The sequence below is a fragment of the Arcobacter sp. LA11 genome, assembly GCF_001895145.1.
Classification (GTDB): Bacteria; Campylobacterota; Campylobacteria; order Campylobacterales; family Arcobacteraceae; genus Halarcobacter.
The window spans coordinates 173,015-389,242 of sequence record NZ_BDIR01000001.1; the positions used below are offsets into that span (position 1 = coordinate 173,015).

Annotated in this window: 221 protein-coding genes, 7 tRNA genes and 1 pseudogene (1 of these 229 running past the window's edge); 123 read left to right on the top strand and 106 right to left on the bottom strand. The window is 28.4% G+C overall.

The genetic code is table 11. From position 1 onward, the window contains the following. The 6 genes in view from BT997_RS00870 to BT997_RS00895 are tightly spaced (at most 53 nt apart) and all read left to right on the top strand, a layout consistent with a single transcriptional unit that may run on beyond the window. Window positions 1-24, top strand: partial view of a hypothetical protein gene (locus tag BT997_RS00870; RefSeq protein WP_072679496.1) — the 3' end only. 288 nt of this gene lie to the left of the window's left edge; the window shows 24 of its 312 coding nt (coding positions 289-312); the start codon falls outside the window, past its left edge; the stop codon is at window positions 22-24. Window positions 25-72: 48 nt separating this feature from the next. Then, window positions 73-894 carry a DUF692 domain-containing protein gene (locus BT997_RS00875; protein WP_072679497.1) on the top strand — a complete coding sequence of 274 codons (822 nt, stop codon included), beginning with the start codon at window positions 73-75 and terminating at the stop codon, window positions 892-894. After that, window positions 887-1,582: a hypothetical protein gene (locus BT997_RS00880; protein WP_072679498.1), complete on the top strand. Its 696-nt coding sequence runs from the start codon at window positions 887-889 to the stop codon at window positions 1,580-1,582. The genes BT997_RS00875 and BT997_RS00880 overlap by 8 nt, the downstream gene beginning before the upstream one ends. Before the next feature lie 53 nt (window positions 1,583-1,635). Then, window positions 1,636-2,457, top strand: coding sequence for an AraC family transcriptional regulator (locus BT997_RS00885; RefSeq protein ID WP_072679499.1), 822 nt, complete (start codon window positions 1,636-1,638; stop codon window positions 2,455-2,457). A gap of 46 nt (window positions 2,458-2,503) precedes the next feature. Beyond that, a complete protein-coding gene (locus BT997_RS00890; protein WP_072679500.1) occupies window positions 2,504-3,187 on the top strand; it encodes an AzlC family ABC transporter permease in 684 nt (227 codons plus the stop codon). After that, the gene (locus BT997_RS00895; RefSeq protein ID WP_072679501.1) at window positions 3,180-3,485 is read left to right on the top strand and encodes an AzlD domain-containing protein; all 306 of its coding nucleotides are present in this window, start codon (window positions 3,180-3,182) and stop codon (window positions 3,483-3,485) included. The genes BT997_RS00890 and BT997_RS00895 overlap by 8 nt, the downstream gene beginning before the upstream one ends. On the opposite strand, the gene BT997_RS00900 is transcribed toward BT997_RS00895, so the two are convergent. From BT997_RS00900 to BT997_RS00945, 10 genes are all read right to left on the bottom strand, one after another. Continuing rightward, window positions 3,466-4,167 carry a DUF1835 domain-containing protein gene (locus BT997_RS00900; protein WP_072679502.1) on the bottom strand — a complete coding sequence of 234 codons (702 nt, stop codon included), beginning with the start codon at window positions 4,165-4,167 and terminating at the stop codon, window positions 3,466-3,468. The two genes, BT997_RS00895 and BT997_RS00900, sit on opposite strands and share 20 nt — an antisense overlap. A 9-nt stretch (window positions 4,168-4,176) precedes the next feature. Beyond that, window positions 4,177-5,535, bottom strand: a complete 1,359-nt coding sequence (locus BT997_RS00905) for an MATE family efflux transporter (RefSeq protein WP_072679503.1) — start codon at window positions 5,533-5,535, stop codon at window positions 4,177-4,179. A 16-nt stretch (window positions 5,536-5,551) separates the two neighbouring features. Then, window positions 5,552-6,814: a homoserine dehydrogenase gene (locus tag BT997_RS00910; protein WP_072679717.1), complete on the bottom strand. Its 1,263-nt coding sequence runs from the start codon at window positions 6,812-6,814 to the stop codon at window positions 5,552-5,554. 6 nt (window positions 6,815-6,820) lie between these two features. Next, a complete protein-coding gene (locus BT997_RS00915; protein ID WP_072679504.1) occupies window positions 6,821-8,029 on the bottom strand; it encodes an LL-diaminopimelate aminotransferase in 1,209 nt (402 codons plus the stop codon). A 7-nt stretch (window positions 8,030-8,036) separates the two neighbouring features. Continuing rightward, complete coding sequence (locus BT997_RS00920; protein ID WP_072679505.1) at window positions 8,037-8,855, bottom strand: hypothetical protein; 819 nt, start codon at window positions 8,853-8,855, stop codon at window positions 8,037-8,039. Window positions 8,856-8,868: 13 nt separating this feature from the next. Beyond that, window positions 8,869-9,558, bottom strand: a complete 690-nt coding sequence (rlmB, locus tag BT997_RS00925) for a 23S rRNA (guanosine(2251)-2'-O)-methyltransferase RlmB (RefSeq protein ID WP_072679506.1) — start codon at window positions 9,556-9,558, stop codon at window positions 8,869-8,871. Between the two features lie 2 nt (window positions 9,559-9,560). Then, on the bottom strand, window positions 9,561-10,376 hold the full coding sequence (gene rsmI / locus BT997_RS00930) for a 16S rRNA (cytidine(1402)-2'-O)-methyltransferase (protein WP_072679507.1): 816 nt from the start codon (window positions 10,374-10,376) through the stop codon (window positions 9,561-9,563). A gap of 18 nt (window positions 10,377-10,394) precedes the next feature. Next, a complete protein-coding gene (gene rpmE, locus BT997_RS00935; RefSeq protein WP_072679508.1) occupies window positions 10,395-10,595 on the bottom strand; it encodes a 50S ribosomal protein L31 in 201 nt (66 codons plus the stop codon). An 85-nt stretch (window positions 10,596-10,680) separates the two neighbouring features. Next, window positions 10,681-11,556, bottom strand: coding sequence for a tRNA (adenosine(37)-N6)-dimethylallyltransferase MiaA (miaA, locus tag BT997_RS00940; RefSeq protein ID WP_072679509.1), 876 nt, complete (start codon window positions 11,554-11,556; stop codon window positions 10,681-10,683). 73 nt (window positions 11,557-11,629) lie between these two features. Beyond that, window positions 11,630-13,135 (bottom strand): peptidoglycan-binding protein, encoded by a 1,506-nt coding sequence (locus BT997_RS00945; RefSeq protein WP_072679510.1) that lies wholly within the window; start codon window positions 13,133-13,135, stop codon window positions 11,630-11,632. 127 nt (window positions 13,136-13,262) lie between these two features. On the opposite strand from BT997_RS00945, the gene BT997_RS00950 reads away from it, so the two are divergent. The 4 genes from BT997_RS00950 to BT997_RS00965 all read left to right on the top strand — a co-directional run bounded on the left by BT997_RS00950 (window position 13,263) and on the right by BT997_RS00965 (window position 15,778). Further along, window positions 13,263-13,742, top strand: a complete 480-nt coding sequence (locus tag BT997_RS00950; RefSeq protein WP_072679511.1) for an OmpA family protein — start codon at window positions 13,263-13,265, stop codon at window positions 13,740-13,742. A gap of 147 nt (window positions 13,743-13,889) precedes the next feature. Next, window positions 13,890-14,759, top strand: a complete 870-nt coding sequence (mqnP, locus tag BT997_RS00955) for a menaquinone biosynthesis prenyltransferase MqnP (RefSeq protein ID WP_072679512.1) — start codon at window positions 13,890-13,892, stop codon at window positions 14,757-14,759. 80 nt (window positions 14,760-14,839) lie between these two features. After that, on the top strand, window positions 14,840-15,643 hold the full coding sequence (locus BT997_RS00960; protein WP_072679513.1) for a GGDEF domain-containing protein: 804 nt from the start codon (window positions 14,840-14,842) through the stop codon (window positions 15,641-15,643). A 58-nt stretch (window positions 15,644-15,701) separates the two neighbouring features. Further along, window positions 15,702-15,778 (top strand) — tRNA-Arg (locus tag BT997_RS00965). Between the two features lie 77 nt (window positions 15,779-15,855). Here the strand turns inward: BT997_RS00965 and BT997_RS00970 are convergent. The 4 genes from BT997_RS00970 to BT997_RS00985 all read right to left on the bottom strand — a co-directional run bounded on the left by BT997_RS00970 (window position 15,856) and on the right by BT997_RS00985 (window position 19,470). After that, a complete protein-coding gene (locus tag BT997_RS00970; RefSeq protein WP_083568351.1) occupies window positions 15,856-16,974 on the bottom strand; it encodes a site-specific integrase in 1,119 nt (372 codons plus the stop codon). An 86-nt stretch (window positions 16,975-17,060) separates the two neighbouring features. Further along, complete coding sequence (locus BT997_RS00975; protein ID WP_072679514.1) at window positions 17,061-17,393, bottom strand: helix-turn-helix domain-containing protein; 333 nt, start codon at window positions 17,391-17,393, stop codon at window positions 17,061-17,063. 10 nt (window positions 17,394-17,403) lie between these two features. Further along, window positions 17,404-18,279: a ParB N-terminal domain-containing protein gene (locus tag BT997_RS00980; RefSeq protein WP_072679515.1), complete on the bottom strand. Its 876-nt coding sequence runs from the start codon at window positions 18,277-18,279 to the stop codon at window positions 17,404-17,406. A gap of 27 nt (window positions 18,280-18,306) precedes the next feature. Beyond that, entirely contained in the window at window positions 18,307-19,470 is a 1,164-nt protein-coding gene (locus BT997_RS00985; protein WP_072679516.1) for a hypothetical protein, read from the bottom strand. A gap of 400 nt (window positions 19,471-19,870) precedes the next feature. Here BT997_RS00985 and BT997_RS00990 point away from each other — a divergent pair, with 400 nt between their 5' ends. Further along, window positions 19,871-21,100: a hypothetical protein gene (locus BT997_RS00990; protein WP_072679517.1), complete on the top strand. Its 1,230-nt coding sequence runs from the start codon at window positions 19,871-19,873 to the stop codon at window positions 21,098-21,100. Window positions 21,101-21,128: 28 nt separating this feature from the next. Here the strand turns inward: BT997_RS00990 and BT997_RS00995 are convergent, their stop codons facing one another. Continuing rightward, window positions 21,129-22,091, bottom strand: a complete 963-nt coding sequence (locus BT997_RS00995; RefSeq protein ID WP_072679518.1) for a M48 family metallopeptidase — start codon at window positions 22,089-22,091, stop codon at window positions 21,129-21,131. A 219-nt stretch (window positions 22,092-22,310) separates the two neighbouring features. Here BT997_RS00995 and BT997_RS01000 point away from each other — a divergent pair, with 219 nt between their 5' ends. Further along, a complete protein-coding gene (locus tag BT997_RS01000; protein WP_072679519.1) occupies window positions 22,311-22,550 on the top strand; it encodes a helix-turn-helix domain-containing protein in 240 nt (79 codons plus the stop codon). 19 nt (window positions 22,551-22,569) lie between these two features. Here BT997_RS01000 and BT997_RS01005 read toward each other — a convergent pair whose 3' ends face one another. The 5 genes from BT997_RS01005 to BT997_RS01025 are packed head-to-tail and all read right to left on the bottom strand — an operon-like array spanning window position 22,570 to window position 26,176. Next, window positions 22,570-23,601 (bottom strand): ArdC-like ssDNA-binding domain-containing protein, encoded by a 1,032-nt coding sequence (locus BT997_RS01005; RefSeq protein ID WP_072679520.1) that lies wholly within the window; start codon window positions 23,599-23,601, stop codon window positions 22,570-22,572. Window positions 23,602-23,611: 10 nt separating this feature from the next. Next, window positions 23,612-24,949 carry a hypothetical protein gene (locus tag BT997_RS01010; RefSeq protein WP_072679521.1) on the bottom strand — a complete coding sequence of 446 codons (1,338 nt, stop codon included), beginning with the start codon at window positions 24,947-24,949 and terminating at the stop codon, window positions 23,612-23,614. After that, window positions 24,942-25,415, bottom strand: a complete 474-nt coding sequence (locus tag BT997_RS01015; protein WP_072679522.1) for a hypothetical protein — start codon at window positions 25,413-25,415, stop codon at window positions 24,942-24,944. The genes BT997_RS01010 and BT997_RS01015 overlap by 8 nt, the downstream gene beginning before the upstream one ends. Window positions 25,416-25,425: 10 nt before the next feature. Continuing rightward, window positions 25,426-25,866: a hypothetical protein gene (locus tag BT997_RS01020; protein WP_072679523.1), complete on the bottom strand. Its 441-nt coding sequence runs from the start codon at window positions 25,864-25,866 to the stop codon at window positions 25,426-25,428. After that, window positions 25,856-26,176, bottom strand: coding sequence for a hypothetical protein (locus BT997_RS01025; RefSeq protein WP_072679524.1), 321 nt, complete (start codon window positions 26,174-26,176; stop codon window positions 25,856-25,858). The genes BT997_RS01020 and BT997_RS01025 overlap by 11 nt, the downstream gene beginning before the upstream one ends. A gap of 241 nt (window positions 26,177-26,417) precedes the next feature. Here BT997_RS01025 and BT997_RS01030 point away from each other — a divergent pair, with 241 nt between their 5' ends. Next, the gene (locus tag BT997_RS01030) at window positions 26,418-27,830 is read left to right on the top strand and encodes a hypothetical protein (protein ID WP_143145137.1); all 1,413 of its coding nucleotides are present in this window, start codon (window positions 26,418-26,420) and stop codon (window positions 27,828-27,830) included. Here the strand turns inward: BT997_RS01030 and BT997_RS01035 are convergent. Further along, complete coding sequence (locus BT997_RS01035; RefSeq protein ID WP_072679526.1) at window positions 27,827-28,597, bottom strand: exodeoxyribonuclease III; 771 nt, start codon at window positions 28,595-28,597, stop codon at window positions 27,827-27,829. The genes BT997_RS01030 and BT997_RS01035 overlap by 4 nt on opposite strands. Window positions 28,598-28,863: 266 nt before the next feature. Between BT997_RS01035 and BT997_RS01040 the strand changes: the two genes are divergently transcribed. Both BT997_RS01040 and BT997_RS01045 read left to right on the top strand, forming a co-directional pair. Then, window positions 28,864-29,748 carry a DNA methyltransferase gene (locus BT997_RS01040; RefSeq protein ID WP_072679527.1) on the top strand — a complete coding sequence of 295 codons (885 nt, stop codon included), beginning with the start codon at window positions 28,864-28,866 and terminating at the stop codon, window positions 29,746-29,748. Between the two features lie 3 nt (window positions 29,749-29,751). Further along, on the top strand, window positions 29,752-30,573 hold the full coding sequence (locus BT997_RS01045) for a site-specific DNA-methyltransferase (RefSeq protein WP_143145138.1): 822 nt from the start codon (window positions 29,752-29,754) through the stop codon (window positions 30,571-30,573). Window positions 30,574-30,577: 4 nt separating this feature from the next. On the opposite strand, the gene BT997_RS01050 is transcribed toward BT997_RS01045, so the two are convergent. Continuing rightward, window positions 30,578-31,651: a 4Fe-4S binding protein gene (locus BT997_RS01050; protein ID WP_072679528.1), complete on the bottom strand. Its 1,074-nt coding sequence runs from the start codon at window positions 31,649-31,651 to the stop codon at window positions 30,578-30,580. Beyond that, window positions 31,623-33,335, bottom strand: coding sequence for a hypothetical protein (locus BT997_RS01055; RefSeq protein WP_072679529.1), 1,713 nt, complete (start codon window positions 33,333-33,335; stop codon window positions 31,623-31,625). Before BT997_RS01055 ends, BT997_RS01050 begins: the two co-directional genes overlap by 29 nt. Before the next feature lie 129 nt (window positions 33,336-33,464). On the opposite strand from BT997_RS01055, the gene BT997_RS01060 reads away from it, so the two are divergent. Further along, entirely contained in the window at window positions 33,465-33,977 is a 513-nt protein-coding gene (locus BT997_RS01060; RefSeq protein WP_072679530.1) for a hypothetical protein, read from the top strand. Between the two features lie 81 nt (window positions 33,978-34,058). After that, a complete protein-coding gene (locus BT997_RS01065; protein WP_072679531.1) occupies window positions 34,059-35,459 on the top strand; it encodes a hypothetical protein in 1,401 nt (466 codons plus the stop codon). 407 nt (window positions 35,460-35,866) lie between these two features. Here the strand turns inward: BT997_RS01065 and BT997_RS01070 are convergent, their stop codons facing one another. The 7 genes from BT997_RS01070 to nifB form a co-directional block, all read right to left on the bottom strand. Beyond that, the gene (locus tag BT997_RS01070; protein ID WP_072679532.1) at window positions 35,867-36,187 is read right to left on the bottom strand and encodes a nitrogen fixation protein NifQ; all 321 of its coding nucleotides are present in this window, start codon (window positions 36,185-36,187) and stop codon (window positions 35,867-35,869) included. A 14-nt stretch (window positions 36,188-36,201) separates the two neighbouring features. Next, on the bottom strand, window positions 36,202-37,197 hold the full coding sequence (locus tag BT997_RS01075) for a leucine-rich repeat domain-containing protein (RefSeq protein ID WP_072679533.1): 996 nt from the start codon (window positions 37,195-37,197) through the stop codon (window positions 36,202-36,204). Window position 37,198: 1 nt separating this feature from the next. Beyond that, window positions 37,199-37,441: a hypothetical protein gene (locus BT997_RS01080; RefSeq protein ID WP_072679534.1), complete on the bottom strand. Its 243-nt coding sequence runs from the start codon at window positions 37,439-37,441 to the stop codon at window positions 37,199-37,201. Between the two features lie 7 nt (window positions 37,442-37,448). Beyond that, on the bottom strand, window positions 37,449-37,658 hold the full coding sequence (locus BT997_RS01085) for a CCE_0567 family metalloprotein (protein WP_072679535.1): 210 nt from the start codon (window positions 37,656-37,658) through the stop codon (window positions 37,449-37,451). 14 nt (window positions 37,659-37,672) lie between these two features. Then, the gene (locus tag BT997_RS01090; protein ID WP_072679536.1) at window positions 37,673-38,479 is read right to left on the bottom strand and encodes a hypothetical protein; all 807 of its coding nucleotides are present in this window, start codon (window positions 38,477-38,479) and stop codon (window positions 37,673-37,675) included. Next, window positions 38,461-39,579 (bottom strand): homocitrate synthase, encoded by a 1,119-nt coding sequence (gene nifV, locus BT997_RS01095; RefSeq protein WP_072679537.1) that lies wholly within the window; start codon window positions 39,577-39,579, stop codon window positions 38,461-38,463. The genes BT997_RS01090 and nifV overlap by 19 nt, the downstream gene beginning before the upstream one ends. A gap of 73 nt (window positions 39,580-39,652) precedes the next feature. Then, window positions 39,653-41,101 carry a nitrogenase cofactor biosynthesis protein NifB gene (gene nifB / locus BT997_RS01100; protein WP_072679538.1) on the bottom strand — a complete coding sequence of 483 codons (1,449 nt, stop codon included), beginning with the start codon at window positions 41,099-41,101 and terminating at the stop codon, window positions 39,653-39,655. 93 nt (window positions 41,102-41,194) lie between these two features. Here nifB and BT997_RS01105 point away from each other — a divergent pair, with 93 nt between their 5' ends. Next, window positions 41,195-41,407: a hypothetical protein gene (locus BT997_RS01105; RefSeq protein ID WP_072679539.1), complete on the top strand. Its 213-nt coding sequence runs from the start codon at window positions 41,195-41,197 to the stop codon at window positions 41,405-41,407. Window positions 41,408-41,415: 8 nt separating this feature from the next. Here BT997_RS01105 and BT997_RS01110 read toward each other — a convergent pair whose 3' ends face one another. The 5 genes from BT997_RS01110 to BT997_RS01130 are packed head-to-tail and all read right to left on the bottom strand — an operon-like array spanning window position 41,416 to window position 44,760. After that, the gene (locus tag BT997_RS01110) at window positions 41,416-42,669 is read right to left on the bottom strand and encodes an FprA family A-type flavoprotein (RefSeq protein ID WP_258239402.1); all 1,254 of its coding nucleotides are present in this window, start codon (window positions 42,667-42,669) and stop codon (window positions 41,416-41,418) included. Further along, complete coding sequence (locus BT997_RS01115) at window positions 42,648-43,001, bottom strand: NifB/NifX family molybdenum-iron cluster-binding protein (RefSeq protein WP_072679541.1); 354 nt, start codon at window positions 42,999-43,001, stop codon at window positions 42,648-42,650. Before BT997_RS01115 ends, BT997_RS01110 begins: the two co-directional genes overlap by 22 nt. Then, window positions 42,998-43,969 carry a NifU family protein gene (locus BT997_RS01120; RefSeq protein WP_072679542.1) on the bottom strand — a complete coding sequence of 324 codons (972 nt, stop codon included), beginning with the start codon at window positions 43,967-43,969 and terminating at the stop codon, window positions 42,998-43,000. Before BT997_RS01120 ends, BT997_RS01115 begins: the two co-directional genes overlap by 4 nt. 9 nt (window positions 43,970-43,978) lie before the next feature. After that, window positions 43,979-44,359, bottom strand: coding sequence for a 4Fe-4S dicluster domain-containing protein (locus tag BT997_RS01125; RefSeq protein WP_072679543.1), 381 nt, complete (start codon window positions 44,357-44,359; stop codon window positions 43,979-43,981). A gap of 14 nt (window positions 44,360-44,373) precedes the next feature. Next, window positions 44,374-44,760 (bottom strand): NifB/NifX family molybdenum-iron cluster-binding protein, encoded by a 387-nt coding sequence (locus tag BT997_RS01130; protein ID WP_072679544.1) that lies wholly within the window; start codon window positions 44,758-44,760, stop codon window positions 44,374-44,376. Between the two features lie 108 nt (window positions 44,761-44,868). On the opposite strand from BT997_RS01130, the gene BT997_RS01135 reads away from it, so the two are divergent. From BT997_RS01135 to BT997_RS01275, 29 genes are all read left to right on the top strand, one after another. Further along, window positions 44,869-46,209: a nitrogenase component 1 gene (locus tag BT997_RS01135; protein WP_072679545.1), complete on the top strand. Its 1,341-nt coding sequence runs from the start codon at window positions 44,869-44,871 to the stop codon at window positions 46,207-46,209. Further along, the gene (gene cowN / locus BT997_RS01140; RefSeq protein ID WP_072679546.1) at window positions 46,200-46,508 is read left to right on the top strand and encodes a N(2)-fixation sustaining protein CowN; all 309 of its coding nucleotides are present in this window, start codon (window positions 46,200-46,202) and stop codon (window positions 46,506-46,508) included. The genes BT997_RS01135 and cowN overlap by 10 nt, the downstream gene beginning before the upstream one ends. Window positions 46,509-46,579: 71 nt before the next feature. Further along, window positions 46,580-47,875, top strand: coding sequence for a nitrogenase iron-molybdenum cofactor biosynthesis protein NifN (nifN, locus tag BT997_RS01145; RefSeq protein ID WP_072679547.1), 1,296 nt, complete (start codon window positions 46,580-46,582; stop codon window positions 47,873-47,875). Then, window positions 47,865-48,242, top strand: a complete 378-nt coding sequence (locus BT997_RS01150; protein WP_072679548.1) for a hypothetical protein — start codon at window positions 47,865-47,867, stop codon at window positions 48,240-48,242. Before nifN ends, BT997_RS01150 begins: the two co-directional genes overlap by 11 nt. Window position 48,243: 1 nt before the next feature. Then, window positions 48,244-48,765 carry a redoxin family protein gene (locus BT997_RS01155; protein ID WP_072679549.1) on the top strand — a complete coding sequence of 174 codons (522 nt, stop codon included), beginning with the start codon at window positions 48,244-48,246 and terminating at the stop codon, window positions 48,763-48,765. An 82-nt stretch (window positions 48,766-48,847) separates the two neighbouring features. Continuing rightward, window positions 48,848-49,153, top strand: coding sequence for a hypothetical protein (locus BT997_RS01160; RefSeq protein WP_072679550.1), 306 nt, complete (start codon window positions 48,848-48,850; stop codon window positions 49,151-49,153). 64 nt (window positions 49,154-49,217) lie between these two features. Beyond that, on the top strand, window positions 49,218-49,613 hold the full coding sequence (locus tag BT997_RS01165; RefSeq protein ID WP_083568353.1) for a NifB/NifX family molybdenum-iron cluster-binding protein: 396 nt from the start codon (window positions 49,218-49,220) through the stop codon (window positions 49,611-49,613). Beyond that, window positions 49,613-50,041: a NifX-associated nitrogen fixation protein gene (locus BT997_RS01170; protein WP_072679551.1), complete on the top strand. Its 429-nt coding sequence runs from the start codon at window positions 49,613-49,615 to the stop codon at window positions 50,039-50,041. Before BT997_RS01165 ends, BT997_RS01170 begins: the two co-directional genes overlap by 1 nt. An 18-nt stretch (window positions 50,042-50,059) precedes the next feature. Next, window positions 50,060-50,581 carry a flavodoxin domain-containing protein gene (locus BT997_RS01175; RefSeq protein ID WP_072679552.1) on the top strand — a complete coding sequence of 174 codons (522 nt, stop codon included), beginning with the start codon at window positions 50,060-50,062 and terminating at the stop codon, window positions 50,579-50,581. 25 nt (window positions 50,582-50,606) lie between these two features. Next, window positions 50,607-50,954 (top strand): nitrogenase-stabilizing/protective protein NifW, encoded by a 348-nt coding sequence (locus tag BT997_RS01180; protein ID WP_072679553.1) that lies wholly within the window; start codon window positions 50,607-50,609, stop codon window positions 50,952-50,954. Further along, window positions 50,944-51,351, top strand: a complete 408-nt coding sequence (locus tag BT997_RS01185) for a nitrogen fixation protein NifZ (RefSeq protein ID WP_258239403.1) — start codon at window positions 50,944-50,946, stop codon at window positions 51,349-51,351. The genes BT997_RS01180 and BT997_RS01185 overlap by 11 nt, the downstream gene beginning before the upstream one ends. An 89-nt stretch (window positions 51,352-51,440) precedes the next feature. Next, complete coding sequence (locus tag BT997_RS01190; protein ID WP_072679554.1) at window positions 51,441-51,779, top strand: hypothetical protein; 339 nt, start codon at window positions 51,441-51,443, stop codon at window positions 51,777-51,779. Between the two features lie 141 nt (window positions 51,780-51,920). Further along, complete coding sequence (locus tag BT997_RS01195; RefSeq protein ID WP_072679555.1) at window positions 51,921-52,217, top strand: 2Fe-2S iron-sulfur cluster-binding protein; 297 nt, start codon at window positions 51,921-51,923, stop codon at window positions 52,215-52,217. 56 nt (window positions 52,218-52,273) lie between these two features. Beyond that, entirely contained in the window at window positions 52,274-53,521 is a 1,248-nt protein-coding gene (locus BT997_RS01200) for an RNA polymerase factor sigma-54 (protein ID WP_072679556.1), read from the top strand. Beyond that, the gene (locus BT997_RS01205) at window positions 53,522-53,917 is read left to right on the top strand and encodes a bacteriohemerythrin (RefSeq protein ID WP_072679557.1); all 396 of its coding nucleotides are present in this window, start codon (window positions 53,522-53,524) and stop codon (window positions 53,915-53,917) included. A 39-nt stretch (window positions 53,918-53,956) separates the two neighbouring features. Next, window positions 53,957-54,523, top strand: coding sequence for a hypothetical protein (locus tag BT997_RS01210; protein ID WP_072679558.1), 567 nt, complete (start codon window positions 53,957-53,959; stop codon window positions 54,521-54,523). A gap of 235 nt (window positions 54,524-54,758) precedes the next feature. After that, window positions 54,759-55,667 carry a nitrogenase iron protein gene (gene nifH, locus BT997_RS01215; protein WP_072679559.1) on the top strand — a complete coding sequence of 303 codons (909 nt, stop codon included), beginning with the start codon at window positions 54,759-54,761 and terminating at the stop codon, window positions 55,665-55,667. A 149-nt stretch (window positions 55,668-55,816) separates the two neighbouring features. Continuing rightward, complete coding sequence (locus BT997_RS01220; RefSeq protein ID WP_072679560.1) at window positions 55,817-56,173, top strand: hypothetical protein; 357 nt, start codon at window positions 55,817-55,819, stop codon at window positions 56,171-56,173. Window positions 56,174-56,204: 31 nt separating this feature from the next. Further along, complete coding sequence (gene nifD, locus BT997_RS01225) at window positions 56,205-57,671, top strand: nitrogenase molybdenum-iron protein alpha chain (protein ID WP_072679561.1); 1,467 nt, start codon at window positions 56,205-56,207, stop codon at window positions 57,669-57,671. 1 nt (window position 57,672) lies between these two features. After that, on the top strand, window positions 57,673-59,220 hold the full coding sequence (gene nifK, locus BT997_RS01230; protein WP_072679562.1) for a nitrogenase molybdenum-iron protein subunit beta: 1,548 nt from the start codon (window positions 57,673-57,675) through the stop codon (window positions 59,218-59,220). A 35-nt stretch (window positions 59,221-59,255) separates the two neighbouring features. Then, the gene (locus tag BT997_RS01235; RefSeq protein ID WP_258239404.1) at window positions 59,256-59,675 is read left to right on the top strand and encodes a transporter; all 420 of its coding nucleotides are present in this window, start codon (window positions 59,256-59,258) and stop codon (window positions 59,673-59,675) included. 355 nt (window positions 59,676-60,030) lie between these two features. After that, complete coding sequence (locus tag BT997_RS01240) at window positions 60,031-61,143, top strand: aldo/keto reductase (protein WP_072679563.1); 1,113 nt, start codon at window positions 60,031-60,033, stop codon at window positions 61,141-61,143. Window positions 61,144-61,146: 3 nt separating this feature from the next. Next, window positions 61,147-62,793 carry an L-aspartate oxidase gene (locus BT997_RS01245; protein ID WP_072679564.1) on the top strand — a complete coding sequence of 549 codons (1,647 nt, stop codon included), beginning with the start codon at window positions 61,147-61,149 and terminating at the stop codon, window positions 62,791-62,793. 63 nt (window positions 62,794-62,856) lie between these two features. Continuing rightward, window positions 62,857-63,066, top strand: a complete 210-nt coding sequence (nifT, locus tag BT997_RS01250; protein ID WP_072679565.1) for a putative nitrogen fixation protein NifT — start codon at window positions 62,857-62,859, stop codon at window positions 63,064-63,066. A 98-nt stretch (window positions 63,067-63,164) separates the two neighbouring features. After that, window positions 63,165-64,712, top strand: coding sequence for a sigma 54-interacting transcriptional regulator (locus BT997_RS01255; protein ID WP_072679566.1), 1,548 nt, complete (start codon window positions 63,165-63,167; stop codon window positions 64,710-64,712). Continuing rightward, window positions 64,702-65,214, top strand: coding sequence for a hypothetical protein (locus tag BT997_RS01260; protein ID WP_083568355.1), 513 nt, complete (start codon window positions 64,702-64,704; stop codon window positions 65,212-65,214). Before BT997_RS01255 ends, BT997_RS01260 begins: the two co-directional genes overlap by 11 nt. Further along, a complete protein-coding gene (locus BT997_RS01265; protein ID WP_072679568.1) occupies window positions 65,207-66,031 on the top strand; it encodes an SIR2 family protein in 825 nt (274 codons plus the stop codon). The genes BT997_RS01260 and BT997_RS01265 overlap by 8 nt, the downstream gene beginning before the upstream one ends. Continuing rightward, on the top strand, window positions 66,024-67,271 hold the full coding sequence (clpX, locus tag BT997_RS01270; protein ID WP_072679569.1) for an ATP-dependent Clp protease ATP-binding subunit ClpX: 1,248 nt from the start codon (window positions 66,024-66,026) through the stop codon (window positions 67,269-67,271). The genes BT997_RS01265 and clpX overlap by 8 nt, the downstream gene beginning before the upstream one ends. A gap of 74 nt (window positions 67,272-67,345) precedes the next feature. Then, window positions 67,346-67,732 (top strand): 4Fe-4S dicluster domain-containing protein, encoded by a 387-nt coding sequence (locus tag BT997_RS01275; RefSeq protein ID WP_072679570.1) that lies wholly within the window; start codon window positions 67,346-67,348, stop codon window positions 67,730-67,732. An 85-nt stretch (window positions 67,733-67,817) separates the two neighbouring features. Here BT997_RS01275 and BT997_RS01280 read toward each other — a convergent pair whose 3' ends face one another. The 7 genes from BT997_RS01280 to BT997_RS01310 form a co-directional block, all read right to left on the bottom strand. Next, window positions 67,818-69,782 carry a cache domain-containing protein gene (locus BT997_RS01280; RefSeq protein WP_072679571.1) on the bottom strand — a complete coding sequence of 655 codons (1,965 nt, stop codon included), beginning with the start codon at window positions 69,780-69,782 and terminating at the stop codon, window positions 67,818-67,820. 3 nt (window positions 69,783-69,785) lie between these two features. Then, complete coding sequence (locus tag BT997_RS01285; RefSeq protein WP_072679572.1) at window positions 69,786-70,346, bottom strand: hypothetical protein; 561 nt, start codon at window positions 70,344-70,346, stop codon at window positions 69,786-69,788. Window positions 70,347-70,379: 33 nt separating this feature from the next. Next, window positions 70,380-71,549 carry a formate-dependent phosphoribosylglycinamide formyltransferase gene (gene purT, locus BT997_RS01290; RefSeq protein ID WP_072679573.1) on the bottom strand — a complete coding sequence of 390 codons (1,170 nt, stop codon included), beginning with the start codon at window positions 71,547-71,549 and terminating at the stop codon, window positions 70,380-70,382. Continuing rightward, window positions 71,546-72,313, bottom strand: coding sequence for a glucosaminidase domain-containing protein (locus BT997_RS01295; protein ID WP_072679574.1), 768 nt, complete (start codon window positions 72,311-72,313; stop codon window positions 71,546-71,548). The genes purT and BT997_RS01295 overlap by 4 nt, the downstream gene beginning before the upstream one ends. Continuing rightward, window positions 72,313-73,050, bottom strand: coding sequence for a diaminopimelate epimerase (dapF, locus tag BT997_RS01300; protein WP_072679575.1), 738 nt, complete (start codon window positions 73,048-73,050; stop codon window positions 72,313-72,315). The genes BT997_RS01295 and dapF overlap by 1 nt, the downstream gene beginning before the upstream one ends. Continuing rightward, window positions 73,047-73,637, bottom strand: coding sequence for a dephospho-CoA kinase (coaE, locus tag BT997_RS01305; RefSeq protein ID WP_072679576.1), 591 nt, complete (start codon window positions 73,635-73,637; stop codon window positions 73,047-73,049). Before coaE ends, dapF begins: the two co-directional genes overlap by 4 nt. Window positions 73,638-73,698: 61 nt before the next feature. Then, a complete protein-coding gene (locus tag BT997_RS01310) occupies window positions 73,699-74,241 on the bottom strand; it encodes a spermidine synthase (protein WP_072679577.1) in 543 nt (180 codons plus the stop codon). A 73-nt stretch (window positions 74,242-74,314) separates the two neighbouring features. Between BT997_RS01310 and BT997_RS01315 the strand changes: the two genes are divergently transcribed. The 3 genes from BT997_RS01315 to BT997_RS01325 all read left to right on the top strand — a co-directional run bounded on the left by BT997_RS01315 (window position 74,315) and on the right by BT997_RS01325 (window position 77,943). Continuing rightward, window positions 74,315-74,539, top strand: a complete 225-nt coding sequence (locus tag BT997_RS01315) for a phosphoribosylaminoimidazole synthetase (RefSeq protein ID WP_072679578.1) — start codon at window positions 74,315-74,317, stop codon at window positions 74,537-74,539. Further along, entirely contained in the window at window positions 74,526-75,521 is a 996-nt protein-coding gene (gene purM, locus BT997_RS01320; RefSeq protein ID WP_072679579.1) for a phosphoribosylformylglycinamidine cyclo-ligase, read from the top strand. The genes BT997_RS01315 and purM overlap by 14 nt, the downstream gene beginning before the upstream one ends. Before the next feature lie 142 nt (window positions 75,522-75,663). Continuing rightward, window positions 75,664-77,943 carry a methyl-accepting chemotaxis protein gene (locus BT997_RS01325; protein WP_072679580.1) on the top strand — a complete coding sequence of 760 codons (2,280 nt, stop codon included), beginning with the start codon at window positions 75,664-75,666 and terminating at the stop codon, window positions 77,941-77,943. A gap of 30 nt (window positions 77,944-77,973) precedes the next feature. Here the strand turns inward: BT997_RS01325 and BT997_RS01330 are convergent, their stop codons facing one another. From BT997_RS01330 to BT997_RS01350, 5 genes are all read right to left on the bottom strand, one after another. Then, entirely contained in the window at window positions 77,974-78,678 is a 705-nt protein-coding gene (locus BT997_RS01330; RefSeq protein WP_072679581.1) for a pirin family protein, read from the bottom strand. A 10-nt stretch (window positions 78,679-78,688) separates the two neighbouring features. Further along, window positions 78,689-79,189: an NADPH-dependent FMN reductase gene (locus BT997_RS01335; RefSeq protein ID WP_072679582.1), complete on the bottom strand. Its 501-nt coding sequence runs from the start codon at window positions 79,187-79,189 to the stop codon at window positions 78,689-78,691. 12 nt (window positions 79,190-79,201) lie between these two features. Beyond that, window positions 79,202-79,618, bottom strand: a complete 417-nt coding sequence (locus BT997_RS01340) for a DoxX family protein (RefSeq protein WP_072679583.1) — start codon at window positions 79,616-79,618, stop codon at window positions 79,202-79,204. A gap of 44 nt (window positions 79,619-79,662) precedes the next feature. Next, complete coding sequence (locus BT997_RS01345) at window positions 79,663-80,115, bottom strand: MarR family winged helix-turn-helix transcriptional regulator (RefSeq protein WP_072679584.1); 453 nt, start codon at window positions 80,113-80,115, stop codon at window positions 79,663-79,665. Between the two features lie 135 nt (window positions 80,116-80,250). After that, window positions 80,251-80,874: a LysE family transporter gene (locus BT997_RS01350; RefSeq protein ID WP_072679585.1), complete on the bottom strand. Its 624-nt coding sequence runs from the start codon at window positions 80,872-80,874 to the stop codon at window positions 80,251-80,253. 124 nt (window positions 80,875-80,998) lie between these two features. On the opposite strand from BT997_RS01350, the gene BT997_RS01355 reads away from it, so the two are divergent. From BT997_RS01355 to BT997_RS01380, 6 genes are all read left to right on the top strand, one after another. Continuing rightward, window positions 80,999-82,108, top strand: coding sequence for an alanine--glyoxylate aminotransferase family protein (locus BT997_RS01355; RefSeq protein ID WP_072679586.1), 1,110 nt, complete (start codon window positions 80,999-81,001; stop codon window positions 82,106-82,108). Continuing rightward, window positions 82,108-82,953, top strand: coding sequence for an ATP phosphoribosyltransferase regulatory subunit (locus BT997_RS01360; RefSeq protein WP_072679587.1), 846 nt, complete (start codon window positions 82,108-82,110; stop codon window positions 82,951-82,953). The genes BT997_RS01355 and BT997_RS01360 overlap by 1 nt, the downstream gene beginning before the upstream one ends. 7 nt (window positions 82,954-82,960) lie before the next feature. Further along, window positions 82,961-84,211, top strand: a complete 1,251-nt coding sequence (locus tag BT997_RS01365; protein ID WP_072679588.1) for an adenylosuccinate synthase — start codon at window positions 82,961-82,963, stop codon at window positions 84,209-84,211. A 4-nt stretch (window positions 84,212-84,215) separates the two neighbouring features. Further along, window positions 84,216-84,767, top strand: coding sequence for a DUF507 family protein (locus tag BT997_RS01370; RefSeq protein ID WP_072679589.1), 552 nt, complete (start codon window positions 84,216-84,218; stop codon window positions 84,765-84,767). Window position 84,768: 1 nt separating this feature from the next. Beyond that, window positions 84,769-85,890 (top strand): glutamine-hydrolyzing carbamoyl-phosphate synthase small subunit, encoded by a 1,122-nt coding sequence (gene carA / locus BT997_RS01375; RefSeq protein ID WP_072679590.1) that lies wholly within the window; start codon window positions 84,769-84,771, stop codon window positions 85,888-85,890. Window positions 85,891-86,141: 251 nt separating this feature from the next. Beyond that, window positions 86,142-86,504, top strand: coding sequence for a hypothetical protein (locus tag BT997_RS01380; RefSeq protein WP_072679591.1), 363 nt, complete (start codon window positions 86,142-86,144; stop codon window positions 86,502-86,504). 9 nt (window positions 86,505-86,513) lie between these two features. Here the strand turns inward: BT997_RS01380 and lsrK are convergent, their stop codons facing one another. The 8 genes from lsrK to BT997_RS01420 form a co-directional block, all read right to left on the bottom strand. Further along, window positions 86,514-88,079 (bottom strand): autoinducer-2 kinase, encoded by a 1,566-nt coding sequence (gene lsrK, locus BT997_RS01385; protein ID WP_072679592.1) that lies wholly within the window; start codon window positions 88,077-88,079, stop codon window positions 86,514-86,516. A 9-nt stretch (window positions 88,080-88,088) separates the two neighbouring features. Next, window positions 88,089-89,255, bottom strand: coding sequence for a class II aldolase/adducin family protein (locus BT997_RS01390; protein ID WP_072679593.1), 1,167 nt, complete (start codon window positions 89,253-89,255; stop codon window positions 88,089-88,091). A 3-nt stretch (window positions 89,256-89,258) separates the two neighbouring features. Beyond that, window positions 89,259-89,543: a putative quinol monooxygenase gene (locus tag BT997_RS01395; RefSeq protein WP_072679594.1), complete on the bottom strand. Its 285-nt coding sequence runs from the start codon at window positions 89,541-89,543 to the stop codon at window positions 89,259-89,261. A 120-nt stretch (window positions 89,544-89,663) separates the two neighbouring features. Beyond that, complete coding sequence (locus tag BT997_RS01400) at window positions 89,664-90,134, bottom strand: phosphatidylglycerophosphatase A (RefSeq protein ID WP_072679723.1); 471 nt, start codon at window positions 90,132-90,134, stop codon at window positions 89,664-89,666. Window position 90,135: 1 nt separating this feature from the next. After that, window positions 90,136-91,020 (bottom strand): response regulator, encoded by an 885-nt coding sequence (locus BT997_RS01405; RefSeq protein WP_072679595.1) that lies wholly within the window; start codon window positions 91,018-91,020, stop codon window positions 90,136-90,138. Continuing rightward, window positions 91,017-92,141, bottom strand: a complete 1,125-nt coding sequence (locus BT997_RS01410; protein ID WP_072679596.1) for a bifunctional 2-C-methyl-D-erythritol 4-phosphate cytidylyltransferase/2-C-methyl-D-erythritol 2,4-cyclodiphosphate synthase — start codon at window positions 92,139-92,141, stop codon at window positions 91,017-91,019. Before BT997_RS01410 ends, BT997_RS01405 begins: the two co-directional genes overlap by 4 nt. 56 nt (window positions 92,142-92,197) lie before the next feature. Further along, window positions 92,198-93,019 carry an HDOD domain-containing protein gene (locus BT997_RS01415; RefSeq protein WP_072679597.1) on the bottom strand — a complete coding sequence of 274 codons (822 nt, stop codon included), beginning with the start codon at window positions 93,017-93,019 and terminating at the stop codon, window positions 92,198-92,200. Window positions 93,020-93,043: 24 nt separating this feature from the next. Next, entirely contained in the window at window positions 93,044-93,973 is a 930-nt protein-coding gene (locus BT997_RS01420) for a hypothetical protein (protein ID WP_072679598.1), read from the bottom strand. 144 nt (window positions 93,974-94,117) lie between these two features. Here BT997_RS01420 and thiC point away from each other — a divergent pair, with 144 nt between their 5' ends. Both thiC and BT997_RS01430 read left to right on the top strand, forming a co-directional pair. Continuing rightward, window positions 94,118-95,467, top strand: a complete 1,350-nt coding sequence (gene thiC / locus BT997_RS01425) for a phosphomethylpyrimidine synthase ThiC (RefSeq protein WP_072679599.1) — start codon at window positions 94,118-94,120, stop codon at window positions 95,465-95,467. A 206-nt stretch (window positions 95,468-95,673) separates the two neighbouring features. Further along, window positions 95,674-96,849, top strand: a complete 1,176-nt coding sequence (locus tag BT997_RS01430; protein ID WP_072679600.1) for an Mrp/NBP35 family ATP-binding protein — start codon at window positions 95,674-95,676, stop codon at window positions 96,847-96,849. A gap of 38 nt (window positions 96,850-96,887) precedes the next feature. Here the strand turns inward: BT997_RS01430 and BT997_RS01435 are convergent, their stop codons facing one another. The 6 genes from BT997_RS01435 to BT997_RS01460 form a co-directional block, all read right to left on the bottom strand. Beyond that, the gene (locus BT997_RS01435) at window positions 96,888-97,397 is read right to left on the bottom strand and encodes a hypothetical protein (protein WP_072679601.1); all 510 of its coding nucleotides are present in this window, start codon (window positions 97,395-97,397) and stop codon (window positions 96,888-96,890) included. Between the two features lie 398 nt (window positions 97,398-97,795). Next, window positions 97,796-98,920: a porin gene (locus BT997_RS01440; protein WP_072679602.1), complete on the bottom strand. Its 1,125-nt coding sequence runs from the start codon at window positions 98,918-98,920 to the stop codon at window positions 97,796-97,798. 118 nt (window positions 98,921-99,038) lie between these two features. Continuing rightward, on the bottom strand, window positions 99,039-99,719 hold the full coding sequence (gene hisIE, locus BT997_RS01445; protein WP_072679603.1) for a bifunctional phosphoribosyl-AMP cyclohydrolase/phosphoribosyl-ATP diphosphatase HisIE: 681 nt from the start codon (window positions 99,717-99,719) through the stop codon (window positions 99,039-99,041). A 9-nt stretch (window positions 99,720-99,728) separates the two neighbouring features. Beyond that, window positions 99,729-100,031 carry a hypothetical protein gene (locus BT997_RS01450; RefSeq protein WP_072679604.1) on the bottom strand — a complete coding sequence of 101 codons (303 nt, stop codon included), beginning with the start codon at window positions 100,029-100,031 and terminating at the stop codon, window positions 99,729-99,731. 43 nt (window positions 100,032-100,074) lie between these two features. Beyond that, window positions 100,075-101,166, bottom strand: a complete 1,092-nt coding sequence (locus BT997_RS01455; protein ID WP_072679605.1) for a prohibitin family protein — start codon at window positions 101,164-101,166, stop codon at window positions 100,075-100,077. Between the two features lie 20 nt (window positions 101,167-101,186). Continuing rightward, complete coding sequence (locus tag BT997_RS01460) at window positions 101,187-102,107, bottom strand: branched-chain amino acid transaminase (RefSeq protein ID WP_072679606.1); 921 nt, start codon at window positions 102,105-102,107, stop codon at window positions 101,187-101,189. 176 nt (window positions 102,108-102,283) lie between these two features. Between BT997_RS01460 and BT997_RS01465 the strand changes: the two genes are divergently transcribed. The 3 genes from BT997_RS01465 to BT997_RS01480 all read left to right on the top strand — a co-directional run bounded on the left by BT997_RS01465 (window position 102,284) and on the right by BT997_RS01480 (window position 108,107). Then, the gene (locus BT997_RS01465) at window positions 102,284-102,886 is read left to right on the top strand and encodes a cyclopropane-fatty-acyl-phospholipid synthase family protein (protein ID WP_072679607.1); all 603 of its coding nucleotides are present in this window, start codon (window positions 102,284-102,286) and stop codon (window positions 102,884-102,886) included. A gap of 91 nt (window positions 102,887-102,977) precedes the next feature. Continuing rightward, window positions 102,978-106,448 (top strand): methionine synthase, encoded by a 3,471-nt coding sequence (metH, locus tag BT997_RS01470; protein WP_072679608.1) that lies wholly within the window; start codon window positions 102,978-102,980, stop codon window positions 106,446-106,448. 804 nt (window positions 106,449-107,252) lie between these two features. Then, complete coding sequence (locus tag BT997_RS01480; protein WP_072679610.1) at window positions 107,253-108,107, top strand: DMT family transporter; 855 nt, start codon at window positions 107,253-107,255, stop codon at window positions 108,105-108,107. 3 nt (window positions 108,108-108,110) lie between these two features. On the opposite strand, the gene BT997_RS01485 is transcribed toward BT997_RS01480, so the two are convergent. From BT997_RS01485 to BT997_RS01495, 3 genes are all read right to left on the bottom strand, one after another. Then, window positions 108,111-108,665, bottom strand: coding sequence for a hypothetical protein (locus BT997_RS01485; protein WP_072679611.1), 555 nt, complete (start codon window positions 108,663-108,665; stop codon window positions 108,111-108,113). Then, entirely contained in the window at window positions 108,666-109,256 is a 591-nt protein-coding gene (locus BT997_RS01490) for a DUF2238 domain-containing protein (protein ID WP_083568358.1), read from the bottom strand. It lies immediately after the preceding gene. A gap of 364 nt (window positions 109,257-109,620) precedes the next feature. Beyond that, window positions 109,621-110,799: an Opr family porin gene (locus BT997_RS01495; RefSeq protein ID WP_072679613.1), complete on the bottom strand. Its 1,179-nt coding sequence runs from the start codon at window positions 110,797-110,799 to the stop codon at window positions 109,621-109,623. Between the two features lie 216 nt (window positions 110,800-111,015). Here BT997_RS01495 and BT997_RS01500 point away from each other — a divergent pair, with 216 nt between their 5' ends. From BT997_RS01500 to BT997_RS01525, 6 genes are all read left to right on the top strand, one after another. Then, window positions 111,016-113,406 (top strand): molybdopterin-dependent oxidoreductase, encoded by a 2,391-nt coding sequence (locus BT997_RS01500; RefSeq protein ID WP_072679614.1) that lies wholly within the window; start codon window positions 111,016-111,018, stop codon window positions 113,404-113,406. 10 nt (window positions 113,407-113,416) lie between these two features. Beyond that, window positions 113,417-113,962, top strand: coding sequence for a hypothetical protein (locus tag BT997_RS01505; RefSeq protein WP_072679615.1), 546 nt, complete (start codon window positions 113,417-113,419; stop codon window positions 113,960-113,962). Between the two features lie 36 nt (window positions 113,963-113,998). Then, window positions 113,999-114,685 carry a response regulator transcription factor gene (locus BT997_RS01510; RefSeq protein WP_083568361.1) on the top strand — a complete coding sequence of 229 codons (687 nt, stop codon included), beginning with the start codon at window positions 113,999-114,001 and terminating at the stop codon, window positions 114,683-114,685. Then, complete coding sequence (locus tag BT997_RS01515) at window positions 114,678-116,324, top strand: ABC transporter substrate-binding protein (protein WP_072679616.1); 1,647 nt, start codon at window positions 114,678-114,680, stop codon at window positions 116,322-116,324. The genes BT997_RS01510 and BT997_RS01515 overlap by 8 nt, the downstream gene beginning before the upstream one ends. Next, window positions 116,308-117,978 carry a sensor histidine kinase gene (locus BT997_RS01520; protein WP_083568364.1) on the top strand — a complete coding sequence of 557 codons (1,671 nt, stop codon included), beginning with the start codon at window positions 116,308-116,310 and terminating at the stop codon, window positions 117,976-117,978. The genes BT997_RS01515 and BT997_RS01520 overlap by 17 nt, the downstream gene beginning before the upstream one ends. An 81-nt stretch (window positions 117,979-118,059) precedes the next feature. Then, entirely contained in the window at window positions 118,060-118,557 is a 498-nt protein-coding gene (locus BT997_RS01525) for a hypothetical protein (protein ID WP_072679617.1), read from the top strand. Between the two features lies 1 nt (window position 118,558). Here BT997_RS01525 and BT997_RS01530 read toward each other — a convergent pair whose 3' ends face one another. Continuing rightward, the gene (locus BT997_RS01530; protein ID WP_072679618.1) at window positions 118,559-118,807 is read right to left on the bottom strand and encodes a BPTI/Kunitz domain-containing protein; all 249 of its coding nucleotides are present in this window, start codon (window positions 118,805-118,807) and stop codon (window positions 118,559-118,561) included. A 70-nt stretch (window positions 118,808-118,877) separates the two neighbouring features. Between BT997_RS01530 and BT997_RS01535 the strand changes: the two genes are divergently transcribed. From BT997_RS01535 to BT997_RS01545, 3 genes are all read left to right on the top strand, one after another. Then, window positions 118,878-119,954 (top strand): YbdK family carboxylate-amine ligase, encoded by a 1,077-nt coding sequence (locus BT997_RS01535; protein WP_072679619.1) that lies wholly within the window; start codon window positions 118,878-118,880, stop codon window positions 119,952-119,954. Next, the gene (gene ggt / locus BT997_RS01540; RefSeq protein WP_072679620.1) at window positions 119,951-121,483 is read left to right on the top strand and encodes a gamma-glutamyltransferase; all 1,533 of its coding nucleotides are present in this window, start codon (window positions 119,951-119,953) and stop codon (window positions 121,481-121,483) included. Before BT997_RS01535 ends, ggt begins: the two co-directional genes overlap by 4 nt. A 76-nt stretch (window positions 121,484-121,559) precedes the next feature. Continuing rightward, window positions 121,560-122,375, top strand: coding sequence for a bacteriohemerythrin (locus BT997_RS01545; protein WP_072679621.1), 816 nt, complete (start codon window positions 121,560-121,562; stop codon window positions 122,373-122,375). Here BT997_RS01545 and BT997_RS01550 read toward each other — a convergent pair. Both BT997_RS01550 and BT997_RS01555 read right to left on the bottom strand, forming a co-directional pair. Continuing rightward, window positions 122,365-123,183, bottom strand: a complete 819-nt coding sequence (locus BT997_RS01550; RefSeq protein ID WP_072679622.1) for a hypothetical protein — start codon at window positions 123,181-123,183, stop codon at window positions 122,365-122,367. The two genes, BT997_RS01545 and BT997_RS01550, sit on opposite strands and share 11 nt — an antisense overlap. Continuing rightward, on the bottom strand, window positions 123,164-123,904 hold the full coding sequence (locus BT997_RS01555) for a tRNA (5-methylaminomethyl-2-thiouridine)(34)-methyltransferase MnmD (RefSeq protein WP_072679623.1): 741 nt from the start codon (window positions 123,902-123,904) through the stop codon (window positions 123,164-123,166). The genes BT997_RS01550 and BT997_RS01555 overlap by 20 nt, the downstream gene beginning before the upstream one ends. Before the next feature lie 200 nt (window positions 123,905-124,104). On the opposite strand from BT997_RS01555, the gene BT997_RS01560 reads away from it, so the two are divergent. After that, window positions 124,105-126,087: an EAL domain-containing protein gene (locus BT997_RS01560; RefSeq protein WP_072679624.1), complete on the top strand. Its 1,983-nt coding sequence runs from the start codon at window positions 124,105-124,107 to the stop codon at window positions 126,085-126,087. 4 nt (window positions 126,088-126,091) lie between these two features. Here BT997_RS01560 and BT997_RS01565 read toward each other — a convergent pair whose 3' ends face one another. From BT997_RS01565 to BT997_RS01605, 9 genes are all read right to left on the bottom strand, one after another. Further along, a complete protein-coding gene (locus BT997_RS01565; RefSeq protein WP_072679625.1) occupies window positions 126,092-126,535 on the bottom strand; it encodes a hypothetical protein in 444 nt (147 codons plus the stop codon). Continuing rightward, window positions 126,536-127,051 (bottom strand): S-ribosylhomocysteine lyase, encoded by a 516-nt coding sequence (gene luxS, locus BT997_RS01570; protein ID WP_072679626.1) that lies wholly within the window; start codon window positions 127,049-127,051, stop codon window positions 126,536-126,538. It abuts the gene before it with no gap. 68 nt (window positions 127,052-127,119) lie between these two features. Then, window positions 127,120-127,767 (bottom strand): carbonic anhydrase, encoded by a 648-nt coding sequence (locus tag BT997_RS01575; RefSeq protein WP_072679627.1) that lies wholly within the window; start codon window positions 127,765-127,767, stop codon window positions 127,120-127,122. A gap of 50 nt (window positions 127,768-127,817) precedes the next feature. Next, window positions 127,818-130,004 carry a cache domain-containing protein gene (locus BT997_RS01580; protein ID WP_072679628.1) on the bottom strand — a complete coding sequence of 729 codons (2,187 nt, stop codon included), beginning with the start codon at window positions 130,002-130,004 and terminating at the stop codon, window positions 127,818-127,820. Beyond that, a complete protein-coding gene (locus tag BT997_RS01585; protein WP_083568366.1) occupies window positions 129,994-130,674 on the bottom strand; it encodes a response regulator transcription factor in 681 nt (226 codons plus the stop codon). Before BT997_RS01585 ends, BT997_RS01580 begins: the two co-directional genes overlap by 11 nt. Window positions 130,675-130,701: 27 nt before the next feature. Then, entirely contained in the window at window positions 130,702-132,219 is a 1,518-nt protein-coding gene (locus BT997_RS01590) for a tripartite tricarboxylate transporter permease (protein ID WP_072679630.1), read from the bottom strand. Next, window positions 132,216-132,713: a tripartite tricarboxylate transporter TctB family protein gene (locus BT997_RS01595; protein ID WP_072679631.1), complete on the bottom strand. Its 498-nt coding sequence runs from the start codon at window positions 132,711-132,713 to the stop codon at window positions 132,216-132,218. The genes BT997_RS01590 and BT997_RS01595 overlap by 4 nt, the downstream gene beginning before the upstream one ends. A 43-nt stretch (window positions 132,714-132,756) precedes the next feature. After that, window positions 132,757-133,728 carry a tripartite tricarboxylate transporter substrate binding protein gene (locus tag BT997_RS01600; RefSeq protein WP_143145139.1) on the bottom strand — a complete coding sequence of 324 codons (972 nt, stop codon included), beginning with the start codon at window positions 133,726-133,728 and terminating at the stop codon, window positions 132,757-132,759. 122 nt (window positions 133,729-133,850) lie between these two features. Then, the gene (locus tag BT997_RS01605) at window positions 133,851-134,399 is read right to left on the bottom strand and encodes a DUF1439 domain-containing protein (protein WP_072679632.1); all 549 of its coding nucleotides are present in this window, start codon (window positions 134,397-134,399) and stop codon (window positions 133,851-133,853) included. 175 nt (window positions 134,400-134,574) lie between these two features. On the opposite strand from BT997_RS01605, the gene BT997_RS01610 reads away from it, so the two are divergent. After that, a complete protein-coding gene (locus BT997_RS01610; protein WP_072679633.1) occupies window positions 134,575-135,717 on the top strand; it encodes an iron-containing alcohol dehydrogenase in 1,143 nt (380 codons plus the stop codon). Here the strand turns inward: BT997_RS01610 and BT997_RS01615 are convergent, their stop codons facing one another. The 21 genes from BT997_RS01615 to rpsT all read right to left on the bottom strand — a co-directional run bounded on the left by BT997_RS01615 (window position 135,718) and on the right by rpsT (window position 156,519). After that, window positions 135,718-136,608 carry an AraC family transcriptional regulator gene (locus tag BT997_RS01615; RefSeq protein WP_072679634.1) on the bottom strand — a complete coding sequence of 297 codons (891 nt, stop codon included), beginning with the start codon at window positions 136,606-136,608 and terminating at the stop codon, window positions 135,718-135,720. It abuts the gene before it with no gap. A 257-nt stretch (window positions 136,609-136,865) separates the two neighbouring features. Continuing rightward, window positions 136,866-137,246: a hypothetical protein gene (locus BT997_RS01620; RefSeq protein ID WP_072679635.1), complete on the bottom strand. Its 381-nt coding sequence runs from the start codon at window positions 137,244-137,246 to the stop codon at window positions 136,866-136,868. A 143-nt stretch (window positions 137,247-137,389) separates the two neighbouring features. Then, window positions 137,390-140,962, bottom strand: coding sequence for a pyruvate:ferredoxin (flavodoxin) oxidoreductase (gene nifJ, locus BT997_RS01625; protein WP_072679636.1), 3,573 nt, complete (start codon window positions 140,960-140,962; stop codon window positions 137,390-137,392). A gap of 224 nt (window positions 140,963-141,186) precedes the next feature. Then, the gene (locus tag BT997_RS01630) at window positions 141,187-141,840 is read right to left on the bottom strand and encodes an HAD family hydrolase (protein ID WP_072679637.1); all 654 of its coding nucleotides are present in this window, start codon (window positions 141,838-141,840) and stop codon (window positions 141,187-141,189) included. Window positions 141,841-141,925: 85 nt separating this feature from the next. Further along, entirely contained in the window at window positions 141,926-143,425 is a 1,500-nt protein-coding gene (locus tag BT997_RS01635; protein ID WP_072679638.1) for a peptide-binding protein, read from the bottom strand. 113 nt (window positions 143,426-143,538) lie between these two features. Next, window positions 143,539-143,928 carry a 30S ribosomal protein S9 gene (gene rpsI, locus BT997_RS01640; RefSeq protein ID WP_072679639.1) on the bottom strand — a complete coding sequence of 130 codons (390 nt, stop codon included), beginning with the start codon at window positions 143,926-143,928 and terminating at the stop codon, window positions 143,539-143,541. Window positions 143,929-143,933: 5 nt separating this feature from the next. Then, on the bottom strand, window positions 143,934-144,353 hold the full coding sequence (gene rplM / locus BT997_RS01645) for a 50S ribosomal protein L13 (RefSeq protein ID WP_072679640.1): 420 nt from the start codon (window positions 144,351-144,353) through the stop codon (window positions 143,934-143,936). Between the two features lie 76 nt (window positions 144,354-144,429). Beyond that, complete coding sequence (locus BT997_RS01650) at window positions 144,430-145,806, bottom strand: ATP-binding protein (protein WP_072679641.1); 1,377 nt, start codon at window positions 145,804-145,806, stop codon at window positions 144,430-144,432. Further along, window positions 145,800-146,474, bottom strand: coding sequence for a response regulator transcription factor (locus BT997_RS01655; RefSeq protein WP_072679642.1), 675 nt, complete (start codon window positions 146,472-146,474; stop codon window positions 145,800-145,802). The genes BT997_RS01650 and BT997_RS01655 overlap by 7 nt, the downstream gene beginning before the upstream one ends. After that, window positions 146,471-146,929, bottom strand: a complete 459-nt coding sequence (locus BT997_RS01660) for a phosphate-starvation-inducible PsiE family protein (RefSeq protein ID WP_072679643.1) — start codon at window positions 146,927-146,929, stop codon at window positions 146,471-146,473. The genes BT997_RS01655 and BT997_RS01660 overlap by 4 nt, the downstream gene beginning before the upstream one ends. A gap of 24 nt (window positions 146,930-146,953) precedes the next feature. After that, the gene (locus BT997_RS01665) at window positions 146,954-147,622 is read right to left on the bottom strand and encodes a PhoU domain-containing protein (RefSeq protein WP_072679644.1); all 669 of its coding nucleotides are present in this window, start codon (window positions 147,620-147,622) and stop codon (window positions 146,954-146,956) included. Continuing rightward, complete coding sequence (pstB, locus tag BT997_RS01670) at window positions 147,622-148,398, bottom strand: phosphate ABC transporter ATP-binding protein PstB (protein WP_072679645.1); 777 nt, start codon at window positions 148,396-148,398, stop codon at window positions 147,622-147,624. The genes BT997_RS01665 and pstB overlap by 1 nt, the downstream gene beginning before the upstream one ends. A gap of 11 nt (window positions 148,399-148,409) precedes the next feature. Further along, window positions 148,410-149,588 carry a phosphate ABC transporter permease PstA gene (pstA, locus tag BT997_RS01675; protein WP_072679646.1) on the bottom strand — a complete coding sequence of 393 codons (1,179 nt, stop codon included), beginning with the start codon at window positions 149,586-149,588 and terminating at the stop codon, window positions 148,410-148,412. Further along, window positions 149,585-150,514, bottom strand: coding sequence for a phosphate ABC transporter permease subunit PstC (pstC, locus tag BT997_RS01680; protein ID WP_072679647.1), 930 nt, complete (start codon window positions 150,512-150,514; stop codon window positions 149,585-149,587). The genes pstA and pstC overlap by 4 nt, the downstream gene beginning before the upstream one ends. Window positions 150,515-150,573: 59 nt before the next feature. Then, window positions 150,574-152,295 (bottom strand): EAL domain-containing protein, encoded by a 1,722-nt coding sequence (locus BT997_RS01685; protein WP_072679648.1) that lies wholly within the window; start codon window positions 152,293-152,295, stop codon window positions 150,574-150,576. A 122-nt stretch (window positions 152,296-152,417) separates the two neighbouring features. Beyond that, window positions 152,418-153,476: a PstS family phosphate ABC transporter substrate-binding protein gene (locus BT997_RS01690; RefSeq protein ID WP_072679649.1), complete on the bottom strand. Its 1,059-nt coding sequence runs from the start codon at window positions 153,474-153,476 to the stop codon at window positions 152,418-152,420. Between the two features lie 93 nt (window positions 153,477-153,569). Continuing rightward, window positions 153,570-154,469, bottom strand: a complete 900-nt coding sequence (locus BT997_RS01695) for a hypothetical protein (RefSeq protein ID WP_072679650.1) — start codon at window positions 154,467-154,469, stop codon at window positions 153,570-153,572. Window positions 154,470-154,544: 75 nt separating this feature from the next. Continuing rightward, complete coding sequence (locus BT997_RS01700; RefSeq protein ID WP_072679651.1) at window positions 154,545-154,727, bottom strand: DUF1653 domain-containing protein; 183 nt, start codon at window positions 154,725-154,727, stop codon at window positions 154,545-154,547. A gap of 5 nt (window positions 154,728-154,732) precedes the next feature. Beyond that, window positions 154,733-155,035 (bottom strand): hypothetical protein, encoded by a 303-nt coding sequence (locus tag BT997_RS01705; protein WP_072679652.1) that lies wholly within the window; start codon window positions 155,033-155,035, stop codon window positions 154,733-154,735. 99 nt (window positions 155,036-155,134) lie between these two features. Continuing rightward, window positions 155,135-156,202 carry a peptide chain release factor 1 gene (gene prfA, locus BT997_RS01710; protein WP_072679653.1) on the bottom strand — a complete coding sequence of 356 codons (1,068 nt, stop codon included), beginning with the start codon at window positions 156,200-156,202 and terminating at the stop codon, window positions 155,135-155,137. A gap of 56 nt (window positions 156,203-156,258) precedes the next feature. Then, the gene (rpsT, locus tag BT997_RS01715) at window positions 156,259-156,519 is read right to left on the bottom strand and encodes a 30S ribosomal protein S20 (protein ID WP_072679654.1); all 261 of its coding nucleotides are present in this window, start codon (window positions 156,517-156,519) and stop codon (window positions 156,259-156,261) included. A gap of 95 nt (window positions 156,520-156,614) precedes the next feature. Between rpsT and glmM the strand changes: the two genes are divergently transcribed. From glmM to BT997_RS01785, 14 genes are all read left to right on the top strand, one after another. Further along, the gene (gene glmM / locus BT997_RS01720) at window positions 156,615-157,949 is read left to right on the top strand and encodes a phosphoglucosamine mutase (protein ID WP_072679655.1); all 1,335 of its coding nucleotides are present in this window, start codon (window positions 156,615-156,617) and stop codon (window positions 157,947-157,949) included. Further along, window positions 157,946-158,419, top strand: a complete 474-nt coding sequence (lspA, locus tag BT997_RS01725) for a signal peptidase II (RefSeq protein WP_072679656.1) — start codon at window positions 157,946-157,948, stop codon at window positions 158,417-158,419. Before glmM ends, lspA begins: the two co-directional genes overlap by 4 nt. Before the next feature lie 81 nt (window positions 158,420-158,500). Further along, window positions 158,501-159,781, top strand: a complete 1,281-nt coding sequence (locus tag BT997_RS01730) for a 3-isopropylmalate dehydratase large subunit (protein WP_072679657.1) — start codon at window positions 158,501-158,503, stop codon at window positions 159,779-159,781. A 1-nt stretch (window position 159,782) separates the two neighbouring features. Beyond that, complete coding sequence (locus tag BT997_RS01735; RefSeq protein ID WP_072679658.1) at window positions 159,783-160,367, top strand: NTP transferase domain-containing protein; 585 nt, start codon at window positions 159,783-159,785, stop codon at window positions 160,365-160,367. Window positions 160,368-160,467: 100 nt separating this feature from the next. Continuing rightward, window positions 160,468-161,952 (top strand): NAD(P)/FAD-dependent oxidoreductase, encoded by a 1,485-nt coding sequence (locus BT997_RS01740; protein WP_072679659.1) that lies wholly within the window; start codon window positions 160,468-160,470, stop codon window positions 161,950-161,952. Window positions 161,953-161,965: 13 nt separating this feature from the next. Then, window positions 161,966-162,535 (top strand): DUF3365 domain-containing protein, encoded by a 570-nt coding sequence (locus BT997_RS01745; protein ID WP_072679660.1) that lies wholly within the window; start codon window positions 161,966-161,968, stop codon window positions 162,533-162,535. A 22-nt stretch (window positions 162,536-162,557) separates the two neighbouring features. Next, window positions 162,558-163,220 carry a c-type cytochrome gene (locus BT997_RS01750; RefSeq protein ID WP_072679661.1) on the top strand — a complete coding sequence of 221 codons (663 nt, stop codon included), beginning with the start codon at window positions 162,558-162,560 and terminating at the stop codon, window positions 163,218-163,220. 54 nt (window positions 163,221-163,274) lie between these two features. After that, on the top strand, window positions 163,275-163,499 hold the full coding sequence (locus BT997_RS01755; protein WP_083568373.1) for a hypothetical protein: 225 nt from the start codon (window positions 163,275-163,277) through the stop codon (window positions 163,497-163,499). A gap of 50 nt (window positions 163,500-163,549) precedes the next feature. After that, window positions 163,550-164,671, top strand: coding sequence for a cytochrome b/b6 domain-containing protein (locus tag BT997_RS01760; protein ID WP_083568375.1), 1,122 nt, complete (start codon window positions 163,550-163,552; stop codon window positions 164,669-164,671). 170 nt (window positions 164,672-164,841) lie between these two features. After that, window positions 164,842-167,289, top strand: coding sequence for a molybdopterin-dependent oxidoreductase (locus BT997_RS01765; protein WP_072679663.1), 2,448 nt, complete (start codon window positions 164,842-164,844; stop codon window positions 167,287-167,289). A 1-nt stretch (window position 167,290) separates the two neighbouring features. Further along, window positions 167,291-167,854 (top strand): 4Fe-4S dicluster domain-containing protein, encoded by a 564-nt coding sequence (locus BT997_RS01770; RefSeq protein WP_072679664.1) that lies wholly within the window; start codon window positions 167,291-167,293, stop codon window positions 167,852-167,854. A gap of 11 nt (window positions 167,855-167,865) precedes the next feature. Next, on the top strand, window positions 167,866-169,056 hold the full coding sequence (gene nrfD / locus BT997_RS01775) for an NrfD/PsrC family molybdoenzyme membrane anchor subunit (RefSeq protein WP_083568377.1): 1,191 nt from the start codon (window positions 167,866-167,868) through the stop codon (window positions 169,054-169,056). Continuing rightward, window positions 169,056-170,249: a rhodanese-like domain-containing protein gene (locus BT997_RS01780; RefSeq protein WP_072679665.1), complete on the top strand. Its 1,194-nt coding sequence runs from the start codon at window positions 169,056-169,058 to the stop codon at window positions 170,247-170,249. Before nrfD ends, BT997_RS01780 begins: the two co-directional genes overlap by 1 nt. Window positions 170,250-170,850: 601 nt before the next feature. After that, window positions 170,851-171,234 carry a hypothetical protein gene (locus tag BT997_RS01785; RefSeq protein ID WP_072679666.1) on the top strand — a complete coding sequence of 128 codons (384 nt, stop codon included), beginning with the start codon at window positions 170,851-170,853 and terminating at the stop codon, window positions 171,232-171,234. 67 nt (window positions 171,235-171,301) lie between these two features. On the opposite strand, the gene rplT is transcribed toward BT997_RS01785, so the two are convergent. The 4 genes from rplT to thrS form a co-directional block, all read right to left on the bottom strand. Next, entirely contained in the window at window positions 171,302-171,661 is a 360-nt protein-coding gene (gene rplT / locus BT997_RS01790; RefSeq protein WP_072679667.1) for a 50S ribosomal protein L20, read from the bottom strand. Window positions 171,662-171,766: 105 nt separating this feature from the next. After that, complete coding sequence (gene rpmI / locus BT997_RS01795) at window positions 171,767-171,964, bottom strand: 50S ribosomal protein L35 (RefSeq protein ID WP_072679668.1); 198 nt, start codon at window positions 171,962-171,964, stop codon at window positions 171,767-171,769. Window positions 171,965-172,104: 140 nt separating this feature from the next. Next, window positions 172,105-172,644, bottom strand: coding sequence for a translation initiation factor IF-3 (infC, locus tag BT997_RS01800; RefSeq protein ID WP_072679669.1), 540 nt, complete (start codon window positions 172,642-172,644; stop codon window positions 172,105-172,107). Then, window positions 172,641-174,449, bottom strand: a complete 1,809-nt coding sequence (gene thrS, locus BT997_RS01805) for a threonine--tRNA ligase (RefSeq protein WP_072679670.1) — start codon at window positions 174,447-174,449, stop codon at window positions 172,641-172,643. Before thrS ends, infC begins: the two co-directional genes overlap by 4 nt. A 111-nt stretch (window positions 174,450-174,560) precedes the next feature. On the opposite strand from thrS, the gene BT997_RS01810 reads away from it, so the two are divergent. Beyond that, entirely contained in the window at window positions 174,561-175,085 is a 525-nt protein-coding gene (locus BT997_RS01810) for a hypothetical protein (RefSeq protein WP_072679729.1), read from the top strand. A 29-nt stretch (window positions 175,086-175,114) separates the two neighbouring features. On the opposite strand, the gene BT997_RS01815 is transcribed toward BT997_RS01810, so the two are convergent. Beyond that, the gene (locus BT997_RS01815) at window positions 175,115-176,677 is read right to left on the bottom strand and encodes a DUF3373 family protein (protein ID WP_072679671.1); all 1,563 of its coding nucleotides are present in this window, start codon (window positions 176,675-176,677) and stop codon (window positions 175,115-175,117) included. A gap of 225 nt (window positions 176,678-176,902) precedes the next feature. Continuing rightward, a complete protein-coding gene (locus BT997_RS01820; RefSeq protein ID WP_072679672.1) occupies window positions 176,903-177,223 on the bottom strand; it encodes a cytochrome C in 321 nt (106 codons plus the stop codon). A gap of 91 nt (window positions 177,224-177,314) precedes the next feature. On the opposite strand from BT997_RS01820, the gene BT997_RS01825 reads away from it, so the two are divergent. From BT997_RS01825 to BT997_RS01930, 22 genes are all read left to right on the top strand, one after another. Next, entirely contained in the window at window positions 177,315-178,643 is a 1,329-nt protein-coding gene (locus tag BT997_RS01825) for an NFACT RNA binding domain-containing protein (protein ID WP_072679673.1), read from the top strand. Window positions 178,644-178,697: 54 nt separating this feature from the next. Beyond that, the gene (locus BT997_RS01830; protein WP_072679674.1) at window positions 178,698-179,456 is read left to right on the top strand and encodes a phosphatidate cytidylyltransferase; all 759 of its coding nucleotides are present in this window, start codon (window positions 178,698-178,700) and stop codon (window positions 179,454-179,456) included. Beyond that, window positions 179,453-180,520: a 1-deoxy-D-xylulose-5-phosphate reductoisomerase gene (gene dxr / locus BT997_RS01835; RefSeq protein WP_072679675.1), complete on the top strand. Its 1,068-nt coding sequence runs from the start codon at window positions 179,453-179,455 to the stop codon at window positions 180,518-180,520. The genes BT997_RS01830 and dxr overlap by 4 nt, the downstream gene beginning before the upstream one ends. Further along, window positions 180,510-180,791 carry a hypothetical protein gene (locus BT997_RS01840; protein WP_072679676.1) on the top strand — a complete coding sequence of 94 codons (282 nt, stop codon included), beginning with the start codon at window positions 180,510-180,512 and terminating at the stop codon, window positions 180,789-180,791. The genes dxr and BT997_RS01840 overlap by 11 nt, the downstream gene beginning before the upstream one ends. Next, a complete protein-coding gene (locus BT997_RS01845) occupies window positions 180,791-181,219 on the top strand; it encodes a DUF1566 domain-containing protein (protein ID WP_072679677.1) in 429 nt (142 codons plus the stop codon). The genes BT997_RS01840 and BT997_RS01845 overlap by 1 nt, the downstream gene beginning before the upstream one ends. 8 nt (window positions 181,220-181,227) lie before the next feature. Next, a complete protein-coding gene (locus tag BT997_RS01850) occupies window positions 181,228-181,779 on the top strand; it encodes an alpha/beta hydrolase (RefSeq protein ID WP_072679678.1) in 552 nt (183 codons plus the stop codon). Beyond that, the gene (gene tsaD, locus BT997_RS01855; protein WP_072679679.1) at window positions 181,780-182,775 is read left to right on the top strand and encodes a tRNA (adenosine(37)-N6)-threonylcarbamoyltransferase complex transferase subunit TsaD; all 996 of its coding nucleotides are present in this window, start codon (window positions 181,780-181,782) and stop codon (window positions 182,773-182,775) included. It begins immediately after the preceding gene. A 2-nt stretch (window positions 182,776-182,777) separates the two neighbouring features. Beyond that, window positions 182,778-183,104: a translation initiation factor SUI1 gene (locus BT997_RS01860; protein ID WP_072679680.1), complete on the top strand. Its 327-nt coding sequence runs from the start codon at window positions 182,778-182,780 to the stop codon at window positions 183,102-183,104. A 29-nt stretch (window positions 183,105-183,133) separates the two neighbouring features. After that, entirely contained in the window at window positions 183,134-184,519 is a 1,386-nt protein-coding gene (locus BT997_RS01865; RefSeq protein ID WP_072679681.1) for a bifunctional ADP-dependent NAD(P)H-hydrate dehydratase/NAD(P)H-hydrate epimerase, read from the top strand. Further along, entirely contained in the window at window positions 184,516-184,827 is a 312-nt protein-coding gene (cutA, locus tag BT997_RS01870) for a divalent-cation tolerance protein CutA (protein WP_072679682.1), read from the top strand. The genes BT997_RS01865 and cutA overlap by 4 nt, the downstream gene beginning before the upstream one ends. Beyond that, entirely contained in the window at window positions 184,824-185,603 is a 780-nt protein-coding gene (locus BT997_RS01875; RefSeq protein WP_072679683.1) for a thiazole synthase, read from the top strand. Before cutA ends, BT997_RS01875 begins: the two co-directional genes overlap by 4 nt. Before the next feature lie 110 nt (window positions 185,604-185,713). After that, a tRNA-Pro gene (locus BT997_RS01880) sits at window positions 185,714-185,790 on the top strand. A gap of 8 nt (window positions 185,791-185,798) precedes the next feature. Beyond that, window positions 185,799-185,875: transfer RNA gene (locus BT997_RS01885), tRNA-His, on the top strand. Window positions 185,876-185,886: 11 nt separating this feature from the next. Beyond that, window positions 185,887-185,963 (top strand) — tRNA-Arg (locus BT997_RS01890). Between the two features lie 67 nt (window positions 185,964-186,030). Next, a tRNA-Leu gene (locus tag BT997_RS01895) sits at window positions 186,031-186,115 on the top strand. 66 nt (window positions 186,116-186,181) lie between these two features. Continuing rightward, window positions 186,182-186,258, top strand: a tRNA-Met gene (locus tag BT997_RS01900). A 23-nt stretch (window positions 186,259-186,281) separates the two neighbouring features. Beyond that, window positions 186,282-186,356 (top strand) — tRNA-Gln (locus BT997_RS01905). Window positions 186,357-186,523: 167 nt separating this feature from the next. Next, a complete protein-coding gene (locus tag BT997_RS01910; RefSeq protein ID WP_072679684.1) occupies window positions 186,524-187,180 on the top strand; it encodes a hypothetical protein in 657 nt (218 codons plus the stop codon). 10 nt (window positions 187,181-187,190) lie between these two features. Beyond that, a complete protein-coding gene (locus tag BT997_RS01915; protein ID WP_143145140.1) occupies window positions 187,191-192,506 on the top strand; it encodes an RHS repeat domain-containing protein in 5,316 nt (1,771 codons plus the stop codon). Window positions 192,507-192,554: 48 nt separating this feature from the next. Next, complete coding sequence (locus BT997_RS01920; RefSeq protein WP_072679686.1) at window positions 192,555-192,923, top strand: hypothetical protein; 369 nt, start codon at window positions 192,555-192,557, stop codon at window positions 192,921-192,923. Further along, entirely contained in the window at window positions 192,920-199,255 is a 6,336-nt protein-coding gene (locus BT997_RS01925; RefSeq protein ID WP_072679687.1) for an FG-GAP-like repeat-containing protein, read from the top strand. The genes BT997_RS01920 and BT997_RS01925 overlap by 4 nt, the downstream gene beginning before the upstream one ends. Before the next feature lie 21 nt (window positions 199,256-199,276). Further along, a complete protein-coding gene (locus BT997_RS01930; RefSeq protein WP_072679688.1) occupies window positions 199,277-199,564 on the top strand; it encodes a hypothetical protein in 288 nt (95 codons plus the stop codon). A 195-nt stretch (window positions 199,565-199,759) separates the two neighbouring features. Here the strand turns inward: BT997_RS01930 and BT997_RS15395 are convergent, their stop codons facing one another. The 3 genes from BT997_RS15395 to BT997_RS01940 are packed head-to-tail and all read right to left on the bottom strand — an operon-like array spanning window position 199,760 to window position 201,734. Further along, entirely contained in the window at window positions 199,760-199,960 is a 201-nt protein-coding gene (locus tag BT997_RS15395) for a nitrogen fixation protein NifQ (protein WP_258239405.1), read from the bottom strand. A gap of 47 nt (window positions 199,961-200,007) precedes the next feature. Then, on the bottom strand, window positions 200,008-200,679 hold the full coding sequence (locus BT997_RS01935; RefSeq protein ID WP_072679689.1) for a response regulator transcription factor: 672 nt from the start codon (window positions 200,677-200,679) through the stop codon (window positions 200,008-200,010). Beyond that, window positions 200,676-201,734, bottom strand: coding sequence for a hybrid sensor histidine kinase/response regulator (locus BT997_RS01940; RefSeq protein ID WP_072679690.1), 1,059 nt, complete (start codon window positions 201,732-201,734; stop codon window positions 200,676-200,678). The genes BT997_RS01935 and BT997_RS01940 overlap by 4 nt, the downstream gene beginning before the upstream one ends. A 71-nt stretch (window positions 201,735-201,805) precedes the next feature. Between BT997_RS01940 and BT997_RS01945 the strand changes: the two genes are divergently transcribed. The 14 genes and pseudogenes from BT997_RS01945 (at window position 201,806) to BT997_RS15655 (ending at window position 216,201) form a co-directional block, all read left to right on the top strand. Continuing rightward, the gene (locus BT997_RS01945) at window positions 201,806-204,439 is read left to right on the top strand and encodes a response regulator (protein WP_072679691.1); all 2,634 of its coding nucleotides are present in this window, start codon (window positions 201,806-201,808) and stop codon (window positions 204,437-204,439) included. Window positions 204,440-204,571: 132 nt separating this feature from the next. After that, on the top strand, window positions 204,572-205,852 hold the full coding sequence (gene urtA, locus BT997_RS01950) for an urea ABC transporter substrate-binding protein (RefSeq protein WP_072679692.1): 1,281 nt from the start codon (window positions 204,572-204,574) through the stop codon (window positions 205,850-205,852). Between the two features lie 72 nt (window positions 205,853-205,924). Beyond that, the gene (urtB, locus tag BT997_RS01955) at window positions 205,925-207,529 is read left to right on the top strand and encodes an urea ABC transporter permease subunit UrtB (protein ID WP_072679693.1); all 1,605 of its coding nucleotides are present in this window, start codon (window positions 205,925-205,927) and stop codon (window positions 207,527-207,529) included. 3 nt (window positions 207,530-207,532) lie between these two features. Further along, window positions 207,533-208,690 (top strand): urea ABC transporter permease subunit UrtC, encoded by a 1,158-nt coding sequence (gene urtC, locus BT997_RS01960; protein WP_072679694.1) that lies wholly within the window; start codon window positions 207,533-207,535, stop codon window positions 208,688-208,690. Continuing rightward, on the top strand, window positions 208,677-209,465 hold the full coding sequence (gene urtD, locus BT997_RS01965) for an urea ABC transporter ATP-binding protein UrtD (RefSeq protein ID WP_072679695.1): 789 nt from the start codon (window positions 208,677-208,679) through the stop codon (window positions 209,463-209,465). Before urtC ends, urtD begins: the two co-directional genes overlap by 14 nt. A gap of 122 nt (window positions 209,466-209,587) precedes the next feature. Continuing rightward, complete coding sequence (gene urtE / locus BT997_RS01970; protein WP_072679696.1) at window positions 209,588-210,283, top strand: urea ABC transporter ATP-binding subunit UrtE; 696 nt, start codon at window positions 209,588-209,590, stop codon at window positions 210,281-210,283. Then, complete coding sequence (locus BT997_RS01975; RefSeq protein WP_072679697.1) at window positions 210,284-211,033, top strand: urease accessory protein UreD; 750 nt, start codon at window positions 210,284-210,286, stop codon at window positions 211,031-211,033. A 23-nt stretch (window positions 211,034-211,056) separates the two neighbouring features. Beyond that, window positions 211,057-211,740, top strand: a complete 684-nt coding sequence (locus tag BT997_RS01980) for an urease subunit beta (protein ID WP_072679698.1) — start codon at window positions 211,057-211,059, stop codon at window positions 211,738-211,740. Beyond that, a complete protein-coding gene (ureC, locus tag BT997_RS01985) occupies window positions 211,737-213,440 on the top strand; it encodes an urease subunit alpha (RefSeq protein WP_072679699.1) in 1,704 nt (567 codons plus the stop codon). The genes BT997_RS01980 and ureC overlap by 4 nt, the downstream gene beginning before the upstream one ends. Window positions 213,441-213,449: 9 nt before the next feature. Beyond that, window positions 213,450-213,884 carry an urease accessory protein UreE gene (locus tag BT997_RS01990; RefSeq protein WP_072679700.1) on the top strand — a complete coding sequence of 145 codons (435 nt, stop codon included), beginning with the start codon at window positions 213,450-213,452 and terminating at the stop codon, window positions 213,882-213,884. A gap of 8 nt (window positions 213,885-213,892) precedes the next feature. Beyond that, window positions 213,893-214,570 (top strand): urease accessory protein UreF, encoded by a 678-nt coding sequence (locus tag BT997_RS01995; protein WP_072679701.1) that lies wholly within the window; start codon window positions 213,893-213,895, stop codon window positions 214,568-214,570. Window positions 214,571-214,585: 15 nt separating this feature from the next. Then, entirely contained in the window at window positions 214,586-215,173 is a 588-nt protein-coding gene (gene ureG, locus BT997_RS02000) for an urease accessory protein UreG (RefSeq protein WP_072679702.1), read from the top strand. 131 nt (window positions 215,174-215,304) lie between these two features. Then, a pseudogene (locus BT997_RS15650) lies at window positions 215,305-215,553 on the top strand (site-specific integrase); the annotation flags it as partial. A gap of 15 nt (window positions 215,554-215,568) precedes the next feature. Then, entirely contained in the window at window positions 215,569-216,201 is a 633-nt protein-coding gene (locus BT997_RS15655; protein WP_375537747.1) for a tyrosine-type recombinase/integrase, read from the top strand. The last annotated feature ends 27 nt before the right edge of the window (window positions 216,202-216,228 follow it).

Genomic DNA, 216,228 nt, shown 5'->3' on the forward strand with positions numbered 1-216,228 from the left:
TGTGGCGCTGGTAAATGTGGGTGAAATGGCGAAGAATCGTAATTAAGTAAAAAATAAAAGGCAAAAAAATTAATGATAAATATTGAAGGATGTGGTTTAGGATTAAGAAGTGATTTTCTTTTAGATGTAAAAAAGAGTAATTTTCAACCTGATTGGTGGGAAGTTACTCCAGAAAATTGGATGCATATGCCAAAACTTTTTGAGAAAGCATTTGAAGAAGCAGTTTTTTCTAGACCTACAATAGCTCATGGTTTATCATTATCAATAGGATCTGTTGACAAACTCAATCGTAAGTTTGTTAAACAGGTCAAAGAATTTTTAGATAGATACAATATAGAATACTATTCTGAACATCTTTCTTTTTCATCATTTGATGGAAAACAATCTTATGAACTTCTACCTGTTCCAATGACTAAAAAAATGGTAAATCATATTAGTGATAGAGTAAAAGAAGTTGAGGATATTATTCAAAGAAACTTAATACTTGAAAATGCTACATATTATTATGTACCTTATTCTGAGATGAGAGAAGTTGATTTTATAAACGAAGTACTTGAAAAGTCAGGTGCAAAAATGCTTCTTGATGTAAACAACGTTTTTGTAAATTCAGTAAATCATACTTTTAAAGCTAGAAAATTTATAGATGAAATTGATAAAAGTAAAGTAGCGTACATGCATATGGCAGGACATTTTCATGATGAAGATTCAAATATGAAAATAGACTCTCATGGTATGCCTATAAACTCTGGAACTTGGAAGTTATTAGAATATACTTTAAAACAAATAAACGCTCCTGTTATGATAGAAAGAGATAACAATATCCCTCCTTTAGAAACTTTAGCAGATGAGTATAAGCAGATGAAAAAGATTGTTAAAAGAGTTCAAAATGGCTAAATCTAATATGATAGAAAAAGATATTCAAGGTAGATTTTTTGATATTTTAATAGACCAAAAAGATGGCTTTGATGGTACAGTTTTGAATGTGTACCAAAAACTTGTTTTTATGAGATTTGATGAGGTTATTAGAAACTCTATGCCTTTATTTGTTGAATATATATCAAATGCCGAAATAGAAAAAGCTATCATACTTTTTATGAAAAATACGCCTGAAACTCCTTTTGTTTGGCAGGTTCCCAATGATTTTAGAAAGTTTGTAAAAAAAGCAAAACTATTCCATGATAGAAAATATTTATATGAACTTTTATATTATGATTGGATAGAAGTTGAAATTTATATGAGAGAGTATAAATTAAAAAAGTTAGACAAGTTCAAGTGGAAAAATAGTTATACTTTTTCAAAATCTGCAAGAATTAAAAAATTTCAATATGATTTGATAAACTCAGATTATCAAACAAAAAGAGAAAATTATGTATTGATTTATTATGATTTTGATGAAAATACAGTTGTATATAGGGAAATTAACCCTTTAATTTTTTATCTATTAAAATCTTTAGATAATAAAGATACAATTGAATCTAAACTAAAAATATTATGTAAAGAGAATGAAATAGATTTAAAAGAAGCAAAAACACTTTTAAAGGCTTCTTTTGAAGAGTTATATAAAAAGAGAGTTTTCTTTTAATCCTTTCGCAATCTAGTACAATACAGAGAATCTTTTCTGTGATATAATCTTTTATGGAAAAAAATATTATTCATTCTGCAAAATTTTGGAAACCCGATATCCAAGAAGATGTTATATTATATAAAGGTCATTTTAATACTTTTGAATTTGATAAACACGTCCATGAAGAGTATACAATTACTTTAGTTCAAGAAGGTAGGATGAAAGCCTTTTTAGATGGCTTTTCCCATAGTTTTAACAAATCAGCAATATTAACTCTAAATCCTGATGAAGTTCATGCTTGTAAAACTTCAAATAATGAAGGATATAAGTATAATTCTATTTATTTTAAGTCCTCTATTTTTGAGAAAATATTTGAAGATTCTTCTTCTAAAAATATATATTTTAAAAAGAATACTTTAGAAAATAAAGAGATATATAGAAAATTGTCTTTTTTAGTTTCTCAAAATGAAAAGGATTCTATTTCTAAGTTAGATTTTGAGTGTCAATTTATTGACATTTTAAAAGACATTGTGTATTTAAATACGAATAAAAATACGCAAAGTAATACATCTGGTAATTCATCACTTATCCTAAAAGCAAAAGAATTTATGAATGATAACTTCTCCCTAGATTTAAGTTTAGATGATATTGCAAATGAATTAAATGTTTCAAAATACCATCTACTAAGGCTTTTTAAGGAAAAAACATATCTTTCTCCTCATACGTATTTGATGTTAAGAAGAGTAGAAAAAGCAAAACAAGCTTTACAAAATGGTGAATCAATTATAAATACAGCATACCTTTGTGGATTTACTGACCAAAGTCATTTAAATAAAAGATTTAAAGCTATAACTGGACTTACCCCAGGCTCATATAAAAGTTTCTTTAATTAGCAATATTGTACAAGATTTTTTTTCTTTTTATAGCTAAAATATTGTTATGAAAAATGATTTTAGAAATGGTTTTATAGCTAATATCCCAATAGGTTTTAGTGTTTTTGCATATGGTTCAGTATTAGGAATATTATGTACTCAAAAAGGTGTTGAGTTTCATGAATTGATATTAATGAACTTTTTTATTTTTGCAGGTTCTGCACAATTTGTTATGGTAGATATGTGGAGTAATACTTTAGATATTTTAGGAATAATTCTTGCTGCACTTATGATAAATCTTAGATATTTTTTAGTTGGAGCTTCTTTAAACTCTTTATTTATCTCAAGTAATAAAAAAGACAAATTTAAATATATGCATCTTGTTGCAGATGAGAACTGGGCTATTACTATGGGTAAATTAAAAACAGAAGAACTTACTCCTCTTTTTTTATTTGGTGGTGGAGTATCTATATTATTTACTTGGTCTTTAGGAACTATTAGTGGATATACCTTAGGAGAGTTTATAACACAGCCTTCAAAATATGGCTTAGACTTTGCTTTTGTTGCTATCTTTACTGCACTTGCATTTAATATGTATAAAGGAAGAGAGGATTTAATTCCTTGGCTTATAACAGCACTTTGTGCAGTAATATGTGAGTATTTTATTCCTGGAAAGTTTTATATAGTTATAGGTGCTGTTTGTGGTTCAATTAGTGCTGTGTACTTACATAAAAGGCAAATAAGTGAATGACATAGATTTAACTGCATTATTTGTAATATTTTGTGTTGCAATAGGAACTTATAGTTTAAGAGTTTCAGGATTACTTCTTTCTAATAAATTAGTAAAACATGAGAATATAAAAATATTTTTGGACTATTTACCAGCTACTTTACTTTTATCTCTTGTTGTCCCTTCTATTTTAAAAGAAGGAGTTATAGGAGTCGTTGCGATACTTTTTATTGCTTTATTTATGTATAAAACACGAAGTATTCTATTATCAATGGTTATAGGTGTTTTAATTGTAGCAATTAGTAGGAATTTCCTATAATATACATAACTTGCATATCTCCATATCCATAGATACTGTATTTTTTAGATATTTTCTGAAAAAGTTTTTTGAAATCATTCTCTTCAATACTTAGTTCAATCAACTCTTTTTCAACTTCTTGCATATTTATAATAGCTTCTATTGTTTTTAATATAAAAGGGTAGTTACTTTCTAAAGCTTTTCCCTCTTGTCTCATCTTAGTATATTGCTTTTTAGTGAATAAATCCCATAGCTTACAAAATATTTTAACATCTTCTTTTGAAATAGTGATTTTCTTTTTGAAAGATTCTTCTCTTTGTTCTTTATTAGAAAAAGAACAGTTTTGATTTTCATTAGGTATGACTAGATAGAAGTCATTAGTATCTATTTTATTTTTTAAAAGATTTAGTAAAAACCAAAAGTTAACTTGACAGAAAACATCTTTTCCAAACCAAAGGTTTATGATTGATTTTTTTTCAATGGCTTTTATTTTTTCAAATTCACTTAGACCTTTAAGGTAGTCTTCTTTTGAGCAAGCTTTGTATTTTTCACTTATAAAATTTGCTCTTTTTTCAAAAAAAGAAGTTTCATCTTTTTCTTCAATAGGACCTTGTATTAGAGCTTCTCTCATAATTAAAAGATTTGAATATTCATTTTCTAAAGTTTCTTTTAGACAATCACCATTTAAAATATGATATTCCATTTTTATCCTTTATACGCAGAGTTTTTTCAACATTCTTTGAGTGTAGATATATGCAAATATAGCTGCAGTATAAATCATGATTAAAACTCCAACCCATAAATAGATATAATCTAAGGCTAACCATATCACAAAGATATAAGCTACTAAAAATTTAGCAATTATTTGTCTATAAAGGGCAATGTATAAAATCATTTTTGGTTTTTTAATTGCTTGTAAAGTGGATACACAGATAAATAAAATTACATAAGCGTAGAAAATCCAAACTTCTACTAATATATAATCAAATCCATATGCAATAACTTCTAAATCATTATCAAACTGTTGGATTATTATTTTTCCAAAGATATATAGAAAAACAATTCCAAAGGTTGATATATAAAAACCATATTTTAAAGCCTTATTAAGCGTCTCCTGAACTCTATCGTACTTTTTAGCACCAAAGTTATTAGAAACTATAGAAAGTACTGCTGAGCTTAATCCTAGAGCTGGTAAAAGCATAAGTTGTTCAACTCTAAATCCTATTCCATAACCTGCAACTGCTTTTACACCATATAAAGAAACAAAATACATTAAGATAATAGAACCAAGAGCCATAATTAGCATGTTCATACTAGATGGTATTCCTTGTGTTATCAAGTCTTTATATATCTTTTTATGCGGTAAAAAATATCTTAGATTATCAAAGTGTATCATCTTTGTTTGCATTACTTTATAGAGCATATATACAATATTTATTAGTTGAATTAAAACTGTTGCAAGAGCAATTCCTTTTATTCCCATTGCAGGAATAAATAAGAATCCATAAATAAATATTGGGTTTAAAATTAAGTTTGCAAAAAATCCAAATATCAAAGTATTTCTATATGTTTTAGTATCACCCTTTGACATTAAAATTGCATTTAAAGCAAAGTTAGTCATAAAAAATATTGTTCCTGCTAATATCACATTCATATAATCTAATGCAGTATCCAAATAAGCTCCACTAGCTCCAAGGAGTTTAAAAAGATAGGGAGAGGTAATAAAACCTACTATTGTTAGTACAACAGCAAGCATTTGCATAAAGAATATACCTTTATGTGCGTATAATGAAGCTAGAAAGTGTTTATTTTTTCCATTTGCATTTCCAATTAAAGCAGTAATAGCTGAAGAAAAACCATAACCTAATCCAATAACTGTAAAGAAAATCATAAAAGATAAAGATAAAGCTGAAATAGCTTCTGTAGAAATAAGACCTGCGTAGAAAGTATCTACAACATTGTACATAGTGTTAAAAAACATACCTGTACTTGCAGGTATTGCTATTTGTTTTATAAGTTTAGGAATATCATCTGTTATTAAGTGTTTTGAGTTTTTTATTCTTCTACTCATAATTTAGAACTGAGGGTTAGTCCTCAATTCTAATCATTACTGGTTTAGCAGTAACTACACCAGCTTCTTCGATTGCATTTAAAGCATCAACGATGTCTTTTTCAATTGAAGTATGTGTAGAAAGTAAAAGATGTGCACAAGTTCTATTTAGTGGCTTTTGAATCATCTTTTCGATTGAGATATTTTTATCTCCTAAAATAGTTGCAACACGTGCTAAAACTCCAACTTTATCTTCAACTCTAAGTCTTAAATAGTATTTTGTTTGGATGTCATCTTTTGACATTAGTGTTAAATCTTCACCATGTGATGATTCAAAACCAAGCATTGGTGAACCTTTTCCACGTCTTGCAATATCAACAATATTTGCAATAACAGCTGAAGCTGTAGCATCACCACCTGCTCCTGGACCATAATACATAGTTTCTCCAACTTTGTCTCCTATTACAGAAACACCGTTCATAACACCATCAACTTTAGATATCATTTCATTATTTGGAATAAATACAGGATGAACTCTAAGTTCAATTTCTGAACCTATTTTTTTAGCAATTGTTAGAAGTTTGATTGAATAATCAAACTCATTTGCAAAATCAATATCTTCAGGTGCAATATCTTGGATACCTTCAATTAAAATATCTTCAGGTTTCGCATCAATTCCATATGCAATAGAACCAAGAATTAAAAGTTTGTGTGCAGCATCAAATCCACCAACATCAAATGTTGGATCAGCTTCTGCATAACCTAACTCTTGAGACTCTTTTAAAATAGTTTCGTAATCTACACCTTCATTTATCATTTTTGTAAGCATATAGTTACAAGTACCATTCATGATACCTCTGATAGATTGGATGTGATTTGCTGTTAAACCTTCTCTTAAAGCATTAATAATTGGAATACCACCAGCAACTGCTGCTTCGTATTCAAATGGAGTTTCACCTGCAAGTTCTTGTAATTCATATCTATGATATGCAAGAAGTGCTTTATTTGCTGTAACAACTGCTTTACCATTCGCTAAAGCTTTTTTTACAACTTCGAAAGGCTTTTCAACTCCACCCATAAGTTCAACAATAATATCAATTGAATCATCGTTTAAAACTTTTTCAATATCATCCGTTAATTCAACTGTTACACCTCTATCTTTAGAAAGATTATTAACAACCCCAATTGCTGGTGTTATTTCACATCCAGCACGTGCAGTGATAATATCCTTATTATCTCTTAAGATGTTTGCAACACTTGCTCCAACAGTACCAACTCCAATTATTCCTACTTTCATTATCAATTCCTATAAACTATTTAAATATTTCTTTATATTTTTTGCTGCTTGTCTAATTCTTTTTTCATTTTCAATTAAAGCAATTCTCACATACTCATCACCATAGTGACCAAATCCAATTCCTGGACTTACCGCTACTTTTGCTTCGGTTAGAAGTTGTTTTGAGAATTCCATACTTCCAAGATGTCTAGCTTTTTCAGGAATTCTTGCCCAAATAAACATAGAGGCATTTGGTTTATTCATTTCCCAACCAGCTTCTTTAAATGCTTCAAGCATTACATCTCTTCTATAATTATATTTTTCAATGTGTTCTTGAACACATTCTTGTGGTCCATCAAGTGCAACCGTAGCTGCAACTTGAATTGGTGTAAACATACCATAGTCAAGCCATGATTTGATTCTTTTTAATGCACCAATTAGTCTTTCATTTCCAACCATGAAACCAACTCTCCATCCTGCCATATTGTATGACTTAGATAGAGTAAATGATTCAACAGCAACATCAAGTGCACCTTCTGCCTCAAAAATTGATGGCGTTTTATAACCATCAAAAGTAATATCAGCATAAGCAATATCAGAGATGATATAAAATCTCTCTTTTTTAGCTAAATCAACTAATCTTTGGTAAAACTCTGGCGTAACTGTAGCACACGATGGATTGTGTGGAAAGTTAACAAGTACATATTTTACTTTTGGAATAGATTCATCAAGTGTTGTCTGAAGTCTTTTAAAGAATAAATCTTCATCAACTCTAAAATCATCACCAAATGACAATTCAAACTTATGAATTGCTGCACCACTTAGCATAAATGCATATGAGTGGATTGGATAAGTTGGGTCTGGAACAACTGCTACATCTCCAACATTTACAATAGCTTGAACTAAGTGAACATATCCCTCTTTTGAACCCATAGTTGCACAAGCATGTTTATTTGGGTCTAAATAGTCAACCCCATATTTTCTTTTATACCAATTACAAATTGCTAATCTCAATTTGTAAATACCAGCAGATGCCGAATAACCATGATTTTTTGGTTTATCTGCTGTCTCTTTTAATTTATCTATAATATGTTGTGGCGCTGGACCATCAGGGTTTCCCATTGAGAAGTCTATAATATCCTCACCCTCACGTCTAGCTTCCATTTTGATGTTATTTACTTCTGCAAACACATAGTTTGGAAGCCTTTTCATTCTTTCAAATTCTATTTCTGGAAACATTTTTCTCTCACTCCTTAATAATTACACTTAGACCACGTTTTATATTCGCTAATGTGTATATATCATTTATTTTTATATATTTCGTTTCTTCTGGCACTTCTAAGTTAATACTTTTATGTGCTTTATCTTCTTTTACAATATCTAAAATATTTAGATGTCTATCATAAAATACTACCGATGGAAACCATTGATTCCCTGGTCTAGATAAAATATTTATACTATTTGCTTTGTTTATTTTCACAAAGTATGGTTTCAATGGCTTTCTAAATCTAACTTCTTCACCAGCTGTAATCAATCTAGCTTTTGACAAAGTAGAATTTGATGTATTAATCGTATACATCCACTTTGTATATCCCTCTTTTTTGATATCAACGATTAAGGAGTTGTGTTTAAATAACTCTTTTGATAACATAAGAGGGTCGATGGCGGCTTCGGTTTTTAGCGTTATTGTCCATTTTAGATTTGTATTTTCATCATAGATTAATTGTTTTGTAAAATAATGGTAATACCCTAACGCTTTTAATGAGTCAGAAATAATTTTAAGTGATTTTATAGGATCGTGACTTACATTAAAAGTAATAACTACATTTTGGGGAGAGTTAAATCCTACTCTTAGTAGACCATTATGCTTTAATTTCTCAATTACAGGTATATAATTTAGTGAACCATTTTTATAATAAGCACCTTTATTTGAGAACAAATGATCGATAAGACCTTTATTTACTCGATATTCATCGTAACCAATTATATTAATTATTTTTTCATTAAAACTGTTTGCCTTTAGTGATACAAGTAATATTATTGTGCTTATAAATATTTTTAACATGGTTCTTTTATCTTTATTTTTTTAGTGTATACATCAAGATTGCAGCTGCTACAGATGCATTTAGTGAGTCAAAATTATTTGACATGCCAATAGATACTTTCAAATCAAGTTTTTTTATAACTTTATTTGAAATTCCTTCTCCTTCATTTCCTATTACTAAAGCAACTTTATCTGTTTGCTCTACTTTTCCATATTTTTTTAAATCAATTCCATCCATTGTTGCACCAATAAGTGCAAAACCATATTGTTTTAATTCATTTGCAACATCAAGTGTATTTTCTGTTTTACAAAATGGAATATCTAACATAGCCCCAGAACTTGTCCTTATAAGACCTGATTCTTTTAGTGTTTTAACACCAGAAGCGATAACTCCATCAACACCTAATGCATGTGCAGATCTTAAAATTGCACCGATATTTCCAACATCAGTTAGTCCATCAAGTACAACAACAAAGTTTAATTTTTTCATTTCTTTAAAGTCTGTATATTCAAAAATAGAAATTTTTAAAAAATAACCTTGGTGATTTCCACCTTTTGCTAAAGCTTGTGCTTTTTGGTTATCAAGTTTATGTATTTTCTTTCCAAGTTTTAAAAACTTTGAAAATAACTTTTTTTCTATCTCTTTTGAAAAAAATACTTCTTCAATTATTTCTGGGTGATTTTCGAGTACATACTGTACTACTTGTTTGCCATATATTATCATGGCTAGATTTTATCTAAATATTGTTGATAAATCTCTTTCACGTTTTTGCCAGTCATTTTGGCTATTAGTTTAGCTTTTACTTTAGGTGCTATATCAAGGCTTTCTATGTCAGAAAGTGTAAGTTGTTGACCTTCAAAATTTGTAGGTTCAATAACAATAACCCACTCCCCTCGAATGTTCTCTTTTTTAAAAATTTCAAAAAGATTTGAAGCTTTATTTTTATAAGTTTTTTGATGAAGTTTAGTTATTTCTTTTGCTAAAAAAACAGTTCTATTTTCATCAATATTTTTTATCTCTTCAATCGTTTTTAGCAGTCTATGTGGTGACTCGTAAAGTATTGGTAAGATTGAACTTTCCATAACTTGTGCTAGTTTTTCTTTTCTTTCTTTCCCTTTATGAGCTAAAAATCCAAAAAATGTAAATTCTGTATGTTCAAATCCACTCATTGCAAAAGCAGTTAGTACAGCATTTGCACCAGGAATTACATCATAAGTTAAATCATTTTCAATACAGTATTGTACTAATGAAGCACCAGGATCTGAGACACAAGGCATACCTGCATCACTTACATATACAACATTTTTTTCAAAATCTTCTTTTGTTAGTGTTTTTAAAACTTGTTTTTCATTATGTGAATGAAATGATTTAAAATCATTACAGTTAAATTCTAGATTTTCTCTTTGGGATAAAAGTTGAAGTAGTTTTTTTGTGACTCTTGTATCTTCACAAAAAATAAGTTCTGCCTCCAATAGGGCATTTATAGCACGCTTAGAGATATCCTCTAAGTTTCCTATCGGAGTTGGAACTAGTGTTAACACAATACTAAATAAAAAAGATTATTTAGCTGCGTATTTAGCTTTGAATTTCTCAACTCTACCAGCAGCATCAACAATTTTGTGCTCTCCAGTAAAGAATGGGTGACAAGCATTACAGATATCTATTTTCATAGTTTCAACATTTGATTTAGTTTCAAATGAATTTCCACAAGCACAAGAAACTGTACAAGTTTTATAATCTGGGTGTATATCTTTTCTCACTTCATTTTCCTTAAAATAATTAATGTCTAACAAAAGGTCGAATCTTTGTCGCCCTTTATTAAACTCTTTTAAAAATGGACGCGTATTATACTGAAAAATACTTAATTATATCTGAATTTAAGTTATTTATTATATTTGAAGTTTTATTTTGAAATTGACTTTTATTGAAAGTATTTTGTCTTTTTGCTAGTTTTGCAGTGTTTAAAGAGATTTTATCTTCTAATTGTTCTTTTGTTAATTTACCATCAAGATATTCAAGTGTTTCAATAATTCCTATTGAACTCATACAATTAGGACTTCTTCTATAAAGTTTCTCTAGAAATATTACTTCATCAATGATACCTTCTTTTATCATTAGATTTGTACGAAGAGCTATTCTTTCTCTTAGTTTTTCCCTATCCCATAGTATTTCAAAAATTTTTAAATCTTTAGTTATAGGTTCTTTGGGATTGAGTTCAAAGTATTCTGAAGGAGTTTGTTTTGTCTGTTTGTAAATAGAATAAGCTTTTTCTATTCTATATTTATCATTTGATGCAATTTTACTCATATACTTTTTATCCAGTGAATATAGAAGTTCATAGGCTTTATCTAAAGGAATATCTAGTTTAATATTTTCTTTTATTCCTGTTGATAAACCATCTATTAAAGCTTTTAAATAAAATCCTGTTCCTCCCACAATAATCAAGTTTTTATCATTTGTTTTGGCATATTCTTTTGCTTTTTTATAACAATCAATAAACTGTATTACATCAAAGTTTTCATTTGGAAAAATCTCATCAATCCCAAAATGAAGAATATCTCCTCTTTCTTCTTTTGTAGGTTTAGCAGAAGCTATATCTATTTGTTTATAAACAGATAAAGAATCTAGAGATAGTATTATTGAGTTTGTTTTTTGAGCTATTTCTAAAGATAATCCAGTTTTACCTGAAGCAGTAGAGCCAATGATTGCAATTTCTTTCATAAAAAAGATTGTATCAAAAAAAAGATTTTAAAGAGTCTAAAAAACGGGAGAGACCCGTTTTTTATTTTTGTTATTATAATCCTAAAGATTCTAATGTTTTAAGTGTTAATGCACCTTGATTTAAGTTTTTATCTTTTTGGTATGCATTTACAGCAGCTTTAGTTTCAGAACCATATACACCATCAATCATAGTGATGTTGTATTTTTTATTTTGTAAAGCTCTTTGTAATTTAGCAACTACATCAGGAGTTGTATTTGTTTCACATAAGATTTCTTGCCATCTTAAGTAAGGCTCAGCATTTTTTACTTTTGTTTGGTATGTTTCATAAACTGCTGGAACAGCTACTTTATTCTCACGTGCAGGAGTATCTATAACTCTTGTTTTTACCATTTTACAAATTGCAGGAATTTTAACTTCTTTAGTTGTTGCAGGAGTTGCAAGAACTTTTTTAGCTACAGTTTTGTAAACAGCAGGAATTTTAACTTCTCTTGTTGTTGCAGGAGTAGCTAGAACTTTTTTAGCAATTGTTTTGTAAACAGCAGGAGTTTTAATCTCTTTAGTAGTAGTTTCTGTTGCAAGAACTTTTTTTGTAATAGTTTTGTAAACAGCAGGAGTTTTAACTTCTTTTGATGTAGGAGCATTATTAAGTGCTCTAGTTTTAACTACTTTGTAAACAGCAGGAATTTTAATCTCTTTAGTATAAGCATCTTTATCTAAAACTTTTTTAGTAACAGTTTTATAAACAGCAGGAACTTCAACTAAACACATGATATCTCCAGTAGAGTTATCAACTTTTTCAATTTCACCTCTACCTTTTTTCCATGTAGTATATGCTGGAGATACTAAAACTTTTTCAGTAACAGTTTTATAAGTAGCTGGCATAGTAACTAATTTTGTTTTTTCAGGTTCTACCATAATTTTTTCACTATCAAGTTTATAAGTAGCTGGCATAGTAACTAACTTAGTTTTTTCAGGCTCAACCATAATTTTTTCAGTAACAGTTTTATATGTAGCTGGAACAGTTACTAATTTAGTCTTTTCAGGTTCTACCATAATTCTTTCAGTAACAGTTTTGTATGTAGCAGCAACTGGAATTAACTTAGTTTTTTCAGGCTCAACCATAATTTTTTCAGTAACAGTTTTATATGTAGCTGGAACTGGTACTAACTTAGTGCTAGCTTCTCTAATTGTTACTTTCTTTTCTACAACTTTATATGTTGCAGGTGTAATTGTAATATTAGATTTAGCTTCTTTAATTAGTCTTTTCATTGGTTTAGTTTCATATTTAGCTGGAACTAAAACTTTTGCGTAACACTCTCCTGCTTGGGCATTTGGTGGTACAAGTGAATTTGCAACCGCATTACCATCTTTAGTCTCAACTTTTGACATCATTGGTTTAGAAGCAGAGTTTTCAAGAGATGCGATTCTCTGTTCTTTTGTTTCTAACTGTTGAGTTAACTTTTTAATTTCTTGTTCTTTTTGCATTAACGCTTCACTTGAATTGTTAGTAAAAGAACAACCTGTAACACTGATCATAAGTGCAGCAGCTACTGCAGATATTTTTAAATATTGAGTCATTGTTTCCCTTTTCTTTAATATGTGAGAGTATATTATCATAAAAATAATAAAATAATTGTGTAATTAGTAATAAAATTGGTAATTTTATGATATAATTTTCAAAATTTATAAAAATTAGGAGTGAAAATTGAAAAAGTTAATAGCATCTTCAATTATTGGATTAGGGTTAGCAAGTAGTTTATCTGCTGCAGATTGTATTATGGTTCCAGATTTAAATGTAGAATTTAAAAATGATTCAACAGTATATATGAATAATGAAGAGAGACAAGAAGTTGTTGAATTCGCAAAGTTCTTAAAGAAATCAGGTCTTTATGCAATAGTAGAAGGTCATACAAGTAAGTTTGCATCGGCAATGTATAACTATGATTTATCTCAAAGAAGAGCAGTTAAAGTAAGAACAGAACTTATTGCTTTAGGTGTAAATCCAAAGCAAATAAAAGGTATGGGATTTGGTGAAAGTTCACCTTTATATGATAATAATACTGAAATTGGAGCACAAAAAAATAGAAGAGTTATAGCTGAGGTTTTTAATAATTCATCTGAGTTAATTAGCTATGCTTCATCTGAAAAAGCAAGAATTTCTAAAATTAAATATCAAGAACAATAATAATAAGTAGATAATTATTTTATTATTAAATGTAACAAAAAAATAATTATAAAACATTATTTTTAAACTAAAATTAAGATATAAACCTATAAAAGTTTTTTAGAAGTTTGTATCTTAATTTATTTCTTTTTTGATATACTTCAATTTATGAATAAATTATCAAAACTTTTAAATGACTTCAACGAACTAGTAATGTTCAAACACTCAATTTTTTCTTTACCATTTATTTTTATTGCAATGGTCGTCTCTTCTGTTCAGATAAATGGAACAGGATGGTTTGGATTTAAATTATTAGTATTAGGAATACTAGCTGCAATAAGTGCACGAAACTTTGCAATGGGTTTTAATAGATATATGGATAGAGATATCGATGCTTTAAATCCTAGAACAGTAAATAGGCCAAATGTAGATGGTAGAATCTCTGCAAAACAAATGTTGATTTTTACAATAGGAAATGCACTGTTATTTATAGTAGTTGCTTTTTTTGTAAATGATTTAGCTTTATATTTATCAATACCAATACTTTTTATTATTGGCTCTTATTCGTATTTTAAAAGATTCTCTTATTTAGCACATATTATTTTAGGTATTTCTTTAGCCCTTGCTCCAATTGCTGGAGTTGTAGCAGTAAGCGAAACTATTCCTTTATGGTCTATTCTTTTAAGTATAGGAGTTATGTTTTGGGTTGCGGGATTTGATTTATTATATTCTTTACAAGATATTGAAGTTGATAAAAAATTAGGTTTACATTCAATCCCTAGTAAGTTTGGCGCAAAAAAAACAATGAATATTTCAAAAGTTTTTCATTTTTTTACTGTGGTATTTTGGTTACTATTTGTAATTAGTTCTGAAGGTGGATTATTTGCATATATTGCAGTACTAGTTGGGGCTATTATGCTTACTTATGAACATATTATTGTAAATAGAGATTTTACTAAAATTGATAAAGCTTTTTTTACTGTAAATGGTTACTTAGGAATAATATTTTTCATATTAATCATAATTGATTCAATTTGAGACATTTCTGTTACAATTATTAAACCTCTCTTAAAATATTTTTGACTATAATTAAATAATTTATTTTCGGAGATTCTAAAATGGGAAACAAACTTAAAGAGGTAACTTATCTAACCGTCAAAGACTTAAAAAAACATGATATTATACTTCCAGGAACTTACTCTAATACATTTGAAGGGATAGCAAAAAAATTAGAAGTAAATTTTGATAAAGAAAATATAATACTAAAAGACTTACAACAAGATGTTAATCATGTAGATACAATCGTAAAAAGAGCAAATGAAAATCTTACTACTTTGCATAAATCTACTTGTGATGCACAAAAAGCAATAAAAGATAAAGATGATGAATCTTTAAAAGCTATTAATAGTGAACTCTCTAAAATGCAAAAACAAATTGATTTTTTACAAAAAGAGCTTTTTTCTGACCCTTTAACAGGAGCATACAACAGAAAATGGTTTGCAGATTATTATTTACAAGATGAAAAATTTCAAAACAATGGTTTTATTGCTTTTATAGATTTAAATAAATTTAAAATTATAAATGATCAATATGGACATATAGTGGGAGATCAAGTTTTAAAGTATCTAGTGAAATTCTTACAAAATGAGTTGATATATCCTGGTGTAGATGTTGTTAGATATGCAGGAGATGAATTTATTGTATTATTTGATAAAGAAAAAACTGCATCTTTAAATGTAAATAAAATCATGAGAGAAGCACAGAAAAAACTATCTGAGCAAAAATTAAAGTCTGCAAAAATAAAAGAATTGAAATTTTCATTTTCTTATGGACTAACAAGTTTTAAAACAAATCAAGATGTAGAACACATTCTAGATATTGTAGATGATTTAATGTATAAGAATAAAGAAGAAAATAGATAAGAGCTTCTAAAAAAGCTATAAGTTTATCTATGCTATGATTCGACTTTAATTTTTAAGCGCGTCTGTGGCTCAACTGGATAGAGCACTGGGTTTCGGCCCCGGTGGTTGTGGGTTCGAATCCTACCAGGCGTGCCATTCTATTTGAAACTCCTAAATATAGGGTTTCTTTAGACTTCAACTTTTCTGGGTGTCATTTCGGTGACGTTAAGTGTCTACACTTTTCCAAAACATTCTCCAAAATTTTCATTTTTAACTGGAATATATTCAGAATATTTTTCTAATGTAACTTTAACATTTTCATGTCCCGCAATTTTGCTAACATATGTTATATCTTCGCCATTAGATATTAATGTACTAATAAAAGTACCCCTTGTTTGGTGTAAATTTCTATAATTAACATTTGCAGACTCTAATATTTTAATCCAAATTTGTTCTCTAATTTTCCCAGCACTATGAAAATGCTTATTAGATTTTTTTGTTAAAAAAACGTAAGAATTTTGACTTCCAGTAATTTTATATTGATTTTCCAAATACGGAAGTAGTATCTTTATGATAGGAATAATTCTTCTACTCTTAGTAGTTTTTAGAATATTTTTATGATTACCCTGAACAATTTGTTCTCTTACAGCAATAGTATTATTTTTAAAGTCTATTGATTCCCATTTTAAGCCTATTAATTCTGAAGCTCTTAATCCAGTAAAGAAAAATGTAGCTAACATATTTTTATCTTGATGTTGAGCAGTATTAAGAATCTTACTAATTTCCTTTTGATTAAATGGTTTTAACTTAACTCTATTGACTTTTGGATTTTCTGTTTCTTTCAGTTTTTTAGCTTTTGAAATAGGATTAAACTTAATAATACTCTCTTCAATTGCATCTTCATACATGCTATTAATACAACTTCTTATTTTTAATATTGTAGCTTTAGCTAAATGTTCTTTTTCTTGAAGATTATTTTGCCAAATTGTAATCTCACTACTTGTGATTTTATCTAGCTGTTTATTTCCAAAAGGAGCTTTCAAATATTTCAGATAGTTTTTTTCATGAGCATATATTGTAGATGAACATCTCCCTCCTTTTCTTAATTCGAAAGATCTCTCCATATACTCATTAACTGTTGGAATTTTACTGTTTGTGTTTTTAAAGAACTCACCACTTATAATTTTATATCGTAAAATTGGCATATATTGTGTCTCTGCAATTTTTCTATTTGCAGGTGTATCTTCAAGGTCTAAAGACTTTCTGTATCTTTTTCCATTGTGTGTGAAATTAACCCACAAAGTCTTTTTTATACCTTGCTTATTCTTTGATTCTTTTGTGTATAGTGTCATTGTGTTATCTCCTTTTTATTTGGTAACCACAAATCAACCATAAATACTTAATAATTATAGTTCATTTGTAGCTAAAAGACACTTAACTAGGCGGCTATAGAAGAAATAATATCTTCTATAGTCATATCAATGTTTTGTTGAATATGATTTTCTTTATCTGATATTCCCATAACCCATCTATCTAATGCTTCTTTATCAAACATTCTTTTTCTTTCTCTTTGAAAGTAGTGAATACTTGAAATAAATTCACCTCTCTTAATCATTGAATCAATAGAGTCTTTTGAATAACCTAAGTAATGAGCAGTTTCAATTGTTGACAACCATCTCTTTTCAATTTTGTTTTCAATTTTTTCATTTAATTGTTGTAGTAATTGATATATTTTTGGTATTTCATCAAGTGTTTCAAAATTAACATTCATCAAGGACTCCTTATTTGATATTTTTGATTAAAAAATCAATTTCACTTTTAAAGTCAGCATTCAATTCATTTTTGAATTTTTTAGCTTCTTCAACATTGACTGTTATCTCATTTTGGATTTTTGAAATAGATAATTTTTTAGATACTTCAAGTAAGTCATACATAAATATATTATGAAGTTTCTCTTTCATTGATTTTTCGTTAGTCTTGTCTTCTTTTAATACTTCTGATATCTTAAATTCTTTTTTTTCCAAATTTTCTTCAATTATGATAGATAAGTTATCCATTTCATTTGCAGATAGTTTAGAGATTTTTGATAATTCAATCCCTTTTATCTGTTCCTTTTTATCTAGTCTTGAAAGCATGTTTTTAAGTGAAGGAGATTTTCTATGTATTGGTTCCACTTGTGAAACTTTATTCGTAATACTTTTAATTGTACAATTCAAACTTTGAGCCATATGAGTAGAAAATGGTTCGATTGTTTCTACTCTTTTTTCTTTAGATAATGAATTGTTTTTACTTTTAAATGCTTTTGTAGCTGTTGGATGAAGTGACTCATAAATCTCTTTCTTATCTAGAATAAGATTATTTTCTTCCCATGGAGAAAGTTTTTTCCTAACTAGGTTTTCATCAATTTTAATAAGCTCTTCTCTCAGATTATTTTCATCTATGACGATGCATTCTATACATTCATAGTCTAATCTATCACATGCTGCTAATCTATTATAACCACTGAGAAGCTCATATTTTTTATTAATCGTTATTGGATTAATAAGTCCAACTTCTTTGATTGAGTGTGATAACTCTTGTATTATTTTTTCATTTTGTCCATTGATTTTTTCTTGTGAATATTTTATTTCCATAATAGGAACATATATGATTTCCATTTTTTATCCTTTGTATTTTTAATTTGATTAAGCTACTAGTTGGCTTGGACTGTAATCTGTATTATTTAAGTTTGAAGGTTTATGTAGTAAAGAGTTTTTAAATAAAATTAACTCTTTAACATCTTTTACTTTTCCATTTAATTTATTACTAGTAACTTCTTTTCTAATAAAGTCACCAACTTCGATATCAAATTTGTTTGCATAATAATTTAATATTGGATGAGCATTATTGTTATAAATGAAATTAATATTTTCTAACTCTTTTATGATTTTTAAATGGTCAAAGTAAAGATTGTAATTTATGACACAATCTTCTAGGTCTCTAGAAGTCATATTTGATAAATGTTCTTCACTTAGTATTTTTTTTCCCTCCTGAATGTAAGGAACATCAAGGTTGAATAAAACATTAGGGTTACCTTTAAATTCGTCAAGTATTTCAAAAAAATCCTGGTTTCTAAATTCAATTTCTACTTGATTATAGATTTTAGAAAATTGTCTGATTTTTGGAATTTGATTAAAAAGAACACTATGATATCTTTCAATATCATAGACTTTATATGTAAATTTAAAATCAGTATCTCTCGCACCTTCTGAATTGTCATATTTTGGAATACCTGAGAACATCACCCCTTGAAGGAGTAAAAAAATAACACTTGTTCTAATGCCAAACTGATTGTTTTTTTGAAGTTGCATAAACTTTTCATTTAGTTCAAAATGAATTTGTTCATATTGTTCTAATCTAAGAATAAGCCCACCATATTTTTTAATGTACTTTGTTCTAATAATCTCTGAATATTCAGAGATTAAAGCTTCAGAGTTATTTCTAATATCATCATGTACTTGAACAAGACAAGGGTTAATATCATTTACTATGACTTTTTTAACACCACTTAGAATTAATGAATCCATTAAAACTATTGTTGAATTCATTGCCCCGGCAAAGCCATCAATGAAAATGTCAAAACTTTTTCCAGTTTTTTCTATTTTCTCTAGATATAGTTTTTCAAAGATATAATTTAGTTCAACTTTCATTTTTTGTTTTGAACCAGGGTATTGGAAAACAACTCTCACCCCTTTATAAAACAAGTAAGAAAAGAAGATAAAAGTTTTTGTGAACTCTTCTTTAGATATTTGATTTTGTATTAATTTTTCTTCGAGGATTTGAATATCCTCTTTTAATAATTTTTTCATTATTAACTCCTAAAAGAAAACTTTTCTGTTTTAGAAAAGTAAGATTAGGAACTTAACTTTGACAAAACTGTAAAGTTAAGTTCAGTCAGTAGTCTTAAAGAATAAAATCTCGTTTAACAGTAAGTTGTAAAAGAAGTAATCACATATGGAAGTCAAGTGATTATTTACACAGTGTGTTTCACACCAAAGAGATTTTTTTGTTATTAACTCATTGAATTAAAAGTTAATCTCTTCACATAAAAGATTTGAATTTAACTCAGAAGTTTTCAACCAAAGACTGCTATTAGTTGGACTTTTTGAGTAAGTCTTTTAAATTGAAGAAATTGTATGAAATTAGAGTGGGACTAATCCCTCTAAGTAAAGATTTGCTAAACTATTTGAAAAGAATTTGGAAATTTATATGGAAGAAGAATTTAGAGAGTTAAGTGAAAAGGATTTAACTTATAAACCCCGAAAGAATTATTCTTATATTATTGCTAATGTAATACTTGAATCTATTTGCTATCACAATAAAATAAATGAACCTCTAGAGGTATATCAATTTAAAGATATTGAATTTTATAACTGGATAGATGGAAATGAAGATATTCTTGAAGTTTTAAATAAAAGTACAAATATATATAAAGAAGCAACAAGAATTATTAGGATATTTAATTTAGTTAAATATAAACGTCCAAAATATGAACTATCAACAGAGAAATGGTTTAAGGAAAGAAGTTTTTCAATTGAAGATAATACAGTATTGAAAGAATTGATGCCATTACTATTGTACTACGTTGGAAACTGTTATGAAGGTTCTTATACTTTATTTTTTGAAAAATTAGATTTTTTAATTGAGTATGTTATTAAACCAGCAATAGAACATAATGAATCTTTTGAAAAAGAAAGAAGTGTGATAGATAGTATTAATAGTTTGGAAGAAGTTTTAATATTAGATGAAGATAATAATGAAGTTTTTGTTGTGGCTATTAAAATAAAATTATCTAGAGCTTCAAATAATAAGGTTGAAAAAATCTTAGTCTATGAGGATAATGAAGATTCTTCCATAAAAGAAACTTCTATTAATAGAGTAGTTTTAAAACAAAAAATATCTAATGAGAAAATGACTAGTAGTTCTTTTAATTCAATGTTATCTTATAAATCAAATTTTACAGATTATGAAGATAGTTATAATGGATATATTGAAGCTTTACTTGAATGTGATAGCTATATTTATGAATATTTCCAACTTAAACCTCTAAAAAATATGCAAGTTTTTGATACAGAAGAAAGAAAAAAAGAACTTATAAGAAATGAAATATATCCTAACCCAAAAGACAATAAATTTTACATCATTGCTGATGATACTGAAGAAAGGATTTTATCGACAGTTCTCCATTGTCTACCACATGCAGCTATTTTAGAGAATGATTATTTAAATGAAAAACTTATTCAAAAATTTAAAGACTATTCAAAAGGTGTAGGTTTTGATATTTGTCCTCCTCCAAATAATTCAGATGAACCAAGTTCAGATTTTAAAAGTGAAATAGAAGATAAAAATTCTGAAAAAGAAGAGAATAAAAATAAACAATCTTCCCCAAGTGATGAAGAGAATATAATAATGAAAGATTTAAATAAAAATATTTTTTAAAAGTCTTGTAGTCAAAATGACTACAAGCTTAATTAACGTTATTTAGATATAAAATTCGTTTATCTGTTTGTGGGTGTTCTGCTAGTAATCTCATTAGCACGGATTCATTTGTTTGATAAGTCCCTTCAATCTCTTTAATAGTTTCTAAGGCTTCAATCATAGAATTATTAGGAGATGAAGCCATCCCTATATAATCAGCTAAATGTTCCGCTTGTTTTGAAGCAAAAGCTCTTACATAGTTTAGAATATAGTTAAAAATTGATATTAAAACAAAAATGACTTTTGCAGTCAAATAAATAGGAAACATAAATATCAATAAGAAAATATTCTTTTTACTAAAATTAAGTAAATGTGTTGAGATATAATCAGAAGTATATTGAGCATAAGGAATAAAATAAATGATTGAATAATCTAATATTTTATAAATAGCGTCTTTATTAAGGATATGTCCTATCTCATGTCCTATAATTGCTTGAAGTTGATTCTCTTCACTTTGTTTAGTAAGTCCATCAAAGACAACAATAGCTTTACCATTTAAATTACTTATCGCAAAAGCATTATAGATATCTTCTTTTGAACGAATTAAAATAATATCCTCTGATAGATTTAAAGCTGATTTAGCTTTTAAATAAGCTTTTCTAACTTTTTCAGTTAGTTCATCTTCATACTCTTTATTTAAATCTATTTCTATTATTTCATCTTGTAATTCTAAATTGTCTTTGACAAGTGAACGAATATCTTTTTTTAAAGTTCTATTTACTTGAAATAAAATCAATAAAATAGTAATAATTAAAGGTAAATCATAAACATATTGATACCACTGTGCTTTTGCAATAGTATGTTTTAGTAAGGTTTCGTGTAAAACCATAAAAGGAACTGTTATTGCTGTTTGTAAGATAAAAAATGAAATTACAAATATCACAATTAAAGAAATCCACTTTTTAACTGAGGTATTTTTTGTTTTACTTAAATCTATACTACTGTTTTGCATTATCTGCTCCTCTTACTTTTAAACTATAAACGATTTTATCGCCAACTTGTATTTTTTTTCTTTCCATAATGTACTCCTTTAGCTTATACATATAAGTATAATATTATTGATGATACAAAAATTATATTTAAAGATAAATTATACATATATGTATTATTGATTTTTCTTTTAATGGCGTAAAATTCTTTTTAATTATACATATATGTAAAAAGGTTTTTAATGTACAATTTCACACAAGAAGAACTAATAAAGTTTCATAATAAAATTTCTGATAATGTGAAAAAGGTAAGAAAAGAAAAAGGTTATACTCAACTTGATTTATCTTTGGAGTTAGGTATGAAAAACTCTAGTTTTATTTCCCATGCTGAAAATCATAAAATTGAAACACATCATTATTCAATAGAACATCTATATAAAATGTCAGTTATTTTTAAAGTTGAATTATCAGCGTTTTATTAATTACAGAAAGAAAATAACCCTAATTCAAATATAAATTATTATACTCCTTATTTAAAATAGGCTCTTTCTTTTTTTCAATTAAAGAGTCCAAATATTCATTAGTTAAATTATCTCTTTTTAGTTCATTTTCAAAGATTGTTTCAAAGTCAATTTCCTTCATAATCTCTTTTGAGGTATCAACAATTTTTTTTAAATGTTCTTTCATATTATTGGCATCTCTATCCCAAGATTTTAAATATAGTTCTGAATTTTGAGTAATACCTATATGTTTAGAAACAATATAAGCAACACTTTCTCGTTCTCCCTCTTTTTGTGAAGTATCTAAATGTATCTTTTTATAATTATCTTGTCCGTGCATTAAATGGTGTCCTAACTCGTGGAATAGTGTTCCAACTTTTGAATTTAAAGACTTTTTAGAATTTGAGTTTATAACTATATGTTTATTACTAATTTGATAGTAACCTCCAAGTGATTCTTTGAGTTTTTTTTCTTCAATACTTACGTTAAATTTCTTTTTTACTTCTTCGTATAATTCTTGTAACATTTCTTTTGAAATTGTTGAGTATGGATTGCTATATGATAAAGGTTTTATTTTTTCTAACTCTTTGGCATTAGTTTGAGAAACATCAAACACTGGTACTAAAATAAATGATATATCAGTTTTGATTTTTTGATTATTATTGTCAAGGATATATTTATATCTTCCTTTACTATCTTTTATTGCTTTATTATTCTCATCTCTTTGAACTTTATAGTTTTGTTTTGGAGCAAAGACTTTTAAAGCTTGTCGTCCTTTATTAACCTTTACTTCCATATTTTGCCATTGTTTAAAACTTGATACATAAGATAAGTCCATAGCTCTTAATTGAGCTTGTGAGTTTAATAACCAGATATTGTTAAATGAATAGTTGTTAAATCTTGCAACATTAGAGTAAAACTCTTTTACTATCTCTTCTGTTTTAGGATTATCAAGTTTTTTAATTAATTCTTCTAAATCTTTTTCAATATTAAATTGTTTTGTATCTATTTGTTTATTTTCATTTTTTGACATAGTTTTTCCTTTATTTTAAATTTTTTTGTTCATAACTTGGTGATTGTTTTAAAGCTTGTTTTTTAGTATTAATTTGGCTTTTTACAAATTTTAAATAACTGTTATACAATTCAAGTTTATTTGATAGGATTTCTTCTTGTGAATACATTTTAAGTGAATTATTTGAAAGTAGATAGTTTTTTACATTTATCTTTTCACTAAATAGTTTTTTGATTTTCTCTTGATTCTCTTTGTTTTCAAGTAGAAGGATTAACTCAACATCTAAGTTTCTTATTTGTCTATTAATATTGTCTTGTTGGTATTTAAGATTTTCTTCTATTTGCCTTCTTTTATGTCTCTGTTCATTCTTCCAATAGTTCTTACTTCTTACAACAGAAGTTATAAAACTCTCTTGATTGATTTCACCATTTTTTAACTTTTGATTTTGAAGCTTTTCAAAAAAGTTGTGTTCTTTGTTTGTATATAAAGTAAAGTCTTTTAATGATTTAAAACAGTTATTTCTATAAGTTTTCATTTCCTTTACATAGTGAAATACAAAACTATTTTTGTACTCCTTTAAAGACTTTATGGAGTCATTTATAGTTTTTATATGTAATAGAGTATGAGATATTGATTTTTTAACTGAGGATATTTCTTTAAAGAGATTCTTTTTTTCTTTTAGAATATAATATTTTTGAGTTCTTGAAAAATTAAAACGACTCTTTTTATCTTCAAAGATTCCTCTTGATATTTGATATAGAGTATCTATTTCACTTTTTGCAATAATATGGTGTTTTTTGTTCTCATAATAAGATTTTATTTTTTCTATTTTACTCTCTTTCATTTCATTGAAGGTTTTAACTCCTAACTTTTCCCTAGTTTCTTTTTTTGTAAAAAATTGAATATAATTAGTCATTAAAGATTTTTTATAATTAACTTTAAAGGGCTTATCCGTAGGGATTTTATTGGAAACTACAAGATGATAATGTTCCATATTAATATTTTCACCATACTCATTTTTTCTAGGTTTTTCTTCAATAGCTAATAAATAGTTTTTGTCTTTGAAGTCATTTTGAAGTTTAGAGATAAATCGCTCTCTTAGATTTAATTGTTCTTCTTTATCAAGCTTTTCCCACCGTGAAACTTTACAAGGACTTATGATGATGTGTTTTAAGCCAATTTCTTCTACTTTTCCCTTTTCAAATAATTGTATTTTCCCCTCCTTGGATTCTGATTTAAGATAATTAATTAGTCCATACTTTTCTCTATCATAGTAGTGTTTATCTTCCTTTTGTTTATTTTGGACAACTTTAACTATTGGTTGTAAAGATTCTTCATTAACAGACTTTTTATATTTAAATTTACTCATTTGAAGCCTTTAAAACATTTTGTAATTGTTTAACATAAGAAGCTAATAGAAAGATTTTCTCTTTGCTATTATTAGTTTTATTTACTTGTGTGATTAAGGAGTTAATAACTGGTGTATTTACAAGTTTAAATAGTTTTTTATAGTCATATTCAACTTCTCTTTTTAATCTTAATTCTTTATTGTTTTTTGCTTTTAAGTTATTGATATATACAGAGTAAGAAGAGATTTTCTTGATAGTATCTTGGTTTATATTTGATTTTGAAATATCATATTGACTGATTAATAAATAAAGTAAATTTTCAAACTCTCTTATTATATGTTTCTTTAATGGATCTTCTTCTTTTTTTGAATTAAAAATCTTATCTTTACAGTATGCCGTTAAAGTCATTTTAGAGTTACTTACTTTTATTTGCAAATCTTGATACTCTTTTTCTTCTAAATAGACTGATATTTTCTTTCTTTTCATAAAATACTCTTTATGATAGTGAAAAAAGAGATTCAACATCACTCATAATTGAAGAAGCTATTAGTTTTGAATTTTCTTTTATATAGATTTTAAAATGTTTATAATCAAAACCATTTAACAGAGCAACTTTTTTAATTAAGTATTCTCTATCTCTATCATTAAATTCTTTTTGTTTGAACATTGTTTGAAGTCTTTCAATCTCACCTTTGTATTTTTCAATTTCTTCTTTTTCTAAGATATCAAGTATCTCTTTTTTTATTTCTTGTAACTTCTTTTGTCCTTGTTTAAACAAATAAGTTTTACTTACTTTTGAAACTGTTTTTAAAGCTTTATCTTTTAAGTTCTTTACTTCATTTAGCCTAGGTAAGAACTCTTTTTTTTGATGTGAATCTAATTGATTATAAAGTTCTACTGTATTGAAGTATTCCTCTTTTAATATTTCATTTGTCATAATTTTCTCCTTGGAATTTTTTTAGATACGAAGAAAAGGATGAGTCATTGTTATTACTTTTTTGATAGTTCTTTTTATAAGAGATATAATCAATAGACAATTTTTTTAAGACTCTTAATTCAGTAGTTGAAAAAGTTAAAGTTTGGGAATTAGAATTAGATTCTTTTAGTTTTATTGATGCAAGTTTGAGTTTGGTTTTTATTGAATCAATTATTGTTATATCAATATCTAAAATATTAAGGTAAAGAATATTATCAAAGACTTTGCTGAACCTTTTTAAATTCTTTTTATTTAGTGAAATAGTGTGCATGACCTTCCTTTAATTCGTATCTATTACTTATTTTAATAAATGAGACTAGATGTCAAAAATAATTTAATTGATTGTCTCTAATTGTAGTTTTATCTTTTTCTATAACCCAATCAAACTGTGTTTGTGACGAGTACGTCTATCCTGCTAATAGAAATTCTTAAAAATTTGATTTAATCACTTACCTTGCACTTGTTAATTTATATAATGGTACAAATGTAAAATGTTAGGTTTGGAAATTGATATGAATAAAGATTTATTAAAAGAGTATTTAAAAGATGCAGGTTTTGATTACCATACAAAGAAATTAAAACAAGCAGAGTATGCAAAGAATATTGTATTTAAAGGTAAGAATAGGACTTATACCCTTGAAGAAGTAAATGACTATAAACGTAAAACAAAACCACGTCTTGTAAATAATGAAAGTAGCTCAGTTCATAGACATATAATGGATAACCATAAATTAGCTATTTTTCAAATTCGAACAATAAACCCTAAATTTAATATACCTTCAAATGTTTTATCAGTTAAAGAGATTGATAGACATTTAAAATTACAGTATCAACAGTTTATGAACTATTTTGATTATATGAATAATTTTAAAATTGATGGTAATAGGTTGAATAAGCAATATGTGTGGATTTTAGAATTAAGTAAAGCATTAAATATCCATTCTAATTCTATTGATGTTCTAGAAAGTAAATCAGATTTAGAACACTACTTGAAAAGTATAATATATTCTAAAAATAAGAACAATATTGGAAAAATTCAACTTATTATTACAGAATATACTTTGAAGCATTTAGAAAGACTATTTAAAGATTTAAAAATAAGAGTTAAAAATAAATATATACAATTATCTCTAAAAAAAATTGGAGAAAAGTTCTATATAAAAGGAATGGGAGGTAAAGTTGAAGAAGGAATTTATTTTAAACTACTTACAAAAGAGAAAAACTCAAAGCTAAAACTAATAAAGTATTTTTATAAAAATATATTGAAAGAACGCAAACAAAAGCCTACAAAGGAACATTTTATTTTTGGAAGGTTGGGTTTTAGGATTAAGCAATTTAGTAAAGACTTTTTTAATCGAAAAGTTAAAAAGTATATTTTATATAGAACTAATAATAAGCTATTCTCTATGATTAAGAATAAAAATAAAGATATTCAATTAACTCCAAGTATAAAAGATTTAAAAACATTTCTTTTTTATAGTGCTTCACTTTTTAGGAAACAATTTTTAAGATATGAAAATTATGAGAATATGAAGTTTGTATATTATTTGAAGAATAAGAAGTTTGATACAAAATGGGTTGAGATAGTTAATCTAAATACCTATGAAAAAGGAGGTTTTTTGGAGAGTTTTTCAAGTAATGGAGATATTTATAGGGAAGAAGATTTTTTAGGTAAATACGATAGAAATATTAAACAGTTTTTTAAAGAATTAACAATTAAAAATATATTAACAAGAGATTCTTTTCTTGAAAACTATAAATCAAAAGAGTTTTATATGAAAAGATTAATCTCAAAATTATGGGTAGGGTACTTGGAGTACTTACATTATTGCGTCAGAAGAATCGGACTTAATGAATATATGGAAGAGTTAATTAGAAATAAATGTAGACTTTCAATAAGAGTAGATATTTTTGAGAATTTTTAAGTGTAAAGTTTGAGTTCTATTCCAATTGGACAATGATCTGAACCTTCAATCTCATCTAAAATAAATGCATTTAATAATGAATCTTTTAAATCTTCAGAAATGAATATATAATCAATTCTCCATCCTTCATTTTTTTCTCGTCCTTTTGAGCGATATGACCACCAAGTATAAGCTTCATTTTTTTCTCCATGTATATATCTATATGTATCTATATATCCTTTCTTTACAAATTTATCCATACAAAAACGTTCTTTATCTGAAAAACCTGACTTATCATATATCTTACTTTTTTTTAAATCAATATCTCTATGTGCAATATTGAAGTCTCCACAAATTATAATAGATTTGCCTTCTTTCCTAAGTTTTTCACAATATTTGTAAAATTTATTAAAAAATTTTATTTTAAAGTTTAATCTAGTTTTAGAAGTTTTACCATTAGGGAAATATACATTAAAGATAATAATGTCATTATAATGATGTTCAATTATTCTACCCTCAGAATTTGAATCAACAAATTCACAAAAGTTAGAGTTAGAGAGAGGTATATTAGAGTATGTCAATGTTCCTGATAAGCCTTTATTTTTACCACTATTGACAATTGAAAAAGTGTAACCCTTATTTATATTACTAGGTACCTCTTTCTCTATTGCTTTTATTTCTTGAAAACATAAAATATCTGGCTTTATGTATTCTATCCATTCAAGAACATTTTTTTTTGATAAGGCTCGAATTCCATTGACATTCCAAGAATAAATTTTTATAGACATATTAAAAAGTTAAGTTATCCGTTGAAATATTTAGAATATCTCGTAAATCTTTATTCAGTATTGTATTTGTTACTAGGTTCTTATTTTTCATGACCAAAACTATATTATAAAATTGCTAAATAGTGACAACAAATTATATAAGAATAAATTATTTTTAACTCCTTTTAGGAAATATTATTAAATACTTTTAATATCTTGCAAATTGCAATAAAATAAGAAAACCAGAAAATATGCGATATAATTCCATAAAAAATTAATAGGTAATTATGGTAAAAAAAGAAAATAAAAAAACAAATGAAGAAGTTGAAGAAAAACCAGTAGACCCAAGGAATAAACTAAATGAATTAAATGGGAAAGCATGGATGCCTGAAACAAAAAGTTTTGTTTATCAAAAAGGATTAGGTTCAAAACATCCTCATGCACAAATAGAAAAACAGCATCCTGCTCCATTTTCTTATCAAGATATTGAGAAATTGATTAATTTTTTCACGAAATCAAATGATATTGTATTAGACCCATTTTCTGGGGTAGGATCTACAATTAAAGCAGCAGCTTTAAATAATAGAAAAGGTGTAGGGATTGAATTATCTGAACATTGGAACAATTTAGCAAAAGAAAGAATAGAGTTTGAAGTAGGAGAAGGTGAATCTAAAAATCACACTTTTATAAATAATGATTGTAGAAAAGCATTAGATGAAATAAAGAAAGAAAGTATTGATTTTGTAGTTACAAGTCCTCCTTATTGGTCTATTTTAAATAAAAAAGCTGATCATAAAGTTAAAACAAGAGTTGAGAATGATTTGAAAACCAACTATTCTGACGATGATGATGATCTGGGGAATATTGAAGAATACAACAAGTTTTTAGATATATTAGTAAAAGATGTAATTTTAAAATGTGGTAGAGCGCTAAAAGAAAAGAAATATTTGTGTTTAGTTGTGTCAGATTTTAGGAATAAATCTGAATATATAAGTTTTCATAGTGATTTAATACAAAGAGTAAATAATTTAAAAATAGGTAAATATAAATTTTCATTACAAGGTGTTAAAGCTTTGTTACAAAATCATAAATCTCTAATGCCTTATGGTTATCCTTATGCATATGTAGAGAATATCCATCATCAATATATATTAATCTTTAGAAAAGTCTAAAATATGATTGAATTCAATAAGAGTTATCAAGCAAATTGTGATATTTTTTTAAAAGATTTGATAAAAGAAAATATTAAATTTGATTTAGTGCTTACTGATCCACCTTATAATTTAAAAAAAGACTTTGGGAATAATAGTGATAATTTGACTCTTGATGAATTTATCTCTGTAAGTGAAGAACGAATTTCGGACTTAAAAAAGTTATTGTCAAAGAATGGAAGTGTTATATGGTTTGGTATACATCATTTTATTGGTTTTATTCAAACAATAATGTATAAAGAGGGCTTACATTACCGTAGAATGAACATATGGTTTTATGAGAATGGATTTTCAAGAAGTAAGAAAACTCTTCAAACTCAGTATGAACCATTTTTATGGTTTTCAGAAAATGATAAAAAATGGGTTTATAATGTTGATGATGTAAGAGTCCCTTATAAAAGTAAAGATAGATTAAAAAACCCAGTTTATTATAAAGACTCAAAAGGGAATAAGAAAAAATGGGAGCCCAATCCAAATGGAGCGATGAGAGGTGATGTATGGCAGTTCCCCACATTATCAGGTTCATTATATAAAAATGAAAGAACAAGCCATCCTACTCAAAAACCTGAATCGTTGATAACAGAAATAATAAAAGCATTTTGTCCTAAGAATGATGAGGGTTTTTATGAAGGAACAATTTTAGACCCCTTCCATGGATCAGGAACATTAGGTGTATGTTGTGAAAAATTGAATAATGAAGGGCATAAAATTAAATGGCTTGGCATAGAATTAGAAAAGAAATGGAATGATATTGGTATTCAAAGATTATCAGAAGTAAATAAGTAGTTATCTACTTATTCGCTTCTAAAATATTTAATTCTCCTTCACTTATTGAGCAAGTGTTATCTAAAACTTTTTCCAGTGAACTTCGGATTGAGTATGAACTATAATCTGTATAAAATTCTTTTATTTTTTCTATATCAAGTTTTTTTCTATTCCATAATATAATTAATAATGCACCTAGTGTGATTGAATAAACTTTATATTCTGTTACTTCTTTTATATCTGCAATTACATTCCAATATTCTGAACGTTTATTTGGCAAAGAATAACTAATAATTAAAGGACATAAATCTTCTTTTTTTGTATTATATCTTGAATGTAGTACCGCAATATTATCCAAAATATTTCTTGGAGAATTTAGGATGTCATTCCCAAATTCGACTTCAGAAACGCCAACTGTTGATTTATCTGAGAATAATAAATCCATTCTAATATTAACATCTCCTCTTCTACGTATTACACTTTCCATTCCAAGTATAATTAATAGGTTTCTACTAATTAAATTTGGAAACTGTAGAGATAGTTTTGAATTAATTTCATTGATTTTTGAATATACATTTTGTAAATGACCATCTAAAACTTCATTTATATAATTATCTCTATCTACTGAATTAAAATGTTCTTGAATCTCATTAAAAGTTTCTTTATCATATTCTACTTCCTCATAATGTTCTGATTCAAATGAATTTACTTCTGCAATATTAAGTTCATTAAAAGAAATAGCCCCAAAATCGCATCTTTCTATACATAAGGCACAGGAAATACATAAATCTGAGTTAATACTTGGAGAAGAATCTTCTATTGACCAAGTTATTGCTTGAGAAGGACAAACAGAGTGTTCTAAATCAGATGGAAATTCATTTATGATATCAAAGTTAAGTTCTTCTTTTGAAAAGTGCATACATTTTGGTTCTTTACAGCTAAAACAATTTGAATATATAACTTTTTCTGAATCTTTAATTGAATAAAACGGTCTCCCTTGATCATCATATTTAATAGCTGTTATATTTTGATAATTTTTTAATAAATAATTGCTATTTCTTGTTTTTTGTTTATAAAGTGTTAATTGATAGGTATCCATGTAAGTTCTCCAGTTTTTGTTTTTCAAATTTTTCTTCACTTATATGATTTAAAATACATAGTTTTAATAAGGTATGGAAATCAATGATACCAATTTTAAAATGGAATGTTTTATAGATATCATTTATTAAGCTTTCCACCTCTGAACGATTGTTTGGAAGTAAATATCCTACTACAAGAGATGTTGTTTCCTTTGTACTTGTATATTGTTTTCTTGATGATAATATAATTTTGTTTTCTAATGCTTGTCTTACTGCTTTAGTTGAAATATTATGTTCTTCACCAGGTGATTTTATTTCTATAGGAATAGAATACTTTTCATCATCAATAGTTGCATCAAATCTATTTGAATTTACTCCAGGTTGAGAATTAAAACAATTAAAATCCAAACTTTTGAATAGTCCAGCAATTAAAGGATAAAACTCACTTTGATTAGATTTTACAAAACTTTCCAATTTATTACTAATAATACTATCTAAATTTTTTCCCTTATCTAATTCCTCCATTAACTCATTCAATAAATCTATTTCAAATCTGTTTTGATTCTTGTTACTATTAGAGCTAAAGGAAATTATTTCTCCTAGCTGTAAGCCTTCGTGAGTTGTTTTTATAGCTGGCTTATCTCCTTCCTTTTCTTCTTGATTCTTAGGGAGTAGCGATGGAAAGTATTTAGTTAGTATCTTTGATGAAAATTCTTGATAAGGTGAAAATACTAGGTTGTCCTCTATACTTTTTTCAATTTTTTGTACTTCTCTTAAATCTTTTTCTTTAAGTTCCATTGCTTCTGTATTTAGTATGAAATTACTTCTTTCTAACATTTGATAAAAAGCAAGGCGAATAATATTTTCTTTACACGTAGCATATTTACTATCTATGTCAGTTTCTCTAATATCTATATATGAAGTTATTTTATTTACATAAGTTTCACCAAAATCTGTTAAGTAATAGTATTGAACAGATCTTCCATAGTGGTTTTTTGTAGATTTTTTTTCTGCCCAATCTGTCCATAATAAAGCTGCATTTGGAAATCTTGTATTATTGCTTCTAGTAGCTTTACTTAAAACTTTGTCTGTACTTCCCTTTACTTTAGATAAGTTTGATTGAAGATTAGAAAAACTTTTTGTTCTTAAATCTTTTATATACTCTATCATTTTATTGAAATTTTCTTCATTATCAGGATTTAAAGATAAAGGGCCTAGAATCATCTCATCTCTTGAGATATATCCTCCTAGTTTTTTCATAGTTTTAAGAATTGTAAAAAACGGACGTAATCTATACCCTCCAAGTACATTTAATACCTTATTTGGGTATACAACCCCAATTAAACATTCTCTCATAAAAGGTTTTGGATTATCCCCAATTAGGCTACAGTGAGCACCTAGATATGTAAATTGGAATTTTAGACTTTCCCCTTCTATTGAATGTATCCAGCCTAAAAACCTATATATTTCAGAATACATTTTTGACTGATTATATAATGGATCTTTTGTTCTATCATCTCTAGTTGATCTTCTTAATGCTTCAGCACCCATGTAGCCACTTGACGTAGCAAGATTCTTAGATGTAAGTATCATTGAAATGTCATCTAAAGTAAATGGTTGAAGGCTATAAAGTTCGGCGTAAAGTTCTTTAAATATATTGATTAAATTATTAAAGTCTGAACCAGGATTTGGTAATCTTAACATTAAAATCCTTTTTTTGCGTAATTGTAGTAGAAAAATAATATTTATGCAACTTTTTTAATTGTAAATTATTGGAATAAATTAGTTTTAATAATGTAGAATACAAAGTATAAAAATAAATGAGAAGATATAATGAATGAAGAAGAATTAAGAAAAAAAATATACGAGAGGTTAGGTTTAGAATTTGGAAGTCTAGTTTCTGAAAGTGGTAATGATTGGCAGAGAGCTAAAGATGAGGTCTTAAAAGAAGAAAGACAGAAAGAATTTGAAAAGTTAAAGGATATAAACCCTACAGACTACTTAAATATAAATAAGGACTCTGAAGAATTTAAAATGGCTTTAAATTCAACATTTATTGAGTCTTACAATTTAAAAATTCTTCTTGCCCAAAGAGATGATTTAATAAGCGAAGAAATTGACAAACTAATATTTTTTAGAGACAAAGATATTTTAATCAATTTAAGTAAATTCCAGAAATTAACAATTGAGCAAATAGATAAAATGTTACCAATAAGTGTATATCTATGTAAAAAGAATTTGATAGAAAATCAAGAACTAACTTCAGAACATAAGGATAAACTTATAGGTTTAATGAATAATAGTAGCCTTGATTATAAAGACTTAATAGATAAAATAAATATATAAATTACAATTTGTCATTTAATAGGTTTTATTTAGAATATTTTATAAATGAGGAAAATGTAAAAGTATTTAAAAAAGAGAATAATGAATACAATAGAAAAAGAGTTAAAACTTTCAAGAAATAATTTGGATAATCATTTGAATAGAAATAATAAAAGTATTAGTGTTAGTAAGAACACTAGTAACGGTATTATTCTAAGAGATTTAAATTTCAACACTGAGATTATTAGTTTTACTGGAAATGATTGTAACTATTCATTGATAGATAAAGATAAAAACTTAATAGATTCAAATAATATAAAAATGCTTACTTTTAATAATTGTAGTTTTGAATACTTCCCTATAATTAGGTCCTCAAATATATGGAAAGTTGAATTCTCAAATTGTAACTTCTATTCTAGTGAAAATTTAAAGAGTAGTATTCTTTCCTGTACTAATAAAAATAAAAAAGTATATTTTAATAAATGTGAGTTTGAAGCATTTCATTTAGGAGACATTAGTGATATTCAATATAATAGTGAAGTGAGATTATCCTTCTTTGATATCTCAGAGTGTGAATTTGGAGAATTAACAATAGAAAATATTGAAATTATTTCAAAGTTTTATATTAATAAGCAATACGATGGAAATAATAGTGTATGTAAAATTGAAAAACTTTTAATAAGTAATTCTATATTTAGAGAGAATTTTAAATTACACCATTGCGAGGTTGATGAAATTAATATAAAAGATACAGATTTCGAAAAAAATGCAGATTTTTATAAGAGTCATTTTAAAAGTGGATTTATTTTAGATGAAGGAAAAGATTTAACAGATATTTATTTTCAAGCAATAAATTTTAGAGGATTAACTCTTTTTGGAGATACAATATTTGATAATAAGTTTCATCTTAAATATATAACTCTTGAGGGTGCAAGTCATTTTAGAAATGCAAAATTTAAAAAAGGATTAGACTTAGATTATACAAATGTTAATATGGATAATCCAATAAACTTTTTTGGGATAAAAGGGTTAAGTAGTAAAATATCTAAATTAAACACATCTCAAGAGACTTATAGGGTAATAAAATATAACTTTGAAGAATTAGCAAATAAGTTAGAAGCAAATAAATATCATAATTTAGAATTACAAAAACATAGAAAAAATATATATAAAAAAGTTAAAGACTGGTTTTTCTATGATGAAAAAATAAAACTTAGTGATTTATTAGATGGTATTGTTTCAAGTATTCATTGGGCAAGTTCTATACATTCAAGTAATTGGTTGTTATCATTAATATGGATATTTATAGTTAGTTATTTAACAAATTTATATTTGTTTAATGTGTATTTACCTTCATTAGAATGTATGTTTAAATATATAAATATTTTATCTAAGCTTGAAGATTTTAATCAATCGTATTTAGTAATGACCTTGAATAAAGTCTCACTAGGTTATTTATATTATCAGTTTTTAACTGCGGTAAGAAAAGACACTAGAAAATAAGTGTGTCATGTTATTCAATGTGATTTTTTTGTAACTGTTCCATATCTGTTCCAAAATTAACTATAAATTTAGGTTATATAATTTCAAGAAGTCTTTATTTATGGTTATATATAGTTATCTGTGGTAGTTTTGTTCGAATCCTACCCTGTATACCGTTCCACCACATTCGCATATTTAAAATAAGAGCATAATTTTTACTTTATTTATGAAAGTTATCTGCTTTAGTAAATGTTTCGGTGACGTATAGGTGCCATTTATTACTATTAATTAAGATTTTTAATATTTTCTAAAAACTTAAAAGTGTGTATTTATGGTATTAAGTGGTATTTACTAGTTTGATTGATGAAATCCTACCAGGCGTGCCATTTTTAATCTAAATCATATGAAGTAATAATATTTATTAGCAGTTATGATGCTAAATCACATTTAAAACAATTAGTTATATCTTTACATGTAGCGCAAGCTGGTGCGGTTTTTCCAATACAATCATAAAGAAATTTTTTCCATCTTATTTCATCAGGTTTTTTACTTGCTAGAAGTGAAAAATTTGTATTCATTACTCTTCCCATTTCTTTTCTACTAATAAGTCCTAAATCTGAATATAGGTGTCCCATCTTTAAAGAAGTTTTCGCAATCCAAGGCGCTAGTGTATTTTTTGCATATTCATCATTTGCATTTTTCTGAAGTAATTTTAATATTTCTGATTCCATAGTTTCTAATTCAGTCATAATTTTTTCCTTTTTTAATCAACGTCACAATACTCTAGAGTTAAACTCTCTGGTTTTTTTAGTCCTTCATTCTCTGCAATATAAAGATTTTTTAAATTCTTTAACTGTTCAATTGATTTTGGTAATATTTTTATTTCATTATCTTCAACGTCTAATTCTTCTAACTTTTCCAATTTACCTATTTCTTTTGGTAATTTTATAAGAGAATTAGAACTAATACTTAGATTTGTAAGATTTTGTAATTTACAAACTTCCTTTGGAAGCGTTGTTAAAAAATTGTTATCTAAAATAAGGATTTTTAAATCCTCTAATTTACTTATATTAAAATCTAACGACTTCAAAGAGTTATCGCTTAGATCGAGTTTTATTAACATATCATGTGACTCTAAAGAGGGTAGATTCTTTAATTGATTTCCTTCTAAAAGTAAGGTCTCTAATTCTTCAATTTTAGAAATTGAATCAGGTAAAAAACTCAAGTGATTAAATGAAATATCAAGATAATACAAAGACTGCATTTTTGAAAAAGAATCAGGTAGTTCTTCTAGTTCATTTGTATCTAAAGATAGATAAAGCAGTTTTGTCAGATTTTCTAATTTTATAGATAACTTTCTTATCTTATTTGCTGCTAGCGTTAATCTTGTGAGTGAAGATAAAAAGTACAGTTCTTCTGGTAATTCTTTTAAACGATTGCCATTTAAATTAAAAATCATAAGTTTACTAAGTTTTCCTATTGAAGTAGGTATTTTTTCTAAAAGGTTGTTTTCACATTGCAGATTCTTTAGATTTTTCAACTCTCCTATGGAGTTAGGCAATCTTGATAATCTATTATTTGAAAGTTTTAAAACTGATAGGTTAGTTAGGATTTTTATTGACTCTGGCAATTCTCTCAATTTCTTTTTTGAAAGGTCTAAATGAGTCATCATTTCAATGTCATCTTCATTAGTTGATATGGTCGATTCTAAATGGTTTGACCTAACCCATCTAACAAAATTATCAATATCTTTGCTCATATTAATCCTTCAACCTATCATTCATTGCATCAATTAAAAATGAAATTTCTTCATAATCAACAAAACCAAAATCTACCATGTTGTATAGAGCCATTAAAGGTTTTCTACAACAAGTTTTACTACATCCAGTAACTAACTTTTTTGCTTTTTTATATGGAAGATCTGTATTCTCAAAAATCTTTACAGCATCATAGATACTCTTTTCTCCACATTCACAGATTCTTTTATTTTTTAAATCTTCCATTATTGAATTACTTTAAATATGGATGTTCTTTTTTAAATGCATTAACATCATCCATTGCTAAAGCAATTTTTTCACTAAGCTCAGGTAGTTTGTCGTACTCAGTCCAAATTGTATCTTCAACAATATCATGTACTACACCAGCTAGTTCTATAACTTTTCTTTTATATTTTGCAAGTTCTTTTTTCTTTTCTTTTTGTTCATCTGTTAATACTGCCATTGTATTTTCCTTTTTTAAATTGCATATAAATTTTCAAGTTTCAAATCAGGTTTTTCACCTAAATACATTAAAGAAAAAACTGATTCTTTTTTAAACTTGTAACTTTCATAAAGTTCTGTTATCTCTTTTATATCTTTTGGTGCAAAGCCAAAAATTTTTTTAAGTCCGCGGTAATAAAGGACTCCTCTTAAAAGCTTTTCTGCATCTAGATAAGATTCTCCCTGCATAAGCCAAGGAGAAATTCTGATATATCTTTTATTTACTACATAAGAGTGTAAAAAACCTGTTTGAGTAGATAGTTTTAAAGAGTTGGAAAAAGAGCAATCATTTTTTATATAAGATTCTCTATCATCCATAAAAACTTCTTTATCAATTCTTTTTGAAACATTTTCATAATCTTTGCCACTAACTTGTTTTGCAATAGAGTTTGAAAAGTTAAAAGGTGTTGCTTCTCCACTATGCATATATTTTATAAAAGAAGAGTGTTTTTCAAAGTTGAAAGCTTTCACATAGTTTTCTAATGGCTTTTCAATTAAAACAAATATATTCATAGATGTAGCATTTTGAATAAGTAGTTTTAAAAGTCTTGTTATAACTTCTTCATATTGTTTTAAAACATTTAAAATATTTATAAAAATATGTTTATGAAATTCATAGGCACTTATAACACCTACTATTTTACCACTTTCATACGCTGCAAAGCAGTATTCAGGGTAGATACTATAAGTCTGTTTTAAAAGTTCTAATTCAAAGAGAATATCACTATCTAAGATATCAGAGATATCCTTTTCAAAATCATTTCTTAAATATCCAATGAACATAAATACAACTCTTTTAATTCTTTTGAATCTAATACTTTTTTTCTATTTGTAACAATCTCTCTAATTCTAGGTAAAATTTTTTGTAAGGTATTTTTATCTGGATAATTTATTCCTAAAGTTTTTAAGTGATAGTCAAGTGTTGAAGTACCAGAATGTTTCCCAATAGGAAAATATCTTTTAAGTCCAACTTCATTTGGAGTAAAAGGTTCATATGATGATTTTGATTTCATCATGCCATTTACATGAATTCCAGATTCATGAGAAAAGATATTTTCTCCAACGATTGGAAGGTTTGTATCTATTCTTCTATTTGATGCTAGTCCTACAGCCTGTACTAAGGATTTTAAATTATCAGAATCAATTTGTACTTTTTTTCCAAAAAGTCGTGTAAGACTCATTAGTACTTGTTCAAAAGATGCATTGCCCGCGCGCTCACCCAAACCAATAACTGTTGTATTGGCACTGATTGCTCCAGCTTCAAATCCTGAGATTGCATTTGCTGTTGCCATTCCGAAATCATTATGTGTGTGCATCTCTATATCAAGTAAATCTAATGAACTTAGACTTTTTATATTTTCGTAGGTTTTATGAGGAGTAAGGGTTCCAATTGTATCGCAATATCTAAATCTATTTGCTCCTAAATTTTTCCCTAAAGACATAATCTCTTCTAAGAATTTAAGATTTGCTCTAGAAGAATCTTCTCCTCCAATACAAACAAAAAGGTTTTCTTTTTTTGCTTCTAAAACTACAGTTTCAAGTTGTCTTAAAAGTTTCTCTTTATGCCCTTTAAATTTTACATCAATTAAAATATCTGATACAGGAATTGATAAATCAACTGCTTTTAAACCACATTTCATAGAAGCTTCTAAATCACTCATAGTAGCTCTATTCCAACTCATGACTCTAATAGGTAAATTTAATGCTAATATCTCTTTTAAATCATCTTGCTCTTTTTTCCCCATAGCAGGAATACCAACTTCTAATTCATCAGCACCAGCTTTAAAAAGTTTTTGTGCAATGTCTAGTTTTTCTTGCGTATTGAATGCTACATATGGAGCTTGTTCTCCATCTCTAAGAGTTGTGTCATTTATAAGAAACATCTAATTCTTCACCTTTATTTAGATTTCAAATATATAGATGCAAAAAGTGTTCCATTAAGATAAGAGATAAGGTTTAACCTATCTCTTTTTCAATAAGATTTTCTTTCTTATAGAAATGTTTTTTTACTGCTTCAAAAACTGATTTCTCAATTGGTTGAAGAGCATAAGAATCATCAGAAATTAAATTGATTGTATTTAATTCATCTTGAGGACAACCACCAATCTTTTCTGTTAAAAGAATATCTACATCTTTTAATGTTTCTTTAATTTCTTCTATAGGATATGAACCATCACAATCCTCAGGTCCTTTACAATATGCATTTTCAACTTTTCTATGCATTACAAATTTTATTGCTTTATCTCCAGCTTCATAGATTAAGAATTCTGTTGCATTACCAAAATGTAAGTTAACTGTACCTTCTCCTGCTGTTGTAACTGCAACAAGTTTAGTCTCTCCTATTGAACTCAATTCAGATTTTGATGCTTGTTCTATTTTTATTCTATTATTAGCTTGGTCTAATGCTGCTCTCCAGTTTTCAATAACTTCATGTTTTTGTTTTCTTGCATTTATATCATATTGAGTTTCTAACTCTTCCCAAGACATATTTTGAAATACATCAGGAGTAAACTCTTCTCCTCTATCTTCACCAATAAGACCAACTGCATCAGCACGACATTGTCTACAATGAGACATAAGCTTCATATCCATACCACAGGCTTCTTGTGCTGCCATTACTTCTTGATCTGTTGCACTTGCTTGTCCTGTTAAACCATAATGTGTACCATACTCTTCTTTTGAAAGAAGAGGCATAATATTATGTAAAAAAACATTCAATTCTTTTAGTTTTTTTGCAACATTTACTACTTCTTTATCATTAACACCTGGAATAAGTACAGAGTTTGCTTTAACTAAGATTCCTCTATCTGTAAGCATTTTTATACCTTTTAGTTGTTGTTCTAAAAGAATTTTTGCTCCTTCTTCTCCAAATACTTTTTTATGATTCCAATGAACCCATGGATAAATTTTAGCTCCAATTTCGCCTGTTTCATCAACAGAATTAATAGTAACTGTCACATGGTCAACATTATATTTAACCATTTCATCAACATAATCTGGAAGTCTTAGTCCATTTGTTGATAAACAAAGTTTTTGGTCTGGTGCTTTTTCATGAAGCATTCTAAATGTATCAAAAGTCTTTTTTGGATTTGCTAGAGCATCTCCAGGACCTGCTATCCCTACAACTGAAAGTTGTTGAATGTCACCACCAACATAAAGTACTTTTTTAACAGCATCTTCTGGACTTAATTTATTTGATGTAACTCCAGGTCTAGATTCATTTGAACAGTCAAATTTTCTATTACAATAATTACATTGAATATTACATGCAGGGGCAACCGCAACGTGAATTCTTGCATAATGTTGGTGTGCACCTTCACTATAACATGGATGATTATTAATCTTATCCATTACCTCTTGTTCTATAGTTTCTTGTGTGCTAGTTGATGTACAAGAACAACTCATGCTATCTCCTTTTAAAACTAATTCTTTTTATATTTCTAATAGCTTATGCATATAATGTTCCATAGAATAAAGTCTAAAATCTAGGAACAGAAAATGCATAAAGAAAAAAAAGGATTTATTATGACAATGCAAGAACAGATAAAAGAGCAACTTTTAAAAGAATTATTTTCAAATATTGATAATATATATGATTTTATGGATATGAGATATGATTTAGATAAACCTTGTAATGATGCAATTATTAAAAAATTAAATGAACTTAAAGATGTTACATATAAAGTTTCTGGGCTTTGTGATTTAAAATAAAATTAATTTTAATTCATTGTCATTTCAATCATTTTGCCATTTAATATTTCTGCAAATTCAACACCATATTCATAACAGTTTTGAAGTTCATCTTTAGTAGGGATCAATTTTATTTTTTGATTTTCCATTGGAGGAACTTTAAAGTTTAATGATTTTAATCTATGAATAATCATATCTACAGCTTCACCACTCCAGCCATAACTTCCAAATGCCCCTCCAACTTTTCCTCTTTTTTCTAAAAACATCATACAAGATAATAAATCCCAAACAGGTTTTGGAGCATCAGAATTGATTGTTGGTGTTCCTATTAAAATCCCATCACTTTCTTCAAGAATATTTATCATATTTTGTTCTTCTATAGAAGCTAAGTCATATACATTTGTAATAATACCTTCTACACTCTCTGCTCCATCAAAAATTGATTCAGCCATATCTTTTGTATTTTTATAGCTTGTTAGATAAAAAATTGATAATATCTTTTTCCCATGTGAAATAACTTTATAATCATCTTGACTCCATTGTCTATAATAATCAATATACTTTTTTGGATTTTCTCTTAATATTGGTCCATGTAAAGTTGCAATAATATCGATTTCATATTTATCATAAAGCTTAATTGCATTTAAAGCATAGGATTTAAATGGTCGCATAATATGGTCATAATAGTATTTAAAAGCATAAAAGAAATCACCTACTAAATCATCAAAAAGACGTTTGTCATAATAGTGACTTCCAAAAACATCCCCTGAGAAAAGAAGATTATCTTCATCCACATAAGAGCTCATAGTTTCAGGCCAATGCAAATATGGAGTAGTTAAAAACTTAATTGTTTTGTTCCCTAATTTTAAAGTCTTATTGGTCCATACAGTTTCAAAATCAATATTCTCTTTTTGGGTAATAGCTTTTAACATAGAGGTTGCTTGCGGTGAAATCATTACCTTTGCTTGTGGTGCTCTATTGATTAATTCAGGAATTGCACCTGCATGATCAGGTTCTAAATGATGACAAATAACATATTTAATTTCATCGTAAGTACAAAGTTGCTCAATTTTACTGAAAAATTCATTTTGAAACTCTACTTTAACAGTATCTATAATTACAATACCTTCATCTGTTTTTATAAGATATGCGTTATAAGAAGACCCATTAGCTGTTTTCATAATAATATCAAATGTTCTAATATCAGGGTCAAAAACTCCAATAAAGTATATATTTGGAGCTATTTCAACAGGTTTAGAACTCATATTAATCTTCTCATCCAAATTGGTGGATTATCTTTCATTTTTATAAGAGAAGTTAGAACATCTTCTATTTTTTCATTCTCTTTTGAACTTTGCATTGGGAAAACTTTTGCTGATTTTACCATCATAGCTGCTTTTGGACCAATCTGTTGAACATATAAGATATCACTATTTTCTAAACATTCTATTTTATAAGTTAATTTATCTATCTCATCTTCTATTTCTATTGAAGAATCAATAGCTTTTACAAAAGTGTAAGAATCTGCAATTATTTCATAAATGTAAAACTTTTTACACCAGCCAAAATGTTCATTGACATGTATATTATCTTTAGAAGCGAATGCAATTTTCATAGTATAAATATCCTAACTCTAGGGTCAATAATTTTTTGCATAGTATCTGCAATCATTGTATATGTTCCTGTTGATGCAATCGAACATCCAACACATGCTCCTTGATAGGCAAGTCTTATCTCTAACTCTGGGTCATTTAAATAATCTATTAAGATAATATTTCCACCATCTTTTACTAAAATTGGTCTAATAAATCTATCTAAAGCATCATTTATAATTTCTAGTTGTTCTTCTTTTTCTTTGGCTCTAAAATTATGATTTAATTCAACACCTTCAGGAAGTTCTTTATCCATTCCTGTTAATTGAATAGAAGCCATGGTATGTCCATTCTGTGCAGCTTTTAACATGCAATCAAAACCCTCTTTAACTTCATCAACTTTTGTTCTATCTTGTAATAAAACAAGAGCTAATCTAAAGGCTGCTTGGGTATGATTTTTTGCAACTGCTCGTCTGAAATACTCTTTTGCTTTTTCTAAATCCTCTTCAACTCCAATCTTTGTTTGATACATGAGTGCTAGGTTAAAGTTTGCAGAGTCGTTATCATATTTACTAGCTTCTTCAAACCACTCTTTTGCTTTTGAGAAATCTTTATTTACTCCTTCACCTTTTAAATACATCAAACCTAGATTTGCCATAGCTTGGTCATTTTTGATTTTTGATTCTTCTTTCCAAATACTCAAAGCAGTATTGAAGTCTTTATTTTTATATGCTACTAAGGCTTCTCTATGTTTCATAAAATTCTTTCCTTCTCTTGGATTAGGAAGTTCTCTTCCATTTTTTAGTTCATTTACTATGTGCTTTATCAAGTATTTATGTGCAAGTTCAACTGCTTCATCATAATCTTCACTTGTCCCTTTAATATCAAAATCTAAAAACTCTACTAAAAAAGCATCCCCAAGTTCATTTTCTCCACTATAACATTCATATGGATATTCCAAGGATGCATAATATGCTAAATCTTTTTTCACTCTAAAATCCTAAAAATCTAATGCTTTGTATTCAATCCTATCCTCTAAACTAATAGTTTCTCTAAAAGGTCGAGCTTGATTAGAAGGTGAAAAAACACCTCTTTTTTTATGCACTCTAATCTTGTAAATACCTTCTTTATCTCTATTCATAAAATATTCATCAAATTCCTCAATATAAGGCATGTCCCAAGCAATAGCACCTGGTGAGGGACATACATCAAAACATTTAGGAACAGAACAATCTACACATTCGATACATTTTTCAGGTTTTACATATGTATATTCAGGGTCATCTAAAGGGGAGTCATCTGCACTTACAATGGCTGTTGCTGGACATTCATCAACACAAGCATCGCAGTTTATACATTCTTCGGTTATAATTACGGACATCCTTTGCCTTTATATTAATTATTACTACATTCACATGAACAAGATGTGGTTCCTGGATTTAGTAAATTATCAGCATTTGAAGGAGTGACTAATTTAAAATTGTTTTTTAGTATCTTTCGATAAATTTCTTCTATTGTTAAATAAACACTTGAAGAACTATAAACTTTAACGCCATTTTCATTTAAATGATTAAAAACACCTTCTCCCATATGATAAAAAACAGTACTTTTAGCACCTAAATCTTTTATACATTGTGCAGTTTCAATTCCATTACCACAACCTTTATTTTCTTTAACTTTAAAGTAACCAGATTCTGGGTTTAGTATCGCAAAGTATGGAGCATTTCCAAATAAATCTGAAATAGTTGTAGCATTCTCTTCCTCTAGTGGTATAGCAATCATTCTTTTTCCTTTTTCAATTTGTTAAATATCTATATGCAAAAACTATTCCTTTAAAATAGAAGGAACAGTTTTTGCATATAGTTTTAAAAATCAATTTAAGAGTCTAAAATGGTAAATAAAAAATTAATTCGTGATTTATTAAATGAAACTGCGTGTTCTCATAACAAAGTTAAAAAAGCTTCTTGTGATAAACCAAAACCTGGAGCAACTTCTGGTGGATGTGCTTTTGAAGGTTCTCAAATAGCATTATTCCCTTATGCAGATGTTGTTCATTTAGTTCACTCTCCTGCAACATGCATTGGAGCATCTTGGGAGACTAGAGCAACGCTTACTTCTCATGATGGAGAGAATAATACCGTTACGGGGTTTACTACAGATGTTAATACAAACGATGTAATTTTTGGTGGAGATAAAAAGCTTGAAGAATCTATTGATTATATAATTGAACATAAAAATCCAAAAGCAATCTTTGTATATGAGACTTGTGTAACGGCTATGATTGGTGATGATATGGATAATGTTTGTGGAAGAATGGAAAAAAAGCATTGTATACCTGTCATAGTTATTCACTCTCCAGGCTTTGTAGGAGGTAAAAATCTAGGTTCAAGATTAGGAGGAGAATCGGTTCTTCATCAATTAATTGGAACAAAAGAACCTAAAGAAATTCACCCTTATGGAATAAATCTTATTGGAGAGTATAATGTAACTGGAGATATGTGGCAATATACTCCAATATTAGAAAAAATTGGTATTAAAGTTGTTTCTACTCTTGCAGGGGATGGACGAATTGAAGATATTCAAATGGCACATACTGCAAAGTTAAATGTTATTGTTTGTGCTAAGTCTTTAATAAGTTTAACAAGAAAAATGCAAGAACAATATCAAATTCCTTATATTTCTATCTCATTTTATGGTAAGCGTGATACATCAAATGCTATTAGAAGTATAGTAAATGCTTTTGGAGATAAAGAATTAGTTCAAAAAGCTGAAAAAATCATAGCACAAGAAGAAGAAAAACTAGAAAAAGCATTAATACCATATAGAAAAATACTAGAAGGAAAAAAAGCTATTTTAAATACAGGTGGTAATAAAACTTGGTCAATAGCCAGTGCATTACAAGATATAGGAATAGATGTTATTGCGACATCTGTAAAAAAAGCTACACTTGAAGATAAAGAGATTTGTGCTAAATATGTAAATATTTTAATGAAAGACCCAGGATCTGAACAAGCTAAATTAATAGATGAACATAATGTTGATATTTTACTTGCTGGAGGTAGAAGCTTATATACTGCAATAAAAAAGAAAGTTGCCTTTGTCGATGTAAACCAAGAGAAGAAAATAAGTTATGGAGCTTATAGTGGACTTGTAAATTTAGCTAAAGATGTTTCTCATGCTGTAAATAACAAAGTATTCAAAGTTGTTGGAAAAGAGGAACCATGGAAGTAAATGAAAAAAGAGATAGGTATGTTAGTTTTAATAATATAGATTGCTATAAAGATGCAGCAAATGTATTAGATGCAATGTATGAACTATTTGAAAAAGAAGCAGAATCAAAAAACAGTTTTTGGGAAAGATTTGATGAATATATTCCAGAGGACTATCATAACATTTATGAAAAAGAGAATAACAAAGATATTCTTTATCACATTTGCTCAAATGTATTCTATATTTCAGATTTATTTGAGGAATATGATTTTGAAAAAGGAATAAAATTACTTGATACTGTAGAATATGACTGCTGTTAAATTAATTTAACAGTATAAAAGGAACACTTTTTGCATATTTTATAAATAAAATGGCATCAAGGACTTTTTAAATGGAAGCAATAAGTGCAAAACCACTACAACTAAACCCCATCAAACTTTCTCAACCAATGGGAGCAATGCTTTGTTTTCTAGGTATTAAAAACTGCATGCCTTTAATGCATGGAGCGCAAGGTTGTGCATCTTTTTCAAAAGTATTTTTTACACGCCATTTCAATGACCCAATTGCAGTTCAAACAACCGCAGTAAATGATATTACAGCAGTAATTGATGGTGGTGATTATGCAATTAGTGAAAGTATTAAAAATATTACAAAAAAAGTAAAACCTGATTTAGTAGGTCTTTTTACAACAGGGCTTACAGAGACAAAAGGTGATGATATTAAAGGGGCTTGTCTTTTGATGGAAGGTATTCAAGAGATGGCTTATGTTAATACTCCTGATTTTGAAGGTTCAATTGAGAGTGGTTTTTCTAAATCAATTGAAGCAATTATTGATCAAATCGTAAACCCAACTACAAATATCGATAATCAAAAAGCTCTAATAATTCCAAATGTAAATATGAAACCAATTGAGGTTGAAAAAATAAAAGATACTATTTCATTGTTTGGTTACGAGGTTTTATCACTACCTGATTTAAGTGATTCTTTAGATGGACATTTGGGGTTAAAACAAGGTGCATTGAGCTCAGGAGGTATATCTTTAGATGAGGTAAAAAATTTAGGTTCATCTTCTTTAGTTCTATCAATTGGTAGTTCAGTAAAAAAAGCTGGAACAAAAATAAAAGAAAAAAATGAAAATATAAATTTAATTCATTATAACTCTTTAGGAGGACTTGAAAACTCAGATGAATTTTTTAAAATGCTTTGTAAAATCAAAGAAATAAGTTCTCCACATCCTAGTATTGTTAGATGGAGAAAAAGACTTCAAGATGCCCTTCTTGATACACATTTTGCTATAGGAAGCTCATCTATTGTGCTTGCTCTTGAACCAGATCAATGTATATCTATTGCAAATACTATTATAGAAGCTGGAGCAAATATAAAAGCAATTGTAACAACACATAAAAATGATTTACTTGAGGAAATAGAGTGTGAACATCTTTTGATTGGAGATTTTGAAGATGTTGAAAAATATCTAAAAGAGAGTGATGTCCTAATTTCAAACTTCCATGGGGAAAGATATACAATGAAACATAAAAAAGCACTAATGTTAAGAGGTTTCCCTGATTATGAAGGAGTAGGGAATCAGCTTAAAAATGACATTTTATATGAAGGTAGTACTTATTTATTATTTGAACTTGCAAATCTAATTAATCACTATAATCATGAGGCTAATCATGAGCATTAGTATGCATAGACCAATAGTTTCCGCTATTGCAATAGAAATGCTTAGTGGTAAAACTAGATTAATTGGTATTCCTAAACAAAGAGTACAAGTAATAATGACACTACCTGATATTTCAGAATTTAATGATGAATTATATGAAGCAATTGAATTTTTCAAAGATAGAGCTGAGCCTTTTATAATAACCTCAAGTTCTAAAAAGAAATGTACAAGTCTAATAGAAAAATATCAATTACGAGAAAATTTAGTTTCTACAGAATATAAAGATTTTTCAAAAATTTTTACAATGATGGATGAAAATAAAAACTTAAAGAAATCACTAATGATTATAGATACAAATTGTCAAATTACACACAAGGATATTTTATAAAATGGAAGTAAAATATAAAAAAGAAGTATATACATTAGGTAAAAGAGATAGAAAATTAGAAAGTGAAGCTCCTGCAGTAAGAGTTAAAATGATAGATGAACAAACAAAAGTTATTGGAATGATGGCTCCTAAAGTTCAAGTTATGATTACCTTACCATGTATTAAATCATATAACAATGGACTACATAATATTATAAATGAATATGCATCAAAAACTATTGTCTATATTATTACAAAAAGTAGCGATGATAATCTTACAAAAGTAAAATCAGCATACTCTTTAGATGATGGATTTATTTCGAATGATTTTAAAGATTTTTCTTTAAAATTTGGTATAAATATGAGTGAAGAACTATTTGCGAAATCTATTTTTGTAATTGATAAAGAGGGAATTATTAAATATAAACAGATTCCTTCAAATATTGATAAAAGCTTTGATTTAGAAGAGTTCAAAGAAAAACTTTCACAAACAGTTAATTTTAAACAAAAAGGTCACATCCATGAGAACTGGATGGGTGTATAATGCTACTTGTTAATAATTTGTCTAAAAAAGTCCTTAAAACACCAAACAATATTTTATATCTATAAGCCCTAGGAATATAGATATGAGTAAAGAGACATATTTAGAACTATTTAAAAAATATGATCTTTATAGAAGTGATATTTATATGTTAACAGAAGAAAAACCAACAGAGATTTTATTTCTTTTTGAAGAAGTTTGTGATGAGTTAATAAAAGAGAAAGCTATAAATAGACAAATTCCTCCTGAGTTTATAAATAATGCAAAATATTTTTCTGGACAAAATACTTTTGTCAATATTTATTTCTCAGATATAACTAACAGAGCCTTTTTTCTAAGCGATTTAATCGACTTTTTATCCCTGATAAAGTCAGCTAAAAAGAATCAATAACTTTTCAATTTTTTTTGTGGAACACTATTTGCATATATACTCATAAATCAATTGAGGATATACAATGAGCAGTATAAAAATTACATCGAATAATCCAGAAGAAGGAACACTGAAAATAGCTTTTGCAACAAAAGATTTAGAGAATATAGATTCTCACTTTGGTAGTGCAAGACAATTTGCAGTTTATGAAGTAAGCAAGAGTTGTATAAACGTATGTGAAATTAAGAAAGTGATAGAAAAAGATACAGATAAAACTGTAGCATTATTGGATGATATTGATATTGTCTATTTTACAAATGTAGGAGCAATAGCCGCTGCAAAATTAATCAATAATGGAATTTTTACAATTAAGTATAAAGAAGTAGTAGAAATTGAAACTGAACTAAAAAAACTTCAAGAAATGCTAAATACTAATCCTCCTCCATTTATCAAAAAAATTATTGAAAAAAAGGCAGCATAATGGAAGCGAAAGAACTCTTTTTAAAAACTTTAGTAGGACAAATTAGAGCTTTAGACCAATTTGGAACATGGGTAAATAAAAGTGATGATGATTTAGTAAAAGAAAAGTATGTAAGAACAAAAGAAGAATTAAAAGAGATACCTATCATTGCAGATATTGATGAAATGCAGATAAAAGATATTAGGTTAATTTATCAAGCAGTAGCTCTGGCTTTTGAAAAAATCACAGGAATTATGGCATCAGTTGTAATGGAAATGAGTCACGAAGGATTTGGTAGAGTTGTAGTATTTGCAAATGACATTGTACTTTGTGAAAAATATTTTAAAGATGCCCATAGATTTTCTTTTAGAACTTATGAAAAGCTAGAAGATGAAGGTGAAAAATACCTTTTAAAAGCTCAAGAAAAATATAAACAATATAAAAGTTAATAAGAGAGGAATTTTAGAATGTCAAGTATGGGGATTTTTTGTGGAACAGCGGGTGGAACTTCTTTAATTATTGCAGAAGCTATTGCAGAAGCCTTTGAAATAGAAGAAGATGATTTAATCAATATGGAAGAAGATTTTGATGATGTGGAACAAATGCTTGAATATGATGTTCTATTTATCGGAAGTTCTACTTGGGGACAAGGTGATGTACATCATGAATGGGTTGATCCGCAATTTGAAATAGATTCTGATGAGGTTGATTTCTCAGGGAAAACTGTAGCTTTATTTGGTGCAGGGGATTGTGTAAAACATGGTGAACATTTTTGTTCTGCAATTGGAAAACTATATAAAACTTTTACTAATGCAGGAGCAAATGTAATTGGGTTTGTTGATAAGTCAGATTATAACTATGAGTTTTCATTAGCAGAAATTGATGATAAACTTTGTGGATTAGCCATTGATGAACATAATGAAAAAGCTAAAACAGAAAGTAGAATAGAAAACTGGATTGAGAGCTTAAAAGCTCAAGTACCTGTATAAGTATAGATATTTAAAAGGAATAAGTATGGCAACAGTTGAGGAATTTTATAAATTAAGAGATACAGAGGATTATTTCAAATTTTTTGGGATTGATTTTGACCAAACATTAATCAATGTAAAAAGATTTCATATGATGAAAGAGTACGGAACTCTTATTAGAAAAGGATTAGATTCAATTACGGAAGAAAACAAATTATTAGAGTTTTTAAAATTCTCACTTCTAAGAGTATATGGAGATTATAAAAATGGTCATGCACCAAGTGCGGCAGATGTTTGGAATATGTATGAAACTGGAAAATTAGACGGGTGTTCTTCTTGTGGAACAACAGCTGGAACACCTATGGATAATAAAGGAAATTCTTGTGGCTGCTAATGGTATAGATAGTGAACAAATCGTAAATCCTGAGACTATTTTACATGATAGTGTAACTGCAACAAGATCAGGAAAAGATGAAGAAAAAGCTAAATTTGGAATAGGTCAAAAAGTAAAATTAATTAAAGAGATAGTAAATGATGGTACATATCCTCATTCGCCTATAGGAACATTGATGATGCCAACTGGTGCTATTGGTTATATTAGGTCTGTTGGGGAGTTTTTACAAGTGATTAGAGTTTATGAAGTTCATTTTTTAGGTGTGGATGAAGCACCTGTAGAAATAGTTGGTTGTAGAGAGCATGAACTTGAAGCAATGGAAGACTATAGAGATGAAGTAGAAGAAGAACTTGAATTTATGAGAAAACATCGAGAAAAGTATTACAGTAAAGATTAAATCAATATCCAAGCTAAATGAAAGAGTTTAAAGAACTTTTTCGTATGGCTTGGTAAATAATAGCAATCTATAAATAAAGGAGAAGAAAGATGGCAAAAGTTATATTTATGCATTTTGACACAGAAACTGATGGTGTATATGATGCGAAAATAGGTGAACCTATTGTTAGGTTAGCAAAAGAAAAAGGAGTACCACTTCCATCAGATACAAAAGATTATGCGAAAAGTCTAATCACAGTTGAAAATCTAGCAGAAGAGGAACCTACATCATATATGGAAGATGAAGAATTAGATGTTCTTGTTGAACTTGGAGCAATTACTGCACAAGAGGCTGAGCAGTGTCAACAATTTACAATAAGTCCTAAAATTAGAATAGCGCCTATGATGTTAATTAAAGGCGATATTTTAGTAAAACCATATTCAATATAGTAATAATTTGAGTATTAAAAGAGCAACTCGTTGCTCTCTTTAGAATTTTGCTACTTTTAAGGATTTTTTATAAATCCTACTAAAAAGTAGATAAATATGAAAAGGTCCCTTTAAAATTGGGACAATTTAAAAGGAAACAATATGACAACAAGAGTAGAAATAGTAAATGATTTTTTAGCAATCAATGTAAAACCAGGGAGTACAATTCAAGATGTAGTTGAAGCATCTGGTTCAGCATTACCATTTGGCTGTAGAGATGGTGAGTGTGGAACATGTGTAGTTGAAATTGAACAAGGAATGGAGTTTATATCTGATATTAATGATAAAGAAGTAAAAGTTATAAAAGAAGCATGTGCAGGAACTTGTACTGAAAACACAAGACTTTCTTGTCAAATGAAAATTGTAAAACCTAACGGTGTTATAAGAATAAAGTACTAAAAAGTAAACATTTTTTTGCCTAAATTCATCAAGGATTTGGGCAAAATATAAATACTATGGCACCTACACTTTCAACCTCAGTTGCACAGAAGCAAAACCTAAACTTATCATTAAAATTGTGGTTACCAATGCTACAATCTTCATTGCAAGACCTAGAAAAACACTTAAAAAATGTCTCATATGAGAACCCTTTTTTAGAAATTAAGAAACCAAAAGAATTTTATAACAACTTTATGCCTCAAGGAACAAGTGGAGAGTTTATTGAGTCTTTAGCTTTATATAAAGAGTCATTAAATGATAAAATACATGAACAAATCTGTGCACCAAATTTTCCAACGCCAAACTCCCAAAAGGTCGCGTTAGAGATTTTATGTGATATAAATGAACATGGTTACTTTGATGGGGATATTAATAAAATTGCCCACACTTGTGGAGTATATAAAGAGTATGTCGAATCTATAAGACAAAGATTCTCAAGATTAGAGCCTTCAGGTATTGCTTCAATTAATTTATCAGAGTCATTTCTATTTCAATTGGATGCTTGTGATAAAAAAATTGATGATGAACTTTATTCTTTTATAAAAAAGATTATAAAGGATATTGCCCATTTAGATAAATATGCAACACATCATAGATTTGAAGATGCAAAAGATGTGATTAAATATTTTAATAACCCTCCTGCTGTGAATTATATAAATACAAATATACAGGTTATACCTGATTTTTTTGTAGATATAGGTGAAGATATTAATATAAGAATAAATCATGCCTACTATCCAGATATAGAAGTAAAAGATCCTTTTTCTTCAAAAAATAATGGAATAAAAGAGAAGCTTAAAGAAGCAAGAGATTTAGTGAATTTATTAAATTTAAGAAAATCAACTCTATACAAAATTGTACTTTTAATAGTTGAAAAGCAAATTTCATTTTTTGTAGGTGGAGAACTTAGACCTTTTTCTATGCAAGAGTTAGCAGGAGAGTTAGGTTTTGCAGAATCTACAATTAGTAGAGCAGTTGCAAATAAACATATAGAGTGTAGTTTAGGAGTATTTCCTTTAAAACATTTTTTCACTAATGCTGTAAATAATCAAGATTTATCATCATCTCAAATAAAAAGTTATATTAAATCACTTGTAGAATATGAGAATAGAGAAAAACCTTTAACTGACCAACATATTCTTGATATGATTCATGAAAAGTTCAGTCTTAAAATGGTTAGGAGAACTATTACAAAATATAGAAAAATGCTTGAAATTCCTTCTTCAAAAGAGAGAAAAAAACTTTATAAAGTTGAAAATTTATAAATGAAAAATTTAGATATTAATAAATATATATTAGATATTGATGTAATGGATAAACATCACAAAGATTTTATTGAAATATTTATAAATTTGGATTTCAAGAATGATGAAACATTAATGAAAGATATTAATTCAATTATTCTTCAGACAATAACACATTTTTCAGATGAAGAAGAATTAATGGAAAAATATTTATATCCAAGAGTAACTGAACATAAAGAAGAGCATGACAAAATTCTTTATGAATTGAAATACTTTTATAACAAAGCAAATAATCCCTTTGGAAAAAAACTTTTAAAATCTTTTTGTAAAGAGAGATTGCCACAATGGTTTGAAGATCATATTATTTCAATGGATAGTGATTTAGCACAAGTTATCAAAAATAAAAAGATGGAATAAAGATTGCATTATACTAAAAAACTACAATAAGGAATAAGAATGTCAACACCAATGGAATATATTAAAACTAACAGTCTAGACTGGCAACCGTCATTTAATGGTACATTATCAAATGGAATGAATGGATATAGAGGAGCTTTGATTATTGAAGAGGGAAAACAAATAAGTTCAGATAGAAAACTTCCTCCAAGAATACAAGCAAAACAGGTTATTATGATTTCAAAAGAAGAAAAAATAAAATTCTTCGCTTGTGAATTGGAGAGTTTTAATGATTTTAAACCAATGTTTGAAAAATATAAACAATTTTTTGACCAAGAGAGTATGAACCTTTTATATGTAACAGATTTAGATGGAAATGGAACATTTGAATATGATGATGTAACATTTACTGCAATTATGTTAGATGAAAGTTCAGTTTGGAATGAACTTTTAGATTTAGCCTCATTGGAAAAATCAGATATGAAACAGTATAAAAAGCAAGATGCAAAAGTTGAAAAGCTTTACAATGAACTTTTAAACACTCAAATAGAAGAATCTATTAAAACATATGAAGAAATGTGTAATCTTATAGGTGAAAGTTCAAAACAACTAATGGGAGCTGTTTAAATTCTAAAAGAGAAAGGTTAGTTTGCTTTTCTCTTTCCTTTTTTTTACGAAATTTACATAAATGTAAATAAGATAAAATATATCTTATTTTATCTTTTTAAAAAACTATTCTCTTCTTAATCCCTATAATATCACACTTCATACTGAATTTTTAAAGTTTTTATTTTTAAAAACATTCTGTGGAACACTATGTGCATTTACTGTTTTGAAAATATAAATAATCAAAGGAGATAGAATGTCAGATTTAAGACAAATAGCGTTTTACGGAAAAGGTGGGATTGGTAAATCAACTACATCTCAAAATACATTAGCAGCAATGTGTCATTACTACGGAAAGAAAATCTTAATTGTAGGATGTGACCCTAAAGCAGATTCAACTAGACTTATCTTGCACGAGAAAGCACAATCAACTATTATGCAATTAGCTTCAGAAGCAGGAACTGTAGAGGATTTAGAATTAGAAGATGTATGTAAACCAGGAGCAGATGAGTTCCATATGGATAATACTGATATCACAGAAGGTTATATTAATTGTACAGAATCAGGAGGACCAGAACCTGGTGTTGGATGTGCTGGACGTGGTGTTATTACAGCAATTAACTTTTTAGAAGAAGAGGGTGCTTATGATGATGAGCTAGACTTTGTTTCTTATGATGTACTTGGAGATGTTGTATGTGGTGGATTTGCTATGCCAATTAGAGAAGGTAAAGCACAAGAAATTTATATTGTAATGTCTGGTGAAATGATGGCTATGTATGCAGCAAATAATATTTCAAAAGGTATTTTAAAATATGCAAATACTGGTGGAGTAAGACTTGCAGGTTTAATCTGTAATGCAAGAATGACAGATAAAGAGTACGATTTAGCAAAACATTTAGCAATGCAAATTGGTACACAAATGATTCACTTTGTTCCAAGATCTAATCATGTTCAAAGAGCTGAGTTAAGAAGAATGACAGTTGTTGAATTCTCGCCAAGTCATGACCAAGCTATGGAATATAAAGAATTAGCAAGAAAAATTATTGAAAATGATTTAAAAGTAATTCCAGCACCATTAGAAATGGATGATTTAGAAAACTTATTAATGGAATTTGGATTAGAAGAAGAAGTAGATGAAGAAAACTTAGGACAAAAAGAGGCATAAGCTTCTTTTATTTAATAAGTTTTAGGCAAAAAGAGAGGAACTTGTTCCTCCTTTAGGGTTTGTTTCTTTAAGGATTTTTTATAAATCCTGTTAAAAGAAGTTAAAAAGGAAGGTCCCTTCAAATTTGGGACAAATTTTAAGGAGAAGAAATGTTTATATGTGGATACCACTTCCCAGCTGATATGGGTAATGATGTAAGTTTTGATAAAGTTATTGAGAAAGTAGAAGATGGAACAAGTGCAGCAGGTAAAACTGTTACTTTAACAAGTGAAACTAGAGAAGGAACTCTTTTAGAAGAGCTAACTGTTCCAGAGGGAACTTTCGCTCACACTGCATTTGTTGATTATTTTGATAATGTGGCAGAAATGGAAGGGGATACTAAAATGGTTTATTATACAAATAAATACCAAATCTCTGAAATTTCAAAAAGTGTTGATGGTGATGTAACTAAAGCTTTATGTAAAAAATTAGATGACATGAACCTATATAGAGTAAAAGTAGCGTAAGCTATTTTTGCTTCTTAATTAAGGAGAAGATATGGGACCAGAAACATTAGAAAGTTTACAAACAGAAGCTATTGAAGAGATACTTGAAGCTTATCCTGCAAAAGCTAAAAAAAATAGAGCAAAACATTTAGGTGTTGATACACCAGAAGGTGTAAAAGGTTCTTGTGATACTACAAGATCAAATAAACAAACAGTACCAGGAGTAATGTCGCAAAGAGGTTGTGCTTATGCGGGTTCAAAAGGTGTTGTTTGGGGACCAATTAAAGATATGATTCATATTTCTCATGGACCTATTGGGTGTGGACAATATTCAAGAGGTGGTAGAAGAAATTATTATATTGGTACTACAGGTGTTGATACATTCGTAACAATGAATTTTTCAACTGATTTTAACGAAAAAGATATCGTATTTGGTGGAGATAAAAAACTAAAGAAAGCTTTAGAAGAAATTGATGATTTATTTCCACTAAATAATGGTGTATCTATTCAATCAGAGTGTCCAATTGGTTTAATTGGAGATGATATACAAGCCGTTGCCAAAATGCATAAAAAAGAGACTGGACATCAAACTGTTGCAGTTTCATGTGAGGGTTTTAGAGGAGTTTCTCAATCACTTGGTCATCACATCGCAAATGATATGATTCGAGATCATGTTATGCCAGATACTTCTCATAGAAAAGATTTTGAATCAACTCCTTATGATGTGGCAATTATTGGTGATTATAACATTGGTGGAGATGCTTGGTCAACAAGAATTCTTCTTGAAGAGATGGGATTAAGAGTTATTGCTCAATGGTCTGGTGATGCAACTTATAAAGAGCTAGCAATTGCACCAAAAGCAAAACTTAACTTACTTCACTGTTATAGATCTATGAATTATATTTCAAGACATATGGAACAAGAATTTGGTATTCCATGGTTAGAATACAATTTCTTTGGACCTTCTAAAACAACTGAAAGTTTAAGAAAAATTGCTTCATGTTTTGATGAAAAAATTCAAGAACAAACAGAAAAAGTTATTGCTAAATATACTGCAATGACAGATGCTGTAATTGCTAAATATAAACCAATGTTAGAGGGTAAAAAAGTTATGCTTTATGTTGGTGGATTAAGACCAAGACATGTTATTGGAGCTTATGAAGATTTAGGAATGGAAGTAATAGGAACTGGTTATGAGTTTGGACATGGTGATGATTATAAAAGAACTAAAGAAGATTTAAAAAGATCTACTTTAATTTATGATGATGCTAATGAGTACGAATTAGAAGAGTTTGTAAAAAAACTTAGACCTGATTTAGTTGCTGCTGGTGTAAAAGAGAAATATGTATTCCAGAAAATGGGTCTGCCATTTAGACAGATGCACTCTTGGGATTATAGTGGGCCTTACCACGGTTATGATGCATTTGCAATTTTTGCAAAAGATATGGATTTAGCTATGAATTCTCCTGTATGGGATCATACTACTGCTCCATGGGAAAAAGAAGAGATAGGAGCGTAATATGCAAGATATAGACAATATTGTAAACGGACAAAAACTATTTTTAAAACCTGAATATCAAGAAGTTTTAAAAAATAAAAAAGAGTTTGAAGGTAATGCTGGTTCAGTAAATCCTGAAAAAGTATCTGAAATTCAAAAATGGACTGAGTCTTGGGAATATAGAGAAAAGAACTTAGCAAGAGAAGCAATTACTGTTAACCCAGCTAAAGCATGTCAACCTTTAGGTGCTGTAATGGTTGGTCTTGGTTTTGAGAATACAATGCCTTATGTTCATGGTTCTCATGGTTGTGTTGCTTATTTTAGAACATATTTTACTAGACACTTTAAAGAGCCAACTCCTTGTGTTTCAGATTCAATGAGTGAATCAGCAGCAGTTTTTGGTGGATTAGCAAATATGAAAGATGGTCTAAGAAACTGTAATGCACTTTATAAACCTGATATGATTGCCGTATCAACTACATGTATGGCTGAGGTAATTGGAGATGATTTAAATGCATTTATTACAGGTGCAAGAGAGAATGCAGAAGGTGAATTAGATAATATCGAAATTCCTTATGCACATACCCCATCTTTTGTTGGTTCACATATTACAGGTTATGATAATATGATGAAATCAACTTTAGAGCAGTTAAATCCAACTAGAGCTGAAAGAGTTGTTGATGAGGAAAGAATTAATATTATCCCTGGATTTGAACCATACCTTGGATCTTTAAAAGAGATTAAAAATATTTCTAAAATGTTCTCTGACAAAATTGTAATGATTGGTGACCATGAAGAACAATGGGATACTGGTGCTGGTGAATATAAATTATATGCTGGTGGTACAAAAATTGAAGATGCGAAAACTGCAATTAACGCTAACGCAACTATCTCTTTACAAAAGTATTCTTCAATTGCAACAGCAAAAACAATTAAAAATAAATGGAAACAAACTTTTGAGACTTGTAATCCAATTGGCTTAAGTGGTACTGATGCTTTTGTTATGAAATTATCTGAATTAACAGGTAAAGAAGTACCAGAAGAACTTAAAAATCAAAGAGCTAAGTTAGTTGATGCGATGCAAGATTCATATCCATATATGCATGGTAAGAAAATTGCAATCTGGGGAGATCCTGACTTTTTATTAGGTTTAGTTTCTTTCTTAGTTGAAATGGGTTCTATTCCAACTCATATTGTTTGTCATAATGCTCCTAGAAAAGGTTGGCAAGCTGATATGGAAGCTATCTTAGCTAAATCAAATAGAGCTGATGAGTGTAATATTTGGCCTAACAAAGATTTATGGGCATTAAGAAGTTTATTATTTACAGAACCAGTAGATTTTATGATTGGTAATGTTTATGGTAAAGAGCTTTATAGAGATACAAAAATTCCTCTAATTAGAATTGGATTCCCAATTTTTGATAGACATCACTTACATAGATACTCAATGAGTGGTTATGAAGGTGGAATTAATCTTTTAACTTGGATTACGAATGGTATTTTAGACCAATTAGATGAAGAGACTAAAGATATTGCTGAAACGGATTATTTCTTCGATTCAGTAAGATAATATAAATACTAGAGGGCTATCCTCTAGTTTTATATTTGATTACATTACTTCTTATGAACAAGATAAAAGCTACAATCTTAAATATACAAAACATAGATAATCTTAATATAGTAGAGTTTGATTTTAACTCAATAAAATTAAAAATGATGAGTTTGGAATTAAAAGAAGGAATAACTATAGGTAAAAAAGTTATTCTTACTGTAAAACCTTCACATATTTCTTTAGCAAAAAATCTTGAGGGGAATTTAACTATCTCAAATAAAATTGATGCAACTATAGAAGAGATAATAGATGGAGAACTTTTATCCTTATATAAAATTGCTACTCATGATACTATATTAGAAAGTATATTTACATATTCTTGCTCAAAAGAAATGAGTTTAAAAAAAGGTGAAGAAATAACTTTATTAATAAAAGCTAGTGATCTTTCAATATTAGAAATACTAGATGATTGAAATACTAAAAACAATAGAAGTTGACCCTTCCATTTTATCTTTTAAACTAGTAGGAAACACTACTTTAATTCATCAAAATTAAGGGAATAGATTTTGCATTACTATTTTAATAAATTTTAGGAGCTAATATGTTATTTCTAGAACACTTGATATTACCATTCGTACTTATTACTTATACTGCTGGAGTAGTACTCTATGCAAATTACAAATATAAAAAACAATAAAATTTAATACGGAACACTTTTTGCATATACATTTTTAACCTTTTTGTAAATTAGTTTAAAAGAGCAAGAATGTACCACCTTCTTTGCTCTTTATTTTTTATAGAAGAATATACAAAGGAGTAATATTTTATATGCATTTAGCAACATCTAAATCAACTCACAATTTTGCAAAAAAATTCTCACATTATAAAGATTTTTATATAAAACATAATAATTTAGTATTTTCAAAACTAGGACTTGGAACATTTAATAAAGAACCTTACAAAGAGGAAAATTACGTTTTTCATTACATTGAAGGTGTAAAACAAGCTATTAGAAGTGGAATTAACCTAATAGATACCGCAAGTAATTATAGATATGGACAGAGTGAAAAAGAGATTGGAATGGCATTAAAAGAGTTATTTGAAGCAAAGGAAGTAGATAGAGAAGAACTAATTATTTGTTCAAAGGGTGGGTTTATTCAACTTGATTATCCTTTTCCTAAAAATCCATATCTCTGGATAGAAGAGAATATTTTAGATACAAAACTTGCAAGACAAGATGATATAGAACTTGATCAACATTGTATGACACCAGATTTTTTAGAGTGGTCTTGTCTTAAATCCTTGGAAAATATGAATATAAAAGCCTTAGATATTTACTTTTTACATAATCCAGAAATGCAACTAATGAAACTTGGATATACAAAATTTCTAAAAAAAATAGAATCTATTTTCAAAAGATTTGAAAAAATGGTTGAAAAAGGAATGATTAAATATTATGGAATTGCAACTTGGAATGGCTTTACAAATGAAAAAAACTCACAAGAATATATAAACTTAGAAGATCTAGTAGAAATAGCCAAAAAAGTAGGTGGGAAAAACCATAAATTTAAGTTTATACAAACACCATTTAATATCGCTAAAACATCTATCTATACTATGCCAACACAAAGTGTAAAAGGTGAAGAGTGTACACTTTTACAAGCAACACATAGATTAGAAATTGGTGTAATATCAAGTTCATCACTTCTTCAAATGAATCTTTTTAAGAAGTCATTTAATCCTGAAGTAGGATATCTTCTTGACTCACAAATGATTTTAAAAAATGATATTCAATTAGCTTTACATTTTGTTCGTTCAACACCTGGAATTATTAGTGCACTTTTTGCATCAAAAGTTCCAGTACATATAAAAGAGAATTTAGAGATTAGTAAAATAAAATCAACCCCTAGAACAAAATATGATTTAATGTATAGAGTATAAAATATGATATATGATGTAATAGTTGTTGGGGGTGGTATAGCAGGACTTATGGCTGCAATTGAAGCAAAAACGCAAACAAATAAAGTGGCTCTAATCACAAAAGGAAATATTTTTAAGTCAAACTCTGCAATGGCTAGTGGAGGAATAAATGCTGTACTTGATTCTGAAGATAAAGAAGGAATTCAAGCCCATATCCAAGATACTTTTAAATCATCAAAAGGTTTAGGAAATATTAAAACTATCACTTACATGTGCAAACAAGCTTCAGATGTAATTTCTAAACTTGTCTCTTATGGTGTACCCTTTCAAAGAAATGAATCAGGAAATATTGCACAAAGATCATTTGGAGGTTCAGGAATAAATAGAACTTGTTATATAGAAGATAAAACAGGTTCTGCTATTACTCAAGCTCTTATAAAAAAAGCAAAAGAGTTAGGAATAAAATTTCTAGTAAATACTTACGTTTTAAACCTTGCAATTCATGAAAAAAAGATAGCAGGAGTTATTTCTCTTAGAAGAATTGATTCAACTATTTTAGTCTATCAAGGAAAATCTGTTGTTCTTGCAGGAGGAGGATATGCTGGTATTTATAGAGGAAATTCTACAAATGCTCAAGATTACACTGGAGACTTATTAGCTGTTTGTTTACGAGCAGGATTAACATTGAAAGATATGGAGTTTCTGCAATTTCATCCAACGGGTATTTCAAAGACTAACTATCTAGTAACAGAAGCTGCTAGAGGGGAAGGAGGATACTTAATTAATAGCAATAGAGAAAGATTTGTAAACGAATTAGATACACGAGATAAAATTGCAAAAGCTATTTTAGAACAACAAAATTTAGGACAAGAAGTCTTTATTGATTTAAGACATTTAAGCTTAGAGACTATACAAAAAAAATTACCTTCTTTATACTCTGTTGCTTTGAACCAAATAGGTATTGATATAAGTAGTGAACTTTTAAAGATAAAACCAGTTGCCCATTATAGTATGGGTGGAGTACATACGGATATGACACAAAGTGAAATAAAAGGTCTTTTTATTTGTGGAGAAATGGCTGCAAATGAAGTGCATGGAGGAAATAGACTAGGAGGAAATTCTTTACTTGAAGCTACTGTTTTTGGAGAACTTGCAGGTCAAAAGGCATTAGAGTATTCAAAAAATAAGACACATGAGCAAATAGATTATAATCTTGTAATAAATGATATTACGAATATTGACAAAATATTTACAGGAGAAACAAGTAAGAATTTTAATGCAATTAGAATCTCTTTAGGAAATGCCATGTTTAAAGATGTAGGGATTATAAGAACCAAAGATAGTTTAATAAGAGCTTTTGATTATATTAAATATCTTAGAAATCAATCTTACTCACTTCATTGTATAAATAAAGAGAAAAAGAATAATGTTGAACTCATATCAATTTTAGAACTAAGAAATGCCCTTGAAGTATCAGAAGCTATTATTTTAGCAGCAAAAAAAAGAAAAGAGAGTAGAGGTGCACATCATAGAGAAGATTATCCTCAAACCAAGAAAGAGTATTCAAAACATATTTTAGTTAGAGAGTTTCAAAAAGGCTTTTTCAAATTAGAATTTGAAGAAAATGATTTTCTTACAAGACTACGGAATTTAATTATAAATAGGATGTGATCTTAGTTTAAAGGGGACAATATAAATAGTCTCTTTTAAAATGAAATTTAAAAAGGAGAAGATATGGCAAAAGTAATGTTAAGAGAGAGTGAAGGTATCGTATATTTTTATTTTGCAAAAAAAGATATGGAAGAAACTATAGAATCATTAGAATTTGATTCAGAAGAGATGTGGGGAGGAAATACTAAGTTATCAAATGGGGAAACTTGGTGGATTAAACCAGGTGTTAAAAAGCTTCCAAAAGAAGAAGTTTGTAAAAAAATTGCTGAATAATTATTCATATGGGTATTTTATGAACATATTTTTGTTCATAAGATACCCTATTTTTTTCTATAATTATACTAATTACAATATACTAAAGGACAAAAAATATGGCATTAATGGATAAGTCAGCATGTGCAGATTGTCTCACACTAAAAGAATTAACTACACTTTATGATATTGCATCGGTAATATCTAATCATTATGATTTAGAAACTTCGTTAGAGAAATCAATGAAAATTTTAAAAAATACACTAAATCTTACAAACTGTACTATTCACTTACTTGAAGAAGAAAAATTAGAAGTATTTGCATCAATAGAATTATCATCTATTCAAAAAAAGCTTGCAACATACAAATTAGGTGAAGGTGTTACAGGAGTAGCAGCCCAATCAAAAGAACCAGTAGTAGTTGAAAATATCCATAATGATTCTCTATTTTTAAATAAATCAGGGAAAAGAGATTTTAATAATATGTCATATGTAGCAGTACCTTTAATGATAGAAGACCAAACAATAGGTGTTTTAGGGGCAACTTTAACTAAGACAACAGAGATTGGATTTGAAGATTGTGTAAGAATTCTAACTATTGTATCATCGATTTTTGCACACTCTATTTATTCATTTCAATTAAATAACAATGAAAAAGAGAGACTAAAAGAGTTAAAACTTTATTACAAAATGGAATGGGATGCAAAGGTTCACAATTTTGGTGACATAATTGGAGATAGTCCAAAAATGCAACAAGTTTTCCAAGTAATTCAAAGAATTGCACAGTCTGATGTGACTGTTCTTGTCCGTGGAGAGACAGGAACAGGAAAAGAACTAGTAGCTGCTGCAATCCATAAAAGAAGTAAAAGAAAAGAGGAACCTTTTATTAAATTAAACTGTGCTGCAATTACAGATACACTACTTGAAAGTGAACTTTTTGGACATGAAAAAGGTGCTTTTACTGATGCTAGAGAGACTAGAAAAGGTCGTTTTGAACTTGCAGATGGAGGAACACTTTTTTTAGATGAGATTGGGGATATCTCTGCTTCTGCACAAGTTAAACTTTTAAGAGTTCTTCAAGAAAGAGAATTTGAAAGAGTTGGAGGAAGTAAAACCATAAAAGTAAATGTAAGGTTAGTTGCTGCAACAAATAGAAATCTTGAACAAATGGTTAAAGAGGGAGAGTTTAGAGAAGATTTATATTACAGATTAAATGTAATTCCCATTGATTTACCGCCATTAAGAGAAAGAGGAGATGATATTAGACAATTAGTTGAGTTTTTCCTAGAAAAGTCAATAAAGAATCATAAAAAGGTAGTTAAAATTACAGAAGAAGCAATGGAAATTTTATCAAGTTATCCTTGGCCTGGAAATGTAAGAGAACTAGAAAATACTCTTGAAAGAATTGTTCTTATGGGTAGTGAAGATGGTATTACAAAAATGGACATGCTTTTACTACTCCCCGCTCTTAATGATGACAAGTTGAAAAAAGAATACAAAGCTATACCTATGGAAAACAAGACCTTAGAAGAAATTGAACAAGAAGCTATTGAAACTGCTTTAGCAAACAATAACTTTAACCAATCACATGCAGCAATAGAACTAGGAATTTCATTAAGACAAATCAGTTACAAAATCAAGAAATATGGAATTACAAATGAAATATAAAAATGAAGAGTTTGAACTAACAGAAGAATTTATAGATATAGGTTATATGGCAGAAGAAATTGAAGCTATTGATATAGAAGATAAAGAGATTTTAATCAAAAAAGCAAGTGAAAATAGAATGATTCAAATCTTTTTGTCTTTTCCAAGTTTTGAAGAGTTTAAAGATGAAATTATTGCATTTGATGAGTTTATGAATGATGCAAAAGTTGAAATTTTTACATATCTTCTTTTTAATGAAAAATTTGAAATTGCGCATAAATTTAAAAAAGTTGTTCCTGTTTTTGATGTAAACCAAGACTATGCAAATATGTATGGAACGAAAATTGTAAGTGGAACGTTAGAAAACAAATTAACAAAAGCTTTATTTATCATTGGAAAAGATGGAGCTATTTATCATATTGATATGCCTGATGATTTAGAAAATCCTTTTGATATGGAAAGAGTAAGGGTTGAACTAAATAAGGTTTATCAATCATATACAGGAGTAGGTTGCCATGGATAATATTTTAGAAAAATTAAAAGAAGGCTCACTAGTTCCATTTTTAGGAATGGGAGTTTTTAAAGAAACAGTAGCAAAAGATGGAAGTATATTACCATTTGATAGTGATTCAATGATTTTAGCATTAAATAATGGACGAGCAATGAGTCCAAGACTAATGTATGAATATAGTCGTGCTGCAATGAGCTTAGAGCAAAGAAAAGGTAGAGATTTTATAGTTCAAATGACAAATCATATTTTTTCTTCAAAAGAGTATGAGCTTCCAAGTGCTTATACTTGGTTATCAACGATAAAACCCAAATACGTAATAGATACAAATATGGATGATAGTTTACAAAAAATATATAGTGATGTTGAACATTTTTTAATTACAGGAGTTTCAAGAATTACTGCTGATTATGATAGATTTGTGATTTATAAATATGAACCTGCAACTTCTAATTATACAAAAATAGAAAAAGAAGCCCTAAGTCTTGATTTACCAATATTATTTAAACCTATGGGGACAACAAAGCCTGAGATGAATTTTATTGTATCAGATGCAGATTTCGTTGATTGGTTAACAGAAGCCATGGGTGGTTTTGCATTACCTCCAATCCTAAAAGAGTTTAGGTCAGATAAAGAGTATTTATTTATGGGAGTTGATTTCTCAAAAGATACTTTCAGAATGGTTGCAAATGAAATAACCATAGGATTAAAAGGTGGGATTACACTTTTAGATAAAGAAGAATTAACTAAAAAAGAGAATAAATTTATTAAAACTCATAATCTTGAGAATTTAAATATTAGTATTAATGAATTTATAAAAAGCAATGTCTAGTACAACAAATTCCTGTGACTTCTGCGGAAAAGAGATAAAAGAAGTTAAAAAGATTTTTAGTAGCGAAACAGCTCATATTTGTGATGAATGTATTACTATGTGTTCAAAAGTCCTTGATAAAGAAATAATACAAGAATCAAAAAAAGAGTTTCAAAAGGGTTTAAATGTTCCTATAAAAATAAAAGAGCATTTAGATGAATATGTAATTGGTCAAGATGATGCCAAAAAAGTCCTTGCTGTTGCACTTTATAATCATTACAAAAGAATAGATAAACCAATAGTCAAAAATGTCGAGCTTGAAAAATCAAATATTATGTTAATTGGGCCAACAGGTTCAGGAAAAACTTTACTTGCTAAATCTCTTGCAAAGATAATGGATGTTCCTTTTGCAGTTGCTGATGCAACTGCTTTAACAGAAGCTGGTTATGTTGGAGAAGATGTTGAATCAATCTTATCTAGACTTCTTGCTGCTGCTGATTTTGATTTAGAAAAAGCAAAACGAGGGATTGTATATATTGATGAAATTGATAAAATTGCAAATAAAAGTGAAAGTGCTACAAGTGGAAGGGATGTTAGTGGTGAAGGAGTACAGCAAGGTCTTTTAAAAATACTAGAAGGTGCAGATGTCTATGTTCCTGTAAAAGGAAGTAGAAAAAATTCAACTGCAGAGACAGTTCTTTTTGATACTACACATGTTTTATTTATTTGTGGTGGAGCTTTTGTTGGTTTACGAAAAGATAAAGAAAAAGAAAAATCTTCTGTTATGGGGTTTGTAAATTCGGATGAAATACAAGTAGAAAAAAAAGATATAGAAGCTAAAGAGCTTATATCTTTTGGATTAATTCCTGAATTTATTGGTAGAATTCCAGTTATTGCTGAATTGAATAAACTATCTAAAGAGGATTTAATAAAAGTTCTTACTGAGCCTAAAAATGCCATTACAAAACAATATGAGATATTATTTGAACTAGATGGAGTAGATTTAGAATTCAATAAAGAATCACTTGATGAAATAGCAGAAATTGCTGTTGAAAAAGATGTTGGAGCAAGGGGACTTAGAGGTATAATTGAAAAATATATGTTACCTTTACAATATACTATTCCCTCAGAAGACAATCTTGGAACATGTGTTATTACCAAAGAATATATAGAAAATAAAGCTGAGGTTGAATTAATTTATAAAAAACCATCTACTAAAAAAGCATCAAAAAAAATTAATTATAATGATATTAAAAAATGATTTGTTTGTTTGATATTATTTAAAGGAATAATAATTGCATTATATTCTTCATATTTAAAGAAGAAGGATAAAAAATGGCAGTTAGAATTACAGAAGAATGTATATCATGTGAAGCATGTGCTCCGGAGTGTCCCGTTGCAGCAATATTAGAAGAAGGACATGAAAAAAATCCTTACGAAGACTTTTTTTATGTAAAACCAGAGTCTTGTGTAGAGTGTGTAGATCATGCAGATACTCCAAGATGTGCAGAAGCTTGTCCTACAGAAGGTGCAATTGTTTGGGATATGCCTTATACTGAAGATTTTAACGATTACTTTGCACTAAGAAATGAAGAAGGTATTTATAAAATTAGAGTACATAAGAAGAAAGGTTTAATGCTTCCAGAAGTAAAGTCTCAAAAGTTTATTGCAGATATTACTATGGCTGATAGAGAGTCAGAATCAAATGTTCAAAATTTTTAAATAAAAGAACAAATGAAATAGTAGGTATTTAATAGTTGCAGGATTTGTTTATTCTCAAAGATACCAGATACTTATACTTTTAATATTAATTAAGAGGAATAGTTATTGAAAATTCTGCACCTTTATACTCTTTTTCTTTATACTTAAAAGTTTTATTTTCTACACTAATAAAGCCTTCTAAATGCTTTTGTATAATCTGATAAGTCATATATAAACCTATTCCTGTACCTTGTGATTGGTGTTTTGTTGTAAAGTAGGCTTCAAATATTTTTTCAATATTTTGTTTTGGAATTCCACCTGCATTGTCTTTTATTGTGATTATCATCTTTCCATCTTGTTCAAATTCTGAACAATCTGAAACTTCACAATCTTGCATTTTGCATTCAGATACTCTTTTGATATCAAATAAAATGATTTTTTCATTTTGTTTACTAGTTTCAAACGCATCAATCGCATTATTTAAGATATTAATAATTGCCTGTATTAGCTCATTTTCATAAGTAAGAATTTGAAAATTCTGAATATTTTTAATAATATGAATATTTCTATTAGAAAATCTTGAAGATGTTAATTGAACTGTTTTTTCATATAATTCTTCTGTAGTAAATTCTTTTGCTATTTTATTAGGATTAAAAAACTCTCTAAAATCATCAATTGTTTGAGATAAATATTTTGTAGATTTTAGAATTGCATTTATTGATTCATTTTGTGTGTCTTTTGTAAGTATTCCTAAATCATCTTCTAGTTTAATTCTACTAGTAGCAGTACTAATTAAGTTTAATGGTTGTCTCCATTGGTGAGCGATATTTCCTATCATCTCTCCCATAGAAGCCATCTTTGATTGTTGATATAAAATCATATCTTTTTTTCTATTTGCATTTAACTCTTTTAAAATTCGTTTATTATAATTATCAAAAAACTTTTTTAGAACATCAGATATATAAGTTGCAATAAACAATAAGAATATAGTCATCAAAAGACTTATAATCATAGTGTTTTTTAGTGATTCATCATTTATCTCTTTTAACTCTTTTTCTTTTTTATCTAGATATTTTATTAATTCTTTATCATAAAATCCAGATGCTATAGCCCACTGCCAATCTTCTAAACCTTTTATATAAGTAACTTTACTAGCAGGTTTTCCTGTTTCAGGCATAATTGTTCCAATATACTTTATATATCCACTACCTTCTTTAGCTTTTTTTATTATTTCTTTAGTAATTTCAAAACCATTTGCATCTTTTAAGTTTAATCGATTTTTTCCTATATAAGACTCTTTTACATGAGCTAGTTGTGTTCCATCATAATCAAAAATAAAAACATATCCATTTTTTCCATAAGTAATTTTTTGAATATGATCTTCTATCATATGATTTTTTAAATTTTTTGTAAAATCATCGATATATTCACCTGTTCCTACAAATATACCTAAAGGCTTAAATAGTTTATTAAAAGTGATTTTTTTATATTCACCTTTTAAATCATTAGGTTTAAACCAATATAATTCATTGAAAAAAGTATCTTTCTTTTTAAGATTTTCAATCATAGTCTCTGTAATCAATTGACCTTTTTTATCTTTTGTTCCTAGTACAGATTTCCCTTCTAATTGGGGTTTTAAAGGATGAAGAACATTTTCACCTTTCATATTAAAAATATAAAAGTATCCTCTATCATTGTTGAATCTTATATTTCTAAGTGCTTCTTTTATAAGTTCTAAAATTTCTGTATCATCTTTATCAGAAAATTTGTTATAAATATTTTCTATGATTGAGTAAGCTTGATTAATACTATTTTCTAAATCTTTATGTAATTCTTTTTCTAATTTAGCTTTTTCGTTAATAACATCGTTATAAACCTTTTCTACTTGTACTTTTATAAGAGCTTTATTTGTTTCTATATAATTTTTTTTATAGACTTCTAAATCTTTTCTAAAGTTTTTTTCATTTTGTATATAAATAAGAGAGTTCACTATTATGGCAATAGTCATGATTACTACAATAGGGGAGTATTTAACAAAGTTTAAAAGTTGTTTCTCACTATTTATTAACATGAATTATTGCTCTAACATAATACTTATGTCTTTTTTCGCTCTATTTGATAGAAAGTTTTTATATAAAGTCTGATTTACTTTGAATAATAATTTACTATTATTTTGAATTTGTTCTGTAACAATATCAGAAGCTACAGAAATCTGAACAAAAAGTTCATTATCTGAACTTACCCAAGTATTTATAACCTTAGAATGAGTCAATGCTTTTAGCGATATATGCTCTGCAAATTTTTTAATATCTTTATCATAAGTTAGAGCATCACTAGTCTCTTCATCATAATCTCTATAAAGTTTAAGTACTTTAATGTAAATCTTTTTTGTAAGGTTATGGCTTGCATTGATAAGTGCTCTTTGTCTATGAAAGTTAAACTCTTTTTTATCAATATTAGTTGTTGCTCCAATCTGCGTTATATAGCCTTTTTTTTCAGGATTTGTTAACCAATCAGGACTATTAGCTGGTAATACTACTTCTTTTTTAGATGTAGTCGTATTACTTGAAAAAGGGTAAAAACAACCTCCTAAAAGAAGAGATATTATAATTGATAAAAAAAGAGTTTTTTTCATTTAGTTTTTCCTATATATTTAAATAGCTTTAGTCTAGTTATCAGTAAATTTTTTGATAATTTTTCTAGATTTTGCTAGTGCTTTTTTACTTGAGTTTTTATCAAATGTCAAAGCTACGGCCATTCTTCTACCTACATGTGACTGAGGTTTTCCAAATACTCTTACAAATGAATCTTTTGTAAAAGCACTTTTTTCAATTTTTATTTCTGGATTAAAAGTATCATTTTTTGCTTTATACGCAGCACTTGCCCCTGCACCATAATCAATATAATCTAAAGGCAATCCTAATACTGCTCTAACATGAAGTGCAAACTCACTTTGAGATTGAGTAATCATAGTAACCATCCCTGTATCATGAGGTCTTGGACTTACTTCTGAGAAGTATACTTCATCACCTTTTACAAACATTTCTACACCAAAAATACCACGACCACCTAAACCATCAGTTACAGTTTTAGCAATCTTTTGTGCACTTTTTTTAGCTTTTTTACTCATATCCATTGGTTGCCATGAGAAAATATAGTCACCATCTTGTTGTATATGTCCAATTGGTTCACAAAATACAGTTTGTTTTTCATTTCTAACTGTAAGCATTGTAATTTCATAATCAAATTTAACAAATGCTTCAACGATTAACTCACTTGCATCACCTCTGGCTTCTTTTGCAATTTCCCATGAAGCTTTTAAATCTTTTTTACTTTTTGCAACACTTTGACCATGTCCTGATGAACTCATAACAGGTTTAATAACACAAGGGAAACCCATGTTTTTTGCAGCTTTTTGTAAGCCTTCAAAAGTAGAAACAAATTCGTATGGACCAGTTTTTACTTTTAGTTCTTCTGCTGCAAACTGACGAATATTTTTTCTATTCATTGTTTTATTTACTGCATCAGCATTTGGAATAACATGAAAACCTTCTTTTTCAGCAGTAAAAAGAGCTTCAATATTGATTGCTTCAACTTCAGGTAAAATATAAGTTGGTTTTTCTTTTCTTATTACATCTAAAATTTCGTTTTCATTTTTCATGTTTATAGTATAAGCTCTATTTGCTACAAGTTGTGCGGGAGCATTGTTATAACTATCAACTGCGATTGTTTCAATACCAAGCCTTTGAGCTTCTATGATAACTTCTTTACCAAGTTCTCCACTTCCTAGAAGCATGATTTTAATTGAATCAGATTTTAGAGGTGCTGTAAATTTCATTTTTTTCCTTCTTTTTGTATTAATTCTTCATTTTCTTTTTTGATTTTTGCTTGAAAATTTTTATCAAAGTTTATAAGTTTATTTTTTCTAATAATTGCTTTTAAAATTTTTACATAATTATGTCCAATACCTGAATATTTTGACATTGTGGCACTTAATTTCATCCCATCTACAAGTTTTCCTGCTGTTCTCATTTGTTTTCTTTTTAATCTAAACTCATAGTATGCCCCTGTACGATTTAAGTTTTTCATATATGCTTTAATAGAAGCTTGTAAGTTTGGAAAAATCCTTATAAAATGCTTTTTCCCAGAAGCTCGTCTAAGTGGCATCATCCCAATTGCAGGATTGTATGTCCAGTGACCAAAAATATTATTTGCTTTTTTAAAAAATCTACTTTTACCCCAACCACTCTCTGTCGCAGCTTGTGCTAAAGCCATAGATGGAGGAATAATATCAATTCTTTCTAAATATCTTGAATAGTTATATATATTCTGTACTTTATATTTGATTTGTAAATCTTTTAATTTTTTATACTCTTCAGAGTTAGGGTCTAAATTTTTATTTTTATTTAGAGATTTAACAAAAGCTCTTTCTTTCAAAATTTCTCTATTTTCTATTTCAATTCTTTCATTAAAATAGTTAAAGAAATAATCTTTTTGTTGTGCTATAGGTAGTTTATAGTAACTTTTTGGAAAGCCAGCATCTGCATTAAGTGTAATTAATAATGCAGATACTAAGATTAATATTTTAAATAAATTTTTCATTATATTGAAGCTGTAAAAATCTGTTTTACAGCACCTTTAAAATATATTTTTTCTGATATTTTTGAAATAGTTAATTCTTCTTCACTTTTTGGATAAACAAAAGTTTTGTTTTCTACTAAATCTAAATCATTAGCTCTTATAAAACAAGCAACCATTCCTGTTCCACAAGCAAGAGTTTCACCCTCTACACCTCTTTCATATGTTCTAACTTTTATAATGCCATTTTCGATTTTTGCAAAGTTTACATTTGCGTTGTGTTCATATCTCATTTTTGCACATAAATCATGGTCATATTTTTCTAAATCATCAACAATAGTTACTAAGTGAGGAACTCCTGTATCAATTAGGTACCAAGTAAAACCTTCTTGTTGAAACTCTTCTTTTATAACAACAGGTTTTGTCATTTGAGATTCAACAATATTATCATCTACTTCTGATTCAATTAGTCCAGCTTCAGTTAAAAATTTCATTTGTGATGAAGCTAAACCGTTATTGTATGCATAGTGTGCTACAGCTCTAGTTGCATTTCCACACATTGCAGCATCACTTCCATCACTATTATAAAATTGCCATTTAAAATCTGCTTCATCACAAGGCAATAGTACAACAAAACCATCTGCTCCTATTCCTTCTGTTCTATTACATAATCTTATTGCATCTTCAGTATAGTCTTTTTCAATAAATGTATGAAAAATTACAAAATCATTTCCACTTGCAGAATATTTTGTATATGTCATAAAATCTCCTTAATGATTCTTTCTACTTCTCTTTGCAAATTTTTTAAATTTGAAGAGTTATCAATTACTAAATCAGCTAAATCTTTTTTCTTTTCTATATCCATTTGATTAGATATTTTAAGCGCTGCTTCTTCTTCATTGATACCATCCCTTTGCATTAATCTTTGAATTTGTAACTCTTTTGGCGTATAAATTACTAAAGATTTTGGTATTGGATAATGCATCTTTTCAAAAAATAGTGGAATATCTATGAAATAGGGTTTATTTTGTTTTTCAAATATTGCAGCTTCTTTTATAATCTCTTCTTTTATCAAAGGATGTATAAAAGCTTCTAGTTTTAATTTTTCTTCTTCATTTGAAAAAATTATTCTACCTAGGTTTTTTCTTAGAACTTTTCCATTCTCTACAAACTCATTTCCAAACATTTGGGCAATTTTGCCACTATGCATATCAAGTAGCTTATGGGCTATTTTATCTGCATCAATTGTAAGAAAACCATGAAGTTTTAGTAGATTACAAACTGTACTTTTACCTGTCGCAATTCCACCTGTTAAAGCTATTGCATGTTTAAATAAATCATTACTCATAGTAGTTATATTACTATAATAATGATTTATTTAACTTTATTTAAGTTTTTAGAAGAGTTGCTTATCTTTTTGCGATACCAGTAAGTGCTTTATGTTGACCTGCTGGAAATACAAAAGATGCATGATGAATTTCTGTAGAATAGTATTCTAAATCACTTAATAAATCTGATCTTTGTAATACAATATCTGCTGTTGGGTGATATTTTTTAGAAGCTAAAATGGCAGTTGAATGTCCAAATCTAAATGGCATTGCAATCCAAAAGTTTCTTCCCACAAGTTCTAAATCTTCTTTTAGTTCATTACTATCGTTACTAAAGCTTGATGTTTTAAATGTAATAACACCGTCATCTTTTAATACTCTTTCAATATTTGCTAATAACATTTCATCAAGTTTTACATCAGTAAAGATTATTACATCAATATTTTTTTCATTTTTAGAAGTTAAAAGTGATACATCACCAAACTCAATATTTCCTGTATGCTTTGAAGCTTCTTTCTTTAAATTTTCAGTTGAATTTCCAATTATTAAAACATTTTGAGCTTCTTTATGAGTACAAAGTGGAGTATGCACCATCATTTCATTAAAAGTTTGATTATCTCTCATTTATGAATGTCCTTATTTTTTATAAAATTTTGGATATAATACCAAAAAATTTTTAAATTACAAGGATAAATTAATGTGTGCTGAAAAATTACAGCGTATTTTAATGGCAATAGTATTAACGGTATCACTTTTTTTACTTTTAAATGGTTCTATTTTTGGAATTGTTTTACAAGTATTTGTGATTTCAATGGTTTTAATATGGGCATTCACAGATTTTTGTCCTTCTCTTTGGGCATTTAAAAAAATGTTTGGAGCTTGTGAAAAAAAAGAAAATAAGGAAAATAATGGCAACAGTTAGTTACAAAGATGCTGGCGTAGATATCGATGCAGGAAATCAATTTGTAGAGAATATTAAACCTCTTGTTAAATCAACGATGATTCCAGGAGTACTTGGTGGAATTGGTTCATTTGCAGGTGCATTTGAACTTCCAACAGGATACAAAGAACCTGTAATTCTTTCTGGAACAGATGGAGTTGGAACAAAATTAAAATTAGCAATTGATTCTAAAAAATTTGATACAGTTGGTATTGACTTAGTAGCTATGTGTACAAATGATTTATTATGTAACTTTGGAGAGCCATTATTCTTCTTGGATTATTATGCAACTGCAAAGCTTGAAGTTGATGAAGCTACTGATGTTGTAAAAGGTATTGCAGAGGGTTGTATTAGATCTGAGTGTTCATTAGTTGGTGGAGAAACTGCTGAGATGCCAGGTATGTACAAAGAAGGTGATTTTGATTTAGCTGGTTTTTGTGTTGGTATTGCGGAAAAAGCAGAGTTAAATAGGATTGAAAGAATTGAAGCTGGTGATACACTAATTGCACTTCCAAGTTCTGGTATCCACTCAAATGGTTTTTCACTTGTAAGAAAGCTTCTTTTAGAAAAATTAGGAATGTCTTTAGAAGATGAGTTTGATGGAAAACTATTAAAAGATGTATTATTAGAACCAACAAGAATTTATGTAAAAGAATTCAAAGCAAACAAAGAACACATCAATGCCTTAGCACATATTACAGGTGGTGGTATTACAGAAAATTTACCAAGAGTTTTACCTGATAATTTTAAAGCAGTTGTAAAAAGAGATGCTATTAAAGTATTACCAATTTTTGAATTTATGGGACAGTTTGTAGAAACAGAAGAGATGTATAGAACATTTAATATGGGTGTTGGTATGGTTCTTGTTGTTAATCCTGCAAATGTAGATGCTGTACTTGCAAACACTGATGGATATGTTATTGGTGAGATTGCAAATGGTGAAAAAGGTGTAGAGTTTATTTAATATAAAATCTTAAATAATTTATAAAAAGGGTAGCCAAGATGGTTACCCTTTTTTTATGTCTAAATTTTTTTATGAGTATTAACTTATCATATCTTTTTCACATCCTTTAAGTATTCTTATACTTGAGACGAAGGAGAAAGTAATGTTTAAAAATGTTAGTATAAAAGTAAAAGTTTTAGCTATTGCGCTTTTAGGATTATTTCTATTAGCTAGTGTTGTAGGCTTTATTTCTGTAAATAAAGCAAGTGAAGCCTTAATGAAAAAAAGTTATGGTTCCTTAACTTCCGCTAGGGATGGAAAAACTGAACAAATCAAAAACTTTTTTGCAGATAAAATAGCAAGTATAGATACTCTTGTAAAAACAAAAGATGCAATAGAGTTAGCTTATGATATGGATAGTATTGAAGGTATGATGAATATCAATGCTGACGGAAAATTTCCCATTGAAGAGCAGCATGTAAAAAATGTAACAGCCCCACATGAAAAGTTTTTTAATAATTATATGAAAGCAAATGGATATGCAAATATTTATATGGTAAATGTGCGAACAGCACAAGTTATGTATGCTGCTGATAAGAAAAGTGATTATGGAGAAAATTTAAAAACTGGTGAATTAAAGAGTAGTGGTTTAGGTGAAGTTTTTGAAAAAACAATGAAAAATATGAAACCTACTTTTGTAGATATAAAACCCTATGGACCAAGTAACAATGTCCCAACAATGTTTTTAGGAGCTCCAATTCTTGAAGATGAAGAGCTAACTGGAATTTTAGTTTTTCAAATTAGTGATAAAACTATAAATAGTGTAATGAAGTTTAGAAAAGGTTATGGTAAGACCCAAGAAGACTATTTAGTAGGAACTGATTTTCTTATGAGAAGTGATAGTTATTTAAATCCTAAAACCCATAGTACAAAAGCATCTTTTGCTAACCCTAAGAAAGGTAATGTAAAAACAGAAGCTTCTCTTTCTGCTTTAAAAGGTAAGTTAGAAACGAAAATTACTACAAATTATAATGGTACCTCGGTATTATCTGCATATGGATTGATTAAAATAGGAAAAGATTTAAAATGGGCAATAATATCTGAGATAGATGAATCTGAAGTTTTGATGGCTTCTAAAAATATCAAAACTCAAAGTACTATTATTGCTCTTGTCTTCTTAGTTGTAATTGCATTTATTGTTTATTTCGTAATAAATAAAGAGGTGATAAAACCTCTTAATGATTTTCAAAATGGTTTAGTAGAATTCTTTAAATATTTAAATAAAGAGACTGAAGCGGTTACCTTATTAGAAAATAAAACAAAAGATGAAATAGGGGTAATGTCCCAAATAGTAAATGAGAATATTGTAAAAACTAAATCTTTACTAGAGGAAGATGCTGCTTTAATTGAAGATGTAAAAAGAGTAGTTTCTTTAGTAAAGGAAGGGAAGATAAAACAAGAAGTTAAAAAAAGTACAAGTGACGAAAAACTTGAAGAGTTAAAAACTATGCTAAATGAAATGCTTGAAGTAATGGCAAAAGATGTAGCAGTTGATTTAAATAGAATAGAAAATGCTTTAGATAGTTACCAAAGATTAGATTTTACCCATAGAATAGAAAATGCAAGTGGTAAGACTTCTTTAGGTCTAAATGCTTTAGCTGATATTATAAATGAAATGTTAATTGAAAATAAATCAAATGGTCTATCTCTTTCAAAAAGTAGTGAAGTACTACTTGAAAATGTAAATAATCTAAATAGAAATTCAAATGAATCAGCCGCAGCTTTAGAAGAAACAGCAGCTGCCTTAGAAGAGATAACAGGAAATATTGCAAACAATACTAACAATATTGTTCAGATGGCTAATTATGCTAAAGAACTTACAGGTTCTGCAAATGAAGGGAAAACTTTAGCAGAAGAGACAACAAGTGCAATGAATGACATAGATGAACAGGTTACATCTATTAATGAAGCTATTTCTGTTATTGATCAAATTGCATTCCAAACAAATATTTTATCACTAAATGCAGCAGTTGAAGCTGCAACTGCAGGGGAAGCAGGGAAAGGGTTTGCAGTAGTTGCACAAGAAGTAAGAAATCTTGCAAGTAGAAGTGCCGAGGCTGCAAATGAAATTAAAACTTTAGTTGAGTCTGCTACTACAAAAGCAAATGATGGAAAGACAATTGCTTCAAGGATGATTGATGGATATAGTGGATTAAATGATAATATTTCAAAAACAATTGAACTTATATCTGATGTAGAAAGTGCTAGTAAAGAACAAAAAGCCGGAATAGAGCAGATTAATGATGCGATTAACTCTTTAGACCATAAAACTCAAGAAAATGCAAATATCTCAAATAGAACAAAAGATGTTGCTAATGAAACAGATAATATTGCAAGAGTTATATTAAAAAGTGCAGATGAAAAAAAGTTTATTGAGAGTTAAATAGAAAAGAAGAGTAATCACTCTTCTTTTTTAGGCTTCTTTCATTTCAATAAAAAGGAAATGTGAAGAAGTGATTGCTTTTATATCAATCTTTGATTCTTTTGTAATTTCCATTGCATCACTTTCTTTTAATTCTAATCCATTTATTGTAGAAATTCCTTCTATTTGTACAAAATAGATTTGTCTTTTTTCTTTTATATTAAATTCTAAATTTTTATGTTTTTTCAATCTAGATACATAAAAGTTCACATCTTGATAAATCTGTATCGAAGCATTTTCTTCTTTAGAAGAGACTATATTTAATAATTTATTTTCACTTTGTTCTTCTTTAAATTTATATGAACCATAAAGTTTAGGAAGGTTATTTTTAGGCGGTAAAATCCAAATTTGTAAAAGTCTTAAGTCTTTATCTTTACTTTTATTATATTCACTATGATATATTCCATCTCCGGCACTTAGATATTGAACTTCACCACGTTTTAAAGTCTCACTATTACCCATTGAATCTTTATGAGTAATTTCACCATCTACAATATAAGAAATAATCTCCATATTTTGATGTGGATGGGTATCAAAACCACCCTGAGGATGAACAATATCATCATTTAAAACTCTTAAAACTCCAAATTGTATATTATTTGGGTTTCTGTATTCTGCAAATGAAAAGTGAAATCTACTCTCTAACCATCCAAGGTTAGAGGTACCCATATTTTCTTTTTTTATTCTTTTCAACATCTTATATCCTTTATTTTAAAAGACCTACAAATTGAGTTAATATTTTTATTGAACTATCAGGTTTTAGTGGATTTTGGTATGTTGTAATAATTTCTCGTGGCATTACAATACTCCCAAGCCTTACGAATTGGCTTCTCATGGCATTTACTACATCTGTACCTCCTGCTCCACTATGAGTAGATAGTTGAATAGTTTTAAGAGCAAAAAGCTTTCTAAAATCATCTCCTACTCTTGATACCCAAGCAATAGTATTTACTAATACAGGAGGTAATGAAAAGTTATATTCAGGTGTAACAAAAAGATAACCACTGGCACCTTCCATTTTTTTAATTAAATCATCAACTTTAGTTGGAATTCCATCTTTTTCTTCTTTTAAACTATCATACATAGGAAGGTCTAAATCTACTAAGTTAATAATTTCAGATTCTTTCCCCAACTCTTCTAGTTGAGCATGTAAATTTTTTGCTAATTTCATATTTTCATTTAAACTTGATACAAAAATTAATATCATAATGTACTCCTTTTATTTTTTATCTAAACTATATTTTCCTGCACCTATAAAAGTAATTGCAACTGAAGCTAGTAAAAATAGTAAAGGTAACTCAATAACTAAACCACCATTTTTACCTATTAGAAATAAATCTTTTGAATGGGCAAGAAAAATTGCAAATCCCATAGTTGCTGCTAAACCTAGCGATGCGAATCTTGTAAAAAGACCTAATATGATTAATATAGGTAATATTATCTCTCCAATATATACTCCATAAGCTAATATTTCAGGAAGACCATTATTTGTCACAAGATATTTAATTCCACCGATTCCTCCAGTAAGCTTTTTTATGCCGTGAAATAACATCAAAGTACCAATTGATAATCTTAATATTAGTTTTCCAATATTTTCACTTAGTAGAGTTGCTAAGAGTAGTTCTAATTTTTTCATGTGTGTCCTTTTAGTACTAATTAGTACTATATGTTTAAATTTTTTTAGTTAGCTTTATAAACTTTATTTAAAAGTTCATATAATGTATCTAACTCTTCATCACTTAATATTTCAAGTGATTTGTTTAAGTTTTTTGCGTGATTTGGAAATAGTTTTTCAATTACATCTTTTCCTTTTTTTGTAATACTCAAAATTGAAGCCCTTTTATCCTCTGGGTTGGCAACTGTTGTAATCCATTCATCTCTTTTTAGATTTTTAATTACAACTGTGATATTACCTGGTGTACTCATAGTAAGTTTTGTAATTGAACCAATATTTAAATCACCTCTATGATAAAGTACTTCAAGTACTCTAAATTGATTAAGCGTTAAGTCAAAGTCATTTAAATAATCAACTAATTGGGTATGAAATTTCTGTCTAACTCTTTCTATTCTAAGAATAGTTTTCATAGACTTGTCTGTTCTTTTCCCATAACTTTTAAGTGATTCTGTTCTCATTTCTTTAACTCCTTGTGAAAGTATATTACTAATTAGTAGTAAATGTCAAGAAGAGAAATTGAATATATACTACTAATTAGTAATATATATTCATGAAAGAACGATTATTTAGGCTATCTCTAAATTTTGAAATTTCTAGGTTCTTTTTGCTGTAGACATAAAAAGTGCAGCTAAAATTAAAAAAGCACCTGTTATTCTGTTCTGAATTTTCATAGCTTTTACATCTTTTATAAGAAACTTTAGTTTTGCTGCCATAGATGAATATCCTGTCATTACAAAAATATCTACAATACATAAGGTTATTACGATGATTGTAAATTGTAACCATAATGATTCATTTGGATTTAAAAACTGAGGAATGAAAGCTACTAAAAAAACAGTTGCTTTTGGATTTGTAAGGTTGATAAATGTTGCAGTTATAAATGCTTTTTTTGCACTATAGTTTTTTAGATGCTGACCTTCTTCTACTAATTCTACTTTTTCAAATATTTTTGTAAGACCTAAATATATAAGATATAAAACACCAATCCATTTGATAATATTAAAAAGCATAACTGATTGCATGATTAAAGCACCAAGCCCTATAACTACAATAAAAGTTTGTGCAAAAAGACCAGCTTGTAATCCCATGATTGCAGCATATGATTTTTTTAATCCATATTTAATCCCATAATTCATAGAAACAACTGCACCAGCACCTGGTGATATAGAGATAGCTAAAGAAGCTAAAAAAAGTGTTAACCAAACATCAAATTCCATAATAATCCAATAAATATATTTTCTTGAATAATAGCATAGTTTGTTAAGAAATTTACTTAACCTTTTCGTAATAAAATTTTAGATAAAATATCACGTTTTACTAAAAGGTTATGAAGGAATTTATATGTTATTAACACCAGGACCAACTCCTGTACCAGAATTTGTAAGAAAGGCTATGGCTGATGTTACAATTCATCATAGAACGCCAGAGTTCGAAGAAATATTTAAAGAAACAAGAGAATTATTATTAGAAATTTTTGATATGCCAGAAGCTGTGATGTTAGCTTCTAGTGGAACAGGAGCTATGGAAGCTTGTGTTACAAACTTAACTCATAAAAAAGCATTGACAATAAACTCAGGAAAATTTGGTGAAAGGTTTGGAAAACTTTGCCAAGCTTTTGATATAGAGTTTACGGAAATAAAAAATGAATGGAATACACCAGTATCTGTTGATGCAGTTGTTGAAGCTGTAAAAGCAGACTCTGAAATAGATGCAATTTTTATTCAGCTTTGTGAAAGTGCTGGAGGATTAAGACATCCAGTTGAGCAAATTGCAGCTGAAGTTAAAAAAATAAACAAAGATATCATGATAGTTGCAGATGGAATTACTGCAATTGGTGTTGAAAAAGTTGATACTACAAATTTAGATGCAGTTATTACTGGAAGTCAAAAAGCTTTAATGCTTCCTCCTGGACTTTCAATGATTGGATTATCAAATGCTGCAGTTGAAAAAATCAATACAAAACCTGCTGGATATTATTTAAATCTAGCAAGTGAAATTAAAAAACAAAAAACAAATACAACTGCATATACAGCAGCTACAACTTTAATCATTGGACTTAGAGAAATTTTATCAAATATTAAAAACAATGGTGGATTTGAAGCTTTATATGAAAAAACTGCTTTAAGAGCAAGCTCTACAAGAGAAGCACTAAAAGCAATAGGTTGTGAAATTTACCCATCAAGTCCAGCAAATGCTATGACAACGATATACACAGAAAATGCACCAGCAATTAGAAAGATTTTAAAAACAAAATACAATGTAAATATTGCAGGTGGACAAGATCATATCAAGACTTTAATTTTTAGAATTAATCATATGGGATTAGTTGAAGATTTTGAAGCTTCTTGGGTTGTAAATGCTGTTGAATTAGCTATGGATGAATTAGGTTTAAGAGAGTTTGACGGAACTGCAAATAAAGTTTTTGCATCAAATATGTTTAAAGGTAACTAATGGTTTTCGAACATGAAATCCCAAAGGGAAGTAGATTATACTTTGGTAAAATTGCAAAAGTAAAAAGAGAACTAGAATATAAAATTAGTTCACTGTTAAATGATAATGGATTTGAAGAAGTAGTAACTCCGAATTTTTCTTATTCTCAACATCAATCTATTGCAAATGATAAAAAGCTTATCAAGTTTTCTGATGAGCAAAACGAACAAGTATCTTTAAGAGCAGATTCTACTTTAGACGTAGTTAGAATCATCACAAAAAGACTTGGAAGGACAACTAAGCATAGAAAATGGTTCTATGTACAACCAGTATTTACATACCCTTCAAACGAAGAATATCAAATTGGTTGTGAGTGGATTTGTCATGATAATATAGTTGATATTTTAAATTTAACAGGAAATATTTTAGATAGTTTAGAAATAAATCCTATTTTACAATTATCAAATATAAATATTCCAAAGCTTGTAGCAAGTGAACTTAATATTGATGTAGAGCTATTTAAAAATGGTGAAATTGCAAAGTTATTTGAACTTAATGTAGCTTGGCTAAATGATTTAATAAAAGTAAAAAATATTGAAGATTTAGAAAATGCTATAAAAGTAGTTCCAAGTATTATAAAAGTAGAACTTGAAAAGCTTTTAAAAACTGCTAAAGAGGTAGAATACAAAAATCTTGTAATCGCACCACTTTATCATGGAAGTTTAAAATATTATGATGATGTTTATTATAGAGTAATTCAAGATAATCATGTAATTTGTAAAGGTGGTAAATATAGTTCTGAAGGTATTAGTTCTTTAGGATTCGCTCTTTACACAGATAGTTTAATAAAAATTTTAGAGGATTAGGGAAAAGATGAAAGCAGATTTAATTGTTGGTATTCAATGGGGAGATGAAGGAAAAGGTAAGATGGTTGACATGCTTGCTCAAAACTATGACATGGTATGTAGATCACAAGGTGGTCACAATGCTGGTCATACTATTTGGGTTGATGGTGTTAGATATGCTTTACACCTAATTCCTTCAGGAGTACTAAATCCAGATGCAGTAAATATTATTGGAAACGGTGTAGTATTATCACCAGAGTCGATTATAAAAGAGATGGAACAATTTGATGATTTAGAAGGAAGATTATTTATTTCTGATAAAGCACATTTAAATTTACCTTACCACGCTTTAATTGATCAAGCAAAAGAGAGATTAAAAGGTGACAAGGCTATTGGAACAACTGGAAAAGGTATTGGACCTGCATATGCAGAGAAAATTTCTAGAAATGGTTTTAGAGTAGGTGAGTTACTAAACCCTACAAAACTTTGTGCTTCTATTTTAGAATACTTTGAACAAAACAAAGCTATTTTTGATGTACTTGAAATTGCAACTCCAAGCCAAACTGAACTAGTAGAGTTATTAACTACATATAAAGAAAAATTAGAGCCATTTATTGCAAATACTACAAACATGGTTTGGGATGCAATTGATGCAGATAAGAAAATATTGTTAGAAGGTGCACAAGGTACTCTACTTGATATTGACCATGGTACATACCCTTATGTAACTTCTTCAAACACAGTAAGTGCTGGAGCTTGTACTGGTCTTGGAATCTCTCCAAAAGATATAGGGGTTGTAACTGGTATCGTAAAAGCGTATACTACAAGAGTAGGAAATGGTCCTTTCCCATCAGAAGACTTTGGTCAAGATGGTGAAACAATGGCAGATGTTGGAAAAGAAGTAGGTACAACAACAGGACGTGGAAGAAGATGTGGTTGGTTTGATGCAATTGCTGTTAAACATGCTGCAAGATTAAATGGTTGTGACCAATTATCTTTAATGAAACTTGACGTTTTAGATGGTTTTGAAACAATTAAAATTTGTACTGCTTATGAAGTAAATGGTGAAATAATCAAGTATATGCCATCGGATTTAGAAGATGTTAAACCTATATATGAAGATATAGCAGGATGGGATAGTGTTGTTGGTTGTAGAGAGTTTGACGCTCTACCTGAAAATGCAAAAAAATATATTAATAGAATAGAAGAATTAACTGGTGTTAGAGTAGGTATCGTATCAACTTCACCAGAGAGAGACGACACAATTATTAGAGGATAAGCCCATGAGAATGAAATTACATCATACACAATATATATCGAGAAGAGTCGCAAGAGATTTAGCTATCTGTGAAGTTGTGGAAGTTAGAAAAACTAAAGATGAAATAGCAGCAGAAATTGAAAAAATTTTAGATGCTGATATTGAAAAAGAGCATGACTTAGATGAAAAAGTTGCTGATATTTTAGATGGTCAAGAAGAAAATATAGAGTTCTATAATGCAGATTATAGACAATTGTTTTGGCTAACTAAAAAAAGAATGGCAAATGATTTTGGTGTTATTCTAAATAATGAAGATAGATTTTCTGATATGGCTCATAAGATTTTAGATTTCTTATGGGAAGAAGATTTCATTCATTATACTTGTTCAGATAACCAAGTTAAAAATGTAATTTTTACTTCAATTGATGAGTTCTTAAAAGGTTTTGAAGACTCAGATGAAGCAGTATTAGAGAAACTAAAACATTATAAAAGAAAACTAATTCCAGGAACTGATGAGTATGATATTGTATATCATAGATTATATGAAGAAGAATTAATTAAGAGAGGGTTAATGTAAGATGCAAAAAGTATGGATTTATTTAGAAAATGGAACTTTTTTAGAAGCTAATTCATTTGGTGCTACAGGAACAAGTGTTGGGGAAATTGTTTTTAATACATCACTTACAGGATATCAAGAAATCATAACTGACCCTTCATACGCGGGGCAGTTTGTTACTTTTACAATGCCAGAAATTGGAAATGTTGGAGTAAACGAAGAAGACATGGAAAGTAAAACTGCATACTGTAAAGGTGTACTAGTTAGAAATTATCACCATGAACACTCAAACTTTAGAGCACAAGGTGATTTAGATGCACTTTTAAAAGAGCACAATGTACTTGGTATTTGTAATATTGATACAAGATATTTAACTAAAATGCTAAGAGATGAAGGTGCAATGATGATGATTGCATCTACTGAAGTTTCTTCAAAAGAAGAACTTGCAAAAAAACTATCTGAATCTCCAAGAATAGAAGATATTAATTACATCAAAGAAGTATCAACAAAAGAACCATATGTACATAAATTTGGAGCTTGGAATCATGAAGAATTAGCTTACAATAAAGCTATGATGAGTGATAAAAAAGTTGTAGTTGTGGACTTTGGGGTAAAAAGAAATATCTTAAATGAACTTGTACAATCTGGACTTGAAGTAGAAGTAATTCCTTCAACTTTTAAAGCAGAAGATTTAATAGCTAGATTTGAAGCAAAAGAAATCGGTGGAATCTTCCTATCAAATGGACCAGGTGACCCGCTTACACTAAGAGAAGAAAAAGAAGAAGTTCAAAAACTAATAGATGCAAATATCCCTATGTTTGCAATTTGTTTAGGACATCAAATGCTTTCAATCGCTCATGGATTTGATACATACAAACTGAAATTTGGACAGCATGGTGGTAATCATCCTGTTGCAAATCCAGACAATGTAGTAGAAATCACTGCACAAAATCATAACTATAATGTTCCAGATAATATTATAGAAATAGCTGAGATTACACATCAAAATTTATTTGATAATACTATTGAAGGTGTTAAATATAAAAATAAAGAGATTTTCTCAGTACAGCATCATCCTGAGGCAAGTCCTGGACCACATGAGTCGAAATATATCTTCGACGAATTCGCTAAGATTGTAAAATAAATAATTTTATTTTCGCAATCTCTGCGTTGAAAAGCTAAAACTACTCCTCACTTACTTTAAGTAAGCTCCTCACAGTTTTAGCTTTTATATTGGAGAAAATAATTATTTTTTTATCTATAAAAACTTATAGTATCTGATACTATTAATAGTATAAAAGTTAAAGAATTTTTTATTTTACATCATTTAGATAATAATCTATTTTAATAAAAGTTAATATTGATATTAGAATACTATGTTTTAAAAGGAATATTATGAAAAAGTTTCAAATCATTATACTTACAGTGTTTTTTTGTCAGTTAGTTAATGCCGCTGGTCCAGAGTGTCAAACAGATGTACTTAAAACTAGAGTTTCAAATACAGGAGGTTTATATATATCGGGTAGTAATATTTCCGATGGGAGTTTTATCTTTTTATGTAACCTTAGCCATGAAATAAATAGTTTAAGTATTAATACTTGTAAATCTTGGTTAAGTATTTTACAAACAGCTCAAGTTTCTTCAAGGAAGGTAGATATTTCATATAAATATACTGATTTAAATGTTGTTTCATCTTGTTCATCGATTCCAAGTGGATCAAATGCACCTTCTCCATATTTTATTCAATTGACAAATTAAATATTTATTTTATAATACTCCAGGTGCTTTCCACATAGAACTTGCCAATCCTTGGTCTACAAGTTCTAATTGCTTTTTATAAACTTCTTGCCATTTGATTTTTATTTCATCGTATAGTTTTTTATTTTCTAGATTTGGTATGTATTCTTTATCCCAAATTACCAGTTCTTTTGCAGCACTTGTAAGGTTTTCGTAAATGTTTGCTCCAACTCCTGCACTCATTGCAGCACCAAGTGCTGTGGCTTCTGTTACTTTTGGTATTTTAATTTTACAACCTGTTACATCGGCTAGTGTTTGACACCAAAGTTCACCTTTACTTGCTCCCCCTGCAAAAACTATTTCATCTATTTCTAGGTTTGTGAACTCTTTAATTTTATCTAGATTTATCGAGCTAACTATACAGGCATTTTCTTGTAAGGATTTAAACATGCTTGCTTTGTTGCAAACTTCTGGATCTATTGATAGATTTAGGAAGCTTGGGCTTGCGTGGTACCATTTTCCATAGTTCATACTATCAGAAAAAATTGGAATAATTCCATATGAACCTACGGGCACCTTTTTTGCTTTTTCCTCTAAAATTGTATATGGGTCTATTCCTAGTTCTTCTGCCTCAAACTTTTCCATATCACAAAAGGCATCTCTAAACCATCTCATGATTAGTCCACTAAAGAAAGTTATTCCTTCTGCTTGTGATTGGTTTTGTATTACGTGAGGATTTACTCTTAGACTCATGTTTTCTGGCAGTTTTGCATTTGATGATATATTTGTTATTTGTTGCCAAAAAGAACCACCTAGGATTGCAGTTTGTCCTAGTTCAACTAATCCAAGTCCAGCAGAACCTAATTGTACATCTCCTCCCCCTGTTACTACTTTTGTATTAGTTGAAAGTCCAGTTTCTAGAGAAGCTTCTTTTGTAACAGTCCCAATAACAGTTCCAACTTCATAACATGGACAGAAGATGTCATCTTTTATTCCAACTTTTGAAGCCATTGTTTTATCCCAAGTTCTTTCTTTGAGTGAGAAAATACCTGTTGTTCCACCATTACTAGGGTCAGTTGCAATTACTCCTGATAGTTTGGCTAAAATCCAATCTCCTATCATAGAGATATTGGCTACTTTTTCGTAAGTTTCTGGATGATTATTTTTAAGCCACATGATTCGTGGCAGTGCTCCTAGTGCAAATGTTTGTCCTGAAGTTTCGTAAAACTTTTCTTCAATACCATCGAAAGATTCTTTAAGATATGCTACTTCTTTAGAAGCTCTTGCATCTACATTTGCAACAGCCCAAAGTTCTTTTCCTTCTTTATCATAAAGAACAATACCTTCTCTCATACTTGTAGCACTAAGAGCTAAAATATCATCAGGATTAACACCAGAATTTTTTATAACTTCTTTGATACAATTTTTAGTAAGAATCCAATTTGAATCAAAATCAAATGACATACTATTAGCAACTCCAGTTTCTTCCAGATGTGTCCATTCTTGCTGGCTAACTTCAATTTGATTACCTTGGGTATCAAATAAAACTGCTCTTACACTTCCTGTTCCTGCATCGATTGCTAATAAGTATTCCATATAATTCCCTTATTTCTTCAATTTAGCTTGCTCTAATTCCCAATATTCCATTTCAAAACTATCTGCAAGTGAGATACTTTCATATCCTCCAAGTTTGTCAGCTTTTAAAACTGCATTCATAGTATGTGAAATAACATCATCTAAAATATTTGCTTCTTTTTCATTTTTCCCAAAAGTAATAATTCCAAAATCTTTTACAACAGTATAGTTTGGAGCTGGATTTAACATGATTTCATCTTTTGAAAATTCATTAAAATAGTTTTCATATGAAGTTTTATATCTATCTATTGCATCTTGAATATTTTCATCTTCAAGTACAAGTGGAACTCTTTTTGTTCTTATAATATGCTCAGGTGTTAAAACCCCTCTAGTAACAGTTTGTTTATCTAAAGATGAATAGTAAAGTGCTAGTGGAGTTTGATTTACTTTACAAACTATATCAACACCTTTTTCTTTTGATACTATTTCTAGTAGTGATTGAACATCAAAATCTTTTGCTTCTATATTTGGTAATTCATATGAAGCATTTTCTTCTAAAAAGTTTTCAGCAAGTGTAACTGCTTCAATCATCTTATCATAAGATTTTTTTGCATCATCATCAAAAGTAAAAATACCATGGTTGTGTAAGATTATACCTTCGCAAGTTTCCCAGTCTATATCTTTACTCATTTCATAAATTTTTTGAGCTAAAATAAAACCTGGCATCACATAAGGAACTATTAAAAAGTTTGGAAATACTTTTTTAATATTTTCAATTCCTGATTTATTATTTGAGATTGTAACAACTGCATCAGCATGAGTATGGTCAACAAATTTAAAAGGAATGATAGCGTGTAATATAGCTTCTACAGATGGGTTAGGAGCACTTTTATCTATCATTGCAGCCTTTTGCTGTAAAACCATATCAGTATCGCTTAAAACGTCTAATTTGGCCATCTGTTTTAATACTTCAAGTTTTACAGGAGCAAAACCTTCTTCTTTGATAGAAACTAAATCCCAACCACTACCTTTTACGTAAAGAATATCTTCACCATCTACACAACTTTTTACAGAAGTATTTCCTCCTCCATGCAAAACTAGTTCGTCACTTCTTCCTAGAAGATTTGATGTATAAACTCTTAAAGCTAAATCACTTTTAAAAGATTTAGCTTCTTTGTCATTCCAAAGGTTATTCATCTTTTAACCTAAAATCTCTAAATGCTCTGTGTATTTTTTTTCACAGAATGGCTCATATGATGATTTATAAATTGCATAATGTTCTGTTTTTGCATGATTAGCTAATGCTTCTTCTTCCCAAGATTCTACTGCGTAAAACTTTCTTCTGTTTTCAGTACATTGAAAAATATCATAAAATATTACACCTGGTTCTGCTTTTGATGGTTCAACCATTGCAGTTAATAGTTCTTTCATTTTATCTTCACAACCCTCTTTAGCTATAAATGTTACTCTTTTAGTGATTGTCATTTTTATATCCTTGTTATTTTTAATTGAAGTCATATTATAAAAGAATTCATCTTATAATATATATGTTTTTTAAATACTATTTTTTGATTAGTTAAAATTAAGAGTTGTAGAGAGTAAGGTTTAAAGAACAAACCTTACTAATAGTTCATACGTTCCAGCTGCTGCAATACCACCTGCGATACCAGCAACAATATCATCACCCATAACTCCCCAGCCACCAGAAACTTTTTCATCTATTTTACCTATAATAGATGGTTTCCAGATATCAAAAAGTCTGAAGAAAACAAAAGCTAAAATTCCCATGATGATAAAATTTTCTTGAGTAATCCCAGAAATAGAAAGTGCTATCCACATCCCTGCAAGTTCATCTATTACGATTTCTTTACTATCATGCTCTCCCACTTCTTTTTCATAAATATCTATTTGTTTTACAGCAATTGCAGTAACAAGAAAAGCAAGTAAAAAAAGAGTTGATACATGTATATATTGAAGTAGGGCAAGTCCAAAAATAAGTGAAAGAAAACTTCCTACAGTTCCTGGTGCTTTTGGACTTAGTCCACTATAAAAAACAGTTAAAAAAAGCTTTCTCATACTATTTTTTCTTCTCAATTCCTAGTTTCTTTCTCTTTTCCCAAAGAGATTTTCTAGAAATTCCAAGTTTTTTAGATAGTTCTGTATCTGGGTATTTTGACTGGTAAGATAGAACCATCATTTTTACATAATCATTGATTGTCATGATATTATTTGTCATCATCATAGTTGATGATTTTTCAAATTCTATTTTATTAAAAGGAAAGTCTTCTTCTTTTTCAAGAGAAACAATGATACATTTTTTATCTTCAATTAATTTATTTAAATTATCTTTTGAACTTTTTTTAAGAGAGTGGTAATCTGTAAGGTAAAGTATTCCATTAAATTTTTCATTTACTCTTTTTTGCCAGTTATCTGAGTTTAAAGAGATAAATTTCATTTGTAAATCTAATTTTCTAGTTAATTCAAATGCAAGTTTATCCGCACTAATTTGAGAGTTTGTTTCAATAAGAATTGGAAAAGACGTTGGTAAAACATAGCCAGTTGTATCAACTTCGTTAAATTGAAACTCTAGATATTCTCTTAAAGTATGAAGCTCTTTTCTCAATGACTTGCATTCTCTATAGTGATAGATTTTCCTTACAAGCTCATCCATGATAAATGGCTTCATAATATAATCTTTTGCACCTTCTTTGATTGGATCAGTTACAGTTTCATCGGAAATATAAGATACTAAAAGAAGAATAATAGAATCACTATATCTTCTAATAATTGTTTTGCATAAAGCAGCAGGTAATGATGTAGATAAAAGTATAATATCGTAATCTTTTGTAAGATTATCAATATTAGGTGATTCTACAAAATCACAATTGTGTCCATCATCTAGTAATCTTGACACAACTTTTTGTGCAAGATAAATTTCACTCTCTATAATTAATATATTCATTGTCTTTCCCAGTCATAATATTTTAATGTAGCAATACTTTGTACTGCTACTCCCTCAGCTCTCCCTACAAAGCCAAGTTTTTCTGCCGTAGTCGCTTTTATGTTTACAAATTGTTTTTCAATATTTAATAACTTTCCTATTGTTGATTTTATCTCTTGTTTATGAGGATTTATTTTTGGTTTTTGTGCAATAATAGTTAAATCAATATTTACAATTTCGTAACCTACATTGTAAATGAATTTAACAATATCTTCTAATAAAACTTTTGAATCTATTCCTTTATATTGGGCATCAGTATCTGGGAAAAATTCTCCAATATCTCCTGCTCCTGCTGCTCCTAATAAGGCATCAATTAGTGAATGAATAAGAACATCTCCATCACTATGAGCTTTAAATCCATAAGGTACATCAATATTTATTCCACCTAAATACATTTTTTTATTTTCTTCAAAAGGGTGAATATCAAAACCAGTACCTGAAAAGAAGTTTTTAGAAGGTGATTTTATACACTCAATAGCTTCTATATCTTCTCCAAAAGTTAATTTTTTACTTTTTATACTTCCTTGAATATATTTAATTTTTCCACCAATATTTTTTATTGCACTACTATCATCTGTAAATTCAGTATCTGTATCAAGTGCTTTATTAAGAATTTTTGTATTTGATAATTGAGGTGTTTGGATAAGTTTTACTTCATCCCTGTTAATAGTTTCATTTTTATAAACAACTGTATCGCTAACATTTAGTGCTGGGACAATACAATCTGCTTCATTTTTATTTTCAATTAAATCTAATATAATATTTTTTGGTATGCAAGCTCTAGCTACATCTGTTACCATTACAAATTGGGTAGTTACTTTTTGTAATGCATTTTTCATAGACTCTTGTCTATTCTCTCCACCTTCAACAAAAATAAAATCATCTGAAAAGTTTCTCATGTAATTTAGTTCATTTTTATGAGAAGTGATTATGATATTTTTAAAATCTGAAAAGTTTTGAAGTCGGTTTGTAACAAATAACCACAATGGTAAGTTTCCAGTTCTAAGCCACTGTTTTTTAGGTTGCAGTCCAAATCTAGAGGAGTTACCTGCACATAATACTATTAATGTAACATTTGACAAAAAGACCCTTTGAGTAAAAAAGTTACATATTATACTTAATTGTAACTTATGAAATCTTAAAAATCATTTTCTAGTTTAAATTTGATAGAGTCGATTGATTGAAGAAGTGGTTCTACATCAATATTATACTCTGTAGCTTTAGTTAAAGCTCTTTGAATATTTTGGTCTGATAATGGATTTCTAACATCACATAAAATCTTTATAATCTCAAGTATTTGTGCTTTTTTAATATAGTCTTTTGGACAATGTTCCAAGTCTTCAACAAAACCAATTGAGAAGATTAGGTTATGACTTAAATTCCAATGTTTAAAAATATTTGCAGTAATTCTTGCACACGAGTATCCTAAAAATTCTTTTTCCACTGAAGATGTATTTTTATTCACTTCAAGTTGTTCTAAAAATGCTTCTGTTTCTCCATTTTCATTTAAAACTTCTGAAATTACAAATTTTCCAGTTTCTTGTAAGAATGCAGGTAAAAGTAAATCTTCTTTTAAATCAAAACTAATTTTTGAAACCCAAGTATTAACTAAATTTGAAGCAAGATTTGATGAGAACATAAAATCATCTGTACCAACACCATATGCCGATAGATTTGATTGAATTAAATTTTGGATAACTGAACCTAAAGCTATAGAAATAGTAAAGTTTACTCCTAATAGAGAAATAGCACGACTTGGTGTTTCTACTTCACTTACAAAACCAAACATTGCAGAGTTTGCAACTCTTAAAACAGTCGTGATTATCAAGGGATCTTGTTCAATAATTTTTAAAAGATCCAAAGGCTCTTTATTAGACATTCTTCTAAATTCTTCTAACTCTAAAACACTTTTTGGTAATGGAGGAAGTGAATCTATTTTTTCTATAATAAGCTTTTTCATCTATAGTTCCTATGTAAAATTCAATTATTCTTTTAAGGATAGTATAATATCAATTAATTGTTTATACTCATCTGTATTAAGTTGTAATAATTGAACTTTTTCTTTTTTCATATTATGATTTTTATGTTTTTTCAAATACTTTGTACTTTCTAGAAATTCGGAAGTTAAGGTCTTTTCAAATTGTTCTATCGTATTTGAATCAGACTCTTTATGGGATAATGAAATTTTATGAAAAAGAGATAAAACTTTTTTAAATTTATCATTTTCAAAAAATTTAATTTGCGGTTTATAATAATTTAATTTATGAATCATTTTTAATAATAAAAAAGATGAATTATTTATAAAAATCATATATTCAATATCTTTGTTATTTAATTCTTTATTTCCAAAATTTGTCGATAAAGATAGTTCATAACCATGAATTTGTCTCTCAAGATTTAAATAATACTCTTCAAATATATAGTCTAGTTCTTTATCTTTTGTGTGTATATACTGAATATGCGAGAAATAATATAACTGTTCTCCTATTAGATTATTTATAGTTTTTATATCTTTTTCTTCTAAAGGAATAAAAAATTTGAGTAAGTTTTTGGATTCTTTAAGAATCTGAAAAAAGCTATCTATATGTTTTCTTCTTTCTTTATTTGTAGCAAATGTAATACATAATTCAGTAAAAGTTTTTATTAGTAGTATATAACATTTAAATTCTATTTTAAAAAGGTTTTTATCTTCAAAAAAGCTACTTTTTAACTCATCTTCATAAAATCTAAATAGATTAGAAACTTCATCAAAATTATAATTATTTTCTTGGAAAATAGCGAAGTTTTTAGAAAAATCAAGTTTTTTTATAATATTAAGTAAATCACCTTCAGTTTGCTCTTTAGTGTAGATTAAATCTTCAAATTGTTTTTTTGTAGAAAGATAGAGTTTTTCAGTACAAATATTATTTATCATTTATAACCTAGTGCTTTTATTTAACAAGTATATAAAAACGAAACTTATATACTTAATAAATGAAAATTAACCTATTTAATTAAGTTTATATAAACAAAATTTGATATAATCAACAAAAAAATATTAAATTAATAGGATTTTCAGATGAGAGATTGGTTAGACAATCATAAAGATGATGAAGTAAGAACTCAGATGTATTATGCCAAAAGAGGCATTATTACACCAGATATGGAATATGTAGCAAAAGTTGAAAAAATTGACCCTGAATTAGTTAGAAGTGAAATTGAAAGAGGAAGATTAATTATTCCTGCAAATGTAAATCATAAGCATTTAACTCCAATGGCAATTGGAATTGCATCTTCTTGTAAAATCAATGCGAATATTGGTTCTTCTGCTTTAGCTTCAGATATTGAAGGTGAAATTGAAAAAGTAGATGTATGTTTAAAGCATGGTGCAGATACTATAATGGATTTAAGTACAGGTGGAGATTTAGATTCAATTAGAGCCGCTGTAATTGAACACTCAACAGTTCCAATTGGAACTGTACCTATGTATCAAATCTTACATGACTGTAATGATAAAATTGAAGATTTAACAATTGAATCTATGTTAGAAGTTTTAGAAAAGCAAGCACAACAAGGTGTTTCTTACTTTACAATTCATGCAGGGTTCCTTTTACAGTTTATGCCTCATGTTGCAAAAAGAAAAATGGGAATCGTTTCAAGAGGTGGTTCTTTAATGGCTGCATGGATGATGCACTATCATAAAGAAAATCCATTTTACGATGCATATGATGATATTTTAGAGATTTGTAGAAAATATGATGTTTCTTTATCTTTAGGGGATTCATTGAGACCAGGTTGTTTAGCTGATGCATCTGATGAAGCACAGTTAAGTGAACTTAAAATCTTAGGTGAATTAACTTTAAGAGCTTGGGAAAAAGATGTTCAAGTTATGATTGAAGGACCAGGACATGTTCCTTTAAATCAGATTGAAAGAAATATGAAATTAGAAAGAGAATATTGTCATGAGGCACCTTTCTATATTTTAGGACCTTTAACAACTGATATTGCTGCGGGATATGATCATATCTCTTCTGCTATTGGAGCAGCAGTTGGTGGATGGCATGGGGCTTCTATGTTATGTTATGTAACTCCAAAAGAGCACTTAGGTTTACCAAATGCTGAAGATGTAAGAGAAGGTATCATTGCATATAAAATTGCTGCACACTCTGCTGATATTGCAAGAGGTAGAAAAGATGCAAGAGATATTGATGATGAAATGTCAGATGCAAGATATGCCTTTGATTGGAATAAACAATTTGAACTTTGTTTAGACCCTGAAAGAGCAAAAGAGTATCATGATGAAACTCTTCCTCAAGATGTATTTAAAGAAGCTGAATTTTGTTCTATGTGTGGACCAAAATTTTGTTCATATAAAATTACACAAAAAATAGTTGAAGATCATGGTGATGCCATGAAAACAGCAGGTTAATTAACAAGAATAAATAAATCAAGAAAGGTCAAGTTTAACTTGGCCTTTTTTTATAAACGAAATATTTTGGTAAATTATTTTTTACCAAAAGTTACAATTTAAAAAGAAAAAATCTTTTTTTACTTGTTAAATAGTTTAATTAAGACAAAAATTATCCTATTTAAATTATAATACAAAAAAATCTAATAAATATAAGGAAAAATAATATGGCAACTGTAGCTGATATTAAAGAAGAATTAGGAAAAGTTCTATATCCTGGTTTTCAAAAGTCTATTGTTGAATTTGGTTTTGTGAAGGATGTTGAGCTTATTGATGATGAAAGTTGTTTAATTACATTAGATATTACATCTAGTTCACCAGAAGTAGCATCTCAATTACAAAAAGATATCTCTTCAACATTGGAAAAAATTGGTATTTTTACTGCAAAATTAAATCTAAAAAAACCAGAAGAACCAAAACAACAAAGTAATAGTGTAAGTGGAAGTAATATTGCTCCACAAATTAAAAACTTTGTAATGGTATCATCAGGAAAAGGTGGAGTTGGAAAATCAACTACAACTGTAAACTTAGCAATTGCAGCAGCAATGCAAGGTAAAAAAGTAGGTATCTTAGATGCTGATATTTATGGTCCAAATATTCCTCGTATGATGGGATTACAAGGTCAAGAAGTAGCAGTAGTTGGAAATAAAGCTAAACCTTTTGATGCATATGGTGTTGCTGTTATGTCAATGGGTTCACTTATGGAAGAAGGTCAAGCTCTTATTTGGAGAGGTGCTATGATTATGAAAGCAATTCAACAATTACTAAGAGATATTTTATGGGAAGAATTAGATATTCTATTTATTGATATGCCTCCAGGAACTGGTGATGCTCAATTAACTTTAGCACAAAGTGTACCTGTAACATGTGGTATTAATGTAACAACTCCACAACACGTAGCACTTGATGACTCAAGAAGATCTTTAGATATGTTTGCAAAACTTCATATTCCAATTGGTGGAATTGTAGAAAATATGAGTGGATTTATTTGTCCTTCATGTAATACAGAATCAGATATTTTTGGTATGGGAACATGTGAAGATTTAGCAGACCAATATAATACACAAGTATTAGGAAACTTACCAATTGAACCTGCTATTAGAGAAGGTGGAGATTCTGGTAAACCTATTGTTTATTGTGAACCTGAATCAGTATCTGCAAAAAGATATATGATGGCTGCAACTAAACTTTTAGCTTATGTAGATGAAGTAAGTGATAAAGCAGAAAATGCTTCTATTCAACCTACTACACCTCCTGGTGTATCAGCTTGTTCTACTTCATCAGCTGCAGGTGCAGCACCACAAGAAAAGAAAAGCCATGATGGCTGTGGTTGTAACCACTAAATAAAAAGAGGAACCCCTCTTTTTATTTAATAAATTCTTTATATTCTACTGTAGATAAATTTACTTTCACTAGGTATCACTAGTAAAAAACCTATTGCTGTAATTACTATTAAAATTGCCATTGTAGAAAAGTCTAAGGTGGTTAAAAAAACAATCAATCCTATTACTGCAATGATTTCAAATATTGCAAGACATGTAAACATTATATTTAAATACTTTGATTTAAAATATTTGAATTCTTCTTCAATATTTTGGAACTCTTTTTCTTGTGTATCATTTACTAGTTTTGAATAAGCTTTTTTATAATAAAGATATCCTCCAATTAATATTATTATTGAAAGTATATAAATGTTTGTATATAAATCAATATTCATATATAAAATAGTATTTTTTAGAATCTCTGGGCTATAAAGTGTTTTATATGATTTTTCATTCAACATAAAATAACAAATAATTAAATAAACAAATTGCATAGAAAACATGGTAAACCAGACTTTTATTAATATATGGGTACTTTTTCTTGATTCTTTTGATACTGAATTTAACATAACTTTTCCCTTTATGTAAAACGTAATAATAAATTTTAACATTTATATAATAAATAAGCACTTTAATTATAAAAATATTATTTATTTTAAATTGATTTTTGCGCAAATATTTAATTTGTATCTATGAAATAACATAAGTAAAAGTTATTGAATTAATTTATAAATAATTAATTTTTGATTATAATTAGTATGAATAAAAGTTCTATAATGTCAGCTTTAAGCTATATTACACAGATATAAAAAGAGGAGGATGTTATGTTTTTAACAGAGATTTTTATATTTACAGTAGTGGGATTATTAGCGTTTATGGCCTTAAGTTATGTTGTTAAACATTATATTAGGGTAAAAGCAAAAAAAAGAGGTAGAGTATAATCTCTGCCTCTTTCTTTTGTTATTAATTAGAAACTATATTGAATATGAAGTCTACCCATAGTAGCATCATCTTGATCATCAATTTCTAATTCACCGAATCTAACATATGTTAATAAGTTTGAACTCATTTTATATGAAGCTTGTAAATATAATTCATTTTTATCTACAGTTCCAGATTCATCACCTGCATCAAAATCACTATATTTAAGAGCTAAATTAAGCTTTGGAGTAATTTGTACATCAACATCTGCAAATAACATAGATGAATCTGCATTATTACTTAAAGCTAATCTCCAGTGCTCATCAAATCCAGAAGTTGAAGAACCATCAATTCCTACACTTCCACCATCTTCATCTGTTTCACCATAAGCTACAAAAGCCCCAAAGATTCCTTTATTAACTTTAATCCCTGCTTTCCATAAGCTATTATCAATATCTGATACTTCTTCACTTAGAGAAGAATATCTTGCAAATGTTTTAAATTTGAAATCATTAATAGAGTTTGAATAATCAATTCCAACAGTATATGCATCAAGAACATCAGTTGCTTTTGCGTAATGTGCATCAATATTAAAGTTATTGAATGATAAATATGCCCCAACTGTCATAAAGTCTGCACCTTCATATCCTACAAATAAAGATTGGATATTTCCTGATGAATCAAAGTTTGTCTGATTATAATATGCAGCACTTAAACTTAATGGACCAAATGATGTCATTGCACTAATACCAGTACCTGTTTGTTCATCACCCATAGCATCTCTTGATTTAGTAAAAGGTGAAACAATACCTTGTTTACCAATTGTAATAGATGTGTTTTTAATACCTGTGTAACTAAAATTTGCTTCAGACAGTTCAACAGCAAGATTTGAATCTGCTTGAGTTGAAGTATTTAATACTGCTTGAGCTGTCTTATCTCCAATAAGGAACCTTGAGTTAAAAGTAACATCTTCATTAACTTTTGATTTAATAGAAGTAGCAACTTTATAGTTGTTTTGAGTAGAACTTGATGGTTCATAGTCATTATATCTGTATGCGACTGTACCAGATATATCTACATTTTTGATTGCCTCAGTTAAATTCTGAGCACTTAAACTTGTAAACCCACAAACTGCCATACTGGCAATTAAACCTAATTTTATAGTTTTCATTTGTATTCTCCTGTTAAAATATTACAAATAGTATAAAAAGATTTAATGAGAAAAAAAGATAGAAAAAATGTAGAAAAGATGTATTTTGAAAATAAATTAGAAGAAGAGGTGAGTAGGCTTACTCACTTCTAGAATTTTTTTCTTCTATTCCTGAAAGTCCAAATCTTCTAGCTAATTCTTGTTTAACTCTATCTGGATTTATATTTTTTGAAGCCATTGCTACAAGCATATGATAAACAATATCTGCCGCTTCATAGATAATTTCTTCTTCGTCATTATCTTTTACTGCAAATGTAAATTCTCCTGCTTCTTCAACAATCTTTTTAAGCATAGAGTTTTCTTTGCCTTTTAATAGTTTTGCTGTATATGATTTTTCTGGATTATCATTTTTTCTTGATTCAATTATATGGTAAAGGTTATCAATAACTCCATATGCAGTATCTGTATTTACTTCTACATCAAGTTTTGTTTCATTGTTTTCTAAATCAGTAAAAAAACAAGATTTTCTACCTGTATGACATGCAACACCTAGTTGTTCCACTTTTAATAAAATTGTATCATTATCACAGTCAACCATAATGTTTTTAACATGTTGAAGATGACCAGAACTTTCACCTTTTTTCCAGATACGTTGTTTACTTCTACTAAAATAGTGAGCTTGTTTTGTCCTAAGTGTTAAAGAAAGAGCTTCTTTATCCATATAAGCTAACATCAAAACTTCATTTGTAGTTACATCTTGAGTTATAACAGGTATTAAGCCTTCCATTTTTTCCCAGTCGATATTGTTTATTTGATCCATTTTTTTACCTTAGAATTTTGTTCCTAAATTAAGCTTTACTCCGTCGACAGATTTTGTAGATTTGTCAAAATCTACATCACTATCAATTGTTATATCATCATCTTTTTTTACGGCTATAGTTTTTTCTTTTTGCACTGGTTCTAAAAGATTTGGTTTTTTTTCATAATCTTTTTTAGTCTTATTTGACAATATATTTATATTTTCATCAACTACTTTAATATTATTATTTGATAAGTCAATTTTATTTTTTGTATTATTTGCTAATAAAGAAAGTGAGAAAAGAAGTGTTATTATTAAAGTTTTTTTTATCATAATATTAAAAAAGAAAAGAGTAGAAAATCTACTCTTTTTTCTTTTATTGATTTATAGAGGCATCTCTAGTTTTATTTTTAGTATCAACCCAAATATTTGGAGTTGAACCACCAGGAGTTAAGAAAATTTTTGCATCTTTATTATCTTTAAGTGCTTCATTAAATTTACCTTGAACTTGAATTTGTTGCATTTGAAGTAATTTAGGTGTTAAAGAATCTGCAATTGCTCTATTTGCTTGTGCTTGTGCTTTTGCTTCAATTTCTACAGCATCTGCTCTACCTTGTGCTTCAATTCTATTTGCTTCTGCATCACCTGTTGCTTTTGCTGCTCTTTTTTCAGCTTCTTGTTTTGCTCTTAAAACTTCGTATCTAACTCTTTCAGATTCTTGGTTTGCAATTTGAACTCTCTCAATTTGATCTTTGATTTTTTGAGGTAGTACAATTTCTCTTAATTGAACAGATTGTAAAATTACAGGCTTACTTTCTAATGCATCAATATCTTTTTGAATACCATCTTGAATTTTAACAGCAATTTCATTTCTCTTTGTTGGAAGTTCTTCTGCTGTGTAGTTACCTACAACGTTTCTTACGATATCTCTTACAACAGGGTTAATAATTTTATCTTCCCATGAAGGACCCCAGTTAGCAATTGTTGTTGGAGCTCCATCTGCAGTAAGTCTGTATTGAACAGTTAATTCAATAGAAACTGGTAAACCTCTAGCATCTAGAATATTAATTGCTGGATTACTTCTAATACTTTGGTCAAATCCACCACTAGTTTCAACAGAAGCATAATTCATTAACCTTACTTTTGTATCAACTACAACTACTTTTTGATAACCAGGAATTACAAAGTGAAAACCAGGTCTAAGTGGTGTTTCATCATATTTTCCTAATGTCTGTTTAATTCCAACATTACCAGATTCAATTGTTAAAAATGGTTTTGTTACAAATAAAATAGCTATAACAATAATAGCTACATAAATAAAACCTGCTTTTTTACCTAGGTTTTTAAAAAATTCAGGTGGCTCAAAAGGTGGTTGATAATTTCCTCCACCGCCGTTATTGTTATTTGAACCGCCACCGTTTTTGTTTTGTTGTTGCCTATTTTTAAAATAGTCATTATCTATTGGCATTTTTTTTCCCTTAATTTGTTTTAGTTAATGTACGTTAAATCTTTTAAATATTTCTCGTTTTTTCCAGCTACTACGTCAAAGTAAGCTGATTGTAAAGCTTCTGTTATTGGACCTCTTTCACCAGCTCCAATAATTCTAGCATCAATATCTCTAATAGGAGTTACTTCAACAGCAGTTCCTGTAAAGAATGCTTCATCTGCAATATAAACTTCTTCTCTTGTAAGTCTTCTTCTAATAACTGTATAACCTAAATCTTCAGCTAATTCAATAACCGTTGCTTGTGTAATAGATTCTAACGAGTTATCATTTGGAGGAGTGATAATTATACCATCTCTAACAATGAAGAAACAAGCTCCAGATGCTTCTGCAATATAACCTTGGTCATCTCTTAATAAAGCTTCATCGTATCCACACTCTACAGCTTCACCTTTTGCCATTTGAGAGTTTAAGTAATTTGCAACTGCTTTTGCTTTTCCCATACCAGAAGTATTTGAGTTTCTAGTCATAGATGCAATTTTTACTCTTACACCTTTTTTAAGACCTTCTTCTCCTAAATATGCTCCCCATTCCCATGCAGAAATAGAAACATTTACAGGAGCTTCTTTATGGTAAAGTCCCATAACTCCATAACCTAAATAAACCAAAGGTCTAATATAAGCACCCTCAGTTAATTCATTTTTTTGTAATAAATCAATTTGAGCTGCGTTTAATTCATCTTCAGTAAATGGAACATCAATTAATGTCATTTTAGCTGAATTAATAAGTCTTTTTGTATGCTCTTTTAATTTGAAAATTGCACATCTTCCATCATGGGTTTTGTATGCTTTAGTACCTTCGATTGCACCATTTCCATAGTGTAATGTATGGCTTAGCACGTGAACTTTTGCATCGTGCCAATCAACAAGTTTCCCATCCATCCAGATGTATTTTGCTTCAGTCATCTAAATATCCTACATTAAATTTTTAGCTAATAGTGTATCGAAGCTTTTATTAAATTTAAGTGAGATGAAAATTTTAGATTAAAATAGGCTAAGATTTTTTAATAAAACTTAAAATGCTATTTTAAACTTACTTTTTTTTTGTAGAATAGAAAAAGAAAAAATGAAGAGGTTATTATATGAGTCAACAAGAATTTTGGAATCAAAAATTTTTAAGAGATGGTTATCTATATGGAAGAAAACCAAATGCTTTTATTGAATCATGCTCTAGTAACTTTAAAAAAGCTCATAGGTTTTTATGTTTAGGTGAAGGTGAAGGAAGAAATGCAATATATTTTGCAAAAAGAGGTTTTGAAGTAGCCGCTCTTGATGCTTCAGATATTGGATTAAAAAAACTAGAAGAGTTTGCAAAAGAAGAAGATGTTTATGTTAAAACAAGATGTATTGATTTAAATGAGTGGATACCAAAGAAAAAATATGGTTCTATAATTGCAACATATTTACATATGTATAAAGAAGATAGAGAAGCTCTTTTTGAAAAAATAGATTCTTGTCTAAAAGAAAATGGATTTTTTATAGGAGAATTTTTTTCAATAAATCAATTAAATTATGAAAGTGGTGGACCTAAAGATATAAATCTTTTATATACTGTAGATGATTTTAATAATAGTTTCCTAAATTGTACAAAACATAAAGTAGAAGAAGTAGAAGTAGAACTTGATGAAGGAAATGGACATCAAGGAAAAGCAAGTGTTATAAGGGTTATTATACAAAAAAACTAGCTACTTTCCTTTACTAAATTTTAATCCATATTTGAATATACTCTTCTCTTAACTCAAAATAAAATATACTAAATTTATAAAGATTAGATAGATGATTAACCAAATAAATAAATTAATTGAAAACCAAGTACTAATAATAGATGGTGCTATGGGAACACAATTGCAACTTGCTGATATAAAGCAAGAAGAGTGGCAATATGAAGAGCAAGACTTAGAAGGATGTAATGAACTTTTAAATGAAACTGCACAACATGTTTTAAGAAAAATTCATGATGATTATGCTTCTTCTGGAGCAAATTTGATTACTACAAATACCTTTGGAACTATGCCTTGGGTTTTAGATGAATATGGAATTCCTGAAAAAGCTTATGAACTTTCAAAACTTGGAGCTCAGCTTGTAAAAGAGTCTTGTGAAAAGTTCCAAGATGAAAACAATCCAAAATTTGTATTAGGCTCAATTGGTCCAGGTACAAAACTTCCATCTCTTGGGCATATAAAATATGATGAAATGTATGAAGGTTATAAAGTTGTTGCAAATGGACTTGCAGATGGTGGAACAGATGTTTTTTTACTTGAAACTTGTCAAGATCCTTTACAAATAAAAGCAGCACTTCATGCTTTAAATGATACTCATCCTGAAATACCTGTTATGGTTTCTGTGACAATTGAGATGTCAGGAACTATGTTAATTGGAACAGATGCTTTAACTATTGCAGCTATTATGGAACCTTTTAATATTTTATCACTTGGATTTAACTGTGGTACTGGACCAAAGCAAGTATTTAAACATGTAAAAACATTAAGTGAAGTTTGTAAATTCCCAATTTCAGTCCATGCAAATGCAGGGCTCCCTCAAAATAGAGGTGGAGTAACTTATTATCCAATGGGACCTGAAGAGTTCACTTCTTTACAAGAGACTTTTTTAGATATTAATGGAGTTGCTTTTTTAGGTGGTTGTTGTGGTACAACACCAGAACATATTGTAGCTTTATCAAATAAAGTAAAAGGAAGAGTTCCTAAAAAGCCTTGTGGGTTTTTAAAAGCTTCTTTAGCCTCTTTATTTAATACAGTTCCTTTAAAGCAAGACCCAGCACCATTACTTATTGGTGAGCGTTCAAATGCAACTGGTTCTAAAGCTTTTAGAGAGTTACTTAAAGCAAATGATTATGAGGGAACTTTATCTGTTGGTCAACAACAAGTACGTGCTGGAGCACATATTATTGATGTATCTGTTGGTTTTGCTGGACGTGATGAAAGAGAAGATATGGATAAGGTTGTTGAACTTTACTCTCAAAAAGTTTCACTTCCTTTAATGCCAGATTCTACTCAAATTTTAGCACTTGAAGCTGCACTAAAACAAATAGGTGGAAGACCTATAATTAACTCTGTTAATCTTGAAGATGGAGAAGAAAAATTTGATGCTGTTTGTAAATTGGCTAAAAAATTTGGAGCGGCATTAGTTTGTCTTGTAATTGATGAAGTTGGTATGGCTAAAACTAAAGATGACAAGCTAAGAATTGCTGAGAGAATTTATGATTTATGTGTAAATAGACATGGATTTAAACCTGATGATTTAGTATTTGATATGCTTACGTTTACTATTGGTTCTGGTGATGATGAGTATAGAACTGCTGGTGTTGAAACAATGGAAGCAATTAGAGAATTCCAAATAAGACATCCAGAAGTTGGAACTACGCTTGGATTATCAAATATATCTTTTGGACTTGATATAAAAGCAAGAGCATACCTAAATTCTATCTATTTAGACTATTGTGTAAAAGCTGGACTAACATCTGCTATTGTAAATGTTAAACATATTTTACCTCTAAATAAAATCTCTGAAGAAGATAAAAAAGCTTGTGATGATTTAATTTTTGATAATCAAGAAGATGGTGACCCTTTATTTAAATTTATTGAGCATTTTTCAAATGTTGGTGATATTGAAGAGCAAAGTGATGAAGAGTATCAAAGTTTACCTCCTATAGAAAAAGTAAAAAAACTTCTTTTAGATGGGGATAAAGATAGAATGCTTCCTTTAGTTGAAGAATTAAGACTACAAGTAAAACCAGAAGTTATCGTAAATGAATGGCTAATTGATGGTATGAAAATCATAGGTGAGTTATTTGGCTCAGGTCAAATGCAGTTACCATTTGTACTTCAAAGTGCTGAAACTATGAAAGCTACAGTTGATGCTTTAAATCCGTATTTACCAAAAGAAGAGAAAGCTTCTGAAACAGTTTTAGTTCTTGGAACTGTAAAAGGTGATGTACATGATGTTGGTAAGAACCTAGTTGATATTATTCTTTCAAATAATGGATTTAAGGTAATTAATATTGGTATTAAAGCTGATTTAAATGATTTTATTATTGCTGTTAAAGAGCATAAGGCAGATGCAATTGGTATGAGTGGATTACTTGTAAAATCAACTGCTGTTATGAAAGAAAATCTTGAAGAACTTCAAGCTCAAGGTATAGATATTCCTGTACTTCTTGGTGGTGCTGCTTTAACTAAATCGTTTATAAATGATTATTGTAGACCTTTATATGATGGACCAATATTTTATTGTAGAGATGCTTTTGATGGTGTTGTCTCTATGCAAAGAGTTGAATCAGGAGATAGTAATACTGCACTTGCAGCAGATTTAATAAATGATGAAGATAATCTTCCTAAAAAAGAAGTTGAAGAAGTTATTGTGAATGAAGAAGATGTAGAGCTTCCTGAAAATGGAAGTTTTACTTTTCCCCCATTATGGGGTAGGGTAGCACAAAATGGTAATGCTATAAATAAAGACTTAGTATTTAAATGGATTAACCATAGAGTATTATTTAGACAAAGATGGGGATACAAAAGAGGTAAACAAAAAAGTGAAGATTTTATCAAACATGAAGAAGAAGTTGTAAAACCTCTTTATGAAAAATTAAAAGAAGAGTTTATTGACAAAGAATTATTTGATCCTATTTCAATTTTAGCTTATTATCCTTGTATTTCAAAAGAGAATAAACTTTATATTTTTAGTGAAGATTATGCTTTCCATAGTGAAGAGGAAGCAAAAAATGTTCCGTCTTTAGATAAAGCTATAAAAGTATTTGAATTTCCAAGACAAAAGAAAAAGCCACATAGATGTATTGCTGATTTCTTTGCAAATGATAGATTAGATGTAGTTGCTTTTACTTTTGCAAGTGCGGGACATAAACTTAGTCCTTATGAAGCTGATTTATATAAAGAAAGTAAATTTACTGAGTATTATCAAGTTCATGGTCTTGGAGTTGAATTAGCAGAAGCACTAGCTGAGGTACTACATAAACAAGTTAGACTTGATTTAGATATTGTTCCAAAAGAGGGACATACTTTAAATGATGTTCAGATGAAACAGTATGTTGGATGTAGATATTCACCTGGATATGCAGCTTGTCCTGATTTAGAGATGAGTCGTGATATTTTTGATTTATTAAATCCAGAAGAGTTTGGAATAGAGCTTTCTGAAACTTTTCAAATTCATCCTGAGCAATCTACTTGTGCGATTGTAGTTCCTCATCATAAAGCGAACTATTACAATATTTAAAATAAATAAAAGTCATCACTCTTTCTAGGAAAAAAGTGATGACCTCTACATTAAAATCAATAAGTCTCAAATAGGTATTTTCCTAAATTGAAATGTTATTATAATATATTAAAATGTAAGAAATTAGGAATATTAACTCTAAAATTAAGTTTTTAAACTTATTATTTTTATTTTCTTGATTTTTACATTTTTTTTCGATTTTTTTTAAGTATATTTTATGATGAATTATTCTCTTTTGTGAAAAGTGGATAAAAGGCTAAGTTATGATTAAAAATATACTACTAATAGAATATGATAAATTGGATGAGGGTTTAAAGTCTAGACTTATAAGATTAAAAAAGTATGTTTTAACAGTTGTTAATGATTATGATTCTTTTTTGGATGAATTTAATAAAAAAAATTTTGATTTATGCCTAATTAATATAAAGAACAAAAAAGAGAGAGGTTTTGTAATTTATTATATTTGTCATCAAGTCTCAAATCAAAAAATTTTAGCATGTGCAAAAAGTCTGAAAAAGTGCTATTTTAAAAAAAATTGCGAGCTTTGCAAGAAATATAAAATTAAAACTTTTAAATCTTATTCAAATACCAAGTATATAGAGTTTTGTATCGATAATTTTAATAGATATAGACGTAAACCATGCAATAGTTTATAAAAGTCATCAATCTTATTAGGGTAAGATGATGGCTTTTATATTAAAATCTGTAAGCTCAAAAAAGGGAGACTACTCCTTACTTGAAAATATATTATAGAATAAAATAATGTAAGAAAAAAAGAATCTTCAAAAATAAGGTAAAAAATTTATGATAAATACTTCAAAAGGTCTAATTATAACTTCTCTAGGTGTTTTAATTATGAGTTTAGAATCCTTATTTATAAAACTTAGTACAATATCTCCCATTACATTTTCTTTTTATCTTGGAATATTTATGTTTTTTTCTACATCTCTTACACTTTTTATAAAGGAAAGGGATAGTTTAAAAGATATTATAAAAGTTTCTTTTCCTATATTACTTTTATGTGGAACATTAGCAGGTACTTCAAATATATTTTTTATTTCAGCAATTAAAACTACTACTGTTGCAAATGTTGTAATTATTTTTGGAACGGCTGCAATTTTTTCCACATTTTTTGCATATATTTTTTATAAAGAGAAGATTGGTAAGAATATTTTTTATGCGTCATTTTTTATGTTTATAGGACTTTTTATAATTTTTAATGATAAATTAGGTTTAGGAAATTTACAAGGAAATATATATGCTCTTTTTTGCACTATTTCGTTTTCTTTAGTTTTTGTTTTTTTAGCAAGATATAAAAAGATAAATCGTGTTGCAGTAACTGCAGTAACAGGGTTAGTATTATCTCTAATCACTTTTATAATTGCAGATACAATAGAAATTGATTTATATAATCTAGCTGTTGTTGCAGGAATGGGTTTGCTAATAACTCCATTATCGAGAGTTTTATTAGGAGTAGGAACAAAGTATATAAGTGCTAGCGAAGTTAGTTTACTTATGATTATAGAAACTATAATGGCTCCAATCTGGGTATGGATGTTTTTAAAAGAAATACCAAGTTTAAACACTTTTATTGGAGGGACTATTATTCTTTTAACTTTGATAGTGAATTCAATTTATACTATGAAAAGAAATAGGTAGCTATTACCTTTTTACTTGAAATGAACCTCCCCCTAAACTCCAGAGTTTAGATTTTGAAACTTTATTATTTGAATCTTCATTTATCATTTCAATAATTGATTGAATGTCTTTATTAAATTTTTTGACTTTTTTTATTTTACAGTATCTTTCTATAGTTGATTCTACGTTACTTTGTGCTGCCTTTGAATTATTTGGAGGGTTTTTAATTTTTTTACTGATAATATATGTTCTACCATGAACTATTTCATCTCTAATTTTAAAAAGAATATTAATTGTTGAAAATGGTTTATCATTGAAATTTACATCTTTTGAATATATAGTATATAGTTTTTTAATTTTATTTTTTATTGATGGTTTCTGTTCTTTATCCCATTTCTCCCAATCAGTACATTCTTCATAACCTTTATGATTAATATATGATTCTAATGTTAATGCACTAAATAAAAGAGAAGAAAGGCGATTATAATATGCACCTTCTTTTGAAGTTTCTGCATTTTTTAGAAAAAAAGATGAAGCTTTGAAATTATATGCGAATGATTTGTATGTAAAATAATCCATTTATCTTCTTTCTATTTGCTTATCATGATACTTACTTAAAAGTATTAACGCAACAATACTTCCAAGTAATGCAAGTCCCATATCACTTTGCGTATCCCAAACATATCCTTGAGTCCCTAAGAAAGCTTCAGCATCTTCTCCACTTAGAAGTGCAACCCACCATTCTATAAGTTCATAGAAGGCTGAAAATCCTAAACAAAAACATACTATAAAAAAGTTTCGCCATTTTGCAAGTGGAATGATATTTTTTCTAATTAAAATCTCACGTGCTATTATAGCTGGGATAAAGCCTTGAGCAAAGTGTCCAACTTTATCATAGTTATTTCTATCTTGACTTAGTAATTCTTTAATGGTATCAAATAGTGGAACTTCTGCATATGTATAATGCCCTCCAACCATTAGAATAATACAATGTATTAATATTAGAGAATAAACTAAAGTTGTAAGTCTAAAACTTTTATATGTAAAGATGATTACTATTAGACCAATTATTGCTGGTAAAACTTCTAAAAACCATGTGAATTGGTCTTTTGGATTGATTCCTGACCATACTAAAACTGCAAAAAAAATGATTAACCATAATTGTTTCAAGATATAACCTATTAATATATTTATAGAAGTGTACTATTATTTAATTAAAAAAGTGAGATTGATATTTATTAAGAAGGTGACTTATAAGACTGTCTCAAGGAGAAGAAAGGATTAAAATTCGCAAAAATTTTCCTATAATTGATGTTGAGACAGTTTTATAAATCACCTATATTTTTTTACTTTTAGATTATAAAAAATAAAAATGTAAAAAAAGTTTTGAAATAATGTAAAAAAAATAGAATATACAAACCTGTCTCTAGATTCAAGGAGTGAAATTCGCAAAAATTCCTTAAAGTTGGCACTTTACATTATTTTCTAGAGACAGGTTTATATACAATTAAACCCCTCAAAGAGAGGGATTTAATTAGAAAGAATAAGTAAGCGTTACATTTAATTGATTTAAATCAGTTTCATCTGCGTCTGAATCATCTGCATCAACATACGTATAACCTAAGTTTCCTTTTAAATTTTTTGTAATTGGATAACCTAACCATAAAGTAGTTTCTTTATGTGAATAATCATTAACTGTTCCATCATCATAGTCTGTAATTCCAGAAATAAGTGTACTACTTAAGTCTCCGAATTTTTTGTTAATTTTAATGTATGTAGTCTTTGCATCGTGAGTATAGATTTTATCTCCCTCTTCCATTGCATTTGTTGTACCCATACCGAAATGTTTAAAAGTATCTGAAGTGATTAAATGTCCTAGAGTTGCTGTATATCCAGCAATTTTATAAAATGCTTTTAACTCTGTGTGTGAACCATCTTCTAAAGAAGAATCATCTGGTTTATAAGCTGTATATTGTGCAGATGCTCCAAAAGTTCCATTGTCATATGCAACTTGACCACCAATTAAATCTCTATCATCAGGAGCAGTTAAATAAAATCCCATTAAATCAACTTCACCAAAATCATGAGTTATTCCTACTTTATATACACCTTTACTTGGATCTACTTTATTTAAAAATACGCCATCTGATGCACTTAATGGTCTATAGTCTCTAGATGTAACTCTTCCCATTCTTCTTGTCCAAATTGCTTCAATATTAGTTGCTCCAAATTTAAAATTGGCATTTAGGGCATCATGAGTTTTATTTAACCATTTAGTATTTAAAGCTTGACGACCTGCTTTAATTGAGATATTTTGAGTTCCATATTCAAGAAAAAGTGATTCAAAATCAACGTCATCATTGTCTCCTGTTTCCCAGAATCTTTCTGCTGAATCTCCTGTCCCTTTGTAATGTGTTTCACCTTTCCCACCTTCAAAAAGAGTAGTATATGCTCTAAATTTTGATGTAATACTTAAATTATTCCAAACACCAGTTTTATATCCAAGTGCAAATGAACCAACAGAATATGAAGTATCATTATAATAATTATTCCATTTAGTTAATTCCTCATCCATTTTTCTGTTTTCATAAGTTACGGTGAATTCTGCGCTTACTTTACCACTTGTTAAAGCTTCTTCTAAAGAAGATGCATTTGAAACAGTACATAGTCCAATTGCTAAAGAAGCAATTATACTTAATTTTAAGTTTTTCATTTGTTATCCTTTGTTGTGATTATCTGGTCTTTGAACAGATATTCATTATTGAGTTTTGAAATCTTAAATTAAAAAAATCGAAAAAAAATCGATTAATAAAAAAATATAAGAAAAAATTAAATATTGTCTCATTTTTGATATTTTATGAGATTATTCGATTTTTTTTCGATTTTTTCTTAATACAATTTCACTATAAAGATTGAAAAAGGATAGAAAATGAAAATCACTAGAAGAAACTTTTTAAAAGGTAGTGCAGCTACTGCAACAGTTGTTGGAGCATCTGCTTTAAATGCAAATCCTCTTGGTAGTTTAGATATTACTAAAAAGATTCCACATGCAACTCACTTTGGTGCATTTTATGCAAAAGTAAAAGATGGAAAAGTATATGATTTAGAACCACAAGAATCAGATGCAGGTCCTACTGTTCTTACAAAAGCTCTTATAGATAGAGTATATTCTCCAAGTAGAATTAAGTATCCAGTAGTAAGAAAGTCATTTTTAGAAGGAAAAGCTAATAATAAAGAGTTAAGAGGTGCTGATGAGTTTGTTCGAGTATCTTGGGATGAAGCTTTAGATTTAGTTGCTAAAAAATTAAAAGATACACCAAATAAAAATATTTATAATGGTTCATATGGTGGATGGGGACATCCAGGTCGTGTATCTAGATCAAATGTATTAACAGGAAGATTTTTTAACTCAATTGGTGGAGCTGTTAGAACAAATGGTGAATACTCAAATGGTGCAGCAGGGCAAGTAAATCCATATATTGTTGGAGATATGGAAGTTTATTCTTTACAAACTGCACATGAGCAATTTTTAGAAAATTCAGAAGTAATAGTACTTTGGGGATGTGATTGGCTAAAAGACAATAAAATTGATTTTGCAGTTGCAAATAGAAAAAATGATGATTACTTTAAAAAGTATAAAAAATCAGGAATTAAATTTATCTCAATTGACCCAATTTCAACACAATCTTCAAAATTCTTTGGAGCTGAAGAGATTAAAATTAGACCAAATACTGATATTGCTTTAATGTTAGCTATGATGAATCACTTATATAAAACAAATAAATATGATAAAAAGTTTGTAGAGAAATATACTGATGGTTTTGATAAATTCTTACCTTATTTATTAGGTAAAAAAGATGGTATAGATAAAACTCCTGAGTGGGCAGCTAAGATTACTGAAATTCCTGCTAAGAAAATCAAAGAATTAGCAGAGTTATTTGTAAGTAAAAAAACATTCCTTTCTGGAAACTGGGCAAATCAAAGAGCACATCATGGTGAACAAGCTGACTGGGGTATTATTACTTTAGCTTCAATGCTTGGAAAAATTGGATTACCAGGACAAGGTTTTGGATTCTCTATGCATTATGCTGGTGGTGGACAAGCAAGATCTGGTAAAAAAATTGTTCCAGGTTTATCTCAAGGAAAAGGGAAAGTAAAAGATTTTGTTCCTGCATCTAGAATTTCTGATATGTTATTAAATCCTGGAAAGACTATTGAGTATAAAGGTAATCCAGTTACATATAACAAAATTGATGTGATGTATGTTTGTGGATCAAATGTAGTTGGTCATCATCCTGATACAAATGAATTAGTAGAAGCTATGAGAAAACCTGATATGGTAGTTGTTCATGAACCATGGTGGACATCAACTGCTAGAATGGCAGATGTTGTATTCCCTTCAACAACTACTTTTGAGAGAGATGATTTAACATTTGGTGGTTCTTATTCTCAAGATTACGTATATGCAATGAGAAAAGTTATTGAACCATTATATGAATCAAGAGATGATTTTGAAATTTTTGCAGACATTGCAAAAAGAATTGGTAAAAAAGAGCATAAAAAATTTACTAAAAAAAGATCTCAAATGGATTGGATTAAATATTTATATGGAAAAACTGATGCTTCTAAAACTGTCTCATTTGAAGATTTTTGGGCAAAAGGTTATGTGAAATATGAAATTCCTGAAGAGGCTTATAAATTTGTAAGACACTCAGCATTTAGAAAAGATCCAGTTAAAAATGCACTTAAAACAGAATCTGGAAAAATTCAAATATATTTAGATAAGTTTGAAAAATTTGGATATAAAGATTTTAAAGGGCATGTAACTTGGTTTGAACCAGCAGAATATTTAGGAAGTAAAGAATCTAAAGAGTTCCCATTACACTTAGTATCTCCTCATCCTACTTATAGAATTCACTCACAGTTAGATAATACTTGGGTAAGTAGATTCCATAAAGTAAATGGAAGAGAGCCAATTAGAATTAATCCAGCTGATGCTAAAAAATATAGTATTACAGATGGTGAGTTAGTTGAAGTTTATAATAACAGAGGAAGAATTTTAGCTGGTGCTGTTGTAACTAATGACATTAGAGCAGGTGTTGCTGCAATTGAAGAGGGTGCTTGGTATATGCCAGTCAATCCAAAAGAAAACAAATCTTTATGTAATAATGGTCAAGTAAATGTATTAACATCTTCTAGACCAACATCAACAATGGCACAAGCAACGTCGGTAAATACTACACTTGTTGCAGTTAAACCATATAAAGGTGAAGTAAAACCAAATGATGTGGCAATTTCACCAAAGATTATTCTATCTTAAAGGATAAATGATGAGAGTAAATATTAAAAAAATAATTGCTCTTTTAAGTATCTATGCAGTGGGAACACTTAGTTTAAGTGCTTCTACTGTTTACTTAACAGAGGACTTGAAATTAAGTGAAGCAGATGTTCAATCTGGAATTGTTTTAGAAAAAAAAGATGCAGTTTCTAGCTTAAAAGGTTTTAGAAAAGTAGATTCTACAGAAATTTATGCAACAAAGAACTTGTCTTTAAAAATTGCAGATGTAAAAGATTCTAAGATTGTAAAAGTATCTAAAAAAGGTGATATTGAAGAGGTTGTTTTATCTTTAAATATTAAAGAAGATAAATTATCTGAAGATTACTATGATGCATGGGAAGAAAGAGAAGAAATTTTCTTAGAAAAATGTTCACAATGTCATGCTTCACCAGAAATTGGAAGCCATACAATGCTTGAGTGGGAAGGGCTTTATTTAAGTATGAAAGGTTTTGCTCAACCAACACCTGAAGAAGAGATTGCAATATTAAGATATTTAAAGACTTTTGCTAAAGATGGTATTATTAAAGAAGAAGAGTAATATTGATATTATTAGATAACAAATAAGGAGTATGTCGTGAATAAAGATTTTTTTGATAAATTAAAAAGCATGACAGTTCTTTATGCTGAGGATGAGGTTGGTATTAGAGAAAATATTGCTGATTCTTTAAGTTATTATGTAAAAGATGTTTTTGAAGCCGCTAATGGTCAAGAAGCATATGATATATATATAGAAAAAAAGCCAGATATAATTTTAAGTGATATTCATATGCCAATAGTTGATGGTATAGAATTCATAAAAAAAATTAGAAAAGAAAATAGAACTGTTCCTGTAATAATGATAACAGCACATACTGATAAGAAATATTTATTAGAAGCTGTAGAACTACATATGGAAAAATATATTATAAAACCTGTAGATATAGATGAACTTTTTGAAACTTTAGATAAATGTGTAGAGATATTAGATTCAAATAAAAAAGTTTCCCTAAAAGTTGATGAAAACTATATCTATGATTATGATAGAAAAGAACTAAAGTATAAAAATGAACATGTTATTTTAAATAAAAAAGAGTTGCTTTTTTTAGAGGTTTTAATATCATATCAAAATAGGGTAGTTACATATGAAGAGCTTCAAGATAAGGTATGGGGTGATGATATTATGACTGATAGTGCCTTACGTTCTTTGGTTAGAAACCTTAGAAAAAAACTTCCTACTGATTTGATATTCAATCTATCCGGAGTGGGGTATCGTCTTGTGTAGAATCTTATTAATTATATATTTCTTTTTTTCAGTTTTAAATGCAGATACAGTATTTAGAGTCGATTATTCTAAATCTAATACTGCAGTGAAAATGAATCCAAATTCTCACATAAAAGTATTTCTTCCTTCTATCCCTTATTCATATATTTCAAAAAATACAAACTCAGGCTTATTACGTTCTTTTGATAATAAAAGAGGTTGGGAGTATGATTTAGCAAAATCACATAAAAGAGTTGATGATTTTACTTATATATTTGAAATCAGAAAGAATTTAAAATTTCAAGATGGTACAGATTTTACTATTGATAATGTGATTAGAAATTTAGAAAATTTTATAAAGTATCCAATTTTATATACAAATATTGATAAGGTTGGGTTTTCAATTAAAAAAATTGATGAGTACAAAGTTCAACTTCGTTTGAATAAAAAATATGAAATGTTTTTATATGATCTTGCGAGGGTATATTTTTATACTGATGAATATCTAGAAAAGTTTAGTCCAAAAGGTGCCCAAACAGGTAGTGCAAATAAAGTCCCAGGTCCTTATGGAATGGGTCCATATATTCTTAAAAGTGGTTATGCTTTAGGTGAAAAGCAAACAGATAAGTTAGAGCTGGTTGCAAATCCATATTATTGGGATAAAAGGTTTCCTAAAATAAAAAATGTAACAGTATACACGCAGTTAAATATGAATAATGCTTTAGATAGTATCGTAAACTATGAAGGTGTATTAGATATCTCACCGATTCCTTTTAATAAAAAAATAAATGTGGTCATGTCTAAATATTCAAAGCTTGTGATAAAAGAATCTACAAACAATTTTTTAATATTTTTCAATCTAATAAATGGAAATGAAAAGTTAAAAAATATAGAGGTTAGACAGGCTCTTAATCAAGCCCTTAATCAAGAAAATTTATTGAATTTTGTATACAAAAAAGAGGGAAAGATTTCTCCTTTTTCAACTTCAATAAATTATAAAGTTGTAAAGAAAATTGCAAATAAAAAAAAATATACCAAAAAAGAGTTTAGCGAAGAGAAAAAGAACAGATTATTAGATAATTTAGTTTTAAATATTTTTACCCAAGATAGGTTTATGTTTTTATGGAAAGGTATTGAATTTCAATTAAAACAGTATGGTGTAAAATTAAATTATATAATAACAAATAGTGAAAAAGATATTTATGAACAATTATTAACAACAAGGGCAAATAAGAACTCAAAAGAGTGGGATTTGCTTATTTGGGGTGATGATGACTGGTATTACCAAAATCCTTGGACAGTATTTTTTATCTATGAGAATAACTCTCCGTGGTCTACAATTAAAAATGATTTTGTTATGAATAAGTATATCAATAAATATTTTGAAACAAAAGTAAATACAAAAGAGTATGAATCTATAGTTGAAAAAATACTTTATAGAGCACGTGATATGGCATATACTCTACGAGTGCCTTCTCACAATAAAGTAGTAGCTGTAAATAAAGAAGTTGTTTATGAACCTTATGAGGGCGGTATGATTCCTTTATGGAAAATTGAGCTTACAAAAAATCACTGGTCATTAAGAAAACAAAAAGAGTATCCTGAAAAATTTCATACTCCAGTAAAACCACAAAGAATTAAAAATGAAGTCAATAAATAGAATAAATATCAAGTTTAAGTTGGGAGTTCTTTTTTTAATATTATGTATCTCAATATCAGTTTTAGCATATAAATCAATCAATCTTAGTGAAGATAGTAAAGAGACTTTAAAAGTAGTACATAGTAAGTCTCAAGCAGTTTTATCTTTACAAAATAGAGTAATAACTCCTTTATATAGATTAAGAGAGTTAACTCAGTCTTTAGTAATGGCACCAAATAGTCAAATACGAGAATCCATACAAAGAGATTTAGATATTCTTCTTTTTCAGCTTCAAAAAGAGTTTGATAGTTTAATTATTGAAAACAAAAACATAAAAAGTGGTTGGGTAGAGTATAAAAGACTAATAGGTGATACTAAACAATATTTAAAAGAAGAGTTTGAAGAAGGTGCTTATATAAATGTAACTACTTCTAGTAGAAAACAGTTTCATCTGTTGGTTGAAGAGTTGCTTGAAATACAAAGTAAATTTTTAAATAATTCAACAATTGCGTATACAAAAGCTTCTAAAGAAGCAAAAGATGTTAGATTTGAGATTCTTATGGTAATTGTAATTGTTCTTATTTTAGCAACTATAACAGGTTGGCTTATTTCAAGTAATATTATCAACTCAATTCATAGGGTTCAAAAAGGTTTATCAAACTTTTTTGAGTATTTAAATCATAGAAAAACTGCAGTTGAAAAAATAGAAATAAACTCGAAAGATGAATTTTATCAAATGGCAAAAATGATTAATCAAAATGTTTCAAATGTTCAAAATAATATAGAACAAAATGAAGCTCTAATTAAAAATGCAACAAGAGTTTTAGAAAATATTAAAGGTGGAAATCTAGGAACTAGACTTAGTGAAAAAACAAATAACTCTGCTTTACATGAATTAAAAAATATGATTAATGATATGATTGATAATTTTGAATTTAAGATACAAGAAGAGATTAATAAAAGACTTGAACAAGAACAAATTTTAATTCAACAGTCAAAGTTAGCATCAATGGGTGAAATGATTGGAAATATAGCCCATCAATGGAGACAACCTTTAGCTCAGATATCTGCAATTCATATGAATATGAAAGTAACTTACGATTTTAAAAAATTTACGAAAGAGTATTTAGATAGTAAAATAAAAGAAGCAAATACTTTAACTTCATACATGTCAAGTACAATTTCAGACTTTCAAAACTTTTTTAATCCTCAAGGAGATAAAGAGAATTTTTCTATAGAAAAAGCTTGTAAAGATGCCCATTTTATACTTGCCTCTTCTTTAAAATATCATGGAATATCACTAACTTTTGATGTCCTTGAAGATTCAAATGTATTTGGATATAGAAACGAATATTCTCAAGTTATCTTGAACATAATAAGTAATGCAAAAGATATATTACTAGAACGAAATATTCAAGAACCTGTTATAAATATTGAAATAAAAAATGGTGAAAATTATGCAATTGTAAAAATTCAAGATAATGGTGGAGGAGTAGATGAGGATATAATAGAGAAAATATTCGAACCATATTTTACTACTAGACATAAAACACAAGGTACAGGAATAGGTTTATATATGTCTAAAAATATTATTGAACGAAATATGAATGGTTTTATAAATGTAAGAAATGAAGACGATGGAGCCCTATTTACAATAAAAGTTCATAAGAATTAAACTTTTCAAATATAAAAATTAACACATTATTATCTTAATTTAGATAAAATAGCCGTAATTAATTTTATGGGAAAAATAAAAATGCCTCAAGAAAAAACTTATAAAGATAAAATTCTAGATTATGTTTATACTTTATCAAAACAGCCATTGTTATTAAAAGATTTATTAGATGCAAATAGGCAATACAATGAAGGTATGCATGTTGATCCATCAAGACTTGGTTTTAGATTAAAGCTTGGTCGTGCTTATCAAGTATATGTATTAATAGTATTAGCTATTGTAATTCCTATTTCAGCTATAACACATACTCCTCTTGCAAAAATAAATTCACATATTTCTATATTAGGTGCTATGCTTATTACAGCTGCAATTTTTATTGGATTTAATTTTTTTAGAGCTAGATTAAGAGATGAAATTACATTAAGACAGATTAAAAAATCTTGGAGGTTAAGGTTTCCATACTTTTCTTATGAAGATTATAGATATAAAGTTGAAGAAATTTATCAAAAAGCTATGAAAGAAGAAGTTTCAAAAAAAGATTTAGAAAAATATATTTTAGATAATTTAGTTGAAGAGTAGTTTACTCTTCACAACTTTTTTTACATTCATCTAAAGTATTAAATGGAATATTACCACCACATCCACCATATACAAAGTGCTGACATTTCTTTGTTTTTTCGTTGTACTCATATTTAATAAAATAGCCTCTACACATTCCAGTCACGCCTTTTTTATAACACTTTTTAGAAAGTTTTATACTATTTGAGCTAGTAGAACAAGCAGTAAAAGAAAACAATGGTAACAAGAGAATAATAATTCTTAAATACATAAATAGTTCCTAAAAAATATAAGTTATAAAATAGTACAATAAATAACATTAGCATAAAAATTGGATTGATATGAAATTTGAGAAGTTTGATGATGGTAACCATTTCACAATTGGTGTTGAGTTAGAGTTAAGAATATTAGATAAATATAAGTTATCGCTTCAAAATGAATATGATTATATTTTTTCAAATATTAATGATAAATATAAAAAAAATTTAGCTTCTGAATTTTTAGGTTCAATGGTAGAAATAAATACTCCTATTTTTCATTATGAAAAAGATTTAATAGATTTTCTAAAAGAGATTATTTCTGATATGAATGGGGTTGTTAAAAAAAAGAATCTGAACCTTCAAACAAGTGGTACCTATGCACAAGAAAATAGTAATACGAAAGTAAATTCATGTGATAGATATGAGAAACTTTATAATGAACATCAAATATTGCTTGATAACTTTTCTATATGCGGTACACATGTTCATGTAGGTTTTGAAGATTTTGATAAAGCTTTAAAAGCTTATAATTATTCACTCTATTATTTACCATTATTTGTGGCTTTGAGTGCATCTTCTGTATTTTTCAATAATACTGATTCTGGTATCCATTCTTATAGAACGAAAATATTTGATAGGTTACCAAAAGCTTCTATTCCTGATTATTTTGATAGTTATGATGAAATGAAAGCTGTATATGATTTGCTTTATGAGAATAAAGTAATAAATAGTACAAAAGATATTTGGTGGGATGTGAGAATTCAACCTCATTTTAGGACTTTGGAATTTAGAGTTTGTGATGCTGTAAATGATTTTGATAGATTGGAAGTGATAATTGCTTTATTTAAGGCTATTTGCCAATTATCACAGATAGAAGAACTTACAAAAATGCCAATGCAAGTTTTAAAACAAAATATGTGGAGTGCAACAAGGTACTCGATGAGTGGTTCAATGATAACAAAAGATGGACTGATTTCAATAAGAGAATTGTTAAATAATTTGATTGATAAAGCTTATGAAAAATCATTTTTAAGTAAAGAGATGTCTCATAGGGCAAAAAAAATAGTATTAGAAAAGAGTATTTCAGAACAGATGATAGAAGTATATAATAGAACAGAAAGTTTAAAAGAAGTAGAAAGATTAGGAGTATTTGAATGAAAGGTGTAGTTGCCGCTGGTGATACAAACTCTGCACAAGCAGGAGCAGATATTTTAAAAGAGGGTGGAAATGCTTATGATGCTGCATTAGCTGTTATGCTTGCAGCTCCTATTTGCGAACCTCTTTTTACAAGTCTTGGAGGAGGAGGTTTTCTTTTAGGTCTTGAAAAAGGTAAAAAGCCAGAATTATATGATTTTTTTGTTGAAGTACCTAAAAAAAGAATTGATGAACCTGAATTTTATCCCATATACGTAGACTTTGGAGCAGCTATCCAAGAGTTTCATATAGGAGCTGGTTCTATTGCAATACCAGGACTAGTTGAGGGTATATCACAAGTATATAAAGATAAATGTACTCTTCCTATGAGTAAGATTATTGAGCCTGCTGTAAAATATGCAAGAGAAGGTGTATATTTATCTAAAATGCAAGCAAGTTTTGTGAAACTTCTTGAACCAATTTTTACATCAACAAAAAGTAGTTTAGATGTTTATGGTATGCATGATGAAGATAATCCAAATAAATTAATTGATGAAACACACCTTTTTAAAAACCCTAATTATGCAGACTTTTTAGAAGAGTTTGCAAAAGAGGGTGCAAAGCTTTTCTATGAAGGTCATGTTGCAGATGAAATTGAAAAAATCACAAAAGAACATGATGGATTAATTTTAAAAGAAGATTTAAAAAATTATAAATGTATTAAGCGTGAACCAATTGATTTTAATTATAAAGGGTATGAAATAGTTACAAATCCTCCTCCAAGTGGTGGTGGAATTTTAATTGCTTTTACGATGAAGTTACTTGAAAAATATGATTTAAAAGATTTTAGATCTTATGAATATGTAAAAGGTTTAATTGAAGCTTTTAAGACTACAAGTGATTTTAGAAAGGAACATGTAGATGAATTCTTGCATGATCCAAAACTAAAAGAGATTTTATCAAATGATAGACTTATTAAAAACTATTGTACAACTATGCATAGTAGATTAAATCTATGGGGAAACACAACTCATCTTTCAGTTATAGATGAAGAAGGAAATGCAGTATCTGTTACAACTACAAATGGTGAAGGTTGTGGTCATGTAGTATCTAGTTCTGGAATTATGTTAAATAATATGATGGGAGAAGAGGATTTAAATCCCCATGGCTGGTTCTCTTGGCCTGAAGGAATTAGGTTACCATCTATGATGGCACCAACAGCTGTTTTAAAAGATGGACATCCTGAGCTTATCTTAGGTAGTGCAGGAAGTAATAGAATACGTTCTGCAATTACTCAAACAATGATAAATAACCTTGAATATGGTATGAATTTAGATGATAGTATAAATTCTCCTAGAATTCATTTTGAAAAAGGTTCAGTATGTATGGAACCTGAATGTACACATTTTATAAGAGATGAACTGAAAAAACATTATGAATTACAATATTTTGATGACTTAAATGTCTTTTTTGGTGGGGTACAAGCTGTAAATGGCAACTTAGAAGGTGGCTGTGATTCACGACGTGGAGCAGCTGTGATAAAAGTAGATTGATAGTAAAAATAATCTTAATATATATAAAATAAAGCTAAGTTGGTTATAATTTTGATATCTATATAAAAGGTTTATAATGAATGCAAAGCTAGTTGGTTGTGCAGTTACCGCTTGGGATGATGCGTATGCTATTGGACATGAAAAAATTGATAGTGAACACAAACGTCTTTTTGATATTGCAGCAGAAATTTATGAACATTCGAATGATTCAGAAAAGATTATAAAAATAGTTAAAGAGCTAGTTTTATATACAAAATTTCATTTTAAAAATGAAGAAGATTTTATGAAATCTATAAATTTTATAGATTTAGATAATCATAAAAAACTACATAAAAAAGTAATAGATGAATTAAATATTATAATTAAAAATATCAATTCTCAACCTATAGAAGAAAGTGTAGTTAAATTAAATACTCTTGTTAATAAAAATATTTTACAACATATTTTAATTGAAGATAAAAAAGTACATCATGCAATTAGAACTAGAGATGAACTAAAAGAAAATTTTAAATGGAAAATAGATTACAAATTAGGCAATGAACTTTTAGATGATGAGCATCAACAACTTTTTGATATTGCAGAGAATGCTTTAAACTACAATAATACAGATATAAAATCACATATAAAAATTACTATATGTGAACTATATGATTATATGAGAGTGCACTTTGAAGATGAAGAAAAATATATGGAAGAAATAGCTTATCCAGAGCTAGAAGAACATAAAATTCTTCATGAGTCTATAATTCATCAAATGAATGACTTTGTAAAACAATTATCAACTTTGAGTATCATAGAGTTTGAAAAAAAACTAATAGAATACATGGATATTTGGTTGATTAATCATATTTTATATGAAGATAGAAAAATCATAAAGTTTGTTAAGGAGTAATCTTTTTTAAATCTAATTGAAAATGTATTATCATAAATTTTAAAATAGAATCTACAAAGGCTTTGGCACATTGTTTTCTATTTTCTTTTGTATCTCTACATCCTAAATAAGGGAATTCAATCTGAATACCACTTATATTTCCTCCATTTAACGAACCATATCTAATTGTGTCATAGGCTCCTTCAAAATAGTTACCGTCACTTGCATATGGAAGTTTGACAGAAGGAATTGAATCGAATCCATGATTACACATTAAACTTCCTAGAGAGTGAGGTCCTCTTAATTGGTCGATAAAACCTTCTTGTGAAAAATTGTTAAGTGTTCTAATACTAGATTTATCCTGATTTTCTTTAAGTTCTGTTTCATGAAGTTTTAATATATCATTATCTAAAAGGTAACCAAATTCTAAATATCCTTTTGGATGAGATTGTCCATGAATATCAATATAAAGGCCTTTCCCAAATCTTTTTTCTATTGATTCTTTTGAACTTTTAATTAAATGATGAAATTGATTGTATGGAATACTTGCTTTTTCATCTTCATATGCTTCATAAATTTCTCTATTTATATCAACTTTTTTTCTTGAGATTGTTGCAATTATTCCATATGGTGTGAAACCTGTTTTATTATAAAACTCTTCTATAATATCTTTTGTTAGTTCTAAAGTAAAATCATCTTTGTCAAATACTCCACTAGTTCTTGTTTTTATCTCTGAAGGCATTTCTTCTCCACCATGAGGAGCAGAGAGTATTATTGGTAAATTACCATCAAAAAATTCAATATAGTGCTTAGTAGTTGATCGTATCATATAGTGCTTTTGCCTCTTTATTTCTTTGTTTTTTTAAATCCATATCAATATATTTTGCGTCAATATCTTGTTTTGTTTTAAATGCAATAGTCTGTTTCTTTTTTACAGGGATAATTTGATATATTTCAAATCCTGCTTCATATAGAGATAATCGTATATTTGTAGATACTGCATATGTAGTTAAAATTGCATCTTCGTTACATAATTTAAAAATATCTTTAAAGTACTCAACTGTCCAAAGTTCTTTGTTTACTTCTGCACTAAAAGCATCTTGATAAACTATATCGATATTATCTAAAGTTTTTATATATTTTCTTGCATTACTTATACAAATTGTTATACTTAATCTATCATTTTTATATTTTAAATCTTTTGATAAAGTTTTTATAATAGGTAATATTTCATCAAATTCGTTTGGATATTTAAAATCATTAAGGGATTTAACTAAATCTAAATCAAACTCAGGAGAGAAAATTTCAATACTAATATTTAAATTATTTTTTATAATATAGTAGATAGTACTTAATGTGTTATATCCAATACCAAAACAGATATCTAATATTCTAAGATGTTTCTTTTTTTTATGGAAGTCAAAGGCAGGGATTACATGTTTTGTTAGAGATTCTTTAATCGCGCCAGTTTTTAAGTCATGAAATGGCTGCTTGTACTTTTCAGAAAAAAGTGTATTCGAACCATCTTCTGTAGTGAGTAATTTATCCAATATAAATTATTACCTTTGTTTAAAATTAAAATTTTTTGTTATTTTTAGTATTTTATTGATATTATTATATCTAAATATGTTAAAATTTTTTAAGCAATAATTCTTAAGATATTCTTTATTACATTCTGTAACCTAAAAATGTTTGAAGTATTAAGAGCTAAAAGATTAATATATAATAATTTAAGATAAGTGGTAATATTATGAAAACTATGGAGCTTAACAACTTGTATGAGTTCACAAAAAAACTAACTCTTCTTTATATTGAAGAGGATTTTACTACAATTAAATCAAATCTAACGTTGTTTCAAAAATATTTTAATGAAATTATTACTGTAAAAAACCCAATGGAAGCCCTTGAAAAAGTTAATAATCATAATATAGATGTAGTGATTTCTGAAATGAATTTTACAAACTTTAGTGGTGTGAAACTACTTAAAGAGCTAAAAGATTTAAATAAAAATATAATTAAAATCATACTTACAAATGAAAAAAATAGTCATATTTTTGTAGAAACAATAAGCTTAGGAATAAATGGTTACATGATAAAACCATTTGATGAAGAGCAGTTTAAAAAAATATTAGATAAATTTATTGGTGAATATATAGTAAATAAAAAAGATAAATCTAATTTAAAACTTCTAAAACAATATCAAGAAATAGTAGATAAAAGTACAATCGTATCAAAAACTGATCCAAATGGTATTATCACATATGCAAATGAGAATTTTTGTAAAATTGCTGAATATACAGAAGAAGAATTAATTGGAAAAAATCATAATATTGTAAGACATCCTGATAACCCAAAAGAGATATTTGAGGATATGTGGGAAACAATTAAGGATAGGAAAGAAGAGTGGACGGGAATAATTAAAAACAAGTCTAAATCTGGAAATTCTTATTATGTTAAATCAACTATAACCCCAGTATTTGATGAAGATGGAAATATTGTTGAATATATAGGAGTTCGAAATGCTATTAGTTCAATAATGAGTGATAAAAGACATCTAATTGATAAAATTGCAGCTAGTAATTTATCTCTACTTGTACTAATTCAAATAGAAGAATTTGAGATATTAGATAAGTTTTATAATACTAAAACATTAAATGAAATTGAAAATGTATTTGGTCTTGAACTTTTAAATCATCTTCCAAATGGATATATTTTTGAAAGTATTTTTAATATTGGAAATGGTAAGTTTGCACTTCTAACTGACTTTTTTAATTATTTAAATTCTGAACAAAATATTATTGATTATTTAAATGATTTTGTGAAAAGAGTTAAAAAATCTGTTTTAACTATTGATGAAATAGAGTATGATTTAAATGTAATAGTTAGCTATTCTTTTGGAAAAGAGAGTTTGTATGAAGATGCAAAATGTGGTCTTGATGAGGTTATTGCAAAAAAAGATTTGATTAAATATGCTAATGATTCTTCAATCAAAGAACATCAAGTAGCAAAAAACAATTTAGAAGTTATTAAGATTGTTAAAATTGCACTTGAAAATTATAATATAGTCTCATATTTCCAACCTATTATAAATAATAAAACTCAAGAAATAGAAAAATATGAATCTTTAGTGAGATTAATCGATGAAAATGGAAAAGTATTAACTCCTTATCATTTCCTTGATATTTCAAAAAAAGGTAACTACTATAATAAAATTACTATGAGAGTTCTTGAAAATTCCTTTAAAATTCTCAATAAGATTAATACTAAATTATCTATAAATATCTCTTCTGCTGATATTGAAAAAGAAGAAACAAGAAATAAAATTTTTGAACTCATTACAACATACTCTAAAGATAGTAATCGTATAGTTTTTGAACTACTAGAAGATGAAAATGTAAAAGATTTTCAAGTTATAAAAGATTTTATTAGAAAAGTAAAAAAGCAAGGTGTTCAAATAGCTATTGATGATTTTGGTGCTGGATATTCTAACTTTGAAAGATTATTTGATTTTGAACCAGATATATTAAAAATAGATGGAAGTCTTATTAAAAATATTGCAACAAATGCATATAGCCGGAATATAGTTGAGACAATAGTTGCCTTTGCAAAAAAACAGAAGATTGAAACTATAGCTGAGTTTGTAGAAAACAAAGAGATATTTGATATTCTAAATGTAATTGGTGTTGATTATTCACAAGGTTACTATTTTGGAAAACCTGAAAATTTAGATTAAAATACTATAATCCACTCCCCCACATATGAAGCTTTTTAGCTGTGATTAAATGATATTCTTCAAATAAATCAATATTATTGATTGCTACAAAAGAAGTTTTATCAAGTAGTTCTTTTATCTCTTCTAGGTTGTTATTTGATTTTTTTTCTAAGATTATTATATTTGCAGAGTTTTCTAAGGCTTTATATATGATTTTCAATATTTTATCCTTATTGGGACAGTAAGATAAAATATCTGAAAGAATAATGTATTCAAACTCTCTAGCACTTGCTCTTAGTTTTGCAGAGTTTTCATCTACAAATTTTATGAAATTTAAATTACCTTCTAATTCATTAACTACTTCTTCAATAACAGGATTTAAAAAATCAATCCCATTATTGATATGAAGTATTGAGATATTTGGGAAGGGTTGAAAAAGATCTTTAAAAAGATTTAATTCTTTTTGCAATTAGTTTCCTAATGAGCTTAATTTTTCTTCTGATAAATATAACTCTTTATTTGACATTACACCAATTTCTTGGCTTAAAATATCTTTTGCAATATCTTTCGCTTCATCAAGTGAGTGCATTGCACATGTACCACATTGGTATATGTTTAATTCTGGGATATCATTTTGAGTTGGTACGTTTAAAACATCTTCCATTGCTTTTTTCCAAGCAATACCTACTGTTTTTTCATCTGGATTTCCAAGTAAACTCATATAAAAACCAGTTCTACAACCCATAGGTGAAACATCTATGATTTCTACAGTATCAGAGTTTAAATGTTCTCTAATAAATCCTGCGAATAGATGTTCTAATGTATGAATACCTTTTTCACTTAACATTTTCTCATTTGGTACACAAAATCTTAAATCAAATACTGTAATAATATCACCAGATGGAGATTTCATAGTCTTTGCAATTCTTACTGCTGGTGCTGGCATAATTGTATGATCTACTCTAAATGAATCTAATAATGGCATTTTATAATTCCTAATTTTTTATTTATAGAATTCTACCAACTTCTATTATATAGTTAGATTAATATTTTTTAATACTCTTCATATTCAAAGATATCTTTAAAAGTATTATCTTTTTTATCGTAAAATTCAATAGACCCATCTTCTAAACTATAATACCATCCATGAATTTTCATAGTTTTATTTTCTATTTTTTTGTTTATATATGGATAAGTCAAAAGATTTTCTACTTGGCAAATAACAGAGTTTTTTTCTGTAGCTTTGTAAAGTTCTTCTTTTGTAGAGTATGTTTTTTCTAAAGTGATATTTTTAGCTTTTTCTCCTAGTTTTAACCATTTTCTAATATTAATAAAATCATCATTTTTTGGAATATCTTGATAGAGACTTTGACAAGCTCCACAATTAGAATGTCCACAGACAATTATATTTGAAATATTTAAAACTGATACGGCATATTCAATTGCAGATGCAGTTCCATGAAAGTCCCCTGTGGCACTAAAAGGAGGCACAAAGTTACCTATATTTCTAAGAACAAATAAATCTCCAGGTTTACTTCCTACCATAAAATCAGGAGTAATTCTACTATCACAGCAACTGATAAATAAAATACTTGGTTTTTGACCATTTTTAACTAATTCTTTTAGTTCTTGTTTAAAGTCAGGATAATGATATTTTCTAAAGAGTTTATTCCCTCTTATTAAGTGTTTAATTGGATTCATAAATATATTTTAGAATTAAAAAATGTAATAAAAATCAAATTTATACTCTTCTAAACTTTTATTGAGAATATTGCTCCATCTTTTGAGTTTTTAACATTGATTGTACCATTCATCTTTTCTTCTATGATTAATTTTGTCATATAAAGTCCAATACCTGTACCATAGTCATATTTAGTAGTAAAATAAGGATCGAAGATTTTGTCAATAATTTCTTTATCAACACCACCTGCATTATCTTCAATACATAGTTTTATATCTTCCTTTGTATCTAAATAGATTTTTATTTTAGGGTTTGAAACTTTTCTATCAATTAATATATCTTTTGCATTTGAAATGATATTAACTATTGCTTGGGAGTACTCATTTTTAAAACCATTAATTTTATAATCTAAATCAACAGATGTAGAAATTTCTATTTTATGATAACTAAGTGTTGGTTTTACAATATTTATAGCACTAGTAACTGCTTCAATTACTATAAAGTCCTCTTTTTTTGAATTAGGGCTAAAGAAATTTCTAAAATCATCAATAGTTTTAGACATATATTCAAGTAAATCATTTGCTTCATTTACTCTATTTGAAAGATATTTTTTATCTAGTTCTTTATAGTCATATGCAGATTCTATATCAAAAAATAGTCCAGAAACTTGAGATAAAGGCTGTCTCCATTGGTGGGCAATATTTCCTATCATTTCACCCATTGCAGCCATTTTCGATTTTTGAATAAGTATTTTCTCTTGTTTTAATTTTTCTTCTTTTAATAAAGTTCTTTCTGTTATATCTCGTAAAGATGCAAAAAGTAAATCTTGATTTTCATATGAGTAAATAATTACATTTAATTCAATAGTTCTTATTTCATTTTTTTTTGTAAATAGTTTTATAGTTTTAAATAAAGATTTTGATTCTAAAATCTCTTCCAAACTTAGGTCTTTAAATAACATGAAAAAATCTTGATATAAAATCTCTTTTGAAGTATATCCTGTTGTTTTAAGTGCAGTATTATTTAGACTTAAAATACTTGCTTTTTTTTCTTTAATTTCTGAAATTATAAATCCGTCATTACTATAATTAAAAAGTAAAGCATATTTTTCTTCATTCTGTTTTACAATTTTTCTATATTGATTAAAAAGTCTTTCAATTTTTCTTGTAAAAGCTAATGAAAAAATAAAAAATATTATTGTCATAGCAAGCATAATAATAAAGAGTTTGAATAGTTTATTATATAAATTTTCTAAAGATATTTCACGTTCATGTTCAATGATATTATAGATGTTTGATAGATTAACTCCAACAGCAATGAAGTATCTTAAGTTTTCAAGAAATGTACCATAAAGTACTTTTTGATTATTTTCATAAAAAATATACTTATTACCTTTATAGTTTGTATCTATCATTAACTTTTTAATTGATTCTAACTCAGAATATGAGGAAGATATTTGCTTTTGAGTAAGCATTTCACTTTTTGTATCTATTGCATTTAAGCTTCTTATATTATACATTAGAACAAATTGTTCTTTATTGTAATTTTCGATTAATATCTTTTGTATAATATTTCTTTTTAATTTATCTCTTTCAACTTTTAAAAATGTCCCTGAACCAATTATAATATCGAGTTCTTTTAAATGTCTAAAAAAAGATATTTTCTTTGAACTTATATTACTTTTTGGTTTGTACCAAAAATATTCTATGAAATTTTGTTCATCTTTTGGAGAGTCAATCATTTTATTAATAAATTTAAAATTATTAATATCAGCAAATTCTAAAAAATTCTCACCTTCATCTTCATTATTCTCACTATTAAGAATAAGAGTACCTTTTGTATCTAAAATAAAATAGTTAATATCATTTTTGATATTTGCTATTTGTTTAAGAGAAGACTTTATAAGTTTTATTTGATTCTCTTTTGATTGATTTTTTGTTTTATTATATAAAGAGTATGCTAAGTTGTAGGCGATTAATGATTGATTTTTTATTCTGTCTTTTTTATTCTCAAATATAGATCGTTCTTCAAATTCAATATCTTGGCGTAAATTCTCAACGGCCGTTTTAATATAGAATTTTTCTCTTTCAATAAGAGTATTCTTAAAACTTTTTATATGATTTGTAAAATTATCATATTCGGTTTTAATTAATATAGAACCAATAACTGTAGCAACAATAATAATGATAATTGTAGAACTAAGTAAGGTGGTTTTTTTTACACCTTGTTCGATATTTCTTTTATAATTAATCTTCAAGTTTTAATTTATACCCCATATTTGAAATATTCTTTATACAATTAAACGGAATTTTTTTTCGTAGAAATCCAATTGTTGTTCGTAAAGAATTTAGACTCATATATTCATCTTCCCAGACAAACTGTTCAATCTCTTCATAACTTACTACTCTATTTTTATTTAAAACTAAAAGCTTTAAAAATAGTAACTCTTTTTTGTTTAATTCTAAAACTTTCTCATCTAAATAAAAAAGTGAAGTACTATTATCAAAATAGAAATTTTCACTCAATACTATTTTAACATCTTTTTCTTTTTCTAAATCCTCAACAGCTTTTGTAAGTGCTGGGATTAAATTTCTACTAGTAAGAGGTTTAATAATATATTTTTCTAATCTTAACTCAATCGCATCAAGAAGATAATTTTTGTCACTAAAAGCTGTTGAAATTATAATTTTTGTATTTTTATCATTTTGTCTTATTTTTTTAGAAAGAGATATCCCATCAAGTCTAGGCATATTGATATCTGTTAATATGATATCAGGATGATATTTTTTATAAAGTTCATATCCTTCTTGTCCATCTTTTGCTTCATATAATTCATTAAACATACGGGATAAAAATCTTGAGTTTATTGTTCTAACACCTTCATCATCTTCAATATAAAGAATAGTATAATCTTTGAACTTTTCCATTATTACCTCTTTTGAGGTAAGAAGGCATTATGCCTCTTTACCTTTTTTCATTTTAGCTAAAAACTCACTAATTAGTGGCATTAAAAGCAGAATAATTGTTATTATAAGAATACTTAGAGTAATAGGTCTTTCCCAAAGAAAAGAAAGCTCTCCATCACTAATTGTTAATGCTCGTCTCAAATTATCTTCCATCATTCCACCTAAAATAAATCCTAAAATCATAGGAGCCATAGGAAAATCAATAATTCTTAAAAATAGTGCAACAACTGCAAACAATGTCATCATATAAATATCAAAGTTATTAAATGTAACTAAATATACTCCAATTAATGAAAAGAATATAATCAGTGGCAACAACACCTGTTGTGGCATAGTTAATAATCTTGCTATATATGGAATTAATGGTAAATTTAAAATTAAAAGTACAATATTCCCAATATACATAGAAATAATTACTGACCAAAATAGTGCAGGGTTATCAACATACATTGTAGGTCCTGGTTGAATACCATAAGATACTAATGCTCCTAAAATAACAGCAGTTGTCCCTGAACCTGGAATACCAAGAGTTAATAAAGGTACAAAAGAACCTGAACATGCTGCATTATTTGCACTTTCTGGTGCGGCTAAACCTTTTACACTTCCTTTTCCAAATTTAAGTTTTTCTTTTACATTAGCAAAAGATCTTTCCATACCATAAGCTAAAAATGATGCAATCGTTGCTCCAGCACCTGGTAGTACTCCAACAAAAAATCCTAAAACAGATGAACGCCCAACAACAGGAACCATCTCTTTTACTTCTTCTTTTGTTAGTTTTAAAGAACCAATATCTTTTTTAAGCGCTTCTTGTTCTTCTTTTGAACTCTCTTTTTTATCTAAAATATTCATCATAGCTTCAGATAAAGCAAAGGCTGCCATTGCTAAAAGTAAAAATGAAATACCATCAATTAAGTCCATTCTTCCAAAAGTAAACCTTGCAATTCCTGAATCTGAATCTGTTCCAACTGTTGCTAACATAAGACCAAAAATTGTCATAATAGCAGCTTTTAAAAACTTACCTTTTCCGGCAAAGGCTGCTACTGCTGTAAGTCCTAATACCATTAAAGCAAAATAATCAGATGATTGAAAACTTAAACTCACTTTTGCTAAAGCTGGTGCCGCAAACAATAGAAAAATTGCTGCAATAGTACCACCTGAAAATGATGCATATGCTGCAATTGCTAACGCTTTTCCAGCTTGTCCTTTTCTAGCCATTGGATAACCATCAAAAGATGAAGCAACAGTTCCAGCAACACCTGGAGCATTAATTAAAATCGATGATGTAGACCCTCCAAAAACAGCTCCATAATAAACACCTGCAATTAAAATCAGTCCTGAAGATGGTTCCATACCATAAGTAATTGGAATCATAAGTGCAATTGCAGAAATTGGTCCAAGTCCAGGAAGCATTCCAATAAATGTACCAGCAAAACATCCAATTGCCACCATAAAGATGTTATACATTGAAAGGGCAGTTACTACACCTGCTACAATACCATCCATCATGACTCACCTCCTGTAAAATAACTTACTATAAATCCTGGGTCAATATATACTCCAAGTAAATTATTTAATATTAAATAAAATCCTACAGATACACCAACTGAGACTAGAAATATTCTTTTTAAATTTCTTTCCTTTAATAAAAGAAAGCCTAAAGCTAGAAAAATAATTGTTGATAAAATAAAACCTAAACTTCTTATTGTAAATCCATAAAAAATCATTACGGCAATAAAATAACTTGTAGTTTTAAAGTCTAATGTTTTTAAGTATGACATTGTTATTACATCTGATACTTCTTCTTTGTTTTTTAAAATAATAGGAAGAACTATCATTAAAATAGAAATAAGAATACCGGTAATTCCTACATAAAAAGGAAATGTTGCAGCTGTCATTGTTTCAAATTCTGCACCAGGCATCTTTTTAATATCAAATACACTAATAAAATAAAAGATAGAGAAAACTAAAAAGAATATTGAACCTATTGTATTTTTAGACATTTTATACTCCTTGTATAAGAAGCAGAGCTAAGCTCTACTTTTCTTATAAAAATCCCATTTCTTTCATTAAAGAACCAATTACTTTTTCTTGATTAACTAAAAATGATTCAAATTTTTCTTTTGGTTGATATAGGTTACCCCAACCATTTCTTTTTCTTACCACTTCCCATTCAGGTGTGTTATACATATCTCCTAAAACTTTAGCAAATGCATCAACTTTTGCTTTATCTAAATTAGGTGCTCCAAAGAAACCTCTCCAGTTTGCAAAATATGCGTCAACACCCATACCTTTGAAACTTGGAATTCCTTCTACATCTTCATTTGATGTTACACCAATGATTTTTAATTCACCTTTTTTATGTTTTTCTAAAACTTCACCAAGACCAGTTGATAACACATCAACTTCACCAGTTAATAAACCAGCAATTGCTTTACCTCCTGCGTTATAAGGAACATATCTAACTGCTTTAGGATTTGCTCCAGCTGCTTTAAAAATTTGAGCTGCAACTAAATGATCCATAGAACCTCTTGAAGAACCACCTGCAACTTTCATTTTTCTTGGATTCTTATCAAACTGTGCTTTTACTTCTTTCCAATTATTATATTTCCCATCATTTCTTACAACCAATACACCATAGTCAGCAACAACAGAAGATACTAAAGTTAAGTCTCTAAATGATTGAGGGAATACACCTTGTAATGATCTAATTACAATTGGAGTTGAATTTACCATTAAAGTATTTTTTTGCTTTTTTGCTGTTTCAATTAAATAAGCAATGGCTTTACCACCACCTCCACCAGACATATTCTCAAACGAAGTCTCTTTTACAAGATTTGATTTTTTAAGTGCTTCACCCACACCTCTAGCAGTTCCATCCCAACCGCCACCTGCACCACCAGGAATTAAGAAATGTACTTTTTCTACACCTGATGCTACAGAAGAAGTAGCTAAACCTGCAACTAAACATCCTGCAAAAGCAAGATTTCTATAAACTTTTGTCATTGAATTTCTCATAATTGTCCCTTTTTTTAAATTATAAAAGCAGTTTAAAGGAAAAAAATGTAAGAAAAATAAAAAAATATTTAGATATTAGAAATTTAGTCTAAATAAAACAATTTAAGTAAATAAATTGTTTATTATAGACCGTAAGTAACTAAAAGTTGAGAATCTTTTATTTGAATGTCTTTTACAAAACTACCTTGAAAAGATTCTTTAGGGATTTTATATATGGGATATTTTCTAAATAATTGATTTACCATAGGGTTTAAAGATTTTAAAAAAGTTTTTGTAAATTCATTTCCAAGTTTAAGTTCTGCAAATTTAAAATTATCTATTTTTACATTTTGAAGATAAACAGAAGACTCTTTCTTATCAAAAAGTGGTTTTCCTGAAATTGAAAAGTTACCATACTGAATTTCTGTAAACATAGTTGCAAAAGCTAGGTTTATATCAGCATTAATTCTTTTAGAGTTTTTAGGAATCTCAATTGTTGGATTATCAATTTTAATATTTCCAAAAATAAAGTCTTTATTTATAGGAAAAGAATCATCAAATGATTGAGTTAATTCATTTGGAGTGATACTTACTGTTAATCCTTGTTTATCAATTTTATGAACACAACCTGTTAAGAAAAATAGAAAAAGAATAGAAGAAAGCAGATATTGCAGTTTTTTATGGAAATTCATTATATCCCTTGAAAATAAAGTAGTGCATTTTATCTATATATACATTAGAGGTCAAAATTCATAATAACATGAAATTTAATTTGTAGAAATTGGCATATAATTTATAAAAATACCTATTCAAAAAATTTATATCATGATTTATAATACTAGTAATAAAAAATTTAAAGGAAAAATTATGAGTTTAACATACGATTTTTATAACCCAACAACTATTCATTTTGGAAAAGGACAAGTTTCTTCTCTAGTAAAGCATTTATCAAAAGATAATAAAATATTAGTGGTTTATGGTGGAGGCTCTATTAAAAAAAATGGTGTATATGATGAAGTATCAAAAGTTTTAGAAGGTTTTAACTGGACAGAGTTTAGTGGAGTAGAAGCTAATCCAAGTTATGAAACTATGAATAAAGCTGTAGAAATTGTAAAAAATGAAGGTATAGATTTTATTTTAGCTGTTGGTGGAGGTTCTGTTATTGATGGATGTAAATATCTTGCAGCAGCATCTTTATACGATGGAGATGGATGGGATTTCTTAGATGGAAAAGCAGAGGTAGAAAAAGCATTACCTTTAGGTGTTGTTTTAACACTTCCTGCAACAGGAAGTGAATCAAACATGGCATCGGTACTTTCAAGAAAGAAGACAGATGAAAAAAGATTTTTTTATTCACCTTTTGTATTTCCTCAGTTTGCAATATTAGATTCAAGTTTTATGAATACATTAAGTGATAGACAATTAGCAAATGGTTTAGTTGATGCTTTTGTACATATTTGTGAACAATATTTAACAAAAATAAATACTTCATTAGTCCATGATGGGTATAGTGAAACATTGTTAAAAGGATTAGTAAAACTTGCAAAAGATTGGGAGAATAGAAGTGATGCTTTATGGCAAGAAAATCTTATGCTTTTAGCAAACCAAGCTTTAAATGGATTTATTGGTTCAGGTGTTGTTCAGGATTGGGCTACTCATTTTATAGGACATGAATTGACAGCATTTTATGGACTTGACCATGCTCAAAGTTTAGCAGTAGTTCAACCCCAACTTTTAAGAGTTATGAAAGAAGATAAAAATGAAAAAATTCTTCAACTAGGAACAAATGTATTTGGTCAAAAAGGAAGTGTAGAAGAGATAATTGTAATGCTTGAAAAATTATATGAAAGTGTAGGAATATCTACAAATTTAAATGATTATAATATAGATGATAAAGTTATTGAAAATGTAATTCCTGCTTTAAAGTCTCATGGAATGAGTTCTATGGGTGAGAATGAAAACATTACCTTAGATGTAAGTGAAAAAATTCTAAAAATGACAATGAAATAATTAAACTATCAAATATTCTTCAAAAGAAGGTTTTGCTTCTTTTGGAGGATAACCAAAGAAACTTTTAAAATCTCTACTAAATTGTGAACTACTTTCATATCCTATTGCAAATGCTGTATCATTTACTTGGAAACTTTGTTGTGCTAATAGTTCATGTGCTTTATTTAAACGTATTTTTTTAATATATTGAAGAGGAGTAAGCGTAGTGATTTTTTTAAAATGAGTATGGAATGATGAGGTACTCATATCTTCTTCTCGTGCAAGTGTAGGAATATCTAAGTGCTGGTTATAATTTTCGTGCATAGTTCTTAAGCTTCTTGCAATCTTTGCTTCTATTTTCGTATTTAAGAACATTTTATGTAAAAAATAAGAGTTTTCTCCAGAAGCAATTCTATAATAAAGCTCTTTTAATAATGATTCACCTAAAATTCTTGATTCTTCTTTTGAAGAAAGAGTTTGTAAAACTCTTAAAATAGTATCTTCAACTTGTGATGTCACATTATCTGAAAATACTCCAAGTTTACTTGTTTGACATTTAGAATTTAGAGCATCTTTATTTGCTATTAAATCAATGATTTCATACATAATCTTTTTATCAATTGTAATTAATAAACAGATAAAAGGTTCTTCCTTTGAAGCAATAGTCTCACATTCAAAAGGTATAGTAGTTGGAACAACTAAATAATTATGTGAATTGTAATTAAAAACATTTTCTCCTAAATAGCCTACCTTTTCCCCTTGTAAAACAATGATTAGGCAAAGGTCATAAATAAGTGGAGCTCTTGGAACAGCTTTTGTAGTTTTGTATATAGCAATATTTTTTATAAATGTTTGATGTAGTCCATCTTTTTTGATGAGTATATTTGTATGTTTAATTATCTGATTGTTCATAATATTTTCCTATTTTATAGAAGTATTATATCTTTTTTAAAAAACTAATGTATGAATGATTTTACAAAAAGTATGTCAGATTCTTTAAATTTTTAAAAAGACTTGACAAAAATTTACTATAAAATGAAAAAGATAGTTATACCAAGCATATAAAACTTGCTCAGAAGGTTTTAAATGGTAAATCTATATCAGTAGACAAGATTTTAAAAAAACTTCTTGAAAGAGCTTATATTGATTTTACAGAGAAAGTAAAATTTTTAAATTTTTTGAATAAAAGAATTTAGAACTTTTGAAGTAGAACTTTTTTGTAAGTATGCAAACGCAACAACAAAAATAACTCCAATACCAAAAGTGAATAAAATACTCAAGATAATTAAAGCAACTAAAATTAATACATAAAATTGTTGAAGTTCACCATCTATAGATAAATCAAAATCTTTATTTGACTTGTTTAAATTTATTGATAAGTTATACTTTAATATAGAATATTTAAAGTTATTTAAAATGATAGTTCCATTTTCAATATTTGATGTTTCTTGTGAATATTCTTCAATACTATTTTTAATTGATTGTAAAACTTCTTCTTTATTTTTTTGTGAAGATATTTCTTTTCTTATTCCAACGTCAAATAATCCCATGTTAATCCTTATAATATTTTATTTAGTATATCAGGATTGCTTATGATGTTTTTAGTTTTAGTGGATGAAAAATATACAGTTGTATATAAAAAGGCTTTATAGCAGACAAGAGCCTGCTATAAAGTTTGTTTATTGCTTAATAATTAAGCGTTTGGACCTTCTAACTCATCAGAGTAATCTGCAGCTGCCATTCTAACAAGCTGTCTGTATCTGTATTGAGCATCAGATTTATTTTTAGCTAGAAGTTCTTCTGCATATGTTGGATTTAATTTCTTTAGAGAAATATATCTATTTTCTTGCATTAAGAATTCTTCATATCTATCCCAGTTTGGTTTCTTTCCAGAAATTTTAATTGGGTTTTTACCTTCATCAATTTTTCTTGGATCGAAGATATAAATTGGCCAGTAACCACAATCAGTTGCTAATTGTCCTTGGTCAACAGATTTCATTAATCCCCCTTTGATACCATGTGCAATACAAGGAGAGTAAGCAATTACTACTGAAGGACCATTATATGCTTCTGCTTCTTTAATAGCTTGAGCAGTTTGTTTTTGACTTGCTCTAGAATTAATTTGTGCAACATAAATATTTCCATAAGTCATAGAGATATATCCAAGATCTTTTTTAGCACTTGCTTTTCCATCATTTGTAAAGTCTGCAATAGAACCAGCACGCGCTGCTTTAGATGATTGTCCACCAGTATTTGAGTAAACTTCTGTATCAACAACAAGTACATTTACATTGTCTCCTGTTGCTAGTACGTGGTCAAGTCCACCATAACCAATATCATATGCCCATCCATCACCACCGATGATCCATTGAGATTTTCTTACAATGTATTTTTTAAGACTAAATAAGTCTGCAACACCTGGTAAATCTTGGTTTTGCTCTAATTGAGGTACTAATTTATCTCTAATCTCTTGAGTTTTCTTACCATCATTTCTATTTTCAATCCATTCTTTGTATAGTACTTTAAGAGGATTAGAAACTTCTTCCATAGTTGCTTCCATAGTTGCTTGCATTCTATTTCTGATAGTCTCATTTGCATGATGCATACCAAACCCGAACTCAGCAGTATCTTCAAATAATGAGTTAGCCCAAGCAGGACCTTCACCTTTTTCATTTTTAGTATATGGAGTTGATGGAGCAGATGCACTATAAATAGAAGAACATCCAGTAGCATTTGCAATCATCATTCTATCACCAAACATTTGAGTAGCAAGTTTGATATATGGTGTTTCACCACATCCTGGACAAGCTGAATGGAATTCGAATAATGGCTTAGCAAATTGCGAACCTTTTAATGAGTCTTTTGATACAAGATAATCTTTGTATGTTACATCATTAAATAAGTAGTCAGCATTTTCTTGCTCACCTTTTTTCTCTTCATCTTCAAACGGAACCATTTTAAGAGATTTTTCTGATGTAGGACAAATATCAACACAAACATTACATCCTGTACAGTCTAAAATTGATACTTGAATTTTATATTTTAAATTTTGGTCTTTTAACCCTTTACCTGTTGCATCAATAGAGTATTTTTTAACACCTTCTGGAGAGTTTGCAAACTCTTCTTTATCAAGTAAGAATGGTCTAATTACTGCATGAGGACACTCAAATGCACATTGGTTACATTGGATACATGTCTCTTCATTCCACTCAGGAACAATAGTTGTAATACCTCTTTTTTCATATTTAGTTGAACCACCTTCAAGAGTTCCATCTTCTCTATTAGTAAAAATAGAAACTGGTAATTCATCACCTTTTGCTGCATTTACAACTTTTGCAAAGTTTTCAACATATTCTGAACCTTTGTATTCAGAATTTACAACTAGTGGACCAGCTACAATATTTGACCATGCAGAATCTACAGGAACTTCTTCAATTCCAGCTTCACCTGAGTCAATTGCAGCATAGTTCATCTTAACAATTTCATCACCTTTATTTCCATATGCTTTTTCTGCATACTCTTTCATATACTCTTTTGCTGTAGTATAATCAATAACATCTGCAAGTTTAAAGAATGCAGCTTGCATAATAGTATTTGTTCTAGTACCTAAACCAATATCTCTTGCTAACTTAGATGCATTGATGATATAGAATTTAACTTTTTTATCTGCTAAGATTTTTTTAACTCTATCAGGAGTTCTTGCAATTACATCTTCAACTGAATGAATTGAATTAAGTAAGAATGTTCCACCTTCTCTAATTTTGTCGATTACTTCGTATTGCTCTAAATAAACTTCTTTAGAACATGCAACAAAACCTGGAGTTGATACTAGGTATGTTGATCTAATTGGGTTTTTAGAGAATCTCAAGTGAGATCTTGTAAATCCACCTGATTTTTTTGAATCATATGCAAAATATGCTTGTGCATACATATCAGTTTTATCTCCGATAATTTTAACAGAGTTTTTATTTGCCCCAACAGTACCATCTGCACCTAACCCATAGAATAGACACTCATTTACCTCTTCAGTAACAGCAACATTTTCTCCTACATCAATTGAAGTAAATGTAACATCATCATTTATACCAACTGTAAAGTTGTCTTTTGCATCTTCTGAAGATAAGTTATCAAAGATTGCGATAATTTGTGAAGGAGGAACATCTTTAGAAGACAATCCATATCTACCACCAATAATTTTTGGTTGTTTTTTTTCATTATAGAATACTGATTTAATATCTAAGTATAGTGGCTCAGCTAATGCACCAGGCTCTTTTGTTCTATCAAGTACACAAATTCTTTCTACTGATTCTGGTAATACATCCATGAAATATTTAGCAGAGAATGGTCTATATAAATGAACTGTTAATAAACCAATTTTTCTACCTTCTGTTTTTTGTAAATAATCAATTGTTTCTTTTGCAGTTTCTGTAACAGAACCCATAGCAATAATAATATCTGTAGCATCTTCTGCACCATAATAAGTAAATGGAGCATAGTTTCTTCCCGTAACTTTAGAAATTTCTTGCATATATTCATTTACGATATCTGGAACAGCATCGTAAAACTTATTACATGCTTCTCTTCCTTGGAAATAAATATCATCATTTTGTGCAGAACCTCTTGTAACTGGTGATTCTGGATTAAGAGAAGTATCTCTAAATTTTTGAACAGCTTCTTTATCTAAAAGTCTGTCAAATACATCATAATCCATAACTTCAACTTTGTTGATTTCATGTGATGTTCTAAATCCGTCGAAGAAGTGCATAAATGGAACTCTACCTTTTACAGCAGCTAAGTGAGCAATCCCACCTAAGTCCATTACTTCTTGAACTGAACCAGTTGCAAGCATAGCAAAACCTGTTGCTCGTGCAGACATAACATCTTGATGATCACCAAAAATTGATAATGCATGTGCAGCTAATGCTCTTGCTGATACATGAATTACACCTGGTAAAAGTTGACCAGCTACTTTATACATATTAGGTATTTTTAATAGTAAACCTTGTGATGCAGTATATGTAGTTGTCATTGCACCAGCTTGAAGTGAACCGTGGAATGTTCCAGCAGCACCAGCTTCAGATTGCATTTCAATAACTTTTGGAATTCCTCCAAATAAGTTTTTCTTACCTTGAGTTGCCCATTTTTCAGTATTATCACCCATTTGTGAAGAAGGTGTAATAGGGTATACTCCCGCTACTTCTGTAAATGCATACGATACATAAGCAGCAGCTTCATTACCATCCATTGTAGCAAATTGTTTAGACATATAGTTTCCTTATATATTTATAGTTTATTTATAGATATTAATTAAACTAAACTTATAAATTCTTGAATTAAGACATTTTTAATAAAGTTTTTTAATTAAAAGTGTAACTTTTGTTTAATTTAAGGTTTTTCAAATAAGCATGATAGACATATGATAATTTAGGGATTTATTTATCGACATATGACAGGTTAATTATAAGTAAAACTTATAGTTTTAAGTTGTTGTTAAGACTCCGAAATCTTTTTTATAAGTTTCACTGCATCAAGGGGATTTTTTGCAATATGAGAAGTATGTTCTTTTAATGTATCTTCTTCTCCATATCCACATAATACTCCAACAGAATTTATTCCTGCAGAATTTGCAGCAATTAAATCAAGTTCTGTATCTCCAATCATCCAAATATCACAAGTATTTTTTATTTGCATTAAATCTAATGTTCTATGTATTGGTTCTGGATGAGGTTTTGGATTTTCGACATGCTCACGTCCTGTAACATGTTCAAAATGTTGCATGATATTCATATGTTCTAAAAGTTGTTCACTATAAAGTCCAGTTTTTGTAGTAACTATAGATAATCTTGCAAATGTTCCCGCAAGTTCAACGGCTTCTTTTGCAAATTCTAGTAGTTCAGTTTGTTGTTTAGATATTTCTCTATATCTATCTTTATAAGCTTCAACATAATCCCAAACAACTTCTTGAGCAATACCTAAATCTTGGTACATTATATCTAGGGGATAACCAATTAAAGATTTTATATCTTCATCTGTTCCTGTAAAATTATAATCTAGTTTTTCAAATGTATGATGAAATGTTGATACAATAGCATCAGTAGAGTCGATTAGAGTTCCATCTAAATCGAAGAGAATAATTTTTTCCATAAGAGACCTTTTTTAATTGTAAAAACAGTGTAATATATTATTCATTATAAGTATATAATACAAAAAGATTAGTTTGCATTTTAGCTTATGGTTTTATCCAATCTTTTTGATTATGTGTAATACCTGTAAAAGCAGGTTCTACATTTTTTATTTCAGAATTTATAACAGTTATAGAGTTTGGAATATATAAAAATAGATATGGAATATCTTCTGCAATTTTTTTAAAAATAGTTTTATAGATTTCTCCAAGTTTTTTTCTATCAATAGTAATAGAACCTTCTTCAATTAATTTATCTACTTCACTATTTTTATATCCAACTAAATTGAATCTTCCTAATTTATCAGAATCAGAATGCCATAAAGGGTAAGCATCTGGCATTAGAGCTAAATTCCAACCTAAAAGTACTGTTTCAAATTTTCTTGGATGTACTATTGTATTTAAAAATGCTTGCCATTCCATAGCTCTGATTTTTACTTCAACACCAACTTTTGCAAGTTGATATTGTAAAATTTGGGCAGCATTGATTCTTATTTCGTTTCCTGTATTAGTAACAAGTTCAAAAGAAAAAGGATTGTTTTTATCATATCCTGCTTCTTTTAAAAGCTGTTTTGCTTTTTTTAAATTAGGTTTTATCTCTTTTATTTTGTCATTAAAAGCAAAACTTCCAGGAAGAAAAGGACCTGTACACACTTTCCCATGTCCAAAATATAATATGTCAACCATCTCTTGTCTATCAATTCCAAGAGATAATGCTTGTCTAATTCTTATATCTTGAAATTTTTTATTTTTAAGGTTAAATCCTAAATAAGCATAACTAAAACTAGGCTTTTCAATAATTTTATAGTCTTTTTTAAATTTATTACTTATTTGTCTATCAATTTGTAAAGGAGTTAATCCTCCTAGATCTAACTGTTTTTGTTTTAGCATTAAAAATGAAGTAGTTGGGTCAGGTAAAAATCTATAATTTAGCTCATCAATTTTTGGTCGACCTTCAAAATAAGTATCATTTGCAATAAGCTTTATATCTGAAGCATTTTTAAATGCCTCTAATTTGTAAGCACCTGTTCCTATTGGATTTTTGTTAAATGAGCTTGTCATAATATTTTTTTCATCTTTTAAAACGTGTTCCGGAAGTATTCCTATCATCCAAGGAACAAGTGCTTTAAAATATGGTCTTTTATAAATTATTTCAACTGTGTATTTATCAAGAGCTTTTACACTTTTTACTTCTTTATAATTAGAAATGATAGAGGTAAATACTTTTGGATTGATAATTGTTTTATATGTAAAGATAACATCTTTTGCAGTAAATTCTTCTCCATCATGCCATTTTACATTTTCTTTTAATTTTATGATTAGTTTAGTTTTTGTTTCAAATTTATATGAACTTGCTAAATCTGTTGTTATATTTCCATCTTTGTCATATTTTAATAAACCGTTAAAAATCCAATCTGCTATTTCTGAACTTGCAGAATCACTTGCTAGAATAGGATTTATTCTACTAGGACTAGAACTCATAGATAGGTTTAAAGTTGATGCAAATATAAAATTAAAGAATAGTGATATTAATATAAAAATTTTCATGAAAGTATTTTATAGTTTTTTTAATGAATAGTTTGTGAAAGGCATAAAAAAAGGAGAAACTTCCGTCTCTCCTTTGTAAAAATTGTAAAAGTAAAAACTTTTGAAAATACCAATTATCTTTTTGAGAATTGAGTAGACTTTCTTGCTTTTTTCTTTCCGTATTTTTTTCTTTCAACAGATCTTGCATCTCTTGTTAATAACCCATAAGGTTTTAAGATAGCTCTGAATTGCTCATCATAAGCAACTAAAGCTCTAGAAATACCATGTCTAACTGCGTCAGCTTGTGCAGAGTAACCTCCACCTAAAGTGCTAACAACAATATTTACAGAAGTTTCTTGTTTAGATACTTCTAGTGGTTGTAAAACTCTTTTTTTAATAGCTTCGTGTCCACCTAACCATGCATCTAAAGATTGACCGTTGATTGTAAGTTGACCGTTTCCGTTCTCTAACCATACTTTTGCGATAGAAGTTTTTCTTCTACCTGTTGCATATACTTTTGCCATTAGTCTTATCCTTTAATTTGCGCAGAGTGTGGGTGTTCAGAACCTGCGTATACTTTTAATTTTTTTAACATTACTTTTCCAAGTTTAGTCTTTGGAAGCATACCTCTTGTAGCTAGTTTATATAATTTTTCAGGGTTATTTTCTAGCATATCAGACATTTTGTGAGTTTTTGTACTACCAAAGTATCCTGAGTGTGTATAGTAATTTTTATCTTCTAATTTTGCACCAGTAAATCTAGCTTTAGAAGCGTTAATAATAATTACATTGTCTCCACAATCTACATGAGGAGTGAATGAAGGCTTGTGTTTACCTCTAAGTAGTGTTGCAACTTCAGTAATAATTCTACCAAAAATTTTATCTGTTGCATCGATAACTACCCAATCTTTTTCGATTTCGTTAGCTTTTGCCATTTGAGTAAATTTCATTTATTTTCTCCGATTTTGTTAATGAGGTGGAATAATAGTGTAGTACTACTTAAATAAACCTTAAATTAAGTAAGATTTAATATTTTATTATAAAATTAGAACCTTTATCAAGTTCACTTTCTATTTCTAGTTTAAAATCATGTAGTTTGAGTATTGAATAAACAATGAAAAGTCCTAGTCCTAAAGAGTTATTCCAACCATTTTGAGAAACTCTATAAAATTTTTGATTTATCTTTTTTAAATCTTTTTCATCTATACCTATACCTTTGTCTTTAATAGATATTGAAGTTTTGTTAATATTAACTGTTACATCATCTTCTGAATATTTAAGAGCATTTTCAATTAGATTACTTAATGCCATACTAAAAAGTGTTTCATCTATCATTAGTTTGATATCTTCACCTTCTAAAAGAATTTCTCTGTTTTTGTACTTTTCTTTTAAATCAGAAATTATATCTTCACATAGAGGTTTTATTGGACAGGAAGTAGTAATAACTTGTTGTTTTCCTTCTTCTAATTTTAAACTTAATCTCAATTTATCAATAATGTCAGACATCTTGTTCCCATTAGAATAAATTTTACTTAAAAATTTCTCTTTCATAGGTTCTGGTAAATCTTTATCATTTAAAATTGTTTCTGCATATCCTGAAATAATAGCAATTGGATTTTTAAACTCATGGGAAATTGCAGATATGATTTCATCTTTTTGTCTATTTGCAAGTTTTAATTTTGCAGTTTGTTTTGCTTTTTGTTTATCTCTTTTTGAAAGTCTTTCAGACACTTTATTTAAAAGACGGGTTATTTTATTAAATTCTTCTGAAAAATCTGAATAGAGTTCATATTTAGGCTTTTTATTACTTAATTCTATTAGATAGCTTAATATTGCATTTGTTTCATCTTTAATCTTGATACTAAGAAAGTAGGTTGCTGCAAATGCCATAATCATGAATCCTGCAATAAATGCAACAATTTGATAAGCTAGTTTTGTAAAGTTCTCTTTTATTTTTGTAGTGTAGTCTGCAAGTCTAATATAAAATATTTCATCATCAATTGCAATTTTTTTTGCTACATAAAGAAGTTCTTCTTGTAAAGTATTTGAAAATCTAATTGTTTTTCCATATCCTTCATATTTTGCATGAACTATTTCATATCTATTTGCATGATTTTCCATTTTATCTTTATTTTTATCACTATCTGCAATAACATTACCTTTTTCATCAATAATAGTAATTCTAAGGCCTGTTTTTGCTTTAAAAGTTTTTATTACATATTCAATATTTGCGAAAGAGGTTAATGATATAGATAAAGAGTCAATATTTTGAGATAAGTTTTTTTCAACTTGATTAAGATATATATTTTTTGACCAATAATATGTAGTTGCACTTAGTACTAATAAAATTAGAAAAAATATTGTTGAGAATGTTCTTAAAAAAAGTTGATGTATTTTTAACAAAATATGTAACCTTCTCCTCTTATTGATTTGATATATTCTTTAGTATTATTTGGATCGATTTTTGCTTTTAATCTTTTTATTGCAACATTAACAGTTTTCAGTTTTTTATCATATGAGTCTTCCCATACTGTTTCTAAAAGATGCTCTCTAGACATCAAGATATCTTTGTTTTTAAGAAACTCTAAAAATAAGTCATGTTCTAAGTGTGTTAGTTCTATTTCTTCTGAATCAATATAGAATTTTTTATTTGATGCTTTATAAGTAATATCTCGTATTTTTAAAATTTCAACATCTTTTGAAGCTCTTTTAATAACTGCTTTAACTCTTGCTAACATCTCTTTTATATTAAATGGTTTTGTAATATAATCATCTGCATGTGAATCAAAACCTTCTAAAATATCTTCATCTTTGTCTTTTGCAGTTAAGTAGATTACAGGGGAGTTATGACCTTTTTCTTTTACTTTATTAATAAAAGTTGTTCCATCAATCCCAGGAAGATTTCTATCCATTAAAATAAGATCAATAGTTTCTTCTTCTAAAACTTTTTCAAGTTTTTCATTTACGCTTAAAAAACCTATTGTTTCATAGCCTTCTTTTTGAAGTGTATACTCCAAAAGTTCTAAAATATCTTCTTCATCTTCAACGATTAGTATTAGTTTATTATTCACTTTTTTAATTTCTTTTCAATTTGTTTTTCATCTTCTTTGATTTTTTTACTTTTTCTATCATCTTCATATTCTATAACAGTATCTTTAGATATTTTTATAACTCCAGGTGAGTATTTAATTGATAAGATTCTAAAAATAAAGAATACAAAAATTACAAAAAGTAAGAATAGAATTGTAAAGTAATCTTTATTTGAATGAGATGCATAAATAATTACATCTCTGATTAAAAAAATGATAAAGATATCAATTACAAATCTAAGTCTAAGCTTCTCTTTTTTAATAAAATCAGAAATCATTTTGACAACTTCCATTATTACAATAAACTCAAGCATCAAAATAATTGTTTTGTGGAATTCATACCCTGCAGCCATAACAATAATAAATATTATTGCAGCTGCAAGTACCTCGTAGTTTGTTCTAAAGTATGTTCTTATTTTAGTTAAAGCTCGTTTCATGAAAAAATTATATCATAATGTAAATTATGCTTGTTCTATCTCTCCACCTACTTCTGCAAATATTAAAAGGTTAGCGATTGATGATGCACGCCCTGATATTTTTTCTAGTTTTCGTAAAGAGCTTAATACTTCAAAATAATCTTTTGAAAGTTCGATATTTTTACTAATAAGTTTTAAAATATTTTTCTCAACCATTGAATATAAATCATCTGTTTTACTATCTTCTACTGAAACTTTATTAAACATTTCTTCAATAACTTTGTCATCTTGTTCTTTTATCATATCTAATGATGTTTGAAGTGCTAAATTCGATGATTTTAGTAAAGGAATAGCAAATTCTAAGATTGTATGTTTATCTAAATCTTCAGTAAAAGATTTTTTAAAAGTCTTAATGAAAATTTTAGAGTAAGTACTTGCTCTTGTTATTTCATTTGTAATTTTTAAAAAAGAAACCATTTCTCTTAAATCTCTTGCTTCTGGTGAATATAATGCTAATGTTTTTACTATTAAGTTATCAATTTCATTTGATTTTGCAGAAATCTTTTTAATTGATAGACTAATATCTTTTAACATTGATAAGTCATTTTCTTTTAGAGCTGAAAGAGAAACTTTATTTGCATGAGTAACTATCTCTCCCATTTCATAAATTTCATTTTTGATTGTAGCTATTTTTTCTTGATATGGTTTTAACATTATCCGAACCTTCCTGTAATATAATCTTCTGTTTTTTTATTTGATGGATTAACAAAGATAGTCTCTGTTTCATCATATTCAATTAGTTTTCCAAGATGGAAAAATGCAGTATAGTCTGCAACTCTTGCTGCTTGTTGCATGTTATGAGTAACTGTAATAATTGTATATTTCTTTTTAAGCTCTAACATAAGTGCTTCAATTTTTTCTGTAGAGATTGGATCAAGTGCTGAAGTTGGCTCATCCATTAAAATAACTTCTGGTTTTACAGCAATTGTTCTTGCAATACATAATCTTTGTTGTTGTCCACCTGAAAGTGAAGTTCCAGGATCAGATAATTTATCTTTAACTTCTTCCCAAAGACCTGCATCTCTTAAAGACTTTTCAACTAGTTCATCACACTCTTTACCTTTTTTTACAAGGCTGTGTTTAAGTGGTGCGTATGCTACATTGTCATAAATAGATTTTGGAAAAGGATTTGGTTGTTGAAAAACCATTCCAATTCTTTTTCTAACACTTACTTCATCTACATCTTTATCATAAATATTTTTTTTATCAATTATAACAGAACCATCGATTTTTACAATTGAGATTAAGTCGTTCATTCTATTTAAACATCTTAAAAAAGTAGACTTTCCACATCCTGATGGTCCAATTAATGCTGTGATTTTATTTTCGTAAAGTGGTACAGTAATATTGTGAAGTGCATGGTTGTCTCCATACCAAAGATTTAATTCTTTTACATTTACTTTTACTACGTTTTTATTTTCTTTTGACATCTTTTCTATCCTTACCATTTTACTTCAAATTTTTTTCTAAGATAAATTGCAAATGCATTTAGTGAGATTAAGATTGTTAATAACACCATAATACCTGCTGCTGTTTTTTCAATATACATTCTTTCTGGCATACCCGCCCATGTAAATAACTGTGCAGGCATAACTGTCGCTGCATCCATTACTGAACTTGGAGCATCTGGAATAAATGCAATCATTCCAATAATAATTAATGGAGCTGTTTCCCCCATTGCTTGTGCAAGACCAATAATTGAACCTGTAAGAATTCCTGGAAATGCTAAAGGTAAAACATGGTCTCTTGTTACTTCAATTTTTGTTAAACCTAAACCATATCCTGCTTGTCTGATTGAGTCAGGTACTGCTCTTAGTGCTGCACGTGAACTTACAATAATAATTGGTAAAGTCATAAGTGCTAAGGTTAATCCCCCAACCATAGGTGAAGATCTTGGAAGTCCAAAGAGATTAATAAATATTGCAAGACCTAAAAGACCAAATAGTATTGAAGGAATAGCTGCAAGGTTATTAATATTTACTTCAATAATCTGTGTAAATTTATTATCTTCTGCAAACTCTTCAAGATATATTGCCGTCATAACTCCAATTGGAAAAGCAAATGCCATTGTGATTAATAGTGTTAATACTGAACCTACAACTGCAGAGTTTAAACCTGCAAACTCTGGAATTTTTGAGTCACCATTTTTAAAGAAAATTTCATTAAATCTTAGTTCTACTTCTCCATAAGCTTTCATCTCGTCAATTAACGCTCTATCTTTTCTTTTTAATTTATAGTAGTGACCTTTTATATATTGGTCAACTTGATCATCTGCTAAAACCCAAGTGTCAACAGTTTTTCCCATAAGTTCTGGATTTGCTTCTACAAGTCTTGGAATTCCTCTTAACCAAGCTCTTGATATAACTTTTCTATATTTTCTATCAACAGCTGTTCTACTATTTTTAATAGTATCTTCATTATATGTAACAGGTACTTTTAAATAAGCTTGTTTAAATGCAGGTGTTCCTTTTGAAATAATATCAAAAAGGAAGAACGCTAAGAATGCAATTGAAAAGATTAAAGAAGATAATGTAAATGTCTTAAATCTTTTTGAACTTCTATGTCTTCCATTTAATGAAGGATCATAAAATGGATTATTTTTATTTTGTTTTTTACTCATAGTGTATTCACTTTATATTTTTCTTTAAATTTTCTGATTAGCATTAGTGAAACAATATTTAAAATTAATGTAACAACAAATAGTGCTAAACCTAAGGCAAATGCTGAAAGAGTTTCAGGAGAATTAAATGCTTGATCTCCTACTAATGCGTCAACTATTCTAACTGTAACAGTTGTCATATCTTCAAGTGGATTGAATGATAAGTTTGGACGTAAACCAGCTGCCATAACAACAATCATTGTTTCTCCAATAGCTTTTGAAAAACCAAGTAGTGTTGCTGAAATAATTCCAGGAAGTGCTGATGGTAAAACAATATTTTTAATAGTTTCACCTTGAGTCATTCCTAATCCTAAAGATGCTTTTCTTTGAGAATCTGGTACGGCTCTAATTACATCATCACTTAAAGAAGAAATTACAGGAATAATCATAATCCCCATTACAACACCAGAAGCAAGTGCAGAGTTAAACGTGGCTTCTAATCCAATGGCTGCAGCACCCTTTACTATTAATGGAGCAACAGTAATTGCAGCAAAGAAACCGTAAACTACAGTAGGAATACCAGCAAGAACCTCTAAGATTGGTTTTAAGTAATCTCTTGTTCTATGCGATGCATATTCACTCATATATATAGCACTACCTAATCCAATTGGAATAGCAACTGCCATTGCAATTACAGTAATCATAAATGTACCAGCAAAAATTGGTACTGCACCAAATTTACTTCCAACAATACCTGGTGACCATTCTGTCCCTGTTAAAAAATACCAAAAGCTTCTTAATTCAAAAAAAGCTAAGGCTTCAAACAAAATCGAGAATAAAATACCAAAAGTAGTTAAAATAGAGATAGTTGAAGCAACTATCAATGCTATTTTTATGGCTTTTTCTTTTATTTCAGTTGATTTATTTTTTGATTCAAATGTATGCAAAAGAATGTACCTTTCTTTATTAATTTTTGATATTGTAAATAATTTAGGTTACAAGATGGTTACAAGATGCAGCAAATCCCCAGCGGATGGTTGTTTTCTTTTGATAGCTTTTTGATTTTTCCTAAGTTAGAATTAAAAGTTTCTATTTTACAATTTTTCTTGATTTCAATAATTGCTGCACTTATACTCAAAAGGTTAAATTTTCTATTTACTCCAAATCTATCTTTTGAAATAATAAATTGTTTTTTTAAGTCTTCTTCTGAGTATAAACTAGAAACACTATTTTTAAATTCTTCTTGTGTTTGATGAATTAAAGAGTAAACATATTCGAATTCTTTATTCTGAAAGCCTACAAAAAAATCATCTCCTCCAATGTGAGCAATAAAGTTTTCATTTGAAATATTTTTTTGTAAGATTTCTGAGAACATTAATATTGCTCTATCCCCTTGTCTAAATCCATAGTGGTCATTAAAAGGTTTGAAATCATTAAAATCAAAATATACTATGTGAGAGTTAATACTTTTTTTAAATACTTTATGAATGAAATTATCAATTTGTTTATTTCCAGGAAGTTTTGTTAGTGGATTTTGATTTTGTGCAATTTCAAGATTTCTTTTATATGAAAGAGATAAAAGATTATTTAGATTAATAAATCCATAATAAATATCATCTTTTCTTACAAAAATTCCTTTGGAATTGTTTCTCATATTGAAAATTTCTAAGGCTTTATCTATTCCCCATGATATATCAATTTCTAACACAGGCTTCATATAGTTTCTAAGTTTTGTTTTAAATGATATGTTTTTTGCAAGTGATAAACCATACTGAGAGTACGAAAGTTCTTTAATATCTACTTCATAAATAACACCTTCAATTTTCTTTTCATTGTTAATAATAGGAACAAATGTATTTTGTGTATTCTCTTTAAAGTATAAAAATAATTCATGTAATGTTGAGTTGATATTTAAAGGCACAATTCTTTCTATATATGATTTATCGATGAAATTGTTATTTATAGCTCTTCTATCTTTTTTAAATAATCCTCTAATATTAGAATAAGATTTTTGAATATGATTTGTAGATAATGAAGGTTTAGCAATTAAGTAACCTTGTATATAGTCTGCTTTTATATCTTTGCATGTATAGTATTCTTCAATTGTTTCAATACCTTCTGCAATTACTTTAATTCCCATTATATGAGCCATTTCAACAATTGAAGAACAAAACAGTCTTTTTTTTGAATCACTATTTATTTTATGTATAAAAAATCTATCTAATTTAATAAAATTTGCTTCTGCAATATATAGTAAATGAAGTCCAGAAATACCTGTTCCGAAGTCATCAATTGCAATATTAAAATTATGTTTTTTGTATATATGAATGATTTTTTTTAGTAAATTTTCATCTTGAAAAGAGTGATGTTCTGTAATTTCAAAACAAAGAGTATCTTGTTTTAGAGATACATCTTTTAACATTTGACTAGTTTCTCCAACTTTAAAATCAGGCATTGTTAAAATTCTATTGTCAATATTATAAAATAGCTTTAAATTTTTTAATTCTATTTCTTTAAATTTTTCAATTGCTTTTTTTCTAAGAAGAATATCTATTTGAAAGAGTATTTGTTTATTGTTTAGTTCATCAAAAAAGTCTTGTATTGACTCAAATCCAAGTTTGTCTGTATTTCTGATTAATGCTTCTACTGCATAGGTTTTACCTGAATAGGTATTTACAATTGGTTGAAAAGCAAAATCAAGTTTGTCAACGTCAATTTTTGTTGACATTAAGTGCCTTTATATTTAAGTAGTTTTATAAATAGACTTTTATCTCTTCTTCGCTCTAACAGATAAAAGTCCATTTATAAAACTAATAAAAGAGAGAAAGAAGTCTCTCTTTTATTTAGTAATTAGTGTTTTTTTAAATCGTCTAAAGTAAGTTTTTTACCCATAGTAACAGATTTTCTAACTTCTTCTCTTTGAGCATCTGGTAAAGCGATAAGTCCGATTTCACCTAAAATACCTTCTTTTCCAATCATATTTTCAGACATGAACATTTCAACATATTTGTTGATTGCAGGAACATCTTTTTTATGAGAGTTTTTAGTATAGAAGAATAAAGATCTAGAAATTGGGTATTTACCAGAAGAAATTGCGTCTGGAGTTGGAGATACACCATCAACTTTTGAACCAGCTAATTTGTCATCATTTTCAACTAAGAAAGAGTATCCGAAGATTCCAAATGCATTTTTGTTTTTAGTTAATTTTTGAACGATGATATTATCATTTTCACCTGATGGAACGTAAACACCATCTTGTCTAACAACAGCATATTTTTTATATTTTTTGTTAGCTTTTTTGTCAGCTTTGTAAAGGTCAGTATATACAGACATTTTTTTGAATGTACCTTTCATAACCATATCTTCGAATGCATCTCTTGTTCCAGAAGACTTTGGTGGTCCGTAAATAATAATTTCTCTATTTGGTAAAGAAGCATCAATTTCTGACCATCTTTTATATGGGTTTTTAACTAATGATTTACCATCTTTAGAAGGAACTTCAGCAGCAACTGCTAAAGCAATTTGTTTTTTTGTTACATTGAAAGGAGTATTTGATTTATCTTGAGCAAATGCAATACCATCGAATCCAACTACAGCTTCAGTGATGTCAGTAACACCATTTTTTTCACACATTTTGAATTCTTTAGCTTTCATTCTTCTTGATGCATTAGTGATATCTGGAGTATTCATATCATTTCCAGCACAAAATAATTTCATACCACCACCTGAACCAGTTGATTCAACCACTGGAGTTGGGTATTTAGTTGTAGCACCTAATTCTTCAGCTACAGCAGAAGCGAATGGGTAAACAGTTGAAGAACCAACCATTTTAATTTGATCTCTTGCACTTAAAGATACAGTAAGTGCTGCAGTTGCTAATAAAGCAATTGTTGTTTTTTTCATTGTCATTTATAATCTCCGTAAAAATTTGTTATGGAAGTTTATAATTTGTTGGTTACATTTTGGTTACTCGTAAGAAGTATATAAAGTATAAATATTAAGTTAGTCGTCTCTTCTTCTACGTCTAGGACTTGGTATAGTTTGGTTACTTATGAAATCATCTTTTCGACGTTTTCTAGGGATAAATTGATTTTCCTCATAATTAAAATCATTTTTTCGTCTTTTTGGAAAATCTTCTGTATTTATAAGATCATCTTTTCTTCTTTTAGGAGTTGTAGTAACTTCTATAAGGTCATCTTTTCTTCTTTTTAATGAGGTTTCTTCTAGATGCATAAAATCATTTTTTCTACGTCTTGGTGTTGGAGTTTTTTGCATCATAAATAGATCTTCTTTTTTGATTTTCTTTGTTTGGGTATTAATAAAATCATTTTTTCTTCTTTTAGGAGTAGAAGAGGTATTATTAGCAAAATCGGCTTTTCTTCTTTTTTCTTTAGGTATATTATTTTTAGACTGTTGTGTTTTGATATAAAATTCAGGAACTATGTAATCAATTTTTAGTTTAAATAGATTTTTTTCTAATAGAGTAATTATTGAAATGATATCTTCAAAAAGTACTGGTTCATTTGAATCATTTTTATGAAACCAATAGAAAAAATTTAAAACAGTATATGTTTTACCACTTATGATATTAAGTTTTAAACAGTTTTTTATAATAGTAAGATTATTTAAAAGTGATAGTTTTTCTGTTAGAGTATAACTATTTCTAAAATAGATGTTTTTTTCATTTTCATCTAAATTATCTATAAAATAGTCAATACCATAAAGTTCTATTCTTCTTCTTAGATTATTTAAAATCGCCTTCCAGATAGATTTAGAGACCAAGTTATAATATTTTTTTATTAAATCTTTTTTTGCATCTTGAAAGTATGAAATTTCTAAATCATCTAAAGAGTAATCAAATTTATTTGGATTTAGTAAAATACTTGGAAGACTATACTTCATCTCTCTACCTTTCTTATATTAAGATAAAATATTAGCATAAAGGAATTTAGGTATAATTTAATAGACTATTAAATTTTAATTTAGAGTAAATTTTTCTTCAAATTCTTTTAGTGTTCTTACAAAAAGTTCATCACAATCGTCAGGTTTGTATAATACTGCTTTAACCCAAGTATCATTTTCTTGTATTTTACAAAAATCTTTTACAATATAAGTTTTTTTATTTTTATAATGTATATATGCTTTATTTATCTCAATCATTAATTTTATATCTTATTTTCATTTGTAATAATAATATCTTCTTTTAATGAATACATATGAGAATCTATATCTATTACTAAAATTTTAACTATCCTTGAATCTTCTAACTTATCATCAACAACAGTAATCTTTGCATTAGATGTTAATAATAAACAGTTTTTAGGAATTGCACCATCTCTCATACTTTGTTCTATATTTTTTGTATTAATTATATCTTCATATGAATTGCAGGCTAAGGTTAGTTGTTTTGCATTATCTGCAAATGCAAATGAAAAAAATAAAAAACAAATTATAAAATATTTTTTCATTTTAAACTCCTTTTTGAAGCTTACTAATGATAAGACAATGAGTCTTAATTAGTTGTTAATAATAATTTGTAGTTAGGAGTTTAAAAAAAGGAAATGGGTTTATAACCCATTTGCCTCAATAAGTTTTGTTTGATGATCTGCTATTAATGGATCAATTACTTCTTCAAATAATCCATCATTCATAATATAGTCAAGTCTATAAAGTGTTAAATTAATTCTATGGTCTGAAACTCTATTTTGTGGATAGTTATAAGTTCTAATTCTTCCACTTCTATCACCAGTTCCAACTTGTTCTTTTCTATTTGCACCTTCTTTTTCCATTTTTTCTTGCATCTCTAAATCATAAAGTCTAGCTTTTAAAACTTTCATAGCTTTATCTTTATTTTTATGTTGAGATTTTTGGTCTTGGTTTGTTACAACTAAACCAGTAGGAAGGTGAGTGATTCTAACAGCAGAGTCAGTAGTATTTACAGATTGTCCACCATTACCACTTGCTCTCATCACGTCTATTTTTAAATCACTTGCGTTTATCTCAATTTCTACATCATCTACTTCTGGAATAACAGCAACTGTAATAGCTGAGGTATGTACTCTTCCTTGAGATTCAGTTGCAGGAACTCTTTGAACTCTATGGGTACCACTTTCAAATTTTAATTTTGAATAGATATGGTCACCTTTAAATAAAGCAACGATTTCTTTGAAACCACCAGATTCACTCTCACTTTGATTCATGATTTCAACTTTCCATCCATTGTTCTCTGCATATCTAAGGTAACCTCTAAAAAGGTCTCCTACAAATATTGCAGCTTCATCTCCACCCGCACCTGCTCTAAGTTCTAAATAGATATTTTTATCATCATTAGGATCTTTTGGAAGCATTAGTAGTTTGATTTCTTCTTCAATTTCTGGTTGACGTTTTTCAAGTTCTTTAAGTTCTTCTTTTGCAAGTTCACCTAAATCTTCATCATCAAGTAGCATTTTATTTTCTTCAATATCTTCAATATTTTGAAGATATTCTTTTGCTAAGTTAACTGTAGGTTCTATAGAAGATTGCTCTTTAGAAAGAGCAGTCATTCTCTTAATATCGCTTGTGATTTCTGGTGAGATTAACAAGTCGTTAATCTCATTGTATCTGTCTATAAATGGTTGTAGTTTATCTTGTTGCATATTTGTATGTATTTATATAATATTATAGACTAAATAAAAAATATTTAATTTTATAATTATATAGCATTCACTTTTGTTTGTAATCTAGAAACTTTTCTAGCAGCAGTAGCTTTTTTAAGGATACCTTTACTAACACAGTGATGTAAATATTTGTTAGCAGCTTTCATTGATTCAGTTGCTTTTTCTTTATCAGAAGCTTCAATAGCACCTAATACTTCTTTAGTTACATTTTTAATTCTTGTTTTGTAAAATCTATTTCTTTCAGTTTTTACTTTTGTTTGTCTTACTCTTTTTTCAGCAGATTTATGATTTGCCATAATTATTTAACCTCTTTGTAAAATTTTTAAGGATAGAATGGTAGCCAATTAACTTTAAAGTAAGTTTAAAATAAGTTTAATTTTAGGAAAAATTAATGAAACTATTTGGTACAGATGGGGTTCGAGGTTTAGCGGGTGACTTTTTAGATGCAATTACAGTTTTAAAATTAGCTAAAGCTGCAGGTATTTATTTTAGAAAACATTCAACTACAAAAAGAATTCTTGTAGGAAAAGATACTAGAAGAAGTGGTTATATGATAGAAAATGCACTTGTAAGTGGTCTTACATCAGTTGGATATGATGTTATTCAAATTGGACCGATGCCTACTCCTGCAATTGCATATTTAACAGAATCAATGAGATGTGATGGTGGAATTATGATTTCTGCTTCTCATAATCCATATGAAGACAATGGAATTAAATTTTTTGATAATCATGGAAATAAATTAGGTATTGGTTGTGAGTCTGAAATTGAAAAGATATTTCAAAATAATGATTTAATGATAAATGAACAAGTAACAGGTAAAAATATTGGTTCTGCAAAAAGAATAGATGATGTTATTGGAAGATATATTGTTTCTATTAAAAGTTCATTTCCAAAAGACTTATCATTATATGGTATGAGAATTGTACTTGATTGTGCAAATGGAGCAGCATATAAAGTTGGTCCAACTATATTAAATGAATTGGGTGCAGAAGTAATTACTATTAATGATAAACCAGATGGATACAATATTAATGAAGATTGTGGGGCTTTACATCCACATCATGTTGGAAAAATTGTAAGAGAATATAGAGCTGATATTGGTATTGCATTAGATGGTGATGCTGATAGATTAGTTGTGATTGATGAAAAAGGTGATGTTGTTGATGGAGATAAACTTTTAGGAGCACTTTGTTCATTTTTAAAAGATGAAGGTACTTTAAAAGGTGAAGCTTGTGTTGCAACAGTAATGTCAAATAAAGCATTGGAAGATTATTTAATTTCAAGCAATTTAGGTCTTTTACGTTCAAATGTTGGTGATAAACATGTATTAGAACAAATGAAAACAAATGAAATAAATTTTGGTGGCGAACAAAGTGGACATATAATTTTTTCTGATGTTGCAAAAACAGGAGATGGATTAGCATCTGCTTTACAAGTATTAGCTCTTATTTTAAGAACTGGGAAAAAAGCAAGTGAAGTTTTAAATCCATTTGAATTATATCCTCAAATTCTTACAAATTTAAAAGTAACAGAAAAAATACCTTTAGAAGAGATAGCTGGTTTAGAAGATGTTTTAAAACCAATTAGAGAAAAAGGTATTAGAGATTTAATTAGGTATTCTGGAACAGAAAATAAGATTAGACTTTTATTAGAAGGTAAGAATAAAAAAGATGTAGAAGAATCTATGGAAGAATTAGTAAGGTTCGTTAAAAAAGTTTTATGAAAAAGAAATTAAAATCTAGTTTTCTAATATTTATAGTTATCTTTATAATTGATCAAGTTGTAAAATATGGCTTTGTAAATTTTGACTGGGATGTTGATGGTCCTTATATGTCTTTACAACTTGCTTATAATTATGGTGTAGCTTTTTCTATGTTTGCATTTTTAGCAGAATATTTAAAATACATACAATTGTTGTTAATAGTTGGTGGAATAATATATCTTTATAAAAATCAAGATGTTTTTATAGATTATTATATTCCTATCTCTTTATTGTTTGCAGGAGGTTTATCTAATATTTTAGATAGATTTACATATGGTGGAGTTGTAGATTATTTTTATTGGCATTATGGGTTTAATTTTCCTATATTTAACATAGCTGATGTAATTATTGATTTAGCTGTAGTTATAATCATATATAAGCAGATAAAACAAGCAAGAGCGGAAAACAAAGAAAAAGAGATAAACTCTTAATTTGAAATTTGGGAGCTTAAAAGAATTTTAGCTATAATCCCAAAAAATCGATTAAAAGAAATTAAAAAAATAGGGTAATAAATGGGTCAAACAATAACAGAAAAAATATTTAGTGAACACGTAGGACGTGAAGTTTTCGCTGGTGAGATTGTAAGAAGTCCAATTGATATGGTAATTGGAAATGATATTACAACTCCTATTTCAATTAGAGCGTTTGAAGAGGGTGGTTTTGAGAAACTTGCAAACCCTGATGGTTTTGCAATTGTACTTGACCATTTTATTCCAGCAAAAGATATTGCATCTGCAAATCAAGCTAAAATTTCTAGAGATTTTGCTCTAAAACATGATTTAAAATATTTCTTTGATGAAAAAGATATGGGAATTGAGCATGCCCTTTTACCAGAAAAAGGTTTGGTATTACCTGGAGATGTTATTATTGGTGCAGATTCACATACATGTACTCATGGTGGATTAGGTGCATTTTCTACAGGTATGGGTTCAACTGATATTTCGTTTGGTATGATTACTGGTGGAAACTGGTTTAAAGTTCCAGAGTCAATTAAAGTTGTATTCAATGGAAAACCAGCTGATCAGATAACTGGAAAAGATTTAATATTAGAGATTATTAGAATTTTAGGTGTTGATGGTGCTTTATATAAAACTTTAGAGTTTACTGGTGAAGCTATACAACATTTATCAATGGATGATAGATTCTCTTTATGTAATATGGCTATTGAAGCAGGGGCTAAAAATGGTATTGTTGCTTATGATGAAATTACAAAAGAATTTTTAGACCAAACAGCTGAGTTAAATGGTGGATTAAGAGCAGAACCTAAAATTCATTATTCTGATGATGATGCAAACTATTGTCAAGTTATTGAAATAGATACTGATAAGTTAGAGCCAGTAATTGCTTATCCATTCTTACCATCAAATGGACACTCTGTTTCACAAGCAGTTGCAGATGAAATTAAAGTTGACCAAATATTTATTGGAAGCTGTACAAATGGAAGATTATCTGATTTTAAAGTAGCAGCTGAAATCTTAAAAGGTAAAAAAGTTGCACGTCATGCAAGACTTATTTTAACTCCAGGTACTCAAAAGATTTTAAGAGATGCGACAAAAGCAGGATATATTGATACTCTTGTTGATGCAGGTGGTGTTGTATCAAATCCTACATGTGGGGCATGTTTAGGTGGATATATGGGAATTTTAGGTGATGATGAAGTTTGTATTTCAACAACAAATAGAAATTTTGTAGGACGAATGGGTTCAAGATCTTCTAAAATTTACTTAGCAAATAGTGCAGTAGCTGCTGCCTCTGCAATTTCAGGATATATTACAGACCCTAGAGGTTTATAATATGGCTTCTCCTTCATTTGAAATACCTTGCGTAATCTTATCTGGAGGAAGAAGTTCTAGAATGGGAGAAGACAAAGCTCTTCTTCCTTTTTCCAATGCAAATTCTCTTACTGAATATCAATACAATAGATTAAAACCTTATTTTAAAAATATTTTTGTCTCTTCAAAAATAGATAAGTTTGATTTTCTTAAGAATAAAACTAAAGATTTAATTTTAGATAAAGGAGAAGAATATTCTCCAATTGTAGCTTTAGAAACTATTCTTGAGAGTATAAATTCTCAAAAAGTCTTTATCATAACTGTAGATACACCATTAGTAAAAATTGAATCTATAAAAAAATTGATTGATAACTCATTCAAATACGATGCTACTGTAGCTCAAACTAAAAAAACTCATAACTTATGTGGAGTGTTTGATAAGTCTAACTTATTACAAATAAAAGCTATGCTTAAGAATGACATACATAAAGTTGGTTTTTTATTAAAAAATATTAATACAAATTATGTAGACTTTTCCCTTGAAAACGAGTTTATAAATGTAAATGAAAAGGATGATTATTTAAAGGCAAAAGCACTTATAAGCTGAGCTAATAATTATAATTAATTTTTTCAGAATAGATTAAGTTTTCTGTTATACTTTTTTTGATAACCTTTCCTTATAAATAAACTTAGACTAAGGACATCATATGGGAAACAATGAAGAGTTCAAGAAAGCGCTAGATATTCTAGATGTTGAACTAAAGAAGAAAGGTATTTCAAGAAGAGATGCATTAAAAGTTGCAGGGCTTGGTTCTGCATCATTCTTAATGGGAAATGGAACAGAAGCAGAAGCTGCAACAATCGCAAATGCAAGTGATGCTAAAGGTAAAATTCTAATTGTAGGTGGAGGGTTAGCTGGAATCTCAACAGCAGCAAGACTTACAGATGCATTATCAAATCCTGATATTACAATAATTGAACCTAATCCAACTTCAGTATCTTATCAACCAGGTCAAACACTAATTGGTGCAGGGGTTTGGGAAAAATCAGATATCGTTTATAATACAAAAGACTTTGTTCCAAGTGGCGTAAAAATGATAAAAGATATGGCGAAGGAATTTGATCCAGAAAATAATAAAGTATTAACAGAAAGTGGACAAACTATAAGTTATGATTACTTAATTTTAGCTACTGGTTTAGTATTAGACTATGGAATGATTAAAGGCTTAGAAGGTGTAGGAATGTCTTCTGAAGCAAATCCAGAAGTATCTAAAAAAATTGGTAAAAATGGAGCGCATTCTATTTATTATGCTGATGGTGCAGTTAATACATATAAAGGTGTTCAAGAATTAATATCTGAGGCTAAATCAGGTAAAAAATTAAAAGCTTTATTTACTCATCCTAATACTCCTATAAAATGTGGGGGAGCTCCAAAGAAGATTATGTATCTTATAGAAGCTAGATTAAGAGAAGCTGGTGTAAGAGATAATGTAGATATGTCTTTTTATCCAAATGGTGGAAAAATGTTTGGTGTTCCAGAATATCATGATGCAATTGTAAAACAATTTGAAGCAAGAGATATGAAATGGGAATATAAAAATAACTTAGTTGAAATTGATGTAAATACTAAAAAAGCAATTTTTGAAAAAAGATGGTTAGAAAAAGGTGAATATGATCCTGATATAGAAGATTATGACATGATTCCAATGAGTAAAAAAATTGAAAGAGATTATGACTTTATTCATATTACTCCTCCAATGAGAGCTCCTGATGCAGTTAAAAATTCAAGTTTAGCTTGGCAAAAAGGTAGTGCTTCAAAAGGTGGATGGGTAGAATTAAATAAAGAGACTTTACAACATACTAGATATGAAAATGTATTTGGTTTAGGCGATGTAGCTGGTATTCCTATGGGAAAAACAGGAGGGAGTGCTAGAAAACAATATAAAGTTGTAACTGAGAATTTAATTTCATTAATGGAAGGTAAAGAATTAACTTCTAAATATGCGGGTTATACTGTATGTCCTTTAATTACTGATATTGGAACAGTTATGCTTGCAGAATTTGATTGGACTAAAAAACCTACTCCTTCATTTCCTCTTGATCCAACACAAGAAAGATATATTTGGTGGTTATTAAAAGTTTATGCACTTAAACCAATGACTATTTATGGAATGCTTTCTGGTAAAGCTTAAAAAAGAGTTGATATTGAAGAAATTATTAGTAGTTAGTCTTACTTTATTATCTTTTCTTTTTGTAAATGCAGAAGAGTTAACTCTTGATAAAGTTAAAGAAGTGGCTTCAAAAGCTACTTCTGAATTAAATTCAAAACTAAAAAAAGAGTTAAAAAAAGCAAAAAAAGCTGATAAGACAAAAGGTATGACTAGTTTTTGTATTGATGAGTCTCCAAAAATAATTGATGAAATTGATAAAAAATATGGCTCTAAAGTTTCAATTAAAAGAGTAAGTCTAAATAATAGAAGTGAAAAATCAAAAGTTTTAAAAGATGAAATTAATATTTTAAAAGCTTTTGATTTAATACAAAAGTCTGATGCTTATCAACCTAAACAAATAATTCAAATAGTTGATGAAAATACATATAAAGTATATTCTCCAGTTGAAATGAAAAGTAGAGACTGTAAAAAGTGTCATGGTTTAGAAAAAAAGGTTGATAAAGATTCAAAAAAGAGATTCTCTGATGTCTATAAAAATGATAATGGTTATGGACATAAAAGTGGAGAAATTAGAGGTGCGGTTGTTATAACCATCTCTAAATAAAATGAGAAGTAAAGGAATTCATATGCAAGTTAAAAAAGCAATTTTAGTAAGTTTCTTGAGCGTTATCTTCACTACAGGATTACACGCAGCTCAAATGAAATATTCAAATGCAGAAATTTATACAAAAATGTGTTCAAAATGTCATGGTATGAATGCAGAAGGTAATCCAAAGAAAAAAGGCCCAGCTTTAAATGATCAATCAGCTCATGAGCTTGAAATCAGTTTATTTGATTTAAAGAGTGAAGGAATGAATCAATCTTCTGGAAGTGAGCATGAAGTAATGGAACATAACATGAAGAAGATTATTGAAAAAGGTATGGATTATGAACCAAAAAGTATGGGTGAATATATCTTTGTATCTTTTAATCCAGAAGCAAAATATTATAAGAAGATTACGTCAAATAAGACATACACAGTTTCTGAAATTTATGGAAAAATGTGTTCAAAATGTCATGGTTTAAATGCAGAAGGTAACCCAAAGAAAAAAGGTCCAGCTTTAAATGATAAAACTGCACATGAAATAGAATCAGATTTAATCGAAATTAGAGATGGAGATATGAATCAATCTTCTGGTAGTGATCATGAAGTAATGGAACACAATCAAGAAAAAATTGAAAATAAAGGTATGAAATACGAGCCAAAAGCTATGGCAGAGTATATCGAATCTCATTTTTACAGAAATTAAGTAATAAATAAAGTAAAGGATTTCTTCCTTTACTTAAATAGTTTAGGATAAGAGTTGATAAATTTAAAAAAAGAAATTGTTGTTTTTGTAGTTATTTTTATAGTTACATCTATTGTGATACATTTAGATACTTGGCTATCTACTCCTTTAATACATCTAAAAGCTCTTTTCTCTCATCCTATGCCTTATCATCCACTATTATATGTATTTTTAATTTATATAGGAATAGCAATATTAAGAGGAATTCTATCTCTTATTTTAAAACTTTTTAAAAAGTAATATTTTTTAAAAATATATATTTATGAATGAATAATCATTAAAGGTCAATATTGAACAATCATAAGACTTATGTATGGTCTTTTCTTGGAAGACTAAGTCACTGGTTACTGGTGATATCTTTTTTTGCATGTTATATTACATCATTTTATGAAGAACTTTTAACATTACATGTTTCTTTAGGAATTTTTGTTTTTGGAATGCTCTTAAAAAAAATTGTATGGGGTATTATAGGACCAAAGTATGCAAAATGGTCAGATTTTAATTTTTCACTTAGTAGCTTAAAATTGTATTTTGTTAAGAAAATTGAAGATAGGTATCGAGAAATTGAAGCTGGGCATAATCCGGCATCATCATGGTTTGCTTTTTTAGTTACGTGGATAGGTATTTTCTGTTGTATGACAGGCTTTATTTTATATGGAATTCAAGAAGGTAATGGAATCTTTTCATTTTTAAATAAAAATTATTACACTTATATGTATTTTTATGAAGATATACATATTTTGTCAGTTTATATATTAATATGTATGATTGTATTTCATGTATCAGGTGTTTTAATAGAGCAATTTTATCATAAAACAAATATGGTAATGGCAATGGTAACAGGATATAAAAAAGCAAAAGGGAGTGATATTCAACCAAGATTTAAGATGATATTTTGGGGATCTTTTTATACTTTATTAGTTTTTGCAGTTTTTTCATATGCTTATTTTATTCCAGAAAATATTTTTATCAAGAGCAAATTTGAAAAAATAGACTATAAAGCTCTTCATAAAGATTTTCAATTTGAATGTTCTGATTGTCATAATTTAATACCTCCCCATCTTTTACCAAAAGAGTCTTGGATTAAATTAATGAATGAACAATCTGACCATTATGATGAAGATTTAGAACTTGAAAAGAATTTATCAGATTCTATAACAAAATATTTAGTTGAGAATTCTGCTGAAAATTCAACAAGAGAAGCATCTTATAAAATCTCTGACGAAATCAAGAATAGTAAAAAATTTACTATATCAGATACTCTTTATTGGAAAGATATTCATAAAAATATTCCAAAGGATATTTTTAAAAGCGATGAGGTTGAAAATAAATCAAATTGTGTAGCTTGTCATAAAGATTTTGAAGAAGGAATTCTTTCTGATTCTAATATCATATATCCTCCTAAAAAATAACCTTTCCAATTACTGTAATTATAATGTAATCTTATAAAAGTAATATAGATTACAAATGAATCATTATTCTTATGAATAATCATTCATTTATAAGAAAAATTTATAAAATATCATGCTAAAATTATATTATTAATTTATAATACTAAGAGTAAATTAAGAAGGAGAGAGAAATGCAAGTTGAAATTTCTAGAAGAAAATTTTTGCAAGGTACAGTTGCTTTATCTGTTATTGCTGCTTCAACATCTGCACTTTCAAACACAAAATCGCAAAATGATAAAAAAACATTTGGAACTACAAAAACATCAAATAATAAAAATGAAATAAAAATTGTTCCAACTTTATGTGAAATGTGTGTTAATAAGTGTGCAGCTTACGCTAGAGTTGAAAATAATGTTGTAACTAAGTTAGATCCTAACCCTCATTTTCCAAAATCACAAAATATGTTATGTGCTAGAGGAAATGCTGGAATTCAAGCTTTATATGATCCTGATAGACTCAAATATCCACTAATAAGAGTTGGTAAAAGAGGAGATGGAAAATATAAGAGAGTAACTTGGGATGAGGCTTATAGTCATATCTCAGAAAAAATGGCAAAGATATTGGATGAAGAAAAAGATAATAGATCATGTATAGGTTACTGTGCAGGTGAAGGTATGGCAGAACATACATATAAAACTTTTATGCAAGATAAATTTGGTTCATCAAATTTCGTAAATCATTCATCTATTTGTTTACAAACTACAGTTTCTGGTTATGCACTGACAATAGGTGGTTATGGACAAGCTGATCTAGAAAATGCTGAATATATCATAATGGCAGGTGCAAATAGAGCAGAAGCAATAGTTACTCCTGATACTATGGAATTATTTAAAAGAACAAAAAGAAGAGGTGCAAAACTTATTGTAATTGATCCAAGATTTACAAATACTGCAGCTCATGCAGATGACTGGTTACCAGTTGAAGTGGGTACCGATTTAGCACTAGTTTTAGCATTAACATATGTGGTCTTAACTGAAGAACTTTATAACAAAAAATTTGTTGCATTAAATATGAATGGTTTTGAAGAATATAAAGAACATATTATAAGTAGTAGTTATACTCCTGAGTGGGCAGAAAAGATAACGGGAATAAAAGTTTCGAAGATTAAAAAAATAGCTAGAGACTTTATGCATCATGCTCCAAAAGCAATATATTATCAAGGTAGAAGAACTGCTTGGAGTAAACAAGATTTCCAATTAAGACGAGCTCAAGCAATATTTACTGCACTTGGTGGTGGAATTGATAAAGAAGGGGGAATTGTATTTGGTAAAAAATTACCATTAGGTTCTCATTCTATAAATGCTCCAATTTATGCAAATGCTGAAGGAAGAATTGAAAAAGATGCAGCTGCAATTATTGGAGGAAGTGGTTCTTGGATTGCATGGAGAAATAAAGTTGTTGAAGACAAGTCACCATATCCAATTCGAGGTATGTTTGTTTATAAACAAAATCCGATGTTAAGTATCCCAAATGCAAAAAAAACCAAACAGATGTTTGAAAAGATGGATTTAGTTGTTGTAATAGATACTATGCCTAGTGACACAGCAATGATGGCTGATGTAATTTTACCTGAATGTACTTATTTAGAAAGAGAAGATCCCGTTAAATCATTTGGTGGAGCTCAACCATCTATTGCTCTTAGACAAGCTGCAACTAAACCTATGTATGAGACTAAACCAGTAATTGAGATAATGCATGGTTTAGGTTCTAAAATGGCAAAACCATTATGGGAAGTTACAAAGAAGCATGATGAAGATGTTCAAGATGAGATTGAAGGAAAATCTGAAGCTGAAATTGAAGCTTATTATAAAGAAAATGGTTTTGATTTAAGTGATGATTTTGCACATTCACAAGAAGAAATTAATAAACATATGGTTGAAGAAGTTTACGGTAGTGAAGCTTGGAAGATATTAAGAGAAAAAGGTGTTTACTATTTAAATATGGATAAATATTTTAAAAAGCTATCTTCAAATGAATATCAATGGTACCCAAGGGATAGAAGATTTTACTCTGTTGTAAGAGGAGAATTTAAATCAGATGTTTTCCATGATACCTGTGTAAATGAGAAAGAAATTGCGGTACTTAAAAAAGAGTTTAAAACGCCAACTGGAAAAGTTGAATGTGTATTAAATAACTTAGCTAAAAAAGGTGTTGATTCAATGCCAAAATGGCGAGATGAAATGTATACAGCTACTCCAAAAGGTAAATTTAAATTTATTACTGGACGTCATGGACAATTTACTCAAAATGCAACATCTAATAATGCAATGTTACTAGATTTAATGCCAGAAAACTATTTATGGATTAATAAAAGAATTGCAAAAGATAGAGGTATAGAGTTTGGTGATACTGTTGAAGTTGAAAGTAATGTAGGAAAAATTCAAATAAAAGCATATCCAACAGAAAAGATTGGATTTAATACTTTATTCTTTATTCATGGATTTGGTTCTACTTCAGATAACTTAACTCTTGGTGTTGATAATGGTGCAAGTGACAATGAAATTATTGATGATGTTATTGAACCTGTATTTGGTAGTGCAGCGATGCATGAAACAATTGTTGATGTAAGGAAGGTGTAAGATGGCTAGATATGGAATGGTTCTAGATTATAAAAATTGTATTAACTGTAAAGCTTGTGAAACAGCCTGTAAAGAAGAAAATGGAATTTTATTAGGAGCCGATAATCACAGAATATGGGTAGGAACAAAAGAGATAGAAGGAGAGTTTCCTTTTTTAAATATTGCCTCAAATAATTTCTTACCTAGTCAATGTCAACAATGTGCAAATGCACCTTGTCAAGAAGTGTGTCCTACAAATGCAACATACTATGATGAAAATAGTGTAGTAAGAGTTGATCCTGATAAATGTATTTTATGTTCATACTGTATGACAGCTTGTCCTTATGATGCAAGATATGTTGATGATAGAACAAAAACAGTAGATAAATGTAACTTCTGTGCAGATACAAGAATTGCAAGAGGTGAGACAACAACGGCTTGTCAAAATACTTGTCCAACAAAAGTGAGAATATTTGGAGATTTAGATGACCCTAATAGTGAAATATCAGAGGTTCTAAGAACTAGAGATCATTTTACTTTAAAATCACATCTAGGGACAGACCCTAGATTGTTTTATTTAACATAAGGAGAGATGTTATGACTTTAAAATCAATTATTCCAATGAAAGACATTTCTTTAAAAGAGTTATTTTCATTTAAAAAAAGTTTTTCTAATGTAACAATGGCAATATTAACTGTTGTATTACTTGCATTGTTTTTAGCAGGCTCTGTGATGTATTTTATCGATGGACATCATGCATATAATATATCAAGAGAACATCCTTGGGGATTAATCATTGCAATGTATGTATTTTTTGTTGTTTCAAGTACTGGACTTTGTATTATGTCTTCAATCGGACATGTATTTGGTATAAAAGAGTTTGAGATTATAGGCAAGAGGGCAATTATAGGTGCGATTATTACTATTACAACTGGTTTTATAGTAATTGCATTAGAAATTGGACACCCTGTTACAATGATAATATATAATATTTTAACACCAAACTTTTCATCTGCAATTTGGTGGATGGGAACACTTTATGGTGCATATTTAGGATTTATTATATTTGAATTTATATTTTTAGTAAGAGAAAATCATAAATGGTCTAAATTCTTTGGCTTAGGTGGTTTACTAGTTGGTCTTGCAGCACATAGTAATCTTGGTGCTGTATTTGGATTTTTAATAGCACGTCCTATTGCAAATGGAGTATTTTTTCCAATATATTTTATACTTTCAGCAATGATTACTGGTTCTTATTTACTGTTTTTGATGTATGGATTTAGATATAAAATGGATTTTCCAGAAGAAGTAAAAGTTATGCTTACAAAGTTAGCAAAAATTTTAGGACTTTTACTAGCTATTTTAATGTTTTTTGAAATCTGGAGAATGTTAACTGCCATTTATGGTGGAATGCCAGGACGTGCAGAGGTTGCTTGGCATATTTTAGGTAGTTCTAACTTTTTAATAGGAGAAGTATTATTAGGTATGGTTATTCCATTTATTGTAATTTTAGCAAGTAAAGGAACAAATATAAAAGGGATGGTTTGGGCATCTATTTTAGGAATGATAGGTATTTTTTTTATGAGATATGATTTAGTTCATGATACTCAAGTAATGCCTCTTCAACTACTTAAAATTAGAGAGTATCAATTACCTCCTACTTTTATAGAGTATTTCCCTTCATTTGCAGAAATTGGTGTTTCAATTGGTGGAATTGGTGTGTGCTTTGTAATGTATTACTTAGCTGATAAGTTTTTTGAATTAGATCACAATAAAAAGGATATGTAATGAAAACAAAAATGATTCTGAGAAGTCTAGTAGTAGTTGGTTTATTAAGTACTGGTGCAATAGCAAATGATCCAGGAAATTTGACAAAACCAAGTCCAAAAGTTCAAGGTATGATTGACAAGTTTAAGTTAAAAGTTGTTGATTATAAATATGCAAAAGGAAAAGTTGCTAAAGGGACAAGAAATGGTGCAAAAGCATTGTTAATTGATGCAAGACCAAATAAGAAGTATATGACAGGAACTATCCCTTCATCTTTAAATATCCCAGATACAGACTATGCTAAATATGTTGGACAGTTAAAAGATGTTCCTAAAAATAAAGAGATTCTTGTGTATTGTGGTGGATGGAAATGTGGAAAATCTCCAAAAGTTGCAAATATGCTTAAAAAAGATGGTTTTACAAATGTAAAACTTTATCAAGCAGGTGAGCCTGAGTGGAAAAAGAAAAATTATAGAGAGGTTGGATTAGCTGTTATAAAATCTGCACAAGCTAAAAATAGTGCAGTAATTATTGATGCAAGACCATACAAAAAATACCTAGCTGAAACAATCCCTGGTGCAATAGCCATTCCAGATACAAAAGTAGAAGAGTTAAAAGGAAGATTTCCTGTTAATCACTCTCAAAAAGTGATAACTTTTTGTGGTGGATACAAATGTGTAAAATCTCATAATATAGCTAAAAAACTAATCTCTATGGGATATAAAGATGTATCAGTATTTGCAGCTGGTATGCCAGCTTGGAAAAAAGCAGGACTTGCTACAACAAAAAGTGCATCAAAAGCAAAATCTAAAAGTGATACTCCAAAAAAACCAATGATGAGTAAAAATGGTTTAAAACTTGGACCTGATGAAGGAAGTGTTGATGGATATTGGTTTGATAAGTTAATAAAAGCAGATAAAGTGCCTTCATATGTACAAATTGTTGATGTTACAAGTGCCGAAGAGTTTAAATCAGGACATTTAAAAGGTGCAATAAATATTTCTGCGGAACCATTAAAAGCAAATGAGTTATATGCAAAACTACCAAAAGGTAAAACAATAGTATTTAACTGTACTGCTGGTGGTAGATCAATAGAAGCTTGGCAAAAATTAAAAGATGCTAATCTTGATGTTAGTGAAGTTTATTATTTTGATGCAAATATAGATTGTAAAGGTAATGATTGTAAAATTGAGGTTAATGAGCCTTTAGAATAATTTTACTTTTTAAAAGTATTTAGAAGGGGAAAGAGTTAATTCTCTTTCCTTTTTTTATTTAGTAAGTATTTTTTACTACTTTTTTATTGAAAAAAGTAGAGCAAAAAGCAACCCACAAAGTCTTGAAGCCCTTCGGGTTCCTTTTGCTTTATAAAATATTTACTGCGTTGCGGAACTCGCTAAAATGTGACATCTAGTCACATTTCTTTACGCTCAAACAGTCCTCACTTTTCATCGTAAAGATTTCATAAATCAAAAGCTTCTGCAAACGTGGGGCATAAGATACTCAATCAAGACAATGAAATTCAAACTACATGGAAGTCCAGCCTTTGTTATGGCTGGAAGTTTTCAATCTATTTTCGGAAAAGACCGAGAATGTTTAAAAGGAGAAAGAGACTAGATGTCTTTTTTGGATTGAGTTTCGTAGGTCAGAAAATAAGTTGTAAACTGGAAGGAAGCTTCGCCCATAACAACTTGGCTGGTTTTCTATTCTCATACTTTTTACAACTAAAAAGTATGAGAATAGAAAACCTGGAATAATAGTTATTTTATACTAAGCAAAATTACTATAATATTTAATATTATAAAATAAGGATTTTTAATGATGGGTTACGTAATAAAGAGCTTATTATATTTTATATGTATACTAAGTTTAATTGGTTGTTCTAATAGTACACCAAATAAAAAAGCAGTTAAAGCTGACTTAAAAGGAACGATATATGTTTCAATGGAAGATGTTTCAGATTATAATTCAAAAACAGGTGTAGGTTGTACTGTTACTAAAGAAGTAAATGACCTTAATAGTGCACATATTGTTTGCCGATCAAAACATTCTGGTGAGCATGCTTGGAATGCAGTAATTGCAAGAAGTAAACAAATGTGTGAATCAAATAAATGGACAATGCTATTTAAAAGGCCACCTGCTCTTCCTCCAGAAAATGGTATTTATGGAGCACAAATAGATATCAAGTGTATAAAAAACTAGTTATCCATAAAAAAAGGGCTGAAGCCTAAGCTTCAACCCTTCTATTTATTTAGCAAATTTATTAAAATTATGCTGCTAATGCTTCTTTTGCTTTTACAACTAATGATGCAAATGCTTCTGAATCGTTCATAGCCATATCAGCTAAAATTTTTCTATCTAATTCAATGTTCGCTAATTTCATACCGTTCATGAATCTAGAATAGTTGATATCATTTAATCTACAAGCAGCATTGATTCTGATGATCCAAAGTTTTCTAATATCTCTTTTTTTCTGTCTTCTATCTCTGTATGCGTATACTAAAGAGTGTTCTAATTGCTCTTTCGCTTTTCTAAAATGTTTTCTTCTACCACTAAAAAATCCTCTAGCAGCTTTTAAAACTTTCTTATGTCTTCTTCTTCTAACTACACCAGTTTTTACTCTAGGCATATCTTTCCTTTCTTTACCATATCTTTTAAATAGGTGTCGATTTTATATAATCGAACTTGTCCACATATCGTGGAGGGACAATATAATTAACTAAATATTAGTTAATTATGCTAAACATAACATTCTTTTAACTCTTGTAGAATCAACTTCTGCAACAGTTTGTGGTCCTCTAAGAGCTCTTTTTCTCTTTTGAGTCATCTTTGTTAAGATGTGGCTTCTGAATGCTGATCCTCTTTTAATCGAACCATTTTTCTTTACTTTAAATCTTTTTAAAGCACCACTTACTGATTTCATCTTTGGCATCGTGGAGTCCTTTCTAATAAATTTGCATTTTCAATAATGTGAAAAAGTTTGAGATTTTACTTAAAACTAGCTTTAAGTATGGTTAAATAAGAATTAAAAACAGAAAAAGAGAGAGTAGAATCTCTTTTTCTATATTTTTGTTAGTTTTTGTGGTGTTCGTTTTTAGGAACAACATACATGTTTACAAATCGTCCCTCTTGTTTTGGTTCTGCTTCTCTTGCCCCATATTCTTCAATCATTGGCCAAACTCTTTCAAGTACAGCAGCACCAGCTTCTGGATGTGCCATCTCTCTACCTTTTAAGAATACTCTACATTTAACGTGGTAACCTTTTTCTAAGAATTCAATAGCATGTTTAACTTTATAGTTGATATCATTATCTGCAATTTTAACAGAAAATTTCACTTCTTTAACAACAATAACTTTTTGTTTTTTCTTAGCTTCTTTTTTCTTTTTTTCTTGTTGGTATCTAAATTTACCATAATCCATAATTTTAGCAACAGGAGGCTTACCATCTGGAGCAATAAGAACTAGATCTAATCCTAAATCATCAGCAGTTTGCTGTGCATCTCTAGTTGGAATAATTCCATAATTAGTTCCATCATCACCCATACATCTTACTTCTTTTGCATGGATACTTTCATTCATTATTACTTCGTCTTTTTTATTTTGTCTACTCAAATCTTACTTCCTTTTTGAATTTCGTTTAATAGTGTAAAGAATTCTTCTTTACTCATGTTTGATTGTTCTCTTTTTCTTCTATCTCTTAGTGCAATAGTTTGGTTTGCAACTTCATCATCACCAACAACTACAATCATTGGTACTCTTTGTTTTTCAGCCATTCTAATTCTTTTGTTTAATGACTCATTCATATCAAAGATTTTAGAATCCATTTCTTCATATAAAAGTTCTTTTTGTAACTCTTTTGCGTACTCTACATGAGGCTCTGCAATTGGTACAAAAATTACTTGCGTAGGTGCAATCACAAATGGAAATTCTCCTGCACAGTGTTCAGTTAAGATTCCAATGAATCTTTCAAAAGAACCAAGAATTGCCCTATGAATCATAACTGGTTGTTCTTTTTGACCTTCAGCATTGATATATTCCATTTCAAAAGATGATGGTAAGTTCATATCAACTTGAACTGTACCACATTGCCATTTTCTTCCAATAGCATCTAAAATTTTAATATCAATTTTTGGACCATAAAATGCTCCTCCACCTTCATCAATACCATAAGGTAAATTTTCTGAATCCAGTGCTTCCATGATTCCTTTAGTTGTAGTTTCCCAAAACTCATCAGAACCAATAGCTTTTTTAGGTTTTGTTGAAACTTCCATTTCATATTTAAAATCAAATAGTTTCATTAATGAATCAACAAATTCAAGTACATCAATAATCACATCTTTAACTTGTGAAGGTAAACAGAAAATATGTGCGTCATCTTGAGTAAATTCTCTTACTCTAAATAGTCCATGCATTGCTCCACTTAACTCATGTCTATGTACAACACCATACTCAAAGAATTTCTTTGGTAAGTCTTTGTATGAAACTAAATCATTTTTAAAGATTTGAATATGACCAACACAATTCATTGGTTTGATACCATACTCTTGGTCATCAATAGTTGTAAAGTACATATTTTCTTTATAGTTAGCGTAATGACCTGATTTAACCCATTGGTTAGCTTTTAGAATTTCAGGTCCTCGAACAGGCTCATAACCTCTAATTCTATGCGCTTTGTATAAAAGTCTTTCTAGTTTTCCTCTAAGTCTTGCACCATTTGGAAGCCATAATGGAAGTCCTGCTCCAATGTCTTCATTAAATGCAAATAATTCTAACTCAGTTCCAAGTTTTCTATGGTCTCTTTTTTTAGCTTCTTCTAGCATTCTTACATAATCGTTTAATTCTTTTTTATCAAAGAATGCAATACCATAGATTCTAGTAATCATTTCATTTTCTTCATCACCACCAAGATATGCACCTGCAACTCTTGTTAGTTTAAATGCTCTAATCATTCTAGTATTTGGTAAGTGTGGCCCTCTACATAAATCTTCGAAGTCACCTTGCTTATACATAGTTAATGTATCATCGGTAATATTTTGTAAAACAGCTTGTTTTAATTCATCATCAGCAAATTTTTCTAAGATTTCAGCTCTTGTAGTTTCATATCTTTCAATAGGAAGTTTTCTATTTGCTATCTCTTTCATCTTTTTTTCAATAGTAGTTAAATCATCATCAGAGATTTTTGCTTCTACTTTGAAGTCATAGTAGAAACCTTCTGTTACAACAGGTCCTACGAAAAATTTTGCATCTGGATATAACTCTTTGATAGCTTGTGCCATCATATGAGCACATGAGTGTCTGAGTATTTCTAGAGACTCAGGCGAATTATCAGCTTTTACAACATCTCCTTGGATGTCTAAAGCTTCAGCAGTTTGAAGGTCATAGAGCTGACCATCATTTAATACACCAATTGGTTCCAATAATTTCCTTTATAGTATAAGTTTTTTAAAAAAATTCATTTATTTTATCGCAAATGCACTTAAATTTAAGGTTAAGTGTTATTTTTTAATTTAATTTTGTTAAAATGGTTTATGATTTTAAACTTATCAAAGATAAAAACTGAAGCCTTGTTATTGTTTTGCAAAGATTTAATTGCATCATATAAAGATAGTGATGAAAAATTATTTGATGTAGACATTGAGATTGATAAGTATATTACTACTATTTCAAATGATATGTATAAACAAATGAACAATGTAACTTTTCCTAATGATTATTATATGAAAAACAGAAAACACTATAGAATAAAAGCTGTTTTAGAAGCATATAATTTTATAAATAAAGAGTTGACAAAAGAATTTGAACAAAATGAAGATAGTGGAAAGCTTTTTAATCCTGCAATGCTTTATTTTTCACTTCTTGCTGTTTGGTTTAAAGAGTTAGATAAAGAAAGTAAGTCAAAAGAATATATTTATTTTACAATTTATCCATATGCAAATGTTTATGATAAATTATTAGTTAATATTAAAGATGAAAAATTTAAAAAATTAAATATATCGATGATTGAAATTGCAGAAAAAATAATTTATAGATTAGATAGAGTATCGTTTAAATAAAAAGAGGAAAACCTCTTTTTATTTATAGATTAAAATCTATATCTCATATAAGCTGTGATATTTTGAGCTTCTTCAACTGCATTTGAAGCATTTGGATTTGAGAAATCCATTGGTGTTCCATAGTCTCCAAAAAATCCGTTACTTCCAGTGTAGTCATAATCAATTTTTGTAAATCTAAACGAAGTAGATAAAGCTTTTGTAAGTGGTTTATTATAATAAACTTCCCAAGCTGTACCACGTGCTGCAATTTTTGAACCAATTGCAGAATCTTCTCCATAACTCATTGATCTCCAGTATTTAGAACCTTTATTCCATTCAATTCCAAATCGTCCATCATCTGAGAATCCATCAGGCATATTTAATCCAATCCAATAAGAGTGACCTGTTTCAGAATCTGCTGAACCTAACATCATTTCATTTTTATTTGGATCTGTCTTACTCATTGCGTACGATGCAAAGAAAATTGATTCATCTAAGAAATCAGAAATTCCATCTCCTATTCCCTCTGCTTTAAACATTGCTGTGAAAAATTGCATATCTCCAAACTCATAGAACTTACCGCTTTCATCAGCTGTAAATGGATCCCCATCTCTATTTTTATTACCAATTAGATTCCATGCTTGTGCATAATTCATATGAACTGAATACTGTCCATTATCATATGGTACAAAAATTAATCCTGCCATATCAACATTTTCTGTAGTATCCTCATCTTCTATGTAGTCTAAACCATCTGAAGAAAATCTAAGTTTTGCATTTGTAAGACCTCTACCTGCACAAAATTTAAGCCACATACCTTCTATACCAGTAAGTTTGTCTAAATCAAATCTTGCACTTGCTCCATCAAACTCAACATTTACAGTATGTGATAGTGCTGATTTTCTTTGCTGGTCAACTCTTAAGTTAATTCCTAAACCATCAGTAGAAGGACGTCTTCCTACAGAAGCAGTCCATGCGATATCTTCATTTCCAAAGAAAGAATCATTTCTATATAACCAGTAAGCTTCTTTTACTTTTAAAGAATTATCATTTGAGGCAGATTCATTTGTTACCCAATCAAATTGTGCGTTGTTTCCAGTTCCTCCAGCTTCAGTTATATCTGCTCTATTATCACCGAATACTTTGTTATAAGCTAAAGTTCCATAGAAGATAGAATTTTCATCTGCGGCATACTTCATTCCAAGTTGTAGTCTATTAGTTAATAAAGAAGAGTTTTTTACTTTTTTCCCACTTCCTAATTTATATTCAAGAGCATCAATTTGTGTCCTAAAATCGACATTCCATTTTAGGTTGTCTCCTGCACTTTTAGCCTTTGCAAGATTAGCTTTCTTTCCAATTTTGTTAACTTTTTTTTCTAGTTTTTTAAACCGTGCATCACTAGTAGTACTTGATGAGTTCCCCATCATCTTTTCTAATGATACTTTATTTGCAGTTGATGTAGATTCTGTAGAGTTTAATTTTTTTTCTAATGCAGAAAGCTGAGCTTTTAAAGCTTCAATTTGCTTCATCATATCTGAATGTGTCACTTTAGCTGCGAAACTAGAAGTAGACAATGCAGCAATTGCAGTTAATGCAATTATTGACTTTTTCATTTAATTTCCTTTGTGTATTATAAGATTAAATTATTTTATAATAAATTTATTTAAGCTAATATTAAGTATGAATAATCATTTATAATAATAAATACAAGGTGGGCTTATAATAGTTTTGTGAAAGTTATTTATGGAAGTTTAATATTATTAAATATAATAATACTAAATAAAAAAGGCAATAAGAATATCTTATCGCCTTTTTTGAGTTTTTAAATTTAGTTTAGATTAACAAGATGGAACATTTCCAGAATCATTTGCATACTCATATGAGAAATCATAAATATGTTGCATCCATTTATCTTTAGCTTTACTCTCATCTAATTTTGGACAAATTTTTAATAGTTCAGATTTTATTCCATCCACACCAATTGCTTCCCATTCATCTTGAGAGTGTTTTGCAGCAAATTTTGCTCCATTAAATCCACAAGCTTTTTTAAATTTTTTAATAAAAAGTTTTTGACCTTTTACAACATCTGCACTTGCTGTCGTACTTGCAACACCAAGAATTAAAGCACCAGCCAATGCTATTTTTAACAATTTTGTCATTATTCATCTCCATAATTTTTAATTCTGATATAATTATATCACATGTATATAAAAAAACTCTTAGAGTTTAATAAGAAAAAGTGAATTAATCGTGAAGTATTATTTGTTAAAAGAAATTGTTGGGTACCTTTCTGAAATAGCCCATAGTATCAAGCTTATAAAGAGAATTGATAATAATATAATTATAATAGAATTTAATAATAAGAACAGCTTATACTTTGATCTTTCAAAGGGAAATAGTTCTATATTCAAAAGAGAAGTTGAGGTTCGAGCAAAGAAGGAATTTAATGCTCCATTTGATGTTGTTTTACAAAAAAGATTTTATAACTCAAAAATTGAAAGTATAGAACTCTATAATAATGACAAGATTATTAATATTAAAGTTAATTCATCCTCTTCTTATAAAAAACTTACAACTATATTACAGTTGGAATTTACTGGAAAACATACAAATATTATAATATTAGATGAAAATAGAGTTATTCTTGAAGCTTTAAGACATATTGATGAATTTTCATCAAGCAGAGTTGTAAAAGTTGGAATAAAACTTGATGAAATATCAAAACAAAATTTTATTCCTAAAATTGAAAAAGTTGATGATATAGAAGAGTATTTATACAAAGTGTATAATGATATCGAATCAAAGAATATAGAAAATTATAAAAAACAAAAAATTACACAAGTTACAAAGAAGTTAAAGAAGTTAGAAAAAACTATATCTTTATTACCTAAAAAAGAAGAGTTGGAGGAAGAGTCAGATAAATTGTATGAAAAAGCAAATCTGATATTAGGAAGTATTCATTTAATCAAACCTTATCAAAAATCTTTTATCACTTATAATTATGAAGGTAAAGAAATTGAAATTAGTTTAAATCAGGAGATGTCTGCTTCTACATATTCTAATGATTTGTTTAAAAAAGCAAAAAGAGCTAAACATAAAGCACTTAATATTAAAATTGAAAAAGATAATTTAGAGGAAAAGTTAGAGTTTTTAAAAAGAATGGTACATAATCTTAAAAGCGCTAACTCTATTGATGAGATGGAATTCTTGTATCCAAAAAAGCAAAAGAATCAGACAAAAACAAAAAAGTCACAACAATATGAAAGTTTCTTCTTTGAAGGTTATAAGATTATGTTAGGAACAAGTGAAAGAGAAAATATATATTTATTGAAAAATTCAAAAGCAAGTGATTTTTGGTTCCATCTAAAAGATAGACCTTCTTCACATGTTATTGTGCAAAATTCTAAAAAAACTATACCAGATAGGGTTATTGAAAAAGCAGCAAGTATTTGCGCAAAATTCTCATCAGATTATGGTGGAAATTATGAAGTAGATTATACCCAAAGAAGAAATGTAAAAATTCAAAGTGGAGCAAATGTTTTATATAATCCATATACAACTATTGGTATAAAAATTTAAAAAAAAGCCAAGTTTTAGTATAATCATACTTCATACCAAAAAATTAGGCTTAATATGAAAGAAATCATTAAATCAAGTTCTACGCGGATTAAAACTGGGATTGCTTTAATAGTAGCAGTTTTATTAATAGGTTATATTGACTCATTTTTCTTAATGTGGTTATTCTTTGGAGGATTATTAGTTGTAGCAATTAGTGAATCTCAAAAGTTATATAAAACAGAAATAGATTCTATTTATTTATATACAGGAGTCCTTTGGTTTGCAGCTTATTTTTACCCTAATCCTGAAGACTTAATATTTGTTATTGCAGTTATCTATGCTTCTGTTTTAGCTTATACAAAAAATTTAGATAAAAAAATATTTTTACCTCTTCTTTATCCAACAGCATCATTTTTATTCTTATTAACATTATATGTTGAATATGGTGTTATGTCTTTATTATGGCTTCTTGTAATTGTAGCAGGTGCTGATATTGGTGCATATTTTGTAGGTCGAGGAATGGGAAAAACAAAGTTTTGTGAAACAAGTCCGAATAAAACAATAGAAGGTGTTGCTGGTGGTTTACTCTTTGCGACTATATTTGGAGTCTTTTTTGCAATAGATAATATCTCAACTATTGGTGCTATTGTAATCTCTTTAGTAGTAGCTTTAGCTTCTGTCTTTGGTGACCTTTTTGAATCTTATTTAAAAAGAGAAGCAGATGTAAAAGATAGTGGAGACATTCTTCCAGGACATGGTGGGATATTGGATAGAACTGACGGGTACCTTTTTGGTGGTATCATTATGTTAGTTCTTTTACGAGCAATAATGTGATTATATTAGGAAGTACTGGTTCTATTGGAGTAAATACTTTAAATGTTGCCAGAAAGTTTGATTTAAATGTTGAAGTTCTAGTTGCTGGAACTAATATTAAGCTTCTTAATGAACAGATTAAAGAATTCAATCCTAAAAAAGTTGTAATAGCAAATAAAGAAGATATTTCAAATGTAAATCATCTTAATGTATCTTCTGGTGAAGATGAGATTTTAAATGCAATTGAAGAGTCAACTTCTCAAACAGTTGTTAACTCTTTAGTTGGCTTTTTAGGTTTAAAACCCACTTTAAAAGCAATTGAATGTGGAAAGAAAATTGCACTTGCAAATAAAGAATCTTTAGTTGTTGCTGGAAAATTTATTGACCAAAGTAAACTAAGACCAATAGATTCAGAGCATTTTGGACTTTGGTATTTAGTTCAAGATAAAAAAATAAATTCTATGACTATAACTGCTAGTGGGGGTTCTTTTAGAGATTATCCATTGGATAAACTTAAAAATGTATCTATTAAAGAAGCTTTAAACCATCCAAATTGGTCTATGGGAAATAAAATTACAATAGATAGTGCAACAATGACAAATAAGATGTTTGAACTTGTAGAAGCTGCTTGGCTTTTTGATACAAACAAACTTGATGCAATAATTGAAACAAAATCATTGATTCATGCACTTATTAATTTTGAAGATGGAAGTAGTACAGCACATATAGCAAATGCTTCAATGCAACTTCCAATTGCATATGCAATTTTAGGAAAGTGTGATGAACAGATTTTAAAACCTGTTGATTTATTAGAAGTTGGAAATTTAGAGTTTAAAAAAATAGAATCAAGTAGATATCCAATCTGGGATATAAAAGATGAGGTATTAAATAATCTTGATTTAGGAGTTGTTTTAAATGCAGCAAATGAAGTTGCAGTTTCAAAGTTTTTAAATTCACAAATAGGATTTTTAGATATATCAAAAATAAGCCTAGATGCTTTAAATAAATTTAATAATGTAAGTGCAAAAACTATAGATGATATATTTGAAATAGATAAAGAAGTGAGGGCTTATTGTGGAACTTGATTTGTTTATACCCTTTGCAATACTTATTGTTTTAGTAGTTTATTTTATATATTCTAGAAGTAAGTTTGAAAAAGAGATAGTAGACTTATATGAAAAGAAATTTGATGAATGGAAAGAAAATTCTGATTTAACAGTTTCAAATGAAAAAAAAGTTTGTAAAGAGTTAGTTGGATTAGTTTATAAAGAAGAGTATAATATAAGTATAGAGTTATTAGATGATAGTGTAAGTTCACCCTTACAAAGAGGTAAATTTTCAATAAAGGATAAATAATGAAATATTTAATCCTACTTGTACTATTTTTATCTTTTTCTATAGCGAATGATTTTAGAAGAAGTGGAAAAGATGCTGTAGTTGATACTAAAAATAAGCTAATGTGGATTGATAATATATCTGTAGTAAAGACTTTACGAACTCATGAAGAAGCAACTTTTTATTGCGAAAACTTAAGTTTTCTAGGATTTACAAATTGGAGAATTCCAAAAATTGAAGAGTTTGAATTTATTGTTGATAAGAAAAATGAAAAAAATTATATAAATAAAACTTTTAGATTTAATGTTCCTGATGGGTATTGGGCCCAAAAAGCTCACTGGCGAACACTTTGGTTTTATGCAGATTATATGCATTTTGTAAGTGGAACACCATATTATGATAGTAGACATAAAAATAAATATGTTAGATGTGTAAGAGATATAAGGTAAAGTAGATAATGAGTAAAAGAGTTTTAGTATTACATGGATTAGGTGGTAGTGATTACCCACATTGGCAGGCACATTTAACAGCAGATTTAATAAAACAAAATACAGTAGTATCTTTTCCTGCAATGCCTAATAGAGATAATCCTACTTTAAAAGAGTGGAAAGAGTTTTTAAAAAATGAAATAGAGCACTTTAAACCTACTGTTATAGTTTGTCACTCTTTGGCAAATCTTTTATGGTTTCATATTTGTGATGAGTTAGATATAAAGTTAGATAAATTGATGATGGTTGCCCCTGTACGGAATGAAGAATTAGAAGAAGCAAAAACATTTTTCCCTTATCCTCTCCCAAATGATTTAAAATCAAAAGAAGTAATTATTGCAGCTTCAACAAATGATCCATATATGAATGTAGAAGAGGCAATAAGATTACAAAGTAAACTTGGTGTTGGTATGAAACTTTTAGAAGAAGCTGGACATATAAACGCAGATTCAGGTTATGGAAAACTAGAATGTGCACTTGATTGGATAAATCGAGAAGAAGAGTGTGAGGAAAATGCTTAAATGATATTAAGTATAGAATCATCTTGTGATGATAGTTCAATAGCAATTACAGACATAAAATCAAAAAAATTAATTTATCATAAAAAAATATCTCAAGAACTTCAACATAGTGTTTATGGAGGAGTAGTTCCTGAACTTGCAGCAAGACTTCATGTTGAAGCATTACCAAAAATACTTGAAGAGTGTAAAGAATATTTTCCAAAGCTAAAAGCAATTGCCGTTACAAATGCTCCTGGACTATCTGTAACACTTATGGAAGGGGTAACTATGGCAAAGGCTTTAGCTCTTAGTTTAGATATTCCTTTAATAGCTGTTAATCATCTAAAAGGGCATATTTATTCACTTTTTATTGAAAAAGATGAGGTATTTCCTACTACTATCTTATTAGTTTCTGGTGGACATACTCAAATTATAGAGGCAAATTCATTAAATGATATGAAAATAATTGCTTCAACCTTAGATGATAGTTTTGGTGAGAGTTTTGATAAAGTTTCTAAAATGATGGGATTAGGTTATCCTGGTGGTCCAATTGTTCAAGAGAATGGATTAAAAGGTGATGAAGATAGATTTGATTTTCCAGTTCCTTTAAGACAAAGACCAAATATTGAGTTTTCATATTCAGGGCTTAAAAATGCAGTTAGAATGCAAATAGAAAAGCTTGGTGATAAAGATATAAAAGAACAAGACAAATATGATGTTTGTGCCTCTTTTGAAAAGACAGCAGTAGCACATATTATGCAAAAAGTAAAAAAGCTTTTTAAACAAAAAATTCCTAAAAACTTTGCGATAGTTGGTGGGGCTAGTGCTAATATAAGACTTCGTACTGCTATTGAAGAGTTATGTCAAAAAAATAATACGAAACTTTTTTTAAGTCAATTGAAATATTGTTCTGACAATGCAGCAATGATTGGAAGAGTTGCCGTTGAGCAGTATAATCAAAAAGATTTTACATTGATAGATGAAATAGATGTACAAACAAGAATCAAGGATTTTTAGAGATGATATTTGAGATGGGTGCAAAGCTTGATGGAGATGATTTTGATACATCAAAAAATGACAAGAAAAATAAAAAAGTTTCAAATGAAACAAAACCTAAAAACCAACATCAATTAGTATTTACATACGAAAAAAGAAAAGGTAAACCAGTTACTTTAGTAGGAAGATTTCATTTAAATGATAAAGATAAAAAAGAAGTACTTAAACTTTTAAAGAAAAAATTAGCTTGTGGTGGTGCAATCAAAGATGAATGGATTGAACTACAAGGTGATGTAAAAGAGAAAATCAAAACAGTTTTAGAAAAAGAAGATTGGAAATTTAGAAAATAAATAAAGAAGAACCATTTTAAAGGAGTAATATGCAGAAAGTATTTTATGAAGTAGGCTCATTGGATAAGAGATGTTATGAAGAGTTTGCATTAAATGAAGACTTGCTAATGGAACATGCTTCTTCTTCTTTAAGTAGAGAAATTTATAAAAAATTTGAAAAAAATAAATCAGTATTTATTGTCTGTGGTACGGGAAATAATGGAGCAGATGGTATTGCATTAGCAAGACTTCTATATAAACGTTTTGATGTAAAACTTTACATTCCCTTTGGAGTTAAATCTTCTATGGCAGAAATCCAACTAAAAAGAATAAATCTTCTAGGAATAGAAGTTGTAGATGAATTAATTGAATCAGATATTATTGTAGATTGTCTATTTGGAAGTGGTTTAAATAAAGATTTAGATGATAAGTCCCAATATATATTAAATACATTAAATACCTTTGATAGTTTTAAAATTGCTTGTGATATTCCAAGTGGAGTTAATAATCTAGGACAAGTTACAACTGTAGCTTTTGAAGCTAATATAACTATTACCATGGGAGCATTAAAAACTTCACTATTTACAGATATTGCAAAAGATTTTGTAGGTGAAATAAAAGTAGCTAATCTTGGAGTTCAAAGAGAAATTTATGAAGTAGAATCAAATATTTTTCTTTTAGAGAAAGAAGATATGAAACTTCCTTTTAGAGATAAAAAAGATGCCCACAAAGGAACCTATGGGCATCTAAATGTAGTAGCAGGTTGTAAAAAAGGAGCGGGAGTAATTGCTGCAAAAGCTGCTTTTGGTTTTGGGGCAGGTTTAGTAAGTGTAATTTGCCATGAAAATATTGATTTACCATATCATATTATGCAAACTCATAAACTAACAACAAATTGTACTGCAATTGCACTTGGTATGGGTCTTGGAAGATATGAAGAAGACGAAATCCAGAAAATACTTAAAAAAGATGTTCCTATTATAATAGATGCTGATTTATTTTATGAAGATGTAATTTTAGAAGCTTTAGATAAAGAAGTAGTCTTAACTCCTCATCCAAAAGAGTTTTGTGAGTTGCTTAAACTTTGTGATATAGATGATATATCAGTTGAAACTCTACAAAATAATCGATTTAAATATGTAGAGGTTTTTTGTAAAAGGTATCCAAAAGTAATTTTACTTTTAAAAGGTGCAAATGTTCTAATTTCACAAAATGACAAAATATATATAAATAACCTAGGAAGTGCAGTTTTAGCAAAAGGTGGAAGTGGTGACGTTTTAAGTGGCCTTGTAGGTTCTTTACTAGCTCAAGGATATAAACCTTTAGATGCAACAATAAATGCAAGTTTAGCCCATGTAATTGCTGCTGGAAATTATCGCAAAAATAATTATTCACTTATTCCTTCTGATTTGGTTGAAGAGGTTAAAAAACTATGAGTATTGTAGTTATCCAAACAACTTGTTCAAATAATGAAGAAGCAAAAAAAATTGCAAAAGTTTTGATAGAAAAGAAACTTGCTGCATGTGTTCAAATGAGTGAAATCGACTCTTTTTATATGTGGCAAGATGAATTTTGTAACGATAAAGAAATTTTATTAAATATAAAAACAAAAAAAGAAAATTTCAAAAAAATTCAAAGCAAAATTAAAGAATTACATAGCTATGATGTGCCAGAAATTATATGTATAAACATAGAAAATGTAAGTAAAGATTACAAAAAATTTATAGGAGAAAATACAAAATGAGTGATATCCTAAAAGTAGGTGAATACGAGTTTAACAGCAGACTTATCGTTGGTTCTGGAAAATATGCAGATTTTCAAACTACTAAAGATGCAACTATCGTATCAGGAAGTGAATTAATAACTGTAGCAATTAGAAGAGTAAATATTACAAACCCAAATGAAGAAAATCTTTTGGACTATTTTAAAGATACAAATGTAAAACTTCTTCCAAATAGTGCAGGGTGTTTTACGGCTGAAGAAGCTATTACAACTTTTAGACTAATGAGAGAAGCAACTGGAATTGATATTATTAAATTAGAGGTAATTGGTGATGCTAAGAAAACTTTATACCCAGATGTAATTGAAACAATTACTGCTTGTGAAGTTCTTAAAAAAGAAGGTTTCACAATCATGGCATATACAAGTGATGATCCAATTATGGCTAAAAGATTAGAAGATGCAGGTGCAGATGCAATTATGCCTTTAGCAGCGCCTATTGGCTCTGGGCTTGGTATTCAAAATCCATATAATATAGCCTTTATTAGAGATGCTGTAAATGTGCCTGTTCTTGTAGATGCAGGACTTGGTTGTGCAAGTGATGCTGCATATGCTATGGAGTTAGGAGCAGATGGTATTTTAGCTAACACAGCTATTGCACAAGCTCAAAATCCAATGGCAATGGCAGAAGCATTTAAGTATGCAACTATTGCGGGAAGATTAAGTTATGTTGCAGGAAGAATTCCTAAGAAACCTTATGCAACAGCTAGTTCTCCTATTGATGGATTAATTCAGTTTTAATTGAAGGTAGAGAATTTTATAAAAATTCTCTACTTTTATAGAAAAGCTCTTGACATTAGTTTAAAAACATAGTATAATTCCGTCCACTTTTTGAAAGATTAGTGTTTAGGCGGAGTGTAGCGCAGCCTGGTAGCGCACCTGGTTTGGGACCAGGGGGTCGGAGGTTCGAACCCTCTCACTCCGACCATTTAATTGGTAGGTATAGCTCAGTTGGTTAGAGCATCTGGTTGTGGTTCAGAGGGCCGTGGGTTCGAATCCCATTACTTACCCCATTTATATATAAGCGTCTGTAGCTCAGCTGGATAGAGCAATGCCCTTCTAAGGCATCGGTCACACGTTCGAATCGTGTCAGGCGTACCATTTATTTAAGATTTAAGTTGAATTTATCAACTAAATCTTTTTTTTTGTCTTTTTTAAGACATATTGTGCGGATGTGGTGAAATTGGTATACACGCTAGACTTAGGATCTAGTGCTTTACGGCGTGAAGGTTCAAGTCCTTTCATCCGCACCATCTTTTAATTAAAATTATTTTACAATTTATCTCGCGATTCATTATAATTTACTTTTACTCTTATATCGCGGAATAGAGCAGTTCGGTAGCTCGTCGGGCTCATAACCCGAAGGTCATAGGTTCAAATCCTGTTTCCGCAACCAATCAACAAAAATAATTTTTAATCTGGGGTATCGCCAAGTGGTAAGGCAACGGCTTTTGGTGCCGTCATTCGTAGGTTCGAATCCTACTACCCCATCCACAATTAATCTTACTTCTAAATTTCTCTTTTTTGTATAATTATAAATCTCTAAATAAGAAAATATTATTGATAAAAATAAATTAATCTTAAAATTTAAATTAAATTTAAGTTTTATGAAAGATTATATAATTATAATAAAAATCTAAATTTATTATGAAGGTATAATCATGAAAAAATATATGTATGAGTCTGTAATTAGTTTTTTAGTTATAGGTATTGTAATATCTATTTATATTTTATATAACAAAAATCAAATAAATAATATTGAAGAACAAAAGTCAACTGTAAGTGATATTTCTAGTATTAAAATAATTAAAGAAATAAATATGAACAGTCGTGAAAAAGAAAAAATCAATAAACTTAAAAGCAAAATAGTAGATCAAAAAATCAATGATTTAGAAAGTACCCTTTCCAAAACTGAGCAAATGTTAAAAAAATATAATAAAAATAACCAGAATATAATAATAAAAAATAATGATATAGAAAAATTAGTTAGTTTAGATTTAATTCAATCAGAAAAGATATTAAAAAAAGAAGAATTGATTCAAAATAAAAATGAAGATACTAAGAATATAGAGAAAATTGAAAGTCCCATTTTGAATGAGGAATCCAATAAAGCTTCAAATGTAATAGTTCAAAAGCCTTTATCTTCAATTTCATTAAGTAATTCTTCTATTGATAAAAAAAATATAGATGTCAATAATTTAGAACAAACAGATAATAAAAGTAGAAATATTGGTATAGAACAAGAAATTGAAAAATTTAAAATTGAAATTAATGCTGTGAAAAAAGTAATAGACAGTGTTAAAACAAGAATTAATTAAAGGAAAACAAATGAAAAGAATATTTTTTAATGGAATTATTAAATTAGTTTTTATGAGTATATTTTTTTGCATGGCATTAAATGCAAGTAAATATGAAATTCATTCTTTAAAAGAATGTAATAGTAAAAATATACGTCAAGAAATTCTAGGAATAAAGCCTTTATGTATAAATAATGAAGAAATAATAAGAAAAGATTTGTTAGATTTATATGGTGGAAATAATGTTTTATATAAAACTAGAGATAATAGTTTTACTAGTATTAAGAGTTATTATGAATCAGAATCAAATCCTGAATTATGGGAAATAACTGATGATAGTAGTTTAGTAATTACTTATGATAAAAATAATAAGTATAAGATAGTAAAAGTAAAAGATTCAACGACAACTATTAATATTCCTTATATAAATTCAGAAATTGATTTTTCGTATGAAAAAATCTCCGATAATGTAAGAATTTCTCAAATAATTGTAAATGAAAATATCTATGGAATAGATTATGACCAAAATGGAATAGCAAAAATAAATTTATTAAGTAATGCTAAAAATCTTGGAGATTATATTACTTATTCATATGTGTTTAATGATAAAGGTGAAGTATTAAGAGAGACAATATCAGGTTTTAATATAGAGTCTAGAATTAAAAAATATGAATACTCTATAGAAGGAAATAATAAAGTTATTAAAACCGTTAATCCTTTTGGCGATATTGAAATAAAGAAATTTAATACAAATGGAAGAATAGTATCTTTAACTGATTATAATAAATTGATAACTACATGGGAGTATGATTCTAATGATAGGTTAATTAAAGAGAATAAGCCAAATAATACTGTAACATCGTATGAATATAGTACATCTAATTTAGTAGATAATAGTACTTTAAAAGTTATAAAAACTTCAATTGGCAAACCTACAGTTACTAAATATTATGATTCGAGTAATAGAAAAATAAAAATAGAAAAACAAGGTTTTAATAGAAGAATTATTGTAGAAGATATAGTTTATGATTCTGTAGGAAGAATAGATAAATATTCTATCCCTTATTTTAAAGGTGAGGCAGTATATTTTATTGATTTTACATATGATAATGATAATAGAGTTACATCAATTGATAAACCTGGATTAAATAACACTAGGTTAGTTACTACATACCAATATTTAAATAATAATATAACAATTAAATATCCTGATGGAAAAGAGGAAGTAGTAGATTCAAATAAAATAAATTCAAATGAAACAGTTACTTATGATTTGTTAGGAAATATTGTAAAAATCGTTGATGAAAAAGGAAATGTATTAAATTTTAAATATGATATTTTAGATAGACTTATTGAAAAAGAGATAATACCTAGTAATAATGAAGAAAATAAACAAGTTACCAATTTTGTTTATGATAGAGCTGACATGGGAATTGGCAAACTTGCATATATCAAATCAAAAGAATATAAAAAAGAGTATTATTATGATGAATTATCAAGAGTAAAAACTAATAAGACTTTTATAGGAAATAAATCGTTTATAACACAATATACTTATATATTGGATGATAAAATTGAAACAGTAATAAAACCAGATGGATTTAAAATAATCAATGAATATAATGATTCTGGATTTTTAACAGCAGTAAAATCTCCTAAATTAATAACCGTTGAACTCGACTTTGAGAATTTAAAAGAACTGATTATGTCAAATTTAAATGACGAATATGAAATAAATAGTAAGTATTATGATTTAAAAGCTCAGATTGAATACTATAGTTTAAAAAAACCTATATATGAAAATTTAGCAATACAATATTCATCAATAAATGTAGAAATTGCAACCCAATTAAATGAAGTAGTTTTACTTTTAAGTGAAACAATCACTTTATTACAAAACAATCTAGTGACGTATAAAAGCATTGCAGATAATTTAAGAAATATAAGAACTAATCACCTACTTCCAAAGCTATCAGAGCAAAACAATGAAGATAACTTTAAATGGTTATCTGAAATATTTGAAGGTGAAAGTAATAATTATGTTGCTTTATCTACAAAATATATAGATAAAGCAAGTAGTTTACTTGAAGGTGTTATTTCTGATCCAGATATTTTAAATAGTTCATTGAATATTGATAGTGATTTAATTACATATTATACTAATCAATCAAAAGAAGTAAATATTATTGCAGATGATTTCTCTACATTAGCGTTAACTTATTCTCAAAGATATGAAGAATTAAAATTAGGAGAAGGTATCTTCTCAAATAGTACTTACTTAGGGATGTTTGATAATACTGATTATAAATATTTTTATAAAATAATTGACATGGATTCATTAGGGCGAATTACAAATGAAGTTTTTGGTAATGGACTAGTTTCAAAAAAAGAGTATGATGCTTCAAGTGGAAACTTAATAAGAATAACTACTGGGTTTAATGGTAATAGTGATATAAAAGATATAAGATATACATATGACGTATATAATAATCTAATTACTCAATATGATGTAAAAAATAATTTAACAAAAAACTATGTTTATGATTTATCTAATAAATTAATAAGTGCATCAAGTATCGGAGAAGGTTTCTACTCTAATATTGCATATATTTATATAGACCCAACTACAAGTAGTTATCAATATGATGAAAATACAAATACCTTTACTAATTCCCATGAGAATATAACTTTAGATTTAGATAATCCTAATTTGATTTCAAAGAATTTAAATGAAAGTGTTATTTTATATTCAAATGATAGTAAAACTTATAAAAAAACTATCACTGAAAATAATCTCAACAATATTATCTATAAAGTTGAAACAGGGTTCAAATATGAGTTATTAAATGATGGAACAAAATATAAAAATTTGATTTATGCAAATGATAAATTAATAGCTATTCATATAGAAGAAGATATGGATGATTATATTATTCCAAATAATTATTATTTACATCAAGATTTATTTGGTTCTGTTGATATTATTACAAATGAGCTAGCCGTAGTTGAAGATAAGCTTAACTATAGACCATTTGGTGAAAAAACAGATGATTCTTGGACACAAGAAGTAGCAAATAATACTATTACTAATATATCTTTTAAAGGTTATGAAAGTGGTGAATTTAATTTATTAAATGTAGATGGTTATTTATATGATCCAAAAATTGCAAAAACTTTTACAAATCAGCCATTTAGTTCTTTAGATGAGAAAACAAAAGACTTTTTCTTTTATAGTAATCCTACAAGATATGTAGATAAAGAACTTGATAGTTGGTTTAAAAATATAACTGATATTTTTAATATTGAAAATATTATTAGTGTTAGCTCTAATACTTTACTAAATACTGAAGTTAGTAGAGATATTCATTCTATTTTATCTCAAGAAAATGTATATATTGGATATGAAAAACCAACAGATACAAATAAAATTTGGTACGAACCAAATAGTTCAGGTGGACTAGATATAAAAGTTTCAGATGGTGGAAATAGTTGGAACAGTGTAGGAACTACTGGTAGTCTAAACTCAGCTGGTGAAATAACAGTTGATAGTTTAGTACTGTTAAATAAAATGCCTTGTTTTTATCAAGATCATGGATTTATTGAAACGGGGAGTAAGAAACTTGCATACACTTGTTCAACTTCTCAAACTTGGGAGTTAGGCGGAGATTTCGATGGGACTTATACGGTACAAGATTTAGGAATAATTTATATAAATGCTTTAGAAAATAGTACAATTAAAGTAACAGCACCTTCTGGTGAATTTTCTGGAATAAAAGAATTTAAGAAAGTGGCTGGTTATTGGATTGATGAGGATAGAAAGTTTATTATCTCTGACGATGTAAATAAAATGTCTAATATTTCTATGAATGAAGGTGCTAAAGCTTTTATAAAAAAAGATAATTCTTCTATTTATTCATTAGCAAGACTTTATGTTCCTTCTATATCGACAAAATGGGTTTATCTTACTTCTGGTTATAATCTTGTAGCAACACAATTTGATTTAATTAATAGTTCTATTGGAGGTTATGTTTATGATTCAAAGAACAATAAATATTTTAAACAGACAAATAACGTATGGACTTCTACAGATGGATTAGTACAACTTAGTTCTCATAGCTCTGGAAGGAATATTTTTACAAGTTTAAATGCTAATACAAAATACTATTTGTACACTAATGATTGTACGAGCTCTACTTGTTATGGTAGTTCAAGTAATAATTACTTTGCAGGTTCAAAAGAAGATAATATGTATGTTTTTGATTATGTAAGTGCAGGTAATAATAAAAACAATTTAGCTGATGCTACTCATCATTTAAATATAGAAGCAGTATACAATAGTGGAGATAATGGTGCTCTTGTTGGAAATGATATATATGTAAAAAGATTTGACACTTTAGGAAGAGTAGTTTATTATAAATCAACTGATGGATATTATTATACTAAAAATGGAGTATTGATTCCTAATGTATTAGCCCCTCGTTATGGCACTGTAGTAAGTTTACCTCCAGGTTATGATGCCTCAACGGTTATTTTTTCAGGGAACGATATTCTTCTTGCTAATAGAACAGAAGCTACAAATTGGATTACGGCTCCTGCTGATGCTGGAATAAAAATTGGCGGAGTGAATTACGTTCATAAAGTTAGTTCGGGAAAAGACTTCTGGACAAATAATGGTTCTGGAGATGGACAAGCTAATGCTACGGAGATATTTACGCGAGGGTCAAGAAGTATGCTTCCTACGGTCACTCATTCTCTAACTGCAATCACAAAAGAAGTAGGAACAGAAGCTAATTATACTACTACGGGATTATCAGCAACTGTTGATTCATCATTTAAACAATGGTTCTATGCTACTTCAGGTACAAGAACAAGTAACCTTTTAGATGCAGTACTAATTACTTCAAATCCATACAGAACATCAAACAGTTTAGCTAATACTGTAGGGTATGCTATGTGGGGAAGTAACCTAATGTACAAGAGTGGTATCGTATGGAAATATTCTTCAAATAATGCTAATTATAATCCTTGTGTAGCACCATATAATGATGGAACAAATTATAGTAACTTAACTTGTAAAGAAAACTATACTTATGATAGTGGATGGACACATCAAGATAGATATACATATGCTTCAGATTCTGGGTCTGATGAAAGTGGAGCCAATGGTCTTAGCATATATTGGGCTAAGAAATATATTGGTTCTAGTTCTGGTGTATACAATGGTGGATATATATATTCTGTAGGAAGCTTTATTAAAGATATTGCTTGTTGTGGTTCATGGGATAAACAGTATTATGTAAAACGGACTCAAGCAAGAACAAGATATAAAAACTTTAAAGACTATTAAAAAAAGAAGAAGATTAAATTTATGATAAGTCTAAATTAAGGGTTTAAAATGAAAAAAACTATTTATCAAATCATAATTGTTATATTAATTACATCTCTAGGATATATTTTATATCAACTAAATACAGAATCGGAAACTTCGGTTTCCGAAATTAAAAAAGAAAAGAAAATAGAAAAAAGTATTTTAGATATAAGAGAAAAAAAGAAGAATATTATTACTAATTATAAATCAAAAGAGATAGATGTTAAAAATTTAGATGATAAATTATTTTTATTGAATACAAAACTAGAAGAAACAAATAATATGTTAGAAAAAGAGAATATTATAAAAAACAGTAAATCTATAAAAGAAAAAGAAATTGAAGAACTCAAAAAAGAAATCCAAAAAGTTCGAGAGAATATAGAGGATAAAAAATGAGACTATTAAAAATATTAATAATAGTTTGTCTTTTTTTTAAAGTATTATTTGCTTCATCAATTGTTGGAACAACAAAAGGTAAAATTAGTGTAAATCAAGGAAATATGAATTTTGTTCTTCCTTTGACTTTACCAAATGGGGTAAAAAATCTTAGTCCAAATCTTTCTATAAAATATAACTCTTCATCTAATAATGTTGGGAAATTGGGTCTAGGTTTTAAGTTATCGGGATTTTCTTCTATATCAGTATGTAATGAATATACGAAAAAAGATATTGCTAATCTTTCGAGAGATTTTAATTATTGTTTAAATGGACAGAAATTAATTACTGTAAATCCTTCAGATACTTATGGAGGGAATAATGTTGAATATAAAACTGAGATAAATAACTATACTAAAATAATATCTTATTCTCAAGACTCAAAAACTACTAACTGGAAACTATTTACTAAAAATGGATTAGTCTACGAGTATGGATTATCAGTTAACTCTACTAAAAAAGATAAGAATGGTGATATAAAACTTTTTAAAAGAAATAAAATAATAGATATCTTAGGAAATGAAATAAATTATATATATGATGCTTCTGGATATATTGAAAGTATAACTTACTCGAATAATAAAATTGATTTTTTATATGAAGATAATGATGTAAGTATTTCTAAATACTATAAAGGTATAGAAACAATATATGATAAAAGATTAAAGTCAATATCTATAAAAATAGATAATGAAGAGATTTCTTCTTATAATCTTTTTTATAAAATAAATACTTTTAATAATAAATTAATAAAAATAGAAAATTGTCTAAGTGGAGAATGTTTAAAACCATTAGAATTTACTTGGGAAGAAAAAAATGAAAATGAAACATCATATTTTGATGAAAAAAGCTTTACAACAACAAAGAATTTTGGAACAAAAAATGATACATATGAAGCAATCTCAGGGGATTTTAACGCAGATGGATTAACAGATATTGTAAGATATACAAATAATCAAATATATACGTTATTTGCAAAAGAAGATAGTACTTATACTCAAAAACTTTTTACTACAACAAAAAATTATGGGATTAAAAATGATACATATTCAATTTTAAATATAGATCATAATGGAGATGGCTTAACAGATATTATTAGATACACAAATAATAAAATATATACATTATTATCAAATGGAGATGGAACATATACGGAAAAAAATGTTTTTACTACAACAAAAAATTTTTCAGAGGTTTTTACTTCTTATTATTCAACAAGTGGTGATTATAATGGAGATGGATTAATAGATATAATAAGATATACAAACAATGAAATATATACTTTTTTATCAAATGGTGATGGAACATACCAAGAGATTTTATCTTCTTCTCCTAAAGATTTTGGAGTAAAAAATGATACTTATTTTTTGTCAATTGGCGATTATGATGGTAATGGATTAAGTGATATTATTAGATATACAAATAATGAGATTTATTTATTATTATCAAAAGGTAATGGAAAGTTTACTCAGAAAAAATATACTACATCTACGAACTTTGGAATTAAAAATGATACTTATGAATCTCTTATAGGAGATTTTAATTCAGATGGTTTAACTGACCTTATCCGATATACAAATAAAAAAACTTATATACTTTTTTCAAAAGGTGATGGAACCTTTGTTGAAATACTTTTTACTTCTTCAAAAGATTTTGGAACAAAAGATGATACGTATAAATCACTTATAGGTGATTATAATGGAGATGGATTAGACGATATCATTCGATATAAAAATAAAGAAGTATATATATTCTTTTCAAAAGGTGATGGAACATTTAATGAAAAAAACTATACGACAGAAACTAATTTTGGACTAAAAAATGATACATATGGATCTTTTTTTGGAGAGTTTACTGGTGATGGAATTGATGATTATATAAGATATAATACAAATAAAATATATACTATAAAAGGACTTGATAAGCGAAATATAATTACAAATATATCAAATAGTACAGACCAAAATACTTCAATAGTATATTCTGATTTAAATGATAGTGATATTTACACTCCAGATACTAACTCTTTATACCCAAATATAGATATAAAAGGGTCATCTAAAAAAATTGTAAAGTCTATAAGTATGATAGATGGAATAAGTGGCTTTAACACTTTCTCATATAAATATGAAGGTTTAAAATCAAATACTGAATACGGCGTACTTGGTTTTAGAAAAATAACTAGAATAAACGATACAAATGCAGATACTTCAGTATCTTTATATAATCAAAGTTTCCCTTTTATAGCTAGTAAAAATAAAGAAGAAAAATACGTAAATGGTATAAAAATACTAGAAGAAGAAAATACTTATGAAATAAAAACTTTTCAAAATATAAATGAAAAGATAAAAACTTTATATTTGAAAAATAAGTATATTACAAAATATGATATAAATGGTGATTTTTTATTAAAAGTAAAAGAGTCACAATCTACACCAGATATGTACGGAAATGTAAGTAGTACTAAAACAAATACCTATGATAGTTTAGATGAAACAAATTTATTTTCAAAAGAGATAATAAAAACCTTTAAAACAGCAAATGAAAATAACTGGATAGTAAATTTAGTCTCAAACATAAAAACAATATATAAAAAGCCTAATGGATTAGAGAATACTAAAGAAAATGAAACATCATATACTTATAATAGTAAAGGTTTTCTTCTTTCTGAAAAAATTATAGATGAAGATGAAAATAGAGAATTATTAAAAGAGTATGTTTACAATAGCTCTGGGAATATAATAAAACAATCAATAAGTGGAACAGATGTAGAAAAAAGAAGTGAACATTATACTTACGATAGTTTAGGTAAAAATATTATCAAAGTTGTAAATGCTTTAAATCATATTCAAACAAATATATACGATAAACAAGATAACCTTATAAAAGTAATTAGTATAAATGGCTTAGAAACTACTTGGCAATATGATACTTTAAATAGAAAGATAAAAGAAAATAGATCAGATAATACGAATACAACTTGGACATATAGTTGGGATGATTCTTTTGAAGATAGTTTATATAAAATATCAGTAAAAACTACAGGTGCTCCTGAAGTTACAACTTTCTTTGATGCAAAAAATAGAAAAATAAGAGTACAAAGGTCGGGCTTTAAAGGTGATGTTATCTTTGAAGATACATATTATGATACATTAGGTCGAGTAAGTAAAAAAAGTACTCCTCATTATGCATATGAACTTCCTAATTTTACCTATAATATTTATGATGCATTAAATAGAGTAACAAATATAAAGACACAAGGACCAAATGGAGAAAATATTGAAAAAAAGTTTATATATGATAAGTTTTTAACAAAAGAGATAGATGCTAAAGGAAATACTAAACAGATTATTTCAAATATTGTTGGACAAACAATAAAAATTATAGAGGAGGAAAATGCAACTATAGAGTATCAATATGATGCTTTAGGAAATTTAATTTCAACAAAAGATAGTAAAAATAATACAATTGAAATAAGATATGATAATCAAGGAAATAAAATTTATATAAATGATCCAGATATGGGTGAATGGATATATAAATATAATATGTTTGGAGAACTTATCTCCCAAACTGATGCAAAAGCTCAGACTACATTTTTAAAGTATGATTTTTTAGGAAGACTTATAAAAAGAGTTGAGAAAGAAGGCGAATCTTTATTTTTTTATGACATTAGTTTAAATGGGATAGGAAAAGTTTCTATTGAAAAAAATAAGGATTATAAAAAAGAGTATTTTTATGATGAGTTAGGAAGAAAAAAAGAAATAAAAGAATATATAAATAAAAAAGTATTTTCTACAAATTATGCATATAGTGAAGATGGAAAACTAAAAACTACAATTCATCCAAATGGTTTCATAGTAACAAATGAATACAACAAACAAGGATATTTAAGTGCAGTAAAATCTCCAATAAACAATGATATAAATCTATCTTATGAAAAATTAAAAGATGATATACAAAACAATTTAGATAAAAAAACAAATGCTTTTAATTCTTTAATAAATTTAAATACACAAATTGAAAAATATAGAGTAAAAGCTTTAGAGTATTATAATTTAGCAAAAAAATATGAAAATATTGATACACAAATAGAAGAACAACTTTTAAAAACAGCTAGTCTCTTAATTCAAACAGCAATTGAATTAAAAAATGATGCCCAAGTATATGAAGAAGATTATAAGTACTTTTCTAAAAGGTTGGATTATCATTTAATAAAACTTGTAAACTTTAATGATGAACAATTATACCAGTGGCTAATGGAAACTTTCTCTGCAAAATCAACAGAACAAATAACTCAAGCTTTAGCAAAACTAGATGAAGCAACAAATTCACTAAATAGTATAAATACTCAAGAGGAGTTATCTATTTATAAAGAAATAGTTTCATATTATATTCAAGAGAGTAAAACAATAATAAATGAAGCAAAATCAAATATAGAAATAGCAAGAAATTATAAAGAAAAATATAAAAATTTAAGAGATGGGGTCGATAAAGCATATCAAGGGATATTTGATAATACAGAACATAAATATTATTATAAAATTTTAGCAGCAGATGAATTTGGAAGAATTACAAAAGCTTTTCATGGAAATGGTTTAGAAACAACAAAAGAGTACAATAGAATAAATGGACAACTTCAAAGAATAAAAACAGGCTATGATGGTAACGATGACATAAGAGATATAAAATATACTTTTGATGTGCTAAATAATGTAGTTTCTAAAAATGATTTAAAACAAGATATATTTCAGAATTTTACTTTTGATAATTTAAATAGAGTGACATCTTCTTCAATTCAAAGTGATAATTTAAATGAAACTGTAAATTATACTTATAATTCTGTTGGAAATATAATGAGTAAATCAGATTTAGGTAATTATATCTACCAAAAAGCACATCAAGTGAAAAGTGCTGGAGGAATAGTATATAACTATGATGAAAATGGTAATGTTATAGAGAAAATCAAAGATAATAAAACTATAGCATTAACCTATGACTCATATAATAAACCAATAAAAATCAAAGATGATACAAATACAACAGAATTTTTCTATGCTCCAAATAGAGCTAGGTATAAAAAAATACTAAACTATGATACTACATTCTATGTAGGAAAACACTATGAAGAAGAAAATATAGCTCAAACAAAATTAGAAAAAAACTATATCTATGTAGGAGATGAGCTTGTTGCAGTACATATAGAAGAAGATGATGGAACTATAACTTTACCCCAAAATAGATATATACATAAAGATGCATTGGGTTCAGTAGATACTATTACAAATGAATCGGGAATAGTAATTCAAAGGTTAGCTTATGATGCCTTTGGAAAACGTATAGTTCAGGGATGGATTAATGATATAGATAAAAACAAACCCTTAGTAAAAAGAGGATATACTGGGCATGAACATATAGATGAATTTGAGCTTATTCATATGAATGGAAGAGTTTATGATCCTACCTTAGGCAGGTTTTTAAGTGCCGATCCAAACATACCACATCCCTTTATTAGTCAGAGTTTTAATCGATATTCATATGTAAGAAATAATCCGTTAAAATATATAGACCCAAGTGGTTATGAAGATGAAGGTGGTCTTGGCGCAGGTGCACAGGCTGATAGCCAAGCATCAGAAAATGATTCTAATCGTGGTGGAGGTTCTAATTCTAGTTCTAATTCTAATAATAATAATAATAATGATGATGATGATACTACAACAAGTTCAACAACAGAAGTCACAAAAGAAGGAGTTGTTGCACATGTTTCTATATCGGCAACTTTTACTACCAGAGATCAATCTGTTTCGGATGTTGAAAGTCCATCTGGAATGGAAACAAATGTATTTGGTAATTCTTTTAATTCAAATGGATACAGTTCTTCAGGAGATTCTGCTACAAAAGAAGCTTCTTCGAAGAAAGGTGAAGTTAATACATATGTAGGACTTCAAGGAGGTCTTCACGTAGCGGTTATAGGAATAAATTTGAGTTTTAGCCGTAACCTTCAAACGGATAAGTTTTCCTTTAATTTAACGGTGAGAGTTGGACCAGGACTTTATGCAGGATTTGGAGGGGTAGCTGCTGCAAATGCAAAAGTTACGGAGGGATTGGCAAAAGATAAATCTAAATTATCAACTTCTATTGGTATCGGTGCTGATATAGGTATTGTTGCAGCTCCTGGTTTTTCAATAGGATATGAACCTGCAACTGGAAAAGTTGGAGCAGTAGCAGCGAGAGGTTCTTATGGTTTTGGTGCTGCATTCGGATTTGATTTTGGTTTTGGATATGAGTTTTAAAATAAGGCGAGGGTATATTAAATGAATAATCATTTTAAAATGGGTTTTCTTATATTTGGGATACCATTTATAGTATTGATGAGTGGTTTTCTTTTACCTTTGATTTCTGAAATATTAGGAATCAATGAGACTATATTTAATAAATTAGACTATATTTTAAAGTTACTTTTACCAATTAGTATTATTATTACAATAACTATTGGAATCGAATTGGATATAAAGAAAAGAAAGAAAAATAGAAGTGCATATGTTTTTTTTTATTATATTTATATTCCATGTTTAATTTTAATGACCATTTATGCTTTTTAAAAATAGAATAAGTTTTGGACAAACTAGATAAGATATAGTTACTTTAGTCTAAACTAGAAATTTGTAATTATGATGAACTTACATATAAATGGAATAGCTTTTTGTCTGTTTTTAGTGAATAAAAGAGTAAAAGTACATAGCTATTTTTTATAATAGTTTCTTTCTTGAATACAACCATACACTAGTATATAATTATTACGATGCTAAAGAACACTGAAAACAATTAGTTATATCCTTACATGTTGCACAAGCTGGTGCAGTTCTCCCAATACAATCGTATATATATTTTTTCCATCTTACATCATCTGGTTTTGTTTTTGCAAGTGAAGTAAAATTGGCATTCATCATTCGATTCATTTCTTTTCTGCTAATAAGACTTAGGTCTGAAAATAACACCCCAGGGGTTGAACCTCCACTAATTCAACCTCTTCCCCCTTCAATTTCTAAATACTCTTAGAAATAAATCTATACCCAACACCTCTAATATTTACAATCATTCCATTTTTTAATTTTTTTTGTAGTTTATGAATCATACTTCTCATACTGACTGCTTCCATCTCTTTATTATCCCATACGTATTCGTGAATCATTTCTGAAGTGACTGTTTTATCTAGATTGTTTATAAAAAGAGTTAGAAGAAGTTTTTCTTTTTGGGTTAGTGTTATTTCGTGGTCGTGTTTGTATAAAGTTTGGTCTTTCATATGAAAATTAAATCCAAAACCTAAATCAATGATATCCTTATCTATATCATTTTGAAGGATTGTCTTGATATGATATTTTATATGTAAAATAAGCTCTTCTAATTCAAAAGGTTTTTTTAGATAATCATTACAACCCAAATCATATGCCTTTGATATATTGTCAATATCAAGTTGGGCACTTACGATAATTACTGGTAAGTCAATATATATTTTTCTTATCTCTTTTAGTACATCATGTCCGTTGAATCCTGGAACATTTATATCTAGAATATATAAATCATATTGGGTATTTAAAACTTGGGTCATTGCGTCATAGCCATCTTCTGAGCTAGTAACAAAAAAACCTCTTTTTTCTAAGGCATCAGTAATTAATCTATTTAATGAATAATCATCTTCTAGTAAGAATATTTTCATAATTCTCTTTTCTCAATTGAATTTATATCAAAAGTAAATGTAGTTCCTATGTTCTTTTCACTTTCAACTTCTATTTTTATATTATATTTATCACAAATCTCTTTTACTATATTTAATCCTAAACCTAATCCCATTTTTTTATTTGATTGTTGATAGTATGCTTCAAATATCAAGTCTGTATCTTCTAATCCTATTCCAAAGTCTTGTATTGAAATAATAGTCTTTTCATCTTCTATTCCAAAAAATATAATGATTTCAGAAGATTCTTTACTATATTTTATTGCATTGCTAATTGTATTATCAATGACTCTTTCTAATTCATACTTATTGATGAATACTTCAATATCTTCATTATATTCAAGATGAATATGAATATCTTTTGTATTTGCTAGTTCATCAAAAAAGATAACTCTTGAGCTAATAAAACTTAGTAGATTTATTTTTGAGATTTTGTATTCACGGCTCTCTTTTTTTATTTTGTAAGATAAATCTCCATATATAGAAGAAAGAGTTTTTGTAGAGGCTTTTATAGCTTCTATTTGTTTTGAGGGTCCAGTGTTTTGTTCGATTAGTTCAGTATTTAAAGAGATAATAGAAACTGGAGTATTCATTTCATGCATGATTTTTTTCACAAATAAATCTTGTTGTTCAAGTAAGTTTGCGATTGTTAGTTTACTTTCATAAATATCAAGTTGAGTTTTTACTCTAGCAAGTATCTCTTTTGGTTCAAAGGGTTTTGTAATATAATCGACTCCACCTTCTTCAAAGGCTCTTACTTTATCTTCTATATTATCTAGTGCAGAAATAAATATAATAGGAATATCTTTAAGTTCTTTCTCTTTTTTAATTAAGGCACATAATTCATAACCATCTATATCTGGCATTTTTATATCTAGTAAAATAAGGTCAGGTATATTTACTTTTGCAGCTTTCAATGCCATCAAGCCATGAGTAGTTGCTCTTATATCATAACTTTGATTTTTTAGTATTTTATCTAAGTATTGAAGATTCTCAATTTTATCATCAACTATTAATATAGTATATTTTTTATTCATTTTATTTTTATTTATACTCTTGTTTTTAGTTATTATAACTTAAAAAATAAGAAAGAAAATAGACAACCTGTATGAAACTTAAACAGTTATTTATCCTTTTATTGATTGTTAACAGTATGGCATTGACAAGTGTGGTATTTATTTTAAGTGAATACCAAAATGCTATCAAACACCTAGAAAACGCCTACATCATGCAACATCGTTCTTTAGTTTTAGCCGATGAGTTAAGACAAAGTTCTGATGATCTAACTCGAATGGCAAGAACATATGTTATTACTGATGATGAGATGTTTAAAGAACAGTTTCATAAAGTCTTAGATATTAGAAATGGGAAAGAAGCAAGACCAAAACATTACAATCGTATTTATTGGGATTTTTTTACTTTAAAAGGATCTGTACCAATTTTAGATGGTGAAAAAATACCCTTAAAAACTCTTATGAAAGAAGCTGGGTTCCCAGAAGAAGAACTTGCTTTACTTTATAAATCACAAAAGGAATCAGATGATTTAACAAATCTTGAATCTAAGGCTATGAATGCAATAAAAGGTATTTTTCAAGATGGCGAAGGAAATTTTACTGTTGTTTCAAAACCTGATTTTAAATTAGCTAGAGAGATTATGCACTCTGATGAATATCATAGGGCAAAGATAGCTATTATGAAGCCCTTAAATGAGTTTTATCAAGCATTTGAGAGTAGAACGCAAAAGAGAGTAAATGAAGCCCATACTACAGTAAAAAAGATGGAATCATATTTGAGTATTGCTGTTTTATTTTTAGTAGTTCTTTTTGTGTTTTCTTTTATATTTATTATTTTATATAGAATTATTCACCCTTTAGAACTGTTAAATAAAGGTATGTTAAGCCTTGCAAAAAATGACATGGATATAGTTTTACCTCAAAAGGTTTTTATGGATGAAGTATCTGAAATGATTGGAGCTGTGCAAGTCTTTAAAGATAATGCAATTCAACTTATATCTTCTCAAGAGCAAAACAAAAGATTGTTAGACCTTGCAGGGGAAGGAATTTTTGGTTTAGATTCAAGAGGAAGATTTATTTTTGTAAATCCTACCGCCTCAAAACTTTTAGGATACTCTTCTGAAGAGTTAATAGGTCAGTATATAAATAAAACAATAGGAAAACATCTTTATAAAAAAACAGCTCAACAAAGAGAACGTCTAATGTTAGTTTCTAAAGAAGAACAAACCTTTCTTTCAAAAAAAGGATTAGAATTTCCTATTGATTATGTAAGTACTCCAATTTTCAATAATAAAGAACTTCTAGAAGGTTCAGTTGTTGTTTTTTCTGATATTACAAAAAGAAAGAAACATGAAGATGAGTTAAAAAAAGCAACGCTTGAAGCGCAAAAAGCAAATCTTTCTAAATCAGTTTTCCTTACAAATATGTCCCATGAATTAAGAACACCACTAAATGCTATTTTAGGGTTTGCAACACTTCTAAAAAAATCAACAACTTTAAATGAAGTAGAGAAACAAAATCTTCAAACTATTAGAAATAGTGGAGAGCATTTATTATCAATAATAAATGAGATATTGGAGTTTGCAAAGATTGAGGCTGGAAAAATATCTATAAATCCAATTTCATCAAATTTACACAATTTACTTAGAGAGATTGAGTCAATGTTTATTGAAAGATGTATGGATAAAAATTTAGATTTTACTTTTAATATAGAAGAAGATGTTCCTAAGTATGTTAAATGTGATGAAAAAAGAGTAAGACAGATTTTTATTAATATTTTAGGAAATTCACTAAAGTTTACAAATTCTGGAAAAATAGAAATAAAAATAAAGTATGCAAAAAATAGACTTAAAATCAAGATAAAAGATACTGGTATAGGAATGACTAAAAAAGCAAAAGAGTTAGTATTTAAGCCTTTTGAACAAGTAGGAGAGTTAAAGCATAAACAAAAAGGAACAGGATTAGGTCTTGCTATTACAAAAGAATTAATAGAAAAGATGAATGGAAAAATCTCTTTTACATCTAAAGAAAATATTGGGACAACATTTAATTTTGAGATAGAGATTCAGACCGTTGATGCCTTTGAAGATAAGTTTACTGAAGAAAAACATGAAAATATTTTAGTATCTAAAAAATCGTATGATTATAAAGTTTTAGTTGCTGATGATATTAAAATAAATAGAGATCTATTAGTACAACTTTTAGATACGTACAATTTAAAAACTTACGAAGTAAAAGATGGCTTAGAGGTTTTAGAGTGTTGTAAAACAGATGATTTTGATTTGATTTTTATGGATATTCTTATGCCAAATCTTAATGGCTTAGAAACTATAAAAGAGTTGAAGAAAAATGATAAATATAAAGGTATTCCAATTGTCGCGATTTCTGCAAATGTCTTTGAAGATGATAAACAAAAAGCTTTAGAATCAGGAGCAGATGATTTTCTTACTAAGCCTTTTAAAGAAAAAGATATTATTAATACTCTTGAAGAGTATTTAGATATGTCTTTTACCTATCTTGATGAAGAAGAGCCTGAAGATATATTTTATGAAATGTCAGAACAAACTATAAAAGAAATTGTAAATGCAGCAGCATCTTTAAATACAAATTTAATTCTTGAGATATTAAAAAAAGAAAATATTCAAGCTTCTATAAAAAGAAAAATAGAAAAACTACTTTTAGAATATAAATTTGATGAAGTCATTAATCTAATTTCAAATAACAGGTAGTTTGTATACTTAGTATACAGAATATTTTTAATCATCTAAAAAAAACAACACTAAAGCAACACAACTTTCTTATACTGCATTTAAGAAAATATCAAAATATATTGATATTAAAAATTATAGGAGAGAGTACAAATGAAAAAGTTTTTAGCTAAATCATTATCTGCTGCTGCAATTGTTGCTATGGCTACTGTTGCAAATGCTGCGGATACAATCAAAGTTGGTGTTTTACACTCATTATCTGGAACTATGGCAATTTCAGAAACTACATTAAAAGATACAGTTTTAATGTTAATTGATGAGCAAAATAAAAAAGGTGGGGTTTTAGGAAAAAAATTAGAACCTGTAGTTGTTGACCCTGCGTCAAACTGGCCTTTATTTGCTGAAAAAATGAGAGGTCTTTTAACAAAAGATAAAGTTGATGTAACATTTGGTTGTTGGACATCAGTATCTAGAAAATCTGTTCTTCCAGTTATTGAAGAATTAAATGGATTACTGTTTTACCCAGTTCAATATGAAGGTGAAGAGTCTTCTAAAAATGTATTCTACACAGGTGCATCACCAAACCAACAAGCTATTCCAGCAGTTGATTACTTAATGAATGAAATTGGTGTTAAAAGATGGGTTTTAGCTGGTACTGATTACGTTTATCCAAGAACAACTAATAAAATCTTAGAGTCTTACTTAAAGGCTAAAGGTGTTGCTGCTGAAGATATTATGATTAACTATACTCCATTTGGTCACTCTGATTGGCAATCAATTGTTTCAGATGTTAAGAAGTTTGGATCTGCAGGTAAGAAAACTGCAGTTGTTTCTACAATCAATGGTGATGCAAACGTTCCTTTCTATAAAGAATTAGGTAACCAAGGTATTTCAGCTGAAGATATTCCTGTTGTTGCGTTCTCTGTTGGAGAAGAAGAGTTATCAGGTTTAGATACTAAACCTCTAGTTGGTCATTTAGCTGCGTGGAATTACTTCCAAAGTGCAGAAGCTGACGTAAATGATGAGTTTATTAAATCTTGGAAAGCATATACTAAAAATCCTAAAAGAGTTACAAATGACCCTATGGAAGCTACGTATATTGGATTTAAATTATGGGTAAAAGCTGTTGAAAAAGCTGGTACTACTGATGTTGATGCTGTAAGTGATGCAATCATTGGTCTTGAAGTTCCAAACTTAACAGGTGGAACTGCAAAGATGCTTAAAAATCACCACTTAACAAAACCAGTACTTATTGGAGAAATTCAAGAAGATGGTCAATTTGAAACAGTATGGCAAACAGAAGGTGAAGTTGCTGGAGATGCATGGTCTGATTTCTTACCATCATCAAAAGATACAATCTCTGATTGGACTAAACCAGTTAATTGTGGTAACTACAACACTGTAACAAAAAAGTGTTCTGGTCAAAACTACTAATTAAAACTTACAAAATAGAAGAGGAGAAGTATCACTTCTTCTCTTTATCTAAATTTAACTCAGGATTATTAAATGAAATCGAACTTTTTAAAAATAATCTTTCTTAATTTATTATTCATCTCATCACTTTTTGCAGATAGTTTTGAAGAAGATATTAACAAATTAAAAACTAATAGTTTAAAAACTAAACAAGTTGTTGTTAATGAAATTACAGAAAAATATATTACCGATGAACGAACAAATATACTTTTATCTAAGATGATAAAAGGTGAACTTTTTTATACAAAAGATACAGGAATTTTTGTTGTATTAGAAAAAAAAGATGGAAGTATCTATCATACTAAAACTTTTTTAGATAATGAAACACTTGAACCTATGAAGAAATCAAAGTTTAAAAAAGTAAAAACAAACAATAAATTAAGAAGTATTATTAAGACAAAAATTGCCCAAATGAACTTATTCTCTGAAAATGTAGAAAAAAGATTAAGTTCGGCAAAAAATATCTTACTAAATGTATCAACTGAATTTGAACCAATTATAAATAAAGCTTTAAAAATAGAGAAAGATTCTTCTGTAAAAAATAAATTATTAGAAGCAAAGACTATTTTAGATGCACAAAATTTAACAGGTAAAGAACAGATAAAAGCAGTAAGAGAGTTAAGTGATTTTATCTCTTCAAAATCTCTTTCTACACTAAAAGAAATCTCAGTGGATAATAGTAGTTCAGAAGAACTAAAAAAAGTAGCTTTAAAGTCAATATCTTCAGTAGAGACTACAAGGTCTTATTATGCAGTTGCAGAAAAAGCATTCTTTGGTCTTAGTATGGGTTCTGTTTTATTACTTGCAGCAATTGGTCTAGCAATTACTTTTGGTGTTATGAAAGTAATTAATATGGCTCATGGTGAAATGATGATGATTGGAGCATATACTACTTACACCTTACAACAAATTATGCCAGGACTTATTGAGTATTCAATTATTTTAGCAATTCCTGCTGCATTTATAGTAAGTGGTATGGTTGGAATTATTATTGAAAGACTAGTGATAAGACATTTATATGGAAGACCGCTTGAAACTTTACTTGCAACATTTGGGATTAGTTTAATCTTACAACAAATAGTTAGAACCATCTATTCTCCTTTAAATCAAGAAGTTAAAACGCCTTCTTGGATGAGTGGGGCACTAGAGATTAATAGTGCACTGTCTTTAACATATAATAGACTATATATTATTATTTTTGCACTTATTGTATTTGTTGGCATCTTATTACTTTTAAATAAAACATCATTAGGACTTAAAGTACGTGCTGTAACACAAAATAGACAAATGGCACAAGCAATGGGAATAAAAACTTCATGGATAGATGCAATGACATTTGGCTTGGGTTCTGGGATTGCTGGGATTGCTGGTGTTGCCTTATCTCAACTTACAAATGTAGGTCCAAATCTTGGACAAGCTTATATTGTAGATAGTTTTATGGTTGTAGTATTTGGTGGAGTAGGTAATTTATGGGGAACACTTATTGGAGCAATTACACTTGGTGAGATTAATAAGTTTATCGAACCAGTTGCAGGAGCAGTTCTTGCAAAAGTAATCATACTTGTATTTATCATTTTATTTATACAAAAAAGACCTAGAGGATTATTCCCTCAAAAAGGTCGAGATGCACAGGATTAAAAGATGAAAAAAATAGAAAATACAAAAAGAAAACCAATTTTATTACAGATTTTAGAAAAAGACAAAGGAGGTAAAATAGTTTTATCTATTTTAGCTTTTGTTGTTGCATATGTTTCATTTGCAAACCTTTTTATTAGTCCTGATTCGGCCTTTTATATTTCTACATATACAGTAACACTTTTAGGAAAGTACTTAGCCTTTGCATTACTTGCCCTTGCACTTGATTTAGTATGGGGATATATTGGAATATTAAGCCTTGGTCATGGAGCATTTTTTGCTCTTGGTGGATATGCAATGGGTATGTATCTTATGCGTCAAATTGGTGATAGAGGAGTTTATGGAAATGCTGAACTTCCAGACTTTATGGTATTTATGAATTTAAAAGAGTTACCGTGGTTTTGGTATGGTTTTGATAATCCTATCTTTGCATTAGTTATGATTATGTTTATACCTGCTGTTCTTGCTTTTGTTTTTGGTTACTTAGCATTTAGATCAAGAGTAACTGGTGTTTATCTTTCAATTATAACTCAAGCTATGACTTATGCACTTATGTTAGCATTTTTTAGAAATGACATGGGATTTGGTGGGAATAATGGACTTACAGATTTTAAAGATTTATTAGGCTTTGATTTATCTGCTGATAGTACAAGAATTGCTTTACTTATTACCTCCTTTTTAACTTTATTGATTGGATATTTAGTTGCAAGGTTTATTATGAATTCTAGACTTGGACGTGTTTGTATTGCAATACGTGATGGTGAAAGTCGTACAAGATTTATTGGATATAGAGTAGAACAATATAAACTGTTTATTTTTGTAGTATCAGCTGCAATGGCTGGAGTTGCAGGAGCTTTATATGTACCACAAGTTGGGATTATTAATCCTGGAGTATTTTCTCCATTATTTTCAATTGAGCTTGTTATTTGGGTTGCAATAGGAGGAAGAGGTACTTTATATGGAGCTATTGTAGGAGCATTTATTGTAAATTATGCAAGTACATATTTTACATCTGCATTACCAGAGGTTTGGTTGTATGCACTTGGAGGATTATTTGTATTTGTAACACTATTTTTACCAAAAGGTGTTGTAGGGTTAATTTCAAAAATTAGCGTAAGTATGAAAAGAAAAGAGAAAGAAGAGGTTCAAAATGTTACTGCTTAAACATGAAAATGAAGAGAATATTGGTGAACTAAAACGTGGTGATAGAATCCTTTATCTTGATGATGTAACAGTTAGTTTTGATGGGTTTAAAGCTTTAAATTCTTTGTCTTTACATATTGAATATGAAGAATTAAGATGTATCATTGGTGCAAATGGTGCAGGAAAATCAACTATGATGGATGTAATTACAGGTAAAACTAGACCAGACCATGGACATGTTGTATTTGGTCAAGCTGTTGATTTACTTCAAATGGATGAACCAAGTATTGCTGAAGTTGGAATTGGAAGAAAATTTCAAAAACCTACTGTATTTGAAGGTCATAGTGTATTTGAAAACTTAGAACTAGCAATGAAAGATGATAAAAGATTTTTTAAAACACTATTTGCAAAAATGAGTGTTGAGCAAAAAGATAAAATTGAACAAACTATGAATCTAATTGGATTAAAAGATTTTTATAAAACAGAAGCTGGAATTTTATCTCATGGTCAAAAACAGTGGTTAGAAATTGGAATGCTTTTAATGCAAGACCCTAAACTACTATTAGTAGATGAGCCAGTTGCTGGAATGACGCCAGGTGAAGTTGAAAAAACAGGTCAAATTTTGACAGACCTCTCAAAAAATCATTCTGTTGTAGTAGTTGAACATGATATGGAATTTATTAGAAGTATTGCAAAAAAGGTAACCGTTTTACATGAAGGTTCAGTTTTAGCAGAAGGTTCTATGAAAGATGTTCAAGAGAATGAAAAAGTAAGAAAAGTGTACTTAGGTGAATAAAAGGCAAACTCGTTTGCCCCTTTAGGGTTTTGTTCACTTTTAACAATTTTTTATAAATTGTGCTAAAAAGTGTAAAAGATATATATGTCCCTTTTAAGTTGGGACAATTTAAAAGGAAACTAATGATAGAGGTAAAGAATATAAACCAATTTTATGGTCAAAGTCATACTCTTTGGGATTTGAGTTTAGAGATTAAGACTGCAAGATGTACTTGTCTTATGGGAAGAAATGGTGTTGGTAAAACAACATTAACAAAGGCAATTATGGGATTAGTTCCTATTAAAGATGGTGAAATTATATTTGAAGAAAATGATATTTCTAAACTAGGAAGTGAGAAAAGAGCCTCTCTTGGTATTGGGTATGTTCCACAAGGAAGAGAGATATTTTCACAACTTACAGTAAGAGAAAATCTTGAGATAGGATTACTCGGAAATAGAAATGGTCTAAAGCATGTACCTGATAAGATATATGAATTGTTTCCAGTTTTAAAAGAGATGTTAAAAAGAAAAGGTGGTGACCTCTCAGGTGGTCAGCAACAGCAGTTGGCTATTGCTAGAGCTTTGTGTTTAGAACCAAAGATATTGATACTTGATGAGCCATCTGAAGGGATTCAGCCAAACATCGTACAACAAATTGGAAAGGTAATAGACTATCTTACTAAAGAGGAGAAAATTACTGTAATACTAGTTGAACAAAAGTTACCATTTGCAAGAAAACATGGAGATGACTTTTTCTTAATTGAAAGAGGAAGAGTTGTAGCAAATGGAGAAATTGAAGAACTAAATGATGAAATAGTAGAACAGTATTTATCAGTATAAATGAGTATATCTTTTGATTTTAAAAACAATATCTTTTCATTAAATAGGCTAAATCTTCCTAGTCGTTACTACTATTTTAACGACAGTGAAAACTATATAAAACTTTTAAGTATAGGTGAGGGAATTTTTCCTAAAGATAGGCTAAAAACTAATATTGAATTAGTAGATTCATCTTGTATTGTAACGACTGAATCTGCAACAAAAGTCTATCCTTCAAAAAAAGAGTTTGGAATAAACTATATAAATATAAATCTTTTAAATTCAAACTTCGAGTTTTTAAATGATGAACTTATTTTATATAAGGATTCAAAACTTTTACAAATACTAAGAGTAAAAGCAGATGAAAACTCAACTTTTTTTTATAGTGATATTTTGACACAAGGAAGATCTTATGAGCATTTTGATTTTGATTCTATGCTTGTAAGAAATAAATTTTATATAAAAAAAGAGTTGGAATATTTTGAAAACTTTGAAGTTGAGGGTTCTGAGCTTAAAAACTATATTAAAAGACATAAGAATAAAAACTATATTTATTTGAAAATCTATATAAAAACTAAACAAAATGGTCATTTTTTAAACACCCTGCATAAAGCCGGATTTGACTCATTTTGTTATACTAAAAATAAAGAGATGATAATAGGTTCTATTAGTTCAGAGAATATGATAACAATCAAAAAAAAGCAAAAAGAACTTTGGAGTCTTTATAGAAAAGAACTAGAAAAAAAAGAGTTCAATCTAGGAAAACAATAATTTAAAAAGAGAGGTTACTATCAATGTTTTTAACAAATCGTGAGCAAGAAAAATTGATGATTTATACTGCTTCAAAACTTGCCTTAGAGCGGAAAGAGAGAGGTTTAAAACTTAACTTCCCAGAAGCTGTTTCTGTTATTAGTTCATTTATACTTGAGGGTGCTAGAGATGGTAGAAGTGTTAGTGAACTTATGGTTAGTGCCACAAAAGTTTTAAAAGCTGATGATGTTATGCCTGGTGTTGCATCTATGATGCATATGGTTCAAACAGAGGCTACTTTTGATGATGGAACAAAACTTGTAACTGTTCATAATCCAATTGCTCTAAGTTCTGATGATAATATTCCAGGAGAATACTTTATTGATGAAGGTGAGGTAGAATTAAACGTAGGAAATGAAAGTATCACTGTAGAAATTGAAAATATAGGAGATAGACCAATACAAGTAGGTTCTCACTATCACTTTTTTGAAACAAATGCTTTTTTAGAGTTTGATAGAAAAAAAGCTTATGGAAAAAGATTAAATATAGCATCTGGAACTTCTGTAAGATTTGAGCCAGGTAGTAAAAAAGAGATTGAACTTGTAGATTTTAAAGGTAAAAGATATATTGCTGGATTTAATGGTTTAGTAAATGGATATTTAGATGAAGAAGAAACAAAAGAAAAAGCCATGCAGAATCTAGAAATTTTTTTAGGGAGTAGGTCATGAGAATATCAAAACAAAAATATGCTTCAATGTATGGACCAACTACAAATGATAGATTTAGATTAGCGGATACTTCTTTAATTGCTAAGATTGAAAAAGATTTTACAACATATGGTGAAGAGAGTAAATTTGGTGGTGGAAAAACTATTAGAGATGGTATGAGTCAATCTCCACTTGCTGTTGATGTTGCTGATTTGATTATTACAAATGCAATAATTATTGATTATACAGGTATTTACAAAGCTGATATTGGAATTAAAAATGGAAAAATATCTGCTATAGGTAAAAGTGGAAATCCATATAATTGTGATGGTATAACTGAAGGCTTAGAGATAGGGGCAAATACTGAAATACTTTCAGCAGAAGGGAAGATAATCACTGCTGGTGGTATTGATGCACATATTCATTTTATAAGTCCTGGACAAATAGATGAAGCCTTAGCAAGTGGAGTAACTACTATGATTGGTGGAGGAACTGGACCAAATACTGGTACAAATGCAACAACTTGTACTCCAGGTGAATTTCATATTCATAAGATGATGCAATCTGTTGATGATTTACCTTTAAATTTTGGATTTATGGGAAAAGGAAATAGTTCAAATTATGAAGCTTTAAAAGTACAAGTTGAAGCTGGAGCTATGGGTCTTAAACTTCATGAAGATTGGGGTACAACACCAAATGCTGTAGATACTTGTCTAAAAGTTGCAGATGATTTAGATGTACAAGTTGCTATTCATACAGATACTTTAAATGAATCAGGTTTTGTAGATAATACAGTAAATGCTTTTGGTGGGAGAACTATTCATACTTTCCATAGTGAAGGAGCAGGTGGTGGACATGCCCCTGATATTATGAAAGTTGCAGGATTAGAAAATATTTTACCATCAAGTACAAATCCAACACTTCCATATACAAAAAACACTATTGAAGAACACCTTGATATGCTTATGGTTTGTCATCATTTAAGTCCAAAGATTCCAGAAGATGTAAGTTTTGCTGAGTCAAGAATTAGAGGTAAAACTATTGCAGCAGAAGATGTACTTCATGATATAGGTGCTATATCAATGACAAGTTCAGATTCACAAGCTATGGGTAGAGTTGGTGAAGTAGTAATAAGAACTTGGCAAGTTGCAGACTCTATGAAAAAACAGCGTGGTGCATTAGACCTTGACAATGAAAAAGATGATAATGAAAGAATTAAAAGATATATTGCAAAATATACTATAAACCCTGCTATTGCTTGTGGTATTGATGAACATGTTGGAAGCGTAGAAGTTGGGAAAATGGCTGACTTAGTTTTATGGACTCCAGCATTCTTTGGAGTGAAACCTGAGATTATCATAAAAGGTGGTTTTATAGCCTTATCTATGATGGGTGATTCAAATGCATCTATTCCAACACCAGAACCAAACATGTATAGACCAATGTTTGGAAGTTTAGGAAAAGCAGCTGCAAAAACTAGTGCTATTTTTGTATCACAAACTTCAATTGATTGTGGAGTTGAAAATAAACTTGATATAAATAAAGAGATATTGGCAGTTAAAAATACAAGAAATATTACAAAAAGAGATATGAGGTTAAATGATTTTATTGGGGATATTGAAGTTGACCCTGAAACATATGATGTAAAAGTAAATGGCGAGATTATCGAATCACATTATATGACGGAACTTCCTATGGCTAAAAAATATTTCTTATTTTAGGATGAAAGAGTGATTAAAAAAGTAGTTGAAATAAAAAAAGATTTAGAGTGTGAAGATAGTGTTGAACTTGATTGGTTTGATATGCAAAAACCAAACTTGTCAGCTATTACAAAAGAGGGTGTAGAATTTATTGTAAAAGCGAAATATACTCATCTTCATGAAAATGATATTTTAGAGTGTGAAGATGGATATAAAATAAAAGTTTTAAAATCAGAAGATAGTATTTATACTTTAACTTTTAGTGACCATGTTACATTTGCAAGAATTGCATATGAGATAGGAAATCGACACCAACCTGTATGTATAGAAGATTATAAAATCACAATACTAGAGGATATATCAACAGCAGATATTATAAAGTCCTGTGAATCAATAAATAATGTTGAAGTTAAAAAGAGTAAAGGCCTTTTCAAACCAAATGGAAATGCTCATCACTCTCATTAAGAAGAAAAATGAATAATACAAAAGCACTTAGTAGATTTATACAGATACTTGATGGAGTATTTCCTTCTGGTGCCTTTGTTCACTCTTTTGGATTAGAACCACATATTGTTTTAGATGTTGTAAATGATAAAGATAGTTTAAAACAATTTCTTGAAAATATAATTGTAGACCAATATCAAAACCTTGAATTTGTAGTTGTTAAAAAAGTATTTAAACTTTTAGAGGAAAAAAAATTAAAATTTATCTTAAAAGAAGATATGAAATATGCTTCAATGCTGAGCTTTGAATATGCAAAAGCCTCTAAAGACTTAGGTGAAAATTATTTAAAACATATTGGGTTTGATATTAAAAAAAAGATTATACAAAACTATTTTGATGAGGTGAAATCTAAAAATAGCGTAGGAAATGAACTTTTTATTCTAAGTTCATATGCATATGAGTTAGATTTAGATATAGATACTTTTTTACTTTTATGGTGTAAAAAGTCTTTGATAAATATTGCAAGTGCAAGTCTAAAAATATCAAGAATAAAACCTTCCGAAATACAGCAGATTTTATTTGAATTTGATGAGATAATAGAAGAATCTATAAAAAATAGTTCCAAAAAGATGAGTAATTTTAATCCTCTGTTTGAAGAGGTAATTTTCTCGCATTTAAATTTAGAACCAAAAATGTTTGTAACATAGAATATAGGAAAAGAAATGAGTATAAAAATAGGAATAGCAGGACCAGTAGGAAGTGGAAAGACTTCTATAATAGAAAAACTAACAAATATGTTAAAAGATAAATATACACTTGGAATAGTTACAAATGATATATATACAACAGAAGATGCTAATTATCTAAAAAGTAAACTTGAACTTAATAGTGAACAAATCATAGGTGTTGAAACAGGTGGTTGTCCTCATACAGCTATTAGAGATGATATTTCAATGAATCAAAAAGCAGTAGAAGAGCTTGAAGAAAAATTCAACCCTGATATTATATTTGTAGAAAGTGGTGGAGATAATTTATCTGCAACATTTTCTTATGAGTTAGTTGATTACTATTTATATGTAATTGATGTAGCACAAGGTGCAGATATTCCTAGAAAAAAAGGTGCTGGACTTCTGTTTTCTGATCTTCTAATATCAAATAAAATTGATCTATGTCCTTATGTAAATGTTGATTTAGAAGCTTATAAAAAAGATGTACATATTAGTAGAAAAAATAAACCAAGTCTATTTCTAAGTAATCAAGATGAAAAAAGTTTTGAAAAATTGAAAGAGTGGATTTTGGCATTGTTATAGGAGTAGATATAAAAATTTAATGTTTTTTATTTAATCTTTTTTATTTAATCTTTTATGTAGAATAGTCCAATTTTTTACAAAAGGCTATTTATGAACTTAGAAAAACTATATGAGGATTTTTTTTTCACTGTAAATTTGAAAAAAATCTAAATAAAAAAACGCTTGATGCATATAAGACAGATTTAAATCAATTTTTAGAGTACGAAGATATAAAATCTGTAAAGATTAATTTAATAGATAAATATTTACTCAAAGAGTATATACAATATCTCTATTCTATAAATTTAAAACCAAGGTCAATAAAAAGAAAAATTGCAACACTAAAAGTATTTTTCAATTTTTTAGAATTTGAAGATATAATCAAATTAACACCTTTCCATAAACTAAAAATTTCTATAAAAGAATCTAAAGAACTTCCAAAAACAATAGAATCAAGAAATATCAGCAAACTATTTAAATATATTTATAAAAGAAGAAACCTAAATAAAGATATAAATTCCTTTTCATATAAAATATTAGTACGAGATATTGCTATTCTAGAAATTCTTTTTTCAACTGGACTTAGAGTATCAGAAGTAAGTTCTATCAAATCAAATAATATCAATATAAAAACAGGATATATAAAAGTTTTTGGGAAAGGTAGTAAAGAAAGAATCATCCATATTTGTAATAGTGAAATAAAAGAAATTTTAAGAGAATATGTATCTTTATTTAAAAATGAAATAGAAAAAAATGATTGGTTTTTTATAAATAGATTAGGAAATAGATTTTCAGAACAGTCAATAACTAATATGATAAAAAAATATCAAAAAAAATCAGGAATAATTCAAGAACTAACACCTCATATGTTTAGACACTCTTTTGCAACACTTCTTTTAGAAAAAGGAGTAGATATAAGATATATTCAAAACTTTTTAGGTCATGCATCAATCTCTACAACACAGATATATACGCAAGTAAATGAAGTTCATAAGAAAAAAATATTAAGAACAAAGCATCCTAGAATGGAGTTGAATTTTTTAGATTAAATACATGATAATAGGTAATTATGAATT

What these genes read in the sequence shown, in the direction of transcription:
- BT997_RS00875 (WP_072679497.1), top strand. Translation starts at nt 73, where the DNA reads ATGATAAATATTGAAGGATGTGGTTTAGGATTAAGAAGTGATTTTCTT.
- BT997_RS00880 (WP_072679498.1), top strand. Translation starts at nt 887, where the DNA reads ATGGCTAAATCTAATATGATAGAAAAAGATATTCAAGGTAGATTTTTT.
- BT997_RS00885 (WP_072679499.1), top strand. Translation starts at nt 1,636, where the DNA reads ATGGAAAAAAATATTATTCATTCTGCAAAATTTTGGAAACCCGATATC.
- BT997_RS00890 (WP_072679500.1), top strand. Translation starts at nt 2,504, where the DNA reads ATGAAAAATGATTTTAGAAATGGTTTTATAGCTAATATCCCAATAGGT.
- BT997_RS00900 (WP_072679502.1), bottom strand. Translation starts at nt 4,167, where the DNA reads ATGGAATATCATATTTTAAATGGTGATTGTCTAAAAGAAACTTTAGAA.
- BT997_RS00905 (WP_072679503.1), bottom strand. Translation starts at nt 5,535, where the DNA reads ATGAGTAGAAGAATAAAAAACTCAAAACACTTAATAACAGATGATATT.
- BT997_RS00915 (WP_072679504.1), bottom strand. Translation starts at nt 8,029, where the DNA reads ATGTTTCCAGAAATAGAATTTGAAAGAATGAAAAGGCTTCCAAACTAT.
- BT997_RS00920 (WP_072679505.1), bottom strand. Translation starts at nt 8,855, where the DNA reads ATGTTAAAAATATTTATAAGCACAATAATATTACTTGTATCACTAAAG.
- rlmB (WP_072679506.1), bottom strand. Translation starts at nt 9,558, where the DNA reads ATGATAATATATGGCAAACAAGTAGTACAGTATGTACTCGAAAATCAC.
- miaA (WP_072679509.1), bottom strand. Translation starts at nt 11,556, where the DNA reads ATGAAAGAAATTGCAATCATTGGCTCTACTGCTTCAGGTAAAACTGGA.
- BT997_RS00945 (WP_072679510.1), bottom strand. Translation starts at nt 13,135, where the DNA reads ATGACTCAATATTTAAAAATATCTGCAGTAGCTGCTGCACTTATGATC.
- mqnP (WP_072679512.1), top strand. Translation starts at nt 13,890, where the DNA reads ATGAATAAATTATCAAAACTTTTAAATGACTTCAACGAACTAGTAATG.
- BT997_RS00960 (WP_072679513.1), top strand. Translation starts at nt 14,840, where the DNA reads ATGGGAAACAAACTTAAAGAGGTAACTTATCTAACCGTCAAAGACTTA.
- BT997_RS00970 (WP_083568351.1), bottom strand. Translation starts at nt 16,974, where the DNA reads ATGACACTATACACAAAAGAATCAAAGAATAAGCAAGGTATAAAAAAG.
- BT997_RS00975 (WP_072679514.1), bottom strand. Translation starts at nt 17,393, where the DNA reads ATGAATGTTAATTTTGAAACACTTGATGAAATACCAAAAATATATCAA.
- BT997_RS00980 (WP_072679515.1), bottom strand. Translation starts at nt 18,279, where the DNA reads ATGGAAATCATATATGTTCCTATTATGGAAATAAAATATTCACAAGAA.
- BT997_RS00985 (WP_072679516.1), bottom strand. Translation starts at nt 19,470, where the DNA reads ATGAAAAAATTATTAAAAGAGGATATTCAAATCCTCGAAGAAAAATTA.
- BT997_RS00990 (WP_072679517.1), top strand. Translation starts at nt 19,871, where the DNA reads ATGGAAGAAGAATTTAGAGAGTTAAGTGAAAAGGATTTAACTTATAAA.
- BT997_RS00995 (WP_072679518.1), bottom strand. Translation starts at nt 22,091, where the DNA reads ATGCAAAACAGTAGTATAGATTTAAGTAAAACAAAAAATACCTCAGTT.
- BT997_RS01000 (WP_072679519.1), top strand. Translation starts at nt 22,311, where the DNA reads ATGTACAATTTCACACAAGAAGAACTAATAAAGTTTCATAATAAAATT.
- BT997_RS01005 (WP_072679520.1), bottom strand. Translation starts at nt 23,601, where the DNA reads ATGTCAAAAAATGAAAATAAACAAATAGATACAAAACAATTTAATATT.
- BT997_RS01010 (WP_072679521.1), bottom strand. Translation starts at nt 24,949, where the DNA reads ATGAGTAAATTTAAATATAAAAAGTCTGTTAATGAAGAATCTTTACAA.
- BT997_RS01015 (WP_072679522.1), bottom strand. Translation starts at nt 25,415, where the DNA reads ATGAAAAGAAAGAAAATATCAGTCTATTTAGAAGAAAAAGAGTATCAA.
- BT997_RS01020 (WP_072679523.1), bottom strand. Translation starts at nt 25,866, where the DNA reads ATGACAAATGAAATATTAAAAGAGGAATACTTCAATACAGTAGAACTT.
- BT997_RS01025 (WP_072679524.1), bottom strand. Translation starts at nt 26,176, where the DNA reads ATGCACACTATTTCACTAAATAAAAAGAATTTAAAAAGGTTCAGCAAA.
- BT997_RS01030 (WP_143145137.1), top strand. Translation starts at nt 26,418, where the DNA reads ATGAATAAAGATTTATTAAAAGAGTATTTAAAAGATGCAGGTTTTGAT.
- BT997_RS01035 (WP_072679526.1), bottom strand. Translation starts at nt 28,597, where the DNA reads ATGTCTATAAAAATTTATTCTTGGAATGTCAATGGAATTCGAGCCTTA.
- BT997_RS01040 (WP_072679527.1), top strand. Translation starts at nt 28,864, where the DNA reads ATGGTAAAAAAAGAAAATAAAAAAACAAATGAAGAAGTTGAAGAAAAA.
- BT997_RS01045 (WP_143145138.1), top strand. Translation starts at nt 29,752, where the DNA reads ATGATTGAATTCAATAAGAGTTATCAAGCAAATTGTGATATTTTTTTA.
- BT997_RS01050 (WP_072679528.1), bottom strand. Translation starts at nt 31,651, where the DNA reads ATGGATACCTATCAATTAACACTTTATAAACAAAAAACAAGAAATAGC.
- BT997_RS01055 (WP_072679529.1), bottom strand. Translation starts at nt 33,335, where the DNA reads ATGTTAAGATTACCAAATCCTGGTTCAGACTTTAATAATTTAATCAAT.
- BT997_RS01060 (WP_072679530.1), top strand. Translation starts at nt 33,465, where the DNA reads ATGAATGAAGAAGAATTAAGAAAAAAAATATACGAGAGGTTAGGTTTA.
- BT997_RS01065 (WP_072679531.1), top strand. Translation starts at nt 34,059, where the DNA reads ATGAATACAATAGAAAAAGAGTTAAAACTTTCAAGAAATAATTTGGAT.
- BT997_RS01070 (WP_072679532.1), bottom strand. Translation starts at nt 36,187, where the DNA reads ATGACTGAATTAGAAACTATGGAATCAGAAATATTAAAATTACTTCAG.
- BT997_RS01075 (WP_072679533.1), bottom strand. Translation starts at nt 37,197, where the DNA reads ATGAGCAAAGATATTGATAATTTTGTTAGATGGGTTAGGTCAAACCAT.
- BT997_RS01080 (WP_072679534.1), bottom strand. Translation starts at nt 37,441, where the DNA reads ATGGAAGATTTAAAAAATAAAAGAATCTGTGAATGTGGAGAAAAGAGT.
- BT997_RS01085 (WP_072679535.1), bottom strand. Translation starts at nt 37,658, where the DNA reads ATGGCAGTATTAACAGATGAACAAAAAGAAAAGAAAAAAGAACTTGCA.
- BT997_RS01090 (WP_072679536.1), bottom strand. Translation starts at nt 38,479, where the DNA reads ATGTTCATTGGATATTTAAGAAATGATTTTGAAAAGGATATCTCTGAT.
- nifV (WP_072679537.1), bottom strand. Translation starts at nt 39,579, where the DNA reads ATGTTTCTTATAAATGACACAACTCTTAGAGATGGAGAACAAGCTCCA.
- nifB (WP_072679538.1), bottom strand. Translation starts at nt 41,101, where the DNA reads ATGAGTTGTTCTTGTACATCAACTAGCACACAAGAAACTATAGAACAA.
- BT997_RS01105 (WP_072679539.1), top strand. Translation starts at nt 41,195, where the DNA reads ATGCATAAAGAAAAAAAAGGATTTATTATGACAATGCAAGAACAGATA.
- BT997_RS01115 (WP_072679541.1), bottom strand. Translation starts at nt 43,001, where the DNA reads ATGAAAATTGCATTCGCTTCTAAAGATAATATACATGTCAATGAACAT.
- BT997_RS01125 (WP_072679543.1), bottom strand. Translation starts at nt 44,359, where the DNA reads ATGTCCGTAATTATAACCGAAGAATGTATAAACTGCGATGCTTGTGTT.
- BT997_RS01130 (WP_072679544.1), bottom strand. Translation starts at nt 44,760, where the DNA reads ATGATTGCTATACCACTAGAGGAAGAGAATGCTACAACTATTTCAGAT.
- BT997_RS01135 (WP_072679545.1), top strand. Translation starts at nt 44,869, where the DNA reads ATGGTAAATAAAAAATTAATTCGTGATTTATTAAATGAAACTGCGTGT.
- cowN (WP_072679546.1), top strand. Translation starts at nt 46,200, where the DNA reads ATGGAAGTAAATGAAAAAAGAGATAGGTATGTTAGTTTTAATAATATA.
- nifN (WP_072679547.1), top strand. Translation starts at nt 46,580, where the DNA reads ATGGAAGCAATAAGTGCAAAACCACTACAACTAAACCCCATCAAACTT.
- BT997_RS01150 (WP_072679548.1), top strand. Translation starts at nt 47,865, where the DNA reads ATGAGCATTAGTATGCATAGACCAATAGTTTCCGCTATTGCAATAGAA.
- BT997_RS01155 (WP_072679549.1), top strand. Translation starts at nt 48,244, where the DNA reads ATGGAAGTAAAATATAAAAAAGAAGTATATACATTAGGTAAAAGAGAT.
- BT997_RS01160 (WP_072679550.1), top strand. Translation starts at nt 48,848, where the DNA reads ATGAGTAAAGAGACATATTTAGAACTATTTAAAAAATATGATCTTTAT.
- BT997_RS01165 (WP_083568353.1), top strand. Translation starts at nt 49,218, where the DNA reads ATGAGCAGTATAAAAATTACATCGAATAATCCAGAAGAAGGAACACTG.
- BT997_RS01170 (WP_072679551.1), top strand. Translation starts at nt 49,613, where the DNA reads ATGGAAGCGAAAGAACTCTTTTTAAAAACTTTAGTAGGACAAATTAGA.
- BT997_RS01175 (WP_072679552.1), top strand. Translation starts at nt 50,060, where the DNA reads ATGTCAAGTATGGGGATTTTTTGTGGAACAGCGGGTGGAACTTCTTTA.
- BT997_RS01180 (WP_072679553.1), top strand. Translation starts at nt 50,607, where the DNA reads ATGGCAACAGTTGAGGAATTTTATAAATTAAGAGATACAGAGGATTAT.
- BT997_RS01190 (WP_072679554.1), top strand. Translation starts at nt 51,441, where the DNA reads ATGGCAAAAGTTATATTTATGCATTTTGACACAGAAACTGATGGTGTA.
- BT997_RS01195 (WP_072679555.1), top strand. Translation starts at nt 51,921, where the DNA reads ATGACAACAAGAGTAGAAATAGTAAATGATTTTTTAGCAATCAATGTA.
- BT997_RS01200 (WP_072679556.1), top strand. Translation starts at nt 52,274, where the DNA reads ATGGCACCTACACTTTCAACCTCAGTTGCACAGAAGCAAAACCTAAAC.
- BT997_RS01205 (WP_072679557.1), top strand. Translation starts at nt 53,522, where the DNA reads ATGAAAAATTTAGATATTAATAAATATATATTAGATATTGATGTAATG.
- BT997_RS01210 (WP_072679558.1), top strand. Translation starts at nt 53,957, where the DNA reads ATGTCAACACCAATGGAATATATTAAAACTAACAGTCTAGACTGGCAA.
- nifH (WP_072679559.1), top strand. Translation starts at nt 54,759, where the DNA reads ATGTCAGATTTAAGACAAATAGCGTTTTACGGAAAAGGTGGGATTGGT.
- BT997_RS01220 (WP_072679560.1), top strand. Translation starts at nt 55,817, where the DNA reads ATGTTTATATGTGGATACCACTTCCCAGCTGATATGGGTAATGATGTA.
- nifD (WP_072679561.1), top strand. Translation starts at nt 56,205, where the DNA reads ATGGGACCAGAAACATTAGAAAGTTTACAAACAGAAGCTATTGAAGAG.
- nifK (WP_072679562.1), top strand. Translation starts at nt 57,673, where the DNA reads ATGCAAGATATAGACAATATTGTAAACGGACAAAAACTATTTTTAAAA.
- BT997_RS01240 (WP_072679563.1), top strand. Translation starts at nt 60,031, where the DNA reads ATGCATTTAGCAACATCTAAATCAACTCACAATTTTGCAAAAAAATTC.
- BT997_RS01245 (WP_072679564.1), top strand. Translation starts at nt 61,147, where the DNA reads ATGATATATGATGTAATAGTTGTTGGGGGTGGTATAGCAGGACTTATG.
- nifT (WP_072679565.1), top strand. Translation starts at nt 62,857, where the DNA reads ATGGCAAAAGTAATGTTAAGAGAGAGTGAAGGTATCGTATATTTTTAT.
- BT997_RS01255 (WP_072679566.1), top strand. Translation starts at nt 63,165, where the DNA reads ATGGCATTAATGGATAAGTCAGCATGTGCAGATTGTCTCACACTAAAA.
- BT997_RS01260 (WP_083568355.1), top strand. Translation starts at nt 64,702, where the DNA reads ATGAAATATAAAAATGAAGAGTTTGAACTAACAGAAGAATTTATAGAT.
- BT997_RS01265 (WP_072679568.1), top strand. Translation starts at nt 65,207, where the DNA reads ATGGATAATATTTTAGAAAAATTAAAAGAAGGCTCACTAGTTCCATTT.
- clpX (WP_072679569.1), top strand. Translation starts at nt 66,024, where the DNA reads ATGTCTAGTACAACAAATTCCTGTGACTTCTGCGGAAAAGAGATAAAA.
- BT997_RS01275 (WP_072679570.1), top strand. Translation starts at nt 67,346, where the DNA reads ATGGCAGTTAGAATTACAGAAGAATGTATATCATGTGAAGCATGTGCT.
- BT997_RS01280 (WP_072679571.1), bottom strand. Translation starts at nt 69,782, where the DNA reads ATGTTAATAAATAGTGAGAAACAACTTTTAAACTTTGTTAAATACTCC.
- BT997_RS01285 (WP_072679572.1), bottom strand. Translation starts at nt 70,346, where the DNA reads ATGAAAAAAACTCTTTTTTTATCAATTATAATATCTCTTCTTTTAGGA.
- purT (WP_072679573.1), bottom strand. Translation starts at nt 71,549, where the DNA reads ATGAAATTTACAGCACCTCTAAAATCTGATTCAATTAAAATCATGCTT.
- BT997_RS01295 (WP_072679574.1), bottom strand. Translation starts at nt 72,313, where the DNA reads ATGAAAAATTTATTTAAAATATTAATCTTAGTATCTGCATTATTAATT.
- dapF (WP_072679575.1), bottom strand. Translation starts at nt 73,050, where the DNA reads ATGACATATACAAAATATTCTGCAAGTGGAAATGATTTTGTAATTTTT.
- coaE (WP_072679576.1), bottom strand. Translation starts at nt 73,637, where the DNA reads ATGAGTAATGATTTATTTAAACATGCAATAGCTTTAACAGGTGGAATT.
- BT997_RS01310 (WP_072679577.1), bottom strand. Translation starts at nt 74,241, where the DNA reads ATGAGAGATAATCAAACTTTTAATGAAATGATGGTGCATACTCCACTT.
- BT997_RS01315 (WP_072679578.1), top strand. Translation starts at nt 74,315, where the DNA reads ATGTGTGCTGAAAAATTACAGCGTATTTTAATGGCAATAGTATTAACG.
- purM (WP_072679579.1), top strand. Translation starts at nt 74,526, where the DNA reads ATGGCAACAGTTAGTTACAAAGATGCTGGCGTAGATATCGATGCAGGA.
- BT997_RS01325 (WP_072679580.1), top strand. Translation starts at nt 75,664, where the DNA reads ATGTTTAAAAATGTTAGTATAAAAGTAAAAGTTTTAGCTATTGCGCTT.
- BT997_RS01330 (WP_072679581.1), bottom strand. Translation starts at nt 78,678, where the DNA reads ATGTTGAAAAGAATAAAAAAAGAAAATATGGGTACCTCTAACCTTGGA.
- BT997_RS01335 (WP_072679582.1), bottom strand. Translation starts at nt 79,189, where the DNA reads ATGATATTAATTTTTGTATCAAGTTTAAATGAAAATATGAAATTAGCA.
- BT997_RS01340 (WP_072679583.1), bottom strand. Translation starts at nt 79,618, where the DNA reads ATGAAAAAATTAGAACTACTCTTAGCAACTCTACTAAGTGAAAATATT.
- BT997_RS01345 (WP_072679584.1), bottom strand. Translation starts at nt 80,115, where the DNA reads ATGAGAACAGAATCACTTAAAAGTTATGGGAAAAGAACAGACAAGTCT.
- BT997_RS01350 (WP_072679585.1), bottom strand. Translation starts at nt 80,874, where the DNA reads ATGGAATTTGATGTTTGGTTAACACTTTTTTTAGCTTCTTTAGCTATC.
- BT997_RS01355 (WP_072679586.1), top strand. Translation starts at nt 80,999, where the DNA reads ATGTTATTAACACCAGGACCAACTCCTGTACCAGAATTTGTAAGAAAG.
- BT997_RS01360 (WP_072679587.1), top strand. Translation starts at nt 82,108, where the DNA reads ATGGTTTTCGAACATGAAATCCCAAAGGGAAGTAGATTATACTTTGGT.
- BT997_RS01365 (WP_072679588.1), top strand. Translation starts at nt 82,961, where the DNA reads ATGAAAGCAGATTTAATTGTTGGTATTCAATGGGGAGATGAAGGAAAA.
- BT997_RS01370 (WP_072679589.1), top strand. Translation starts at nt 84,216, where the DNA reads ATGAGAATGAAATTACATCATACACAATATATATCGAGAAGAGTCGCA.
- carA (WP_072679590.1), top strand. Translation starts at nt 84,769, where the DNA reads ATGCAAAAAGTATGGATTTATTTAGAAAATGGAACTTTTTTAGAAGCT.
- BT997_RS01380 (WP_072679591.1), top strand. Translation starts at nt 86,142, where the DNA reads ATGAAAAAGTTTCAAATCATTATACTTACAGTGTTTTTTTGTCAGTTA.
- lsrK (WP_072679592.1), bottom strand. Translation starts at nt 88,079, where the DNA reads ATGGAATACTTATTAGCAATCGATGCAGGAACAGGAAGTGTAAGAGCA.
- BT997_RS01390 (WP_072679593.1), bottom strand. Translation starts at nt 89,255, where the DNA reads ATGAATAACCTTTGGAATGACAAAGAAGCTAAATCTTTTAAAAGTGAT.
- BT997_RS01395 (WP_072679594.1), bottom strand. Translation starts at nt 89,543, where the DNA reads ATGACAATCACTAAAAGAGTAACATTTATAGCTAAAGAGGGTTGTGAA.
- BT997_RS01400 (WP_072679723.1), bottom strand. Translation starts at nt 90,134, where the DNA reads ATGAGAAAGCTTTTTTTAACTGTTTTTTATAGTGGACTAAGTCCAAAA.
- BT997_RS01405 (WP_072679595.1), bottom strand. Translation starts at nt 91,020, where the DNA reads ATGAATATATTAATTATAGAGAGTGAAATTTATCTTGCACAAAAAGTT.
- BT997_RS01415 (WP_072679597.1), bottom strand. Translation starts at nt 93,019, where the DNA reads ATGAAAAAGCTTATTATAGAAAAAATAGATTCACTTCCTCCATTACCA.
- BT997_RS01420 (WP_072679598.1), bottom strand. Translation starts at nt 93,973, where the DNA reads ATGATAAATAATATTTGTACTGAAAAACTCTATCTTTCTACAAAAAAA.
- thiC (WP_072679599.1), top strand. Translation starts at nt 94,118, where the DNA reads ATGAGAGATTGGTTAGACAATCATAAAGATGATGAAGTAAGAACTCAG.
- BT997_RS01430 (WP_072679600.1), top strand. Translation starts at nt 95,674, where the DNA reads ATGGCAACTGTAGCTGATATTAAAGAAGAATTAGGAAAAGTTCTATAT.
- BT997_RS01435 (WP_072679601.1), bottom strand. Translation starts at nt 97,397, where the DNA reads ATGTTAAATTCAGTATCAAAAGAATCAAGAAAAAGTACCCATATATTA.
- BT997_RS01440 (WP_072679602.1), bottom strand. Translation starts at nt 98,920, where the DNA reads ATGAAAACTATAAAATTAGGTTTAATTGCCAGTATGGCAGTTTGTGGG.
- hisIE (WP_072679603.1), bottom strand. Translation starts at nt 99,719, where the DNA reads ATGGATCAAATAAACAATATCGACTGGGAAAAAATGGAAGGCTTAATA.
- BT997_RS01450 (WP_072679604.1), bottom strand. Translation starts at nt 100,031, where the DNA reads ATGATAAAAAAAACTTTAATAATAACACTTCTTTTCTCACTTTCTTTA.
- BT997_RS01455 (WP_072679605.1), bottom strand. Translation starts at nt 101,166, where the DNA reads ATGCCAATAGATAATGACTATTTTAAAAATAGGCAACAACAAAACAAA.
- BT997_RS01460 (WP_072679606.1), bottom strand. Translation starts at nt 102,107, where the DNA reads ATGACTGAAGCAAAATACATCTGGATGGATGGGAAACTTGTTGATTGG.
- BT997_RS01465 (WP_072679607.1), top strand. Translation starts at nt 102,284, where the DNA reads ATGAGTCAACAAGAATTTTGGAATCAAAAATTTTTAAGAGATGGTTAT.
- metH (WP_072679608.1), top strand. Translation starts at nt 102,978, where the DNA reads ATGATTAACCAAATAAATAAATTAATTGAAAACCAAGTACTAATAATA.
- BT997_RS01480 (WP_072679610.1), top strand. Translation starts at nt 107,253, where the DNA reads ATGATAAATACTTCAAAAGGTCTAATTATAACTTCTCTAGGTGTTTTA.
- BT997_RS01485 (WP_072679611.1), bottom strand. Translation starts at nt 108,665, where the DNA reads ATGGATTATTTTACATACAAATCATTCGCATATAATTTCAAAGCTTCA.
- BT997_RS01495 (WP_072679613.1), bottom strand. Translation starts at nt 110,799, where the DNA reads ATGAAAAACTTAAAATTAAGTATAATTGCTTCTTTAGCAATTGGACTA.
- BT997_RS01500 (WP_072679614.1), top strand. Translation starts at nt 111,016, where the DNA reads ATGAAAATCACTAGAAGAAACTTTTTAAAAGGTAGTGCAGCTACTGCA.
- BT997_RS01505 (WP_072679615.1), top strand. Translation starts at nt 113,417, where the DNA reads ATGAGAGTAAATATTAAAAAAATAATTGCTCTTTTAAGTATCTATGCA.
- BT997_RS01520 (WP_083568364.1), top strand. Translation starts at nt 116,308, where the DNA reads ATGAAGTCAATAAATAGAATAAATATCAAGTTTAAGTTGGGAGTTCTT.
- BT997_RS01525 (WP_072679617.1), top strand. Translation starts at nt 118,060, where the DNA reads ATGCCTCAAGAAAAAACTTATAAAGATAAAATTCTAGATTATGTTTAT.
- BT997_RS01530 (WP_072679618.1), bottom strand. Translation starts at nt 118,807, where the DNA reads ATGTATTTAAGAATTATTATTCTCTTGTTACCATTGTTTTCTTTTACT.
- BT997_RS01535 (WP_072679619.1), top strand. Translation starts at nt 118,878, where the DNA reads ATGAAATTTGAGAAGTTTGATGATGGTAACCATTTCACAATTGGTGTT.
- ggt (WP_072679620.1), top strand. Translation starts at nt 119,951, where the DNA reads ATGAAAGGTGTAGTTGCCGCTGGTGATACAAACTCTGCACAAGCAGGA.
- BT997_RS01545 (WP_072679621.1), top strand. Translation starts at nt 121,560, where the DNA reads ATGAATGCAAAGCTAGTTGGTTGTGCAGTTACCGCTTGGGATGATGCG.
- BT997_RS01550 (WP_072679622.1), bottom strand. Translation starts at nt 123,183, where the DNA reads ATGATACGATCAACTACTAAGCACTATATTGAATTTTTTGATGGTAAT.
- BT997_RS01560 (WP_072679624.1), top strand. Translation starts at nt 124,105, where the DNA reads ATGAAAACTATGGAGCTTAACAACTTGTATGAGTTCACAAAAAAACTA.
- luxS (WP_072679626.1), bottom strand. Translation starts at nt 127,051, where the DNA reads ATGCCATTATTAGATTCATTTAGAGTAGATCATACAATTATGCCAGCA.
- BT997_RS01575 (WP_072679627.1), bottom strand. Translation starts at nt 127,767, where the DNA reads ATGAATCCAATTAAACACTTAATAAGAGGGAATAAACTCTTTAGAAAA.
- BT997_RS01585 (WP_083568366.1), bottom strand. Translation starts at nt 130,674, where the DNA reads ATGGAAAAGTTCAAAGATTATACTATTCTTTATATTGAAGATGATGAA.
- BT997_RS01590 (WP_072679630.1), bottom strand. Translation starts at nt 132,219, where the DNA reads ATGATGGATGGTATTGTAGCAGGTGTAGTAACTGCCCTTTCAATGTAT.
- BT997_RS01595 (WP_072679631.1), bottom strand. Translation starts at nt 132,713, where the DNA reads ATGTCTAAAAATACAATAGGTTCAATATTCTTTTTAGTTTTCTCTATC.
- BT997_RS01600 (WP_143145139.1), bottom strand. Translation starts at nt 133,728, where the DNA reads ATGAGAAATTCAATGACAAAAGTTTATAGAAATCTTGCTTTTGCAGGA.
- BT997_RS01605 (WP_072679632.1), bottom strand. Translation starts at nt 134,399, where the DNA reads ATGAATTTCCATAAAAAACTGCAATATCTGCTTTCTTCTATTCTTTTT.
- BT997_RS01610 (WP_072679633.1), top strand. Translation starts at nt 134,575, where the DNA reads ATGAGTTTAACATACGATTTTTATAACCCAACAACTATTCATTTTGGA.
- BT997_RS01615 (WP_072679634.1), bottom strand. Translation starts at nt 136,608, where the DNA reads ATGAACAATCAGATAATTAAACATACAAATATACTCATCAAAAAAGAT.
- BT997_RS01620 (WP_072679635.1), bottom strand. Translation starts at nt 137,246, where the DNA reads ATGGGATTATTTGACGTTGGAATAAGAAAAGAAATATCTTCACAAAAA.
- nifJ (WP_072679636.1), bottom strand. Translation starts at nt 140,962, where the DNA reads ATGTCTAAACAATTTGCTACAATGGATGGTAATGAAGCTGCTGCTTAT.
- BT997_RS01630 (WP_072679637.1), bottom strand. Translation starts at nt 141,840, where the DNA reads ATGGAAAAAATTATTCTCTTCGATTTAGATGGAACTCTAATCGACTCT.
- BT997_RS01635 (WP_072679638.1), bottom strand. Translation starts at nt 143,425, where the DNA reads ATGAAAATTTTTATATTAATATCACTATTCTTTAATTTTATATTTGCA.
- rpsI (WP_072679639.1), bottom strand. Translation starts at nt 143,928, where the DNA reads ATGGCAAAAGTATATGCAACAGGTAGAAGAAAAACTTCTATCGCAAAA.
- rplM (WP_072679640.1), bottom strand. Translation starts at nt 144,353, where the DNA reads ATGAAATTTACTCAAATGGCAAAAGCTAACGAAATCGAAAAAGATTGG.
- BT997_RS01660 (WP_072679643.1), bottom strand. Translation starts at nt 146,929, where the DNA reads ATGAAACGAGCTTTAACTAAAATAAGAACATACTTTAGAACAAACTAC.
- BT997_RS01665 (WP_072679644.1), bottom strand. Translation starts at nt 147,622, where the DNA reads ATGTTAAAACCATATCAAGAAAAAATAGCTACAATCAAAAATGAAATT.
- pstB (WP_072679645.1), bottom strand. Translation starts at nt 148,398, where the DNA reads ATGTCAAAAGAAAATAAAAACGTAGTAAAAGTAAATGTAAAAGAATTA.
- pstA (WP_072679646.1), bottom strand. Translation starts at nt 149,588, where the DNA reads ATGAGTAAAAAACAAAATAAAAATAATCCATTTTATGATCCTTCATTA.
- BT997_RS01685 (WP_072679648.1), bottom strand. Translation starts at nt 152,295, where the DNA reads ATGTCAACAAAAATTGACGTTGACAAACTTGATTTTGCTTTTCAACCA.
- BT997_RS01690 (WP_072679649.1), bottom strand. Translation starts at nt 153,476, where the DNA reads ATGACAATGAAAAAAACAACAATTGCTTTATTAGCAACTGCAGCACTT.
- BT997_RS01695 (WP_072679650.1), bottom strand. Translation starts at nt 154,469, where the DNA reads ATGAAGTATAGTCTTCCAAGTATTTTACTAAATCCAAATAAATTTGAT.
- BT997_RS01700 (WP_072679651.1), bottom strand. Translation starts at nt 154,727, where the DNA reads ATGATTGAGATAAATAAAGCATATATACATTATAAAAATAAAAAAACT.
- BT997_RS01705 (WP_072679652.1), bottom strand. Translation starts at nt 155,035, where the DNA reads ATGAAAAAATATTTTATAATTTGTTTTTTATTTTTTTCATTTGCATTT.
- prfA (WP_072679653.1), bottom strand. Translation starts at nt 156,202, where the DNA reads ATGCAACAAGATAAACTACAACCATTTATAGACAGATACAATGAGATT.
- rpsT (WP_072679654.1), bottom strand. Translation starts at nt 156,519, where the DNA reads ATGGCAAATCATAAATCTGCTGAAAAAAGAGTAAGACAAACAAAAGTA.
- glmM (WP_072679655.1), top strand. Translation starts at nt 156,615, where the DNA reads ATGAAACTATTTGGTACAGATGGGGTTCGAGGTTTAGCGGGTGACTTT.
- lspA (WP_072679656.1), top strand. Translation starts at nt 157,946, where the DNA reads ATGAAAAAGAAATTAAAATCTAGTTTTCTAATATTTATAGTTATCTTT.
- BT997_RS01730 (WP_072679657.1), top strand. Translation starts at nt 158,501, where the DNA reads ATGGGTCAAACAATAACAGAAAAAATATTTAGTGAACACGTAGGACGT.
- BT997_RS01735 (WP_072679658.1), top strand. Translation starts at nt 159,783, where the DNA reads ATGGCTTCTCCTTCATTTGAAATACCTTGCGTAATCTTATCTGGAGGA.
- BT997_RS01740 (WP_072679659.1), top strand. Translation starts at nt 160,468, where the DNA reads ATGGGAAACAATGAAGAGTTCAAGAAAGCGCTAGATATTCTAGATGTT.
- BT997_RS01750 (WP_072679661.1), top strand. Translation starts at nt 162,558, where the DNA reads ATGCAAGTTAAAAAAGCAATTTTAGTAAGTTTCTTGAGCGTTATCTTC.
- BT997_RS01765 (WP_072679663.1), top strand. Translation starts at nt 164,842, where the DNA reads ATGCAAGTTGAAATTTCTAGAAGAAAATTTTTGCAAGGTACAGTTGCT.
- BT997_RS01770 (WP_072679664.1), top strand. Translation starts at nt 167,291, where the DNA reads ATGGCTAGATATGGAATGGTTCTAGATTATAAAAATTGTATTAACTGT.
- nrfD (WP_083568377.1), top strand. Translation starts at nt 167,866, where the DNA reads ATGACTTTAAAATCAATTATTCCAATGAAAGACATTTCTTTAAAAGAG.
- BT997_RS01780 (WP_072679665.1), top strand. Translation starts at nt 169,056, where the DNA reads ATGAAAACAAAAATGATTCTGAGAAGTCTAGTAGTAGTTGGTTTATTA.
- BT997_RS01785 (WP_072679666.1), top strand. Translation starts at nt 170,851, where the DNA reads ATGATGGGTTACGTAATAAAGAGCTTATTATATTTTATATGTATACTA.
- rplT (WP_072679667.1), bottom strand. Translation starts at nt 171,661, where the DNA reads ATGCCTAGAGTAAAAACTGGTGTAGTTAGAAGAAGAAGACATAAGAAA.
- rpmI (WP_072679668.1), bottom strand. Translation starts at nt 171,964, where the DNA reads ATGCCAAAGATGAAATCAGTAAGTGGTGCTTTAAAAAGATTTAAAGTA.
- BT997_RS01810 (WP_072679729.1), top strand. Translation starts at nt 174,561, where the DNA reads ATGATTTTAAACTTATCAAAGATAAAAACTGAAGCCTTGTTATTGTTT.
- BT997_RS01815 (WP_072679671.1), bottom strand. Translation starts at nt 176,677, where the DNA reads ATGAAAAAGTCAATAATTGCATTAACTGCAATTGCTGCATTGTCTACT.
- BT997_RS01820 (WP_072679672.1), bottom strand. Translation starts at nt 177,223, where the DNA reads ATGACAAAATTGTTAAAAATAGCATTGGCTGGTGCTTTAATTCTTGGT.
- BT997_RS01830 (WP_072679674.1), top strand. Translation starts at nt 178,698, where the DNA reads ATGAAAGAAATCATTAAATCAAGTTCTACGCGGATTAAAACTGGGATT.
- BT997_RS01845 (WP_072679677.1), top strand. Translation starts at nt 180,791, where the DNA reads ATGAAATATTTAATCCTACTTGTACTATTTTTATCTTTTTCTATAGCG.
- BT997_RS01850 (WP_072679678.1), top strand. Translation starts at nt 181,228, where the DNA reads ATGAGTAAAAGAGTTTTAGTATTACATGGATTAGGTGGTAGTGATTAC.
- tsaD (WP_072679679.1), top strand. Translation starts at nt 181,780, where the DNA reads ATGATATTAAGTATAGAATCATCTTGTGATGATAGTTCAATAGCAATT.
- BT997_RS01860 (WP_072679680.1), top strand. Translation starts at nt 182,778, where the DNA reads ATGATATTTGAGATGGGTGCAAAGCTTGATGGAGATGATTTTGATACA.
- BT997_RS01865 (WP_072679681.1), top strand. Translation starts at nt 183,134, where the DNA reads ATGCAGAAAGTATTTTATGAAGTAGGCTCATTGGATAAGAGATGTTAT.
- cutA (WP_072679682.1), top strand. Translation starts at nt 184,516, where the DNA reads ATGAGTATTGTAGTTATCCAAACAACTTGTTCAAATAATGAAGAAGCA.
- BT997_RS01875 (WP_072679683.1), top strand. Translation starts at nt 184,824, where the DNA reads ATGAGTGATATCCTAAAAGTAGGTGAATACGAGTTTAACAGCAGACTT.
- BT997_RS01910 (WP_072679684.1), top strand. Translation starts at nt 186,524, where the DNA reads ATGAAAAAATATATGTATGAGTCTGTAATTAGTTTTTTAGTTATAGGT.
- BT997_RS01915 (WP_143145140.1), top strand. Translation starts at nt 187,191, where the DNA reads ATGAAAAGAATATTTTTTAATGGAATTATTAAATTAGTTTTTATGAGT.
- BT997_RS01920 (WP_072679686.1), top strand. Translation starts at nt 192,555, where the DNA reads ATGAAAAAAACTATTTATCAAATCATAATTGTTATATTAATTACATCT.
- BT997_RS01925 (WP_072679687.1), top strand. Translation starts at nt 192,920, where the DNA reads ATGAGACTATTAAAAATATTAATAATAGTTTGTCTTTTTTTTAAAGTA.
- BT997_RS01930 (WP_072679688.1), top strand. Translation starts at nt 199,277, where the DNA reads ATGAATAATCATTTTAAAATGGGTTTTCTTATATTTGGGATACCATTT.
- BT997_RS01935 (WP_072679689.1), bottom strand. Translation starts at nt 200,679, where the DNA reads ATGAAAATATTCTTACTAGAAGATGATTATTCATTAAATAGATTAATT.
- BT997_RS01940 (WP_072679690.1), bottom strand. Translation starts at nt 201,734, where the DNA reads ATGAATAAAAAATATACTATATTAATAGTTGATGATAAAATTGAGAAT.
- BT997_RS01945 (WP_072679691.1), top strand. Translation starts at nt 201,806, where the DNA reads ATGAAACTTAAACAGTTATTTATCCTTTTATTGATTGTTAACAGTATG.
- urtA (WP_072679692.1), top strand. Translation starts at nt 204,572, where the DNA reads ATGAAAAAGTTTTTAGCTAAATCATTATCTGCTGCTGCAATTGTTGCT.
- urtB (WP_072679693.1), top strand. Translation starts at nt 205,925, where the DNA reads ATGAAATCGAACTTTTTAAAAATAATCTTTCTTAATTTATTATTCATC.
- urtC (WP_072679694.1), top strand. Translation starts at nt 207,533, where the DNA reads ATGAAAAAAATAGAAAATACAAAAAGAAAACCAATTTTATTACAGATT.
- urtD (WP_072679695.1), top strand. Translation starts at nt 208,677, where the DNA reads ATGTTACTGCTTAAACATGAAAATGAAGAGAATATTGGTGAACTAAAA.
- urtE (WP_072679696.1), top strand. Translation starts at nt 209,588, where the DNA reads ATGATAGAGGTAAAGAATATAAACCAATTTTATGGTCAAAGTCATACT.
- BT997_RS01975 (WP_072679697.1), top strand. Translation starts at nt 210,284, where the DNA reads ATGAGTATATCTTTTGATTTTAAAAACAATATCTTTTCATTAAATAGG.
- BT997_RS01980 (WP_072679698.1), top strand. Translation starts at nt 211,057, where the DNA reads ATGTTTTTAACAAATCGTGAGCAAGAAAAATTGATGATTTATACTGCT.
- ureC (WP_072679699.1), top strand. Translation starts at nt 211,737, where the DNA reads ATGAGAATATCAAAACAAAAATATGCTTCAATGTATGGACCAACTACA.
- BT997_RS01995 (WP_072679701.1), top strand. Translation starts at nt 213,893, where the DNA reads ATGAATAATACAAAAGCACTTAGTAGATTTATACAGATACTTGATGGA.
- ureG (WP_072679702.1), top strand. Translation starts at nt 214,586, where the DNA reads ATGAGTATAAAAATAGGAATAGCAGGACCAGTAGGAAGTGGAAAGACT.